The organism is Mucilaginibacter sp. UYP27 (assembly GCF_040547175.1).
In the GTDB taxonomy this organism is placed as follows: Bacteria; Bacteroidota; Bacteroidia; order Sphingobacteriales; family Sphingobacteriaceae; genus Mucilaginibacter.
In genome coordinates, this window is record NZ_JBEPPE010000002.1 from 173,015 (window position 1) to 403,700 (window position 230,686).

Here is a 230,686-nt window from a genome sequence, read left to right on the forward strand (position 1 = left end):
GTTATCGTTATAGTGGGGCTCAAGTTCGTCGGCAATTTCATTTAATATTTGTAATAGTTTATCTTCCGGTACTTCTGCAAAAAATGATGAGCCAAACATGGTTAACCACTTGGTTACACCCTGGTGCCCATCCTGAAGTTGCGTTTTACGGTCGAAATGTGCTGCAAATGTTACCCTAAAACCTGCTGCTTCCAGTTTGGTAGCATATTCTGCAGTCGATGGGAAATACCATGGGTTACCGTCCTGTGGTATTGTATATCCATGCTTATTTAATACTAATGTAGTTGCAGCAACCATTTGTTGCACGTTGCCTTTACCACCCATTTCGGCTACAAAACGGCCGCCGGGTTTCAATGCATTATAAACCGATCTGATACCACCATCGGCATTTTTTATCCAGTGCAGCGCAGCGTTAGAAAACACGGCATCAAACTTATCGTCGAAATCAAAGTCAGCGCCATCGGCAACAAAGAAATCTGCGTTATGGTAAGTTGCACGCGCTTTCTCAATCATCTCAGGCGATGCATCAATGCCTGTTGCCACGCAGCCACGTTTTTGGATCTCGCTGGTTAAATAGCCGGTACCGCAACCAAGGTCGAGGATATGCTCGCCCGGTTTCGCATTAAGTAATTCCAGCACATTCTCTCCGTATTGAAATACGAAGGAATGTTTGTCGTCATATAATTCAGCGTTCCATTTCATTGTAGTTAATTTGTTCAATGGTTGATTAGTTCATTGGGGTAGCTCATTTGCCCATCTGCATACTTTCGCATCTGCACATCTCACTACAAGTATTCCAATACTTTTTGCCCCATGGCTTTTGTGCCTAATATTTTGCTTTTGTCGGTATTAACGTCAGCAATGTCGCCGGTGCGGTAGCCGTCTTTTAAAGTTTTGTCTATAGCGTCGGTTATCTTTTTAGCTTCATCTTTAAGGCCGAAGGCAATCTCTAACATCAGGGCTATCGATAACATTGATGCGAGCGGATTAGCTTTATCCTGACCGGCAATATCATGTGCCGAACCGTGGATAGGCTCAAAGAAACCCGTACCATCACCAATTGACGCGGATGCCAGCATCCCCATAGAGCCTGCTATTTGCGAAGCTTCATCAGTAAGGATATCACCAAAAAGGTTGGCGGTTAATACCACATCAAACTTTTTAGGATTTTTAACCAACTGCATGGCTGCGTTGTCAATAAACATGTGTTCGGTCTCTACATCGGGGTATTGCTTGGCAAGTTCTTGTACCACCTCGCGCCAAAGGCGTGATGATTCCAGCACATTTGCCTTATCTACCGAGCAGAGCCTTTTGCCACGTACACGGGCTGCTTCAAATGCTTTTATAGCGATGCGCTCTACTTCATATCGATGATAGATCATCAGATCGGAAGCAGTATTACGATCTTCACTGCGTTTCTTTTCGCCAAAATAAACGTCGCCGGTCAATTCACGAAAGAACAGGATATCTGTTCCCTTTAGTATCTCAGGCTTTAAGCTTGATGCATCCAACAGCTCATCAAAAAGCATGATAGGGCGTAGGTTGGCGTACAAGCCAAGTTCCTTACGTATCTTCAATAATCCTTGCTCCGGGCGTACTTTTGCAGATGGATCGTTATCGTATTTGATATGACCGATGGCACCGAAAAGGATGGCATCACTTGCTTTGGCTTTTGCTAATGTTTCATCTGGCAATGGGTTGCCTGTTGCTTCAATTCCTGCGTGGCCCATCAGGGCTTCGTCAAAAGTGAACTCATGGCCAAAATCGACACCAATCTTTTCTAATACGGCTTTACCCCAGGTGGTAACCTCAGGCCCAATACCATCACCGGGTATTACTAATATGTGTTTTTTAACTCCCATTGTGTTTTATACGTTAGTCCCGCGCACTTCTTTTAGTTTCATCACCATCAGTTGCGCGTCGCTTTCAATCCATTTGTTATAATCATCGATGGCCTTCAAGCGGTCATCATCTGTTATGTAACCTTCCTCAACCATCTGGGTTGATTTAGCTACCGACGACCAGATCCCTATCTTCGACAGGAAGTTTGCATCTCCCTTTTTGTAATATTCATTTGCATCTAAAACCTCAACCTGGCTTAAACCAGCTTCGGTAAAGTAACCGGGCAGGTCTTCGGCAATGTGGTTGTTCATGCCCGCGTCGCCGCGCCATCTTAAAAAGGTGGCGTAATACTGGCGCATACTTGCAGGTGGATCTGGCTGCCACTCCAAAGCTTCGTGGTTATAATCCAAAACGGATAATGTGCCACCCGGCTTTAGCATACTTGTTAATTTCACCACAGCCTCCTGCGGGTTGCTCAACCATTGCAGTACCCTCGCGGCTACTATAAGATCGAATTTTTCTTTTGGCTCAAACGTGAACAGGTCGGCATTAAGCAATTCCAAATTAGTAACATCAGCATAAGTTTCTTTACCGCTTTCAATAAAGTATGGCGTATTATCTATCCCCGTTACGTGCCCTTCCGAACCAACCTTTTGGGCTATGCCCTTAGAGATAGCCCCGGTTCCGCAACCGATATCCAGCACGCGCCAGCCTTGCTTAAGCAGGGGAGGTAGCGTGGAATAGTCGGCTTCAAGACTGCGCTCGTCAAATAACTTAGCGGTGCCTTTCCCTTCCCGTTTTATCTCTTTGTTTTGGTTCATTATTTCACTTGTTCATTTAGTTTTCAGCTTTAACCTGTTACCTCTGTTCAAATTCCACAACTAATTCCTTTTTGCTCAGGATGTAGTCAATATCATCGTACCCATTGGTCATGCAGGCTTTTTTGTAAGGGTTAACCTCAAAGTTTTCCTGCTCGCCTGTTTTAACGATTTTGATGAACTGGTCAACCAGGTCTATCTCCACTTCGGCATGCGGGTCGGCATCGATAACCTCGAACAACTTTTTCAGGAAATCATCGCTCACCTGTACCGGCAGCAATCCGTTGTTTAACGCGTTACCTTTAAATATATCAGCGAAGAAACTGCTTACTACGGCGTCAAAACCATAATCGGCAATGGCCCAGGCGGCATGTTCACGGCTACTGCCGCAACCAAAATTTTTGCCTGCTACCAGGATCTTGCCGCTGTATTTCGGCTCGTTAAGTACAAAGTCTTGTTTAGGGTTGCCGTCGTTATCAAAACGCCAATCGCGAAATAGGTTATTGCCAAAACCCTCACGGGTGGTGGCCTTTAAAAACCGGGCAGGGATGATCTGGTCCGTATCGATATTTTCGATCGGCAGAGGCACCACGCTGGTTTGTATGTGTTTAAATATTTTAGTTGACATTACACTAATTCCTCCTGATTAAGAAATGAACGGATATCTGTAACAACTCCTGTAATTGCACTGGCTGCCGCGGTTAACGGGCTTGCCAGGAAGGTACGCGAGTTTGGCCCTTGCCTGCCTTCGAAATTTCTGTTGGAGGTTGATACACAGTATTTACCTGCCGGGATCTTATCTTCATTCATACCTAAACATGCGCTGCAGCCCGGTTCGCGTAATGGGAAACCTGCCGCGTCAAAGATCTTATCAAGGCCTTCCCGAATGGCTTGTTCCTGTACTTGTTTCGACCCTGGTACCACCCAAACCACTACATTATCTGCCTTGTGTTTGCCTTTAACGAACTGGGCAACTTCGCGCAAATCTTCGATACGGCTGTTGGTACAGCTGCCGATAAACACGTAATCGATAGGTTTGCCTAAAAGCGATTCATCGTCATGCAGGCCCATGTAGTCAAGGGCTTTTTTGTATGAGCCTTGCTCTTTCTGTTCGAACGAAGCAGTTTCGGGAACGTGCTGTGTAACACCAATGCCCATACCCGGATTGGTACCGTAGGTGATCATTGGTTCAATATCTTCGGCATTGAAGGTTAGTACACTGTCAAAATCTGCATCTTCATCAGAGTATAAAGTTTGCCAGTAAGCTGCTGCCTTATCCCACTCTTCGCCTTTTGGGGCAAATTCGCGGCCTTCTACGTAATTTATGGTAGTTTCGTCTGGCGCTATCAATCCGCAACGCGCACCCATTTCGATGCTCATGTTACAGATGGTCATGCGCCCTTCCATGCTTAACCCACGGATGGTATCGCCGGCATATTCTACCGCGTAACCCGTACCGCCCGCGGCAGAGATTTGCGCGATGATGTACAGGATGATATCTTTTGCGCCAACGCCTTTTTGTAATTTGCCGTTCACTTCAATTTTCATCCTTTTAGGGCGTTGTTGAAGTAAACATTGGGTAGCCATAACCTGCTCTACCTGTGATGTGCCTATACCAAACGCTATTGCACCAAAGGCGCCGTGTGTTGAAGTATGGCTGTCACCACAAACATATGTGCCACCGGGACGGGTGATGCCCAACTCGGGGCCTATAACGTGGACGATACCCTGGAATGGATGCCCTAAACCGTAAAGCTCGATGCCGAACTCTGCGCAGTTTTTGGTGAGCATATCAACCTGGTATCGGGAAAGTTCTTCTTTAATGGGTAAGTGCTGGTCCCAGGTAGGGACGTTGTGATCGGCCGTGGCAACGGTTTGTTGGGGCCTGAAAACCGGTAACCCCCTTGTGCGCAAACCATCAAATGCCTGCGGGCTGGTTACCTCATGAATGAAGTGTGTATCGATGTATAAAATATCGGGAAAGCCCTCGTTGCTACTGACGACGTGCGCATCCCAAATTTTGTCGAATAATGTTTGTCCCATTTTTTTTAAAGTATCAAGTAGTTAGTATCAAGTATCAAGTAAATATTGTTGATAAGATACAAGTGCTACGTTATGATAGTAGTAGTTAGTATCAATTTGCAGTTAAGTCTTGCTACTTGATACTAACTACCAAATACTAATTATGCTTCTACAGCCTGGTTTTCGGGGCGTAAACTACGTACTGTTTTGCCTGCCTGCCATAATTCGCTGTCGCGTAATTCTTTCAATTCCGCGTCTAATTTTTCACGGTAATCATCCTTACTGTTGCTATCGATAGATTTTTGTGATTCAACACCGGTTGCAACGCTTTTGTATAGGTCTTCAAATACCGGTTTAGTGGCATCACGGAATTTTTTCCACCAGTCTAAAGCGCCGCGTTGTGCAGTGGTTGAACAATTTGCGTACATCCAGTCCATACCGTTCTCTGCAACTAACGGCATTAGCGATTGGGTAAGCTCTTCAACTGTTTCGTTGAACGATTCTGAAGGTGAGTGGCCGTTAGCACGCAAAACTTCGTACTGTGCAGCAAAAATACCCTGGATACAGCCCATTAGCGTACCACGCTCGCCGGTTAAATCGCTGTAAACTTCTTTACGGAAATCTGTTTCGAACAGGTAACCGCTACCAACAGCAATACCTAAGGCGATAACACGCTCAAAAGCTTTGCCCGTAGCATCCTGGAAGATCGCGTAGCTTGAGTTTAAGCCACGGCCTTGCAAGAACATACGGCGTAATGACGTACCCGAACCTTTAGGGGCAACCAAAAATACATCCACATCCGCAGGCGGGATAATGCCGGTTTGCTCATTAAAAGTGATACCAAAACCGTGAGAGAAATAAAGTGCTTTACCCGGGGTTAAGTGTTTTTTAACAGTTGGCCATAAAGCTATCTGTGCAGCATCGCTTAATAAATAGCAAATTACGGTTCCTCTTTCAAGGGCTTCTTCAATTTCAAAAAGGGTTTCGCCGGGTACAAAGCCATCGTTAATTGCTTTATCCCATGTTTTTGTGCCTTTACGCTGGCCAACAATTACGTTAATGCCATTGTCTTTTTGGTTGAGCGCCTGGCCCGGACCCTGAACGCCATAGCCAATTACTGCTACAACTTCATCCTTTAATACGTCCTGAGCTTTTGCTAAAGGGAACTCTTCGCGGGTTACTACATTTTCTTCACTACCGCCGAAATTTAGTTTTGCCATTGTTTTGGTTTTTTGATTTTTTGCGATTTCACCGATTTAGATGATCTCACAGATTTACTCTTTTATTGTGATTTATAATTCGTTCTGTTTTCTGTCCTATTCTTGGCTCTTCGCATTTACATTGTAAATACTTTTTGCCCTTTATTAAGGTATTCGTTCTCAATAACGTCCTCGCCCGGTTCAAGCCTTTCAAATTCGCGCAGTTTGCTGTTAAATCCTTCGCTATTTTTTATGATGGCTACACGTGCGCTGCGTACAAATTCAATAAGCCCGTAAGGTTGTAAAATGCTGATCAGATTATCAGTTTCTTCGCGATGGCCTGTGGTTTCAAACACGGTATAGTCCTTACGTAAAACCACCACACGTGCGCCATTTTCACGCAGCAAACGTTCTACGCTTACCTTCTCGGCAATAACATCGGTAGAGACCTTGTACAAGGCCAGTTCCTGCCAAATAACATCGGCATTGGTGTGGTAATATACTTTCAATACCTCTACCTGTTTTTCTATCTGGCGGGTTAGCTTGCGCACCACCTCTTCAGATTCGGTTATCACGATGTTAAAACGGTGGATGCTCTCGATCTCAGAAGGAGAGGTGTTCAAACTATCGATATTTATTTTACGACGCGTGAATATGATGGCAATGCGGTTAAGCAAACCTATCTGGTTTTCTGTGTAAACCGTTATGTTAAATTCCTGCTTTTCGTTATCCTGAGTTTCCATGTTGTTTTTTGTTTTTGCTCCTCTCTTTCGAGAGGCTGGGTGGGGCCTCTTTTTACTTTAACCTGATCTCGCTTACACTGCAACCTTGCGGTACCATCGGAAACACGTTGTTCTCTTTGGTAACCATTACTTCTAAAAGGAACGAGCCGGGGTTATTTAACATTTCGTTTAATGCTGATGGCAGGTCCTTACGGTCATCTATCACTTTGCCGGGGATGCGGTAAGCCGCAGCCAATGCCACAAAATCGGGGCTTTGGATATCCACGAACGAGTAACGGCGCGAGTTGAACAGTTCCTGCCATTGGCGAACCATGCCCAGGAAACGATTGTTCAGGATGATGATCTTTACATCTATGCCGCTTTGCATAATAGTACCCAGTTCCTGGCAGGTCATCTGGAAACCACCGTCGCCAATAATGGCAACGACGGTACGGTCTTGCGCGCCAAACTTAGCGCCGATGGCTGCAGGCAGAGCAAAGCCCATGGTGCCTAAACCACCGCTGGTAACGTTGCTGCGCGTGTTGTTGAATTGCGCGTAACGGCAAGCCACCATTTGATGCTGGCCTACATCGGTAACAATAATTGCTTCACCTTTGGTGATCTCGTTTAATTGTTTGATCACTTCGCCCATTGTCATTTCGCCGGTGGTGGGGTTAAGTTCATTATGGATAACCTGCTCAACTTCCTGGCGGGTGTAATCGTTGAATTTATCAAGCCATTCCGTGTGCTGTTTTTCTTCTACCAACGCGGTAAGCATTGGGATGGTCTCTTTACAATCGCCCCAAACAGGCACGGTGGATTTTACATTTTTGTCTATCTCGGCAGGGTCAATATCCAAATGGATCACCTTTGCCTGCCTGGCATACTTATCAAGGCGGCCTGTTACGCGGTCGTCAAAACGCATACCTATAGCGATCAATACATCACACTCGTTAGTTAGCACATTTGGCCCGTAGTTGCCGTGCATACCCAGCATACCTACGTTTTGTGGATGGTCTGTGGGGATAGCGCCCGCACCAAGGATGGTCCATGCAGCGGGGATGCCGCTCTTTTCAACAAAAGTTTTAAACTCCTGCTCGGCACTACCTAATATTACGCCTTGTCCCCATAATATAAATGGTTTTTTGGCAGCATTGATCAGTTCGGCAGCCTCTTGTATATACTGCGGGCGAACAATAGGTTTTGGCCTGTAGCTACGGATGTGGTTACATTTAATATAGCCTTCGTAATCGAATTTCTGGATTTGCGCGTTCTTGGTAATGTCTATCAATACCGGGCCGGGACGGCCGCTTTTGGCAATGTAAAATGCCTTAGCAAGCACCTCGGGGATCTCAGTAGCATCGGTTACCTGATAATTCCATTTAGTAACAGGTGTTGTAATGTTTATTACATCTGTTTCCTGGAAGGCATCCGTACCTAAAAGGTGTGCGAATACCTGGCCGGTGATACAAACCAGCGGTGTGCTGTCTATCTGCGCATCGGCTAAACCGGTGACTAAGTTGGTGGCACCGGGGCCGCTGGTCGCAAAAACAACACCTACCTTGCCCGATGAACGCGCGTAACCCTGACCGGCATGTATGCCACCTTGCTCGTGGCGCACAAGGATGTGGTTTAGTTTGTCGCTGTAATCATACAAAGCATCATAAATTGGCATAATAGCACCGCCGGGGTAACCAAAAATGGTATCCACACCTTCCACGATCAGGGCTTCTAATAATGCTTCCGATCCTGATAGTTGTACTACTGGTGATTTCACCGATTGCTCTTCGATTTCACCGATTTGTTGTGTGATTGTTTGTGTTTCCATTATTCTTTGATTACGCCGATGCTTTTGATTACACCGATTTTATTCTGTTCTTTTATCTTTTAATCTTAATCTAATTACGGCATTTCATCTGTTACGCAACCTTCAGCAGCATTGCTTACGGTTTTGGCGTAGCGGTATAAAAGCCCTTTGCTTACTTTTAGGGCCGGTTGTTTCCAGGCGGCTTTGCGGGCGGCAAATTCTTCGTCGCTTATCATTACGTTAATGGTGCGGTTTATCGCATCAATAAAGATCCTGTCTTCGTCTTTTACAAAGGCAATGCCACCACCGTCATAAGCCTCTGGTGTAATGTGGCCTACCACGAAACCGTGTGTGCCACCACTAAAACGGCCATCGGTAATTAGCGCTACCGAACTACCCAAGCCCGCGCCAAATATGGCAGAGGTTGGTTTCAGCATTTCGGGCATGCCCGGCGCGCCCTTAGGGCCTACATTACGGATAACCACTACATCGCCTTTTTTAACAAAGCCGCTTGTAATGCCGTGGATCAGCTCAAATTCTCCATCAAATACACGGGCAGGGCCTTCAAAGCTAGTGCCCTCTTTACCGGTAATCTTGGCAACGCTTCCGCCTTCAGCAAGGTTGCCGTAAAGAATCTGTAAATGACCGGTCGCTTTTATAGCATGCTCTACAGGTAATATGATCTTTTGCGCATCGAAATCCAATGCAGGAACGGTTTCTAAATTTTCGGCGATAGTTTTACCTGTTACAGTAAGGCAACTGCCGTCAAGCCAGCCTTGTGCAAGGCAATATTTCATCACTGCGGGTACGCCGCCAATGTTATGCAGGTCTTCCATCATGTATTTACCGCTGGGCTTCATATCGGCCAGTACCGGGATGCGGTTACTTACGGTTTGAAAATCATCCTGGGTTACTCTGACGCCAACACTTTTGGCCATAGCAATTAAGTGCAATACCGCGTTGGTAGAACCTCCAAGAACCATAATGATCACTATCGCGTTCTCGAAAGCCGCACGGGTCATAATGTCTGATGGTTTGATGTCTTTTTCTAAAAGTATTTTAATGGCTTTGCCGGCAGCCAAACACTCTGCTTTTTTATCATCGCTTAAAGCTGGGTTTGATGAGGAGTAAGGCAAACTCATGCCCAATGCCTCGATAGCGGCAGCCATGGTATTAGCCGTGTAAATACCACCACAGGCACCCGCGCTTGGACAGGCATTTTTTATAACACCAATAAAATCTTCGGGAGTAATTTGCCCTGCTATCTTTTTACCTAAAGCTTCAAAAGCCGATACGATATTAAGGTCTTCACCTTTCCAGTGGCCCGGTTTTATTGTTCCACCATATACCATAATAGAGGGGCGGTTTAAACGGCCCATTGCCATGATAGAGCCCGGCATATTCTTATCACAGCCCGGCAGGGTTATTAATCCATCATAATATTGCGCACCGGTAACCGCTTCGATAGAGTCGGCGATAATATCGCGGCTCATTAGCGAGTAGCGCATACCTTCGGTACCGTTGCTCATGCCGTCGCTTACGCCGATGGTGTGGAATATCAGGCCCACCATATCTTCATCCCAAATACCCTGTTTAACCAATTTGGCAAGATCGTTAAGGTGCATGTTACACGTGTTACCATCGTAACCCATGCTGGCAACGCCAACCTGTGCTTTTTGCATGTCATCATCTGTAAGGCCTATCCCGTAAAGCATGGCTTTCGCCGCAGGTTGGGTTTCATCCTGGGTAAAGGTTTTACTGTACTTATTTATTTCTACAGTATTTGTAGTATCTGATGATGAACTCATTTTTATGAAACGTTTTTATCCATCGTGCCCGCCGAACACGGCGTTAACGATTTTGGTTGTATTGTGTATTCGTAAGTTAGATATAGCCTTATGGAATAACAAGGCATTAAAAATTTATTTTAAATAAGTATTTTATATTGATTAATTTAAATTATCGGTATTTAATTTGTTTATACTCCATAAATATAGAATTTAATTTTTATTAATTTATACCAAAGTTTAAAACGGTATTCGGTATGTTTTTTATGCATGCATAGCAATATTTAAAATTTCGGCGTGAAATGGGTGATTGGGTGGCAAAAGTTGTCTTTAGATAAGGCTGGTTATAATGTAGTGTAAGTTTTTTTTTGTTCCTTTATAAACCTTGTTAACTATTCAAAATAGATGCCTGAGATTTTACTTGTAACAGATTGGAATGAAAAATCATATTTCAGCACTGGAGGAACTCGAGAAAAGAGTTTATTAGAATCTCCCGAAGGATACAATTATTATTTTAAAACCTCATTAAATAAACCGGGCAAAGATTATCGTTTTGAGTTTTGGTCTGAGATTATTGCTTCTGAAATAGGCCAATTACTCGGATTAAATATGTTGAAATATGATGTTGCAATTAAAGATAATATAATTGGATGCATAAGTCAATCAATGATAAATTCAGAAAAGGAAAGATTAATTGAGGGCGTCAATTATTTGGTTGGTTATAATAATATGTATGATCCGAAGTCTAAAGAGCATCAACCATTGTATTCCTATCAATATATTAAGGAAGCTTTAAAATATTTCAAACTGGATTATTTTGTTCCTGATATAGATGAAATCATTGTATTTGATGCATTAATTGGGAATGGTGACCGCCATCAAGAGAATTGGGGTGTTATCGTAGGACATGCTGATGTGCAAACTAAGATTGGAAATAGTGATATTTTTCAAACAGGAAGTTATGTTAAAAATAAACTACGGGATGTATACAATTTGTTTAGTAAACGAGGTTATAGATATTCTGAAAAAGATAGTTTGTCAACGCTTATCGGAATAGCCACTGAAAAAATAAGATTTTCTCCGATTTACGATAGTGGTAGTAGTCTAGCAAGAGAACATGATGACAATAAAATTTCAATAATGCTTAAAGATAATATACAGTTCGAAGCTTACATCAACAGGGGTAAATCTGAAATTCATTGGTTGGGCAACAAATTGAAACACTTTGAATTGGTTAGGGAACTCATCAAAAGTTCAGACAAAGGAAAAGAAACATTAAATCTATTTAAAGAAAGATTTAATGAGGAAAAAATCCGTTCTATAATTTATAATGTAGACAAAGATGTACCTCCAGAATTTAAAGATTTTAAATTATCAGAGCATCGGAAAGAGTTCCTAACAAAATTGATAACTTTGCGTTATAAGAGGTTAGTCAGTATTCAGTTTTAATATGCGTTCATTCGGTTATTTATATTTAAGTTGGCGAAAAGGTTTTGGTTATTCTCGACACATAGTTGGGGTAATTAAAATCAAGAATAATGCTACGACTTTTTCATATATTAATGATGCTGTTGAAAGAGCTAAAAAAGAAGGATTTACACCGTATGTTGAATTTCCGGATTTAGAAAAAATTTATACCGATAACGTTATAGAAATTTTTTCTCAGCGCCTTATAAAATCAGAGAGAGGTGACATAGGTAATTTTTTAAAGTTTTGGGAGATACCGCTGACTAAAACTGATGATAAAGTGTATTTAATTGCTTACACACAAGCTTGGGTACCAACAGATAACTTTGAAATTTTAGCTGATTTTAATCCCTCAAAAAAGTTATGCTTTGTCACTGATTTGGCAGGTCTTAGTATAACAAAAATTGACAGCGATAAACTTGAAGTTGGAGACACCCTTACTTTTAAAAATGTTTCTATAGATAGTGATAGCAAAGCGGTGCAGGTCTTTAAAGGTGAGTTTTTATTAGGGTACATAAAAAAAATACATAACCGCGTTTTTTATAAAAAGGGTAGTGAGTTTTTGACGATAAAAGTCAAATCGATAGAAAAAAATGGTGTGTTAAAAAGAGTTTTTTTAAAAGTTGCTTCTAAGTAAAAAAAGTCCGGTCAAATACTGACCGGACTTTCCATATATCAGTATAAAAAGTTCTATTTAATAATAATACCCTCCGCCAATACGGTAACCTTATTGTTTAAGGCTTCTACCACACCGCCCTGGATGAAAAATATTTCTTCTTTTGTACCCGCGGCACCGCGGATGGTTAATTTACCATCGTTTAAAGTAGAAATGATAGGGGCATGGTTATTCAAGATCTCTAAAAATCCTAATGTACCGGGTAAGGTAACCGAGGTAGCCTCGCCTTCGTAGATCTTTTTATCAGGAGTAAGAATTTCTAATGTCATCTGTTTGGTATCAAGTAATTAGTATCAAGTATCAAGTAATATTTAGAGTATCAAGCGGTAAGAATGTCTTACTACTTGATACTATATACTTGCTACTAATTATTAGCTTCAGCCAATAATTTTTTACCTTTTTCAATAGCATCTTCAATGCTGCCTACAAGGTTAAATGCTGCTTCGGGGTACTCATCAACTTCGCCATCCATGATCATGTTGAAACCTTTAATGGTGTCTTTAATGTCAACCAATACACCTTTTAAACCGGTGAACTGCTCAGCAACAAAGAATGGTTGTGATAAGAAACGCTGAACACGGCGTGCGCGTGATACAACCAATTTATCTTCTTCAGAAAGCTCATCCATACCTAAGATGGCGATGATATCCTGAAGCTCTTTGTAACGTTGCAATGTTTCTTTAACGCGTTGAGCTGTATTGTAATGCTCATCACCTAAGATAGCTGCGCTAAGGATCCGTGAGGTAGAATCCAGTGGATCCACCGCAGGGTAAATACCAAGCTCGGCAATTTTACGTGAAAGTACGGTTGTAGCATCTAAGTGAGCAAATGTTGTTGCCGGTGCAGGGTCAGTTAAATCATCCGCAGGTACGTAAACGGCCTGTACAGATGTAATTGAACCACGTTTTGTTGAAGTGATACGCTCTTGCATGGTACCCATCTCGGTAGCCAGTGTTGGCTGGTAACCTACTGCTGATGGCATACGACCTAATAATGCCGATACCTCAGAGCCCGCTTGTGTAAAGCGGAAGATGTTATCGATAAAGAATAAGATATCACGGCCTTTACCATCCTCATCACCATCGCGGAAATATTCTGCAAGGGTAAGACCAGAAAGTGCCACACGTGCACGTGCACCCGGGGGCTCGTTCATTTGGCCGAATACGAATGTTGCTTTTGATTCTTTCAAAGCCTCAGGGTCGATCTTAGAAAGATCCCATCCACCGGCTTCCATTGAATGCATAAACGCATCGCCATATTTTATAATGCCCGATTCAAGCATCTCGCGTAGTAAGTCGTTACCTTCACGGGTACGCTCACCTACACCGGCAAATACAGATAAACCTGCATAAGCTTTCGCGATGTTATTGATCAGTTCTTGAATTAATACTGTTTTACCAACACCGGCACCACCAAATAAACCAATTTTACCACCTTTTACGTATGGCTCTAAAAGGTCAATAACTTTGATACCTGTAAACAAGGCCTCAGTTTCAGTAGATAGATCTTCGAAACGTGGAGGGGTAGCGTGGATAGAACGGCCATTCGTTTTGTCAAGATCAGGAATACCATCAATTGCATCACCAACTACGTTAAATACACGGCCTTTTATTTGCTCACCAACCGGCATTTTTATAGCTGCAGCAGTATCTAAAACTTTCATTCCGCGCAGCAAGCCGTCGGTAGAGTCCATCGCGATTGCACGCACACGGTCTTCACCTAAATGTTGCTGAACTTCCAAAATGATTTTCTGTCCGTTGTCTTTTGTGATCTCAAGCGCATCGTAGATCTTAGGAAGATGTGCATCATCAGCGAAACTTACGTCAACTACCGGACCGATGATCCTTGATATTTTTCCAATGTTTGGCATATATAACCTGGTATTTTAAATAATTTATGATGAAACAGATGCGCTCTATACAAAACGGTACTATTTCAGAGGCGCAAAGTTAAGGTTTATTGCCAAATATTTAAATAGTTAAGTGAAGAAATTTCTGTGAAATTTTTCAGGGACAATTTTGTAGTTTTGTTCACCAATTTTAAAACCGGCTTTACAGCCTCTTAACGTATTAAATGAAAAAACTTCTACTGCTATTAATGTGGTTAGCCCCCGGCGTTATCTATGCCCAGGGTTTTATGGTTAACCTAAATGGTCAAAAACAAATAGGCATGGGCCACACCGGTACCGGCTTGTCGCAGGATGGTGCTTCGGTTGTTTTTAACCCCGGCGCAATGGCGATGTTATCTGAAAACTATTTGCAGGCAGGTATAAGCCCGCTGTTTTTTAAGTCGGGTTTCCAGGGTGCAGGCGCTTCGGGTACTGCGTTTACCAAAGAAAAAGTAGCTACTCCCTTTAACGCTTATGTCGTATGGGGCCCTAAAGGTGCCCGCTGGAAAGTAGGCCTTGGCGTTTACACCCCGTTTGGTGGCTTAACGGATTGGGGAAGCAACTGGCAGGGAAAATACGTATTGGAGAGCCTTGATCTTAAGGCGATATTTTTCCAGCCGACGGTTAGTTATAAACTTACCGATTACCTAAGCGTAGGTGCAGGCTTTGTTTACAACCACGCATCGGTTGACCTGCAACGTGCTATCCCGGTGAGCGGGCCCGACGGTAACCACGGCCAGGCCCGTTTAACAGGCGGTGGCCGCGGCTACGGCTGGAATGCTGGTATCTTTATTAAGCCAAGCAATAAATTTACCATTGGTTTAGATTACCGTTCGCGGGTTAATACTACCATTAAAAAGGGTGATGCCTTCTTTAGCGTGGCTAACTCGCTGCAGGCGAACTTCCCGCAACCAAATTATTTTAAAGCAGGCATCCCGTTGCCGGCAAATGCTTCAATAGGTTTTGGCTATACACCTGATACAAAATGGACTTTGGCTTTCGATGCGAATTTTGTGGGATGGCATTCATACAAAGCGCTCGCGTTCGATTATACATCAAACACCGCTACTTTAGCTGATACTTACTCGCCACGTAATTATAAAGACGCGTTTAGCTTAAGAGGTGGCGCGCAGTACAAAACAAGTGACAAAGTTGCCGTGCGCCTTGGTGGCGGTTATGCCAGCACCGCAGTAAAAGACGGTTATGTAACGCCAGAGGTACCCGATGCTAACCGCTATTACTTAACAGCGGGTTTAGGCTACAAGCTTACACGCAAACTGGATCTTGATCTTTCTTTCGAGTACGAACACTTGTTCTCTCGTTTCCAAACTAATATCGAATCTAATTTATCGGGCACATTCAAAAGCAATGTTTATATCCCGGGTGTTTCAATTTCTTACCACTGGTAATATCCTTTAGCATGAAAACGTTAAATAAATACATATACATATCTGCAGCGCTTGTATTATTTACAGGCTGTAAACCCAATTTTGAAAGCCCTAAGAAAAGCGAAGGCAATGCCGATTTTACCCGCTACATAGCAGTAGGGAACTCGTTAACCGCTGGCTACGCGGATAACGGCTTATACCTGGAAGGGCAGCAAAATTCTTACCCAAGCATCATTGCCAAACAAATGGCTATAGTTGGCGGTGGTACCTTTACCCAGCCGCTATTTAACGAAGCACAGGCAAGCGGCTCTACCTACCTTAAACTTACAGGTTTTAGCGCGACAGGTACGCCAATTACTGCTACCGTTACCGAGAATAATGCAGTACGCGGCCAGGTAACTATCCCGGGTTTTGGAAATGTAACTTTACTAACCAAATATAGCGGCGACCTAAATAACTACGGCGTACCAGGCATTAAGTTACAGCAGATAACTTACGCGCCTTATGGTAATTTAAACCCGTTTTTTGAGCGTTTGCTACCGGGCAACCCGCCAACAAACAATATCACTTACCTTGATTTTGTTACCGCTAAAGATTTTACCTTTTTTACCGATTGGTTGGGTAACAACGATGCATTAGGCTATGCTACAAGCGGCGGTGCAGGCGATGCATTGACTGATAAGACTCAATTTGCACAGCTATACACTTTATCTATAGCTAAATTGACAGCAAAAGGTGCCAGAGGCGCGGTTGCTACCATACCTGATGTTACATCAGTACCATACTTTACAACCGTTACTATTGGTGCTATTTTAGCCGGTGTGCAAAAAGCTAACCCACAAGTACAGGCGCTTTACATTAGTGCACGTGCATCGGCAGACATCACTAATACCAACTATGTCCCACGCGCGGCTACAGCGGCAGATCTTATCGTGTTGACATTTCCTACTGCAAAGATCGGCCAAATGGTGACATCTCCGGTCGGTATGGTGCCTTATGGTTTAACGCCTTATGCACCTATTGAGAACCAATATATATTGGATAATAATGAGTCGGTATTAGTGAAAGATTATGTTACTGATTATAATAAAACCATTAAAGCAGTAGCCGCTACAAAAGGCTTAGCTGTGTTTGATGCCTTTACTTTTTTAAATGGTGTTAAAGCGAATGGTGTATTAATAGATGGTGTAAGTGCAAATTCGAGCTATATCAGCGGTGGGATCTTCTCGCTGGATGGGGTCCACTTAACGCCACGTGGTTATGCCATTGTAGCAAACGAGTTTATTAAAGCGATCAATTCCAACTACGGCTCTACCATCCCGGCAGTAAATATTTCAAACTACCGCGGGGTTAAGTTCCCTAATTAAGCAGTTTGCAGTAAATAGTTGGCAGTTTGCACGTAAATGCAATCTGCCAACTACCTGCTTTAAACTATTTATTGCTAACTGCAAACTCCCTACTGCCAACTGATAACTATTTTCCCCATATGTCCACTGCTTTCCATCAGTGCATGGGCTTTGGCGGCTTCATCCGCAGCAAATATTTTATAAATAACGGGTTTTATTTTGCCCGATGCCAGTAATGGCCAAATATGCTGCTCCAGATTGTGGGCTATAGCTGTTTTAAACCCAACATCGCGTGAGCGCAGCATTGATCCTGTAATGGTTAGTCGTTTACGCATAACCTCACTCAGGTCAATTTCTACTTTTTTACCCTTCATGGTATTAATGTGCACCAGTCTGCCTTCGATAGCAAGGCATTTAATATTTAATGGGGTGTAGGGGCCACCTATCATATCCAGTATCACATCTACGCCTTTGTTATCAGTTAGTTTAGCTATCGCATCTGCAAAATTTTCTTCGTTATAATTGATGGCGTTTGTAGCGCCAAGGTCTTCGCAAAACCTGCATTTCTCGGCACTGCCCGCGGTTACATAAACTTTGCTACCGAATGCTGTAGCCATTTGTATCGCGGCCACGCCAATGCCGCTGCTGCCTCCGTGCACTAAAAGAGTTTCGCCGGGTTGCAGCCTGCCACGGTCAAATACATTGCTCCAAACCGTAAAAAACGTTTCAGGTAACGATGCCGCTTCGGCAAATGATAAGTTATCGGGCACCAGTAGGCATTGCCCTTGGGGCGCATTACAATATTCCGCATAGCCACCGCCAATTACCAGGGCGCAAACTTTATCGCCTATCTTCCAACGGGTAACTTCTGCACCAATCTCAGTCACCAATCCTGCTACTTCCAATCCCGGTATATCCGTAGGCGCACCCGCAGGCGGTGGATAATTACCTTTCCGTTGTGCAACATCAGGCCGGTTAATGCCCGCTGCCATCACTTTAATAAGTACTTCGGTAGGGGAGCAGGCAGGGGTGGGCCTATCGCCAATTTGCAAAACTTCGGGTTCGCCGGGTTGTGTTATGATAATGGCTTTCATATAATTTCGTTTTCTATAATATCCTATAGGTTGCCATACAAGGCCTCAAGTAAAGCTTCGTACCGTACTCTTTTCAAACGGATCGCAATTCTATGACTTTTTTGTGCTATTTTAATTTTAGCTATTGATGCATCGCCTTTAATGATTTCCCGGATAAAATAACCGCAGAACTATCAGCAATGTTAAGACTTGCTTTTTCGGCAAACCCGTGCCCTATGTCGAGTATGGTATAATCCTTAAGGGTAGCCGATACGTAGCCGAAATGCATGTTTTTTGAGCCTTTTAATTCGGGTGCCATTTCAAACAACACTTGGCTCGAGTCTGCCTGCGTAACTTTAAGCGTATCAAAATTACTACTATAACTCTCGACTTCGAACCTCGATTTGCCCTTTATATCAACATTGATATTTGCCTGCCTTAACTTTTGCATTTCAAAGTTGGTGTTGGTAGCATTGATAGATAATAATTGCGGCGCAAAAAGACGCACCAATACCCGGTTTTGCATCCAGTTTTTTTCGCCTTGGTTTTTGTATTTATTGGGAAATGTAAGGTGCAGTGTATCGTTTTTTACATAGGCTTTAAAAGTAACACCTGTTTTATAGGCGTCCCAATAATTAAGCACCCGTACCGATGCGTGCTTGTTTTGTTCGAAAACGATCTGGGTGATGTTACCGCCATCCAACTTGAGGTGTTTAAAGGGCTGCTCCAATACCTTATTATAGTTCCAGTACAAGTCACTTTTATCAACCTTGTCGTACACGTTTTTAAACGCAAGGTCTGTCACCACCACGCCTAACAGCATTACGGCAAATAGTGCGGTGAGTATTGTTGTGCTTATTTAGTCTTCATGTTTTTTCTCTTTAAATGTTTCGTCGATAAATTTTTGGTAACGTATATCAATTTCTTCCACCGGGATATCCAACAAATACATGCTTCTTAAAAATACCGGTAGCTCATTCTCTAAAAACTGCTCTTTTCTAAAGGCAATTACCCTGGCCATGGCATCTGCTTCTACAAAGTAGCCTACACCCCGTTTGTTGGTGATGATCTCGCGCTGTTGCAAAAAATCATAGGCACGTTGCACAGTGTTTGGGTTCACCTGCATCATTATTGCAAGATCGCGTATGCTCAGTATCTTTGCTTGCAGTGGCCACTGTTTAAGCAATATCTGCTCGCAAACGTATTCTGCTATCTGTAAGTAAATTGCTTGCTTTTCTCTAAACTCCATTCTAATTTTCTTTTTCTCTCAACCTTAAGTATGCGGTTATCCATAAAATACCAGGTAACACATACTGCAAAAAAATGTTGGTAATATCATATGCGTAATGCGGCAACTCAATGTTTCCAACTTCTGAATAAACTTTTATAAGCACCGTAAAGTACGGGAATGCAACATCAACATTAGAAAATAATAGACTAACAACGGCCAGGTTAAAAAAATAGATGGCAGCAAGTAACCCGCATACCACCAACGCCACCTTTACCAGGGCAACCCGATTAAAATACAACGAGCCCACCATCATAGCGCCCACAAAATTAGTGTATAATATCGTGGCCTTAATAACTACGTTATTATCTAAAAAAGTGTATAAGTAAACATGGTCATACAGGCTTCGGTACAGCGGGCTGCTACGGTCGAGCCCGTTGTGGTACGCAGTTACGAAGGTGTAATCCATCAACCTGAAAAAGCTTAAAAAAACAATGCAAAACAGCAGGCCCGATATTAATACACCGCAAAGCCATTTTTCCAGCGCAGAAGCAGGTAGCGTTAGGTATGCGGCCCCGCCGGCATTTGTAGTAAAGTAGCTGAACACTACAGAGGATAAAACAACGCCGCCGCCAATGAAGCCCCAAATGAAGGTCAGGTTTTGCGCGGGCCCCCAGTCTAAGGAGTAAAGGATAAGCGTGTAAAGTAAAAAAGTGAACGCCAGTACGGCCGCAAACGCGCCAATTATTTGCATAGCGCGCTCCAGTATGGTTTTCTTTAGCAGAAGCCCAAACCTGCTGAGGTTAAAAGTATCATTCATGGTAATGAGGTTTAGTTGGTTGAAAATATTTGTTTGGCCATTGCGGGATTTTCAGTAACGCCGTTAAAAAGTTGCTCTAAGTTTAGGCCCGAATCGTCGCAATCGGTGTTTTCCATCACTATAGCGGTACCACGGAGCATTTTTTCGGAATATAAAACTCTGGCGCCTGGCGGTATTTCTGATACCGTTTTAAAGCAAAGCTTATCTGCAATGTCTGCCACGGAAGCGTGTAGCAGCAGTTTGCCGTCGTCTACAATGATCACGTTATCTATCATGTTCTCCAGGTCGCGAATCTGGTGGGTGGAGATAAAGATAATCCTATCTTCGTTCATCACCGAAGCGATAAGTTTCCTGAACTGCGATTTGGAAGGGATATCCAATCCGTTGGTAGGTTCGTCCATCAAGAGCACCCTGGTATTACAAGCCAGCGCAAATGCTATCACAAACTTTTTTTGCTGCCCGAAGGAGAGTTTGTTCAGTTTGCCGTCAACGCTTACTTCCAGCTGGGTAAGGTATCTGTAAAAATTATTACTATCAAACAACGGGTAGAAGGGAGCAAACAAGTTTTTATATTGTTTAATAGTAAGCGCCGGTACGTAAACATCTTCGGCTATATAGTAAATGGTTTGTAGGAAAGATGGTTTGCGCGTTTGGGGTACCATGCCATTTACTATTACGCTGCCTCCTACTGGGAACAACGTACCCGCCATATTTTTAAGTAGGGTAGATTTGCCCGCGCCGTTTTTTCCCAGCAGCCCGTAAATACTGCCGCTTTGAATTTCTAATGTGAGATTTTGGTAGAGCAGTTTTTTGGGCGAATAACCAAACGATAAGTTTTGAAATTGTATCATTAGTGTATTAGTTAATTAGTACACTACAAATGTAAATGTATATTTTGCAATTCCAAGTGTTCTTGTTTTTTTGGTAAAAAAAATAGTTCTTTAATTCGTAGGATGCCCAACTTCCGGTTAAAAGCTATTTATTTGCATAAAATAAAATACTTATGCTATTACAACCAGGCCAGGCTGCACCGCAGTTTAAATTAACCTCATCAGATCTTAAAGAAGTTTCGTTAGCCGATTTTAAAGGCAAAAAAGTAGTTATCCATTTCTTCCCTTTGGCTTTTACAGGTGTGTGCACTACGCAGCTTTGCACCATGCGCGATAGCTTTGGTTATTACGATGGTTTAAACGCACAAATTTTAGGCATCTCTGTCGACTCGCCTTTTACCCTGGCTAAGTTTAAAGAAGAAAATTCTTATCAATTTCCGTTACTATCTGATTTCAATAAAGAAGTTTCTGCAGCATATGGTGCTTTATATGCTGAGTTTGCTTTTGGTATGAAAGGCGTATCCCAACGTGCTGCTTTTGTGATAGATGAGGAACAAAATGTAATTTATGCCGAGGTGTTAGAAAACGCCGGAGACCTGCCAAATTTTGAGGCAATTGCCGAAAAAGTAAAGTAATTGATAAAAAAATTTGCAATGGATGTAGAATATCCTATTTTTGCAGTCCGTAAAAAACGGGTCGGTTGTTAATTTATTGACAACAGTTGTTATCAAAATACGCATTTGTAGCTCAATTGGATAGAGCATCTCACTACGGATGAGAAGGTTTGGGGTTCGAATCCCTACAAGTGCACACTAATTAAGCCTTTCTGTTTTAAAACACTGAAAGGCTTTTAACTTTAATCACAAAGGGATGCTTAACTTAGTACTGTTTGGCCCGCCCGGAGCAGGGAAGGGTACTCAATCACAGAATCTTATCGAGAAATTTGGCCTGATCCACCTTTCAACAGGTGATCTGTTACGCGGCGAAATTGCGCAAGGCACTGAACTTGGCCTCGAAGCAAAAAAACTAATGGACGAGGGTATGCTTGTTCCTGATAGTGTTGTGATTGGTATGATCAGCAATAAACTTGACGCTAATAAAGATGCAGAAGGCTTTATTTTTGATGGTTTCCCGCGCACTGTAGCACAAGCCGAGGCTTTAGACAATTTGCTTGAAACAAAAGGATCTGCTATTTCTGGTATGATCGCTTTAGAAGTTACCGATAGCGAATTAGAACAACGTTTATTAAAACGTGGCGAGACATCCGGCAGGCCTGATGATGCCAACCCGGAAGTGATACGTAAAAGGATTAAAGAATATAATGACAAGACTGCACCGGTTGCAGGCTTTTATAAAAACCAAAGCAAATATAAAAGCATCAATGGTATCGGGTCTATAGATGAGATTTTCTCTTCTATTAATTCGGTTATCGAAGTTTATTAATAATATAGTCCGAAAGTCGGCAAGGCAGTAAAGTCCGGAAGACGGTAAAGCGATTTGCTTACCATCTTTCGGACTTTCCGTCTAAATAACTTTCTACTTTAAAACGCAATACTATGTCTCAGGGCTCAAATTTTGTAGATTACGTAAAAATATGCTGCCGTTCGGGACATGGTGGCCCGGGGTCGTCGCACCTGCACCGCGATATTTTAACATCAAAAGGTGGCCCGGATGGTGGCGACGGTGGCCGCGGCGGGCACGTTATTGTAAAAGGTAACGCCCAATTGTGGACGCTGCTTCACCTTAAATTCCGAAAGCACGTAATTGCAGGCGATGGTGACTCTGGTGGTAGTTCACTCCGGTCGGGTAAAACCGGACGCGACGAGATATTGGAAGTGCCGCTTGGAACCATTGCAAAAAATGCAGAAACAGGCGAAGTGATCTTTGAGATAAGCGCCGATGGCGAAACTCAAATTCTATCAAAAGGTGGCCGTGGCGGCCAGGGTAACTGGCACTTTAAAACGGCTACACAGCAAACCCCACGCTATTCGCAACCAGGTGAGGATGGCCAGGAAGACTGGAATATCCTTGAATTGAAATTACTGGCCGATGTTGGTTTGGTGGGTTTTCCTAACGCGGGTAAATCAACTTTACTTTCGGTAGTATCTGCAGCTAAGCCGGAGATAGCTGATTACGCCTTTACAACGCTTGTGCCTAATTTGGGTATCGTTGGCTATCGCGATAACAGATCGTTTGTTATGGCCGATATTCCGGGTATCATAGAGGGTGCGTCGCAGGGCAAAGGGTTGGGGATCCGGTTCCTGCGACACATCGAGCGTAACTCGGTGCTGCTATTTATGATCCCGGCCGATACCAACCGCACCATTAAAGAAGAATACGACATCCTGCTGAGGGAATTGAACGAGTACAACCCCGAACTGATGCACAAGCCACGGGTATTAGCCATAACCAAATCTGATATGCTTGATACTGAGTTACAGGAAGAGATGGACAAGGAAGTGCCTAAAGATATCCCCTACGTGTTTATATCCTCGGTTGCCCAAAAGAATATAACCGAACTGAAGGACTTACTTTGGAAAGAGATAAACAAAGACGTTATCGCGCCTCAGTAGCGAAATAAAGTACATAGTTATCGCTTAGTTCTTTAAGCGAAAAGCCCTTGTACCCCGGGAAGGATTTTAGAATAACAGATGCCCTTATACCCACATATTTTCCTCCAATTTTAACGTTCCGGATGTAGCATACGTTTTTGGCGTGTACCACAGGTACACATACGACCCCAGCATAAACAGGATAAGAGATCCCACTATCCAATACCAGCGGCTTACCAGTATTTTAGCTATTTTAAAATAGTCAACCTCTTGGTTGGGTAATTTTTTGACAATTTTATCCGATTCCTCCATTACTGCCTGCTAAGGGTAAAAATTATCAGTGCCGTGTTTAAAAATAGTAAAGCCGGTTGTACCCAGGTATTAAAGCTTTGCAAGTTTTCGCTACGTATAGCGCGTTTGTTTTGTGCAACGTAAATAATATCGCCGTTTTGCAACAAGGTCCTCGGGTCCGATAGCGAATTGATGTTGCTCAGATCAATCTCAGTTACTTTGCGGTCTTTATCTTTGCCCCGTATTATTTTGATGGTTTTTTCATTGGCAGCAGGCGTTAAACCCCCTGCCTGCCCAAGCATTTCAACCAAAGTAGTATTGTCTTTTATAATAGGGAAGTTGCCGGGCGCTTTCACCTCGCCCAATAAGGTAACTTTTAAATTAATAACCTTTAATTCGATAATAGGATCTTTTAAAAGGTTTTTACGATAAAGGTCCTCTATAAGTTTTGTGGCTTGCGTGCGTGTTAAACCGGCAACCTGTACATGCCCAATTACAGGTAGTGCTACAGTACCGTCTTCTTCTACCTGGTAGGTTTGGCCCTGCCCGGCCACACTGCCGGCAGAAGATCCGTTAGCCATTACGGGTAATTCATCAACAATGTACTTGATGTTTTGCAGGTTTCTTATCTGCAAAACATCCTGCGGTTGTATATGGTAGCTAACCGTAGCCATGGGCTGTTGTGTAGCGGTATCAGCAATTGATGCCTTTTTTTCGAAAAGTATCTGGTTTTGTTTGTAAGAGCACGAACTACCCAAAATAACAATACCAACAAAATAAATTATGTATAAAGCACGCATATAAAATAATTACCGCTTAATGTTACTAATAATTATGCAGCGATTTCAAAATTACATAATTTGCACCATAAATAAACGTATTTTTCCGCAGTGCATGACCTTAAAATATCAGTAATAACTGTTTCCTGTAACGCTCAGGATACTATTGAGCAATCTATCCGGTCGGTAATAAGTCAAGACTACAGGAATATAGAGTATATAATAATAGATGGCAACTCGGCAGATGGCACGGTTTCAATAGCAAAAAAATATCGCGAAAACATCCATGTCCTATTGTCCGAACCTGATAAAGGCATATATGATGCCATGAATAAGGGTATAGCTTTAGCCACGGGCGATGTTGTAGGCATATTAAATGCCGACGATTTTTTTAAAGATGAATACGTTTTAACTGTAGTTGCCCAAGCCTTTGAAAACAATAAACCCGATATTGTTTATGGCGACCTAAATTACATAAAATCAGATGGATCCATCAGCCGTAAATGGGTGAGCGGCGAATATAAAAAAGGGATGTTTAATTATGGCTGGATGCCCCCGCATCCAACGTTTTATTGCAAGCGTGAATTGTTTAAAAAATTTGGCGGCTATGGTCTTGAATATGGTACCGCTGCAGACTATGAATTGATGCTGAGATATATCCACCGAAACCTTTTATCAGTGTATTACGTAAAACAGGTATTGGTGGAAATGAGTGTAGGTGGAGTAAGTAACCGCAGCATCAAAAACCGTATCAGATCTCTATTTTTTGATATGAAAGCGATGTATAAAAATAAGATATTCTTTCCACCTATAACACTGATATTAAAGCCATTAAGAAAATTAAGGCAATTTTTTTAATTGTGGATATAATTGATACATTTACCGCATATAATTGCCCCTAACATTATATAAAATGCCCGAATATTTAAACACGTATTATTTTATATATTATTTGTTAATGGTAACGTTCTCAGTTTTGATAACGCTACTTTCCATCCCCTCAATTTTACACGTAGCGCGCACCCGGCATTTATATGATGATGTTGGCCATTTTCGCAAACAGCATGACCACGGCATACCACGATTAGGTGGCGTAGCTATATTTGTAAGCTTTACCATTACGCTGCTATTGTTCAGCATAATTGATAAAACCATACCGGTTAGTTATTTGCTTACGGCCAGTATCGTATTGTTTATTATGGGGTTGAAGGATGATCTTTCGGGCGTAAACTCAAGTACTAAATTTTTAATACAGTTCATTGTAGCTACTATACTGGTTATTTTGGGTGATATCCGCTTTACCAGCATGTACGGTATGTTTGGTTTAAACGATATCCCTTACGTAGCAAGCGCGATATTTTCTATCCTGTTTATTATCCTTATTATCAATGCCTTTAATTTAATTGATGGTATTGATGGGTTGGCGGCTACCACCTGTATCATTGTGAATGGTGCTTTCTCTATCCTGTTCATCTCCATGAAACATTACGAACTGGCAGCCGTATCATTAACAATAGTAGGTGCGGTATTTGGATTTTTACGCTTTAATTTAACCCCCGCCAAAATATTTATGGGCGATGCAGGCTCATTGCTTATTGGGCTTATATCGGCAATTATGGCTGTTAAGTTTATTGAGCTTAATAAAGTCACATCTGTTAATGCCCCGTCAATTATATCGGCACCGGCGTTAACTTTTGCCATATTAATGGGGCCAATATTTGACACGCTTAGGGTATTTACACTACGAATTATACAAGGTAAATCGCCTTTCACGGCAGATCGTAACCACATACACCACCGTATATTAAGATTAGGCTATACCCACATGCAAACCACTTTAATGTTAGGCGGTATAAACATCCTGCTTATTATTATGGTGCTTGCCTTTGCAAACCTGGGTAACTTTATGCTAATAGTGCTTATATTTTTGGCATCTATGCTGTTTAACTGGGCCGTTACATTCTTCCTGCGTACAAAAGAGCGCGAGAGTTTTTCGTTGCGTAACCTATTCGTGTAGTATTAAACACCCTGTTTTATTTTATTAGTTTTGCATCCTTAATTTTTATATAAAATGAGGATCGCTATAAACGGTTTTGGCCGTATAGGCCGTATATTTCTACGAACCATTCTTGCAAAGCCCGGTATACAGGTTGTGGCTATAAACGACCAGGCCGATACCGCTACACTGGCCCACCTTTTTAAATATGATTCGGTTCACCGTGGCTTTAAGGGCACGGTAACTAACGATGCTGCTAACCTGTATGTGAATGGTATTGCTATAAAAGTTTACCAGCAAGCCGACCCTGCTTTGCTGCCCTGGAAGGAACTTAAGATTGACCTGGTTATAGAAGCTACCGGCAAATTCATCACCGAAGCAGGTGCCTCCAAACACCTTACGGCAGGGGCGAAGCAAGTTATTATATCTGCCCCGGCGGGCGATAAAAGCATCCCTACCGTTGTACTTGCCGTTAATGATGGTACGGTAGACCTACGGTCGCCCATATTGTCCAACGCATCATGTACTACCAACAACGTGGCCGCCATGGTTAAGATACTTGACGACAACTGGCACATAAAAGATGGCTACATTACCACCGTGCACTCCATGACCGGCGACCAAAACCTGCACGACGCGCCTCATAAAGATCTGCGCCGGGCAAGGGCGGCATCGGCATCTATCATACCCACTACAACAGGCGCGGCAAAAGCTATAACTAATATATTCCCGCACCTGGAAGGCCGCTTAGGCGGAGCAGGCATCCGTGTACCAGTGCTTAACGGCTCGTTAACAGATTTTACCTGCAGCCTCGAAAAAATGCCGACGGTTGACGAGATTAACGCAGCCTTTAAAGCAGCTGCCGATGGGCCCATGAAAAACGTGTTGGAATACACCGAAGACCCTATTGTATCTACAGATATATTAGACAACCCGCATAGCTGCATATTTGACGCGCAGCTTACCTCTATAGTAGGTGGGCTTGTAAAAGTAGTTGGCTGGTACGATAACGAGATGGGCTATAGCAGCCGCCTTGCCGATCTGGTTGAAGAAATAAGCCAGTTACCCGCATGATAAAGTTTATCACCGCCAACGATGTATTGCCTTTACGTAACGAGGTTTTACGTGAAAGTAAGCTAACGCTTGATGAATGCCGTTTCCCAAACGATGATGCCGAAGGGGCTTTCCATTTAGGTTATTATAAAGGTAATGAGCTGGCCTGCATCGCATCTTTCCACCCATTGGGGTATGACGGTTTCGAGGGTAAAGCCTACCAGCTACGCGGTATGGCTACTGCCGAAAATTACCGCGGTAAAGGCTTCGGTAACATGCTGGTAAACTTTGCTATTACCTACCTGCGCGGGCAAAAGGTAAACTACATTTGGTGCAACGCCCGTAAGAAGGCTATCCAGTTTTATCTGGGTGTTGGTTTCGAGATCATCTCGCCCGAGTTTGAGGTGACCGGCATTGGCCCGCATCATGTAATGTATGTTAAGATACAATGAAGTTTTAAGCAAAAGCAAACACCTTTTTAACTTTTGCGTTGGTGATTAAAATAAAATTGCCCATTTTGGCACCGTTTGTAAATTATATAACATCATATGAAGACAGTAGATCAGATCAGTTTTAACGGTAAACGTGCGCTTATCCGTGTAGATTTTAATGTCCCTTTGGATAAAGATTTCAATATTACCGATGATAACCGTATGACCGCGGCTTTGCCTACCATTAAAAAGATCTTAAAAGATGGCGGTGCCGTTATTTTGATGTCGCACTTAGGCCGCCCCAAAAATGGCCCGACCGATGAGTTTAGCTTAAAACACATAGTACCACACCTGGCCGACCTTTTAGGCCAGCAGGTAGAGTTTGCTGATGATTGCATTGGCGAAGACGCTATAAAAAAATCTAAAGAGCTTGAAAAAGGCGAGGTGCTATTATTAGAGAACCTTCGTTTTTATAAAGAAGAAGAAAAAGGCGATAAAGATTTTGCCGAAAAACTTTCAAAATTGGGCGATGTATATGTAAACGATGCCTTTGGTACCGCCCACCGTGCACACGCTTCAACAGCTGTTATAGCACAGTTTTTCCCGGATGCAAAAGTATTTGGGTACCTGATGGCTGCAGAATTAAATAACGCAGAGAAAATATTGAATGGCGCTGCAAAACCTTTCACCGCCATCATGGGTGGCTCTAAGGTGTCTGACAAAATAGAACTGATCGAAAAGCTTTTAGATAAAGTTGATAACCTGATCATCGGTGGTGGTATGGCCTATACATTTGCCAAGGCAGATGGCGGTACTATCGGTACATCATTGGTTGAGGCCGATAAACTTGAACTTGCACTTAGCCTGGTTAAAAAAGCAAAAGAGAAAGGTGTTAACCTGCTATTACCGGTTGATAATGTTATTGCCGATAAATTTGGTAATGATGCCAATACTGATATTGCTAAAACCGGCGAGATCCCTGATAACTGGATTGGCTTAGACATTGGCCCTGAAACGGTTAAGATCTTCAGCAAAGTGGTTGAAGAATCAAAAACCATCCTTTGGAACGGCCCGATGGGCGTGTTCGAGATGGAGAAGTTTTTGGTGGGCACCAAAGCCGTTGCAGAAGCTGTTGCCAAAGCAACCGATAACGGTGCATTCTCACTGATAGGTGGTGGCGACTCTGCCGCCGCAGTTGCCAAATTTGATATGACAAAAGACGTTAGCTACGTATCTACAGGCGGCGGTGCTTTGCTCGAGTATATGGAAGGCAAAGAGTTGCCGGGGGTAAAAGCTATAAACGAAGACTAATACAATTAGGATATAATAAAAGGCAACCGTGCAAATGGTTGCCTTTTTCTTTTTAATACATTATTAAATCTATCATCATGATAAAAAATTGGTTAAAAGTATCAGCTCTTGCACTTGTATTATTCAGCGCTTGTAAGGATAGGAAAGCGGACAAGGTGGCCGATAATAAGGTTGCGGTTGTCGACCTTAAAAACGACGATAAAAAGATCCGGGCCTTCAAAGATACTGCACAGGCAAAAATGAACATCTTTTTAGATAGCCTAAAGCCACATGCGTTGGATAGTAATTACCGTTTTCTGGTGAAATCGCCGTTCTTAGACGGGAAAGAAAACGAGCATATGTGGAGTGTAGTTTATAAATATGCCGATGGTAAGTTCACCGGTATTTTTGCCGACTCGGCCATTTACATTAAAAATGTGAAAATGGGCGACCATGTACTCATCAATAAAAACGATGTAGAGGATTGGGCCATTTACGATTACAAGCACAATACCGATATGGGCAATTTCTCTGACAAGTACATGCGCAGTCAACAGGCTAAGTAACCTTTAGTAACGATTTTGTTGAAGGCGCTGTTTTATCAGCGCCTTTTTTGTTTTATTCACTACTTTTAAAGCATCAACATATATACGATGAAAAGAACTTTCCTTTTAGCTTTCTCCTTTATCCTTTTCGCTGTAAGCACCTTCGCGCAAAGCGATGCCGCTTATATTAAAGAGAACTATACCAAGTTTGAATACCAGGTGCCGATGCGCGATGGCAAAAAGCTGTTTACATCGGTTTATGTACCAAAAGACCAAAGCAAGAAATACCCCATCATGATGGATCGCACCTGTTATAGTGTTGGCCCGTATGGTACTGATAAATATAAGGGCGGCCTTGGCCCTTCGAGCCAGTTTGTGCACGATGGTTACATATTTGTTTACCAGGATGTGCGGGGCCGCTGGATGAGTGAGGGTATCTACGAGGAGATGACGCCCGAGCTGGAAGTCCACAAAACTAATAAGGATGTTGATGAGGGTACCGATACTTACGATACCATTGACTGGCTGATCAAAAACCTGCCTAATAACAATGGTAAGGTAGGGGTGTGGGGTATCTCATATCCGGGCTTTTATACTACCACGGCTTTATTGAGCCGCCACCCTGCGCTGGTAGCAGCATCGCCGCAAGCACCAATTGCCGACTTATACCGCGATGATGCATTCCACAATGGCGCGTTTATGCTGGTAGCTAATTTTGGCTTTTACCCGGGCTTTACCAACAGGCAGGATGATAAACCAACCCAGCGCCGTGCCAAAGGATTTAACCCCGGCACAGAAGATGGCTACAAATTCTTTTTGGATATGGGCAGCATGCGCAACTCCAATGTAAAGTATTATAAAGATACTATCCGCCTGTGGAACGAAATGATGGATCACCCCAATTACGACCAGCATTGGAAAGACCGGAATGTATTAACCCACCTGCACGATATTAAAACCGCGGTACTGGTTACCGGCGGCTGGTACGATGCCGAGGATTTATACGGTGCCATCAACACCTATAAAGTATTAGCTAAAAAGAACCCGACCACCCCTGTTTACTTTGCCATGGGCCCTTGGGTACATGGCGGCTGGGCACGCGGCGCGGGCGACCACCTGGGCGATGTGGGCTTTGGCGAAACTGGTCCGTTTTACAGGGAGAAGATAGAGTTCGCGTTTTTTAGCCATTACCTGAAAGGCACGCCGCTTGACATTGCCAAGGTAAACACATTTGAAACCGGTGTAAACCAATGGAAAACTTACAAGGCATGGCCGCCGGTTGAGGCACAGGAGAAAAATCTTTACTTATTGCCGGGCGGTAAACTATCTTTCGCCGCGCCAACCACCACTAAAAACGACTTTAAAGAATTTGTTTCAGACCCAACGAATCCGGTGCCTTTTATAGATGGTATCGACTTTGATATGAAACGCGAATACATGACTGCCGACCAGCGCTTTGCTGAGAAACGCCCTGACGTGCTTACTTATAAAACCGAGGTATTGGATAAAGATATCACCATTGCAGGCAACATCTGGGCGAACCTAAAGGTGAGCACCACCGGTACCGATGCCGACTGGATAGTAAAAGTTTTAGATGTTTACCCTGATACCGCAAGTGCCGGTAAATTTACAGGTAAGGATGTACAGATGCCCGGCTACGAGCAAATGGTACGCAGCGAGGCCATGCGTGGCAAGTACCGCAACAGCTTTAGCAAACCGGAGCCATTTGTGCTCGGCAAAGTTACCCCGGTAAACTTCGAGCTGCAGGATGTGCTGCATACCTTTAAAAAAGGCCACCGCATAATGGTACAGATCCAAAGCACCTGGTTCCCGCTGATAGACAGGAACACCCAGCAGTTTCAGGATATCATGAAAGCCAAGGATACCGACTTTAAAAAAGCAACCCACAAGGTATATAGTTCAAAAGCGAATCCAAGTTATTTAAAGGTTAGGGTGTTGTAGGATGAAGCCTCTTGAAGTGATAAGAATCGCTTTGATAATTATTGCTGCGCTTGCAGTATTCTTGTTGGCTGTGTATAATGGAAGCGGACATATTACACCGCTGAAGACAAATTTGATATTTATAATTATAGCTTTATTAGCATTATTGTTAGTGTTAATGATAAATTCAATACAGAGAAAAGCGGGATAATCCGTTGTGCCGAAAAATCGTTTAATCATCCCCATGCAGTCCACTATCAACATCACCGCCATCCAGCATATCGGCATCCCGGCAACGGATCTTGCCGCTTCACAAACGTTTTATGAGCGGCTTGGCTTTGCCAACGTAATGAAGGCTGGGTTTACAGATGGCGGCAAACCCGGCACTTGTGTAATGATGCAGCGTGACCAGATGGTGATAGAACTTTACCAGCTACCCGAGCCGGGATTATCAGAGATCCGCACACGTGGTAACGGGCATATAGATCATGTGGCATTCAACGTGCCGGATATTGATGAGGCTTTTACCACTGCCAAACAAGCTGGCTTTAACATCATCGAACCCGAACCTGTCTTTCTGCAATTTTGGGCTAATGGCTGCAAGTATTTCAACATTACCGGGCCCGAAGGCGAACGCTTAGAATTTAACCAAATCCTGTAAAATTTCTTCTCTTCTGTAGCATTCAATATGCGCTATACGTAATAGTTACAAACCAAACCATTATGTATAAGAAATTACTTTTAGTATTGATGCTGGCTATCCCGTTTACAGCTTGTAAAAAAAACGACAACAAATCGGCCTGTGGTACGCAAATCTGTACGGCAGTTTTTAGCGTCGTTACTTTTTCATTTACTGATGCAACTGGTAAACCAACAGAAATTAAAGATGTATCGGTAATAAACGTGCGTACGGCCAAAGCAGTGCCGGCTACATCCTACGCGGCCATTGTAAATATGGTGCCCGGTGCAATAATTATTGCTACAGATGAAACCAAAAGCGCTTTTTCTGTGGAGGGTGATGACATCCGTATTACCGCTACGAGCGTAGCAACCGGCAAAACAAAGCAGATTACCATTAAAGTATCGGGAGGTTGCAATTGCCATATTGCCAGGGTATCCGGCGCCGAAACCGTGAAGTTCGACTAACAATATCATACTATCCTTGTTACAATTCAGTTTATAGTGTTTAGTTTAGTACACCAATGTATTAGCTGATTATACCCAAATTGAATTGTAATATCTATGGATATCAAGAGAAGCTTATTTATAGGGTGCTTTATCTTAACGGCAATAGCATCGCAGGCACAAAAAACTGCAACTAAACTATACCACGAACAATACCGTCTGCAGGCTCATTTTTCGCCCCGTGAAAAGTGGACTAACGACCCTAACGGAATGGTGTACTATAAAGGCACCTACCACTTGTTTTTTCAGTACTACCCAAAAGCTACAGTTTGGGGGCCAATGCACTGGGGGCACGCGGTAAGTAAAGATATGATCCACTGGAAACAGCTACCTATCGCCTTATATCCCGATAAGTTGGGTTACATCTTTAGCGGCAGCGTAGTGGTGGATGAAAATAACACTTCCGGCTTAGGCACAAAGCATAAACCCGCCATGGTAGCCATATTTACCCATCACGATCCAAAAGGGGAGAAGGCTGGCTCATCCGTATTTCAAAAACAAAGCCTGGCCTACAGCCTTGATGAAGGCACCACCTGGACAAAGTACACGGGCAACCCCGTGCTTAAAAACCCCGGTATAAAAGATTTCCGCGACCCCAAAGTATTTTGGTACGCTAAGGATAAAAAATGGGTGATGAGTTTGGCTACCAAGGATAGGATAACCTTTTATTCATCACCAAACTTAAAGGACTGGAAAAAAGAGAGCGATTTTGGGCAGTTGCTCGGCGCCCACGGCGGTGTTTGGGAATGCCCCGATCTTTTTCCGCTAAAACTAAACGGTAAAGAATATTGGGTATTGCTGGTAAGCATCAACCCCGGCGGGCCTAATAAAGGCTCGGCAACGCAATATTTTGTGGGGCATTTTGATGGGAAGACTTTTACCCCAAGCAGCACCCAAACCAAATGGATAGATTATGGGCCAGATGATTACGCGGGTGTAACCTTTGGCAATACCGGCAACCGCAAAGTGTTTTTAGGCTGGATGGGTAACTGGCTTTATGCTAACCAGGTGCCAACTGTAAAATGGCGCAACGCCATGACCATACCGCGCGAATTATCGTTAAAGCTAACCGCGGGTGATATCTTCCTTACGTCTAACCCGGTTGGTGAACTGGATAAGACAGTAAGCAAAACCATTAAGGTTAATGCGCAACTGTTGGCTAAGGATAACAACATCTTCTCTGTCATCAAACAAAAGCCAACGCAATACCTGCTTAAATTTACTACCGAGGCTGTGAAAGATTATTCGGTAGTGCTATCTAACATTGCCGGCGAAACGCTGATAGTTGGCTACGATGCTAAAAACAGCCGTTATTATATCGACCGTAAAAAAGCTGGGCGGAACGCATTTAACAACCAATTTGCAACGATAAGTTATGTGCCACGTATTTCGCTGTCACCAACCTCAAGTTTCGAATTGCTTGTCGATGTATCATCTGTTGAGTTGTTTGCAGATGGTGGGTTAAGTAACATAACGGGCGTTTACTTCCCTAAAAAGCCATACACGCGCTTAAGTATTGTAAACAACGGTATGGAGATAGAGCACCTGCAGATACAGCCGTTGAAATCTATCTGGTAAACTTTATTGTTTAATTGGTAAAAACCGATAGCTAAACCTGTACATGCCATTTTGGAACTGAAGCGAAATGGAAAAACCTTCTGCAACAGGTTTGCCATCTATTGTAGCCGGTTTTAGCCTTGGCAGTGTACGCAATTTGTTCATCAAGTTTTGCGATATGTTTATATTAAAAGGGTTTATAGCTTTTAGTTTTGCAAGGTTACCGGTTTCGCTTACTTCTCCTTCAATGGTTAACTGCTCATTATACGATTTTAGGTCGATGGTATTAAGATAAGCGCTTAACGCCTCACCAATGCGCTCCGAAAAAGAGTTGATGCCTCCCGAATAGCTTCCATTAATAACCTTTTTTTGTTTTGTAAAATCACATCCAAACTGCGAGAAACTGAGCCTTTCGGTACCTACAAATAAGAATATTGTTGGCGATATTAATACCATACGTGGCCCATCGGTATATTCATTAAACGAAGTGTTACCTTTTTTGAAAGTCCCCAGGTTATAAACTTCGGAGGTGAAATCGGAGTCGTCGGCTGTTTTTTTAGATTTCCATTTGCCATCCGGGCGGCCGTTTAGCAGCTTGCCTTTCCAGTACATAAAGCCCATATCAGCACGGTAGGTGCCATTCCCATTGTCTACTGTTTTTTTGCCCTTATCATCCCATACATCAATAATTTTAATGTCGGCTCCGCTGGCATCAAAGGTCATTAATGGCTTGCCTGTGTTGTAAAAAACCTCCCACTTGCCTTCAAATTTATTGTGCTTAAAGCTACCCCTTGCCTGTGGCGTGCCATCCAAATAATTAATAACAAATGGCCCTTCTTTTAGTCCTTCGGCAGAATAAGTGCCCTGGGTTATGATCAGTTTGGGGTTATCGTGGCTTACATCTATAAACGGGCCTGTAAACTTGCGTTCCTGCATGTTAACGTGCGCGTAGCGAAACATCTGGCTGCAGCTCTCTTCAATTAAATTGAACTCGTCGTTTAAGCCCAGACGGATGCTGTCGCCCTTTATAAACTCGAGCCTGATATTTCTTTCAACAGGTTCAATTACTTCTTGTGCCAATGCATTAAAACAGCAAAGTGCTGCTATAAAGGTAATTAGGGTTAGTTTCATTGATAAGGTTATCGTACTGTTAAAGTACAATATTTCTTTTAATTTATTTAAAAGTAAAAGCACCTACTCCAACACCACCGTTTTATTCTTATATACAAATACCCTGTCGTCAAAAACCAGTTTAAGGGCTTTGGCTAAAACGGCGGTTTCTATTTCTTTGCCGGCTTTTACCATATCGGCCACGGTAAGGGAGTGGTTGGCGGGGATAATTTGCTGCGCGATGATGGGGCCTTCATCCAGTTCGTCGGTTACGTAATGGGCGGTAGCGCCTATCAGTTTTACACCGCGTTCGTATGCCTGGCGGTACGGGCTGGCACCTGCAAAGGCCGGTAAAAACGAGTGATGGATATTGATGATCTGCATAGGGAATTGGCTCACAAAACCATGCGATAATATGCGCATAAATTTGGCCAGAACCAGGTAGTCAAATTCGTATTTTTTGATGATGCCGGTAACGCTTTGTTCAAAGGCGTATTTGTCCCCGCCGGCGGCGACATAGTAAAAAGGCACGTCGAACCGGCGGCAAATATCCTGCAAGGTTTCGTGGTTACCTATCACGCATTGTATGCTGGCCCCCAGTGTGTTAAAATAATTGCGCACCAAAATATCTGCAAGGCAATGATATTCTTTGGTCACCAGTACAATTATCTTTTTTTGAGCGATGGGGTTTATTTTAATGAGCGAGCCGATGGGCAAAACTTCTTTCAAACTTTCTTCAAGCCCCTCATAGCCACCGGTTTTATCTACTTCCAGTCGCATAAAAAACAGGTTGGCGGTATTGTCTACATGCTCCTGCATGCTGGTAATGTTAAACTGTTTTTGGGCAAGCAGGCCGGATATGGCTGCAACCAGGCCTACGCGGTCGGTGCATTGGATAACGATGATCATGTTTTGGCTGATAAATACGATCTCAAAGCTATAATTATTAAGAACATAACATAGCCGAAAAGGCACCAAAAATGTTGAAAACTTTTGGTGGTAAAAAGTGGTATAAAGTGGTAAAAGTAATCTACTTTTACTTTACATATGTTGTCGACCGTATAGAATGTCCTATTTAACCGGAGAATTTAATTGTAAACTGGATGCCAAAGGGCGGATGATGATCCCTGCGGACCTTAAGAAACAGCTTCCAGAAGCTGAAAAAGAGGGTCTTGTGATCAATCGTGGCCTTGAGAACTATCTTGTTATTTACACTAAACGGGAATGGGACATTAAGCTTGGTGAACTGAGCAAACTTAACGAATACGACAGAAAAGCCATCCAATTTGTAAGATATTTTACCGCCGGCGCGCAAAATCTGCAGCCCGACGGTACCGGGAGGATCAACCTGCCAAAGAATTTATTGGATTACGCGGGCATTACCAACGAGGTTGTGCTAACCTGTATGCTTAACAAAGTAGAAGTTTGGGACAAGAAAGCGCATGAGAAGATGATAAGTGAAGAGCCTGAAAACTTTGCCGCATTGGCAGAGGAAGTAATGGCCAACAAGGGAAGGGGGCGCGATGAGTAATTATCATACCCCGGTTATGCTTGCCGAGTGCATCGAGGCGTTAAATATTAAACCAAACGGTACCTATGTTGATGTAACATTTGGTGGTGGCGGCCACTCGCGCGAGATTATGAAACACCTTGGCGAAGGCGGCCGTTTGTTGGGTTTTGACCAGGATGCCGATGCGCAGCAAAATAAAATAGATGATGACAGGTTCACTTTCATCGACCAAAACTTTAGATACCTGAAAAATTTTACCCGCCTGCACGATGCTATGCCGGTTGACGGAATCCTTGCAGATCTGGGCGTATCATCATATCAGTTTGACCAGGCCGAGCGTGGTTTTTCTACCCGTTTTGACGCGGAACTGGATATGCGCATGAACCAGGCGTCAGACCTGAGCGCTAAAGAGGTGGTTAATAACTACAGCGAGGCAGATCTGCACCGCATCTTCGGGATGTATGGCGAAGTGCAAAATGCAAAGTCGCTGGCCAAGACCATTGTAACCGCAAGGCTTAACGGGCCCATAGTTACCATAGCCGATCTGAAGAACGCGATAAGCAATATTACCCCGAGGGGGAAAGAAAATAAATACCTGGCGCAGGTTTTCCAGGGGTTAAGGATAGAGGTTAACCAGGAGCTGGAAGCCTTAAAAGATTTCCTGATGCAATCGGCAGATGTGCTGGCAACAGGGGGCAGGCTCGTAGTAATGTCTTACCACTCGCTGGAGGATAGGCTGGTGAAGAATTTCATCGCCAAAGGCAAATTTAGCGGTGAGGTAGAAAAGGATTTTTACGGAAATAACAACCGCCCGTTCGACGGGGTTAGTCGCGGGGCTATTGTAGCAACCGACGAAGAGATAGTATTAAATAATAGGGCACGCAGTGCAAAACTTAGGATAGCTGTAAAAAAATGACCAATCGTTTACGTACAGAAATTCAGGAAGAGGAATTAGAGGAGCAGAAGCTTATTGTGGAAGAGAAACCTGTAAAAAGGGAACTTCCGGACAACTTTTTCACCCAATTCCTAAAAAATGGGGTCATCACAACTGATGATGCTACCAGCGCTTTGCCCTTTGTTTTTTTTATAGCCTTTTTAGGGATGCTGTATATTGGTAACAGGCACCTGTCAGAAAACAACATCCGCGATATTGATAAAATAAGCAAAGAGGTAAAAGAGCTTAGCTGGGAATACAAAAGCACCAAAGCCGACCTTGCCTTTAAAAGTACTTTAACCGAAGTTGCAAAGCGTGCCGATACTTTGGGCATCAAGGAATCGACCGAGCCACCACAAAAAATAACTGTAAAGGAGGACGTACAGGAATGAGTATCAGAACCAATATACTGGTTAGGGTTTACCTTGCATTTGGGTTGATCCTGCTTTTTGCGGGGGCTGTGGTATTTCAGCTTTGCCGTGTACAGTTTGCGCAGGGTAAACGATGGAAAGACATGGCAAGGGCCATGTCTACCCGCGAGAAAACCATTGAGGCAACCAGGGGCAATATCTTCTCTAACGATGGTAGCCTGCTGGCAACATCGGTGCCCGAGTACGAATTGCACATGGATATGCTTGCCGGCGGTATCGAAAACGATAAGATATTTAATGAGAAGATAGATTCATTATCAATGAAGCTATCGAGTTATTTTGGCGATAAACCGGCACGTGAGTACACGAGGATCTTCCGCGATGCGCGTAAGGATAGTTCTCGCTACCAGTTGGTTAGGCGCAAGGTTACGTACCACCAATTGAAAGACATCCGCAAGTTCCCGATCTTTAATTTAGGTAAGTATAAAGGCGGGTTGATCGTAGTTTCGCAAAACAGGCGCATCTTCCCGTTCCGCTTTTTGGCCGAACGTACCATTGGATATAAAAACGCGAACGTGAAAAATGGCGTTGGCCTTGAAGGTGCTTACGCTGATTATATAAACGGCGAAAGCGGCAAGCGCCTTGAGCGCCGCATGGCAGGTGGTGTTTGGATGCCCATTAATGACGACGACGAGATTGCACCTAAAGAGGGCGCGGACATCATATCTACCATTGATGTAAACATGCAGGATTTTGTGCAGAACGCTTTGGAAAAGCAATTGATCTACACTAAGGCTGACCACGGCGCGGCCATTTTAATGGAAGTAGCCACGGGCGAGGTAAGGGCGGTTGCCAATTACTCGCGCATGCCGGATGGTAGTTTTAAAGAGAAATTTAATTATGCCATTGCAGGAAACCAGGATCCCGGTTCAACCTTTAAGCTGGCATCTTACATGGCCCTGTTAGAGGATAAAATGGTTGATACCAGCAAGATTGTACACACCGGTGAGTACCATATCCCCGGCCATACCATCAAAGATTCGCACGGGAGTATCGGTGATGTATCTGTAAAAAAAGCTTTTGAAAAATCATCAAACGCGGCGGTTGCTTACCTGGTGAATACAAGCTATAAAAACAACCCATCAAAATTTACCGATCACCTGTATGACTGGCACCTAAACGAGAAAATGGGTTTACAGATCCCCGGTGAAGCGCAGCCTGTTGTGAAAAACCCAAACAACCACAGCTGGAACAAGAACATGACCTTGCCACAAATGGCTTATGGGTATGAAATGCAGCTTACGCCATTAAAAATGCTCAGCTTTTATAATGCCGTTGCAAATAATGGCAAAATGGTATCACCGGTTTTTGTGAAAGAGATAAGGCGGTTAGGTAACACGGTAGAGCGTTTTCAAACCAAGGTTTTAAATGACAAGATCTGCTCGGACGTTACGCTGAAAAAAATGCAAGAAATGCTGGAAGGTGTTGTAATTGAGGGTAGCGGCAGAGAATACGTTTACAACCCACTATATAAAATAGCCGGTAAAACGGGTACCGCGCAGGTTGCAGATGCCAATAAAGGTTACAAGGCTAAAAAGCAATACCAATCGTCGTTTTGCGGGTACTTCCCGGCAGATAAACCAAAGTACTCGCTCATAGTAGTTATCAACGACCCTAAGAACGGATATTACGCAGCACAAGTTGCAGGCCCAGCGTTTAGAGAAATTGCAGATAAGGTTTATGCCAGCGATATGGACCTAAACCAGGCACCCGCGCATTTAATTGGGAATACATCGCTGCCTAAGTTTAAACAAGGCAACTTAAAAGCATTGAAAAAGGTGTACGCCAAGTTGGGTGTAAAACCATTGTATGCATCGGCCACGCCAACCGGGTTAGATACCAGCAGCGGCATAGCATCAGAAGATAATAAATATAAAACAGGCACAGTGCCAAATGTTACCGGCATGGGTTTGAGCGATGCGCTTTTTGCCTTGGGTAACGCAGGTTATAAAGTGGGTGTAAAGGGCAGCGGCGCGGTATCTATGCAATCGGTAACCGGGGGCAGCATTATACCTAAAGGTTCAAAAATAACGATAGAACTGCAATGAGATATTTAAGCGATATAATTGAGGGTGTAGCATTTACCGAATTACAAGGTAGTGCCGATGTGGAAATATCAGCCATAGTATTTGACTCGCGCCAGGTAACGCCGGGCTGCATGTTCGTGGCCGTTAAAGGCACCGCTGTAGATGGGCACGATTATATTGACCAGGCTATAAAAGATGGCGCTATCGTGATCATCTGCGAAGAACTGCCTGCCCATACTGCAACCGAGGTTGACTTTTTAATGGTGGCTAATTCTTCAAAAGCATTGGCAATTATAGCGGCAAACTTTTACGAGAACCCATCATCAAACTTAAAGCTGGTTGGTGTTACGGGCACCAATGGTAAAACCACTATCGCTACACTTTTATATAAACTGTTTATCGATATGGGCTATAAGTGTGGCCTGCTTTCAACGGTGGAGAACCAGGTGAATGGCCGCATTATACCATCAACCCACACCACGCCGGATCCTGTTGCTTTGAACAAGCTATTAAGCGATATGGTAGATGAAGGTTGCGATTACTGCTTTATGGAAGTAAGCTCGCACGCTATCTCACAGCACCGGATAGAGGGATTGAGCTTCTCGGGCGGGATCTTTTCGAACCTAACACACGATCATTTAGATTATCATAAAACTTTCGACCTGTACTTAAAGGCTAAAAAGACATTTTTTGATAACCTGCCAAAAAGCGCCTTCGCATTAACCAATGGCGATGATAAAAATGGCAATGTGATGCTGCAAAATACATCGGCACACAAAAAAACATACGGACTGAAGAGCATGGCCGATTATAAGGCCCGCATTATAGAGAACCAGTTTGGCGGCTTGCTGCTGAATATTGATGGTGACGAGGTTTGGTTTAAACTGGTAGGCACATTCAACGCCTACAACCTTTTGGCAGTATACTCGGCTGCGATGTTACTGGAGCAGGATAGATCAAAAGTTTTGATAAGCCTGAGCAAATTAACCGGTGCCGAAGGCAGGTTTGAATACATAGTAGCTCCAAACAAAATAATAGGCATTGTTGATTACGCCCACACGCCGGATGCGGTGCAGAATGTGTTGAGCACTATTCATGACATCCGCAAAGGGAGCGAAAAAGTAATAACCGTAATAGGCTGCGGCGGCGACAGGGATAAAACCAAGCGCCCTATAATGGCTAAGGTTGCGAGCGAATGGAGCGATAAGGTTATTCTGACATCAGATAACCCCCGCACCGAAGACCCCGCCCAGATCATTAAAGATATGGAAGCAGGGATAGACCCAGCCTTTAAACGCCACACGGTAAGCATAGCCGACAGGCGCGAGGCCATTAAAACCGCCTGCATGTTTGCGCAGCCGGGTGATATTATTTTGCTTGCGGGCAAAGGCCACGAAAAGTACCAGGAAATAAATGGCGTGAAAAACCATTTCGACGATATGGAAGAATTACAGGAACAATTTAAACAACTGAATTAAGTAAATGTGCAGATGCGTGGATATGCAGATGTGCAAATGAATTAAATACTAATAATTAAATAATAAAAGAATGATCTGCACATCTGCACACTTGCATATCTGCATTTAAGCGAAGCGTATGCTATATTATCTGTTCAATTACCTAAGTAAAAATTACAGCATCCCGGGGATTGGTGTATTCCAGTACATCACGTTCCGGATGGCTATGGCGGTAATTGTATCGTTATTGGTGACTACAGTTTACGGTCGCCGGTTGATAGATTACCTGCGTTTTAAACAGGTAGGCGAAACTGTGCGTAACCTTGGATTAGAAGGCCAGATGCAAAAATCGGGGACACCAACAATGGGTGGTATCATCATTATCCTTGGCATCCTGATCCCTACTTTATTATTTGCCAAAATTGATAACATCTACATCATTATGATGCTGGTTACCACCATTTGGCTGGGTGCCATAGGTTTCCTGGACGATTATATTAAAGTATTTAAAAAGAACAAAGAAGGCCTTGCGGGCAAGTTTAAAATAACAGGCCAGGTTGGTTTGGCGCTCATCATCGGGTGGACGATGTATTTCCATACCAACATCACCATCAGGCAGGAAGTTAAGCTGCCGGTGAAGTATGATGTACCGGTTGATTTTCATATGCGTGGCGATAAACAGGTTTTAACCCAGGATATAAAGTCTACCAAAACCACCATGCCGTTCTACAAGAACAACGAGTTCGACTACGCCAAGGTATTAAAATTTATAGGGCCGGGTTACGAGCATTATGCCTTGTTGGTATTTATGCTTTTTGTGATCGTTATTATCACCTCGGTGTCAAACGGTGCAAACATTACTGATGGTATCGATGGCCTGGCAACAGGCACCTCGGCTATAATTGGGTTGACGTTAGCCATATTGGCCTATGTATCCGGTAATACATTTTTTGCCGACTACCTGAACATCATGTACATCCCCAACTCTGGCGAACTTGTAATTTTTGCCGGTGCGTTTGTTGGTGCTTGTGTGGGCTTCTTGTGGTACAACTCGTACCCGGCGCAGGTATTTATGGGCGATACAGGCAGTTTGGCCATCGGTGGTATTATAGCTGTGTTCGCTATCATCATCCGTAAAGAATTACTGGTGCCGGTACTATGTGGCGTATTCCTGGTAGAGAACCTATCGGTAATAATGCAGGTGGGCTGGTTTAAATACACCAAAAAACGTTTTGGCGAAGGCCGCAGGATCTTCCTGATGGCGCCGCTGCACCACCACTATCAAAAGAAAGGTTTCCACGAATCCAAGATCGTAACCCGGTTCTGGATCATCTGCATCTTCCTGGCTATAATAACGGTGATAACATTGAAATTAAGATAAGAGAATCAAGAAATAAGAATCAAGAAATAAGACAAAAGCAATAGTGACCGGGAACAAAAATATATCAACTCCATCAGCTCCCTCTCCTTCGGAGAGGGCCGGGGAGAGGCTATGTATTCTTGGCGCCGGCGAAAGCGGCGTTGGGGCGGCATACCTGGCTTTGCAGCAGGGTTATGATGTTTTTGTATCGGATTTTGGTGCCATAGCAACGCATTACAAACAGCAGTTGAAAGACTGGAATATAAATTTTGAAGAGAACGGCCATACCGAAGCGGAGATACTATCTGCTGCCGAAGTGGTTAAAAGCCCCGGCATCCCGGATAAGGCGCCAATGGTGAGAAAACTGTTGGAGAACAACATCCCGGTGATATCCGAGATTGAGTTTGCCGGCCGCTACACAGATGCTAAAATGATATGCATAACAGGCTCTAACGGTAAAACAACTACCGCCAGCCTTACTTATCATATCCTTAAAAATGGCGGTTTAAATGTAGGCCTTGCGGGCAACATCGGTAAAAGCTTTGCCTACCAGGTAGCTACCGAAAAGTACGATTACTACGTGCTGGAGATAAGCAGCTTTATGCTGGATAGCATGTACAAGTTCAGGGCGGATATAGCGGTGTTGCTGAACATCACCCCTGACCACCTTGACCGTTACGATTACAAGTTGGAGAATTACGCGGCATCCAAATTCAGGATAACGCAGAACCAAACCGGCCACCACCATTTTATTTACTGCGCGGATGATGCAGAAACAAAAAAGGTAATGGAAGGCAAACTGATACCGGCAAAACAACTGCCTTTTTCAATAGAAGATAAAATTGAAGCGGGAGCATATCTCGACGACGATAACCTAATTATAAACGTACACCAAGAACATTTTCAAATGTCAATAAACGAACTGGCCCTGCAGGGTAAGCACAACATCTACAATTCAATGGCATCTGGTATTGTTGCCAAAGTGCTTGAGCTGCGCAACGAAACGATGAGAGAGAGCATGGGCAATTTCCGGAACATTGAGCATAGATTGGAGTCGATAGGTAAAATATCAGGCATCAGTTTCGTTAATGACTCCAAGGCTACCAACGTAAACTCTACCTGGTACGCGCTGGAGAGCATGAGTAGTGATGTGGTATTGATATTAGGCGGTGTTGATAAAGGCAACGATTACAGCATGCTTAAATCGTTGGTTAAGCAAAAGGTGAAAGCCATTGTATGCTTGGGTAAAGACAATAAGCGCATCCACGATGCCTTTGAAGATGATGTAGAAATCATAGTAAACACCATGTCGGCAGCCGAAGCAGCACAGGTAGCGTACCACCTGGCAACCAAAGGAGATACGGTATTGTTATCACCCGCCTGCGCAAGTTTCGACCTGTTTAAAAATTACGAAGACAGGGGACAGCAGTTTAAAGACGCGGTAAAGGAACTGTAGAGATGTGCAGATGTGCGGATATGCAGATGTGCAAATGAAAGGTAAATAGAACGATGAATGAATGACAAACCCAATTTAATAGTTGACTTAACCTTCAGTTTTTCTTTGAAGATTATCGAGTTTACAGAATTACTCGAATCGAAAAAGAAATTCAATATGGCTAATCAGTTATTCAGAAGCGGCACGTCAATAGGAGCCAATGTTAGGGAAGCGCAAGGAGCGCAAAGCAAGATCGATTTTAGGCATAAATGTAAAATTGCGTATAAAGAAGCAGAGGAAACGGAGTACTGGCTATTGCTTTATAAGCATGCGGAAAGTTACCCGTTTGAAGAAGAAATGTATAAAGAGATACAATCAATATTAAAAGTGTTAGGTAAGATAATATCGTCAACCCATTAAATAATTAATAATCTGCACATCTGCACATTTGCATATCTGCACATTTAAATAAATATGAATCAAATACTCAGTAACGTAAAAGGGGACCGCTGGATATGGCTTATCGTCATTGTGTTGTCTGTACTGTCATTGCTGGCTGTGTATAGCTCTACGGGTACCATCGCTTATAAAAACCATAAAGGTGCAGAGTCGTACCTGTTGAAGCATACTTTAATGATAGTAGGCGGTATTGCGCTGATGTATTTTTCGCATTTGTTAGATTACCGTTATTACGCCGGGATCTCTAAAATACTGATGGTGGTAACCATCCCTTTATTGTTGTACACACTGATATTTGGTAGCCACGTTAACGATGCAAGCCGTTGGATAGCTATCCCTGGCACAGGCTTAACATTCCAAACATCCGATTTGGCCAAGCTGGCTTTAATAACCTTTTTGGCGCGTACACTATCGCGCAAGCAGGAAAACATTAAGGACGTTAAAAACTCATTCCTGCCTATTATGGGCTCGGTGTGTGTGGTGTTTATATTGATCGCGCTGGCTAACCTTTCTACAGCGTTGATGCTGTTTGGGGTGAGTATCTTATTGCTGATTATTGGCCGTATCAGCATCAAGCAAATAAGTGTGGTTTGTTTGGCAGGCGCCGTATTGCTTGCAGGGGTAATGTTATTAGGCCCGCGCCGTACAACCTATATGTCGCGGATCCATGCCTTTATGCACCCGGAGCTGGCAAACCCCGATAAGTCGTTCCAGTCAGATCACTCTAAGATAGCCATAGCTACCGGCGGTGTGTTTGGCAAGGGGCCCGGCAACAGTACCGAGCGTAATTACCTGCCGCATCCGTACTCGGATTTTATTTATGCAACCATTGTTGAAGAATATGGTTTAGTAGGTGGGTTTATGCTGGTAGGCATCTATTTGTTCTTATTATATCGATGCATCAAAATTGTAACTAAAGCACCAAAAGCGTTCGGGGCATTACTGGCCGCGGGGTTAAGCTTTAGTTTAACCATACAGGCATTTGCAAATATGGCGGTTGCTGTAGGTTTAGGCCCGGTAACCGGGGTGCCGCTACCATTGGTGAGTATGGGTGGTACATCCATTTTATTTACAAGTGTGGCCTTTGGTATTATCCTATCGGTAAGCAGGGATATAGACGAACCGAAGAAGGTTGTTGTAGGAGAGATAAGTATAGCTTAAGCCCCCCGGCCCCCTGAAGGGGGAGCAGGATTATTATAAAGAAAAAAAATAAATTTATAGAGTGGCATCAGATAATAAAAATATTGCAAATCAAAAGCTCCCCCTTCAGGGGGCGGGGGGGGCTGCGCCACGAATTATCATAAGCGGCGGCGGTACTGGGGGGCATATCTTCCCGGCTATTGCTATAGCCAATGCTTTGAAAAAGCTTGACCCAGAAACGGAGATCTTATTTGTTGGCGCCAGCGGCCGTATGGAGATGGAAAAAGTACCGGCGGCTGGTTATAAAATTATTGGGTTAGATATCCAGGGCATCCAGCGTAAATCAATTTGGAAGAATGTGATGTTCCCGATCAAACTGCTCAAAAGCGTGCGCAGGGCTATCCGGATCATTAAAGATTTTAAGCCTGATGCCGCTGTAGGTGTGGGTGGTTATGCATCCGGTCCGTTGTTGTACGCCGCATCGTTAAAGGGCATCCCAACGCTCATCCAGGAGCAAAATTCGTATGCCGGTATCACCAACAAATGGTTGGGTGCCAAGGCAAAAAAGATCTGTGTGGCATTTGATGGGATGGAGAAGTTTTTCCCGTTCGATAAGATCATCAAAACAGGCAACCCTATCCGCAAGGAGTCGGTAAATATTGCCGGTAAACATATGCAGGCGCTGGAGCTTTATAAGCTGTCATCGTTCAAAAAAACAATACTGATAACCGGGGGCAGCCTTGGCGCACGTACGTTGAATAATAGCATACTGGCAGGCATCGATAAAATAATTGCTGCCGATGTGCAGGTGATCTGGCAAACAGGCAAGTTTTACCATAAAACCATTATGGAACAATTAGGGCCAAATAAGCACCCGGATATTTGCGTGGTAGAGTTCTTGAACCGTATGGACCTGGCTTATGCCGCTGCGGATGTAGTGATATCGCGCGCCGGTGCCGGTACCATAGCCGAGCTTTGTGTGATCAAAAAACCGGTGATACTGGTGCCATCGCCAAACGTGGCCGAAGACCACCAGACCAAAAACGCGCTGGCATTGGTAGAGGAAAACGCTGCCTTATTTGTGGCCGACCGCGATGCCGAAGCAAAATTAGTAGATAAGACGCTTGCACTTTTAAATGATAAAGATTTACAAAAAACATTAAGCAATAACATTGGCAAACTGGCCCTGCCCAAAGCTGATGAAGTTATTGCGAAAGAAGTTATCCAAATAACAATCAACAATTAAATGGCTAATCTCCCCAAAAACGATTGGGGAGATAGCCTTTTTTAAAAAAGACAAATGGAATTAAACAACATAAAAAGAGTTTACCTGGTAGGTATAGGCGGCATAGGCATGAGCGGCCTTGCGCGCTATTTCCACCATTTAGGCTGTGTTGTTTGCGGGTACGATAAAACCCACACGCCACTTACAGATGACCTGCATAACGAGGGTATCTATGTGGTGTTTGAGGACAGGCAGGACTGGATTCCGATGAGTTTCCAAAACATTGACGAGGGTACATTAATAATTTATACCCCGGCTATCCCGAAAGATTCGGAGATCCTTAATTATTTTAAAAGAAAAGGGTTCGATCTGCAGAAGCGTTCGCAGGTGTTGGGAATCATCAGCAAAAGCATGTACACAATTGCAGTGGCTGGTACACATGGTAAAACAACCACATCGTGCATGATAGCGCATATCCTGAAGGATTCGGGTAAAGATTGCTCGGCTTTTTTGGGTGGCGTATCATCCAATTACCAAACCAATGTGCTGTATGGTGCCAATAATATTGTAGTGGTAGAGGCTGATGAATACGACCGTTCGTTCCTGACCCTGCACCCTGATATTGCCATCATCACCTCGATGGATGCCGATCACCTGGACATCTACGGCGATCACGCACAGTTAGAGCAATCGTTTAAGCTTTTTGCTTCGCAGGTAAAACAGGGTGGCACATTAATATACCATAAAGGCTTGCCATTGGGCGAGGGGGTAACCTACGCCATGAATGCCGAGGCGCAGGCCATGGCAACCAATGTGCGGATAGAAGAAGGTAACTTCTACTTTGATTTTAACGATGGCAAAACCAGCATCCCCAATATTAAAATGGGTATTGCCGGTTTACATAATATAGAAAATGCTACGGCGGCTATTGAGGCTGCATTGCATGTGGAGGTTTCTGCGGATGCTATCCACGAAGCGTTGGGCTCGTTCAAAGGCGTTAAACGCAGGTTTGAATACATTGTGAAGAACGACAGGCATATTTACATTGATGATTACGCGCACCACCCCGAGGAATTGAGGGCCGCCATCACATCAGTGAAACGCTTATATCCGGATAAGAAACTAACGGTAATGTTTCAGCCGCACCTGTTTACCCGCACCCGCGACTTTGCCGATGGCTTTGCCGAGGTGTTGGATATGGCTGATGAATTATTGTTGTTAGATATTTACCCGGCGCGCGAGCTGCCAATAGAAGGTGTGGATAGCGAAATGATCCTAAACAGGATGAAAATGTTGAATAAACGCAAATGTGGAAAACAAGAAAGCGTTGATATTGTGGCGTTTGAAAAACCTGAGTTACTTTTAACGGTGGGCGCAGGCGATATCGACACGTTAGTTTTACCCTTAAAACAAGTATTGGAAAATGTTTAAGAAACGCATATGGAAACCGCTGCTTATTGGTTTTGGCTGGCTTGTTAGCCTGGCCGGCCTGGTGGTGCTTATGAGTTTCATAGAGATCAAAAAAAATGAACTGGTTTGCAAAAAGGTAAATGTGTACATCCCGGGCAACCAATATTTTCTGGATAGGCAAGAGGTGGATAACATCCTGCAAACCACCAGCAATTCGCTTATTGGCCGCAGGTTAGAGAACATAGATATTCACCGCCTCGAAAACAAATTGAAGCACAATCCCTTTGTTGAGTTTGCCACGGTTTATGTAGATATGGATGGGGTGATACAGGTAGAGGTAAGCCAGCGCCAGCCTATCCTGCGTATGATGAACCGGTTCGACCAGGACTTTTACGTGGATATGCACGGTTTAAAAATGCCGCTGTCGCAAAACTTTACAGCAAGGGTACTGGCCGTTAATGGGTATATCGACGAGCTGTTTGCCAACAAGGTAGATTCGTTACGTACGCCGCTGGCTAAAGAGATCTTTAAAACGGCCGATTTTATCCGTAAAGATTCGCTTTGGGATGCGCAGATAGCACAGCTGTACATCAATCAGGACCATGAGATTGAATTGGTGCCGCGTGTAGGCAACCAGCGCATATTGCTGGGCAATGCCGATTCGCTTGCTACCAAATTTGCCAACTTAAAAGTATTTTACAAGCAGGCTTTACCTTTGGTTGGGTGGGATGCTTATAAACTGATCAACATTAAATATATAAACCAGGTAATAGGGGTAAGGAACGAAACCTTGATCGATTCGCTAAAACACCGCAAACAGTTTATGGCCGATTCGGCAAAGACGGCAACTATCAAGGCATTTAAGGATTCGACAGGAACGGGCGATGATATCCCGGTATTACAAAATAACAAAGAGAAGATATCTATTAAAAACTAATTATATGGACAAAAGTTCAACACAAGAAAAAAGTTCGCCAATTGTAGTAGGCCTTGATATAGGAACCACTAAAATTTGCGCGATAGTTGGCCGCAGAAGCAAAAACGGCAAGATAGAGGTATTAGGTATTGGCAAGGCCGAGTCGGCAGGGGTAACGCGCGGGATGGTATCAAACATCGATAAAACCGTGCAGGGTATCACCGCCGCGGTTGAAATTGCAGGTACGCAGTCAAATGTCGAGATCAGGATAGTTAACGTAGGGATAGCCGGCCAGCATATAAAAAGTTTGCAGCACCGTGGTTTAATTACCCGTAAGGATTTGAGCTCGGAAATAAGCCGCAAAGATATTGACAAGCTGGTTGAGGATATGTACAACCTGGTAATGCCCCCGGGCGAGGAGATCATCCACGTATTGCCGCAGGAATTTACGGTAGACAATGAGCCGGGCGTAAAAGACCCGATAGGTATGGCAGGTGTGCGTTTAGAAGCCAACTTCCATATTATATCCGGCCAGGTAACCGCCATTAAAAATATTGTTAAGTGTGTGAACAAAGCCCAGCTGGAAAGCCAGGAATTGATATTGGAGCCTTTAGCATCGTCAGAATCTGTGTTGAGTGACGAGGAAAAAGAAGCCGGTGTAGTTTTAGTAGATATAGGCGGTGGTACTACAGATGTGGCCATATTCCATGAAGGCATCATCCGCCATACCGCGGTTATCCCGTTTGGTGGTAACAGCGTAACCGAAGATATCCGCGAGGGTTGTTCGGTAATGCGCAACATTGCAGAGCAATTGAAAGTAAGGTTTGGTTCGGCATTAGCAGAAGAGAACAAAGAAAACGAGATAGTTTGCGTACCGGGCTTGCGCGGCCGCGAACCCAAAGAGATCTCGGTTAAAAACCTTGCCTTTGTTATCCAGGCCCGTATGGAAGAAATTGTAGAACATGTGTACTACGAGATAAAATCATCCGGCTACGAAAAGAAACTGATAGCGGGTATTGTAGTAACGGGTGGTGGTGCGCAACTGAAGCACTTAACCCAGCTTATTGAATACGTAACAGGTTTAGATTGCCGCGTGGGTTACCCTAACGAGCATTTGGCTAAGAACGAGTTTTTACCAAAAAACATCTACGAAGACCTGCAAAGCCCGACTTTTGCAACAGGTATAGGCCTGCTTATAAAAGGGATCCAGAAAATGGAGTACAACGGTGTTAAAGAGGTGCCTGCCGCGGCAGCCATCAAAGCCGAAAAAACTAAATATACCGACGACAGGAAGTTTGGCCTATTAGGTAAGATCCTGGAATCGGGCAAAAAATTTATTAAAGACGATATTAAGGACGAAGACTTTTTGAAATAGGGAAGCCCCCTCTAAATCTCCCCCGATAGGGGAGACTTAATTAAAGCCATCCCCTTCGGGGAGGGTTTGGGTGGGGCTGCTGCTTATTTATTCACATCCATAAACTTATCCACATTATACACATTTGTGGATAAACCTTGTGGAAAAAGTCATAATATTACAATAAGAAAATCTATCTATTCACCAGAATATACATAGCTGAAAATAAGGATTATGCAGTTTGAGATGTTAAAGGAAAAGTCGTCAATCATCAAAGTAATTGGTGTTGGCGGTGGCGGCGGTAACGCAGTAAACCATATGTACAGGCAAGGGATCACCGGTGTTGATTTCATTATTTGTAATACCGATGCCCAGGCGCTCGAGCTGAGCCCTATCCCCAACAAGGTACAGTTAGGTGCAAGCCTAACCGAAGGTATGGGTGCAGGTTCGATACCAGAAGTTGGTAAAAACTCTGCCATCGAAAACATCGACGATATTAAGCAAATGCTTGGTTCAAACACCAAAATGCTGTTCATTACAGCAGGTATGGGTGGTGGTACCGGTACAGGCGCAAGCCCTATCATTGCCAAAGCAGCCCGCGAAATGGATATCCTTACCGTAGGTATCATCACTACCCCGTTCTCGTTTGAGGGCAAACGCCGTAAAATGCAGGCCGATGCGGGTATGGAAGAGCTGAAAAAATATGTAGATTCTTTCCTGGTGATCTCTAATGACAGGTTGCGCCAGATCTTTGGTAACTTAACCATGAGCTCGGCTTTTGGCCAGGCCGATGATATTTTAACAACTGCCGCTAAAGGTATTGCCGAGATCATCACACTGCCGGGTTACATAAATGTGGATTTTAAGGATGTGCGCACCGTAATGAAAGACAGTGGCGTATCTATAATGGGTAGCTGCACTGCCGAGGGCGAAAATCGCGCTTTAAAAGCTGTGGAAGGTGCTTTATCATCTCCACTATTAAAAGATAACGAAATTGAAGGTGCACGTTACATCTTGTTAAATATAAGTTCGGGCCTTAAAGAGGTTACCATGGATGAGGTAAGCGTAATTACCGATTACATACAGGAAGAAGCCGGTTTAGCTGCCGACCTGATATGGGGTAACTGTGTGGACGAAAACCTTGGCGAAAAATTATCTGTTACCATTATCGCTACAGGTTTCCAAACCAAAGACGAGCGCGAGAAAGAAAACAGTAATAAAAAAGTAGTATCGATGCTGGTGCCCGAGAGCGAGCCATTGGTAAAACCGGTGAATGAGTTTATCACCCCGGTTAAAGCTGATGCCGAAATGGATGCTAACCCATACATAAAGCTTAAGGACGAGCCAAAACAAACCGGTTTATTTGACCTGTTTGCCCGTGCCGAAGAGCAGGATGCAGCAGATAACGGTATCATCAAATACGACCTTAACGAAGAAACACCTGCCGCTGCCGAAGAGAATGAAGTATCTGAATTTACCTTTAAAGTGACGGAAACGGTAATGAACTTTGAGCCTGTTGTTGCCCAGGTACAAGCGCCTGAGCCTGAACCGGAAGTTGTTAATGCCGACGAAAATAAAACAGACGAATCTATAGAAGAGCAGTTACGCAAATCGCGCGAGCGCATTATGCGTTTGAAAGACCTGAGCATGAAGCTGCGTAACGGTAACATCCAGGAACTGGAAAACATCCCTGCATATAAACGTAAAGAGATCGCTTTACAGCAAACCCCTGCCAGCGACGAAAGCCAGATATCAAGGTTCTCATTATTGCCGGATAGCGATGGCAAAACAGAGATCAGGAACAACAACTCGTTCCTGCACGATAACGTTGACTAATTGATCTAAACCCAAATATGAAGCCCCTCGCAACAATGCAGGGGCTTTTTTGTTATAGGTTTAAAACGCGGATAGTATTTATATTTGCAAAAATTTACACTCAGCAAAACATTCAAAATTGGACCTGTTTAAAAAGATAAACAAAAGCATGGGCGGCCCCATCGGGCAGCACCAAAAGTGGTCGCACGGTTACTTCTCCTTCCCTCGTCTGGAGGGTGAGATCGGTCCCCATATGATATTCAATGGCAAAAAACAGTTGGTTTGGAGCCTTAACAATTATCTTGGTTTAGCAAACCACCCCGAAGTGCGCCAGGCCGACGCGCAGGCCGCTGCCGATTATGGCATGGCATACCCAATGGGCGCCAGGATGATGTCTGGTAATACCAAACACCATGAAGAACTGGAAGATAGCCTTGCCGGATTTGTAGGCAAAGAGGCGGCTTTCCTGCTTAATTATGGCTACCAGGGTATGGTATCTATTATAGATGCACTTGTGGACCGTAAAGATGTAATCGTTTACGACGCCGAGTCGCACGCCTGTATCATTGATGGTGTACGCCTGCATATGGGTAAACGCTTTGTGTACCAGCATAACGATATCGATAGCTTTGAGAAACAACTGCAACATGCGCAGCGCATGGTAGAACAAACCGGCGGAGGCATCCTGGTGATAACCGAAGGCGTTTTTGGCATGTCGGGCGCGCAGGGCAAACTCAAAGAGATCATCCAACTTAAGGAAAAATATACCTTCCGATTGTTGGTTGACGATGCACACGGCTTCGGCACTATGGGGCTTAAAGGCTCGGGCACACACGAGGCTCAGGATTGTGTTGACGGGGTGGATCTTTACTTCGGCACCTTTGCTAAATCAATGGCAGGGATAGGCGCGTTTATAGCGGCCGATAACGGAATCATCAATTACCTGCGATATAACATGCGGTCGCAAACCTATGCCAAAGCATTACCTATGCCGATGGTGATTGGGTTGAAGAAACGATTTGAAATTTTAAAATCTAACCCGCAACTCCGCGAAAAACTTTGGACTATTGCCCGCGCGCTTCAGAACGGGTTAGTTGAGCAAGGCTTTGATATTGGCGTAACCAACAGCATGGTTACCCCTGTATTCCTGAAAGGCGACCTGACCGAGGCAACAAGCTTAACTATGGAACTGCGCGAGAAACACGGCATATTCTGTTCTATTGTAGTGTACCCGGTTATCCCTAAGGGCTTAATTATGCTAAGGCTGATACCAACAGCGTTACATACCATTGAAGACGTACAGCAAACGCTGGATGCATTTAAGGCGGTATCAACCAAACTAATGGAAGGGCATTATAAAATGGCCGCGGCATAGCAACATTTGTAGCAGTATTATTAAAAAGCCCCGCAAATATTTGCAGGGCTTTTTGTTTGGAGCCCAAATATCTGATTAGTACGGTTTTAATAATAAAAAAGTGGAATTGTTAAACGATAAATAAAATTATCGCCACTTATGCAATAAATCCATAACAATATGGTTGTTGGGTTGAAATTGGAGAATTTAACGGTTAGTAAATTAAACCGGTTTTTTGATTGTTTAGGCGCATAATGTGGAAAAAAACCACTTTAAAGGCACTATTTTTATATTGCAAAAGTTTTTTATTATTAAAAAACACATTAGATTAGCTTTTACAAAACAATAAACCTCAAAAATTAAAGGAGAGTCACAATGAAAAAATTTACTGAAGTAAAAGAGCTGGTTGCATCACTTGAAGCTGATGCCGACAAATTTTATAACAAAGGTAACAGCGCTGCTGGTACCCGTGTGCGCAAAGGCATGCAAGACCTAAAAAACTTGGCGCAATCTATCCGTCTTGAAGTTCAGGATTCGAAAAATAAAGCGTAATTAAATAGTCGAAAGGTTATTTTACTTTAAATAAAAATCCGGGTAGCTGTTGGCTATCCGGATTTTTTATTACCCCTTTGTCATGCTGAGCGATAGCGAAGCATCTACTCGCCGCCATGCAATCGGCCTTGCACTGTTCTACAATAGATCCTTCACTATCGTTCAGGATGACAAATGGTGTTTTTATTTGACAATCTTTAACTGTTCCTTTATCTTCGCTTCCGTATCGGAGCCAACATTTACCAATGGTAAACGTAAAGTATCGCCACAAACGCCTAAAGCTTTCAGTGCAGATTTGACGCCAGCCGGGCTGCCTTCGGCAAACATCAGGCGGGTAAACTCTATTATGCTGTAGTGCGAAGGGTATGCGCCCTTAAAATCTCCGGCAAGGCATTTTCTGATCATGTTACTAAACTGCCTTGGCAACGCGTTGCCCACAACAGAGATTACACCAACACCACCCATCGCGATCATTTGCAGGCTAATGGGATCATCGCCTGATATCACCAAAAAGTCCTCGGGCTTATCGCGGAACAGATGGTTCAGTAACTCAAAATTACCGGATGCCTCTTTAATGCCGATGATGTTCTTAAAATCGGTAGCGAGCCTAACGGTAGTTTCGGCGCTAACGGTGCTGCCTGTACGGCTTGGTACGTTGTATAAAATTATCGGCAAGGGGGTAGCTTCGGCAATTGCTTTGTAATGCTGGTAAATCCCTTCCTGCGTTGGTTTATTATAATGCGGGCTTGCCGATAGTATGGCATCGTAGCCTGTGGTATCAAAAACTTTAATTTCTGCAACGGTTTCAAGGGTGTTGTTACCTGCAATACCTGCAACTAACAACACACGTTTATTCACGGCTTTGGCAGTAAAGGCGAAGACCTGCTTCTTCTCTTCTTTACTCAATGTGGCGCTCTCGCCGGTTGTACCAAGTGACACCAGGTATTCTACCCCGCCGTCGATCAGGTGGTCTATCAGCTTTTGTAAAGCATCATAGTCTACCTGTCCATCTGCCTGAAAAGGAGTGATCATCGCAACTCCTGTCCCGTGAAATTTGTTCATGTGCTCGAAATGTTATATGGCCGCTAAGATAGTAAAATGTGCAGATGTGCGGATATGCAGATATGCGGATGTGCAGATAATTTTGACTGATTCAATAACGGCGCAACGTAAATGATCAGTTAAAACGTTATTTACCAGTATACATAAAGGTTTAAAGTTCTTGTTATCAGATAGATACGGTCGTTAGCTGCGCGTTACAAAATCGAAATCGCTGATTATAAGGTAGATACGCGTGTTCACGGGGCGCACATGGCCGTGAACGTGAACACGTTGGTGTTACAAAGGCCGTTTTTAGGATGATTTAGGTCGCGCTTTCTTCCCTTATATCAACCCGTGCAGCACTCCACCTTTTTCGCCCATCTTATCTACCAGTTTCTCAACTTCCGGGTCGCGTTCTAATACTGGGGCGTGGTGTGGTTTTATGCGGGCATCAATAATGAGCGGGCCGTTGCAGCCCCAATGCTTATGTTCGGTAAAGCTGTTGATGCCGTAAATGTCGTGGCTTGGGTTGCTGCGGGTAAAGGTTACCCATACAAAGTTATTAAGGGTTTGCGCGGTAAAAGCTGCATCATCACACAAAACCATTAGTGGTAAGCCACTTAATTCGGCCTCTGCTAAATGTTCCTGCAAAATCTCCAGCATTAAAGGCATATCGCTGGTGCGGATGTTTTTTGGGACTTCTACAGCCAATACACCCGGCATCACCATTTTGTAGTTCACAAATGGGCGGGGAAGGGTAAAGGTAGCCGGTAATTCGTTCCAAAGTTCGCGTTTAATATCGCCGGCTACGGTAATAGCAACTTTGCTGCCGCTGTTTAGGCCGTCGCCGCTGTAATCGAGGGTATCTATGGTGGTACGGGTATGAAAATGCAAGTCGCGGGTAAGGTCTATGCGTTGCAAAATATGTTTCAGGAATGCGCCGATATCGTTAACATCCAGGCTTGGGTTATCTTCCTTAGCGGCAATGAAAAGGTATTTAGCCAGGCTCAACTGCCCTTTACCAAGGATATGGTTGGCAATAGTGATGATCTCTTGCGGGTAACGCTCTTTAACATAAGGCGTGTAGCGCTCGCTGCCAATGGCGAACAAAAGCGGGTGCACACCTGCCGCGTCAACAGCATTTACAGCATGCAGGCCGGGGATCTCTTTTGGTATCGCGCTGCCGGTTATCTCGTGGATCAGGGCGCCAAAACTGGTATCTTCCTGCGGCGGGCGGCCAACTACCGTAAACGACCATATCGCATCCTTTTTATGATAAACGTTGTGCACTTTCATCAGCGGGAAGGGATGCGCCAAACTATAGTATCCCAGGTGGTCGCCAAAAGGGCCCTCGGGTTTATTCTCCATCGGCATCACGGTGCCGGTTATCACAAAGTCTGCATCCGCAGAAATACAGAACCCCTCGTCATCATAAAAATAACGGAACCTGCGGTTACCCAAAGCACCGCCAAAGGTCATTTCGCTTAAACCTTCGGGTAATGGCATCACCGCTGCAACCGGGTGCGCCGGCGGGCCGCCTACAAAAATGCTCACCTTAAGCGGCTGGCCTTTTGCATTGGCCTTGGTTTGGTGCACGCCAATACCGCGGTGCAGCTGGTAGTGCAGGCCAATTTCTTTATCCTGCAAGTAATCGTTCCCACCCAGTTGGATGCGGTACATCCCCAGGTTGGCGTTCATAATGCCGGGCATATCGGCATCCTCGGTGTAAACCTGTGGCATAGTTACAAACGGGCCGCCATCTTTAGGCCAGTTCACTATTTGCGGTAACTCGCTTACCAATGTTTTGCCGAAGCTTATCGGGGCGTCCTTGCGCACTTTCATGGGCAGGGCCGATAGTGCGGTTAAGGCAGTATTTGCATATTTAAAAGGATTTTTTATGGCCTTTATTGGGTCGTTTTTAATATCCACCAGGGTCTTGATCTTATCTAGCGTATCCCTGAAAATAAACCGCGACCTATCCAGCGTACCAAACAAATTTGATACCGCCGGGAACTTGCTGCCTTTTACATTCTCGAACAATATTGCAGGGCCCCCGTGCTCAAAAACACGGAGGTGTATGGCAGCCATTTGCAGGTAAGGGTCAACCTCTTCCTTAATGCGGATGAGGTGGCCGTTTTTTTCAAGATCGGTAATGCAAGCCTGTAAACTTTTGTAACCCATATTTGCTATTTAAAACCCAAAGATATTACACATTTTATTGTTTTTTGCGATATTGAGGTCATGAAACCGCTTATCGTATTACTGGCCGTGTTTGGTGTGAGTTCGTTGGCAACATTTATTGCCGGCCACCCGCCCGATTATTATTTCTGCGGCAGGCTGGCCATGGGTGTGATGCTCATCTTCGCGGCCACAGCCCACTTTAAATTTACCAGCGGTATGATGCTGATGGTGCCCACGTTCATCCCCTATAAAAAGGCGGTGGTACACGTCACCGGTTATATCGAGATCCTGGCTGCTATAGGGATGCTCGTCAAAAACGTGCGCGAACCTGTAGCATGGTTTGTGATATTCTTTTTAGTGATGTTGTTGCCTGCCAATATCCACGCGGCGAAAAACGAAGTAAACCTGGAGAAACCGGATGCCTGCGGAAACGGCTTAAACTACCTTTGGTTCAGGATCCCGCTGCAAATATTTTTTATTGCCTGGGTGTACTTCTTCGGGGTGATGCATTAAGTATCCGGCCAAGAAAAGTTAGACGATAGATTTACTTCCTTTTTTTCATTAAAAAAGTTATATTACTTTTACGGTTCAAACCAATTGATGGCCGTATGTCGGTACTTATTTTTACTATAATTATTCTTGTTGGGGCGTATTTTGCGGGCTTGCTGGGGTCACTTACCGGGCTTGGTGGCGGCGTTGTAATCATCCCTTTGCTTACGCTTGTATTAGGCGTTGATATCCATTACGCTATCGGTGCTTCGTTGGTATCGGTTATAGCAACGTCATCGGGCTCGGCAGCAGCGTATGTAAAAGAAGGTATCACAAACATACGGCTTGGTATGTTTTTGGAAATAGCCACAACAATTGGGGCTTTGGCAGGCGCGTTAATAGCAGTTTATATCCCTGTGCAGTATATCGCTGTATTGTTTGGGGTGATCTTGATCTTCTCGGCTATAATGTCGTTACGTAAAAAGGCAGAGAATATCCTTACCGAACCAACCTACCTTGCAGCAAAACTAAAACTTTATGGTAGCTACCCGGATGGTAATGGCGGACAGATCAATTATGGTGTAACCCGTGTAAGCGGCGGTTTTTTCATGATGCTTTTTGCGGGGATCATCTCCGGTTTATTGGGCATTGGCTCGGGTGCGTTAAAAGTGCTGGCAATGGATACTATTATGCGCATCCCTTTTAAAGTATCAACTACCACCAGTAATTTTATGATAGGGGTAACGGCGGCAGCAAGCGCGGTAGTTTACCTGCAACGTGGTTACATTGATCCCGGTATTGCCATGCCGGTGGTAATAGGCGTCCTCTTCGGCGCCATGACGGGTTCCAAGATCCTCGTCCATACCAAATCATCGCGGTGGTTGCGTTGGGTATTTGCTATTGTGGTAACCTTTTTAGCCAGCCAGATGATTTACAACGGGTTGAATGGAAAGATATAATTTTGTGAGTGGTGAGTAGAGGGTGGTAAGTAGTTTTTGATTTTTATCGTTTATATTGCAACCACACTCCAATAAACTACCCATTATTCAACAACCCATGAAACGCCTGTTTAGCAACCTCACCTTCCAGGTTATTATCGCCATTATTTTAGGGGTTTTAGTGGGTTTATATGTTAAAGATTTTGCGCCAACGGCACAGATGATCAGCAAGATCTTCATCAGCCTGATAACAATGCTGATAGCGCCCATCATTTTCTTTACGATTGTGTTGGGAATTGCCGGCATGAGCGATATGAAAAAGGTTGGCCGCGTAGGCGGTAAAGCTTTGCTCTATTTCGAACTGGTGACCTCGCTGGCGCTCATTATAGGTGTAGCTGTTGCCAATATTATTAAGCCTGGTGCCAATTTCATAAATAACCACGTTAAGGTTGATACCGCCAAACTTGCCGCTTATGAAAAGGCCGGCAACGAAATGAAATGGGGCGATTTCATCACCCACATTGTACCATCCAACGCGTTCGAAGCTTTTGCCAAAGGCGATATTCTGCAAATCCTTTTCTTTGCCATACTTTTTGGTTTCGGTTTAAGCCGGATGGGCGAGATGGGGCAATCTATCATCACCACATTTGATAAACTCTCTAAAGTGTTCTTCAACATCATGAAGATAGTGATGAAGGTAGCACCGCTCGGCGCCTTCGGTGGCATGGCTTATACCATAAGCACCTATGGGCTGGCGACGCTTAAACCTTTGGCTTTGCTAATGGGTTCGGTGTACCTCACCATGTTCCTGTTCATTTTTGTGGTGCTCAATATCATTTGTTACCTATATAAATTTAGCCTGTGGCAATATCTGAAGCATATCAAAGAGGAGATCCTAATCGTGTTGGGTACATCTTCGTCAGAATCGGCCCTGCCGGGGATGATGGAAAAGCTGGAAAAGTTCGGCTGTTCAAAATCGGTAGTGGGTTTGGTGATCCCCGCGGGATATTCCTTTAACCTGGATGGTACAACCATTTACTTGTCTATGTCGGTGATATTTTTAGCCCAGGTTTTTAAGATAAATCTTTCTATCGCGCAGCAGCTAAGTATTATCGGTATCCTTATGATCACCTCTAAAGGCGCGGCAGGGGTAACCGGTAGCGGTTTCATTGTGCTCACATCTACCTTAGCGGCCATCAAAATAATCCCCGTTGAGGGGGTGGCTATTCTATTAGGTGTAGACCGTTTTATGAGCGAAGCCCGCGCCATCACCAATGTAATAGGCAACGGGGTGGCAACTATTATTGTAGCGAAAAGTGAGGGGGAGTTTGAAACGCCAACTCCTGAAGGGAGAGTTTTTGAATAGCTTAATCGCTATTGTTTGTCGTATCCACCTTAAAATCCGGCTTTGTAATTTTCGCGGTTACGGCTTTACTGTTAAATTTCTGTAGGCAATCTTTAATGTATAGCACCATATTATAGTCGGTCATTACATCAATTTGGGCAGGGGTGGGGCGGTATTCGGTGATGAAATCATTTAATGTGTCGCCCCGCAGGTTGGTAACACGGCCAACTAAAGCCTTGTTAAAACGTTGCGCGGTATGGTCCTCGCGTTCGTAACGCAGCATGTTTTGTTGCAGTTTGTAGGCGTTGGTATTCTTTTTATTCGCCGCTTTAAATAACGACAGCAGATCTACGGTTGCCCAGGCAAAAGGCACATTAACAGCAGTTGGGTGCACCACTTCAACAAAACTTGGGCCTTTAAAAGCAAACTCTTTGGCAAACTGCTTGCGGTTGTTCACGCTATCGCGGACGAAGTTGCGTTTAGCCACAATGGCTACTTCGTTCAGCCGGATAGACGCTGTTTCCAGCTCTATCAGCTTTAAATTTCCGCTCCAGGGACTGATAATTTTGGTGTAGGGTTTGTACCCCATGGTTTTGATACGCAGGGTATCGGTTACTTTAGAAATGCGAAGAACAAACGCGCCCTGCTCGTTGGTAATAGTATTTGAAGTTGTTGCCGAAACGATTATATACTCGATAGGCTTGCGGGTCTTTTTATCGATAACAAAACCTGTAACTGTTTGGGCGTGGGCGTTAAAGCACAAGCAAACAAATAGCACAAATAGTAAATACCTCATATCCGATGCAGCTATATGATAAAGATAGTTCTTATGATAGGTATTAAGTGCTGATTAACAAAAATTTAACATTAGCAGATTAATAAAAAAACTGCAGCAAAATTACTGCAGTTTGTTTATGCTTTATCCGCTGCTTAATTGCAAACGATCTTCAGTTTTTTGGTATAGTCGGGGTCAAGCGGCTCGTTAGTTTGTGCAAGGCGTTGGGCGCCTACATTAGCGGGGCAGGCAATGCCGTTTGGTGCATCGTAAATTAAACCCGGTTTGGTACTTACCAACTCCTGCGGTACAAAGATCTGTACCCTGGTAATGGAATACCCACTCGGGAAATAACGGATGTAATAACCATCGGGGTGTAACGACCACGTGCCAGATGGTACATCAGGGTCTGGTTGCGAGGCAATGCCAGCCAGTACCGCGTATTTCTCCATTTCCTCGTAAGATGAATTCCCCGATGCCGCCAGCCTGCGGATGTTGTTTTCGGCTTCAAAAATGCTTTGTATGGCAGATGGTAACTGCCCTTTGGCTTTATCCATAAGGCTTGCCGGCAATACACCAAGCGCGCCGCCTTCCAGCATAAGCAGTTCCTGCGGGGATAGTAATGTATTTGCAGTCAGTTTAATATCGGTACCCATGTCTACAAAACGGGTGCGGGCAATAATAGCCCATAATAATACCTGTATATCGTGCTGTTTAACGTTGGGGTGCAGTTCGGCATGTTTTAAAATCAGTATCACCACGTTACTTTTAGGGCCTAACACGGGTGCAAGCATGTAGCCATCGCCTTTACTTGGTCCGCGTGTGCCCGCATGCAAGCAGTAGCTTTTGTTGGTCATTTCAAAAAAGCCGGCGCAAAGTTTAAAACCACCGCCCGGTGCTTTTGGTAACAAGTATAATGGCTGGGGTTGCTGCCCGTCTAAATAAGAAGGCGGCCTGGAGCCTGTTTTGTTTACATCTTTAAAACTGGTAGTAATGGCCTGTGGCTGCTTTAAAATTTTGTTGAGCCCGCCGCCAGATACCATGTCGGTACCCTTATCAAGTAGTTTTTTTCCGAGTTCGCCAAATTGCGCATGAGCGGTTGTGGTAAAAAGTAGGGTCGTAAAGATGGTAAGGATCAGTAGGTTGTGTTTTTTCATGAGGTAGATAGGTGTGTTAGTTGAGGCTAAATTAACTAAAAAGATATTAAAGCAATATTATGCTTAAGATTTATTGCTGTTGTCTGTTAAACAGCCACCATAACCGATAGATAACTTAAAAGTAATTTTTTGGTGGAATTTGATTTTGTTAACATCGACAGATAAAATATAATTTGACTTTAAGGGCAATAACTTTAGATTTGCCATACAAAAACTAAAAAGCCGATGAGCGTTCTCGTAAACAAAGATTCTAAAGTTATAGTACAGGGTTTTACCGGTAAAGAAGGTAGCTACCATGCCGAGCAAATGATTGCTTATGGCACCCAGCTTGTGGGTGGTGTTACACCGGGTAAAGGTGGCCAAAGCCATTTAGACAGGCCTGTTTTTAACACCGTTAAAGACGCGGTTGATAAAACAGGTGCCGATGTATCTATTATTTTTGTTCCGCCTGCTTTTGGTGCAGATGCCATTATGGAAGCCGCCGAAGCCGGTATTAAAGTTATTGTATGTATCACCGAAGGTATCCCTACAAAGGATATGATAGCGGTTAAAGAATATTTGACTGATAAAGATAGCCGCCTTATTGGTCCTAACTGCCCGGGCGTTATCACTGCCGACGAAAGCAAAATTGGTATTATGCCGGGCTTTATTTTCAAAAAAGGCCATGTTGGTGTGGTTTCAAAATCGGGTACGCTTACTTACGAGGCGGTTGACCAGGTTGTTAAAGCCGGTTTAGGTATAACTACCGCTATTGGTATTGGTGGAGACCCAATTATTGGCACCCCAACCAAAGAGGCTGTTGAGTTATTAATGAATGACCCTGATACACATGGTATTATCATGATAGGTGAGATTGGTGGTGGTATGGAAGCAGAAGCCGCCCTTTGGATCAAAGAGAATGGTACAAAACCGGTTGTTGGTTTTATCGCCGGTCAGACTGCACCTCCGGGCCGCCGTATGGGCCACGCGGGTGCAATTGTTGGCGGTGCCGATGATACAGCTGCCGCCAAAATGAAGATCATGCGTGAGTGTGGGATCCGGGTAGTAGAATCTCCTGCCGAAATTGGCGCTGCCATGGCGGAGGAGTTAGCGAAATTGAAATAAGAGATTCAGGATTGTTAGAATCAAGAATCAAGAGATAAAAGAAAATCCCGGTCATATTTGGCCGGGATTTTTTGTTTAAGCTAACTATATCATTGCCGGAAATAAAGCGCTATAGCCCAGCGAAATGGATGGATTTGTTCTAAAAATTCTTAAATTCGATAAATTAAGGTTCAGATAAATTACCCGCCATGAAAAAATACCTAACCCTTTTCCTTTTCATATCAACGACATCCTTCGCCCAGTACAAACCTGCTACATTTACCCACCCTGACAGGATGAAAAAGATAGAGGCGACCTTCCCCGTTATAGATAAGTTGTATAAACAGTATGCGGAAGAGAACCACTGGCCCGGGATGGCTTACGGTATTATGGTTGATGGAAAGCTGGTGCACACGGGTAACACCGGGTACACAGATTTAGACAATAAAACTCGGGTTACGTCAAAGTCAGATTTCAGGATAGCATCCATGACAAAGAGTTTAACCGCCATGGCGATCCTAAAACTGCGCGACGCGGGTAAACTAAAACTGGATGATGACGCGTCGCTCTACATCCCCGAGATGAAGAACAATAAGTATCTTACTAAAGATGCCACGCCTATAACCATTCGTCATTTGCTTACCCATTCGGCAGGCTTTCCGGAAGATAACCCATGGGGCGACCGCCAACTGGCTGTTAGCGATGAAGAACTGCTAAACATCTACCGCAAAGGGGTGACATTTTCCAATAATCCCGGTAACGGTTACGAGTACAGCAATCTTGGTTTTGCAACGCTTGGCTACATCATTAAAAAAGTATCGGGCAAAACTTATGAGCAATACATCACCGATAATATTTTAACTCCACTGGGCATGACCCATACCTACTGGGAATATACAAAAGTACCAAAAGAGCAACTTGCCCACGGTTACCGCTGGCTGGATGATAAATGGGTAGAGCAGCCGCTACTGCACGATGGTGCCTACGGCGCGATGGGCGGGTTGATAACCACTATAGAAGATTTTAACAAGTACTTGGCGGTACACCAAAACGCCTGGCCTGCAAGGGACGATGCTGAAACGAGCCCGGTAAAGCGCAGCTCTATCCGCGAGATGCAATACCCCTGGGATGTTAGCTCTTTAAATGCCAATGCCAAAACTACCACTGGCAGGCTTTGCCCCGCGGTATCGGCATATGCGTACGGTTTGGGCTGGACGAAGGACTGCGATAACCACATTTTTATTGGGCATACGGGGGGCTTACCCGGCTTCGGCAGTAACTGGAGCATCCTGCCCGAATATGGTGTCGGGGTGATGTGCTTTGCCAATTTAACTTATGCCAACGCAGGACGGGCAAACAGGATAGCTTTAGATACTTTGCTGGCCCTATCTAAAATTGAACCACGCCAGCTACCCGCGTCAAATATCCTTACCCAACGCCGCGACGAAATGGTAAAACTGTTACCAAACTGGAGCGATGCAAAGGCGGGAGGAATTTTTGCCGATAATTTTTTCATGGATTATTTCCCCGATAAGCTAAAAGCTGAAGCAACCGACGCCTATACCAGAGCCGGTAAGATCATTAGCGTTGGTGAGGTTGTTCCCGACAATAACCTGCGCGGTTATTTCATCATAAAAGGCGAGAAGGGTAACATTAAAGTGAGCTTTACCTTAACGCCAGAGAACCCTGCCTTGATACAGGAGTATCATATAGGGTATGTGAAGCCCTAAAGGAGGAACTAAAATGCTGATAAATTTCTGTTAAGCTGAACGATAGGGAAGTATTTGATCGTTAACTTACATATTCGCGAACAGATCTTTCATTAATCCGGATGACAATTCCTGCTTGGTCAACCCCACGTAAACATCCATCCCACAAACAAAAACTGCCCTCAAATTGTCGTATATTTATGTAAACCAAAGGACGATTAAGTTATATTCTTAATTTGAGAAATCTTTCTTAATCATTTAATCATAACCAATAACATGGCATATAATCAATTAACACCAGAAGAAGAATATATCATATTGCACAAAGGTACCGAGCGCCCGTTTACCGGCGCTTTGCTGGATAACAAGGCCGAGGGCGTTTACGTTTGCAAGCGTTGCGATACCCCGCTATACACTTCCGAATCCAAATTTGAATCGCATTGTGGCTGGCCAAGTTTTGACGACGAGATAGCCGGCGCCGTAAAATGGGAAACCGATGCTGATGGCCGCCGTACCGAAATACTTTGCGCTAATTGCGGTGCTCACCTGGGTCATGTTTTCCAGGGCGAATACCTTACGCCAAAAAATACAAGGCATTGCGTTAACTCGGTTTCCATGAAATTTGTTCCGGTTGACGAATTGAAAAAATAAGTCAGCATGACAGGTTTGCCGGGCAGCTAAAATTTAAATCCCTGTCAAGTTTTGGCTGGGATTTTTTCTTTTTCCACATGTTGTTTTGTTAAATAAACAGTCACTCAATGTTAACTTTTCGGCGCGGATAAATGGCGTTTTTGAGGGCTTTTACCTTAGGTATTCCTTTGATTTTTAGGGCTGTTAACAACGTGTTTATATCCTGCAAGGGTTATCCGTTTTTTATTTTCCGATTATCAATTTAACGCTTTAACGGGTGGTAACAGCTTGTTTTTTAACCCATTGATTTTTTTGTCATCCCATAATAATATTGTGTTATCAAAATATATTGTGGACAACTTATAGGGGATGTTAAAAACTTAGACTAACATACAAAGGCCTGTTACCCTATCTTTGAATTAGAAGTTCTTTTAACGCTATTAATGTTGTCGGTAGTTCTATCGAAACAGAAAAAACAGACCATGATAAAACATGGGCTAATGTGCAACTAAAAATAGTTTAGAAACGATTAGTGAGGGTGTAAGAGTGAGTAGAATAAATGCGAAAAAGCAATTTTTTCGCCGTTTAGTGAAATACTCGCATGGTACACCTATCTGCTGTCGGTTCGGTACAAAAGCAAGGGATAGTGTTAACAGGGTTAAAGAATTAATACATAATATATAGGAACCGTTTGATATGGCAGAGGAAACAGAATTACTATTAAAGGAAAACAAAGACCGCTTTGTGATCCTCCCAATAAAATACCCCGCTATTTGGGAAATGTATAAAAAAGCCGAAGCCAGCTTTTGGACAGCCGAAGAGATCGACCTGTCTGACGATATGAAACACTGGGAAGCCCTTAACGATGGTGAGCGCCATTTTATCTCGCACATTTTGGCTTTCTTCGCGGCAAGTGACGGTATCGTTAACGAGAACCTGGCTATCAATTTCATGAGCGAGGTGCAGTTACCCGAGGCGCGTTGTTTCTACGGTTTTCAGATCATGATGGAGAATATCCACTCAGAAACTTATGCGTTATTAATTGACACCTATATAAAAGACCCGGCCGAAAAAGACCGCCTTTTCCACGCTATAGATACCGTACCATGTGTAGGTAAAAAAGCGGAATGGGCACTGCGCTGGATCAATAACGGCAGCTTTGCCGAGCGTTTGGTAGCATTCGCGGCGGTAGAGGGCATCTTCTTTAGCGGTAGTTTCTGCTCTATCTTTTGGTTAAAAAAACGTGGCTTAATGCCCGGCTTAACTTTCAGTAATGAGTTGATTTCCCGTGACGAGGGTTCGCACTGCGAGTTTGCTTGTATGCTTTACAAAATGCTGGATACAAAACTATCTACAGAAGCGGTAACCAAAATTATAAGGGACGCGGTAGAGATAGAAAAAGAATTTGTGAACGATGCATTACCGGTAAGCCTGATTGGCATGAACGCCAAACTGATGAGCCAGTACATCGAGTTTGTAGCCGACAGGTGGTTAGACGAATTGGGTTACCCTAAAGTTTACGGTGTATCGTGCCCGTTTGATTTTATGGAAATGATAAGCCTGCAAGGCAAAACCAACTTTTTTGAAAAACGCGTCGGCGATTACCAAAAAAGCGGCGTAATGAACAGCACTGCAGAAAGCAAGGCATTCTCGTTAGATGAGGATTTTTAGGTAGAGATTAGAAGTTAGTGTCCCGATAGCTATCGGGTGAAAATCAATAAGAATAAAATAATTAAACAATAAAAATAAGCCCTGTCGGGTTGGCAGGGAATAAGGAGGTGGCAAAATGTTCGTATTAAAAAGAGACGGAAGAAAAGAGTCGGTTAAGTTCGACAAGATCACAGCACGTATCGAGAAACTGTGCTATGGGTTTAACCTGGTTGACCCAATAGATGTAGCAAAAAAAGTAATTGAAGGTTTGTTTGATGGTGTTACCACCTCCGAACTGGATAACCTTGCAGCCGAGACGGCAGCATCGTTGACCACCAAACATCCGGATTACGCTTTGCTTGCCTCACGTATCGCGGTATCCAACCTGCACAAAAATACCACAAAGTCTTTCTCTGAAACCATGAAACGTATGTATGAGTACGTTGACAAAAAAACAGGCAAAAACGCCGCCTTATTGGCAGATGACGTTTACGCGTTAATCCGCGATAATGCCGACATCCTGGATAGCAGCATCATATATGACCGCGATTTTGGTTTCGATTACTTTGGTTTTAAAACCCTCGAAAAATCGTACCTGTTAAAAATAGACGGTAAAATTGCCGAGCGCCCGCAGCATTTATTCATGCGTGTATCGGTAGGTATCCACAAAGAGGATATCGAAAGCGCCATCAAAACATACCACTTAATGAGCGAGCGCTGGTTTACCCACGCTACACCAACCCTTTTCAATGCCGGTACACCAAAACCTCAAATGTCGTCTTGCTTCCTGTTAACCATGAAGGATGACAGCATCGAGGGAATCTATGATACACTTAAACAAACTGCCAAGATCTCGCAAAGCGCGGGTGGTATTGGCCTAAGCATCCACAATGTGCGTGCTACAGGTTCATACATCAGCGGTACAAACGGTACCAGCAACGGTATCATCCCAATGCTAAAAGTATTTAACGATACCGCACGTTACGTGGATCAGGGTGGCGGCAAGCGTAAAGGTGCTTTCGCTATTTACCTGGAGCCATGGCATGCAGATATATTTGAGTTTTTAGACCTGCGTAAAAACCACGGTAAAGAAGAAATGCGCGCCCGTGATCTGTTCTACGCCCTTTGGGTATCTGACTTATTTATGCGCCGTGTGGAAGCTAATGAAGAGTGGACATTGTTTTGCCCGCATGAAGCACCGGGTATGGCAGATTGCCACGGTAAAGAGTTTGAAGAATTGTACGAGCGTTATGAGAGAGAAGGCCGCGGCCGTAAAACTATTAAAGCACAAGAGCTTTGGTTTGCAGTGCTTGATGCACAGGTAGAGACCGGTACACCATACTTGCTGTATAAAGATGCTGCCAACGCAAAATCTAACCAGCAAAACCTGGGTACTATAAAAAGCTCTAACCTTTGTACCGAGATCATGGAGTTTACTTCTGATAAAGAAGTTGCGGTATGTAACCTTGCTTCATTAGCGTTGCCACGTTACGTTATAAACGGCGAGTTTGACCATGCTAAGCTTTACGAAGTAACCTACCAGGCTACTTTGAACCTTAACAAGATCATCGATAATAACTATTACCCGGTTGTAGAGGCCGAGTACTCTAACCTGCGCCACCGCCCAATTGGTTTAGGCGTACAGGGCTTGGCTGATGCCTTTATCCTGTTGCGTTTACCATTCGAAAGCGAAGAGGCAAAACAACTGAACAAAGACATATTTGAAACCATTTACTTTGCAGCTATGACGGCTTCTAAAGATCTGGCTATAAAAGATGGCGCTTACGAAACCTTTAAAGGTTCGCCTTTATCAAAAGGTAAGTTCCAGTTTGATCTTTGGGATGTAAAACCGGAAAGCGGCCGTTGGGATTGGGAAAACCTGCGTTTAGATGTAATGAACCACGGTGTGCGTAACTCCTTGTTAGTAGCACCAATGCCAACTGCATCTACCTCACAGATTTTGGGTAACAACGAGTGTTTTGAACCATACACCTCAAACATTTACACCCGCCGTGTGCTAAGTGGCGAGTTCATTATTGTGAACAAGCACTTGCTGCGCGATCTTGTGAACCGTGGTATCTGGACAACTTCGATGAAAGACAGGATCATCACCGCTAACGGTTCTATCCAGGACATAGCCGAGATTCCTCAGGATATCAAAGAGATCTACAAAACAGTATGGGAAATTAAGATGCGTAACATTATAGATATGGCTGCCGATAGGGGCGCTTACATCTGCCAGTCGCAATCATTAAACCTGTTCATCAATGCGCCAAACGCGTCAAAACTTACATCGATGCACTTCTACGCATGGAAGAAAGGCTTAAAAACAGGTATGTACTACCTGCGTACACAAGCAGCATCGCAAGCGGTTAAATTTACTGTTGAGAACCAGGGTGGCGGTAAAAATATGGAAGCCGTTATCCCGGAAGTTGTTTCGGACAGCAACCAGGAAGAAATGCCGGCCGGCCCGTCTTGCTCAATGGAAGAGGGTTGTGTTACCTGCTCTGCATAAGTAGTAGCCTAATATCATATAAATAATTATAAGTAGTCGGAAAGTCAGAAAGTCCGCACAAGTCCGAAAGTTAAAAGATGTTTTCTCATCTTTGCTTTCGGACTTTTCATTTACAAAAGATAATCTTTCCGGACTTTCGGTCTTACCCGACTCCGGCCACATAAAAATGCTCACCTCACCCAAACACGAAATACTCCACTGCGACCGCTGCGACGCGCCCTTTGAATGTAAAGCAAACTCATTCACCAAGTGCCAGTGCAGTACCGTGCAGTTAAGCATTAACGAGGTGCAATACGTAAGTGAGTTATATGATGGCTGCCTGTGCGCCAATTGCCTGCTGGAGTTGCAGAAGGAATATCAAAAGAGCTTGTACGGTTCATCTCCCGAGGTTGGTATCAAACCAACTTATGCCTTTTAATATTACTACGAGTTTATAATTGTCGATAAAAGGACGTTTCGCATAAAATGAAATGTTATCATAAGTACTGTTAAAATAAAAAGCGACTTTACGCGTGAGAGATTATTAACCTGCAAGCTTTTATATATCAATAAACAATATATAATATAAATTATAACTAAAGGAGATATGGCAAATAGTTGAGCCGATACCGGGTGATACTTTTCATCGGAACTTTCACCTTCACCAAATAAAAACCACCAGATAAAAATGTTTAAAAAAGCTATTAAACAATAGGTTGCTGATGATATTATTAAGCCAATCGTCAAATATAAATATTGAATTTTGCTATCAGTGGCGGGATACATGCTCTTCAAGATTAGCTTCTATTATACCATATATTTCCAAATAATCGCCATTGACCCATCTCAATCTCATGATTTTGAAATCCTCAATGCCGCTGGATAATTTAAAATAGAAATAAAGTGTAGCATCGCCTTTGTTTTCACCCATTCTAAAATCGCTTATATCCGCCCACTCTATCATAAAGTTGCGTGCATAATCTATAACCCCTTGCTGATTTATCTCTAACGCTGGCTTACCTTTTATTGCGGGGATTACGTATCTTTTTAAAATGCGTATAAAAAATGCAACCGGTAAAAGCAAAAGAAACCCAAACTCAAACATACCATAAATGGTATAACCTTTTAGTAAATCCGAATTACATGCGCCCCAAACAGCTATTAACGTCAATAGAAAACACGAATAGAAAAAGCAAGTCCATTTGCTAAACGGGTACGTGATCTTGTCTTCCATTAATAATGCAATATAAATATTTAAGTTGCGATAAAGCAATGATTTTTATAGCGTGTTCTTTGTATGTCTACTTTGCGCCTTCTGTTGTTAACGAATTTTTGGCAAACACTTTGCTATAAAACAGTATAAACTTAATACAGACTACCATGGCAAAATATTCGGAAAAGGCAAGTGAAAAGGTTGAGGAAACCATGCACGAAATGAAAGAAGGTAAGCTAAAAAGCGGCACCGGTAAAAAAGTTACCAGCAAAAAGCAGGCGGTTGCAATAGGTTTATCTGAGGCACGTAAAGAAGGTGCTAAAGTGCCTAAAAAGAAAGATCAGTCTTAGAAAAGAAAGCCTCTGAAAAAATTAGGGGCTTTCTTATTGGAACGAAAACTCGCTATTGATCCAACTCTCCAGCCGGTTTTCTTTATCCATTTGTATCAGCTTCTCTACATCGTTATCGCGCCTGTGGTTGGGTTCTGCGTTGTATTTGCTGATAATAGCCCTTAAAGCAGCTACATTTGCGTGTGTTTTATCAAAGTCCTGCTTGTGTTGAATGGCGTATTTAGAGAATTGGGCCATGTAGATAAACCCAAGTTGAGGATTGGTGTCCGATAGGTCCATGATGGCTTGTTTCAACTCAATAACCACATCAGGTGTGCCTTCCGCCCATTGCAGAATAAACTGGTTGGCAGTTTCGGTTTTAGCGGCTTCCGTGCCCCAGTGGGTACGCATCATCCAGTCGGCAGTTTTTACAACGTCGGCTTCATACTTAACGTAGTCTTCGGGTTTAGTAAAATGATAATCTTTAGGTACTTCAAAGTTTTGGGCAAAGGCCTTTGTGCTGATGAATAGTGTTAGCAGTAAAGCAGTCCTTAAAATATTTTTCATTTTATTAAGCTGATGCTAAGATAATTCTAATTTTTGAGAGATGGTGAACGAATCCATTACTTTCATTAAAACTACCGCTTCGTCAATTGTGCACGGGTTTGGACCTTCGCCTCTGAAGTATGATACAATTTTGGTGATCATCGGTTGCTGGATATGCTCGGGATGGGTAAAGTTTATGGTTTCTTCGCCCTGCTCGGTCTTCAGGGTAACAAACGTACCAAAAAATGGGAAGGTTATTTTTCCTTTTGTTCCGATGATCTCGCAGATATCAACCGCCTCGTCCGGGGACACGTTAAAACACCATGAACCATTAACCACCACCTTGTTCTTGAAAACGATCTGCCCGCAAACATGGTCATCTGCCGGGCTAAACCCACCCTGGTTTAAGCTATAACCTGTTGAAGATGCAGGTTCACCAAAGTAGTATAGCATCAGGTCGAGCTGGTGGGGCGCAAGATCGTGAAAGTAACCACCACCAGAAAATTCGGGTTGTAAACGCCAGTTGTTTGCATCGGCCAGTGGGTTTGGGTTTTGGTATTTCCACATGCGAATCTGTACCGTACGGATATCGCCAATGGCATTGCTATCAATCAAACTCTTCACATGCAAAAACATAGGCAAAGCTCTACGATAATGCGCTACGGTTAGCTTCGCGCCACTTTCGCGGACAGCATCGGCCATATCCTGTGCTTCCTGCGCGTTGCGGGTAACGGGTTTCTCTACGTAAATGTTCAACCCTTTTTTAATAGCACGCAGGGCGTATTCCAAATGCGAGGCAGGCGGCGTAGCTATCGATACGGCATTTACCTCCGGGTCGTTCATTAAGTCATCGGCATCGCTGTACCATTTGTCCACGTTATGGCGTTGGGCATAGTCAGCAGCCTTTGCGGCATCGCGGCGCATTACGGCAACCAGTTTGCTATCGGCTATTTTGTTATAGGCTTGTCCGCTCTTTTTTTCGGTTACGGCGCCGCAGCCTATGATTCCCCAATTGATTTTAGTCATGTATAGTTAGCTTAACATTGCCAGCAATTCTTCATCGCTGATGATAGGTATATTCAGTTTATTGGCTTTCTCCAGTTTGGCAGGCCCCATATTCTCACCGGCGACCAGGTAATTCAGCTTGGCAGAAATACTGCTTAAGATCTTTCCGCCGTTTTGCTCGATGATATCCTTCAACTCATCGCGCGAGTATTTTTCAAACACGCCCGAAATAATAAAACTTTGCCCGCTAAATTTTTCACTGGCCAGGTTCACCTGTTTTTCTTCGGCTACAAATTGCAGGCCACTTGTCCTTAATTTTTTAATTTCCTCGCGATGCTGTTCATCCGCAAAATATTCGGTGATGCTTTCGGCTATGCGGCCGCCAATTTCCTCGGCAGCGGTCAGTTCCTCGGCGGTGGCAGCCATAAGGTTATCGATGGTTTTGAAATGCGCCACCAGCTTCTTGGCAACGGTTTCGCCAACGTAGCGGATTCCCAGGCCGAACAATACTTTTTCAAATGGCTGTAGTTTCGATTTCTCGACCCCATCCAACATATTATTGATGGATTTCTCGCCAAAACGGCCAAGCTTTTTAAGGTCGTCGGCACGTTCAAACAAATGATAAATATCGCTGATGTGCCTGATGAAATCCTGGCGGTATAGGGTCTCGATGGTTTCGTCGCCAAGCCCGTCGATATTCATGGCCTTTCGGCCAATATAATGCTGCATTTTACCCATTATCTGCGGCGGGCAACCCTCGTCGTTAGGGCAATACCATGCGGCTTCGCCTTCGGCGCGTAATAGCTTGGTGTCGCAAGCCGGGCAGTGGGTAATGTATTCGATAGCTTTAGCGCCGGGCTGGCGTTTATCTAAATTTACGCTGATGATCTTTGGGATGATTTCACCGCCCTTTTCAACGTAAACCGTATCGTGCTCGTGCAGTTTAAGGCGTTCTGTTATCTCGTCGGCGTTGTGCAGGGTTGCTCGTTTTACGGTTGTGCCTGCCAGCAGTACGGGCTTTAAATTAGCAACCGGGGTTACCGCGCCTGTGCGGCCAACCTGATAGGTAACCGCCAATAGTTCGGTCTCTACACGTTCTGCTTTAAATTTATAGGAGATAGCCCAACGTGGCGATTTAGCGGTAAAGCCAAGTTCCTGTTGCTGGGAGTAGTTGTTTATTTTGACAACAATGCCGTCGATATCATAACTTAACTCATGTCGGGCGGTATCCCAGTGGTTAATAAACTTCAACACACCGCTAATGTCGCTCACCAAACGGCTGTGGTTATCTACATGGAAGCCCCAGCTTTTTACGGCTTCCAGGCTTTCCCAATGGGTTTTAAACAATGTTTTTTCGGTATATAAACCGTATAAGAAACAATCAAGCGGGCGGCGCGCTACCTCTGCCGAGTCCTGCAGTTTCATGGTGCCCGATGCAAAGTTACGGGGATTGGCATACGGCACTTCGCCATTGTCAACGCGTTCTTTATTCAACCTTTCAAACGCCTTAAGGTGCATAAACACCTCGCCACGGATCTCGAACAGCCCGGGGTAGGTGCCCGCCTCCAGTTTCTTGGGGATGCTATGGACGGTGCGCACGTTAGTGGTTACCTCGTCGCCTTGCGTGCCATCGCCACGTGTTACTGCGCGGGCAAGTTTGCCGTTCTCGTAAGTAAGGCTCATAGATAGGCCGTCGAACTTCAACTCGCATACATACTCAAAATTATCGCCGATAGCTTTGCGGATGCGCTGATCAAAATCTACCAGTTCCTGTTCGTTATAGGTATTCCCTAACGAAAGCATGGGCCAGCGGTGTTTCACCGTTACAAACTCCTTGGTTATATCGCCACCAACCACCTGCGTGGGCGATTCGGGGTCCAAAAACTCGGGGAATTGTTTTTCCAGCTTACTTAGCTGCTCCAGTTTTTGGTCGAAATCGAAATCGGTAATCGTGGGCATAGCAAGCACATAATAGTTGTAGGTGTGCTGTTTTAGTTCGGCAGTAAGGGCCTTTATTTGGTCTTTAGCTTCGTTGGGCGACATGGTAGCGAAGATAGTTTTTTTAGATGATGGTTCATAGTTGATGGTTCATAGAGGTAGAATCAAATAACATTTGGGGTGACAACTACTCACTAAATCTCCCCCTCACGTTTCCTCAAGAACCATTCGGCGCTAAGCAGTAACAGTATCAGCACGAAAACCCATTTTACGTCTATCAGGTCGCTGTAGCGTTTGTCTTCATAAACAACGGTTTTAACGTTTTCGTTTTTGCGGATCAGGTCGGCAAGTGTATTGAGTTGCGATGGCAGCAACATTTGCCCACCCGAGTGCACCGCCATACTACGAAGCAACCCGTGATTGGCCGCACTTTGCCGCGATTCTAAATTCAACTGTTTTACGGTCAACTGGCCGTTGGCGGTGAATGCCTGCTTGCCGTTGTTTGTGGTGGCTGTGTAAGTGTATTCGCCAACCGGCAATGTGCCCGCGTTTAGCTGGTAGCTTTGCCCGTTGCGCGTGAACAGGAAACTGTATTTTTTTCCCGACTGGCTCTTCAGGTTTATCTTAACATCGGGTGTGTTGATCAGTTCCAGCGCGTCGTTGTATAATTCGGCATTCAGTAGCACGTTCTCGCCCTCATCGAACACATTTTTAGAGGTGTACACCCTAAAGCGCTGGCGGTTGGCATCGGCGGTAAGGTATTGCACGGTTTGGCTCAGCAGTTCCTCAACCGCATGGTGGTTGCCATACTCGCGGTACTCAGCCAGTTGCCAGCGCCAGATTCCCTCGCCGGTAAGCACGGCAGATTTGCGCCCGCCCTCACCACTAAAGGCGAGCAGGGGATAAGGGGTTTCCACATTGCCTATCTTTTGTTTCAGCAACACAGCAGACGTGCCGGAAGCCTCATAATTGCCAAAAGCAGCAACCAGCGGCGGCAACTTACCCAGTTTATTTTGGTTAGAATCTGTCAAGGTAAATGCGGAGAATGTGCTAACAGGCTGCGCAAACACCTCTTGCAGTTCCTGACTGGTGGAATTTACCTTCACCACTTTTTGTGCAGCGTTAAATGCCGAAAGGTTTATTTGCGTACCCGCCACGTGCCAAAGCGGCGTTTTGCTTTGCAGCAAAGGTTGCAGTTTACTATAGCTTGCGGCAGACAACTGGTAAAGGATAGCCATGCTATAATCTGGCAGATTAATCGAACCCATATCGCTAACCAAGCTTGTTTTAACTTCGAAGTTTTTATTGCTTTCGATGCCTTGTTTGATAACGGCGAGATCGGGGTGGGGGCCGTCATAAAGTAACAGGATCTTTTGGCGGGCATCCAGCACGTCAATATAAATAGTTTCGGTGTTGTTTTGTACTGATAGTTCATTTTTAACAGGTGCCAGGCTTATGGTGAACTTGCGGACGCCTTTTTTATCGGCATTCAATTTTATCGGGATAATTTTTTTAAACGCCGCCGAGGTAATGGCAACGTTTTGCGAATACACCTGCCTGCCATCCTGCTTAATGCTCAAACGCATTTGTTCGCCTGCACTTTGATAAGCCTCGGCCATGATCTCTACCTCAAAATCATTCCCCAGGAAAGCCGTTTTATTGTAGCTGACATTGCTGACGAGCAGATCGCGGCGGGGGATGGTATCGCCCATGGCGATCGTATAAATGTTGGTTTTGAAGTTACGCGCTTCATATTGCGGGTCTGCGCCTAAGTTGTACAGGCCATCGGTAGCTAATACCAGCGCGCCAACGTTGCGGTTCACAAAACGTTCGTTCAGTTGGTGCAAGGCATTTGATATATCGGTTTGGCGCCCGTTGTATTTAGTCGACAAGCTGTCTTTAAGTTCCTTATCAAAATGAAACTCGTGGACTTCATAGTCTGAGCCGAGTTGCTTTTTGAGAGCTTCTCCCCAGCCCTCTCTGAGGGATTGGGAGCCTTTACCAAATAATTTTATTGATTCAGAATTATCCTGTGCTATAAGCACAACCGGTTTTTGCGGCAGGTAACTGGTAGTGCGTACCAGTGGCGAAACGATAAGCAGCGCTAAAAAGCTAACCACCAAAGCCCTGAACGCGGACAATGCATAACGCATGCTGTTAATCAATTGCACGGGTTTGCGATACATCAGCCAGGCATAAACTAAGCCTAATATGATGCAGGCAGGCACCCACCACCCCGAAACCGATCCCCAGGTTAGCGACATTGGTTTAGTGCCAGATGAGTTGTGAATTGTGTGTTAAAGCGCATAACATCCATACCCGCAAAATGCGAAAATATTGTGGAACGGTTTAATTAATTTTTATGCGGATAGGCCCTTTAATACTGTCAACATCCACCTGCAGGCCTTTTTGGGTAATGGTTACTTTCCCATCTTTCTGCAATGTAATTGCCGCATCCCTAACCTCCTGCATATGCTTACGCCAATTTTTGGGGAACAGCTCACGCGCAATTTCACTCGGGCATACGGTTTTGTCCGCGCCGCGTTCAGTTGCCATGGTTAGGATGGTTGGGAGATGGAAGTGATGGACATGCCGCTATAACAAATAAGGCAAGCTTATTGCTTGCCTTATTTGTTAATTTATGTGCCTTGGTTGCGTAAATGTTCACGTTCACGGCCGTGAACACAAATTATTATTTGCAATTAATTAATAATCAGTGTCTTGTATTTTTAATACTACTGACAAAATACTGCCACCAACACATATTGTTTTTTTACTTCTTACCTGAAGCTACAACATCCCGCCATCAACAGGTATAACCTGCCCGGTGATGTATGCTGCCATATCTGATGCCAGGAATACGCAGGTGTTTGCCACATCTTCAGGTTCGCCTGCACGTTTTAGGGGGATAGCCGCTGTCCATCCTTCAACCACTTTAGGGTCAAGCACATCGGTCATTTCCGTGCGGATAAAGCCAGGTGCTACCACGTTGGTACGGATGTTACGCGATCCTAATTCTTTCGCTATCGATTTTGAGAAGCCGATGATACCTGCTTTAGAAGCAGCGTAGTTGGCCTGGCCTGCATTACCCTGCACACCCACAACCGAGCTCATGTTGATAAAAACGCCTTTACGGGCTTTCATCATAATTTTTGAAGCGGCCTTGGTAACGTTGAAGATCGATTTTAGGTTAACGTTCAACACGTCGTCCCATTGTTCTTCGGTCATGCGCATCAGCAGGCCGTCTTTAGTGATCCCGGCGTTGTTCACCACTATATCTAAAGCGCCAAAATCGGCAACAATATCGTTGATCAGTTTTTCGGCTTCGTCAAATTTAGAGGCATCGCTGCGATAGCCTTTTACCTGGGTGCCAAAGCTTTGCAGTTCCTGCTCAAGCGCCTGGCCTTTTTCAACAGACGATAAATATGTAAAGGCAACGTTAGCGCCATGCTCAGCAAATTTCTCTGCAATTTTGCGGCCTATACCTTTTGATGCACCTGTAATAAGCGCGGTTTTTCCTTCAAGTAGTTTCATGATTTAGTATGAGTTTTCGAGAGGGTGAAGGTAATAAATTTTGAATTGCTACAAAAGCTGTGATTTACCTGCGGCAATATTTAAAACCGGTAGATCAAAAATAAGTTGCCCGCAAAAGTATGAAAGCCCGGAGAAATTGAGCCGCCTTCTCTCGAATTATAGTTAGCGCCAACAGCGCCAAGGCTATATTTAGCTTCTAAACCTAGGCTAATGTTTTCGCTTAAAAAAATGTTGAACCCTGCCTTTGGGGCGATGTAAGTTGCCTTTTCACTTGCCGATGCGGATAGGAATGTTGACGTGCCGTCGCCCGCAGTCATCTCAAACTTAGTGAACACAAAGCCGGCATCTGCACCGCCATAAATACTTACCAAACCGCTAATTGGCAATTCGTAGGCTATACCAAGATAAACGCCCAAGCCGCTGTAATTACTGTAGGATGCTGTGTAATAATTTACATCATCTTCCGTATAGGTAAAGGTGCTTTGCTTAGGCTTATAAGAGCGGTAATCGATAGTGCCGGAATAAAGTACATTGCCCATTCTACGCCTAACGGATGCGCCAAATACTTTAGAGCCTTTATAGATTTCCTTCAGATCGCCCTGCGGTGATTCGTAACCGCCGCTTATAGCCATAGCCCAACCGTCCTGTATCACATAGCCGCCGCTGTTGTAGCTACTGCCACCAAGCATATCGCCATCTCCATTTATACCCTGGGTACGGCGTTGAGCATTAACTGTTGAACAAATGGTGATGAATAAAAAAGAAAAGACAAAAGCTACCCAACGGGTGGATATTTTAAACTGGAGGGAATACATCTGTGTTAGATAAGGTGTGGTTTTAAACCTCTAAAATAACAGAATTATTTTACCTGTAAGCAATTTTTTATTGCCACAAATATCTTATCGACACAAATAACAATTAATTAATTGCACATTTATACAAGCGGATAAAAACATATAAAACCCCTGTACGTTCACCACTACAAATAAATGCCCTGTATGCCCACAAAAAGACTAATTGCCCCCTTTTACGAACGCCTGGCCCTTATCCTGATAGGGGTTTGCATATTGGGATACGTTGTTGTTGCCGGTAAAGAAATACTCGATCCTATGATCTTCGGTTTCCTGTTCGCGGTGTTACTGCTTCCGGTTTCTAACTTTCTCGAAAAAAAATTCCGCTTGCCACGCAGCGCATCTTCATTCATATCTATACTGTTACTGGTGGGTTTTGTAGGCGGAATCTTATACCTGATTGGCTCGCAGATCTCAAACATAGCCAACGACTGGCCAATGCTTAAAACGCAGGTGACGGAGTCGATAGGTAACTTACAAGTTTGGGTGCAGGAAACATTTCACATTAATGCAAGTAAACAACTAACCTATGTACACAGCACCGCCGATAAAATCATGGCATCGGGCACTGCCGTTTTAGGGACAACTTTTGGCGCGGTATCATCCCTGCTATTGTTTTACGTGTTTATACTCATCTTTACTTTTTTTATATTGTTTTACAGGCGACTGCTGTTCCGTTTTGTTATCCAGGTTTTTAGTGACGACCATAAAGAGGTAGTGGTTGATATTGTAGAGAACGTTCAAAAAATATTGCGCCAGTACATATTTGGTTTACTGATAGAGATGGTGATCGTATCGGGAATGGCCATTACAGTATTCTACATTCTCGGTATAAAATACGCTGCCTTGCTGGGCATCATTGTCGGCGTATTTAACATCATCCCGTACATCGGTATTTTTACCGCGCTTTTGTTAAGCGTTATAGTAACGTTTGCTACAGGTACCATTAGCCAAACCCTTACCGTTGCCGTAAGTGTGGTAGGTATCCACGCTGTCGACGCTAACTTTTTGCTGCCCGCTGTGGTAGGTTCAAAGGTTAGGCTGAACGCGCTGATATCATTCATCGGCATCATCATAGGCGAAATGATCTGGGGGCTATCGGGCATGTTCCTGTCGATACCTGTGATAGCCATCTTTAAAATAATATTCGACAGGATAGAGGGCCTTAAACCATGGGGCTACTTATTAGGCGGCGATTATGAGTACAAGGAATCGGCAGAGAAAAAAATGAAAACGGAGTAAAACTTAACTGATTAGCTTATAAATGCTGATATAAACGGTGATGCCGTAAGCCGTCAGCACAAGCGTGTTCAAAACTAACAGCCAGTTCAGATCTGTTTTACTGAACTTTTTGATGGAGCAGATAATAAGCAGGGCAATAAACCCCAATATGAGCAGGATAGGAAACACCAAAGTCCATGCGTGTTTGGGTGATAAGTAAATGTGCTCCAATTTAGCGGTATCACCCTGCAGGAATGGTACTATCGCTATCAGCAACAAAAAGAAAAATAAACGGGTTGCAACTTTAGCGGCTATTTGGCTTGTTTTCATTCGCGGCCAAAATTAGTAAATTTGGCGTAATGAATAACCACCGCAAACTATCGCTCTTTATATTTTTACTGTTGCCTGTGTTTGCTTTTGCGCAGGTAAAGCCGGAAACATCGTTCCGCATAGTGCCTTTAGGTGTTTTGGGCGGGTCCGATGAAAGCAACCTATCCGCTTATATGCTGGCACCCAAAGGCAGCGACAATTACATATGTCTCGACGCCGGGACAATCCACTCGGGCATAGCCAAAGCGGTAGCCAACAAAGCATTTACCGTGCCCACAGAACAGGTTTTAAGAAAATACATCAAAGGATATTTCATTTCGCATGCCCACCTGGATCATTTGGCGGGAATGGTGATGAACGCGCCCGATGATACGGTTAAAAACATCTACGGATTAAAAAGCACCATCGAAACCCTCAAGACCCATTATTTTACCTGGGAAAGCTGGGCCAACTTTGCCGATGACGGTGCTGCGCCGCAACTCAAAAAATACCATTACAAACAGTTAGAGCCGGGAGTGGAAACGCCAATAGAAAATACTGAAATGCAGGTGCAGGTATTTCCGCTGGCGCATTCAAATTTAACCAGTACGGCTTTTTTGGTGAGGAGCAAGGATAGTTACATATTGTACTTGGGCGATACCGGTGCCGACGAAATTGAGAAAAGCCAAAAAATGCACAACCTTTGGGTAGCTGTAGCGCCATTGGTAAAGACCGGCAAGCTAAAGGCTATTATGATAGAGGTATCATTCCCAAACAGCCAGCCCGATAAAAGTTTGTTTGGGCACCTTACGCCAAGGTTACTGATGAGTGAAATGAACGAACTAAGTAAACTTAGCGGTGCATCTTTGAAAGGATTAAACGTTGTAGTTACCCACCTAAAACCACCTTATAAAAACATCACTCAAATAAAGGCCGAATTGAAGGCCGCCAATAAATTACAGCTGAACATGGTTTACCCGCAACAGGGTAAGGCGCTGTTGTTTTAACCGTTTATTTATCGTCCAAAAGGTCTATACAGTTTTTTGAGAGTGCCTTTAACCGCGCGGTAAGTGTGGCTGCGCCTTGCGCATCATTCATGTTTTTGTAGAGCGATTTTATACGCGATAAAGTATCGTCGTCCGGGTCGCAGGCCTGGGCTTTTTCCAGGTGTGGCAGCGCCTTTTTTGCTGCCGCGGAGTATAATGCGATTAGGCGTTTATTTTCGTTAATGTCACTTTTAGCCGCGTTTAGTTTTGTGGTGATGGCTTCTACATCCTTCAGGTATAAATAGCCAAGGGCGCGTTGCACCACGTAGTAATTAGGAACGGCTGCGTCAACCTTTTCGTAATATTCGATGGCTTTCACAGACTGTCCGTCGTTCTCAAACAAGTTGCCTATCGAGTAATAAAAGCTGACGCGGGCGTTTTGCTTTAGCTTATCTACGTTGGGGATCAGATCCTGCCCAAGCGTGAGGGCTACATCATTTTCGCCCTGCAGGCGGTGAAGGTTAAAGTCGAGGTATTTGTTATAAACCTCATCGGCGGTTTGGGCGTGAGTAGTAATGGCGGCGAATAAGATGAATGACAGGAGAATGAATTTCTTAAACATAAGCGGATCTGTAATAACGAATATCGAATTTAAATAATGAACTAATCAGTTTTTTTTAACCTTCAACATTCATCATTCAATATTCAGCGTTCAAATTATCATGAGTTAGACAGGCTAAACTAATATTAGTTTAGTGCCTTCCACTTTTGATATACTTCCCGCATACAGTGCCCACAGGGGCGGTAGCCTTCTTCAATAGCTTCCTGCTCATCCGTAAAAAACACCCTGTTATCCACTTTCATCCGCTTGCCCGATGCGCATCGAAGCGTACCATAAATCTTTAACTTACGGTTGCCGCCCAATGCTATTTTCCCGGCTTCTATCAACGATTTTAAGGCTTTTGAACGACTGAAATCGGATTTGCCCAGCTCGATGTGCCTAATCATGTAGCATCGTGGAAAATGATGCCAAGGGTGTGCCTGTCGCCACTGGTTACTTCGCTTACACCGTGTTTCATATTTACTCTATAGTAGCCTTTGGTACCCATCACCGGCCTAAAGCTGGTGGTGAATAACAGCACGTCGCCTTTCTTTGGGTTCAGCACCATCGCTTTCGACTGCATCCTTGGCCGTTGCTCCACCAGTACAAACTCACCACCCTCAAAATCTTTCCCCGGCTCGTTCAGGCAAACCACCAGTTGCATAGGGAAGTAAACCTCGCCGTACAGATCCTGGTGCATCGCGTTGTAGCCACCTTTGTGATACTTTAATATCAGCGGGGTAGGGCGTAGCTGCCCTGCCTGGTGACAAAGGTCTGTCAACTTATTCAACGTTGGCGGAAACTGCTTGTCAATTCCTAAGACCTCCATCCACTTATTGGCGATGGGGGCAATGTTTGGGTAGACCATTTCCCGCAGTTGCTCTACCACACCGGGCAGCGGGTAACTATAATATTTGTACTGACCGACGCCGTAGCCGTGGTTTTCCATCACTATGGTTTTGCGGTAGCCGATTTCATTTGAGTATTGAGTAACCAGTTCGTCACATTCATCCGCAGACAAAATATTGGGGATGGATGCGTAACCCTTGGCATGCATGCTTTCGGTAACCCGCGCCCAGTCTGTCTGTTCAATTCTTTGTTGTAATTCCATAATTATATGGCCGTTATTAAGTCGTGTTGTGCCGCTTCCCAGCCTATCATGGCTGTTTTGCGGGTACTGCCCCAATGGTACTGCCCAAATTCGCCTGTAGATTTAATAACCCTATGGCAGGGGATCAAAAACGCTACCGGATTGGCCCCGATGGCACTCCCAACGGCCCTGCTGGCGGTTGGCATCTGCACGGTGTTGGCTACTGTCGAATAAGTGTTTAACCCACCCATCGGGATTTTCAACAGTGCTTCCCATACTTTCAATTGAAAATCCGTACCCTTCAGGTGTAATTTTATGTTTGATAACTGCGACCAGTCCTTTTTAAATATGAACAGGGCGTTTTGCTGCGCAAGGTCTACCACCTGGTAATAGCTTGCATTTGGAAACTGCGCGTAAAGTTCATTAAAAGCCGCGTCCTTATCGTCGGCGAAAGCCATATGGCAAATACCTTTTGGAGTTGACGCTACGAGGATATTCCCGAACGGTGTTTCGGCGTAGCTAAAGTTTATGCTGAGTGCTTTGCCGCCGTTCTTGTATTCGGCGGGTGTCATCCCTTCAATGTTGATGAACAAATCGTGCAGGCGGCCGGTACCGGATAGGCCCGTTTCAAAAGCGGCGTCAAAAAGGGTTGCTTGTTGTTCTTTCAGGATGCCTTTGGCGTAATCCAGGCTCAAATATTGCAGGAATTTCTTGGGACTGATGCCTGCCCAATCCGTAAACATGCGTTGAAAGTGGAAGGGGCTAAGGTTTACCTTTTCGGCAACCTCATCCAGGTTGGGCTGGGCTTTAAAGTTTAGTTTTATGTAGTCTATCGCCCCGGCAATACGCTCATAGTTAATGTTGTTTTGTGTTTCCATTGTTTGATTATTATAACACAAAAGTACTTTGGCAGCATCGCCTATAAAACCCGAAACTTGCGGAGTTGAACCTCTATAGTATCGTAGCGAAGTGGTAATCTCGTCGCGTTTAATATGCATGCGACGAGATTGCCGCGCTGTCGCTCGCAATGACAAATGTGGTTTTATCTTGTCTCTTGATTCTTATATCTTGACTCTATCTCTTACTTCAACTCATCCAACACCTTAAACATTTTCGCCCTGATGCTGCTGCCTGGGCCATTGTAGTTGTTCACCATTATAGAGAAACAAAGCTGGCGGCCGCCATGCGTTTGGAAACCGGCGTAGGCTTGTACGCTGTTGATGCTGCCGCTTTTCATCTTCATATCGTTATATACGGGCAGGCTCTCGTAAAAATCATTAAACCAGGCCGCGCCGCGTGCCGATTGCAGGATGTGCGCCATGGCGGAGGTAGTAATCCTATCCTGGGGAGAAAGGCCGCTGCCGTCAAATATATTCATGGACCGTTTGTCGATCCCTTTTAGCTGCCAAAAATCTTTCATGGCGTCCACACCATCGTTGGTGGAAATACCTTTCCCCGTTTTTGCCGCGATGGTTGCCAATAACTGCTCGGCATACAGGTTCACGCTTTTTTGATTAAGCCAGTAAACTATCTTGCTCAGCTCGGGCGATAGGATGGTGGTGATATTTTGTGTAGCGGTTGCAACGGTTTGCCCTTTATCTGCCAGCATTACCGATGAGGTTGGCTCAATACTTACGGCAATGCCGATGCGTTTTAAAGTGTCATTCAGTCGCAATGCCGCATCATAGGCAGGGTCGGGGATGGCGGCGGCCACGCGTTTTTTGGTTTGGTCTATAGCATAGGTGCCACGCAGGTACATTACCTTGCTGCCGTAAGCAGGCAGGTAAGGATAGGCGAGGTCGCCGGTTTTGGCGGCACCGTTAGTAAGTTCACTTTTGTATTGCAGGTAATTGGTTTCGGGGTAAGTGCCGGCAATGCCGATGGTGCTGCCCACAGCACCTGTGCGTAGCAAAATGTCAAACTGGTTTTCGCGCCAGCATAGGCCTGCTATGCCTGCGCCGTAGTAAGTCCCCAGGTCCTGCCAGATCCAGCCATCGGGGATACCCTGGCTTTTGAAAGCGCCGTTATCGCCAATAATTCTTCCGTTAATTTTTTTGATGCCCGCTTTTTTAAGCGCGGTAACCATGGTGTTTAAAACCACGCCCTCGCGGGTGGTAGCCCAGCGCCAGCTGCCCAGGGTAGGGTCGCCGCTGCCTTTGATAATCACGTCGCCGGTAAGGGTACCATCGGCACTGATAGTGCCCGTGTAGCCTAATTGGGTCTGGTATTGAAAATCTTCCCCCAAAATATTAAAGGCGGTTATACTGGTAACCGTTTTTAATGTAGAGCCGGGTGCGAGGCCCATATCCGGGTTGGCCGCAAAAACCAACTCGCCCGTTTTAGCATCGAGTACCGTTAACGATACCGATGCGTATCGGCACTGGCTATCCTGCTGTAAGTGGCCAAACGCCTTTGTTATATTTTGCTGCAGGGATTGCGCCCCTGCGATGTTGGCTATAAATAAAAAACTAACTAAGCACGTCCGTTTTATCCTCATTGGTAACGTTGCGTTGTGAAATATAATAAATAGGGATGCCTATCAATACGATGATCAATCCCGGCCAGGTAAATTCCGGCTTGTAAATAATTAATAACGTACAAAATGCCAGTCCCATTATAATATAAATGGCAGGGAGCACAGGGTAACCAAAGGCTTTGTAAGGCCTTTCAGTATCAGGCATTTTTTTGCGCAGGATAAAAATACCGAAGATGGTAAGCACGTAAAATAATACCACCACAAAAGAGATCATATCCAGTAAATCGCCGTACTTACCGCTCAGGCAAAGTATCGAAGCTACAACCGCCTGGATCCATAGGCCAAATTCGGGTACGTCATTTTTATTTAGTGTACCTGTCCTTTTGAAGAACAGACCGTCTTTAGCCATAGAGTAGTACACACGTGAACCTGCAAGGATCAAACCATTGTTACAACCGAAGGTAGAGATCATGATCATCACTGCGATAACCAGCGCGCCCTTGCTGCCAAATATTACATACGAGGCAGCAACAGCGACACGGTCTTTATCAGCATTAACAATATCATGCAGGGAAAGTACACCAGTGTAAACCACATTGGCAGATACATAAATAAGCGTAACGATCATGGTTCCGAAGAACAGGCTCAACGCCACATCGCGTTTTGGGTTCTTCATTTCGCCGGCTATAAAGGTTACGTTGTTCCAAGCATCGCTGCTGAAGATAGAACCCACCATGGCTATCGCGATAGCACCTAAAGCGGCGCTCATGGTATAGTCGGTTGTGGTGCCGTCTTTAGCCAGTTTATGCATATCCCAGGCATTGGTCCAGTTGGCGTTCCAGATCTCGCTTTTAAAGGCGATAAACCCGAAAATGATCAACCCGAATAAACTTAAAAGCTTGGTAAGCGTGAATGTGGTTTGGATGATCTTACCGCCTTTAACGCCCTTAGTATTGATATAAGTTAAGAAGACTATCAATATGATAGATACGATCTGCGCGGCACTTATTTTAATGAAGCCCGCGTTAAGCAAAATATTATCCTCGCTTAAAACAGGGAGCAGGTATGCCGCAAATTTGGAGAACGCCACCCCTACGGCGGCTATCGTCCCGGTTTGGATCACGGCGAAAAAGCTCCAGCCGTATAAAAAGGCTATCAGCTTGTTGTATGATTCTTTCAGGTAGATGTACTGGCCGCCTGCCTTTGGGAACATGGCGCTTAGTTCGCCATAGCTTAAGGCCGCGGTAAGGGTCATGAAACCGGTGATGAGCCAAACGGCTATCAGCCAGCCCGCCGAGCCTACGTTGCGGGTAATATCGGCACTTACTATAAAGATCCCGGATCCTATCATGGAACCTGCTACCAGCATGGTGCCGTCAAGCAGGCCTAATTCGTGTTTTAATTTGGGTTGAGTAGTCTCGTTTGGCATCAGGGTTTAGTTTAAAGTACTAAACTATTCAAAAACTTTAAATTGACAGGCTATTGTAAAGAAATTAATTTACTATTTTGCGGCTACCAAATTATGAACGCGCCCTGCGCCAACCAAATTGCACACTTATAAACTAATATACAATATGGATCTTTTGAACACTTACTTAATTTATCTGATCCCTGTTTTTGGCCTTGTCGGCATCCTGGTGATGGCGATCAAATCGGCATGGGTTACCAAACAGGAAACAGGCGATGCCTCCATGAACCAACTTGCAGGTTATATTGCTGATGGGGCAATGGCTTTTTTACGCGCGGAGTGGAAAGTATTAGGCTACTTTGTTGTTGTTGCAGCGATGTTGTTGGCCTGGAGCGGTACAACCGTAGCTACATCAAGCCCGGTTATCGCTATTTCATTTATTATCGGCGCTTTCCTGTCTGCATTTGCTGGCTATTTGGGGATGCGCATCGCAACAAAATCCAACGTGCGGACTACACAGGCGGCTAAAACAAGCCTGGCACACGCGTTAAAGGTATCGTTTACAGGTGGTACTGTTATGGGCCTTGGTGTTGCCGGTTTGGCAATAATAGGTTTAGGCTCGTTATTCATTGTGTTTTATACCATGTATGTAACCAGCAAGGGCGAAAGCGTTAACGGCGAGGCTATGGCTAAAGCACTTGATGTGCTGGCAGGTTTCTCGTTAGGTGCCGAGTCTATCGCGTTATTTGCACGTGTAGGTGGTGGTATATATACCAAAGCTGCCGACGTAGGTGCGGATCTTGTGGGTAAGGTTGAAGCAGGCATCCCGGAGGATGACGTACGTAACCCTGCAACTATTGCAGATAACGTGGGCGATAACGTGGGCGATGTTGCCGGTATGGGTGCCGATCTTTTCGGTTCGTACGTGGCAACCATGCTTGCTACCATGGTATTGGGCCGAGAGATTGTATCACATGATAAATTTGGTGGTATCGCACCTATCTTGTTACCAATGGTGATAGCAGGTTTAGGCTTGATATTCTCTATCGTTGGCGCATCGTTGGTTAAAATATCTAAAGAGACCGATAGCGTACAAAAAGCATTGAACCTGGGTAACTGGGCTTCGATATTGTTAACAGCTATCGCTACTTATTTTGTGGTGCAGTGGATGTTACCTGCCGATAGTTTCCACATGATCCGTGACGAAGATGCTTCTGGTGCTATAAAAGCAGGTTCGCTCGTATTTACAAAGAACGGCGTATTTGGTTCTATCGTTGTAGGTTTAGTGGTAGGTACTTTAATGTCTATCATTACGGAGTATTATACTGCCATGGGCAAACGCCCGGTGATGAGCATCATCAGGCAATCATCAACAGGCCATGCTACCAATATCATCGCCGGTTTAGCTGTGGGTATGGAATCGACCGTGTTACCTATCCTGGTATTGGCGGCCGGTATTTATGGTTCTTACTTCTTCGCGGGTTTATACGGTGTGGCCATCGCTGCTGCCGGTATGATGGCGACAACTGCTATGCAGCTGGCTATCGACGCGTTTGGCCCTATTGCCGATAACGCGGGTGGTATTGCCGAAATGAGCCGCTTACCTGAAGAGGTGCGTGGCCGTACAGATAATTTAGATGCCGTAGGTAACACTACTGCTGCAACCGGTAAGGGTTTTGCTATAGCTTCGGCGGCGTTAACCTCACTGGCCTTATTCGCGGCATTTGTGGGTGTTGCCGGTATAGAGCATATCGATATTTATAAAGCCAACGTTTTGGCAGGTTTATTTGTGGGCGGGATGATCCCTTTCATCTTCTCGGCATTGTGTATCTCGGCAGTAGGCCGCGCGGCAATGGCGATGGTAGAAGAAGTTCGCCGCCAGTTCCGCGAGATCCCCGGCATTATGGAGTACAAGGCACGCCCCGAATATGAAAAATGTGTAGAGATCTCTACCAAGGCATCTATCCGTGAGATGGTTGCCCCGGGATTGATCGCTTTGATCACGCCAATTGTTATCGGCTTTTTATTCGGCCCCGAAGTATTGGGTGGCTTATTGGCAGGTGTAACCGTATCTGGTGTGTTAATGGGCATCTTCCAGAGCAACGCGGGTGGTGCATGGGACAACGCCAAAAAATCGTTCGAGAAAGGTGTGGAGATAAACGGCGAGATCTACTATAAAAAATCTGAACCGCACAAGGCTTCGGTTACGGGTGATACTGTTGGTGATCCGTTCAAAGATACTTCAGGCCCGTCAATGAACATCCTGATCAAGTTGATGTCGATCGTATCATTGGTTATTGCGCCTCACTTAAACAGTGCCGATAATACCAGCAAAATGATGCAGAAACAAGAGAAAGTACAATCAATGAATGTGCACCAGATTCACATAGATAAAAAGATCTAACAAGGATTTGTTAAATAATAGGAAAGCCCTTCGAGTTATCGGAGGGCTTTTTTTGTTGGTATATAGTTTCGGCTATATTGTGTTATCGATCCTGAAAATCTTTCAAAAGTTCAAGAGCTCTTCCCATGTCTTTGTCAGATATCATCACCTTTACCGGGGCAACCCCGCCTGCAGATACTTGCCAGGGTGCGATTGTTCCCATTAATCCATTTTCGATAAAAGATTCGATGCCCTCGTTTTCGAGCAGGAACTGGACTTCGGATGCATCGGTAAAACTCCCGGCATAAACTTGCATCATCGTATCATTATTGGTAGCCATAATTTTGGTTTTAATTGTAATACAATATCACAAAAAATATTTGGTTAATCGAGAAAGGTTTATATTAGGGGTGATGAAGAAACCCGTAATTCGCTATATCCTTTATGCCCTCTGCCTGTACTATATTTACCTCTACCTTCCGGATATCTTCGATATTTTTAAATCCGACATCCAACCACCCACCACAGATTACCTGCTTTACTTTGATGCCGCCATGTTGCTGTTTGGAGGAATAGTTATCGGCACCATGTTGATACGTGCCGGTGGTAAATTAAATAGGGTTTTAGGCATCGCTATGATATTGATTAATGTAGTGTTGACGCCATGGTTTATTTTGAGGGGATTGCCGGGTTGATAACGCCGGGTTGTTTATATTGATTTAGATTATTAAATTTGTTATACAAGACAAACTGACTATGCTTACCGTTCATCCGCAATACCTTAAAGATAGTAATGGAGATAATTCATTAGTTGTGCTACCCGTTAGCGAATTCAATTCAATTATAGAGGAATTGGAAGAACTGGAAGACGTAAGGTTATTTGATGAAGCGGCGAAGGATGACACCGGGGAATCTATATTATTTTCTGAATATCTAAAAAGCAGGAAAAAAGACAATGCCTGAATATGTTGTTGTATTATCTAAAAATGCTAAAAACTATTAGATAAAATCCCGGATAATATTGCCGCACCTATTTTTGAGGCTATTATAGGTTTAGGGCACAATCCAAGACCTTCCGGGTATAGAAAATTAGCAGGTAGGGAGGGTTATCGGATAAGGGCTGGAAACTATCGAATTATCTACAGTATTATTGATGATGAATTGATCATCAATGTCATAACGCTCGGGCATCGGAAAGATGTTTACAAATAGCAACACTTACAGCCATAAAGCATGCCCTTAGTGTTTTTAAAACCGCAATTTATTTCGATATAAGTAACCACTAATTCCCTCACTCTCACCCGCTTTAATTCTGTTAAAAACAGCTATGCCCTTGTTACATTCTGCACTTTAACTTTTCAAAAAATTTAAGTACGTTTGGGGAAACTGATTTCAAGACTATTATAACTGATCTTATTAAATTAAAACATGAAGGTATTTGTAAAAAAATCTATTGAACAATTAACCAACTCGGTTGATGCGGAAGGAAGCCTGAAGCGAACGCTTGGGGCCGGTAGCCTTATCGCCTTGGGTATTGGTGCAATTATCGGCGCGGGTTTGTTCGTACGTACAGCTGCAGCTGCCGGTGAGCATGCTGGTGCGGCGGTAACTTTGTCATTTATTGTGGCTGCAATTGGTTGCGCGTTCGCGGGCCTTTGTTATGCCGAATTTGCTTCAATTATCCCAATTGCAGGTAGCGCGTACACTTACGCATACGCAACTATGGGCGAAATCGTAGCCTGGGTAATTGGCTGGGCATTAATATTGGAATACGCGCTTGGTGCGGCAACGGTATCCATCAGTTGGAGCGAATATGCCAACAAGCTCCTCGGGGGCAGGATACCATACGAGTGGTGCCACTCGCCAATGGAAAAAATACTTGTAGATGGCCACATGGTTCATGGTATTGCCAATCTTCCTGCCTTATTGATACTTGTTATATTATCATTGTTATTGATAAAAGGTACGCAGGAATCTGCTACCGTTAACGGTATTATAGTATTTATTAAAGTGGCCATCGTATTGGTGTTCATCGCTATAGGCTGGCAGTTTATTAACCCTGCTAACCATACACCATACCTTATCCCGGCTAATGCGCCGGATATCATTCAGCAGGATGGTAAATCATATTCATACGCGCCATTCTTCAACCACGGTTGGGGTGGTATCATCAGCGGTGCCGGTGTGGTGTTCTTCGCCTTTATTGGTTTTGACGCCGTATCAACTGCCGCGCAGGAAGCTAAAAACCCTAAACGCGATATGCCAATTGGTATCTTGGGTTCGTTAGTGGTTTGTACTATCCTTTACATCCTGTTCTCATGGGTGTTAACAGGTGTTGCTCCTTATACCGATTTTATGAAATCTGGTAAAGAGGCTTCTGTAGCATTTGCTATCACTAATTATATGCATGGTTACGGTTGGTTATCAACCATGGTTACCATAGCTATCCTTGCCGGTTTCTCATCGGTTATATTAGTGATGTTAATGGGCCAGTCGAGGGTGTTTTATACCATGTCAATGGATGGTTTATTACCAAGAGTATTTTCAGACCTTCACCCAAAATTCCGTACGCCATACAAAAGCAACATGATCTTGTTCCTGTTTGTGGGGGCATTTGCGGCATTTATACCGGGTAGCGTAGCCGGCGATTTAACATCGATAGGTACCCTGTTCGCATTTATACTGGTGTGTGTGGGCGTAATTTTACTCCGCAAAACCAACCCTGATCTGCCAAGGCCTTTCAAAACCCCGCTTGTACCATTGGTGCCTATTTTAGGTATTATTGTATGTGCCGGTATGATAGTTGGCTTACCACACGAAACCCAATTGGGTGCTTTGGTATGGATGGTGTTCGGTTTGATAATTTACTTTGGTTACAGCAAGAAACACAGTAAGCTGGGTAACGTGGCAGATATATTGCCTAAGGCTTCAGATTTCGAAAAACAGTAATATTATTATTACCATATTAAAAAAGGTTCTGCAATTGCAGAACCTTTTTTGGTTTAAACCCTTTTGTAAACATGAATTCTAAACGGATCCTATGGGTGCTTGTATTTATTGCCATTATAAACTCTATGGGGTTCGGCATTATTATACCCCTGCTGTACCCGTACGGTAAAAAGTTTGGCGTTACCGAGCATACCATAGGCTTGCTTACAGCGGCTTATTCCATCGCTCAATTTTTTGCCACGCCGGTTTTGGGCTCATTGTCTGATAGGTTTGGCCGTAAGCCGTTGTTGATATTTAGTCTGATTGGTACCTGTGCTTCCTTCATCTTGTTCGGCTTTGCAGAGAGTATCTTCGTGCTTTTTGCCGCGCGGATCTTAGACGGGTTAACGGGTGGTAATATCTCGGTTGCCCAGGCCATGGTTTCAGACATTTCGTCACCTAAGGAGCGCGCCAAAAACTTCGGGATCCTGGGCTCGGCATTTGGGTTTGGTTTTGTAATAGGCCCGGCAATAGGTGGCTTGCTGAGTAAGTTTGGCATGAAGGTGCCATTTTTCTTCGCTGCGGGGATAGCCATCTTAGGCGTGCTACTTACCCTGTTTTTCCTAAAAGAAACCAACCAAAAGAAAGGCGGCCAATCATCCTCTAAGAAGCCTAACTTCAGCTTTGCATCACTTTATACCATATTGAAAATGCCGGTTGTAGGCACCGCTATATTCACCGGGTTTTTACTCACGATGGCTCAGTTTACCATGCTGATAGGTTTCCAAACCTTCAGTGTGGATGAACTTAAACTTAATCCTACCCAAATAGGCCTATTTTACGGGGGCTTTGGCGTTAGCGGCATACTAATGCAGATGCTTGTCCCCGCCATTAAAAAGGTGATCTCATCGCAAGCGGTTATCCTGCTTATCTCCACATTATTTTGTTTGGGCATGATGGTACTGGCTGGGTTTGCTACCGGGTTGATGCTCTTTGCAGTATCGGTAGGCATCTATGGATTGTTTAACGGATTGCGTAACCCCATGCTCAACGCCATCATAGCCGACCGTAACGAAGGCGACGGGAAAGGGGAGGTAATGGGCGTTAATCAGTCGTATGCTTCAATAGGGCAAACCCTTGGGCCTGTAACGGCGGGGTTAATTACGGCTGTCTCTATACATAGTGTTTTCTTTTTATCGTCTTTATATATTTTAATTGCACTTTTGTTTAGTATTCGATTGATCACGAAAGAAAAACAATCCTAAGCTTATGCATCCACTTATCTTTAAAGAGGTATTATCTGTAACGATGATCCTTTTCGCCATTATAGATATCCTTGGCGCTATTCCGGTAATTATTCAGTTGCGCCAAAGGGCGGGGCATATCGAGTCGGAAAAGGCAAGTATAGCGGTGCTGGTATTGATGATAGGGTTTTTATTTGCCGGCGATGAACTGCTTGCGGTGATCGGGCTGGATATCTCTTCCTTCGCGATAGCAGGTTCTATCGTGATCTTCATTATCGCTTTGGAAATGATATTGGGTGTCAATTTTTTTAAAGAAGAAATGCCCGAAGCCGTATCAATTGTACCATTGGCATTCCCCTTAATTGCTGGTGCCGGTACCATGACCACCCTGTTATCCCTAAAATCTCAATACCAAACCCAAAACATCATTGTAGGGATAATCGTAAATACCCTGTTCGTTTACCTGGTGCTCAAAAATGTAAAATGGCTCGAAAAACTCTTCGGCAAAACAGGGCTGCATATCCTGCGCAAAGCATTCGGTGTGATACTGTTAGCTATCGCGATCAAATTGTTCAGAAGTAATTCGGGGTTGTAAGAGAAAGAGACAAGAATTAAGAGGCAAGAATTAAGACAGGGACTTAAAACTGTCATTGTTTCGCACCTAAATTTTATTTTTTGTCTTGATTCTTGCATCCTGACTCTAAAATCTATTCCGCCCTCAAACTCTTCACCGGATTTGCCAATGCTGCTTTAATCGTTTGCAGACTGATAAGTACAGCGGTAACGGCAAGTAATGCGAACACGGCAATGGCAAATGGTACGGCTGTTAAACTGATCTTGTAGGTATAATTGTTGAGCCATTTGTTCATCATCCAATAGGCGAGAGGGCAAGCAACGAGCCTTGCTATAACGACTGTCCGTAAAAAATCTTTCAAGAAAAGCATCATTATATCTTTCACTGATGAGCCCAATATCTTGCGGATACCGATTTCTTTGGTGCGCTTTTGAATGCTGAGAGAGATCAGCCCCAATACGCCTAACAACACAATAATGATAGCTAACCCTGTTGCCAGGTACGAAGCTTTTTTGAGTTGTATTTCGTTCTTATACATTTTGGCAAGGGCATCATCCATAAAGGCGTATTCGAACTGTGCGCCGGGTAAAACCTCGGCCCATTTCTTTTGCAGGGCAGCCAGGCTGCTCTCCATATTGCCGGGTTTTAAGCGGATGGAAAAGTAGCGGTAAAGTGGTGTGCGATTAACGTTTATGAATGTAAGCGGCATAATCCTTGCCGACATGCCACCGAATACAAAATCTGAAACAACGCCGCATATTGTTAAGGGAGGCATATTTACCGAGTTAAATTGCTGCCCGATGGCATCCTTAGCGTGTGTAAATCCTAAAGCTTTTGATTGTGTTTCATTAATAACTACCAGTGCAGAGTCGGCTTGCATGTACTGCGGTTTAAAAAACTCGCCGGCTATAAGTGGGATGCCGTAAGTTTTTGCATACTCGTTATCAGTAAGCAGCATTTGTGCCGAGATCGCCTGGTTTGGACTCCCGGATGTTTTATAGACCTGTAAACCACCACTGGAACCGCCGTCAGGGATTTCCCATGATAGAGAAACCGAACTTACCTGCGGCAGTTGCGATAACCTATATCGTTTATCCTCCATTTTTTGCACGCCGGGTTTGCTCCAGTCTCGCGGCAGTTGGGCGTACACCACATAGTCTTTATCGTAGCCCAGGCTTTTACCAAAGAACAAGCTGATCTGATTAGAAATAACAATAGCACAGATCAACACCACCGCAGCCGTTCCGAACTGGAACGCGATAAGTGACTTGCGGAACAGCGCATTATCTTTCACTCTGTCCAGCTTGCCTTTCAACGAGTCGATAGATTTGAGGGATGATAATACTAACGCGGGATATAACCCGGCTAATAACCCAATTATCAATGCCAGTACTACTGGCAATACATAGAAGTAAAGCGGGAACGAGAACAGGCCGTTAATGTCAGTAGCTAACAGATCTGCAAAGAACGGCCTTGCTAAGGCGTAGAGCACTAATGCTATGAGGGTTGCAATGAGCACCATTAATATCGATTCGGTAAGGAACTGCCAGATGAGTTGTTGTCGTAACCCGCCCAATACCTTGCGGATGCCCATTTCTTTCATGCGTTGCGATGAACGGCTGATGCAGATATTCACAAAATTGATAACCGCCATCAGCAGGATGAATAGCGCAACGGACGAGAGCGTGTAAAGCATCTTTTTAATAGTACCGCCCGAATTATCGATGTAAAACGATTTGAGAGGTACGATGTAAGGTGTAAGATTTTCTGCTACCTGTGGCGAAGCGTTCCTTTTAATAAGGCTTTTCATCGGCCCGGTCAGTGCTTCGGGTTTAACGCCTTTTTTCAGTTCGATGAGGCCAACTATGGCGGTGTTGTTCCAGCCGTCTAAACTTCTGCCTAAAAACTTCGCGGCAGCGGCAGGTAAAAAGAAGGTGCTGTTGCTGGCATCGATAACATTGGTAACGGAGTTCTTTTTCAGCTTATCCAACACCCCGGTAATCATAAAATCGTGTTTGGTGCCGGTGAAACTTTCGATGTTTACCGACTGCCCTACAACATCGGTTTTGCCAAAGTATTTAATGGCCATTTCCTGCGTTATCACTGCCGAAAAAGGATCATTTAAAGCCGTTTTTTGATCGCCTTGTAACAGCTTAAAACCATACATATTTAAAAATGTGCTATCCCCAACCTGCAAACTTTCGCGAAAGTGTTTGTCGCCTTTAGATACGTTAGAGCTAACGCCATCCCAGTGGTAATAGTTGGCAACAAGGTTTGGATATTCCTCTTTCAATGCCTTGGGCATAGCGGCCAATGCGGTAAGTACGTAACCCATGTTTGGGTCTTTCCACTTGCTTTGGATGATGTACTGGTTATCAATGTTCTTAAGGTCGGCATTCACGCTTACTTCGTGCCAAACGTAGGCGCCTATCAGCAAGGTAAACGCTATCCCAACCGACAGGCCAAAGATATTGATCAACGAGAAAAGCTTGTGTTTCCAGATATTTCTCCAGGCAATGGTAAAGTAGTTGTGCAGCATAGGTAGCGGGTTTGTTAAAACTAATTTAGCTGCTAAATGGCAAGGAATGAAAAGATTAACATTTTTTAACGTTGGAAATTCTCACTTTGTCATTGCGAGGAGCGTAGCGACATGGCAATCTCGTAGTCAGTGCATAGCCGCTGTGTATATGACGTGATTGTCATACTATCGCTATTACACGGCTTTATTGCCCTGTCTCTTGATTCTTATCTCTTGGCTCTTTCGCCTTAGCCACCATCCTCGCTACAAACATCGTATCTGCCTTGTTTTCATATCCAGTCAGCACTTTCATTTCTTCCAGTTGCAGGCCAAGCTGTTTGGTAATGTAGGTTACAGCATCCTCATTCTCGGCTTTAAAAGCCGAGCAGGTAATGTAGATGAGTGGCTTACCGGGCTTTAAGTGTTTGGCAACGTTGGTTACTATGGCCTGTTGCAGGCGCTTAAAAAAGTCCGTTTTATGAATGTCGAACTGGCTGATCATTTCGGGTGTGCGGCCCCAGGTACCCGAGCCGCTACAAGGTGCGTCCAGGATAATGCCATCAAACTCATAGTTGTATAAAAGCTGTTCGTTGTTTTCGGTAAGGTCCATTACCTTTTTCTGATATTTGCGAAGGCCCGCGTTTTGAAAGCGCTCGTCTAAATTAGAGAGGACGGATTCGCGGATATCAGATACCACCAGTTTTATATCGGGTTGAAGGCTATGCAATAAAAGCGATTTACCACCAGATGCCGCGCAGGCATCCCACCAGCTATCCCATTTCTGCGGTTTAAAGTAATTGGCTGTCTGTTGCGACGAAAGGTCCTGCACCTCAAACCAATGCTGTTTAGGAAAAATGGCTTCCAGTCGCGTACCATTGGGTAACGAGAGGCAATTGTTGCCTTCATCTTTTAAGGTAACACCTGCTTTGGTTAGCTCGGCTTTTACCTGTGTTTCGTAACCTTTTGCAACACGGATAAAAAGATCGGGCTGAATAAAAAATGATTTAAGAAAAGCATCTTTACCAATCCCTGCGGACAGTTGCCCGGTCCACGGGAAAACATCATCCAGCTTAAAATTGGGGTAAGTGGTTTTTATCAGGTTTATTTTATCGTCGACACCAAAACCTACACAGGCTGCCCAATCGGGTTTAAAGTGCTGCAAAAAAGAGTTTGATTGGGTGTTGCATAAGAACTCTGCTACCATCAAGCGGTCTTCAATAGCAGCATCAGGCAAGGCCCTGCCTAAGCGAAAATAGTTATAGATCAACCTGCCGGCAACACGCCTGTCGGTAGATCCCATCTGTTTGTTTTGCCTGTAAAAGCCGGGTAAAAATTTGCCTAAAGGCGTGTCGGCCGGGTATTCACCCAATATGCGCTGAAACGTCTTTAACTGGTTTATGGCTTTCATTCTACTTTCTTTAAGGCGAAGTTTTGGTATTTAAGGATATCCACATGGGTGTTTATCCAGCCCAACCCCGCTTTTTTAATGAAATGGAAGCCGTTGTGCAAGCCGGTAAAGTCACCCAGATCGGGTTTGTTCATATCCTTGCCATCGGCCAATAATTTACCAAAGTAAAGCCCCTGGTCAAAGCCTTTAATGGCGAAATCGGTTGGTTCGACATGGTAAGCCCGACGATAGCTGCGTAAAAACGCATTGGTCTCAGCGCTTTTGTAATCAACCTTATCGGTGGAGGTGATGTGCGTGTTTAATCGTTGTAAAAGTGCCGCTTTCAGGAACGCGTACTTCTGCCAGCTTGGATGGCCGAACAAGGTTACCTGAAAATTTTTATTCAAGGTATCTAAAGAGCGCAGCGTAACCATCAAAAACGCCTGTTTGGTAGATGGCACCAAAAAAATATTTTGATCGGTAGGCGATAGTAGTTTCACCAATGGGGTAAGGTTGCCTCGTGTAATGGTAATGTTTATCACCTGGATCTTGCGCTTGCTAAGGCTATCTAAAGTTTGCTTGAACGGCGTTGTGTAAAGCTTCTCGTCGCTAAAGCCCGACTCTAAAATAAACACTTTTTTTGGTTTGATGCTTTTGGCAATGTAGGTAGCCGCGCCCATGGCATGGTACTCCAGAGGAGGTGTCATGGTAACTAAATTCTGGTTTTTGAAAGTAGCCGGTGCAGCAGGCGATAGCGGCGATATGATAGGCTTACGCGCCGAGGTGAGCATACCCGTAAAGGCCTTTACATCGTCCGGAAACACGGGGCCAACAATTATTTCGCTTGTTTTTACCTGCGGGTTTAACGCAAGGCTGTGCGCCTGCGCCGCATCATCCTTACTATCAAAAATTTGTAATTTGTAGTTGCTGCCGTTGGCGGTAAGCGAGTCTAAAGCCAGTTTAAAACCCTGATAATACTCTACCGACATGTTCGCCATTTTTAGTTTGGCAGCAGTGTAAGTTTGCCCGGCAGCGGCATGGTCAAGGCCGAAAGGTAATATGAGCGATATAACCGATGCCCTGGCCTCCGGTGTTTTCACCGGGGGCTTTTCGGCAGGTTTGTCTTTTTTAATTACCGGGTTTTCAGTTGTTGTTTTTACGGTAGATGAGGGTACAGTCCGGATCTTAGGCGAACATGCACCAATTATCAGCGCCGCTAGAATAAAGATAAACCACTTATTCCCACTCAATTGTGGCCGGTGGTTTCGAACTGATGTCATATACTACCCGGTTAATTCCTTTTACGTTGTTGATTATCTCGTTTGATATTTTTGCAAGCAGGTCATAAGGCAGGTGGCACCAATCTGCCGTCATCCCGTCTAATGATTCTACCGCGCGCAGGCAAATTACGTTTTCGTAAGTACGCTCATCGCCCATAACACCTACCGATTGTACCGGTAAGTATATGGCACCTGCCTGCCAAACTTTATCATAAACACCACCACTACGTAAATTGTTGATATAAATCGCATCGGCTTGTTGTAAAATGTCAACTTTCTCGGGCGTTACATCGCCCAATATCCTGATAGCAAGGCCCGGACCCGGGAAAGGGTGGCGGCCAAGGATGTTTGGATCGATACCTAAAGCGGCACCCACCCGGCGTACTTCGTCCTTAAATAACGTGTTTAAAGGCTCTACCACCTTCAGTTTCATAAAGTCGGGCAAACCACCAACATTGTGGTGAGATTTAATAGTTGCGGACGGGCCTTTTACCGAAACAGATTCGATAACGTCCGGGTAAATAGTACCCTGGCCAAGCCAGTTTACACCTTGTACCTCGTGTGCGGCATCGTCAAATACTTCGATGAACACGCGGCCAATGGCTTTACGTTTTTTCTCGGGATCGCTTATGCCAGCCAATGCATCGTAAAAACGTTGCTTGGCATCTATCCCTTTTATATTAAGGCCCATGTGCTGGTACGAATCTAATACCGATTGGTACTCGTCCTTGCGCAATAAGCCGTTATCAACAAATATACAGTGCAGGTTTTTGCCGATGGCCTGGTGCAGCAATACCGCCGCAACCGATGAATCGACACCGCCTGATAAGCCTAAAACTACTTTATCATCACCTAATTTCGCTTTTAGTTCGGCAATGGTGGTTTCGATGAACGAATCCGGGGTCCAGTCCTGGCTACAGTGGCAAATGTCAACTAAAAAGTTTTGCAACAACTGCTTGCCATCGGTACTGTGGGTAACCTCCGGGTGGAATTGGATGCCGTAAGTTTTTGTACCGGTTATCTGGTATGCAGCAACTTTTACGCTATCGGTACTGGCAATAATTTCAAAATCATCTGCAATTCTCGCTATGGTATCCCCATGCGACATCCACACCTGCGACCCTGCCGGTACATCCTTAAACAAGATATTATCCGGTTTAATATAATCCAGGTTGGCACGGCCATACTCGCGTGTGCTTGATGCCAGTACCTCGCCACCATGAAAATGCGCCATGTATTGCGCGCCATAACAAACACCTAAAATAGGAAGCGATTTGTGGTGTTTTATAAACTCAAAATGAGGGGCATCGTCCTGGCGTACAGAATACGGGCTACCCGAAAGGATGATCCCTTTTACGCTTTCGTCAACTTCAGGAACTTTATTAAAGGGATGGATCTCACAGTAAATATTGAGCTCCCTGACACGGCGCGCGATAAGCTGGGTAAACTGCGAACCGAAGTCAAGAATGAGGATTTTTTCTTGCATGGGCAAAGATAGGATTTTGAGTGGAAAAATGAGGCAGGAAATTTAGATTTTGAACTAAGAATTGGTATAAAAATCTATATTAGCCCGCAAACATCTGTGTTATGATAACTACCCGTTTAGCCACCTTTGATGACGTAGCAGAATTACAGCAATTAATTGGCCTATCTGTACGCGGCTTAAATACGGCCTATTATACGCCAAAACAAATAGAAAGCGCCATTAAATACATATTTGGGATTGATAGCCAGCTGATAACCGATGGTACTTATTATGTTGCCGAAAAGGATAATATAAAAGCAGGCTGCGGCGGCTGGAGCAAAAGGAACACCTTGTTTGGCGGCGATCAGCATAAAGAGACCGAAGACCCGCTGCTCGACCCTATGAAAGATTCCGCAAGGATAAGGGCTTTTTTTGTACATCCCGATTATGCACGACAGGGCATAGGCCGCAAAATTATTAATGTATGCGAAGATGCGGCAAAAGCCAACGGGTTTACCACCTTTGAACTCGGCGCGACTTTGCCCGGTGTGCCACTTTACGAGGCTATGGGCTATGAGGCCGTTGAAAGAATTGATGTTACTTTACCCGATGGTGAACTTTTAGGTATTGTGAAGATGAGTAAGGGTTAGTCTACAACCGTGCTAAGCTTGTCGAAGCATTGCGTTAAGGAACCATAGTGGGCAAAGACATCTGCGCGCCCTTCGACAAGCTCTCATAGGAGTTCTTGGACAAGGTGACAGCCCTCTCTACGTTATTGCACCTTCAAAGCCCCAGGAATGGTAAACTCAGGATGTGAAATTTTCATCCTGTTCCTTCTGACCCGGAAAGATAAAAGACCATAACCCTCCGGATAGTTATTGGGATACAGCGAAGCGTATACCTTAATGACTAATGGTGGTGGCGCTTTTTTGTCAGTATATGTAAAAATTGAAAGCGCTGATTATAAGGGAGATATCGGTGTTCACGCGCGTTCATGGCCGTGAACGTGAACATTTTGCAGTTATAGGGGGCGTTTTAGGACCTATTCAGGGCGTTTTTTGGTGCTGCTGACCGGGTCTAATAGCGCATCTAATAATCGCCAAAATCAACCCCGGCCTTAAAGCCTAAAACATCAATATAATATTTGCCTTCAGATCGGATACGTGAATTACAACGGTAAAACTTAAGGCTTTCGTAATAGTTATAAATGGTTATGTAAACACCCCCACTATCTAAAAACTCGCCCCGATCCTAATCGCCTGGTTTGCGCCGCCCATATTATTGTTAAACGATCTGCCGTACATCACCCGTAAGCCAATGTTGGTTTGGAAGCCTATGCCCAGTTCAGTGTAGTTTTTAAGGATAGGGGTGCTCAGGTAATTTACGTTGACTATCTCCTGAAGTTTTAACTTGCGGATAAGCGGGATCATGTTGGTGAGTAACCCGCCAAAGTTGTGCTCCAGGTGGCCTTCCAAGTATTTATCACCAGTGCTGAATTGGTAATAATCTAACAGCAGGAATTTGTTGAGACCTCCCTGGTAAAATAAAATCTGGTTGCCGCTAAAGTGACGGTAATCGGTATAATAGATGCTTTTAGTATTGAAGAACTTGCCCGCGCTGATGTAGAAAGATGTTTTACCGTAAAAACCCATCGGGATATCTGATTTAGAGATATCTGCCGAAATAAGGTTATAATCAGCATCAGAGCCAAATACATTTTTGATCGCCTTGGCAAAGTTTAACCCAATGGTTGGGTATTTGGAGGGGATATAACGCTTGCCGGTAGGATAGGTTTCGTAGCGGTTACTAATATCATAGGTGGTGCGCACGCTTACTTTGAACGATTGATTCTCCGGGAACAAGGGCGCATCTACTCCCGGCGAGAATGGGTTGTTTGATGTAAATTCCTTGCCTTTTGGATGGAAGAAACTGTAATCGGTAGTGTTTGACAAGTACTTGCGGTTTGCCCACTCGGCACCGGCACTTGCCTGCCATCCGCCGTAAATACGTTTAGAGATTGTGGCTGCCACGTATTGTTTTTGGTAAAGCTTCTCAAAATTTTGCCTGTTTAACAGCGTATAGGCCGTATTCATAAAACTGCTTATAGGTTCGCGGTTATTCATGTCTATCACGTCGCTACCACCGGAAAGGTTGAGCGTTGCCGAACCAACCGGCAGGGTGATGCCACCGCTGGCGTTGAATAGCTTGTTAGAAAACCCGTAACGCACCTTTCCGTAAACGTTCAGATAGCGGTTGTTCACGCTATCGATTTGTTTGGTGAACGAGCCGCCGTAGCCCAAAGCCAGGCCTTCAACGGTGTTGTAGGTTACCGAACTTAGCAGGGAGTTAAAGTTATAATACTCATGATCGTACCGGTTGCGGTGGCGGTAGCCTCCAAGCAGAAATTTGCCAACGCTAAATTTGTTGTTCACCTTATCCAGCGAATCCAAATAGGGCTTTGACTCGCGTTTGGCAGCCAATACGGCCTTCTTTTGGTAATCTATCTTTTCCTCGTCGGTAAGGGGGATAGGTCTTTCCTGCTCCCAATAGGCCGAATCTTTTTTGTTTACACCTTTGGTGATGCGCAGTACCTCGGCAAATTGCTTTTTATCAAGCTTCGGGTCGATATCGTAATCCTTATACAGCGATATAAAATAACCGCCAAATTTAAAACCGAAGAACCCGCCTGTAAATTCAAATTTTAATGATGACGGCATCCAAACCTTATCGCCCACCGGGAAAAATTGCTCATTCACTTTTAAAGTATCTACAAAGTTTATATTCGATTTTTTGGTGATGTATAACCCGAGGCTTTGAATGCGCCAGCTATCGTCCATAATGTAAATGTAACCGCTAAAACATGGGTCGTAAGCGTTACGCGGCGTAACCTTGATCTTGTTAATGGTTTCGCCATTCTCGGTAATAAAGCCAACATATTTGTATTTGTAGTACGATAGGGCGTTATCGGCAATGGGCGAGATGAGCGGGCGGTTGCTTAGCCCTTCCCAGGTTTGCAGGTTCTGGTAAAAATTAACCTGCATATCTGATGCGCGGTTAAAGGTAAAAGCCTTGTTGCTACCCGAGAACTTAGACGAGATGATCTCCTCGTGCACCTTATCCGGGCGCTCGAAACTATATTTAGATTGCGACTCCGACAGGTAAATAATACCACGGCGGTTGGAATCGAGCCCATTTTCGCGGGCTATTTTTTGCACATCCACCCCCAGGAATTTCTTTGGCGCGGCAAGCAGTTTTTGCAGGCCTTTTATGTAGATCTCGCAGGTGTACGCGTTTACCTCGTTAAGGTAGGTCTTCCGTTTTTTTATCGCTTTGCGGATAATGGCATACGCGGGGTCTTCCGCTCCGGCACTTATCGAAACTTCTTTTAGCTGGTAATCTTCGGCCTTTAAAGTGATGTTGATGGTTTGGTTTGCTCGCAATTCTATCTTACGGCTCTCCTGCTTATAACCTATTGCCTGGTAACGCACGTCGTATTGGCCTGCCTTTAAGTTTAAAGTGTAATTACCATCGTTATTGGCCGATGTGCCTTTGGTAGTATTACGGATGTAAACCGTAGCAAAGGGGACCGCATTGCCCGCGCCGTCTGTTATTTTGCCACTTAGGGTAACATCTTGCGCAAACAAACCGGATGATAAAAGCAAAAATATAGCGACAAGGAAGGGAAGTTTCATGCGGGAGATTTGGTAACGTAAAGATGGATAAAGATTTTAGATGCAGATTGTTAATTATTGTTAAACAAAAAGGCGTATTTATTTCTAAATACGCCTTTTTAGGTGGTAAAGTTTGTAAGAATCTATTTCAGGATCTGCTCTATCTTTTCTAATTCTTCTGATGAGAAATCAATATTGTCTAATGCCTTCAACGAATCGGCAAGTTGTGCGGGCTTGCTGGCACCTATCAATACCGATGTTACGCGCTCATCCTTCAGCAACCAGGCTAAAGCCATTTGTGCAAGGGTTTGGCCGCGTTGTTCTGCAAGTGTGTTTAATTTTTTGATCTTACCGATAACCTCATCCGTTACCTGGCTTTCCTGTAAAAAGCCGGTCGATTTAGCCGCGCGCGAATCTTCGGGGATGCCGTGCAGGTATTTGTTGGTTAATAAGCCCTGCGCTAAAGGCGAGAACGGGATACAGCCCACGCCATCTTTACCCAATACGTCTAACAAACCAGCTTCCGCATCGCGTACGAACATCGAATACTTTGGCTGATGGATAAGGCAGGGTGTGCCCAGTTGTTTTAATATGGCAATAGCCTTTTCGGCTTCCTGCGCGTTGTAGTTAGAAATACCCACATACAAAGCTTTCCCCTGGCGAACGATGAGATCTAACGCGCCCATGGTTTCTTCAAGTGGGGTGTCCGGATCAGGGCGGTGATGGTAAAAGATGTCTACATAATCTAACCCCATGCGTTTAAGGCTTTGGTCGAGGCTGGATACCAGGTATTTTTTTGAACCCCAGTCGCCGTAAGGGCCATCCCACATGGTGTAACCCGCCTTGCTGCTGATGATCATTTCATCGCGGTAGCCGGCAAAATCCTCTTTCAGGATCTTACCAAAATTGGTTTCGGCGCTGCCCGGGGGCGGGCCATAGTTGTTTGCAAGGTCGAAGTGGGTGACGCCGCTGTCAAACGCCAAATGTAAGATGCTGCGGAAGTTTTCCATTACATCCACATGGCCGAAATTATGCCACAGGCCCAATGAAATGGCCGGCAGATTTATGCCGCTTTTACCGCAACGGCGGTATTGCATTTTGTCGTATCTTTTAGGTGAGGGTAGATATATCATATTGTTTTGTTGATTGTACTAAAGTAGGCTTTTTTGTCTGAACCCAAATTTTCGGAATTAAAGAATTAATAGAATATTAATCTTTGCATTATGTTAATTCAAAAATTTTATCAATTCGAATTCAGACTACCTCCGCCACTACAAACGTACTGCCGCCCGCAAATACGAGGTCTTTATCGGTGGCTTTTGCCTGTGCTGCATAGAGTGCTGCTTTTACTGATGGATATGCTTCGCCGTGCAGGTCGAAACCCGCGGCTTTTTCTTTGATTGCTTCTGCCTCTAAACCTCGCGGGATATCGGGTCGGCAGAAATAATAGGTGGCATGGTTTGGCAGCATGGAGAGCACTTTGCTGATGTCCTTATCGTTCACCATACCTATTACAAAATGCAGTTGATCATATTTAACGTTGGCTATATTTTTAAGCACTTCGCTGATACCTTCGGGGTTATGGCCGGTATCGCAAATAGTGAGCGGGTTATGGCTTAGCACCTCCCAACGGCCGTGCAGTCCCGTTAGGGTTTTAACTTGTTTAAGCGCGGTGGTGATGTGCTCATCCGTAATGTTAAAGCCTTGTTTGCTCAGTTCATCCACAGCGGTTAAAACGGTTCGTAAGTTATATAATTGATAAGTTCCCGGCAAGTCAAGTTGGATTTGGAGAGTGGGGAGCGAAGTGCGGGGAGCGGTTATTTCCAGGTATTCTAAGTTTTCTTTTGAATCTCGACCCCGATAGCTATCGAGGTTAACTTCATGCTTTGCATCTGACGCAAACACAAATGGTGCATTTTCTTTTTCGGCCTTGCTGATAAATACATCCGCAACTTCTTTCTGGTACTCGCCGATAATTACCGGGGTATTAGATTTGATGATACCTGCCTTTTCACCGGCTATTTTCGGGAGTGTATCACCCAGTAAATTCATATGGTCCCAACCGATGTTGGTGATAATAGAGAGAAGTGGGTTGATCACATTGGTAGAATCCAGTCTCCCGCCAAGGCCAACTTCTACAATAGCTACATCAACCTTTTCCTTAGCGAAAACATCAAAAGCAAGCGCCACCGTCATCTCAAAGAATGAGGGTTGGATGTGCTCAAAATCGGGTTTGTGCTTCGCTACAAAATCTACAACGGTTTTTTGGTTTATCATCTCACCATTGATACGGATCCGCTCGCGGAAGTCCTTTAAATGAGGTGAGGTATACAACCCGGTTTTATAGCCCGCAACCTGTAAAATAGCCGCCAGCATGTGCGATGTTGAGCCTTTGCCGTTTGTTCCCCCCACGTGGATGCTTTTAAACTTACGCTCGGGATTATCCAATATATTTAGTAGTGCAACGGTATTGGTAAGGTCTTCCTTATAAGCCGAAGCGCCCACACGGGTAAAAACGGGTAATTGGGTGTAAAGGTAGTTGAGGGTTTCGGAGTAGTTCATGAGCTTTGGTTCATAGTTCATGGCCGAACTACTTGCTTACAAATGTAGCATCGAAAACTGATATGAGCTATTAGCCGAAGAAATTTTACAATGAACTACTAATGCCAATTATTGCCGCTTAAACACAAAAGTCTGAGTGTATTCCCGGTCTTCACTTACATTTGCCGAAGGGTTTACTTTTGCATTTTTAACAGCTTGTATACACTTATCAACTATGTCGCCTGCGATGGATGTAGAACCTCGGGCAACGCTTGCAGAGACAATGTTTCCATCCGCGTCTATTTTGAATGTAATCACTATTTTACCTTCAAAGTTGGTAACAACAGGTTTTGAAGGTGGTCGTGTAAAGTTACGTGCGGTTAAAGCATTTCCACCATTTCCATCACCTGTTCCGTTATAGTTGTTAGTTAGCGTAGTTCCCGTTGGTTTACCCTGATTGCCCGGCGTATTACCTGTGCCGTCGCCTTCGCCAGTGCCGTTGTTGGTTTTGCCTTTGTAAAGTGCGTTTTGGTTTACGGCCGGTTTAGCAACGGTTTTAGTTGTTGGCTGTGTGGCTACGCTGGTGCTTGGCTTGGTAGTATTGGCCGCCACTTCGGGCGCATCATCTGTAGTTTGGGTAACGACGTTTTTATCGCTGTTCTCTACTTGCTGTTTTTCTTCGGTTGGGGGGGCAGGGGTTACCTTGTCAGGTTTGGTGTTGTTGGCTTTCTCGGCTACGGATGGCTCTTCGGTGCTCATGTAATCGCTGCCCATGCCTTCATCTACCGTGCCATAATTCACCAGGATGCCACCTGTGCCATCCTCCTGTTTAACCGGCATCTGGAAAACAATAAAATAGCACAAAGCCATAACAATGCCCAGGATAACACCTGTTGCAAGAAATGCCTTTGGATAATTATTTTGTTGTCTGTATTCCATATTATTCAGTTTGCAGTGGGCTGTTTGCAGTTGGCAGGTAGCTCATTTAAGCAAACTGCCAACTTATAACTGCCAACTCCCTGTTTATCCTTTAGGTTCTGTTGCCAGTACCATTTTAATATTTAGTTTTTGTGCTATGTCCATCACCTGCACCACGTCTTGTATAGCTACCGTTCGGTCTACATACAATACTATGGTCAACTCGGTTGCAAGGCTTTTGTAACTTTGCAAGGTTGGCTGTATTTGGTCTACCGGTACCTGTTTTTTATCTATGGTGTAAACCAGGTTTTTATCGATAGATACATTGATGGTTTTTTTAGATACCGATTGCCCGCTGGATGATTTTGGCAGCATTAACTTTACCACGTTGGGGTTGGTTACCGTAGACGCGATAAGAAAGAACAAAAGCAGGAAGAACATGATATCGTTCATGGCCGAAGTATGTACCTCTGCCGATGCACCCTTATGTCTTTTTCTTAAATTCATTTGCTTGGCTCTTCTAACAGGTCAATAAATTCGATGGCGTCGGTTTCCAGTTTCAAGATCACTTTATCAACCATCATATTTAAAATATGGTAACAGATGTAAGCGATGATACCTACAAACAAACCTGCTGCCGATGTTACCATTTTTACATATAATCCCCCCGAAATTACACCCATGCTGATGTTATCGGTTTTTGAGATATCATAAAAAATCTTAATAACACCCGCAATGGTGCCCAGGAAACCAAACATGGGGGCTATACCGGCTACAATACCGATGATGCCGATATTTTTCTCCAGCTTTGATACTTCCAGCTTACCAATGTTTTCTATAGCGCCCTCTATATCTTTTATTGGGCGGCCGATACGCAGCAAACCTTTTTGAAGCATCCGGCCCAAAGGTGAGTTACTGTTACGGCAAATAGCAATAGCTGATTGAAGGTCTCCGGAGTGGATGCTGCTACGTACCTGGCTCATTAAGTGCGATTCGTCTTTTGACGCCTTGCGGATGGTGAAAAAACGTTCGAAAAATATAACGAGGCCCAGTACAGCCAGTATCCCGATAGGGATCATTACCCAGCCACCTTTTAATAGCAGATCGCCAAAGCGTAATTCTTCTTCGGGTATCTTTGCTAATTGTTGTGTTGCGGCTGTATGCGCGGTATCAATCAGTTTTGCGGTGGTATCTGCTGCAACCTGCAATAATAACATCATAGTTTTTGTTTAATTCTTAATATAAAAATGTAGCACGTCGGCTATTTATTTTAGGCCGATTGGTTGTATGTAAACGTCTTTCGATTTTATTTTACCGGTGTTCAAAATTTTATCCATAGCAGCGTTGGCCTCCGCTTTTGTCCTGTAGGTACCCAACGATATCTTGTGCTTTTTGCCGGGTACACCTTCTGCAATGTGCGCTTCGAAGCCCATCTTTTCGTACCTGGCAATTTCTGTGTTTGCCTTTGCTCTGGTTTTAAACGCCGCGGCCAGTATCTCATAACGTGGCCCTGTAATTTTAGTATTTGTAATTGGTGCGCTTTTGGTAATAGTATCTGTTAAAGATGGTATTACAGCGGTAGATGTACTATCTTCTTTTACAACCTTTTTAGCGGTATCAACCGGCGTAAGCGTCTCTGCTTTGGAACGTATAACTTCTGGTATTTTATTAGGTTTAGCTGCTTCCAGGTTAAATATAGTTGGATCGTAACGGTTAACTAAATAGATTGCGCCCGCTGTAAGAGCTATAGCTAAAACAACAAATGTAATAGTTGTGTTTCGGCGTTTTCTTCTTGTCAGGTCAATCAGGTAAGCTTCGTGTTCTTCATCAGTTTCGTAGCGGTAGTCATCTGCTGCCAGCTCTTCAGAATTAGGCACTGCAACCGGCGGGGTAGCAAAAGAATTCTCCTCAGTGGCGACAGACGCAGGGGTAGAATAAACGGGTGCTGTTGGTATAGGTTCTGTCCCTAATTTATAAAGGCTTATCGGTTCGTACCCAAAAAACTCCGGGTCGGGACTTATACCGTTACCTGGGCGGAAGTAAAGCTGATCGCCTTCGGTATAAAACCAGCCAAGGTTTGCCAATGCAACTTCTTCAGCCTGCGCCTGCAATTTTATGTTGTTGATGTATTTTTCGGTAAAATATTTTGATGATGCCAGCGAGATGTTCTTTCTATCGGCCATGTATTGCGCCAACGTTTCGTCTTGCACCGGCTGCGGATCAAATTGCACGCTGTAAGTAGGCGGGTACATTTTCCCCTCCTGTTCGTTATAATAGCCATTGATGCGGGTATGTGCAAAATAGCCCAGGCCCGGCACACTTACATCACCATGTTGAGCCAGCAAGTCGCTTATAAAATTGCCTACATCCATTCGCTAAAAGTACGGATAATTATAAAACATCAAAAAGCTTAAAACGCGTAGCCTATGCCACCGAATATATTAAACCCGTAATTTGGATAGTAAACCCATGTTTTGCTGCTTGCGTTCAAGATATTGTTGGCCTGAACAAACACGGATAGCTGTTTGTTTATTTTGTACGTAGCGCCACCGCTCAGATCGGCAAACGAGTTTATCGTTGTGTATTGCGGTGCCGCCGGTGTGCTTCCCGTTACCAATAATGGGTCTTGAGTGCTACCACGGAACATTAGCGATCCGTTTATATCAACCTTATCATTTATGTGGATGCTTGTACCTGCGGTTAATATAAATTTAGGCAGGTTCCATGGTTGGGCTTCGCTCGCCATTTTATAATCTTTAAACTCTACGCGGCCATAAACGTTCACGTCTTCGCTTGCTTTAAAGTCAAGCTCGCCGTTAAAGCCGCTTACGCGTGCATCGCCGTTGTCATATATAACCTGGTATTTGTTAAACGTTGTGGCAAAATTATTTACAAATAGCGGCAGGTTTTTGATACTGTTGCGGTAGATGGCCGCCTTAAAGCCAAGGCCCGGTGCAAGCGTACCTTTTAAACCTACGGTAATGTCCAGTTTATCAACCGAGTTTACCAGGTTGATATTCTCGCCCAAAAATGGGTTAACATCCGTTAATTCTTTGATAGATGCGCGGTTTACATCACCTTTTGCTTCTGCAAATAGCCGTACGTATTTCGGCACTACCTGAAACTCCAGCTTGGCAGCCGGGAAAATGAAGAAACGGTCTGAAAAACCAAACTCTTTGGCGATGTTAACGCCCGCGTCTATCTTATAATTCTCACCCTGGAACTTAATGTAAGGGTTTGCCCTTATTATGCTATTGCTTTGCGAGTACAGTACATCTTTTTGTGTGCCAAGGTCTAACGATGCGCTTAAACCCGCGTAAAACTGTTTAATGGTTTTATTTAAAAAACCGCTGATTACAACGTTGCTTTCTTTTGCGCTATAGGCATTGTTAAATATGTAGCCTTTAAACTTAGCCGCGTAGGTAAAAGCGTTCTCTTCGTCTTTGAAGTTCTTGGCTATCTCTCCTTCGGCACCAATGGTATTAAATACCTGTTTGCCGGGCGTAAAATCCACAGGTGGGTTATCCTGATCTATACCGTAGAAATACGTTTGATGGCGTTTGTAATTGATACGGCCGGTAAGCGTGTTTTCGGCACCAATGCTTTTACCAAATACGCCTATTTCCTGGCGGCTGTCGTTTTGCTTATCAAGCGATGAGCCCGATTGCGCAAAGTGTTTCAGATAACCGCCAACTTGCAGTGCCTGGTCTTTACCATTACCAAAGTAAGCTTCGCCAAAAGTAGTTTTCATATTGCCGATACCAACCTTTGCATAGTTATTGGTTTGTACCGAATCTTGCTCATGCGGCCTTTTCATGGCATCCAACTGGCGGATATTGTTATCCTGTGCCAGTTTTTTGTCTAACGGGACATAGGCTAAGGGTGCCTTATATGGCGTTTTATCTTCCAGATCGGGATTGCGGCGAATTTTTACCGCCTCTGCCAATACCGGTTTGTAAGATGTAGTAACTACAATCTCCTCGGCAAGGCTGCTGTTGGCCGGGTTGTTTTGCCCGGCTTTTTTGGTGGTATCTGCCACCGCTACTTTAGATGCTGCATCGCCAAGGTTCTTCGCGCCTGCGTTTTTCACCGTAGTGCTTTTAGCCGGTGCTTTAGCTTTCGCGGCGGGCTTAGTTGTAGTTTTTGCAGGTTGTTTCTTATTCGCGGGTTTCTTTGTTTGCGCCATGGCAGGAACAAAGAAGAATACCGTTAAAAAGGTAAGCAGTGTTATGGTGTGTCTTTTAGTCATTGCTTGTCTTGTTCTATTGTTCTTTGTTTTCCTGTTTGGTTGGTTCTGTAGTTGCCGGCGTTGTTTCTGCCGGGGCTGCTTCTGTAGGTTTATTCTCTGCCGGGGCAGTTTCTACAGGTTTAATGGTTTCTTGTTTCGCTTTTTGCGGCTCCAGCACGTTCATTTTCTGGCGGGCTATATCCAAAATATCATCGTTGCCTTTGTAGTTGTCTATGATGCTTTGCAGGGTTGCTTTCGCCTGGTAAGTATCTTTCAAGCCAAGGTAATCATCAGCTAACAGGATGTACGTTTTTGCCACCCAGTAATCGTAATTAGGCAGATCCTTCACCAAGTCGAAACAGGTTTTTTGCGATGCCTTGTACTTGCCTTGCAAATATTCTACATTGGCAATGTTATATTTGGCTTCTGCTGCCGCGATGGTTTTTGTGTTGGTAACGGTGTACGTTAGTTCTTTTATTGCCGCGCTGGTATCGCCACGTTGCAGGTAAGCTTTACCTGCGTAAAGGCCTGTTTTAAATTTATCTTCCTGTGATGATTTTTCGTTATCACGCACCAGTTTAGCGTACTTCAATACATCGTCGGGCATGTTTATCTGCGAGTAACTTAACAGCAGGTTGTTCACTGCGAAACTGTAATCGGCTTTGTATTCCGAGTTGGTTTCCAACCTTTTCAGGAATACAATGGCATCGTTGTATTTCTTTTGGGCCATGTACAACTTAGCCATGCTGATAAGCGATTTCTCGCTGTAAGCGCTTGTCCAGTCGTTTAATATTACATTGTAGTCAAGCACGGCTTCGTCGCCCTTGTTGAGGTTAACTAAACTTTGCGCACGAATAAAGCGTGATTGTTTTTCGTAGATCTGCTTGGTTGGGAATTTATCAAAGTAAGCGCCTACTGCATTAACGGTTCCCTGCCATTCGCCTTTTAGGTAAAGGTTGTTTGCGGCGGTGTACAAAATGCCTTCCTGTTCAGATGTGGTGTAGTTGCCAATAGCGGTAGAATTGGCGTAGTTTAGGAACGACGACGCATCGCCCTTATCGGTATAAATCTTTTCAACCTGTTTCAAAGCCTGTTTGGCTTCATCAGACGATGAATAGTCTGACACTACCTTTTTGAACGCGTTGGTAGCTTCGTCATCCCTGCCGGCATTGTAATCAATTAAACCGATAGTGGTGTAAGCGCGCGGTATATAACTACTGCGCGGGTATTTAGCGATCATAGCGTTCAGGTCGGCTTTTGCACGGTCGCCATCATTTTTCAGGAAGTAGGCGTAAGCAATCTCGAAAGAAGCATCATCCGCGTAATCCGAATTTGGGAACTGGCTTAATAAACTGTTCAACGTGCTGATCTTAGCATCGGGGTTGTTTTGTAACCCCTGGATTATGCCGCGCTGAAACAAGGCATATTCCTGCCCCTGGCTGTGGCGGGCAATAATACGGTCGTAATTTTCTAAGGCGCTGCCGTAGCTCTTCATGGCAAAGTAACTATCGCCTAAACGGCTTATAGCATCGTTCTCGGTTGCCTGGTCTTTAACATCGCCACGCAAAAACTTCTCGAAGTAAGTAGCGGCTTTTTTGTATTGCTCATCGTAAAATGCGGCATAGGCAAGAGCATAATTGGCAAAGTTGGCTACATCCGTTTGTTTAGCTTCCGGCATCGCCAAAAACGCCTCAAAATTTTCTACCGACTCGGTATATTTCCTTACCTCGTACATAGATTCGGCCATCCAGTAAAGCGTTAGGGCCTGTACCTTGGTATCAACCGGGTTTTTTAGCGAGCGAAGGAAAATACCTATCGCGTTTTCAAAAGCACGTTCATTATAAAACTCCAACCCACGGTAATAGGTTACTTTTTGGTAAGCTATCTGCGCGCTTTGGGATTTATTGGGGATAGGTTCCAATATCTCTACCGCTTCCTTATAGTTTTTTGAGTTGAGCAACGCCTCGCCCAAAAGTATCTTCACCTCATCGTTACGGGTAGATCGCGGGTAATTTTTCAGGTATGCACGGGTTGCTATTAGTGCCTCGTTGTTAAAATCGAGTTCGTACGATAGTTTAGCATATTGGTACAAGGCATCTTCCTGTAATTGCTTATCATAAGTTAGTTTTGAGGCGGTACGGAAAGCGTTACGGGCGCTTTCCTTGTTGTTCATTTTCAGGAACACATCGCCAAGCGTGTAGCTGCCGCTTTGGCTGTAGTTATCGTTTTGGGCTACCAGTTTTTCTAACACGGTAGCTGCCTTGCCATAGTTGCCTACTTTGTAATAAGCATAACCTATCTGGTAGCTGTCCTGCGTGTTTTGGGTGCGGCCCTGGTCCTGGTCTTCAAAGCGGCTGTAATATTCAACCGCCTTATCATAGTTTCCCTTTGCAAAGTATGATGCACCAATAATACGCAGCATTTCGGTTTCGTTTTGCTGCTTGGTGCTATTGATGATAGGGATAGCGTAGTTTATAACATCATCATAGCGTTTATCTAAAAAGTAAACGGCAGTAATATAATACGGGTAGCTGTTTTCGTACTTCTTAGAATTTTTAAGCTTCTCGAAGTTTAACAACGCCAGGTGATAGTCTTTATTCAGATAAGCTATGTAGGCGAAGTAGTAGGTAGCATCATCGGTAAAAGGCGAGCGTTTGTTCTTCACCTCGCCAAATAGCAGTTGCGCGTTCTTATAATCGTTGGTTACAAAGTAGGCGTAGCCCTTGCGGAATTTGTACTCGGTATTTTGCGCGCCGTTCAGGTCCACAGCGTCAACTTTATTGAACCAAACCAAGGCCTCGGCATACTTACCCTTTTTAAAGTACGATTTACCGACCTGGAAATACGCAAGCTTAGCTAAAGGATTTTCGGGGTGTTCTTTAATAAAACGTGCAAACATGCTTTCTGCATCATCGTTATCCAACTCAAGCGCGCAAAGGGCTTCGTAATATTGCGAGTTTTCTTTCAGCAGGGATAACTCCGACTCGAATTTTGATTGCTGGCCGGTTTTTAATCTTGTTTGTTCAACCAGGCGATATTGCTCGGCAGCGGCAGCGTATTTACCCATTGCCAGCAGGTTGTTCGCATTCTGATAAATGCGGTTTGTGTGGAAAGATGGGTTTTGCTGCGCCAGTGTTGGCAGGGCCAAAAGCACCGGTGCAATAAAGGTGATGTATCTAAGTTTGATCATAAAGCGCAATAATGATGGGTGCTAAATTAGCTAAACGCAAAAATGCAATCCACATTAGTAATTAACAAATGTGGATAAGCCTTTTTTTTAAACGGCACTAAATACGACCGTGGTATAGCTGTGGAAAACTTTAAATAGATGTGCTAATAGACCCTATTGCGGTGATATAAGAATGATAACTGTGTAGAAAAATATTTAGGCACCCGTAGCGTTTGATTGATAAGATGTTAAAAAAGTACTGCCGGTTATTATGGCTTTGGGGTTTAATATGGTGTTTTGCATCGTTTAAGACCAGCGCCCAAACCACCTCTTATATAATCCTGCAAAACCAGGCGCTTAAAATCACCCCTAAAGAATTTTATGTAGCCGCGGTTGAAGATGGCCGTGTGGATAACACCATTATTGGCAAGTTGCAACCGGTTACAAATGTTGCAGGCGAGCCTGAGGCCGCTTATAAAATAGACTTAAAAGGAGGCATTGCGGCTATTAAAAACTTTGTAGCATACAGCCTGCCGGTTAATAAAACCCTGCGCGCCGTAATTGTGAAGTTAAACAATTTGAAAGTGACCGAAATGCCTTCAGGAACAGGCGCTGTTAAAGGACAGTTGAAATTGTCGGTATCGTTTTACCTGCGAAAAGGGGAGGACCCGGTGCACTTGGTTGATTATAATACCACAACAACGTACCAGCATAAAGCAGGCCCTGCGCAGCAAATAGAACCTTTGATACGGAGTGCCTTAAGCAATTGCCTTACTTATTTAAACACCTGGATGGATGCCCAGGCTGATGGCAATATCAAGCTCGCTAAAACTTTTAAAATTACATTTACTGATTATAACGAATTTTCCGAGGGGGATACGATATATTATAGTGTAAGCCGGCCGCTTAAATGGGAGGATTTTCGTGGTAAAGCAGCCAGTAACAGCCGGCATGGTGCAGAGATATTTGCAGGTTTGGGGTATGAAGAACACTCAAAAATAGAGAAAGGAACGGTGTTGATGACTTTTGCCATGAAGGTTTACGCGCCTAAAAGTGCTTGCTGGGTAAACCCTTCATCAAAAACCGCGACCAGCTTGAACCACGAGCAAAGGCATTTTGACATTGCCAGGTTGGTTGCCGAACACTATAAGCAGCGAATAATTGCCGAAAAGCCTACGCCAGATACTTATGACGCTATTATCAGTATGGAGTATCTTGATGCCTTAAGAGAAATGAACAAACTGCAAAAACAGTATGATACCGAAACAGCACACGGTATAGATAATTACAAGCAAAGCTTGTGGAATGATAAAGTAGAGAACGAATTACTTAAACTTGGGATTAAACGCAAAGCATCTTAAGCTGCTGCAGACATTGCTAATTGTTTTTTAATGGAGTTAAGCAATACATTGATATCAAATGGTTTGGCTACAAAATCATTGGGGCCGTTTTCGTGATTTAATGTAGTACCAACGTTATGGCTTGCAGATATCATAATAACCGGGATGTTGTGGGTGCTTAGCTGCCTCTTAACATCTTTACAAAGTTCGCGTCCGTCCATATTGCCAAGCATTATGTCAAGCAGAATAAGATCGGGATGTTTTTCCTGTATAGTAGCCATTAAGTTGTGTCCGTCAGAAAGTGTGTCTACTTTATAGCCCGAATCTTCCAGTATAAATTGTAGTACTTCCAGTATATCGTGATCGTCGTCGACAGCTAATATCCTTCTCATTGTGTATCTTCTAAGTATCGTTTGTACTACTTACAGAGCAATACTTATACCAAAAAGAATGTTAAGCGAATTTAATCTGCTTTTTTAACTATATATCTTGCTGTCTTACAGTTAGCGCAAAAATATTTTTTTAATGGAATAAAAAATAGAAAAGTTTTTACCACCCAGCTTCTGTGTAACTGGTGATGAAATAAATTGCCGCATTTAGGGCAATGTGTGCTGGGGGATTTAGCTGGATGGCTCAAATTTGTTTCTGGTATTCTGGTAGTTGTTGTACTTACGTTAAATGTTAGGAAATGGTTTGCTTAGTGTTATTAATATACTCCCCCAGACTCAGTAAACGTTAATTGAATAAATAACTTTTTAAGTTTTTAGGTTGGGCAAAGCTAAAAAGCCCCTTTTTATGACATAGCCGGTTTGTTCATTATAATTGGTCGGGTAAGATGATTACGTAAACGCATCTTAATTCGATATTAAGATAATGTAAAATTTATAAGGTTTAAAATAATATTATAAAAAAATCTTTACAGTTAAAAACGGGGGGTTGAGAAAACAATCCCAACCCCCTTTTTCTATTGGTAATTAATAACCGAAGATTTGCTTCATATCCGGCTTTGTTAATTCGCCGTATTTTTTTAGATCTTCATCGGTAACGCGTTTGTCTGATGCTACTATACAGTAAGTGTATGGTTTGCTTTTTAATTCGTTATCGTGGAATGTATTAAGATCTGCAAAACTGATACCGTTCACTTTTTCGAAAGTTGTTTTACGGGCATCATAATTCAGACCTTTACGTTGTGCCGCCAGGTAGCTGAAAATGATACCATCCTGGGTAATGCGCTCTGTTTCTATCGATTTGCGGATATTCTCTTTAGCAGATTTAAACCCCTCTGCCGATTCGGGCATTTTGGTTAGCAATTCGTTCATGGCGATGATGGCTTCATTCATCTTGTCTGACTGTGTGCCCACATAACCTACAAATGTATTATCATCTTCTTTCTTCTGCGACTCCACATAAAACGCGTAAGTTGAGTAGGCCAGCGCTTTCGATTCGCGGATATTCTGGAATACGATGGAACTGATGCCCGAACCAAAATAATTGTTAAATAACTCTATAGATGGTGCCTTATCTACATTATAAGCGTCCTCGTTGCGCACCCATTGTATCTCGGCCTGTACCATATCAAAGTTGCCGAACAGCACGGTGTTTTTATCAGCCTTTACACGCGTAAATTTTTTCATGGCAGGGTAGGCCATAAAGGAGGCAGGTGTTTTATGCAATTTGGCTAAAGTAGCACCCGCCTGTACCGCTGTTTGCGGCCCGTAGTATAATATGGTGTGCTTGTAATTTACCAAACCATGTAGCAGGGCTACCAGGTCTTCGGCTTTAAGGTTTTCAATTTCCTCGTCGCTAAGTACATTGATGAACGGGTTTTGCGCGCCATATTGGGCGTAACTTACCAAACCTTGCATAATAGCGCCTTTGTTCAGTTTAAGGTTTTCCCTCGATCTTTTAAGGCGGGCCTTTAAGCCGGCAAGCGCTTTATCATCTGCCTTGCAATTTGCCAACAGGTTTTCAAACAAGGTAACCGATGCACCAAAATTTTCCTGTAATCCATTTATACTTATCGTAGAGTTTTCGGTACCGGCGCTGAAATTAAAGCTTGATGCTAATTTGTAGAATGCTTTGCTGATATCCTCGGCAGATTGTTTATCCGTGCCCAGGAATTGCAGGTACTGCGCGGCAATTGGCAGCATTTTGTTGTTCCAACTGCCCATATCGTAGCGGTAGTACAGGCGGAAAATGGCATTGGTTTTATTTTGTACCGAGAGTACATCAACCGGGCCTGCTTTTGCACGCTGTATATCTTTGTTAAAGTCCAGCCAAACAGGTTGCACCGGGTTGGCCGGCATAGCGTTGATCATTTTCACATAAGCCGATTGCTCACCAGCGTTCACCTCAACAGGTGTGATGGTTGGTTTATCAACCTTGTTGATGTTTTTATCGGCGCCTTGATGTTTGTAAACGAGCACGAAGTTATTGTCCTTTAAATACTTGTTGGCAAAAGCCACTATCTGTGCTTTAGTCACTTTAGATAGTTCGGCTATCGACGCTACATCCGTACGCCAATCTACACCCGACGTAAAATCGTCCATCAGGTTGCTGGCGCGTTGGTTATAGCTTTCGTCCTGCTCTATTTTGCCTTTTTTGTAATTGTTTACGATAGACTGGATCAAGTCGTCAGAAAACTCACCTTTACGCAATTTGTCAATTTCGCCCAGCATTAAAGCCTTTACATCATCTAACGACTGCCCTTTAACCGGTGTACCACGTAACACAAGAACGCTGTAATCCTTCAAAGTATTTGCCGACGCAAATGCGCTAAGCAGTTTTTGTTTCTTGATAAGGTCAAGGTCAAACAGGCCTGCTTTGCCGTTGGTTAATAACGAACCCATCAGGCTCAACAAACGTGCGTCGCGTGTGCTTGCGCCAGGGAAACGGTATGCAATGGTCAGGTTCTCGGGGTTAGGGCCGTACACATCACGCTGGATAGGGGCACCAATTGGCACCTCCGGCGCGAAGGTGTATGCTGGGGTAGCCTTGGTTTTCATATAGCCAAAGTGTTGCGCCACCTTTTTTATCATCACATCGGGGTTAAAATCTCCCGATAAAATAACCCCCATGTTATTTGGCACATAGTAATTGTAATAATACTTGCGGATGGCCTTTAACGACGGGTTCTTCAGATGATCGATAGTGCCAATGGTGGTTTGTTTACCATAGTTATTGTTCGGAAACAATGCCTCGAACATTGCTTCCTGCACTTTGCTTGGGTCGCTATCCAATCCGCGGTTTTTCTCTTCGTAAACAGCCTCCAGTTCGGTATGAAAGATGCGCAATACCGGCGCCCGGAAACGCTCGCCCTGCATAGCCAGGAACTTATCTATAGACGAGCTTGGAATATCCTCGGTATAAACCGTTTGCTCGAACGAAGTAAAGGCATTACTGTTTTGGCCGCCCATGGCTGCCATCATTTTATCGTACTCGTTGGCAATGGCAAATTTTGCCGCTTCGCCCGATGTTTTGTCTATCTGTTTGTAGATCTCTTTACGCTTAGCCTCGTCTTTGGTAGAGTTGTATTGCTCGTAAAGTTCGTCTATCTGGTCTAATAAAGGTTTTTCTTTTGCCCAGTTTAGCGAACCAAATTTATCGGTACCCTTAAACATCATGTGCTCCAGATAGTGGGCAAGGCCGGTGTGGTCGGCCGGGTCTGTTTTGCTACCCGCTTTTACGGCAATGTATGCCTGGATGCGTGGTTGCTTGTTGGTGGGGCTAAGTATTACGGTTAGGCCGTTCTTAAGTGTGTAAAAGCGCGAGTTGGTTGGGTCGCCGCTTACATATTTGTAAGTGTAACCACCGGCTGTGGCGGTTTTCCAGATGTTGGCGGTTTGTGCCGATGTCCCGGTAGCATAAACGACCGCAAGTACCAGCAGGAGTGATAGTTTTAGTTTCATGTTAATAGTTAAGGATATAAATATAGATAAGCGCCTTAACTATTTACTTAGGTAGAAAATTTAAATATCCATGAATATGCTATGTAATAAGAAAGTTACATAAAGGCGCGAGGGTGAGTAACAAAAAAATCCCGCCATTTTCATGGCAGGACCTTTTAAAATTAGCGGTTTAGCTTAGCTCCAAAGATTAGTTGGGTATGTGCCGTTGTTAACCAGTTCTGATATCGAATTTTGAACGATGGGCTTATCTTCTTTATAAGTCACACCAAACCATTTAGTAGCGGTTGGGATAACCTTGAATGATGCCGTGCCGCTTTTGATCAGATCATCAGCCACCAATGGGATAAAAAATTCTGATTTAGGGTTTTCTTTGTTAGCCTCAACAAACTTTTTAAACAGTTCTTCGCTTTGTCCAAAAACAGCCGGGGTAAAGCCCCAGAAGTTCATAGATACGCGGGTGTCGTTTGCTAAAGGGTGCTCGCCGGTAGCATCTTTATATGCTACGCTGCCATCTTCTTTAAAATAAACCTCGGTACGCTCGGTAACTTCGGTCATGTTGCCGTAATCGTCAACCGCGCAAACACCACGAGATACGGTACCATTTTCAGATAAAGTTTTGTCTATCTGGTAACCAATGATAGCGTATTTGTCGTCGGCAACTTCGGTAGTTAAAAACTTAGCCATTTTTTCGAAGGCATCGTAACCGTAATAATCATCAGCATTTATCACACAAAAAGGTTCGTTTACCTGGTTACGTGCAGCTAAAACAGCGTGGGCAGTACCCCATGGTTTAGCTCGTTCAATTTTTTCGCTGATACCAAATGGCTCCAGGTCAAAGTTTTGGAAAACGTAATCAATTTCGATCCGTCCTGCTAATTTAGGCTCAAATATGGCTTTAAACGGTTCCGCAAATTCCTCGCGGATAATGAAGCTCACTTTTCCAAAGCCTGCTTTAATAGCGTCGTAGATAGAATAGTCGATGATGGTTTCGCCGTTAGGGCCAAAACCGTCAACTTGTTTCATGCTGCCGTAGCGGCTGGCCATACCTGCGGCCAAAATTAATAGTGTTGGTTTCATGCTTTCTTACAGTAGGGTGTAGGTGTTTGTGTTATACACAATGTTTATTGGGTATAAATGTTTTAAATTATTTAATGTATCTAAAATCTTGTCCGTTGGTTATGTTCAGCAAGCATTCATATATCAAGCGGATCACATTGTCCACATCCTCTTTATGGATCATCTCCACAGTGGTGTGCATATAACGCAGCGGTAACGATATCAGTGCCGATGGTACGCCATCGTTAGAGTAGGCAAACGCGTCAGTATCCGTACCGGTAGAGCGGCTTGATGCCTGGCGCTGAAACGGGATGCCCGCTTTTTGTGCCGATTCTATCAGTAATTTGTTCAGGTTGTTTTGTACCGCCGGGGCGTATGAAATAACCGGGCCTTTACCACAGGCAAGGTCGCCCTGGGTAATTTTGTTGATCATTGGCGTACCGGTATCATGTGTAACATCGGTAACAATGGCAACATTCGGTTTAATGCGGTGCGCTATCATTTCGGCACCACGCAGGCCAATTTCTTCCTGCACGGCGTTCACAATATATAAACCAAATGGTAACGTAATGTTATTTTCTTTCAGCAAACGTGCAACCTCGGCAATCATGAAACCACCTGCGCGGTTATCTAAAGCCCGGCCAACGTAGTAGCGGTTGTTGAGCACCATAAATTCATCTTCGTAAGTAATTACACAACCCACATGAATGCCAAGGGCCTCAACTTCGTCCTTACTGGTGCAACCACAGTCAAGGAAGATGTTTTTAAGTGTTGGGGCTTCTTCCTTTTCGCCGCCTAAACGGGTGTGGATAGCCGGCCAGCCGAATACCGCTTTTACGATACCGTTATCGGTATGGATGTCTACACGTTTAGAGGGTGCAATCTGGTGATCGCTGCCGCCGTTACGAATAACGTAGATCAAACCATCGTTAGTAATATAATTTACATACCACGAGATCTCATCGGCGTGTGCCTCAATTACCACTTTGTACTCGGCCTGTGGGTTTATTATACCTACAGCTGTACCATAATTATCTACAAAATGGTCGTCGATGTAAGGTTTCAGGTACGCTAACCAAAGTTCCTGGCCTTTGTATTCAAAGCCGGTAGGCGAAGGGTTATTAATATATTTTTCGAAAAATGCTAAGGATGTTTCAGTTACTACAGCCGGTTTTTGTTCGGCCTCAGGTTTCTTTTTTGCCATGTGTTATATATATAATGCTATGGGGTGATAGCCGTGGCAAATATAATAAAGCTGTTGATAATGAAGTAATATATGCAAACAGCAATAAAACCTTATTTATAACTTAACATTCACTTTATAGTATATGCTCATCTTTGCAGCGTAATAAAAGATCAGTTAATTAGTTAAAGTCACAAGAGGTCAGTTTGCGCAAGGCGAGCTGACTTTTTTTATTTTACCGCCAGGCTTTTCGCCATAATAATATAGTCGACTCCATTTTTTTGAAATTCATTGCCGATTTTAGTGTAACCTAACTTCTCGTAAAACCCCGTGGCTGATTGCCTTGCATTACACCAAAGGCGTGTCCCGTTCTCACGCGATACAAACGCGGTTACATAAGCCAAAATTTCTGTGCCGATGCCTTTTCCCTGTTCATCTGCCACTACAGCCAGTTTGCGAAACTGCCAATCGGTACCCTTTTGAAACAAGGACACCACGCCAACCAGCTTATTATCCTCAAACGCCCCAAAATGATAACCGAGGTTATCCTCTTCCATTTCCATGTTGTGCATGTACTCGCCGGGATACAATACATCCCTGCGCAGCCGCCAGGTTAAGTGAGGGGTTATTTGTTCGATGGAAAGCATAGAGGTAAAAGGATTTATTTTGATGATTTTTACAATTCCCGCCCAAGGGAGGAAATTAAAACAAAGAAAACCCCTCCTTGCACCCTCCGTTTGGAGAGAATCGCACAGGCCCCAAGTTTTCCTTCAAATCTAAGATCTGAATTACAACGGTATATTCCCATGCTTCTTCTTGGGGTTGTTCACCACCTTATTCTCCAGCATTTTAAAGGCATGGATCAGCTTTACACGGGTTTCTGCCGGGGCTATAACCTCGTCAATAAAGCCACGCTCGGCGGCGCGGTATGGGTTGGCGAAGATGGTTGCATACTGCTCTTCCTTTTCGCGCCATTTGGCTTCCGGGTCTTCGGCAGATGATATCTCGCGTTTAAAGATGATTTCGGCAGCGCCTTTGGCACCCATAACGGCTATCTCTGCACTTGGCCAGGCATAATTCATATCGGCACCAATATGTTTAGAATTCATTACATCGTATGCGCCGCCGTAGGCTTTGCGGGTAATAACAGTAATACGTGGAACGGTGGCCTCGCAAAAGGCGTATAGCAGTTTAGCACCGTTGGTAATAATGGCATTCCACTCCTGGTCGGTGCCCGGTAAAAAACCCGGTACGTCCTCAAATACCAATAACGGGATATTAAAGCTATCGCAAAAACGCACGAAGCGTGCGCCCTTGGTTGATGAATTGATATCCAGTACACCCGCCAAAAACGCGGGCTGATTGGCTACGATACCAATACTGCGACCTGCAAGGCGGGCAAAGCCTACCACAATGTTCTCGGCAAAATTTTTATGAACCTCCAGAAACGATCCGCCGTCAATCACCTGCTCTATAACCTCGCGGATATCGTAGGGTTGTGAAACGTTCTCGGGCAGTATATCGGTTAATGCGGGGCGTTCCTCATTCTTTATCTCGTAAGGCAGGGCAGGGGCACGGTCCTCGCAGTTTTGCGGCATGTAGCTCAGTAGTTTTTTTACATGGTTAATGGCGTCTATCTCGTTAGCGCAGGCGAAATGGGTTACGCCGCTTTTGGTAGCGTGGGTATTGGCGCCACCCAGCTCTTCGGATGTTACCACCTCGTGCGTTACCGTTTTTACTACGTTGGGGCCGGTTACAAACATATAGCTGGTATGCTCTACCATCAAAATAAAATCGGTAATGGCAGGCGAGTACACCGCGCCGCCCGCGCATGGCCCCATAATGGCCGAGATCTGCGGAACAACGCCGCTTGCCATTGTATTTTTGTAAAATATATCGGCGTAGCCACCAAGGGATACTACGCCTTCCTGGATGCGCGCGCCGCCCGAGTCGTTCAGGCCAACAACAGGTGCGCCATTCTTCATGGCAAGGTCCATTATCTTAACGATCTTCTCAGCATGGGTTTCAGACAGGGAGCCACCAAAAACGGTAAAATCCTGCGAAAAAACGTAGATCAGCCTGCCGTTTACGGTGCCGTAACCGGTAACCACACCGTCGCCGGGGTACTTTTCTTTCTCCATCCCAAAATCCGTACTGCGGTGCGATACCAGCATGCCTATCTCCTGGAATGAACCATCGTCCAGCAAAAAATGCAGCCTTTCGCGGGCCGTTAATTTCCCTTTTTTGTGCTGACTTTCAATACGTGCAGCGCCTCCACCCTCAAGCGCTTGGTCGCGCTTTTTTTGTAAAATCTCCAGCTTTTTGTTCACGATGTGGTTTATTGGTAAAGCGATAAAATTAGTAATTATATTGTAAGATTAGCTTTAAAGGGCACAATGATACTTTGCGTTTCCAAAAAACGTTATCTTTGCGACGCATGAAAAACAGAATTTGCAAAAATTCAATGGCAGCACTATTTATGGGCATCTTTTTAATAAAGATGGTTATATCTGTTGCGCCTATTTTTTTATGTATGGATAATAAGGCCGTGCGTGCGGTGATCATGCAATTAGAGCATGAGTCAAAAAACGAGAAAGACGACCCTGAGAAGGATGCCTTTAAAGACAAAAAGTTTTTTGACGAAAATGTAAATCACCTCGTTGTGTACAGGCCACTTGTTGTCGAAAACAACATTCTGCACAACCAGGAACGCTCCCTTTACCAGCAGGTATATCATCCTGCGGTACCTACCCCACCACCCAACGTTTAACTACAATTTGCCGGATATCTTCTTATCTGGTGAGCAACCGCGTACCGCTGTTTTTTGTAACAGCCGGGCAAGATATGCATTACACGCAACGCTGATTTAGTGTTGGGTAACGTGCTGTTTACTTAAGTTTTCATTATAAAATTATTGTTTATGCAAATCAAGCAAGGCGGCGTTTCCGCCGGCGACCTCAACCTGAAAAAGTATTTCTTAGCTAAAAATTTAAAAAAGGACCTCCCCGGGGGCTTAGTGGTGTTTTTAGTGGCCCTGCCATTATGTTTGGGTATAGCCCTGGCATCAGGCGCGCCATTGTTCTCGGGTATTTTGGCGGGTATTATTGGCGGTATTGTTATTGGTACGCTTAGCGGCTCGCAGTTAAGCGTGGCCGGGCCGGCTGCCGGTTTAACAACCATCGTTTTAAATTCTATCACCAACCTGGGGTCGTTCGAGGCATTTTTACTTGCGTTAGTGCTTGCCGGCGCTATGCAGATCGTGTTTGGTTTAGTTAAAGCGGGTACCATTGCCAATTATTTCCCTTCATCAGTTATCGAAGGGATGCTGGCCGCTATAGGAATCATCCTGATCATGAAACAGTTCCCACACGCTGTAGGCTTCGACAGGGATTTTGAAGGTGACGAGGGCTTTAGCCAAACCGACCAGGATAATACCTTTTCGGGCATCTTCAGCGCCTTAAACAAGATTAATTATGGCGCGGTGATTATCACGCTGGTTTCTTTAGCCATTATGATCTACTGGCCGAAGGTTAAAAAACTGGCTATGATACCGGCACCTTTACTGGTTGTGGTTTTGGGTACTGTAATGGCTTGGCTATTTGCCGGTACGGGCCTTGCGCTTTTAGATAAACAATTTGTACAGATCCCTTTAGTACACAGCACGGGCGAGTTCTTTGGCCTGTTTAAATCGCCTAACTTTAGTGCCATAAGCAATAAGGCGGTATGGATAACAGCGGTTACCATTGCCATTGTAGCAAGTTTAGAAACCCTGCTAAGCCTGGAAGCGGTTGATAAAATTGACCCTATTAAACGCATCTCGCCTACCAACCGCGAACTGGTTGCCCAGGGTGCGGGGAATTTAGTTAGCGGCCTTTTGGGTGGCTTGCCTATGACGGCCGTTATTGTACGCTCGTCGGCAAATGTAAACGCGGGTGCTCGTACCAAAATGAGCGCCATTTTTCACGGCTTTTTACTGCTTATCTGCCTGTTGGCCATCCCATCGTTGCTAAACAAAATACCGCTATCATGTTTGGCGGCTATCTTGTTAACCGTGGGTTATAAGCTGGCAAGGATAGGCCTTTTCAAACACATGTGGCATAAGGGGCTGGATCAGTTTATCCCCTTCGTGATCACTATTTTGGCCGTTGTGTTTACCGACTTGCTGATAGGCGTTGGTATTGGGATGCTGGTGGGGATCTTCTACATTTTGCGTACCAATATGCGTAACCCATATTTCTACACTATTGGCAACAATGGCGAAAAAAATACCATCCGCATAAAACTGGCCGAGGAGGTTTCGTTTTTAAACAAAGCCGCCATCCAAATAACCCTTACCAGCTTACCAAAGGGCAGCGATGTGGTTATTGATGGCTCAAACTCGCGCTATATAGACCCGGATGTTTTAGAGATCATTAATAATTATAAGCACAATGCTTATACCAAAGGCATTATTGTGCAATTAAAAGAGATAAAGGACAAGTACGATGTGCCGCCTTTAAAAGACCTTATTTATAAATCAGAATAATTTAAAACTACCATGAATAATACAGAAAATAAAAACGGAAAAAACGGAATCGATACCAATAGTATAAAACTGGCCCAACGTGCCAGCTACAATAAATTAAAAACCAACAACAGCGAGTGGGCTGCTAAACGCACTGCCGAAGATCCTGAGTTTTTTACCAAACTGGCACTGGGGCAAAGCCCCGAAGTGCTTTGGATAGGTTGCTCGGACAGCCGGGTACCTGCCAACGAGGTTACCGGTACAAAGCCGGGCGAGGTGTTTGTGCACCGCAATATTGCCAACGTGTGTGTACACTCGGATATGAACATGCTTAGCGTGTTAGATTATGCCGTTAACGTGCTAAAGGTAAAACATGTGATCATCGCCGGCCATTACGGCTGTGGTGGTGTGGCGGCAGCGTTAAGTAACAAGCAGTTTGGCATTATAGACAACTGGCTGCGCCATATTAAAGATGTTTACCGCTTACACGCCAACGAGCTTGACCGTATTACCGACGATAAAGCTAAGGTGAACCGATTGGTTGAGCTTAACGTTACCGAGCAGGTTTACAATATCTGCAAAACGTCTATCATCCAAAATGCCTGGATGGAGCGCCATGACCTGGAAGTGCACGGTTGGGTGGTTGACATCAGCACCGGGTTAATAAAAGACCTTGGTGTAAGCAGCAGCCACCCGCATAGCCTTGGTTATGTGTACGAGTTTGATAACGTTGAGGTAGTAGCCGCGCATTAATTAGCCCTCTGTAATCTACCCATATATTGACCCCGGTCGCTATTGCGGCCGGGTTTTTTATTAATATTCAAAACACGATTTTGTTGCGTATGTTTAAGCATCATAAAGCTCCGATATGTTAAGGCAACCGCAGGATAAACGTACGCTCAATCAAAACCTGATGCTGGCGTCATCGTCGGCATTTGTGGCGGGTATTACAGATGTGGTGGGGCTGCTTGCTTTTTTGGCGTTTACATCAAATGTTACCGGGCACGTGGCAAACCTTGCCAAAAACATCCTCAAGCAAGATTTTAGCTCCATTATCATCTTTGTGATATGGCTGCTGATGTTCATGATAGGCTCGTTCGTATCAAACTTTATTGTACAGTCTTTAAAGCACATTAGTTTGTACAGGGCACATTCGGCACCCATCATCTTAGAGATTATTGTGCTGTTGTTTGTAGCTGTTTACGGGCATAAGTTTTACCCGGAAACCGAGCTGGAGCGTAAAATTGTTATTGGCTCGCTGTTATTTGCCATGGGTTTGCAAAATGGGCTGGTATCAAACATATCGGGCGGATTGATCAAATCTACCCACCTTACCGGGTTATTTACAGATCTGGGGAGCGAACTTGCCGACTGGATGCACCCCAAAACCAAAGAAAGCCAAACGGTAAAGAATAAGATTTATGTAAGATTAACTGTGCTTACTTTTTTTATTTTTGGCGGGATGGCAGGCGGTTATTTTTTTAACATTTACGAGTTTAAGGTATTTTACTTTGTACCTGTTATATTGCTCACTATATTATATTATGATATGTTACCTGTGTTTTTCCATAAGGTGTTCCAGCTGATATATTCAACCAAAACAAAAATTACAAAATCCAAATAAAAACAGATCTATATGTGCGCTACAAAATTGATACACGATACCAGCCATATCACTTACGAAAGCCTGCTTGACGGCAACCGCCAGTTTGTTGAAGATACCCTAAAAGAAGACCCGCAATATTTTGAGAAACTTGCTAACGGCCAAAAGCCACCTGTTTTATGGATAGGCTGCGCCGATAGCCGTGTACCAGCCAACCAGATAACCAACACCAATCCGGGCGAGATATTCGTACACCGTAACATTGCCAATATGGTGATCCACACGGATATGAATATGCTAAGCGTGTTAGATTACGCGGTGAATGTATTGGAGGTAAAACATGTGATAGTAACCGGCCATTACGGCTGTGGTGGGGTGCTGGCATCAATGAGTAACAAACAATTTGGGCTGATAGATAACTGGTTGCGCCACATTAAAGATGTTTACCGCGTACACGCCAGAGAGCTTGACGCTATTGAAGATGAAACCAAGCGCGGCGACCGCCTGGTGGAACTTAACGTGGTAGAAAATGTAAGTAACCTTTGCAAAACATCCATCGTGCAAAACGCCTGGGCAAATGAACGGGAACTTAACGTACACGGCTGGGTTTACAGCCTTGCTACCGGTGTAATTACCGATATGCAAGTAAGTACCAGCAACAATTCGAAGATGGATGAGGTGTTTAGATTTGCTAAATAAAAAGAATCAAGACGTATTATATTATTCAATTATCAAGTAGCCGGCGATGGTAGTTTATTTGCCCCAAATGGTAGCCTAAGTGCATCGCAAGGTGAACAAAAAAGTATTGGGTAGTTGCATTTTCTAAGAAGATCTCCGCAGGGTACTTTTCATTTAATTGGTCTTCTGAGATCATATCGAAGGTTCTTCCGATCATGATAATGGTCTTTTCAATCATATCCACCAATTTTGCACGTGGCGCAAATTCATCAGGGCGGTTCCTTACATAATTTTTGTTGCCAAATTCTGCCCCAATATAAGTGTTGAGGTTACCAACCAAGTGCAGGCAAAGGTTGCCGGCAGAATTTAATATACCTTTTTCGATATACCAAAGCTTTTCCTCGTTTTGGTAAGCTTCTATCTCCTCCTTCAATTTTTCAAGGTCGCGGATGATCAAATGTTTAAGCGTATCTTTTATCATATAGGTATGGTCATTTATCAATATAAATAAAAAAGGCGAAAGATTCTTAAAACCTTTCGCCTTTTAGCTTTTATCTTTTACCGAGGTATTAGTGCTCAGGCGTTAAAAACGGGTATCTGTAGTCCTTTGGAGAATCGAAAGTTTCTTTGATGGTACGTGGCGACACCCAACGCAACAGGTTGATCATCGATCCTGCTTTGTCGTTAGTGCCGGATCCCCGGGCGCCGCCAAATGGCTGCTGGCCTACTACTGCACCGGTTGGTTTGTCGTTTATGTAAAAGTTACCCGCAGCGTTGCGCAGACGTGTGGTAGCCTCGGCAATGGCATAACGGTCTTGCGACAGGATAGCGCCTGTTAAAGCGTAGATAGAGGTCTTGTCGACGATATCCAGGATCTTGTCCCACTCTTTATCCTCGTAAACGTAAACGGTTAAAACCGGGCCAAACAATTCCTCGCACATGGTTACATAGTAAGGATCCTGCACCTGCAGCACGGTAGGCTGTATAAACCAGCCCTGGCTTTTATCGTAAGTGCCACCTGCAATTACTTCAACAGCATCATCCGCCTTGGCGGCATCAATATATTTAGCCAGTTTGTCAAACGACACTTCGCTGATAACCGCATTAATAAAGTTCTCGAAATCTTCGGTAGGGCCCATTTTAAAGGTAGCCATTTCTCGTACCACATGCTGTTTAACCGCAGGCCAAATGCTTGCCGGGATGTAGGCACGCGAAGCTGCCGAACATTTTTGACCCTGGTACTCGAACGCGCCGCGTAACAAAGCTACGGCAACCGAATCGGCATTGGCGCTTGGGTGGGCAAGCACAAAATCTTTACCGCCGGTTTCGCCCACAATGCGCGGGTAGGTTTTGTATTTATGGATGTTGGTACCAATGGTTTGCCAGATGTGCTGAAACACCTTGGTAGATCCTGTAAAGTGGATGCCTGCAAAATCGGGGTGGTTAAAAACCACGTCGCCAACTTCTGGGCCATCGGCATAGATCATGTTGATAACACCGGCAGGCAGGCCTGCTTCTATTAACACCTGCATAATAACGTTAGCGGCATAAACCTGCGTATCGGCAGGCTTCCAAACCACAACGTTGCCCATCATGGCGGCAGAAGTTGGTAAATTACCCGCTATAGCCGTAAAGTTAAACGGTGTAAGCGCAAACACGAAGCCTTCCAACGGGCGTTGCTCCAAACGGTTCCAAACACCTTTGCCGGATACGGGCGGTTGTTGCTGATAGATCTCCGTCATATATTGCACGTTGAAGCGCAAAAAGTCGATGAACTCGCAAGCAGCATCGATTTCGGCCTGGTAAGCGTTTTTGCTTTGGCCAAGCATGGTTGCCGCGTTAATGGTAGCGCGATAGGGGCCGGCCAAAAGTTCGGCGGCTTTTAAAAATATGGCTGCGCGTTGTTCCCACGGCAGGTTCTCCCAATCCCCCTTGGCGGCAAGGGCGGCATCAATGGCAGCGGTAACGTGGCTTTTATCGCCATAGTGAAAAGTGCCTAAAAGGTGTTTATGATCATGTGGCGGGCGCAGTTCCATCAATTTGCCTGTACGGACTTCCTCACCGCCAATATACATGGGGATATCTACTTGTTTTGAACGGGCTTCTGTTAAAGCCGCCTTAAGTTCTGCACGTTCCACACTGCGCGGGCCGTAGTTTAATACAGGCTCGTTTACAGGCTCGGGAACATTAAAAAATCCTTTTAACATAGGTGTTTAATTTAGTGCCGCAAAGATACGGGTAAATGTGCAGATGTGCCAATATGCAACTGTGCAAATCAGTTTTGTGACGTGGGGTTGATGTTTTGATAATACTAATTGCGGCCGCAAGCGGAACGCTTGTGGCCGCATGCTAAGTTTAAATTTTGCAATGCAAACAATCGCTTCCGCAAGAAGCCCACTTGTGGCCGCAGGAAGGTATCCATTTTGTAATTAGCGCCTATGGCTTGATGAATTGGTTAATATTTGTCCTAAAGCCACAACCTGAACGCTTGCGGCAGCGGTCGATAGTTATAATAAAAAAGGCCGGATAAACCGGCCTTTCTATTTCATATTAATTAGGATAAACCCTTGCTATAAATTTCTTGTCCTTGTCGCTCAGGTAGTAATTATATCCTATGGATGAGCCATCGGTAGTAAACTCTTTGGGCACGGGGTATTGCATAATAGATTCGGGATCAAACTTGGTGTTGCGTACATTGTGTTTATTGTATTTATTAAAAATATTAAAATCGATATACTTTTTGGTCCAGTTGTTTGGCGGGCCCATATAGTATTGGTAAACAGCCTGTTTGTCCCACGGGATGTTGGCAACGGGACTTAGTTGCTCATGGCCCAGGCCAATAGCGTGCCCAAACTCATGTACTATGGTGCGGTTAAACTCTCTATCCTCCGTTTTTTTGTTGAACCAACCAAAGTTCATGGTTTGGTAAGCCTTGTACTTTTCGGCATCGGTACCCAGTAACGACCATGAACCATGATCTTTATTAACCTTGAACCCCACACGGACGTTAGATTCTGCCTTTTTTGTGGTAACTGCAAAATGCAGGCTGGTATGGTTGGCCCATTTACGTGCGTAGAATATCACCTTATTGCGCAAAAATTCGCTGCCGTTTATAAAGTAGATCTTCAATGTTTTTCCTTTTGCCCACTTGGTACCTTTTACAAATACCCCGCGCTGGCTTACTTCATCGTCCTCTTCGTCTAAAACTATGGGTTGGCTATCGGTAGGTTTGTCAATACAACCCTGGGCAATGTATTATCGGTCGCAAAATCGGTTTCGTTTTGCTCATCCGTTGCTGTGGTAGCTAAAAGTTCGTCATTGTTGGCGATGGCTGCATTTTCCGTATTATCTGGGGTCGCTTTGAGCTCGCTTTCCGGCGATTTGGTACACGCCGACGCGATGCAAATGAACAGCACCGCGGTTAGATATTTTTTACGCATAATTAATTATTTTAAGGTAATTAAATTTCGTTGTTTATTGTATTGTAACGCCAATGTCATGGAATTGTTTGCTTTGATTGATATTCAAGGGTTTTATATTCATTCCTGTAGGTTAGCACATGTGTACCTTGATTGATAAATAACATATATAATCGAGTTAGTAGGAAACACACCGGTTTTCCGGTTTTAATGCAAAATGTATCACATTTCCCAAAAATGTTTATCATTGTACCATGTCTGACGAAGCGGTTGTAAAACGGATAAAGGTTATTGTTAAGGAGCATGGAGGGCAACTTGCACTGGCCAACGCCATTGGGGTAGACCAGGGCTTTATCAGTAAAGTGATCAACCAAAAACAAGACATCAGTTACTACCTTATCCGCAAGCTTTGTTTCCAGTTAAAATACTCGCCCGAGTGGCTGATACTTGGTACCGGGGATAAGATGATCCACAAACCCGATTCGGCCAAGCTGATCACCGAGATTCAGATGCTGCGTACCGAGGTAGATATCCTGCACGCAAGGATGCGCGCCTACGAGATTCAGCTCGAAGAATTAAAGCAACACAACTTAACTGATAAGCAAAAAGCTGGATAACAGCGCTATTAGGGCACTTGTTAACATTGAGGTAATATTAAGTGGCTGTTATGGTAATGCACTCGTAACATTCAACTAACATCGCGGTAATAATTTTGCGGTATTAAATTAATACACGTGAAAAAAGTTTTATCCGCAATCACCGTTCTATTCGTTTTAACCCTTACGGCAGGCAATTTACTTGCCCAAACTACGGGCCGCATTTCCGGTAAGGTCATCGACCAAAAAACCAGCGAAACCTTAATTGGCGCTACCGTTAACATTGAGGGCACTACAAAAGCTGCCGCAACCGATGTTGACGGCCATTATGTATTAAGCGGCCTTGCGCCGGGCAAATATGTAGTATTGGTTAGGTACATAGGTTACCAAAACAAAACCATATCTGATGTTGAAGTAAAACAAGGCGCTAATACCCCCCTTGATATTACCGTGGGCCAGGCCGAATCAAAAGCGCTTAATGAGGTTACCATTAAGGCTACTTATCGCCAGCAATCAATAGGCGCTTTATATGCTATGCAAAAAAATAGCGTATCAATATCAGACGGTACATCTGCCGAGGTTATAAAAAAATCGCCTGACCGTAACACTGCCGACGTTTTGAAGCGTGTAAGCGGCGCTACCGTGCAGGATAACAAATTTGTGGTTATCCGCGGGTTGAGCGATCGTTACAACAACGCAATGCTTGACGGTGCATCGTTACCAAGCACCGAGCCTAACCGCAAAGCGTTCTCGTTTGATATCGTGCCATCAAACCTGGTAGAAAGCCTTAATATTACCAAAACCGCTACGCCAGACCAACCCGGCGATTTTGCAGGTGGATTGATCCAGATAAATACCAAAGATCTTCCGGAACAAAATTCTATATCATTTGGTATTGGTGCAGGTTATAATACTGCATCTACAGGCAAAACCTTTTTAAGCGGCCAGCGCAACGCTACCGATTATTTTGGGTTCGATAATGGTAAAAAACAGTTGCCAAGCGGCTTTGTGCCATACTCAAGCATTGTTAACGGGTTAAACTTAACCCAAAACAGGGCTTTGCTAAAAAGTATCTCTCAAGATTATAACATCTACAAAAACACTGCGCTGCCAACACAAAACTATCAGTTTACTTTATCAAGGGTTAAAGACTACGAAAAAACAGGGAACCGTTTCGGCGCTATTTTGGGTTTGACATACCGCAATTCGCAAACTATTGCCAATGATGTTAAACGCGATGCTTACGGATATGATTATAATGATGATATCTATAAATTCTCTACTAACATAGGTGCTTTATTAAACCTCGGTTATTCGTACGGTAAAAATAAGATCACGTTCAAAAATGTATATAACAGGATTTACGACGACCAATTTTTGCAACGTACAGGTAGCAACCAAGCAACAGGTTCTGATGTAAAATACTACGCCTTTGATCTTTTACAAAAAGCGCTATTTAAATCAACCTTAGAAGGTAACCACCCGCTCGGCGAAAAAGGCGCTAAAATAAATTGGAACTTAAGCTACAGCAATGTGCTTAACGACCAGCCACAGCAACGTAAAGTAAGTTACTCGCGCAACATAGGCAGCGGCGACCCTTTTGAGGCTAACGTATCTACTTTGGGTAAGGATAACGCGACCTTATATGCTAAACTTAACGAGAACCAATACTCGGGTAGTGTTAACTATTCAATGCCATTTAAAATGTTCTCTCAGCCGGCAACGTTTAAAACCGGTTTAACCAGCTTGTACCGTAACAGGAGTTATAATGTACGTTTCTTAGGTGCTGTAGTTACCGATGATCCTAATTTGAATGACCCGGATTTCATACGCCCGTTAAAACAACGCCCTGTTAACACATTGTTCCGTAGCGATGTGCTTAACGCAGACATTTACAAATTAGATGAAATAGACGGCTCTGATGACTCGTATGCCGCACACTCGTTAACAAACTCCGGTTATTTAATGTTAGATAACAAACTTACCGATAAATTGAGGTTGGTTTGGGGTGCACGTGTTGAGCAGTTTGACGTAAACGTAACACCGGTAAGCAAAAGGGCCGATGGTATAGTAAAACAAAACTATGTAGACATTTTACCATCTGCTAACTTAACCTACAGTTTAACAGATAAAATTAACTTAAGGGCATCATACTCACGTACGCTTGCACGCCCAGAGTTTAGGGAGCTATCTATATCTCAATACTACGATTACGAATTGTTAGCATTGCAACAGGGTGACCCTAATCTGAAAAGATCTAACATAGATAACGTTGACGTTCGCTTTGAGCTGTATCCATCAGCCGGGCAAATCATCTCAGTATCGGGTTTCTATAAACGTTTCAAGAACGCTATCGAAACATACAATAACGATGTTAACTCAACCCGTACCATTACCTACTTTAACTCTGACAGGGCTAACGTAATTGGTGCCGAGTTCGAAATTCGTAAAACGTTAGACTTTTTGTATAACACCAATTTTATGAAAAATACGACTGCTTATGCAAACGTGGCCGTTATAAAGTCAACGGCATATAATCCTACTGATGCAGGTATAAACTTTAAATACACAAAACGCACGTTAGTGGGCCAGGCGCCATATGTTATCAACGCCGGTTTACAACATTCGTTCCTTGATAACAAACTAAACTTTAATGCCTTGTACAACAGGGTAGGCCGCAGGCTTAATGTTGCAGCGGGTGCATTATACGAAGATATTTGGGAAGCACCACGTAACGTGTTCGACGCACAACTTGGCCTTAAAGTATTTAAAGGCAAAGGCGAAATTAAAGTTACCGCAGCCGATATCTTGAATAACGCCAGTACTTTCTACTACGACAATAACTTTAATAAAAAGGTTGACGCCGGCGATGGCATCCAGAGCAGCTACAAGCCGGGCTCTACCTATTCGGTTGCATTTACTTACACCCTATAGTGTTAATATAGGGTTAACATCCGCCTATGTTATTTAACATAGATATAAACAGCTCTTAACCTTAAGTTGAAGGCACTTGTGTTATTTTGAAACAGAAAATTAAAAATCAAAAAATGAAAAAAATTCTATTAGTAGCGGCACTTGGCTTTACCATATTAGCCTCAAGCTGTTCAAAAAATACTGTTGACCCGGGTGATGGTGGCGGTATTGTTACCCCACCGGTAACGGGTGATGGTGTTGTAACTGTAAACGCTGATATTACTACAGCAACAACTTGGAAAGCAGATAAAATTTACCTATTAAAAGGTAACGTATTTGTAACCAGCAATGCTACTTTAACTATAGAGCCCGGCACTATCATTAAGGGTGATAAAGCGACTAAAGGCGCTTTGATAGTTACCCGCGGTGCAAAGATACAAGCTGTAGGTACTGCAGATAAACCTATCGTATTTACATCAAACGTAGCTTCTGGTGGCCGTTCACAAGGCGATTGGGGTGGCGTTATCCTTTTAGGTAAAGCTCCAAACAACGTAGGTACTTCTGTATCAGTCGAAGGTATCTCTGATGCTACTGATAAAGGTAAGCATGGTGGTACTGATGCTGCTGATAACTCTGGTACAATGAAATATGTACGTATCGAGTACGCGGGTATCGCTTTAAGCCCTGATAACGAGATCAATGGTTTAACTTTTGGTAGTGTTGGCTCTGGTACTACTATAGAGTACATTGAAGTTTACCGCTCAGGTGACGATTCTTTCGAATGGTTTGGTGGTAGTGTAAATGCTAAACACTTATTAGCTATTGATGGATGGGATGATGATTTTGATACCGACAACGGTTTCTCTGGTAAGATCCAGTTTGGTTTAGCCCAGCGTTTAGCTGCAACTGCCGACGTATCTGGTTCAAACGGTTTCGAATCTGATAACAATGCAACAGGTACTAACGGTACACCACAAACAAGCGCGGTATTCTCTAACATGACTATCTTAGGCCCGGTAGAGTTTATCAAAACTCCTACAGCTAACCCTCCGGGTGTTAATGCTAACTTCCAGCATGGTGCTCAGATCCGTCGTAACTCGGCTATCAGCATCTTAAACTCTGTTATAGTTGGTTATACTGAAGGCGTATATTATGATGATGCTTTACCAGCAGGCGGTGCAGAAAACGCATCTGCTAACTTAGCATCTGGTGCATCTGTATTTGCTAATAACATCGTAGCAGGTAGCAACGGTAAAAACAACCAGATCAAAGCTTCAAACGCAACAATTTTAGCTACAATTACTGCAAAATTATTATTAAACAACACATTTACCACTGATCTTTACGGCGCTGGCATCTATACAGACCCATACAAATTTGGTGCGGATATCGCTCCTGCTGCAAGGGCTGGTGTTCCGGTATTTACTCAGATAGGTACTTCACCAGCTTTGACCGGCGCGGTATTTACTGATGCAAAAGTCAATGTTGATTTCTTCACTAAAGTTGCTTATAAAGGCGCTTTCGGTACAGAAGACTGGACTTCTGGTTGGGCTAACTTTAACCCACAAGCTATGGCTTACACTACTCCAGGTGCTGTTAAATAGTCAGGAAAATAATTAATGAATATTGAAAAGGCTACCCATACGGGTAGCCTTTTTTGTTTATTGACTTGCTGTTCTTGTTTACCTGTTGTACGGATATTCGTTTATCCAGTGGAAGCCCCGGTTTAGCAGCCTGAAATTTTTAAGATCATACTTTTTTAACTGTATGATAACTGAGTCCTTTTTGAATGTGCCTTTAAGCAGCAACAAGTCCTTCGCCGGTCGGCTGTAGGTATAATAAGCCTTGTTAAGGGTATCTGCATAGCTAAACATAACAATAGTGTGTTTATTGGTATCAATCTTAAAATCGTGCGTTTTAGTGCTGTCGTTACTCATGATAACCCTTGCTGCGCCGCTGTAGCTAATGGTGAGTTTATCCCAGCGCGTGGTATCTGATTTTAGCGGTGCAATGGTATCCTTGTTACGCACAAAACTTTGCACGTTGTATATGCCATACAGTGGTGGTTTCTTAGCCTTGTCGCCGTATTGAGTGGCTGCATCCACATCACCGTAAAAATTCATGGTAATAGTATAAACAACCAATACGTATTTTAATGTGGTTAGGGTGATGTTTTTCCAACGCTTTTTAAACTGGTGCCGGCCAAGGTTGGCGGGCTGTGCGGGTTTGTTGAATATAAAAAAATTGCTCAACCGGATAAAGTCCTTACTTAAAATATATCCGCACATAATAACCAACATAGTGGATAACAGTTTAACCGGCACATCAAAACAATAGTTGATAGCCATAATATTGCCCGCCACTACAAGGCCTATAATGGCCCCCAAAGTAGATGTACGCCTGAAGAATAGGAGTACCCCGCACATAAATTCGGCAAAACCTGTAAAGTAGTTAAACCCGGTAGAGTAGCCCATATACGTCCATGCCAGGCCCATAGGCGATGCATTGCCGAATGGTTGCAGCAACCTATCGGGAGATGGCCCCGGGAACTGTAGTTTAATGATCTTTACGCATCCATAAGTTATCATGGTGATGGCAACATAATAGCGAACAATTACGGTAAGCCAGTAAAACAGATTGTTATAGTTGCGCGCTTTGCGGTCGGCAACGCTCCATATAATTGCGCCGATGACTGCAAGTACAAGGCCAAAAAGCAGTAATACGAAATCGTAAGTGGTATCGCCGCTGCCGTTTGTGAAAGTATCTATAGGCTTCTTCATGCCTAATATATGTGTGCCTATCCATACCATTAAGCTGTGTATCGGCACGATATATATTTCATACAATTTGTCAATATTGGGCAGCACCCCGTTAGGGTTAAAAATGATGTACTGGATAAAAAAGATAAAGAAAAAGCGCAGAGCGATCTTTCGCCCCGGCGACCAGTAAGCTGGTTCGGCAGTTGTAACAGTCATTGTGTTAGGGTTTTGTAACCCTAAAATAGCAATAAACTGTTATGATTAATTATTGAGCACGTTTTTTAATTCAGAGACACTAACGGATCCGGCAGGTTTTCCTTTAAGAAGTACTGTAATGTTGTCTTCGCTTTTGTGCAATTGCAGCCGGCCGCTGAACAAGTTGTTTTGTGCAGAAGATAAAAATCTGTTAAGATTACTGGCGGTTTCTTTGCGGCAGGCCAGTTCGGCTATACCATCGGTGATTACCAACCTCAGCTTTTTATTGTCAAGTTGTATGTTTAGCTGCAGCCCGTTATGGAGGTTGAATGTTTTCATCTACCCTTAAGTTTTATGATAAATTTTTGCGCCAAAACTATTTGTTTAAGCAATTGTAATTTATAAAATAATTATAAACCCATGATACCCATATTTTTTACTGTAGGAGATAACAGACCGGTTAATATAATCCCAAACACACAGGCGCAGGTTGACGGGCACCCCGTGCTCACTTATACCTATAATGTGTATCGTAGCGAAGGTGGCTTTGATAACGAGGAAGAGATCCGCCAGGAAAGTGAACTATTACTCGAGACAAAAACCGATCCTAATTACCTTGGATACATTACGTTTGAAGAGCCTGGTAAGTTATTTACCTACACATCAGGTGGCCATGATGAACTTAGCTCGGCCGAAATTGAAGAAATAATTGAAAATATAACCCATTACCGCGACCACCCGGGGTTATGGAATGTAGATGGATTAGATTCGGAAAAGTAGCTTATTAAAGATTAAGACAAAGTTCAATATTTACAATATTTTCTCTGGTCGGTCGTCCTTAAATCAATGAAGAATATATTATTTTTTGGTGATAGCTTAACTGCAGGCTATGGTTTGGCAAGCGCGGTTACAGAGTCTTTCCCGGCGTTAATGGGAGCAAAACTAAAGGCCGATGGGTTGGATTATAACATCATCAATGCCGGCGTAAGTGGCGATACCACAGCCGGCGGCTTATCCCGGTTAGATTATTGGCTAAGTAAACCTGTTGATATATTTGTACTGGAACTGGGTATAAACGACATCCGCAGGGGAGTGTCACCAAACATTATCGCTCAAAACCTACAGCATATTATTGATAAGGTAAAAAGCAAATACCCGCAGGCAAAGGTAGTACTGTTGGGAATGGAGTTGCCGGTGTTTTTAGGCGGTAATATCGCGGTAGCATTTAACAGCATTTACCAGAAACTGGCGAAGGATAACCAAGTAGCCTTAGTGCCGTTCTTGCTGGCTGGTGTGGCAGGAGTAAAGCACCTCAACCTGTGGGACAGGGTCCACCCATCTGCCGAAGGCTACAAAGTAATTGCAGAAACTGTATGGCCGGTGATAAAGGGCGTATTGTAGAAACAACAATATAGGACGAGTTGACAACACTCAAGCCAATCTAACTTAGTCAGTTAAATTCGCCTAATCCCTGTATCTATTGCCAATCTTTGATCGCTTCACCCAGATCATAAACCGGAACATTGCTGATAGCAGCCTCGATAACCCCTGCTGCCGCAGTAGAACGGTAGCCCGCGGCGCAATGTACTACAATAGGTTTATCGGCAGGGATCTCGCTAACACGTTCGCGAAGTTCGGGTAACGGGATGGTAAGCGAGTTGTCAAAAATTTTACCGCCTTTTATCTCGGCCCAATTGCGTACGTCTATGATGGTATAATTATCGGGGTGCGCTTTAAAATCGGCATAATCGATATTAGCAGATTGCTCTTTGGCATTAGTCGATGTAAGAATGGCGGCAATGATATTTTTCTCGTACCCTATCTTAGCTGTTTTACGAATAACTATTTCCAGTTCTTCGTCAGTTGCTGCTATTAAGTAAAACTGCTCGTCAGGGCCTATTATTGAGCCTAACCAGGTTTCAAATTTCTCGGCGTCCTGCAAATTGATGGCATTTTTTAAATGTCCGCTGCGGTAAGCTTCTTTGGTACGGCTATCTACAATTAAGACTTCTTTTTCCAGTTTAATATCTGTTGATGGGCGGGTAACCATGCCAATGCTTTCTTCAAAATTGGGCGCGCCGGTTTTGTTCAGTTCCACATCGTAACCAAAGTATTTGGGCATAAAGGGCTGGTCGGCCAGTAGAGTATTTACAAAGGCCAGTTCGTCCATTAGTTGCAGCGCGTAGTTGTCGCGCAGTTCCTTGCCAATACTGCTATGCAGATCGGGGCTCATGCTTTTCCCGCAAAGCGAGCCTGGGCCATGTGCCGGGTAAACCGTAACATCCGCGGGTAAGACCATCAGTTTATCGCGTGTACTGTGATACATCTGGCGTGCCAGTTCTTCTTTTTTAGCGGTAATATTACCTGCATTCTCGCGAAGATCGGGGCGACCAACGTCTCCTGCAAAAAGGGTGTCGCCGGTAAATACCGCACAATCGCGCCCTTTCTCATTCTCTAATAAAATACAGATAGAATCTGGCGAGTGGCCCGGCGTATTAATAGCTTTTAGCTTAATATCATCCAGATAGATCACATCGCCATCATCAAAACTTTCGTGGGGGTAACCGGCACCGGCAAGCTTGCTTACATAAATAACCGCGCCAGTAGTTTGGTGGATCTCGAGGTGAGAACTCACAAAATCGGCATGCGGGTGGGTTTCGATCACGCCGGTAATATCCGCATTATGCAGTTGGGCAAAATCATAGTAAGGCTGCGGGTTTCGGGCAGGGTCGATAACAACCATTTTGCCTGAGCGAATTATAGCGTACGACGCATGCGCCAATCCCTTATCGTAAAATTGATGAACTATCATATAATGTGTCAGTGCCGCAAAGATATAGGTTTAGATGAAAGGTAAAAAGCGGGGAATGTAGGGGAGAGGTAAAGATTATATAAAGTATAAAAAGGATATTATACTTTAGTGCAATAAATTAAAAGAATATGGCAGATACTCCATTCGTGCGTGGTAAGGTTGTTTGGTTATACACCATCCCGCAATTTATATTGCTTTTTTCGTTGTTTTGGTTTTTCTCATTATTTACTGAGGACCGCACGGATGTGATCTTTGGCGTCTTAGTTTACTGGTTTATTGTTTACATAGTAAGAAATTTGGTTGCAAGCGAGCATCGTAAAGGTGTAGCAGTCCTAAAAAGGAATAATTTTGAGCAGGCTATTCAGCATTTCCAGGAAAGTGTTGCCTATTTTGAACGATATCCTTGGGTAGATAAATACCGGCCCATTACTTTACTAAGCTCATCAAAAATGTCCTATCGAGAAATGGGTATGTGTAATATAGCCTTTAGTCTTATTCAGTTGGGCAGGGGTGCTGAGGCAAAAAAAATTTATAATGATGTGTTGGAAGAATATCCCGAAAATGGAATAGCCATCGTAGCACTACGAATGATGCAATCGGCATAAAACAAACAAAACCCGGTCTCTCAACCGGGTCTGTCTATATACTTGATATTAATACTTGCTACTAAAAACCTACCAAACTCTTATTCGCTCCTCAGGTTTCTTATACATCTTATCTCCCGGTTTTACATCGAATGCGGTGTACCAGGCATCCATATTAACAACAGGTGCGTTGGTGCGGAATTGCTCCGGCGAGTGCGGGTCTGTAAGGATACGTTGCGCGGCAGCCTCGGGGCGTTGCACGCTGCGCCAAACCTGTGCCCACGATAGGAAGAACCGTTGGTCGGGTGTAAAGCCATCGATCTTTGTAGTCGACTGGCCTTGTTTGGTTTTTTTATACGCTTCGTAAGCTACGTTAAGGCCACTAAGGTCGGCAAGGTTTTCACCAAGAGTAAGTTTGCCGTTTACGTGGATGGTATCCAATACGGTAAAGGCATTGTACTGGCCAACAACCTGATCTGCACGGGTTTTAAATTTGTCGGCATCGGCTTTGGTCCACCAGTCGCGCAGGGTGCCATCGGCATCGTACTGGCGGCCTTCATCGTCAAAACCGTGGGTCATTTCGTGGCCAATAACCGCCCCGATACCACCATAATTCACCGCGTCATCTGCCCCAAAATCAAAGAATGGAAACTGTAGGATCCCGGCAGGGAAAGCGATCTCGTTATTGGTTGGGTTATACGATGCGTTAACTGTTGGCGGGGTCATACCAAAACGGGTCTTATCAACCGGTTTTCCCAGGCGGCTCACGTTAAAGTTGTAGCGCCAAACAGCAATGCGCCTTAGGTTACCTGCGTAATCAGTGCGGTTAATAATTAAGCCGTCATAAACTTCCCATTTATCGGGGTAGCCAATTTTTACGGTAAACGCTGCCAGCTTTTTAAGTGCGCGTGCCTTGGTTTCTTCGCTCATCCAGTCCAGGCGTTTTATGCGGTCGCCAAGGGTTACTTTCAGGTTGTTCACCAAATCTATCATGTATTTTTTGGCCGCTGGTGTAAAGTATTTCTCTACATAAAGCTGTCCCAATAACTCGCCAATGCTGCCGTCAACCAGGCCGCTCATACGCTCGTTGCGTGGGGTTTGAGCTTTTTGGCCGCTAAGTGCTGCGCTATAGGTAAAACCTGCATTCACAAAAGGAGAGCTTAAAGTAGAAGCGGCACCACGCAGGATGTTCCACTTTAAATAAGTCTTCCAGTCCTCCACAGGTGTAGCGGCAAGCAAAGCATCCGCATCTTTAAAGAAAGTTGGCTGGCCAACAATGATGGTATCCTGCCCCGTTGCTTTGAGCATCGGCAGTATCTGTACCCAGTTTAAATGCGGGGTTGTTTTGCTGAAATCGGCCACGGAAAACTTGTTGTAGGTGCCATTTGGGTCGCGCTGCGCCACGCGGCTCAGTTGCGATTTTGCCAGGGTTTTTTCGATATCGAAAATGGTGCCTGCATTTTTAGCGGCAGTAGCTGCATCAGTACCTGTTAAAGTGAACAGCTTAGTGATGTAAGTCTTCAAAGCATCCTGGATCTTTTTGCTGCGGGCGTCGTCCTTCAGGTAATTATCCCTGTCCGGCAGGCTGGTACCACCTTGCCTCAGGCTGATGATGTATTTATCTACATGCTTATCATCCTGGCCTACGCCAAAGCCAAATAGCGGGCTGCCTATGCCGTTAACGCGTTCGTAAACTAATTCGTTAACGATGCCTTTAAGATCGGTTATGTTGTTGATGCGGGCAAGGTCTGCGGTGATTGGGGTGTAAGCTTTCTTCTCGATACCAAGGCTGTCCATACCACTGGCGTACAGATCGCCTACGCGTTGTTTAAGGGTGCCTTTTGGCTGGCCTGGCGTTTTGCTAACCTCGTTAAGCAGGCCCAACAGTCGGTTGGTGTTTTCCTGTCGGAGGATATTGAAGCTGCCCCAGCGGGTTTCTTTCGCGGGGATGGCGTTCTGTTTGATCCAGTTGCCGTTGGCATAATCAAAAAAATCGTCGCCGGGTTTTACCGACAGGTCCATATTGGCCGGGTCGATATACTTTTTAGGTGGATCGTTTGGTGATTTTGTTTTGGGGTGTTTGTCGCCGGTGGCAGCAAACACGTTGGCCGATAAGCACAGGGCACCCATCAGCATTAAGTTGGTGAACTTTAGTTTCATGATAAATCAGTAAAACGTGAAGTTAATTATTTTATCTGCCGGATGACAAATATCGTGGCAGGGCCAACTACTTATTAAACCAGTTTATAACAAATGACAAACGGGACATTTTTATAAAAGCTGCCAAAAAACGATTTACAGGCAATGTTTTCATACCGGGTGCAAAGTTTACATAGTATAAACGGCTGTGTGTAAAAATATTGTTGCTGATTGTGACGAGAGGGTAATTTATAATAATTCCACATAATTAGCACGCAGGTTTACTTACCCGGCGGCACTGCGTGCGCGACCCTCTCTGCTCGCAAAGAGGGCGGGGAAGGAGCCTCAATCTAAACCGTTCTATGGAAGAGGCATTTTTTTTATACCCTCTTTGCGAAGCAGAGAGGGTGGTCGAGCGAAGCAAAGACCGGGTGAGTACATTGCCGCGCGTTTAGTGCGATTTACCTGTTCCCAATTAGCGCCAAATAGTTATTTTTGCAGGCTATGAGTATTGCAAAAACCTATTCGCCCGCAGAAGCTGAAGAAAAATGGTATAGTTACTGGTTACAACACAACTTCTTCAGGTCGGTGCCTGATGAGCGCGAGCCATATACTATTGTTATCCCTCCGCCTAATGTTACCGGCGTTCTGCACATGGGCCATATGTTAAACAATACCATACAGGATGTACTGATTCGCCGTGCCCGAATGAAAGGCAAAAATGCCTGCTGGGTACCGGGAACAGACCATGCCAGTATAGCCACCGAAGCTAAGGTTGTTGCCATGCTAAAAGAGCGCGGTATCAATAAAAAAGATATCAGCCGCGAAGAATTTTTGAAATATGCCCTGGAGTGGAAAGATAAATACGGCGGCATCATTTTAGAACAGCTCAAGAAGTTAGGTGCATCGTGCGATTGGGAACGTACCAAGTTTACTATGGACGATGACATGAGCGAATCTGTTATAGATTACTTTGTTCACCTGCATAAAAAGGGCTGGATCTACCGCGGCGTGCGCATGGTAAATTGGGACCCGCAAGGTAAAACCGCGGTAAGCGATGAGGAAGTTATCCGTAAAGAGGTAAACCAGAAGCTATATTATATTAATTATGAGGTTGCTGGGGACGAGGAACGGGGAGCGGATGAAGGGCGCACAACACACCACACTCCACGCACCCAAAGCCATATAACCATCGCCACCACCCGCCCCGAAACCATTATGGCTGATGCGGCTATCTGTATCAACCCTAACGATGAGCGTTACACCCACCTGCATGGTAAAACGGTATTTATTCCACTGATCGACCGCGAGATCCCGGTGATACTGGATGAGTACGTTACCATGGATTTTGGTACCGGATGTTTGAAGGTTACCCCGGCGCATGACCTGAATGATTATGAACTTGGGCAGAAACATAAATTGCAGATCATCGATATACTAAACGATGACGCCACACTGAACGATAAAGCACAGATACTGGTTGGCGAAGACCGTTTCGTTGCCCGTAAAAAAATAGCGGTGCTTTTAGAAGATGCAGGCGCGTTAGAAAAAACTGAAGACTACACCTCGCAAATAGGATTTAGCGAACGTACAAATGCTGCCATCGAACCAAAACTATCAATGCAATGGTTTTGCAAAATGGCGGAGTTGGCTAAACCCGCTTTGGAATACGTGACCAATGGTGATGTTAAACTTATCCCCGAGAAATTCATCAACACCTACCGCCATTGGATGGAGAACGTTAGGGACTGGAACATCAGCCGCCAGTTGTGGTGGGGCCAGCAAATCCCAGCTTATTACCTGCCAAACGGCGAGTTTGTTGTAGCCAAAACTAAAGAAGAAGCTTTATTAGAGGCTCAAAAAATTGATGCCTCATTTACGATAAGTGACCTTACCCAGGACGAAGACGTTTTGGATACCTGGTTCTCATCCGGCCTTTGGCCTATCTCGGTTTTTGATGGTGTGCGTAACCCGGATAATGCCGAAATAAACTACTATTACCCAACAAATGATTTGGTTACCGCTCCCGAGATCTTATTCTTTTGGGTAGCACGAATGATTATGGCAGGGCATGAATTGCGCGAGACAAAACCGTTCACCAATGTTTACCTTACCGGTATTGTTAGGGATAAACTTGGCCGCAAGATGTCGAAGTCGTTAGGTAACTCTCCCGATCCGCTTGATCTTATAGCGCAATACGGTGCCGATGGTGTGCGTGTGGGTATGTTACTATGTTCGCCTGCCGGTAACGATCTGATGTTTGACGAGAAATATTGCAAGCAGGGAAGTGGGTTCGTTAACAAGATCTGGAATGCCTTTAAACTGGTTAAAGGCTGGGAGGTAGATGATAGTTTAACATCAAAAAACGAAACTGCTATTGCTTGGTTTGCAAGCCGGTTTAACCAGGCCCTTGCCCAAATAGAGGACGACTTTAAGCAATACCGCCTCTCTGAAGCGTTGATGGCGACCTATAAGCTTGTGTGGGATGATTTCTGCGCGTGGTACCTGGAAATGGTTAAACCTGTTTACCAGCAAGGAGTAGAGCGCCAGAAGATCGACGCTCGAACCTACAGCGCTACGGTAGCATTTTTTGAAGATATTTTAAAAGCGCTGCATCCCTTTACACCATTTTTAACTGAGGAGCTATGGCATGACGAATTGTTTGGTGAACGTGCAGAACTGGATTGCTGTATTGTTGCACAATTGCCAGTAAATGGGCAAGTAAATACTCAGTTGATAGCCGAGGTAGAGGTTGTGAAACAATTAATAGAAAAGATCCGTAACACCCGGGACACCAATCAGCTATCGCCAAGAGATGCGCTTCCGCTGGCTGTAAAAGCTGGTTCGGGTATTAGATATGACAGTTACGAGGCCATCATTAAGCAACTGGGTAACATTAGCGAGTTAAGCTTGGTTACCGATGCGGTAGCAGGCTCAAACAGCTTTATAGCAGGTACAGACGAATTTTTTATTAAACTGAATATCGAAATTGATGTTGCTGCTGAAACAGAACGACTTACAAAAGAAAAGGAATACCTCGAAGGCTTTTTAAAATCGGTTAATGCTAAGTTAAATAATGAGCGTTTTATGGCAAATGCCAAACCCGAGATAGTTGAAAACGAATTAAAAAAGAAAGCTGATGCAGAGGCCCGGCTAAAAATAGTTGAAGATAGTTTAAGCGGATTGGCAGGCTAATTGCATAATTTGATAGGATACATATCTAAATGATAACTAATTGCTTATATAATACAATTAGTTATTATTTTAGTTAACCTATTATTATACCGCCAATTAAGTAAGTGAGTTTTTTTAACCTTTCTATTAACAAGATACTAACCAGGGAAATGTCAATTCTTGACCAGGCCCGAATCCGTTTGCTATATTTTGGGTTATTATTGGCTATAGTAGGTTTAAGTGCTTTGTACGTTAGCGTCTATCTGCAGAACCTGCATGTAATGTCTATAGTATTAGGTGGTGTGCTTTTATCTTTTATAGCCCTGTTTAAATATCTTTCGTTTAAACCGCATTGGCGCACCATATCACACATGTTGCTTATTATTGGTACGCTGGTTAATTTGGCTACGGTTTTTGTGATTCTGCAGGATGTAAATATTATTACTGTTCAAATTATCATCCTGGTTATTGTGTTCAGCTTTTATATGCAGGGACAAAATTGGGGCATGTTTTACTCCCTGCTAAACCTGCTGCCTGTTTTGATATTTATGGTGATGAAATATGACCATAAATATTTTATAGATTTTAAGCCGGAAACGGCCGACGATTCAACCACGATTATAGCTGTATTTGCCAATTTTACACTCATTATATTTATTCATAGCCACTTTTATACTGCGTTTTTAAAGAATATACAACAGCTTAAAGATACCGGTGAAGAGCAGACGGCATTAAATATTAAATTTGAACGGGCTATAGAAAAGGCTGCAAAATCATCACAGGTGCAGTCGGAATTTTTGTCCACCATGTCCCATGAGATTCGCACACCGCTAAATGCCGTTATTGGCATGAGCAACCTGCTGCTGATGAACAACCCGAGGCAAGACCAAAGCGAAAACCTGGAGATATTAAAGTTTTCGGCAAATAACCTCTTGGCTATTGTTAACGATGTGCTCGACTTTAATAAGATAGAATCGGGAAAGGTTGTCTTCGAGAAGATCAAGTTTAACTTGGTGGACCTGATGCAGAATATTTGCGGCGGGCAAATTATAAAAGCAGAAGAAAAAGGGTTATTGTTTAAACTCGACATTGATAGCTCACTGCGACATAAAGTAATATTTGGCGACCCAACCCGCTTAACGCAGGTCATATTTAACCTTGTGAGCAACGCCATTAAGTTTACAGCTAATGGCAGTATACTGGTAAGGGTAACCTGCCTGGAAGACCGCCATAACAACATTACGGTTAGTTTTTCGGTAAAGGATACGGGTATCGGGATCAAGAAAGAAAACCTGCAGACCATATTTGAGCCGTTTACACAAGAATCTATCACTACAACCCGCCAGTATGGTGGCACCGGTTTGGGTTTAGCCATTATTAAGCGTTTGCTGCAGCTTCAAAGCCTTAAAATGCATGTAAGCAGTAAGGTGGGGCAGGGCTCGGAGTTCTCCTTTAATATGGAGTTCCCGGTATCTACCGTGATAGTGAGCGTCAAAGAAAGATCGTCAGCGCTACAACAGTCTCAGCAAACCATCGCGCAGGCCGAAGGGTTGGGTAGCAACTTGCGCATTTTAATAGCAGAGGATAACCCGGTTAACGTAATGCTAATGAAAAAACTATTTTCTAAATGGAAGATAGTGCCAACCATTGCCGAAAACGGCGAGCGCGCAGTCGAAATTATGCAATACGGAAATTTCGATGTGGTGCTTATGGATCTGCAAATGCCGGTAATGAGTGGATTTGACGCCTCAATGGAAATCCGTAAGATGACCGATCCTGCTAAGGCAAACGTGCCGATCATTGCTTTAACCGCATCGGCATTGTTTGATATTCGCGACCAGGTAATTAATGCCGGGATGAATGATTATGTAGCAAAGCCTTTTAAACCTGATGAGCTGATGGAGAAGATCCAGAACCTTGTTGCCTCGGTTAATAACTAAAGCTCCTTATAGCCGGGCAATTCCTCTAAAAATTTATAGGTTTCGTTATCGTGGTTGATGCTGCAGTAGTAATGTTGCAAACCGTTGCTAACCGCCATTAGCTTTACTTTGTGCACCATATTATACCGTGCGGCCTGGTCAAACGTCGCCTGGTTTATGGCTACGTATGGCGCCTTACATTCTACCAATAATATTTTATCGCCGGCTGTATTGAACACCACAATGTCGGTACGTTTAGCCATGCCATGCAGCCTTAAACCGCCCTCTAACTTTATAAGCGATTTTGGATATTGCTTTTGCCTCATAAGGTATTGCACAAAATGCTGGCGCACCCACTCCTCGGGCGTAAGCACAATGTTCTTCTTCCGTAATTCATCAAAAAGCGTGAGCTGCCCGTTATCGTCAGTCAGTTTAAATGGGTAAGGCGGAAGATTAAGCGGCTGGAGCATTTAAGTCAAAAGTAGAAAGTTAAAAGTTAAAAGTACCTGTCTGATGATTTTTTCTGTTTAAGGGCTAAAAGCATATGCACGCTTTATTATCAACAATACCGCACTTTTAAATTTTAACTTTTACTTTTGACTCACCCATGGCATCTGCTCCCGATATTATAAAAGACCTTAAGAACCGCAAACTGAAACCTGTGTACCTGCTGCACGGCGAGGAGCCTTATTATATAGACCTGGTAAGTAATTACATAGAACACAACCTGCTTACGGACGCTGAGAAAGGGTTTAACCTAACGGTGTTATATGGTAAGGATACCGACGTGATGACGGCTATAAACGCCGCAAAACGTTATCCTATGATGAGCGACTACCAGGTTGTGATGGTAAAAGAGGCGCAGGACATGAAATGGGGCCGCGACGATGATGATAAAAAGAGCATCAACCCCGTATTGAGTTATCTTGAAAACCCGCTGGCAAGCACAGTACTGGTATTCTGCTATAAATACGGCAAATTTGATAAACGTAAAAAAACTTATAAGGCTATTGAAAAAACTGGTTTAATATTTGAATCGACCGCGTTGTATGATAACAAGATCCCCGGCTGGATAGAGGGTTATGTTTCTGATAAAAAATATAAGATCAATCAGCAAGCCTCAGCCATGTTATCGGAGTACCTGGGTAACGATCTGTCAAAGATTGCCAATGAGTTGGATAAACTGATGCTCAATATTAGCGCAGGGCAGGAGATAACCTTGCAATTGATTGCTGATAATATTGGCATCAGCAAAGAATATAATGTGTTTGAACTGCAAAGCGCACTAACCCGGAAGGATGTTTATAAGGCAAACCAAATTGTAAACTACTTTGAGGCGAATCCAAAGGCCAACCCGATAGTTTTAGTATTGGGTAATTTAAATAACTTTTTTAGCAAGGTGCTGGCTTATCACTACGTAAAAGATAAATCGATGGCGGCTAAAGAATTGGGCGTTAATCCATATTTTATGAAAGATTATGAACAGGCAGCACGTAATTATAGCCTTGGAAAAACCTTCCAGGTGATAAGCTACCTGCGCGAGTACGACCTTAAAAGCAAAGGTGTAGAATCAAACACCGGCCACGGCGGTTTGATGAAGGAGCTGATGTTTAAGATCCTGCACTAATTTAAAAAGCCAAGAATTCTACAGGTAAATATGAAACAATCAAAGTACTTACTTATTACAATAGCAGTAGTTATGATTGCCTTTTTTAGTATTAGTAAAATATATGATGTAATAGATTTAAATAGGAGTTTTCAAGGTGCAGTGCAAAAAGTTGAATATGCGGAGAATAAAGGAACTCCTACAGCTACTGTAAATAACGTAGCTTATTTTTTGTCAGCAAATATAAACTTCGAGCGTGAAATTGAAGTTGGTGATACTATATCCAAGAAAAAAGGTGAACAGGTTTATAAACTGACAAAAAGGAATAGCGGGAAAACTATCATTTTTGGAGATTAGCAACACTACTTCAACGTATTCTCTACCCGGCTGTTGATGTCTTTAATAATATAATCCAGTTCGATTGCGCTTTGTTTTAGCATTTGTATGGATTCGGCCATGTGTTCTTCATCGCAGGGTATGCCTTCAAAAGAATTAATAATCCCCATAATATTAGCCAAAGGCTTGCGGATAATATGAGAGTTGATATGGGCTATCTGGTCCAAACTCGCGTTTTTAATGTTTATCTGCTCCTCGCCATGTTTTTGACTGGTGATATCCTGAAAGTACACCGCCAGGCCTTCATTGGGGTAAACTGTAAAACAGATCCACTTTTTTAGCGGCGCAATATACTCTTCAAATTTTGCGGTTTGTTTGGTTTTAAGGGCTTCTTTAAACTCTTTATAAACTTGCAGTTGCTTGTAATACGGATAAAGCTCCCAAAGCTTTTTATGCAACACCGTATTTTGGCTGATGGATAAAATACGCGCGGCCTCCTTGTTCCAATAAGTAACCCTTAGCTTGTTATCAAGGGTAATGAAGCCATCGGTGATACTCTCCAGTGTTTCTTTGGTCTTGTTAATGGCTTCGGTAAGTTTCATGTCTTTCAACTTCTGTTCGGTAACATCGTGAATGATCACCATACGGCAACGGCTGCCGTAATAGTTTACCGTGTAAGAAGTGATATGCACATACATGTAAGTGCCGTCTTTTTTAACATGTGTAAGGTCGCGGGTAATGGTTTGGTTGTTCTTAATATGCTTAATTAAGGTAAGCATTTCCGGTCGCTCGTGTACCGGGCGGATGTCCGACAGGATAATTTCATGGAGGAACTCGTGGTGCGAATAACCGTAGTGTTTTATTGCCGCCTCATTTACCTCTTTAAATTGCAGGGTATCCACCTCCACAATCCACATAGGGTTGGGGTTATTGTGAAATAGTACCTTAAAACTCGCGTCGTCATTACTTATCTGTAGTGGCATATGTCAAAATCCCCAAAGTCTTATTACAATAATAGAAAATCTACTTTTAAGATTACTTAAAATTAATCATTATAAGAATAAATATACCTGTTTAAGCTTTTAATTAATGCGGACATTTCGCTGTAAAATCCTAATTTGCCACTTTATCTGGATGCATCATGAACCATTGGTTAGTAAAGTCGGAACCGTTTAAATATAGCTGGGAAAAATTCAACAAAGAGGGCCGCACCTTTTGGGATGGTGTGCGCAATTATCAGGCACGTAACAACTTAAAGTTGATGAAAGAGGGCGACCTGGTGATGTGGTACCATAGTAACGAAGGCAAAGAAATTGTAGGCATTGCCAAAGTTGTAAAAGAGTTTTACCAAGACCCAACAACCGAAAACCCGAACTGGGTTGTTGTTGACCTTGCACCGGTTGAACCACTAAAAAAGCCGGTAACACTGGAGCAAATAAAGGCCGACGAGCGTCTCAAAGATATTGGCTTAGTAAGACAGGGGCGCCTATCTGTAATGGGTATGACACGCGAGGAGTTTGACAGGATATTAGAGCTGGCAGCAGAATAGGTTTAACTATAAAATCTGCATATTAAGCCAAAAGGTCACCAGTAAAAATTCTTGGTAACCTTTGGCTTTTACTTATCAATATTTTGACCTGATTAAAACGAATAGTTATTTTTCTTCTGCACCAAAAAACAAGGCTTTTAACTCGGTAGCGTCATCCGGTTTCATTTTGCCGCCTAATATCAGCCTTACCTGCCTGCGGCGTAATGCACCTTCAAATAACTCAACCTCGGCCTCTGTTTCCGGTAAAAGTGCCGGTACCGGGATGGTATGGCCGTCCTGATCCAACGCCACAAAAGTATAATAAGCCTCGTTGCTTTTTTTACGCGCGCCCGATGGGATATTCTCTGCAAATACATCCATTTTCACTTCAACAGATGTAGTGAAGGCCCGGCTTACCTTTGCCTCGATAGTGATCACATCGCCTAATTTGATAGGGTGATGAAAAGATACATTATCTACCGATGCGGTTACGACCACGCGATTGCAATGTTTTTGTGCCGATATCGCGGCCGCGATATCCATCCAATATAGTAAGCGCCCGCCCATCAGGTTATTAAAAGTGTTGGTATCGTTGGGTAATACCAACTCGTTCATAATGGTAAATGATTCTTGAGGCGATTTTCCTTTCATACTGCAAATATAAAATTTACCCCGAAAGTATCGGCTTTAAAAGCCCTGTAAATCAAAGGTTATGCACGCTTACTTCTTAGCCATGGCCGTTTTGGTAGCCTTCCCATCTTTGATACCGATCTTCATGATATCCTTACCAAATTGGTAAACCAAAAAAGTGATCATGATCATCGCGCCTGCAGAAATTTGTTTTGCTTTATTGCTCATGTTATTTAGAGTATGTTACGACACGCTTGTTACAGTCTTTTAAATTATGGCCTTACAGTATTAAGCAAACTATAGCCCGCCAATTGCTCGTAACGCGAGCCTGTTTGGCGATAGTAAACCAATAGCTGGTATTCGTTTTCCGTTTCGAAATAGTTGCCTTCTAAAGCGACATCATCTGGTTTGTTGGTGGCTTTGTCCACCCAAATATATTGGTAATCATATACACCTTGTTTAAGCAGCAAGTCGATGTACCAGCGGCCACGGCTGTCAAAGGTAAGTTTGCTGCGATCGTATACCTTATAATCGTTAAACTGACCAACAATGTAAGGGGTGCCATCTTCGGGTGATTTATTGGCGGCCAGGCTAAAGTACATATGCGCGTAATCCGCATCACGGCGGGCATCGTTACCGTCCTGGTTCAGGATAAAGAATTTGCCATCTATATCATAAAGCAGAGTATAATTAGGCAGGTTGCGGTTTGGGTCGCCTAAAAGTACTACTGTGTTTGCGGTGTCTTTATAGATCTTGGAAATGCGTTCCGAGTTTAGCTTTAGCGTACGGGTATCAAAATGCCTGAACTCGTTGCGGCCCGAAAAATCATTGATGTTAACATCGTTATAAACCAGTTGCGTACCGCGGATGTAGGTAGGCACGTTGTTCATGATGCCGGTTTCGGGCCTTGCGTTCTGCATTAAAAATGCGCGGATATCGGTATTGGGGTTCTGCACCTGTAGGCCGCTATAATCAATAGTAAAGTTTACCTTTTGGTTTGTTCGCCTTGCTGCTACATTATTAGAGCTAATGATATTGGCACTTACCGAAACCCTTTTGCCTACCACGTAAAGCCTGCGGGTTAGGATGAGGTTGTTTATGTCGCCATCCTCATAAACTTTTAAAATGTAGTTACCCGAAACCTTTGGGATGATGTTGAGGTTGGGGATCTTAACCTCATAATGCGTGTATTTTTGGAACGTGCCGGATGAGTAAGTATAATCGTTCAGGCGGTCGTCGGTAAAGCTTTCCAGATATTCGGCAGGGGATAGATGCGACGGGTTCCAGTTGGCATCACAATGCTGTATGGTATAGTTAAATGTCCTGCTGGCGCCACTCAGGTCATCAAAGCCAAGGGTAACGGTTTCGCCGCCACCAAGGTCTATCGCCGGGAACGATGCCGCCTTTTTTGAATTATAAAACTCAACGCTTTTTATCTCGTGCTTGTAAACGTTATTACCAAATGGTGCGGTTTGCGCCAAGCAGGCGGTGCTTAAAAACAGGCATAAAAGAAAGGCGCAGAAATAATTTTTCATTATCACAATGTAGGAAAAAAACGTTGCTATGCCGAATTCATTTCGGGGCGAATAGTTGTTGGTGACAACACCAACAACGGCTAAAAAGATCCAAGGTTTAAAATATAGAGGTTTGCAACACGTTCTGTATGATCCCGAATAAATTCGAGATGACAGCATTTAAATGCAACAAAAAAGGTCGTTGTAAAACGACCTTTTAATATTATCCTTCCAGCTCCATTATCTGGTCGGCAAGGGCTTCCCAGCGTGCCTGCTGTTCCCCTAGCTCCATTTTTTTAAGCTGGTAAGTATCATTTATCTTTTTCAGCTTATCGGCCTGGTTGTAAATGCCGTCGTCTGCCAGTTGGGCTTCCATTGCCTTTACTTCTTTTTCCAAAACCGCTATCTGCTCTTCCATTTTGGTTAGGTCCTGGTTAAGCTTTTTTAGCTGCTGTGTTTTGTTTTCGGTTTGTGGCTGCTTAGCAGGCTCAGGCTTTTTCTCTTCCTTTTTAGGCTGAGGCGCGGGCGCTTCTACCTTTGGGTCAAGCTTGCGTTTAGCGTTCCACTCATCATACTCGGCGTAAGTGCCCGGGTATTGTTTTATCTTTTGGTTTTCGATGAACCAGATCTTGTTGGCAACATTATCAAGGAAGTACCTATCGTGAGATACCACTATCACCGTGCCTTCATACTGTTGCAGCGCTTGGATCAGGATATTAACAGATGCCATATCCAGGTGATTGGTAGGCTCATCCAGTACTAAAAAGTTTGCATCCGCCGTAAGGGCTTTCGCCAGCGCCACACGCGATTTCTCGCCACCCGATAGTACTTTTATCTTTTTAAATACATCATCACCCGTAAACAAAAACGAACCTAATATCGAGCGTAGCTCGGTATCGGTATGTTTTGGGGCGAATGCCTGTAGTTCCTGTAAAATTTGATGCTCCAGGTGCAGGCTCTCAAGTTGGTGCTGTGCAAAAAAGGTTTGCGTAACATTATGGCCTGTAACTGCAGTGCCTTCAAACTCTTTATCAGCACCGGCAACAATACGCAGCAAGGTAGATTTACCTTTACCGTTGGCACCTATCAAAGCAATTTTATCCCCTTTTTCTATGATAACTTCGGCATCATCTAAAATATCAATTGTAGGATATTTTTTGGTGATATGCTCTAAAGTAGATACATGACGGCCTGATTGCTTGCTGAAACGGAAGCTAAAGTTAACCTCGGGGTTTTCATCATCCACATCATCAACCCGCTCCAGTTTATCGAGCATTTTGATACGCGATTGCGCCATTTTTGCTTTAGATGCCTTGGCACGGAAACGCTCGATCAAACGCTCCTCCTGTTTTATTTTTGATTGCTGGTTTTTGAACTCTCCACGCTGAATTTCGGCACGCTGTGCTTTTTCTTCCAGGTAAAAAGTATAATTACCCGCGTAAACATTCAGCTTGCCCTTACGAGACTCTACCGTACGGTTGATAACCTTATCCAAAAACCACCTATCGTGAGATACGATAACGATGGCGCCGTTAAAAGCCTTCAAATAATCCTCTAACCATTGGATAGAAGGTAAGTCCAGGTGGTTGGTAGGCTCATCCAGTAAAAGGATGTCCGGTGCCTGCAAAAGGATCTTGGCAAGCATTACACGCATCCGCCACCCACCGCTGAAAGTGCTTAGCTTACGCTCGCAATCAGATTCGGTGAAACCTAAACCCGCTAAAATTTCGTGTGCTTTGTACTCGATGTTGTAACCATCAAGCAGTTCAAACTCGTGCTGTTTGTCGCTTAGTTTATTCAGCAAGTCCTCGCTGTAATCGGTTTCAAGCTTTTTAAGAAGTACTTCTATCTCGTCGTGCAGTTGGTTTTGGCGCTCAAAGGCTTCCATAGCAACGTGTACGATGCTTTTGTCTGACGAGTATGATAGCAGATCCTGGTTAAGGTAACCCATGGTAAGGTCCTTAGCCATAGAAATGGTACCCGATGTAGGCTTGTAATCGCCTACAATGATCTTTAACAGCGTGGTTTTACCCGTGCCGTTAGCGCCTATAAGGCCAATTTTTTCTCCTGGTTTAATGTGCCAGTTGGCTTCATCATATAGGGCGCGCGCACCAATCTCGAACGTAAGGTCATTTATAGCTATCATTTCGGCGCAAAGATACGATTTTGACCTTAGAGGTGAAAGCAGAAAGGTAAAAGGCGAAAGGTTTGACTTGCAGATGTTTAAATAAAACCGCTATTAGGTCAGATTAGACATTTAACCTTTTGCCTTTAACCTTTTGCCTAATTGTCAAAATAGCTAACTTCGCGGCATGTATCAATTGCTTAAGCCCCTGTTGTTCCGGTTCGACCCGGAGAACGTGCATTATTTTGTAACGCGCAACCTAAGGCGTTTTAACCGTTTCCCGGGCGGTACGGCACTTAGCAAAGCCCTTTGGGGTGTTGATGATAAACGGCTTGAGCGCGAAATTTTTGGCCTGAAGTTTAAGAACCCGGTAGGCCTTGCCGCCGGTTTTGATAAAAATGCCGAGCTGATAAGCGAGATGGGCAACCTTGGTTTTGGCTTTGTAGAGGTTGGTACAGTGACCCCTTTGCCGCAGCCGGGTAACGATAAACCACGCATGTTTCGGCTGCCCGAAGATGAGGCATTGATAAACCGCATGGGTTTCAACAACCATGGTGTTGATGTAGCTGCCGAACGCATCGCGGCGTACCGGAAAGGTCTTAAGCCAGGGCAACAGCCACTGATAATTGGTGGCAACATAGGTAAAAATAAGGTAACGCCCAATGAGGATGCCGTAAGCGATTACATCAAATGCTTTGACAGGCTATTTGATGTGGTTGATTATTTTGTGGTCAACGTAAGCTCGCCCAATACCCCGGGCCTGCGTGAGCTGCAGGAGAAAGCCCCGCTGATGCATATTTTAAACACCCTGCAACAACGCAATAGCAAGGGTGGTATAAGCAGGCCTGTTTTGTTAAAGATAGCGCCGGACCTTACAAACGAGCAATTGAATGATATTGCTGATATTGTTAAACAAACTGGCATAGCCGGTATTATAGCTACCAACACCACCATCAGCCGTGAGGGTTTAATATCTAAGCATAAAGGTGAAACGGGTGGTTTAAGCGGCTCGCCATTGACCAAAAGGTCTACCGAGGTGATCAGGTACCTGTATAAAAGATCGGGTGGTTCGTTCCCTATAATCGGGGTAGGTGGCATCCACTCGGCAGAGGATGCGATGGATAAGATAGCAGCCGGGGCGTCATTGGTGCAATTGTACACCGGTTTTATTTACGAAGGCCCGGCATTAATAGGAAGAATAAATAAGGAAATATTGAATAAAAAGTAATGAGTGTAGAAGAATCGTTAAAAAAGGTTTGTAAAGCCTTAAAGATGGAATTTGACCCGGGCGATATGCAGGACTGGGGAATAGTAAACTCCGACCCTACAAGGGTGGCCGAGTTTATTAAATATTATAAAAGTACCGACCTGGACGACGAAACCAAATTCCACGTGTTTGAATTGGTGGTTGCATCATATAACGATGCCATTTTGGGCCGCCTGGCAAAAGGACAGGCAAAGGCCGATTTTTTGGAGTTGGTTAAGGAATCGCACAATGTGCCAAAGCTTAAGGTTGTGCGCGATTACTGGAAAGAGATCTACAACAAAGAGAATTTCCCGGTGGGGAAGCTATTATAGGCGAAGTATAAGCACACGAAAAAAGGCGTATCGACTTATCGGTACGCCTTTTTTAATTTCCTTAAAAAAAGAAGAATTAGTTGCTTGCAGCAGCTTTAGCTAAAACCTCGTTGTTTTTATCAATTTGGTTGCCTTTTTTCTGCGTAGAACGATCACCTAACTCAATGTTAGTAGCTAATTTCAAAAACTGAACTTCTAAACGTGAAGTAGTTTTATTCCTTCTATCTTTTCTTTTTAAACGAGTAACGCCCATGACTTTTTATTTTAAATGTTTTTAACCTTGAGGTCGGGAGCGGATTCGAACCGCTGTAGGAGGTTTTGCAGACCTCTGCCTAGCCACTCGGCCACCCGACCAATTTTAAGGATTGCAAAAATAGTAATTATTTGTTGTCAATCAATTTTTATTTAAAGGATTTTGCTGCAAGTTGTGAACAGCATATCGCTGTAGCTATCGCAACGTTCAATGACTCGGCCTTTCCAATACGCGGAATTGTGATGGCTTTGCTCACTAATGCCTGTATATCAGGCGTAATTCCGTTCCCTTCGTTACCCATCACCAGCAAACCTTCGGTGCCAAAATTTGTGGAATAAATATTATCGCCATTTAATAAAGCACCAAAAACAGGCAGCTTAGCGGCCGATATAAGCCCTACCAAATTGGTATAAGTAACGTTTACCCTTGCCAGCGAGCCCATGGTAGCCTGCACAACCTTGGGGTTATAAGCATCTACCGTATCTTCAGAGCAAATGATATTACTGATGCCAAACCAATCTGCTGTGCGGATGATGGTACCCATATTGCCGGGATCCTGCACGCCATCCAGCAACAAACTAAACTTATTTTTTAGCGTTGTGTGGTTTAATCCGCTCCATTGGGGTATATTAACCGTGGCAATTGCATCGGCAGGGTTTTTTAGTGAGCTTATTTTTTGCAGGTCGTTTAAAGAAATCTCCTGAAAGTTTATTTTTTGGGATAATTTAAGCAATTTTGGGGCAATATCAGGCGTATGATATATGGTGTGGACTTGATAATCAGAATCGATAAATTCAGTTATTGATTTATATCCCTCCACCATAAATAAACCATGTTCCCTGCGAAACTTTTTATGTTGTAAGGACGTTAGTAAACTTATTTGTGATTTTGAAAGCATATATACCCGGGAATTTCCGTCTTGCAATATTAAGTATTTTGATGGTTATTATTGGTGCCGGCTGTAGTGTTACACGCGGGATCAAAGATAACGAGGCCATTGTGCGCAAAGTTACCATTAAAGGTATCGATAAAGAATTTTCTGAAGCTGCCATCAATTACGTTGATAAAGAGCAGCAACCCAATAACTGGCTCAACCTGCAATTTTACTACTTGTTTAGCAATAAAGGCAAACGCAAAATAGGCGAGGCCCCGGCGTTGCTGGATAGTAACCTGGTAGAGTTTTCGCGCCTGCAGATTCAAAAATACCTCATAAATAAAGGATATCTGAAAGCCAAGGTGGCAGATTCTATCGTGGTGAAAAAGAAAAAGGCACAGCTTTACTTTACAGCCACCCAGGGCCCGTTGTTTAAGATCCGTAATTTCAAGGATAGTATTTACGACCCTAAAGTACAGAAGCTTTACCGCGATACCCGTAAACAATACTCGCATGTGAACCAGGGAAGCCGGTATGATACGGATAGTTTAGCTTACGACCGTGATCAGTTTTACCAGGTGATGAAACGTAACGGATATTACGATTTTTACCGTCAGTACATCAATTACACGCCCGACTCGAGTTATAACAAAAGCGTGGTAGACCTGGTGATGATCATCGATAACCCTGCGGATAAAAAGGAGCACCCCATCTATACCATAAATAATACGCTGATAAGCATTTCGAGAAGCAATGGCCGCAATGCCGGAAAAGCCGACACCATACAGGTAGATTCGCAATTTAGGTTTGTTGATTACTCGGGCAGGTTTAAACCGCGCACGGTTACCGATTATACTTTTCAGAAGAAGGGTGAGATTTATAATCTTGATAAGCAAACGCTAACCACAACCCGCCTTTCGGAGTTAAATGTATTTCGTAACGTACCCAACCCTACATATGAGAAGCTGCCGGATAGCACCAATCGTTTAAATTCTAAAATTGATATAGTACCTCTAAAACGCATGACTGACCGTGTAGAGGCAGAGCTTTTGTTTAACCAGGGGCGTTTCGGATATAACCTTGGTAACACTTTTACCAACCGTAACATATTCAAACAGGCGGCTATATTACAGGTGAAATTAAACTGGAGTATTTTGTTTGATAACGGCAATTCGGCTGTTAACCAAGGAATACAAAACCAAGATTTTAGGGCAGGGGTGAGCGTTATTTACCCAAGGTTATTGTTGCCGTTCCAGTTTCCAAACCTGGCTAAGTTTGGCGTACCACACACCACATTTTCTACCAACTTCCAGCTGTTTTATCAAAAGGGGCTGGTTGAACGCCGGAGCTTTATAAACTCCATCACTTACGACTTTTTTGAGACCGCGCGTAAGCAACATTCAGTTACGCCATTGAGTATCGAATTCTCCAGTGGCACAATTGACCCGATCGCCAAAGCTGAATTGCTAAAGCAAAACCGTTACTCGTATGTGTACCTCATTGGCCGTACCACATTTACATCAAGCAGCCAATACACGTTTCAGTATAACGCGCAGGAATTAAATTCCTACAAAAACTTTATTTATTTCCGCGGAGGACTGGACATTGGCGGCAACACGCTGAACCTGTTAAGTAGGCTTGTGAATGCACCCAAAGATACCCTTGGGCAGCGTACCATATTTGGTTACGCGTTCTCGCAGTATGTGAAAACCGAAATTGACTACCGCTGGTACCGCAGCCTCGGTGGCGAAAAACAGTTCATTTTCCGCTTTAACCCGGGCATAGGCATCCCTTATGGCAACAGTAAGCAGTTGATATTTGAAAAGAACTTTTATACGGGTGGCGCAAATGATATTCGTGCCTGGTTGCCGCGGACCCTTGGCCCAGGCCAATTTAACCGCGCCAGTTACGGGATGGGTGGCGCAGCAGATACCGCCCGCGCCCGCTTAAAATATCTTGACCAATTTGGTGAGATAAAAATTGTTGCTAATGCCGAGTACCGTTATAAATTGGCCGACAACTTCTTTGGGACTAAGCTGAAAGGCGCCTTTTTTATTGATGCCGGTAACGTTTGGCGCCTGCATAAACAGATAGAAAACCCTAACGGGGAGTTCAGGTTTAATAACCTTTGGAATTCTACTGCTATTGGTATCGGTACAGGCTTAAGGTTCGATCTGGCCTTCTTCATTTTCCGCCTGGACGCAGCCTTTAAGTTTAAAGACCCTCAGTTCACCGGGTCTGATCAATGGGTGTTTGTAAAACATATTGGGGAAGTGTTTGGCGGGGGCCCTTTCAAAACCCAATACCAGCAAACCAACGGCGAAAATTACGGCTTTATGCAGTTGAATTTTGGTATAGGGCTACCTTTTTAATCAGTGATTTGTTGATTTAATTTAAACTGAAAAGAAAACTAAGTGACTGTCAATTTTTAAAACAGAATTGGCTATTTATGATTATCACTAACTCACTGATACGAAAATATCCCCTTCAGTCCGTCAATAATACTCTGGAAAAAGGTTGGGATGCTTAACCCGTTGCTGTGATTAAAGTACAGGAATATCAGGAAGATGATTATTGCTATAATAATAAAACGTTTAAATAAATAGCCTAATAAAACCAATCCTAATGGGATGCATATGAGTACTATCCAGCTTATTTTAACAGGGCTAAGCTTGCCGTCGTGGCGGTAAACATAGTATAGCATGGAGTGTGTGCCGTTGTCGTTTTCATGCCGGGCATAAACAAACATTGATTTTTCCATTTTATGCCTGTAAAAGGCCGTGCCTTTATCAAACGTCATTTGCTCGGTAAAGCCGTTTACTGTAAAAGTAAATAAGCCGTTTACTTTTTCCTGGATAGTGCCTGCGGTGTCTACTGCTACAATGGCAACCTCGTCTTTAGCAAAGGGGTTCTCTTTAACTACAAAGTGATTTATGGAAATGGTATCCGCAAAACAGAAAGCGGTGATAATTGCAAGGATACAGGTAAGGAATGTTCTTTTCATTTTAGGCACGATAAACGTGCAATAAAAATAGCGTTTTTATTATTTGTTGATCACACAAATAGTGAGGTTTAATAACATGGCGTAACCAATCCATAATAAATAGGGCACCAATAACCAGGCAGCGGAACTGCTAAACCTGCCAAACCATGATATATTAAGGATAATAGTTACCAACAGGGCTATGATAACGACTAATCCGCCTAATGTGTCGTGCATGCCAAAGAAGACAATCGACCATGAAAAATTTAGTGCCAGCTGAAAAATGTAAATGATTGCCGCGGTTTTATACGTACGCGAGCCATCCCGTAATTGCCAAACTAAGTAGGCAGCGATGCCAATGAGGATATACAGCAATGTCCATGCTACGGGGAAAAGCCAGTTGGGTGGTGTAAAGTCGGGCTTTTTTAAAGTAGTGTACCATCCTGCAATTTCGGGGCGTGTAAATGCTGCGGCCACTACCCCGATAGAAAGGGTAATTAACAAACTAATAATAAGAGCAAAAGGCCGAAATCTGGTTTCGGTTTTATTGGTTTTCATGTACAAGGTGTAAACCTGTTTATTCCTAAAATGTTTAAACTAAATTAGGATAGGTTTGAATTAAACATAAATAAAAAAACCGGGCGATCTCACCCGGCTTAGCCTTAGCCAACCCTCTCCAAAGAAGAGGGCCTACGATTTGATTTTGTTATAAGTTTCCTCTCAACTCCTGTTCGCGCTCGATGGCCTCAAACAGGGCTTTAAAGTTACCCGCGCCGAATGATTTTGCACCCTTACGCTGGATGATCTCAAAGAACAGGGTAGGCCTGTCTTCAACCGGTTTAGTGAAGATCTGTAACAGGTAGCCCTCGTCATCACGGTCAACCAAAATACCCAGTTTTTCTAACGGGCCAAGGTCTTCATCAATATGGCCAACACGCGCGGTTAATTCGCGGTAGTAAGATGTTGGTACGGTTAAAAATTCAACACCACGGCTTTGCAGGTCGGTAACGGTTTTAACAATATCGGCAGTGGCTAAGGCCATGTGCTGCACACCTTCGCCTTCGTAAAACTCCAGGTATTCTTCTATCTGGCTTTTCTTTTTACCCTCGGCAGGCTCGTTTATAGGAAATTTAACATAACCATTTCCGTTGCTCATTACCTTGCTCATCAGGGCCGAGTATTCGGTAGAGATCATCTTATCATCAAAAGAAAGGATGTTACGGAAACCCATGGTATCCTCATAAAAGTTAACCCATTGGTCCATTTTGTGCCAGCCCACGTTACCCACGCAATGGTCTACATAAAGCAAGCCTGCAACAGGTGGCTGGTAGGTGGTTTGATGCGCCACATAACCCGGAAGGAACGGCCCACTATAATTTTTACGTTCGATGAACAAGTGAACGGTTTCGCCGTACAATTTGATACCGCTGGTACGTACTTCGCCGTGCTCATCGGTAATGGTTTGTGGCTCTTGGTAAGGCTCGGCACCGCGTTTGGTGGTTTGCACGAAAGCATCGTAAGCATCATCAACCCAAAGGGCTAATACCTTTACGCCGTCGCCGTGTTTTTTAATGTGTTCTGCTATAGGGTGGTCTGAATGCAGCGGCGTGGTCAATACTAAACGGATCTTTCCTTGCTGTAAAACATACGAAGCGCGGTCGCGCACACCTGTTTCAGGGCCCGAATAAGCAAGGTCCTGGAAACCGAATGCGGTTTTATAATAATGGGCAGCCTGCTTGGCATTACCCACATAAAATTCAACATAATCGGTACCGTTAAGTGGCAAAAAGTCTGTAGCGGTTGGTTTTGTATCTAATGTTAATGTTTCCATTGCTTTAATTAGTTGGCCTCACCCCGGCCCTCTCCAAAGGAGAGGGGGGAAGAGAAAAATTTGTTAATGTTTTTTTAAGCCCTCTCCTTCGGGGAGGGTTTGGGCAAGGATTTAAATAACCCAGCTTTTGTAATAATTTCCGTCTTCAATATTTACGGCATCTTCTGTCAGCATCAGCGGGCGAAACGGGTCTATCATCACGGCCAGTTCATCTGTAAATTCCTTACCGATAGATTTTTCGACCGAACCCGGCGCAGGTCCGTGCGGTATGCCGCCCGGGTGCAGGGTTATTTGTCCTTTTACTACGCTTTTGCGGCTCATAAAATCGCCATCCACATAGTATAAAACCTCATCGCTGTCCACATTACTGTGGTTGTATGGGGCGGGGATAGATAGCGGGTGGTAATCAAATTTCCTTGGCACAAACGAGCAGATCACGAAGTTGTGGCCCTCAAACGTTTGATGTACGGGTGGTGGTTGGTGCACGCGGCCTGTTATAGGCTCAAAATCGTGGATAGATAGTGCCCATGGGTAATGGAAACCGTCCCAGCCAATAAAATCGAAAGGGTGGGTGCCGTAGATGTATGGATAAATAAGCCCTTGTTTTTTGATTAGGATCTTAAAATCGCCTTTTTGGTCGATGGTTTCCAGGTCGGTGGGGCGTTTAATATCGCGCTCGCAGTATGGCGAGTGCTCCATCAATTGCCCATAAGCATTACGGTAACGTTTTGGCGAACGGATAGGGCTAAAGCTTTCAGTAATAAACAAGCGGTTATCCTCAGTGTCAAACTCCATTTGGTAGATGGTGCCACGCGGGATCACCAGGTAATCGCCGTATTCGAATTTTATTTTCCCGAAACCTGTTTTTAAAGTGCCCGAGCCTACGTGGATAAAAATCACCTCGTCGGCCTGGCTGTTCTTGTAAAAATAGTCCGTCATGCTTTTGCGCGGGGCCGCCAGTGAGATGTGCAGATCGGCGTTCACCAACACCGGTTTACGGCTTTTCAGGTAATCGTCTTCGGGTTGGATATTGAAGCCTATCAGGCTGGTATGTTTCAAGTGTTTTTCGCGCGCGATTTTCGGTTCTACCGAGTACGGCTCGCCCAGTTCTTTAACAATGGTTGGCGGATAAGCATGGTAAACCAGCGAGTACAGGCTCGAAAAACCTTCGGTTGATACCAGTTCTTCGGCGTATAAAGTGCCGTCGGGCTTACGGAATTGCGTATGCCGCTTATGCGGGATAGTCCCTAAAGTGTGGTAAACAGGCATTTGAAATTGGTTTAAAAGTTGGAATGTTTCGAAGTTGAAATGTTGAAACGTTTTAAGGTTGAAAAGTTGAACTTTTACTTATCGTTTTAAAAATCAAACATTTAAAAATTTAGAATAGTTTTAAGAATTGGTGGCCGGAAAGAAAACATGCCAACCTTAAACTTTATAACAAGAAAATTAGAATTGCGCCAAAGCGATCTTAGAGAGCACAGCATCCCTGAAAGAGGAGGAATTACTCATAGAAGTAAGCCCGAGGGAAAAGTAAAACTGTTTTTTAATGCTCATCATTATGTTCAAAATTACGGTATAGGAATTTAATATGCAAGCATAATATTGTTGAGTGGTGATTGGTTGTCCCGATAGCTATCAGGAAGTGATTAGTAAAAAGAACCCTATGTAGGCGTAATAGGGGGCAAAAAATGAGGCAAATGTTCACGTTCACGGCCGTGAACACGCGTAATCTTTTGTAAGCAGTTGATAATCAGAGATTCTGAAAAAGAAGGATACTGACAAAACGATGCCACCATCTATATAAACTTTAATGATATGTCTAATTTAACCAATAATACCGATAGCGTAGGGACAACTACTCATCAATCAACCAAAATAACTACTTTTGATTTCCAACAAACCAATTATACCTTATGAAGTTAGTATCCTACAAAACCGAAGACCGGGAGCATTTGGGCATCTATATCAATGGCCATATCTATAACCTAAACTCGTGCGATAAGCTGATACCCGATAACATGAACGAATTTTTATGGGGTGGCGATGAGTTGATGGAACATGCCAAAAATGTTAATGAGGCCATTAAAAGCGGCAAGTTAGAAGGTAAGGAAGAATTGTTTTATGAACTGATAGCACCCTTGCCTCACCCTACATCGTGCCGCGACGGTTATGCCTTTAGGCAGCATGTGGCCGCCGCCCGCCGCAACCGCAAGGTAGATATGATTGCCGAGTTTGACCAGTACCCGATATTTTACTTTACCAACCATAACGCTATACAGGGCCCCGGTGAAATCGAGTGCATGCCCGATCATTTCCAAAAACTCGATTTTGAATTGGAGGTAGCCGTTGTGCTCAACAAAAAAGGCCGCAACATTAAAGCTGCCGATGCGGATAGCTATATAGCCGGCTACATGATCATGAACGACATGAGCGCGCGCACCCTGCAAATGGAAGAGATGCTGCTAAACCTTGGCCCTGCAAAGGGCAAAGATTTTTCGACCGTGATAGGCCCGTGGTTGGTTACGCCCGACGAGTTGGAGCAATACAAAACTAACCCTAAAGAAGGCCACACAGGCGTTACTTATAATTTGGTTATGAAATGCCACGTAAACGGCATAGAAGTCAGCAGCGGCAATATGGCCGATATGGACTGGACCTTCGCCGAGATCATAGAACGTTGCGCTTACGGCTGCGATGTGCTGCCGGGTGATGTGATTGGCTCGGGCACGGTTGGTACAGGCTGTTTCCTGGAACTTAACGGCACCGGCTTGTTTAATGATGCTAACTATAAACCCCAGTGGCTGCAACCCAATGATCTTGTTGAAATGGATATAACCGGGTTAGGTGTATTGGGCAATATTATTAAAAAAAGTGAAGATGAGTTTTCAATTTTAGGGTTGAAGAAGTAAATAATTAAAGACCGTCATTGCGAGGTAAGAAGCAATCTCTACACAGGCAGAGCCGCCCTGTATAGCAAAGAGATTGCTTCGTACCTCGCAATGACGCGTGGAGAAGAACATGCTGTCACTAAATACCGACGACCTTACCCCCTTACAGATCCAGGCTTATCTGAACAGCGCTATTGCGCCAAGGCCTATTTGCCTGGCATCAACTGTGGATAAAGCGGGGAATATAAATCTAAGTCCGTTTAGTTTTTTTAACCTGTTTAGCGTTAACCCGCCGGTGTGCGTGTTCTCGCCAAGCCGCAGGGTAAGGGATAATACCACCAAGCATACGCTGCAGAACCTGCAGGAAGTGCCCGAGTGCGTCATCAATATTGTTAATTACAATATGGTGCAGCAGGTATCGTTATCCAGCGTGGAGTATGCTGCCGGGGTAAACGAGTTTATAAAGGCCGGGCTTACTCAATTACCCTCCGAACTTGTAAAGCCGCCCCGCGTGGCCGAATCAAAGATCCAACTGGAGTGCGTGGTGAAACAGATCATTAGCCTTGGCGATACCCCCGGCGCTGGCAATTTGGTAATAGCCGAAATAAAACTCATTCACATCAGCGAAGATATTTTGGATGCCGATGGCGCGATAGACCAGCATAAAACCGACCATGTGGCCCGCCTTGGCGGCGACTGGTACTGCCGCGTTACTGCCGATAACCTGTTTAAGGTTGCAAAGCCCGTGCGTACTATTGGTATCGGCGTAGATGCTATACCGTCGGCTATCCTTAACTCAAAGGTGCTTACAGGTAACAATCTTGGCCAGTTAGGTAATGTAGAGGAATTACCAACGGATGAAGCTATTGAGGCCTACGCGCAACGCAATGAGATCAAGGAATTGTTTGACGCCACCATCGGTGACAGCCAAACCCGCGACCTGCAACTGCACCTAAAAGCAAAACAATTGCTGGATGAAGGCTTGGTAAACGAGGCGTGGATGGTGTTGCTGTTGTAGTTTTACATCCGGGTGATGTTATAGTTGCAACAATACTTGATGTTAAAACGTTGCCATTACATATATCTGATACCTATGGATAAGCAAAGTTTAAAAACCACCGCGCAACGTTTAATGGCAGGCGATAAGGGCCTTTTAGCTATGGACGAAAGCATCCCTACAGCCAATAAACGTTTCGAAGAAGCAGGCATCCCCCAAACGGAAGAATACCGCCGCAAATACCGCGAACTGATCGTGACCACTCCCCACCTTGGCGATTGCATCAGCGGAGCGATCCTGTTTAGCGAAACCACTAAACAAGCTACTACAGACGGCACACCTTTTATAGATGTACTTGTAAAAGCCGGCATTATTCCCGGTATTAAGCTGGACGAAGGTGCTAAAGATATGCCCGCATTTCCTGGTGAAAAGCTAACCGAAGGATTGGATGGGTTACGCGACCGCTTAAAAGATTACGCTGATGCAGGTTTAAAATTTGCCAAATGGCGCGCCGTGATAACTATTGCTGATGGTACACCTACCGACGGTAATATCTATGCTAACGCTTATGCCCTTGCACAATACGCCGCCCTTTGCCAGGAAGCCGGGCTGGTACCCATTGTAGAACCCGAAGTATTGATGGATGGCAACCACACCATAGAACGTTGCTTTGAGGTTACCCAGCGTGTTTTACACATTGTTTTTGAAGTGCTGATAAAACAGCGCGTTTATTTAGAGGGGATGATCCTGAAACCTAACATGGTGCTTTCCGGCACGGATGCCTCGACACAGGCAGATGCCGATGAGGTAGCCGATTTAACGATTGAATGTTTATTGCGTAGTGTACCCGCGGCTGTACCCGGTGTGGCTTTTCTTTCGGGTGGGCAATCGGAACAGGATGCCAGCGCGCACCTTAACGCCATGCATGTTAAATATAAAAATAAGCTGCCCTGGGCGCTCACCTTCTCGTTCGCGAGGGCTGTTCAGCAACCCGCTATGGATCATTGGAAAGGTAAAGACGAAAATGTAGCCGTTGCACAGCAACTATTACACAAACGCCTTAGCATTAATAACGCGGCAAGGCGTGGTGAGTATTCGGTTGAGTTAGAGGATTAGCAGCGATGTAAACAATTTTCCTTTTTAATGATTATCCCTTTGATGATCGTTAATTACACGGAACAGGGTTGGGAAATTATTACGCAAAGGGCACATGGCTTGCTCGCCGCGCAAATCGCTATGCAATGGCGTGAAAAGGAACGCCCCGAACGCTGGACAGAAACCCTTATAGCAAATGCCGACCACGACGACGCCCAAACCGAACTGGAAGCCGACGACCTACTAACCCCGCAAGGCGGCCCAATAGATTTTAGTATGAAAAAGTTTGAGGCTGAGCATTGCCAAAGGCTGCACAATTTTTCAATCTCAAAAAGCCGCTATATAGCCCTGCTTACATCTATCCACATGAGTTTCCTGCACAAAGGCGAAGCTCGCACCAACCCGGAAGTAAGATCTTTTTTGGAGGAGCAGGTAAAGCTTCAAAAGCAATGGATTAAGGAACTTGGAATAACCTCAAAAGAAGCTAACCGAGCTTATGGTTTATTAGAATGGTGCGATGCTTTTTCGTTATTACTTGCACAAAATGAAGTACAGCCTGAAAGCCGCGTGATAGAAGTAAGCCAAGGCCCGGATGATAAACAATATAAGCTGATGGAGAATGATAGCGGTACGCTTACCATAAAACCCTGGCCGTTCGACAAAAATAGTTTTAGTTTAACTTTGGAAACCAGGTTGCTCACTACCCTACAATTTAAAAGCTGTGCCCAATTTAAAAGAGAGCTGGCCGAAGCAGATGTTGTTGAAAGGGTATGGAAGTTACAGAAATAGATAAGTCTGGCAGGCTTATCGCAGGAACGAGGGACGCGCTTATTTGAAAAAAATGATTACGGCGTAAATCGCTTTAGCATTAAACTGCGTATTTATTTAAAACATCTCCATGAAAAATATCTTCGCAACGTTTGCTTTTATTTTATTTATATCGATGGCTGCATCGGCACAAAACCCGTCTAAATCCTTGGCAATTGGGGATGCGGTACCCAACTTTACGTTGACAGACCAGAACGGCAAGGCTTTCAACATTAAAGATGAAATTGGGAAGCATATCATGGTCGTATATTTTTACCCAAAAGATGAAAGCATGGTTTGTACCAAAGAAGCCTGCGCGTTTCGCGATAGTTTTGACGATTACACCAAGGCCGGTGCGCAGGTGATAGGCATAAATGGCGGAACCGTGCAAAGCCACAAGGCTTTTGCAGATCATTATAAGCTACCCTTTGTTTTATTAAGCGACCCCGATAATAAGGTTTACAAAATGTTTGGCGTTCAAAAGAAATTCTTTATGAGCGGCAGACAAACCTTTGTGGTAGATATGAAGGGCAAGATCGCATTTTCATACGAGGCGATGCTGAGCGGCGCAGGGCATTCAGAGAAGGCGCTGGCCGTTGTAAGATCACTCAATAAAAAGTAATAAGCGGCTATATCCCCAATACCTGTTTCAATTTCACATACCCTGTTTTACTAACCGGGATCTTAGCGCCTGATTTTAGGATAGCCAGGTGGCTGTCTTTCTCGTATGGATCCAACCGGGTTATTTGCTGTATGGCTATGATGTAGGAGCGGTGCACGCGAACAAAGTACCGAGGGTCAAGCGTTTTCTCAAAGAACGCCATGGTCTTGTTTTTAAGGAAGGCACCTTCGGCAGTAATTACGCTTACATAATCGTCGTCGGCTTGCAGGTATTCAACATCCTGTACAGATATGATCTTTACTTTAGTGCCGGTTTTTACCACAATACGCTCGTTTTGCGCGGGCGATTGTGCCGCTTCTTCTAACAACGGATTGGTGCGGGTTACCGGGGTAGGGCCGGCAGGGGCTTGGGCTAATAACTTTTCTATCGCCTTGGTAAAACGCTCCTTGCTAAAAGGCTTTAAAAGGTAATCAACCGCATGTGCCTCAAAAGCTTTAATGGCGTACTCATCAAACGCAGTGGCGAAAATTACAGCGGGTGGGTTATCTACCAGTTCCAGCATCTCGAAGCCGTTTATCTTGGGCATCTGCACGTCTAAAAATATCAGGTCGGGCTGGTGCTGTTGTATGGCTTTAAGGCCTTCAAATCCGTCGCCACATTCCTGCAGTACGGTTATCAGGGGGAAATCCAGTAAATATTCTTGTACAACCATACGGGCCAGGGGCTCGTCGTCAATAATTAAAGCGCTGATCATAACTGCGGTATTTTTATTATGGTTGTAAATATATTATCATTTGCGTGAGTTTCCATTAAATCATTACGTGCAAATATCAAATAAAGCCGTCTTTGCACACCGCTTAGGCCAAAACCGGTGCCCTTGCTGCGCCTGCTTGTTTTAGGATCATAAGGGTTTTGGATCATAATGATAAGGTATTGGTCTTCGGTTTCGGCACGTACGCTAATGGTAACATCGTCGGTAGTATCGTATAAACCAAACTTAATGGCATTCTCTACCAGTGGTTGCAGCAGTAACGATGGCAGCACAGCTTCCCCGCATTTATCGTCACAGCTTATCTCGGTTTGCAGGCGGTGCCCAAAACGTACTTTTTCTATATCGAGGTATAAATTTAAATGCGCAAGTTCATCGCTCAGTGGCACTAAAAGCTGGTCGTCTTTTTTTAGGGTTCCCCGCAAAAAGTCTGATAACTGGTGGATCATTCGCCTGGCTTCATCAGGCTTGAAGCCAATGAGGGCATTGATGGAGTTTAAGCTATTGAACAAAAAGTGCGGCTGTAATTGCTGGCGAAGGTTATATAACTCGGCATCACGGGCAAGTTTTTCGGCCTCGGTTTTTCGTTCTACAGTCTTTTTATGGTCGAGCTGCGAGTACCACAGGGCGCTGATCATGGCCATCCATCCGATTGCCAAAAACACTGTAAAGAACCTGATTATAAGCGATTGCTGTAAAAAATTGAAGAAGATTTGCCCCATGTTAAACAGGGGTAATATATATCGACACCCTGCAACGCAGGCCCCCGCAAGGGCGGCGCACCATATTAACAGGTACACGTAGCTTTCTTTATCGGGCTGGTAGTAGCGCAGGTTGTTGTTGATAAGCCAGCACGCGCTTGCTAAAAGCGCGGTACTAACCCCGGCATCGGTAGCGGCTGTCACCCAAGGGAAGCCGAACCCGTGGATAACGTAGGCCTGCAGACCGGCCCATGCCAACCCGCAAACCATAGAGGCTGCCAGTAATTTTGATCGTGATGTTTGTGATGCCGCCAAAGCTTTTTATTTAGTAGCCTCACCCAAACCCTCTCCGAAGGAGAGGGCTTAGATAAAACAGTTATAAATTTTGTTAATAGCTGCGGATATCTACCCCCGCAAATATGGATACGCCTTTTAGCACCAGCACCTTTTCGGCAGGGTTTGGTTTGGCGGTTTTAATGCGCTTATCGTCTACCCCGGCAAATACGGCTGCCAGGTCTGGCACTACATGCCAGTTGGCAGGTACGATGATCTTGGTGCCGCCAAACATTTGGGTAATATCAATCGTAACGCGGCCGTGGATATCCGCCTGTGTAAAATCAAGTTCGGTACCGCCAAACACGTTGGTAATATCGCCCCCCTGGAAGTTTTTAGATAGGATGGTTTTGTTTACACCACCAAATATCGCGGTAGCGTTAAGGTAATCATCTTGTGTGGGTGGCGGGATGTTGCCAATGGGCTGCTCGGCAGTTTCCTGTTCGGCTGTACCGTCGGTATCAAAGTTTGCCAATGGTTTTTCGCCAGTGGGCGTGCCAAATGGGTTTGCCTTGTACTTTTTGTCCCAGTAATCGCTATTAGGGATAACGGGTTCGTTCCTTTTACGCATAATGATCCATAAACCAAAAGAGATGAGGATCACCGGGAAAGCGATGTCGCCCCAGTCAACCCTTGGGAAAATATCGTCAAGGAAATTGAGCGCGCCAATTATGACTAATATAAACCATATAGGTTTACGGAAATTATGTTTAGCCCCAAAATACAGGCCTACAACTATGAGCCCTACAGGCCAGCTTAACAACCAGTTTGGGAAAAAGAAAAAGTTAAATTGTTTTACAAGCAGTATACCGCCTACTGCCAATAGTATCACCCCGGCTAAAACCTTGTTTTTTGGGGTACGGTTTGTTTCGTCTATATGATTGGACATGATATTGTTCTATTTAATCTTAACCAAAACTAACTTAAGATCGCAGATATGCAAACCTAATATTGGCAATATGATTAAACAAGTCGGTAAGTGTGGGGGAATTGTCGGTGAAAAATTAGGTTGGGTGTTTTCATCGAAGCGTGATATGTCGCGTATATGGTGATATGCGATTAATAAATATTTCGTGACCGTTTTAAAGTGAGGCGCGAAGTATCGCATTTCTATGATAAAATGTATTTCACGGCTCTACAATAACCTTACACCGCCGGTTCCTGCTGGCTCAAGCAATGGAAACTCCCCAATCCCCAGATAATGTCTGTCGAATCTATGCCAACAACCTTTCTATCCGGGAAGCATCCCTGGATAATATCCAGCGCTTTATCGTCATGGTGCGAGCGGAATGTTGGTACAACCACCGCGGCATTGGCAATATAAAAGTTAGCGTATGATGCAGGGAGTCGCTGGTCATCATATATCACCGGCTCGGGCATTGGCAGCTCCACAATGTTTAGCTGTTTGCCGTTTAGCAGGCGCATGGTTTTGAGGGTTTGCAGGTTCTCTTGCAGCAGGTGGTAATTTTCGTCGTTTTTGTTGTGCTCCACAACGGTAATTACGGTATCGGTATTAACAAAGCGTGTAATATCATCAATGTGGCCGTCGGTATCGTCACCAACAATGCCATCTCCCAACCAAAGGATTTGCTCTACACCGTAATAGTGTTGCAGGTAACCTTCTATTTGCTGCTGGTTTAAATGTGGGTTACGGTTTTTATTAAGCAGGCAAGCGGTGGTAGTAAGCAAAGTGCCCGCGCCGTTAAAATCAACCGAACCGCCCTCCATCACAATACCGGGGTGATACACAGGCAGGTTAAACTGCTTGCCAATTTTTGTCGGGATAACATCATCCAGATCGTACGGAGGGTATTTATCGCCCCAGGCGTTGTAGCCCCAGTCGACAATTATCTTTTCGTTGGTCTTATAATTCACCAAAAAAGCCGGCCCATGGTCGCGGCACCAGGCATCATTTGTACCAAACTCAAAAAACTCCACCTTACTAAGGTCGGCATTAACCAGATCCAGCTGTTGTTTGGCGAAAGCGGCCATCCGTTCATCAACTACATTGATGCGCACTATCTCCCCCTCGGTAAGCACTTTGATAAACTCGGCGTACTTGCCGTAGATCATCCCCAGTTTACCCGGCCACGAAGCCTCCTTGTGCGGCCAGCTTAACCAGGTGGCGGTATGCTGGGCCCATTCGGCCGGGAAGTGGAAGCCTTTTAAGTCCGAAAGTCCGGAAGTCCGAAAGTCCGGGAGATTATTTAATTTGTGGTCTGGCGACATGGTTTTATTTTAGCGAATTTCTTAATCCGTTCAGCATAGCCAAAATTTCTTCGCACTGCTGATATAATTTGGAAAAGTTTTCTTGTGAAATTATGTTGCGCCTTTGCGCTAAATACAAACAGCTAACAACTTCTATATTTGAACGTAGTGCATAACCTAAAAATTTATTAAACTCGGGGTTTGATTGCCCGGTTGATCCTTCTGCAATATTTAGCGCAACCGAATCTGCGGCCCGTTTGATCTGAGAAGTTAGAACGAAAAGTTCATCCTTTGGAAAAGACTTAGTTACTTCGTGAACATCAGCAGACAAATCTACCGCTTTTTGCCACACAATTAACTTTTCAAACTTAAAGCTCATTTTATTTTCTTCTTACGGACTTTCGGTCTTTCCGACTTACGGACTATTAATTAATCGTTATCTAATAAACGTTTCGTTATCGGTTGATAGCTGTCTATGCGGCGATCTCTAAGGAACGGCCAGTGGCTGCGGTAATAGTCACTTATTTCAAGATCAAGTTCCTTAACGATCACTTCCTCCTGCTCAACAGTAGTTTGGTGCAATAGTTCGCCAAACGGATCGGCAAAGAACGAGCCTCCCCAAAATTTAACACCGGCTTCTTCGCCAACACGGTTTACGCTTACCACGTGCACGCCATTGGCAATAGCATGGCTGCGCTGTATGGTTTGCCATGCGTTATATTGTTTAACGTTGGTAGCTTCGTCCTGCGTGGTGGCCCAACCAATTGCGGTTGGGTAGAACAAGATTTCGGCGCCCATTAAAGCGGTAATGCGGGCAGCTTCAGGGTACCATTGGTCCCAACAGATGAGTACGCCTATGGTAGCAAATTTGGTTTTGAAAACTTTGTAACCCAGGTCGCCGGGCGTAAAGTAAAATTTCTCGTAAAAGCCGGGATCGTCGGGGATGTGCATTTTGCGGTACTTGCCCAGGTAGCTGCCATCGGCATCTAAAACTGCGGTAGTATTGTGGTAAACGCCTTGCGCGCGTTTCTCAAATAAGGACGCGATGATCACCACACCCAGTTCGCCGGCTACTTTTTGCAAAGCATCGGTGGATGGGCCGGGGATAGGCTCGGCTAACTTAAAGTTATCGTAATCCTCCACATCGCAAAAATACAGCGATGTAAAAAGCTCCTGCAGGCAAACTATCTGCGCGCCGTTAGCGGCTGCCTCGCGTACTTTAATAACAGCTTTATCCAGGTTTTCCTGTTTGTTTGCGGTGCAGGTCATCTGCACTATCCCAACTTTTACCTTACTCATATCTGATAGAAATTTGCGCAAAAATACCGTTTTTTTAGAGATTAGTGATTAGATAATTAGAGATTAGTTGAGCCTGGGCACACATTATATTGTAAACTTTTGCGCTGCAGTTAGGGTGATTTTATAATGCTAATGTTAAGGTATGTTAACTAATCTCCAATCACAAATCAACTAATCACTAATTTATTACCTTTGCAGTCAATGAAAGACTTAGCACAAGCCGAAGAGGACGAAGCACAGGAACTGGTTGCCCCCAAAACCTTAAAACAACGTTTGTGGAGTATTACCAAGTTGCTGCTTAAATTTGTGGTTACAGGTGTTTTGTTGTACTTCGTATTCAGAAAAGTGCCTTTAGAAAAGGTTAAGTACCGTTTGATACACGCGAATTATTGGTGGATGCTTGCGGCATTGGTAAGCTTTTTTGCATCAATGGTGATCTCGTCGTGGCGTTTATCAAGTTTCTTTAAATCCATCAAATTAAAGCTCGATCCGCGCTTTAATTTCCGTTTATACCTGCTGGGTTTGTTCTATAATTTCCTGCTACCGGGTGGTATCGGTGGCGATGGTTACAAGATTTACCTGCTTCATAAAAACTATAAGCTGCCGGCAAAAAAGGTGTTTTGGGCTATTATGTTTGACAGGTTGAGCGGCCTTTGGGCTATAGGGCTGATCATTGTAGCGCTTGTATTTTTGATCCCGCAGATCGATATCCATATCGGCATCCCGCTGAGTATATTTGTTGTGGCGTCTGTCGTTTATTATTTTGTGGCTTACAAATTCTTTAAAGAGTACACGCACTATTTTTGGCAGGCACACCTTAAAGCTGTAGGGGTGCAAAGCCTACAGCTAATTGCAATTGTTTTTGTAATGATAGGGCAGGATTTTACCGGCAAATATTCTCCGTACTTATTGTCGTTCTTAATATCTGCTTTGGCAACTATTCTTCCTATTAGTATAGGCGGTGCGGGGATCCGCGAAACGGTGTTCCTTCAATTAACTAAAGTTTTCCCAATGGACGAGAGCCTGGCTACTTTCCTGCCGGGAACATTCTATATTATATCGCTCCTTGTAGCTTTGTTGGGTGTATATTATGTTATTCGCCCAAGCCGTTTAGAAGAGGGTTTGCCTAAAACAGAAGATAATTCCGAAAATCAATCTGTTTAAAATATTTAATATCGGGTGCGATTTTTTCACCCCAATAAAAACTAATATTTCTCCAATTTATCTGGTATAATCGGCATTTAGCTAAACCTTATTTCCTAATTTCGTGTTTGTGTTATTAACCGGATTTTGAGGAATGAGCGATTTTAATGATTTTAATAACCCGCAGGTTGCGGCATTGCCGCGCCATTTAAAGCAATTTATTGTTGACCAGCATTACGAACATTATACCCCGGTAGATCACGCCGTGTGGCGTTACGTAATGCGCCAAAACTACAGCTACCTTAAAGATGTCGCGTATTATCCGTATATCCCCGGCTTGCAAAAAGCAGGGCTGACTATCGAGAAGATCCCCGACCTGCAGGATATGAATAACGCGTTGGCCAAAATTGGCTGGGGTGCCGTTACGGTCGATGGCTTTATACCCCCCGCGGCCTTTATGGAGTACCAGGCTCACCGCGTACTTGTCATCGCCGCCGACATCCGCCAGTTAAAGCATATCGAATATACGCCCGCGCCTGATATTATACATGAGTCGGCAGGGCATGCGCCAATTATCGCCGATAAAGATTACCACGAATACTTGAGTTACTTTGGTTCGATAGGGGCCAAGGCGATGTTTAGCGCGCAAGATTTTGAGTTGTATGAGGCCATCCGCGCATTATCCATACTAAAAGAAATGCCCGATGCCGAGGAAGCAGAAATTAAGAAAGCGGACGAACTGGTTGCCTGGCACCAGGAAAACATGGGCGAACCATCTGAAATGGCCCTGTTAAGCCGCCTGCACTGGTGGACGGTGGAGTACGGCCTGATAGGTACGCTGCAAAAGCCAAAAATCTATGGGGCCGGCCTGCTATCTTCAATAGGTGAAAGCGCCAGTTGCATGCTGGACGAGGTTAAGAAACTACCTTATACCATTGATGCTGTAAACTATAGTTACGATATCACCAAAACGCAGCCGCAGCTTTTTGTAACCCCAACGTTCCAAAACCTGATAGATGTATTGGAGCAGTTTGCCGATACCATGTCGTTCCGCCGTGGCGGGGCGTATGGGTTGCAAAAAGCTATCGATAGTAAAAATACCTGTACGGCGGTTTACAGTTCGGGCCTACAGGTTTCAGGCACTTTTACCGAATTTGAAGCAGGTGAAAATGGAGAGCCAACATTTATCAAAACCACCGGCGAAACCGCGCTTTCTGTTGGTAACAAACAGTTGAAAGGCCATTTCAAAAATTACCATAAAGATGGGTTTAGTTCGCCAGCTGGCAGGCTTAAGGGACATGACAAAACGTTGGAAAATTTTACACCGGATGATTTGATAGCCGCCGGGATCGAAGTTGGTAACGATGTTTCCCTGACTTTTGAAAGTGGTATCACTGTGTCTGGTAAGGTGACGAAAATAAGTATCGAAAAAGACAAAATTGTGCTGATCACTTTCGAAAAATGTACGGTTTTAAGTGAAAAAGGGCATGTCTTATTCGACCCATCATGGGGAGTTTACGACATGGCAGTGGGGGAACAAATAACCTCGGTTTTTTGCGGCGCGGCCGATAAGGATGCCTTTTTAGAGATAGCTTATAAATCGATAACAGGAACGCACCACTCCGAATATGATCACAATACCAAAGAGCTGCATAAGCTATACCAACAGGTGCGCAACCGCCGCCACACAGGCGGCGACCTTGGCTTTTTAGGCAATGTATGGATGACGCTCCAAAAATTTCATCATGACGATTGGCTTTGCGCCCTGGAGATACTGGAGCTTTTGGACCATGAAGAAGCAGAACGAACACTGGCAGGAGAGATCAGGAACTTCCTGGAGCAAAAAGCAACTAACGAGCACGAGTATAATAAACTGATAAGCGATGGCCTTTACCTCATTAAACATCCGGTAGAGGAGAAGTTGATAGTTTGAGATTTAAATTGTAATTTAGGATATGACAACGCTGATTGTGAAAGTAGATGATGACCGCACGGAATCGCTCAAAAAGATATTGAGTGAGATCCCGTATGTACATGATGTTGCTGTTGAGCAAACCGGAACGCAACTAAACGATCCACAATCAACTTACGAGCGAATAAAAAAAGTACAGGAAGAAATCGGCGATAAAAAGTTATTCGAGAATATAAAAGATCCATCTGAATGGCAACGAGAGATAAGAAAGGAATGGGATCGTGATTTTTGATACAAATATTCTTATTTACATATCAAAAAATGTCCTTAAAATAACTGATTTAATACCTCCAAATTCTTCGGCACAAATTTCGGTTATTTCGTATGTTGAAGCAATGGGCTTTTCTTTTGAAACGGAGATTGCTGAGCGATATATGCAGGAGATTTGTTCTTCTTGTCAAATTATTCCTTTATCAGAATCAGTAATTCAGGAAACGATAACCATCCGCAAACAATACCGTATTAAACTCCCGGATGCAATAATTTATGCTACTGCTTTAGTCCAAAAGTTACCTTTGCTGACAAATAATATTGCCGACTTCAAATCGCTTGGTAATAAAGTGGAATTGATAGATCCATTTAAACTATGAACATCATTATAACAGGCGCCAGCAGCGGCGTAGGATTCGAGGCTGTATTGGAATTGATATTATCTGGTAAACATAAGGTAATGGCACTTGCGAGATCGCAGGAAAAGCTTACCCGTTTGCTGGAAATTGCAAAAAGCTTAAATCCTGATTGTGAGGTTTTTGCTATCGCCTTTGATATAGTACATGATGATTATGCCGGATTGGAACAGTTTATAACGGCAAACTTTGATGGAAAGGTTGATGCATTGGTAAATAATGCCGGGGTGCTCATTAATAAACCATTTATGCAGTTGCAGGAGAGCGATTTTGTTGAGATGCTGCAAAGTAACTACATAGGCCACGTGCGTATTATTCAAAGCCTGTTGAAGTTTATGGGCGATGGTTCGCATATCCTTAATATCGGCAGCATGGGCGGCTTCCAGGGAAGTGCTAAGTTTAACGGTTTGTCGGCCTATTCGGCAAGTAAGGCAGCCTTGCATACTCTTACCGAATGCCTTGCGCAAGAACTGGTAGAACAAGGCATCAAAGTAAATTGCCTCGCATTAGGATCGGCACAAACTGAAATGCTTGAACAGGCTTTCCCGGGTTACGAATCGCCGGTTATGGCGTTCGAAATGGGTAAATATATTGCCGATTTCGCCGTATCGGGTCACCGTTTTTTTAATGGCAAGGTACTGCCTGTCGCGGTTTCAACTCCGTAAAGCCGCCATAAATATCCAATCTTCATTCCTACGTAAATAAATGATGCCTATTGGGTTCATGACAAAACCATGAACCCTAATGCATGTTACTTGTACATATTTGTACAACAAACAAACACAACATGCCGCATCTTTTTTCTCCGCTTAAAATAAAAGGTATCGAATTTAAAAACCGCATTGTAGTATCGCCCATGTGCCAATACTCAAGCGTTGATGGTTTTGCAAGTAATTGGCACCTTGTGCATTTGGGTGCATTTGCAACGGGTGGCGCGTCGCTTATTATTACTGAAGCAACCGCGGTATCACCCGAAGGCCGTATCAGCTTTGCCGACTTGGGAATCTGGAGGGACGAACACATTGCCAAGCTGAAAGGGATAACCACTTTTATTGAAGAGCATGGCGCTGTAGCCGGGATGCAATTAGCACATGCCGGCCGCAAGGCAAGTCACGCCCAGCCATGGAATGGCGGCAAACAGATCCAACCCAGCGAAGAAAATGGCTGGCAATCGGTAGCGCCAAGTGCGGTTGCCTTCAGCAGCAGCGAAACTGTGCCTGTAGAACTGGATAAAGCAGGAATAGCCAAAGTTATTGCCGATTTTAAAGCGGCTACCATCCGTGCTGTTAAAGCGGGTTTTAAAGTTGTAGAGTTGCATGGTGCACATGGTTACCTAATCAACGAATTTTTGTCGCCGCATAGCAATAAGCGTACGGATGAATATGGTGGCTCGTTCGAGAACCGCAGCCGCTTTTTGTTAGAGCTAATAGATGCCGTGAAAGAGGTTTGGCCGGCAGAATACCCGCTGTTTGTACGCCTGTCTACAACCGATTGGACGGAAGGTGCATGGACTATTGATGATTCTATCGCGTTAGCTAAAATATTGAATGAAAAGGGGGTTGACCTGGTAGATAGTTCTACAGGGGGAAACGTTGCAGGTGCAAAGATCACGCTTAAGCCCGGTTATCAGGTTGAGTTTGCCGAAGCAATTAAAAAGCATACCGGGATCCTTACCGGCGCGGTTGGTTTAATAACCGAATCCAAACAAGCCAACGAGATCATCGAAACCGGGCAGGCAGACATGGTGGTAATGGCCCGCGAGGTTCTGCGCGATCCGCACTTCCCGTTACGTGCCGCGCACGAACTTGGTGTAGAGGTGGAGTGGCCCGTGCAGTACGAACGTGCGAAATGGTAACATTAAATATTTTTTATATCAACCCAACAAAGTAAATTAGCAAAAACTCAGAAAACATAAATTATGAAACGTACAGCAAATGCACATTGGAATGGCACCTTACAAGAAGGTAAAGGCGAAATAACCACACAAAGCACTATCCTTAATAAAACACAGTATTCATTTAAAACCCGCTTTGCAGATGGCGTGGGTACCAACCCCGAAGAATTGATAGCTGCTGCACACGCTGGTTGCTTCACTATGGCTGTAGGCGCAGCCTTAACCCAGCAAGGCATCACCCCGGGCGACTTAACTACAGATGCTATACTTGACCTTGATATGCAAGCATTAGAAATTAAAGGCATCCATTTGGAACTGAAAGCATCTGTTATCGACGGTGTGGACGAAGCAAAATTCAAAGAAGTTGCAGAAGGCGCAAAGGCAGGCTGTATTATATCTAAAGCGCTTAGCGTTCCAATTACTTTGAGCGTTACCTACGCTTAATTAAGTATCAAATATTCTTGTTAATAGCGATGGTGCAAACCATCGCTATTTTTGTTTGTAGGTATGGGTATATAATAGCCCCGCATGTTAAATACCCAACGCTCCAAAACATCCTTAACCCTTGTCTTCGCCCTGATCATTACCGGGTTTTTGGTCTTCCTTTTCTTTTATATCAAACATGAATTTAACACCACCCGCACAGAGGTTACCGAAGATGCCATGGTATCGCGCGTGATAAGCATGGGTAAGCTTGAGTTGGTGAAGTACGCCATGAAAGATGTGGTGGAGAAGAAAGAGTTGTACCGAATCCTGCCAGATTCGCGTGTATTGTTTGTCGCAGTGGGCGAGGTGACCGCCTGTATCGATCTTACTAAAGTAAAACGTGCAGACATTAACCAAAGTAAAGACACGGTGGAGATAACCTTGCCCCAGCCCGAGATATGTTACGTTAAACTCGATCACCAAAAATCAAAGGTGTACGATGTATCCGGCGTTTGGTTTCCAGATAAGGCACGTGCCATGGTAGAGGATGTGTACAAACTGGCCGAAAAGAAGATGCTAACCACCGCTACCGAAATGAACCTGTTAGGCAAAGCCCGCGAGAACGCCAATTTGATTTTTAAACCATTTTTAGAAAATGTATCGGGTAAAAGGGTGGTCATTAAATTTCGGTAACAACCCTTAGCTATTTTTAAATTACTTGTAATATATTAGGGGAATCATACTCTAACACGATATCAAAGCAAGTATATGACCCTTAAAATTACTAAACTATTAACGTCTACCACTATAGGTATGCTAACAGCCCTGTGCGCGGTTGCCCAGCCCCGGCTACCCGAGGGCTACTTTTACAAGAAGCTACCAAATGGATTGGATGTTGTTGTAATCGAAAATAACAAAGTACCGCTTACTACTATCGAAATTGCTGTAAAGAACGGTGCATATACCGAAGGCCCCGAGTATAGTGGCTTATCGCACCTTTTTGAGCATATGTTTTTTAAAGCGAATAAGGATTACCCGTCGCAAGAGAAATTTCTGAAACGTACACAGGAACTTGGCGCTATCTGGAATGGCACCACCGGCGATGAGCGTGTAAACTACTACTTTACCGTTGGTAAGGATAGCTTGGACGGCGGTTTGCACTTAATGAACTCGTGTATCCGTTTCCCCGATTTTAAACAGGAAGAAATGGTAAAAGAACGCCCGGTTGTTGACGGCGAATTTCAGCGTAACGAGAGTAACCCGGGTTTCCAGTTATATTTTGAGTTAAGCAAAAGGATGTGGGGCGACCTCATTACGCGCAAAATGGCCATTGGCATCCACGAGGTGATCAATACTGCAACACCGGAGAAGATGACCATCATCAAAAATAAATATTATCATCCTAACAATAGTTTGCTAACAATATGCGGCGATGTAAAGCATGAAGATGCCTTTAAAAGGGCCGAAGACATCTTTGGGGACTGGCCAAACAGCGGCTTCGATCCGCATGTAAAGTATCCTATCCCTGCGTTCCCGCCGCTTGCCGGGAATGATGCTTTTGTAAAGGAAATGTCGATAGCACGTACGCCTATGATGATGTATGCATGGCAGGGTCCCGCTTATATGACAGATTCTGCATCAACCGTTGCTGCTGATGTTTTCACTGCTGTTGTTGGCTTAAATTCGTCTAAATTACAGCAGGCACTTATTGACAAAGGGCTTGCCTCATCAGCAAGTGTAAGCTATGGTACCAGCCACTATACCGGTATGATAGATATGTTTGTGGTACCAAACCCAACAAAACTTAAGGAGTGTAATGATGAAGTGCGCAACCAGATAGCCATGTGGGGCAAAGCAGATTACTACACTGATGAGCAACTTACCGATGCCAAAGCTATTTTGCTGCGTAACCATAGCCGCGAGTTAGAGAAACCGTCTTCGCTGCCATCGCAGTTAAGCTTTCAATGGTGCAGCACATCATTCAATTACTACACTGATCTTAACAATAACTACCAAAAAGTTAGCCGTGCCGATATCGCTAAATATATAAACACGTATATAGCAGGCAAGCCAATGGTATCGGGTATCGTAATCACACCGGAATTAAGCAAACAAGTAAATGCTGCATCTTTTTTTGTAGCAAAATAATTTAACCTAACCACAATGAAGAAATATATATACCTATTGCTTGTAGCAGCTGCTACCGGGGGCGCACAGCCTGCCGCGGCACAGCAAAAAGCTTACGAAATGATGGTTGATGGTGTGAAAGTTATTGTTCAGCCGAGCGGTAACGATATTGTAGAGATACAGACCATTATAAAAGGCGGCGTGCAAAACTACCCGGCAGCCAAAGCCGGTATCGAGGCCATGGCCATGAACGCGCTTAACGAGTGCGGTACCTTAAAGCATGATAAAAACGCATTTAAAAATCAGCTGGATAAAATTAGTGCTGCCGTTTATGGCTTGGCGCTTAAAAACTATTCGGTAATTAAGATTAACTGTATAAAAAGCGACTTTGAAACCGCATGGCCTTTATATGTTGAAGCATTAACTATTCCCAAATTTGATGCTAAGGAATTTACGCGTATCAAACAGGATCAGATAAACCAGCTCAAGGCTGAAGATTCTAATCCCGACGAGGCAATTGATAAGTATGCTGATAAAGTTGCTTTTAACGGCCGTGATTATGCAAAAGACCCTAACGGTACCCCGGAAACCATTCAGCCTTTAACAGCCGAAGAAACGAAAGCTTATTACCACTCGGTATTAACAAAATCGCGCATGCTGGTTGTTGTAGTTGCGGATCTGGACCGTGCGGATATTGAGGCCAAGGTAAAAGGTATGTTAAGCACCATTAAAAGAGGTGTGCCGTTCGAATTGAAGAAATCCTTCTTTAGGGCATATAAAAACACTTTCTCTGCTGAAAAGCGCGACCTGGCTACCAACTACGTAGAGGGTGTTACCAGCGGCCCTGCCCCGGGCACGGCCGATTTTGACGCCTTTAATGTTGCCATGCGCATATTTGCCGATAAGCACTTTTTGGACATCCGTACCAACAATGGCTTGTCTTACGCGCCGCAATCGTGGTTTAGCGTGGGGTCAACGTCGGTTGCTAAGTTTTCTGTCTCAACCACCGAACCTAATAAGTACATTGCTGTATTTGATAAACTGGTTGATCGGCTAAAACGCGATGGCTTTAACGCTGCAGATGTTGCCGATATGAAAGTGACGTACCTAACGGGTTTTTACTACAAAAACGAAACTAACACCGCGCAGGCCGGCTCAATAGCATCTAACGAGGTATTGCATAACAACTGGAGGCGATCTTTAACCCTTGCAGAGGATGTAAAGAAATTGACCCCAACGCAAGTAAGCGATGCTTTCCGTAAATATATTGGAAACATCATCTGGGTTTACCAGGGCGATCCTAAAAAGGTAAACCCAATACTATTTACAAATGGCACGTTAAACAAAGCCGATAATCCGGTAAGTCATTAATTAGTTTATAGTTGATGGTTCATGATAGCTTCAACAAAAAGTCCGCGAGTTTTATCGCGGACTTTTGTTATTTAATAATACGGCTATGAACCATTAACTATGATCTTCTTTCGGTAATACCGCTTTCTTTCTGTTCCGGTTCCCCCATCGCTCGCCCATGTGGTGGGTTGGGATGTAATCGCCAAGTAATTTGCCCCAGGGTTTAAGGTCGTCTATCCGGTCGAAAATTATTTTGAGCACCGCCACAAACGGGATAGACAAAAACATGCCCGATACCCCCCAAAGGGCGTTACCCAGTAACACTACAATGATGCTCATCAGGGCGTTTATCTGTACTTTAGAAGATACAATGCGTGGTACTAATATGTTGTTATCGATAAATTGGATCACAATATAAGCGCCTATAACTGCCAACTGGGTTGTGTAGCCATCTTTAGTAACCGTAGCCATTAACACAGGCAATGCTATCGCTATTATGCCGCCTAAATAGGGGATAAGATTTAATATAGCACCGATGCAACCTATCAAAATGCCATATTTTACGCCTAATAAAATCAGGGCCGTAGAGTTCATAGCGGCTACGATGATCATCTCTATCAGTAAACCTACGATGTAGCTTTGTATAGCTGTTTTGGTTTCGCTTAGCACATCACTTACTTTTTTGGAGTTTTCTTCAGAGAACACTTCATATAAAAAGTTAAGGATGAGCGTTTTGTAAAGCAGCATCAAAAAGATGTACACCGGCAGCAGGAAGATGATAGCTAATGTGCCCAGCAAGCCATTTACGGTTTTACCCACCATTGCCTGGCTGTTGTTTAGCGCATCCTTCAACATTTTTTCCTGCTTGCTTATCTCCACGCCAAATGTTTGCTGGATCCAGTTCTTAAGTTCGACGGTTATCGACTCAAACTTTTTTTGCAGCATAGGTAACGAATCGCCAAACTGTACTATTTGTGTGCTCAAAAAATAAAACACGGTAGCCACCGCAATTATCGCTATCAGCATTGAAATGGAAATTGCCAAAACTTTCGGCACCTTTTTCCGCTCCAACCGGTTAAACAAAGGGTTTAATAATACCGCTAAAAATGCCGCAAAGGCAAGGGGAACTAATATATCGGCCAGTTGTACCATTACATACACCAGCAATATAAGCCCAAAAAGCACCGCTGTGCTTTGGATATAAAAGGGCTGATCTTTAATTTTTACTTGCATGTAGTTGTGTTTTCATATAAACACAAAAGGAGCGTAGGAGAGAATTGTTTGGGTGTAATAAAAAAGCGCCCCAATTAGGGCGCTTTGTATCTTTCGGTCTTACCGGACTTACTCACTAACTATCCTAACAGGTTTTTCCAGCTAACCATGTCGCCAATTATTTTTTCTAATTGGTCGGCAGGTACGCGTTCCTGTGCCATACTGTCTCGGTGGCGAATGGTTACGGTATTATCTTCAAGCGATTGGTGATCTACCGTGATACATACAGGTGTACCAATGGCATCCTGGCGGCGGTAACGTTTACCAATGGCATCTTTTTCTTCGTATTGTATGTTGAAATCAAGTTTCAGCCTGTCCATTATTTCGCGGGCTTTTTCGGGCAAACCGTCTTTTTTAGTCAGCGGGAAAATAGCTGCTTTAACAGGCGCAAGGCAAGGGTGCAGGCGCAACACGGTGCGGCTATCCTGTTTCTCTTCGGTGCTTAGGTCTTCTTCTTCGTACGCGTTTATCATTGTGAGTAAAAACATCCTGTCTAACCCTATCGAAGTTTCAATAACGTAGGGGATATAGTTACCGTATGGTTTGCCGTCTTCGCCCAATTCAGGATCGAAATATTGCATCTTTTTGCGCGAAAATTTCTCGTGCTGGCTTAAATCAAAATCGGTACGACTGTGGATGCCTTCAACCTCTTTAAAGCCAAACGGAAAATCAAATTCGATATCATAAGCGGCATCGGCATAGTGTGCCAGTTTAGTGTGTTCGTGGTAACGGTATTTGGCGGCATCAGTACCTAAAGCAAGGTGCCATTTTAAACGGGTTTCTTTCCATTTGGCAAACCATTCTTTTTGTGTGCCGGGGCGTACAAAGTACTGCATTTCCATTTGCTCAAACTCGCGCATGCGGATGATGAACTGACGGGCTATAACCTCGTTACGGAACGCCTTACCAATTTGCGCGATACCGAAAGGGATCTTCATCCTGCCCGATTTTTGTACGTTAAGGTAATTCACAAAGATCCCCTGTGCCGTCTCCGGGCGAAGGTAGATGGTTTCCGATTCATCAGCAATGGCGCCAACCTGCGTGCTAAACATGAGGTTAAACTGGCGCACATCTGTCCAGTTAGCAGTATCACTTACCGCGCATTTTATATTTTGTTCGATGATGAGTTCTTTAAGGCGGGGTAGATCTTCGGCTTTTAGGGCATTGTCCATCTCGATCTGTAGTTCTTCAGCTTCGCTGGTTTTGCCTTCTTCGTCCAGTTTAGCTACGCGGTCTTCCAATAATTGGTCGGCGCGGTAACGTTTGTTGCTGTCTTTATTGTCAATCATCGGGTCGCTAAAGCCGTCAACGTGGCCGCTTGCTTTCCAAATGGTTGGGTGCATAAATATTGCCGAATCGATCCCAACGATGTTATCATGCATTTGTACCATTGATTTCCACCAGTAGGTTTTGATGTTGTTTTTTAACTCCGAGCCGTTTTGGCCGTAATCGTAAACTGCGCTAAGGCCATCATATATCTCGCTCGATTGAAAAACAAAGCCATATTCTTTGCTGTGCGATATAACATTTTTAAAAAGTTCGTCGGTTGATTTGCTCATAATAGGGGCAAAGATAGTTTTTAGAGGCGAAAGTCCGAAAGTCTGAAAGACAGAAAGTCCGAAAGATGATGGAAGAAGTTTCTCTTCTTTTCTTCCGGACTTACTGTCTTTCAGACTTTCCGACTTACTGTCTTCGGACTTCCGACTTAATCTCTAACTTTACCGCATATGAGCATAAAGGTAGATGCGTTAACAAAAGTTTACGGGCAGCAAAAGGCTGTGGATGGTATCAGTTTTGAGGCTGGTGTTGGTGTGCTTGGCTTTTTGGGGCCAAATGGCGCTGGCAAATCTACCACCATGAAAATGCTTACCTGCTTTATTCCCCAAACATCGGGCACGGCATCTGTATGCGGGTTCGATATTGGTAAAGATACATTAAACGTTAAACGCAATATTGGCTACCTGCCGGAGAGTAACCCTTTATATACCGATATGTATGTAAAGGAATCGATGGCTTTTGTAGCGGGTATCCATGGCCTGCAGAATGCTGACAAGCGCATTGCCGAAGTTATTGAACAAACCGGCCTTGGGCCGGAGCAGCATAAAAAGATAGGCCAGCTATCAAAAGGCTACCGCCAAAGGGTGGGGCTTGCCCAAGCCATATTACATGACCCGCAGGTGCTGATACTTGATGAGCCAACCTCCGGCCTTGATCCAAACCAATTGGTAGGCATTCGCCAGTTAATTACCGAGCTGGGTAAAACAAAAACCATCATCCTGTCTACCCATATTATGCAGGAGGTTGAAGCCGTTTGCAGCCAGGTGATTATCATTAACAAGGGAACAATTGTTGCAAATGATACGCTTGAGCAATTAAGGGGAAACAACAAAGGCAATACTTTAGAGAATATATTTATCGATCTTACCAATAAATAAACCGCACATTTAGAGTGATTTATATATTTTTTTGTTTCTTTTGTAACGGAATATTGGGTATTAGCGTCCATATAGCCAACAAACCGGGCAAAGCATACGGTGTTGCAATGCCTTACTTAAAATCACACAATTATAAAATTATGAAAAAAGCACTATTACTATTAACCGTATTATGCGGTATCTCGATCAGCTCATTCGCGCAATCATCAAAAGAAACTGGAAAATTTAGCATTGGTTTTGAAGCAGGCTTACCTTTAGGCGATGCAAAAGACGTTTCTGATTTAGTTATTGGCGGTTCATTAAAATATGACCACCCAATAGCTGATAAAACTTTCATCACAGGTTCTGTGGGTTACAACAAATTTTTATCAAACGATGACGCTAAGTCTATCGGTTATAAACTTTATGCTATTCCTGTAAAAGTTGGCGTGAAATATTTCTTTGCCGAAAGTTTTTATGGTGAAGCACAAGTGGGTGCTGCATTTGTAAATGAAAGTATACTTGGCTCTAGTGGCAACACTACAACGTTTGCCTACTCTCCGGGTATCGGTTACGCATTCGGCGGCGGTGTTGATCTTGGCGTACGTTACGAAGGGTGGACAAAAAGTGGTACTACCATCAGCCAAGTATCTGCCCGTTTAGCGTATAGCTTCTAATATCTAAGGCTACATTAAAGGCCCTCTTAACTAGTTTGAGAGGGCCTATTTTGTTTAATGCCCATCAAAAAACCCCGTGGCCATTTGTTAAATTATACGACTATGCCTTAACATTCATTAACATCCCTTTAACGTTTTGTGATTTCTATAATCTTTACGTTTGTTCTTATTAAGCAATCTATTATAACTTAAAAGAATGAAAAAATTACTATTGCTATCAGCCATCTTATGTGGCTTGTCTATCACTTCGTTTGCGCAAATATCGCCAGTACCAAGGCCCGCTAAATGGAATTTTGGGTTTGAAGCCGGCCTCCCGCTTGGGCATCTGCATGAAGCCTATTCATCCGTATTCGGCGCTTATGCCAAATACGAGTATCCAGTTTTTAAATCTACCTTTATTACCGCATCCACGGGTTACAGGCGGTATTTTTTTACGGATGAGTTGAAGCAATACACCAAATCTGTTGTAGGCGAGGAAAGATCGGGTGTGGGCTCAATCCCTATTATGATCGGTGTAAAGCATTATTTTGGAGACGGTCTTTTTGCTGAAGGGCAAATTGGGAAGTCATTTTATACCCGTAAAGGCTCCGACTCTTCGTTTGATTATGATCTTGGCGTGGGTTATACCTTTAGAAACGGGATTGAAATTAGTGCCAGGTACCAGGGCTTTAATCAATCAAATGTAAATACGAATATTGCGGCTATCCGTTTGGGCTTCAGGTTTTAACATTTAGCCAGGTTGCAGCACGTTTAGCCTCCAGCTTCAAATTCAACCAAGCCTTATAGGAAAGCCCCCCGATACATCGTGGGGCTTTTTTGTTTTGCACATTTAAGTTTTGCTGCACAATAATCGTATTTTCGGGCGTTTACTCATAACAATCCCAATAAAGTGTTTAGCATTCTTAAAAAAGAAATAACAACCTATCTCAGCTCGTTGGTAGCGTATATCACCATTGGCGTTTTCCTGCTTGTTTTAGGGTTGTTTTTGTGGGTGTTTCCCGAAACCAGCATCCTGGCTTACGGCTACGCCGGGCTTGATAGCCTGTTTAGTACCGCTCCATACCTGTTTATGTTTTTAGTGCCGGCCATCACCATGCGCTCACTTGCTGAGGAGCGGAGGGAGGGCACATTTGAACTATTGCTCACCCGCCCATTAACCAATATACAGATAGTTTTAGGTAAATACTTTGCGGGCGTAGCCATTGTGCTGCTCGCATTGATACCTACGTTGGTTTATTACTTCAGCGTTTATACATTGGGTACACCACAGGGTAATATCGATACGGGTGCGGTTATCGGCTCTTATATCGGCCTGTTCCTGTTAGGTTCGTCGTTTGCCGCTATTGGTTTATTTGCTTCGTCGGTTAGTAAGAACCAGGTAATAGCTTTTACCATCGCGGTTTTCCTTTGTTTCTTTTTTTACAGCGGGTTCGATTCATTAAGTTCCATACTATCATTTCAAAACCTGGGCCTGCAAGGCTTGGGGATCAACGAACATTACCAATCTATCAGTCGTGGGGTATTAGATACCCGCGATCTGATGTACTTTGTTGTACTTGTGATATTTTTTTTGTGGCTTACCTTGTTTGTATTGCACAGGCAGGCAGGCAAAAAGTTTATAAATACTGTTTTTTTAAGTGTGTTAGGCGTCATGTTTTCCTTAACAGCTGTAACAATCGTTTCCGATAAATTATTCACCCGTTTCGATTTTACTAAGGAGAAACGCTTCACCATATCGCAGGTTAGCCGCAATGTAATGCATAGCCTTAAGCAGCCGGTAACTGTTACGGTTTACCTGGAGGGAAAAGATTTCCCCGGGGGGATGAAAAGGCTGCAAACATCCGTAAAGGATATGCTGGCCGACCTTCAAGCCTACAGCCGAGGTGAACTGAAATATGAATTTGTAGACCCTATAAAAGGCCTGTCTAACGAGCAGCAAAATCAAGCGTATGAAGATCTGGCAGCCAAAGGTATCGAGGCGCAAAACCTAAGTGTTAAAACCGATGACGGCGTATCACAGAAGGTAATATTCCCGTACGCGCTGGTTAATTATGGCGATAAAAGTATCCCTGTAAAATTGCTGCAATCGCAAAGCAACATGAACCTCTCGCCCGATGAGATCCTGAATAATTCTATTCAAAATTTGGAATACGCTTTTACATCATCTATAAAGAAAGTTGTGTATGGCGGCAAGCAGCGCATTGGGTTTACCGAAGGCCATGACGAACTTACAGATCTGCAACTGAACGATGCTATGCGTTCCATTGCCGATGGGTATTTGGTGGGCCGTATCAACCTTGCCAGCATCCCGTTGGATAGCCTTGCCAAAGTGAGTATGCTTGTAATTGCTAAACCCGATAAAGCCTTTACCGAGCTGGAGAAATTTAAGGTAGACCAATACATTATGCATGGCGGCCGTGTGCTTTGGGCAATTGACCAGGTAAGCGCCGAACTGGACAGTCTGCGCGGCCATGGTGGCGAGCAACTGGCCTTTAACAAAAATTTAAATTTAGACGACCAACTATTCCGCTACGGGGTAAGGATCAATTACGACCTGATCGCCGATATGAATTGCGCGCCTATCCCTGTTACTACGGGCAACGCAGGCGGGCAGGCGCAGATCCAGATGCTGCAATGGTTGTACTACCCGGTGTTTTTGCCGTTATCCAAGCACCCCATTGTAAAAAACCTGGACGGCATTACCAGCCAGTTTGCGAGTACTATCGATTTGTTGGATACCAAAAGTATCGAGAAAACCATCCTGCTTACATCATCGCCGTATAATAAAAAAATAAGCACACCTAAAGTGCTTTCGCTACAGGCCTTGCAGGACGAGCCAAAGCCTAAAGATTTTCAAAGCAACCCTAAAATTACAGGCGTTTTGCTTGAAGGTAGCTTTACTTCTGATTTTAAAAACCGGCCGTTACCAGAGGGCTTGACGGAAAAGGTGACTATACAACCGCAAGGTACTCCAACAAAAATGATCGTGCTAAGCGATGGCGATATCTTGCGTAACCAGGTTGGCAGCGATGGTTCACCACTCCCTTTGGGCTACGACCACTACAGCCGCCAAACCTATGGCAATAAAAACCTACTGCTAAACATAGCCGATTACATGACCGATGATTCGGGCCTTATTTCGCTGCGCAGCAAAGAGATTCAGATCCGCCTGCTTAACCGCGCCCGTATCCGCGAAGAGAAACTGTTTTGGCAGCTTGTAAATAATATTGTACCCATCGGTATAGTGTTTATATTCGCTATTTTTCAACATTATATCCGCAAGCGAAAGTATGCTCATTAAATTTTATACTTTTGGTAGATAAACATTAATTATATCATGAGATTTATTGTTTCCACATCAACACTACTTAAGCAATTACAGTCTGTAAGCGGTGCTTTAAGCAACAGCACCGTATTGCCAATACTGGAAAACTTTTTGTTCGAGATAAAAGAAGGGAACTTAACCATTTCTGCTACCGACCTGCAAACCAGCATGACCACTTCTTTGGCTGTAGAGGCAAAAGAGAATGGCCGTATAGCTATACCATCGCGCATATTACTGGATACCTTAAAATCGTTACCGGAGCAGCCTGTAGCCTTTTCGGTAGATGATACCACCTTTGCTATTGAGATAAGCGCCGGCGACGGTAAATACAAGCTTAGCGGCGAAAACGGCGAAGATTTCCCTAAGATCCCGGTTGTTGAAAATGCATCATCAGTAAACTTACCTGCGTCTGTACTGGGCGAGGCTATCAATAAAACCATATTCGCAGTTAGCAATGATGAGCTGCGCCCTGCTATGACGGGGGTATTTTGCCAGCTAAGCAGCCAGCACCTTACCTTTGTAGCTACCGATGCCCACAAGCTGGTGCGTTACCGTCGTAAAGATGCCAAAGCGGATAGTACCACATCATTTATACTGCCTAAAAAGGCGTTAACGTTATTAAAATCGGCACTGCCGGCAGATGATGTTAACGTATCAGTTGAATACAACAGCACAAGTGCTTTCTTTAAATTTGGCAACATCAATTTGGTTTGTCGTTTAATTGACGAGCGCTACCCGGATTACGAAGCGGTTATCCCGAAAGAAAACCCTAACAAACTGGCTATTGACCGTTTGGCGTTCTTAGGCTCGCTTAGCCGCGTTGCCATTTACGCCAATAAAACCACACACCAGGTTAGGTTAAAAATAAACGGAAGCGAATTGAATATATCATCAGAAGATATTGATTTTGCTAATGAAGCACACGAGCGTTTAAGCTGCCAGTACGAAGGCGACGATATGGAAATTGGTTTTAACGCCCGTTTCCTGATAGAAATGCTGAAGAATTTAAATTGTGAAGAAGTGTCGTTAGAGATGTCGACCCCTAATCGTGCCGGTATTTTATTACCACAAGGCGGCGACGAGAACGAAGACGTGCTGATGCTGGTTATGCCGGTGATGCTTAACAGTTATGCATAGTTAGAGAATTAGAGGTTCGTGATCAGAGATTAGGAGTTAAAGGAACTAATCACCAATCACAATAAAAAAGTCTGGCTTTAGCCGGACTTTTTTATTAGTCTTATAACAATACTTGTTATAATTGAGTTATATAGCAACTATTGATAAATGATGAGATTTAAAATACCGGTTTTTATTGCTTTGTTAAGTATGGTAGCTGTCGCAGCTTGTAATAAGTTTGATGAGGCGCCATCTAAAGTGCCTACCACTTACCTGAATTTTATAAATGCCTCTACCGATACGCTGAATGTTTATGTTAACGGCAGCAGGTTAAATAATTTGTCGTCAACGTATCCATTAGGTTCATCAGGATATATACAATCGCCTTTAGGTGAGCAAAACTACCAGGTAAAAAGATTGGGCCATGGTGAAGTGTTATTTAGTGTGCCTATTAAATTAGATTCGGCCGGTGTGTATTCATTTTATGTAACCGATGGCACCGTAGAAAACTCATTCACCACACAGGATACCTTATCCACTCTATCAAATAAAGTTTCGTCGATAAGGTTTGTACACACTTCACCCAATTTAGGGGCTGTAGATATCGTAATAACAGATGATGCAAAAAAAGTGGTTAAAATAAATAAAAGAAGCTTTAAAAGTTCGTCGGTATATGTAACCGTAAAAGAAGGTGTAGAAAAGATACAAGTTTATAAAGCAGGCACCCCAACTTTGTTAAGTCAGGAAGAACGCATTTTGCAAATTGGCCGTGCATATACATTATTTACCAAAGCGGGATTAACCGATCCGGGAAACACAACCCCTTCCACGGGTTTAATTATTAATCAATAACGATGATTAACAAAAATAAAAGCGGCGTACTATTGAGCCTTACCTTATTTGTAACGGTATTGATGATATTGCCGTTAATACAATCTTGCAGTAAAACAGGGGTAAATGCCAGCAGCGGTCAAAATGCCAGGTTGCAAATAGTTAATTTAAGCCCGGATATACAACCTTTCAACCTATATGCTTTCTTTATAAAGCAGGGTACAGGCGCATATTATTATCCTAACGCGTCGGGTTACTTTCTGGTTAATACTATCGATACGCCGTTACAGATCCGTACATCAATTACCACCAACGGGGTTAATCCAACTAACTTGCTAACGCTGCCCGGTTCGTTAAAGCCTGGTGTGCCCTATACCTGGTTTGTAACCGGTATTAGAAAAGATAGTTCGCTTACCTCAATATTAACGGTTGATACCGGTAGTACCCCACCTAACGGGCGCGGTAAAATAAGGTTTGTAAATGCATCGCCAACACCGGCTAACATGAATTTAACCCTTAACGATACTACCGCCTTTAAAAATATTCCTTACAAAACCGTAACCAACTATACTGAGGTAACAGCGGGGAGTTATAATATTAATGTTTCAGCAACTTCAACCCCTAAAATAGTGCTGGCGCCTATAAGTAAATACAATGTGTCTGATGGTAAATTGTACACCGTTTATTTTTACGGGCTAACCAGCAGTACCGATAGCGCTAAATACAATGCAAATGTTTTGTTAAACTCGTTACCGATAGGTACAAAATATTAAAGGTTGGCTATCCGTAATATCTTTCTATTTTTGCTAAAATTTTACAGCCTTGGAATTTATACACAGCATAATCGACTTTATATTACACATTGATAAGCATTTGGTGCAGATAACCAGCGAATACCAAAACTGGACCTACCTCATCCTTTTCATTATCATATTTGCCGAAACCGGTTTTGTTGTAACACCGTTCCTCCCAGGCGATTCGTTGCTGTTTGCTGCGGGTGCGCTGATAGCTGGCGGTAAATCGGGCCTTGATATATACCTGCTTACCGTTATCCTGATCATTGCTGCCGTGAGCGGAAATACCGTAAATTACCTTTTGGGTAAATTTTTAGGGCCAAAAGTTTTTAAAGAGAAAAATAAAATTTTAAAGCTTAGCTACTACCTGCAAACCAAAGCGTTTTTTGATAAACATGGCGGTAAGGCGGTTATTTTTAGTCGTTTTGTACCGATAATACGTACCGTTGCGCCGTTTGTAGCTGGGGTAGGGCACATGCCGTTTGGCCGTTACACATTGTATAATGTAATGGGTGGTGTATCCTGGATCCTAATCTTCCTTTTCTGCGGATTTTGGTTTGGTAAGGTGCCATTTATAGAAAAGAATTTCTCGCTGGTGGCTATCATTATCATCCTGGTATCGGTTATACCACCGATATATGCCATTATAAAAAGCAAAGTATCTAAAAAGCAAGCGGCTTAATTCCCGAATAATTTTCTTGACTGTTTGCCCCTGTAGCTGTACCACACAAAATAGCCTGCCGGTATCAAAAAGTAGATAAACCCGGTTTTGCCTGCCAGTTCCATTGGTGATAGGTAGGTTAGTACCATGGCGCATAAACAGATCAGAATACAGATGAGGTTGATGCCGCTTACGGTGTTGGTTTCATACAATTCCCTTGGGTTTAATTCTATTTCTGCCGCGTGTTTTGCCGCATTGCGATACATCAGGTAGAATAGCAGGTAAATAGCAACAAACCCCGCCCCATACACCAATAGCAAGGCCTTTACCTGATCGTCGCGGATCATATCTACCATGTGCCCGTTGTGTAAAATCTGTCCGTCCGAAAATAGGAGGACGGTTAGGAACTTTAGTGGATAGGCATATATCAGCACCACAAAAAGCAGTATTGCATTAAGTAAATTGGTAAGCGGGTCCTTTAAGCCATAACGTCTGAAAAAGACATTCTGATTGTTCCAGATCTGAAAAAGCAGCGCGAAGCAAGCGGCGAAACTAAGCGTGCCCTTCATTGTTTCTACCAGGTCATCAAAGGTTTTAGGCACTTCTATAGATACGATGATAAGCGTTAACGCGAAACCAAAAACCGCATCGCTAAAGGTCTCTAAACGCGATGGCTCGTTGCTGCGCCATTTGATCTGGTTAGATGATATAAGCCGTGCTGCTTTTTTTCTGATCATTGATTAATCATTTACGACCACTAATTTACCTTTTTTATAGGTGTGCATCTTATTATTAAACGCTTCGCTACGATAATACTCCCGCCATTGTTTTAAGGTAATGGCCGTTGGGCCTTCTTTTACCATCCTATCAAGGAAAAATATTTCAGAAGTTTTTGGGTCGACATGGAAATCGTACTGTGTACGGAACATATCTAAATTACTTAAACCCACCTTAACCCAATAGTGTTTTGAATCTCTACCCGGCGTGCCTTCCATCATTAATTGGGGCTTGGAAGCCCTTGCCGTTTTCATGAACGATCTTACCTCGGGCAATGCGGCTACCTTACTTAAAATTATGCGCTCGCTTTTGCTGTTTTGGCAATATGTTTTTATAGGAAATGTAAACAGTATCAAAAGGCAAACGGCGTATTTAATAAGATGTTAAGGTTTATCTAAAACTAACACTTTTCCCACTTTATACAAAGCCTCCTCTTTATCTATCTTTTGCCTCTCAGTTTTGGTTAAAGGCTTTAAAATGAGTTTATCGAGGTCCGGTTGCCCGGCATCCACCCATGCCGAAAACCAGTAGCTGCCCACACTGAGGATGCTTGCCCGCATTTGCCTTTGCACCATACCTCTTAACAGCCTGTGGTATGCCCTGCTGTAAGCTACCGAGTATGCTTTAACCTTGCGGGTGCCGCTTTGCTCCATAACGTATTTATGAGCGGCAGGGAAGGTTTTATTCATTGCCCGCTCTACCCGTATCACCGTATCTGCACTTTTGAAAGAAGCGCGGCAGATTTTAAAAGCCTCGGCAAGCGGGTTGTTGATGTATTTTGCCTTGCCCACGTTATAGTTGTATCCGTTACTAAAAAGCTCCGGCAGGCGGCTTTCCCAAAGAGAGTGGATACCTTGCTGGTTGGTTAGCTGTCCGTCGTAATTTTGGGTAAGGTGCAGCGGCGTATGCGCGTCAGAAATGTAATGCGCCAGGTTTGCCGACGAGATAAGGATTGCCAAAGTGTCTCTCGCCTTAAAGGCCTTTACCAACCAGTAATAATTGGATTGGATGGCCCAGGGAACGGTGCCGTATTTGTTGAGGGTATCGCTGGTGTACTTTGCGGCTGCATCTATCCAGCGTTGCGGCATATCCCGAAAAGGCTGCCTACCGTAATGGTCGGCGTCAAAAAAATGATGGGGTGCCTCGGTGCTGTCCACGTAACGCTTTTTATCGGCGCTTACGGCGTGTTCTGTAATGAAGCTGATATTTGCCCTGTAAAATCCCGCCATCCCCTTAGGGAGCGTAAAAACGGCAAGCCTGTTAACGCGGTAATGCGCAAAAAAGCCCCACGATGCGCAAGTGATGATTGTTATTACACCGATGATGCAGGTGAGGAAGATGCGCTTCATTTAGTTGAGCCTGAATTACCGGGTTTTAGAACTTACAGGATGTGCTAAAGTAGCTGAATTATTACAGTCATTAAAATTATTTCAACTGTAAATGTAATGCTAACATATGTCTGTCCGTCCGTTTCCCTACCCGGAATACCTGGACAGGGCGGACAGACCCAACCACATCAAACCCTCCGATAGCCGTCGAATGAAATAATGAACATTGCCTTATTTATCCACAATTGAAAAATAACTTAAATACGCTTGCATATTTAAAAATGTGTGCCTATATTTGCAACCTCAAAATAAAGAAAAGAATAACAAAGCTATACGATGGCAAATCATAAATCATCCATAAAAAGAATCAGGTCAAACGCTGCGAAGCGTCTGCGTAACAGGTATCAGGCAAAAACCACCAGAAACGCTATTAAAAAATTAAGAGGTACTACAACTAAGGTTGATGCTACTCCTTTATTGTCGAAAGTGATTTCAATGTTAGATCGTTTGGCTAAAAAGAATGTTATTCACAAAAACAAAGCTTCGAACAACAAATCAAAGCTTACGAAATTTGTAAACGCTTTAAGCTAATAGCTTAATTTAATAATATTTAAAAGGGATAGTGCTTGCGCATTATCCCTTTTTTTGTTGCCTAAAATTTTCTGCTGATGAGTTTACTCACCCCGGGTTCGCTGCGCTGCCCGACCCTCTCTGCTGCGCAAAGAGGGTGAGAAAAAAGAAAATCAAAAAGTTTCCCTCTTACCCAGTAAAAATGAATAGGATGAGTCTGCTTTAACCCTCTTTCCGCCGCAGGGGAAGAAAGAGGGTCGCGCACGTAGTGCCGCGGGGTGAGTAAAATTGGCGCTTGGTTGGTTAAATTATTCCTTTTTTATCGATCTATTTTTTCTATTTTGGTTGTTTACGAGTTTACCCATGCCGTCCCGATGCATATCGGGATGCGCGCCGCTATCTGCTGCGCACAGGAGGTAAGTAAAAGCGGAAAATAAAAAACTTCCCTCTTTGCGAAGCAGAGAGGGGCAGGGGTGAGTAAAATCTGCTTTAGCGTTTTACCCCTTATGTACGTAACTGCTGAAGCAATGCCTTTGCCTTCACCTTAAAAGGGGAACACTACCGCTTATGCCAATTACATTTCCGTTGATAAGGGGTAAAAGAATTGATAAAGGGTATTTACTGCTTGTGTACATTACCCTTTGATTAATAAGGGTAAAATAATCTTTTTGCTTTATGTTTATTTCCAACTATTTTAGACACTCAAACCTACCCTCTTGTGGAAGACTACCCCAATAAAATAAGTATTAAAAGCTGGGCCGAAGAAGACCGACCGCGCGAAAAGCTGAGTGGGCAAGGCCGCCGTGCCCTTACGGATGCTGAGTTGATCGCCATATTGATAGGCAGCGGCAGCCGCGACGAAAGCGCGGTTGAACTAAGCAAGCGCATCCTGCACCATTACGAGAACGACCTTAATAAGCTTGGCAAGGCAAGCATTGGCGAATTGTGCAAATTTAAAGGCATAGGCGAGGCTAAGGCAATATCTATTATAGCTGCGCTTGAAATAGGAAGGCGCAGAGGCGATACCGAAATTAAAGTATTGGATGAAGTAAAAAGCAGCCGCGATGGCTACAACATTATGCGCCGCCATTTGTTAGATTTAAACCACGAGGAGTTTTGGATCATGCTGATTGGGCGTTCAAGTAAAGTACTGGCTAAAGAACTGGTAAGTAAAGGTGGCTTAAGCGGTACCGTTGCCGACCCTAAGATCATCTTTCACATGGCGTTGCAGCACCAGGCAAGTGCCATTATCATGGTGCACAACCATCCCTCGGGTAATTTAAAACCAAGCCGTGAAGACCTGGTACTTACTAAAAAAATAGCCGAAGCAGGCCGTATGCTAGATATTAACGTGCTGGATCACCTTATTATAACCGATAGCGGGTACTTTAGCTTTGGGGATGAAGGGCTGCTATGATCTGATAAAAACCAATATCAATGAAAACCAAGATCTGTTTGTTATTTGTGATGATCCTTGTAGCTGTAAGCTGCGCAAAAAACGACGGTTTGGCAGATGGCAAAGCAATTGTTGCCTGGGGCGATAGCCTTACATTTGGTGTAAAAGGCGGGGAGAGCTACCCCAAAGAGTTGCAGCGCCTTACGGGTATACGCGTAATCAATAAAGGGGTTAGCGGCGCCAAGAGCAATACTATAGCTGCCGAAATGGTAAAAAGGAGCGACCTTTATCAGTATCCTATCATAATTTGGGTGGGTAGAAATAATTTCAGGGACCCCGAACAGGTTAAGGCAGATATTGCTTTAATGATAAGTAAGCTGAAGCATCAGCATTACCTGGTATTAAGTATTCTTAATAAAAACACCCCCGATGAGCTTAAAGGCGGTAAGTCTTACGCCATTCTCGCTGGTCTTAATAACTATTTGGAGGAAACATACGGTAATCATTTTATAGATGTGCGCTCATATCTGATAGGTAGTTACAACACCGGCAGCAGTAGCGACCTAATGAGTTACGATGCAGATGTTGCGCCAGCTTCGTTAAGGATAGATGACTTGCACCTTAATGCCAAAGGGTACGACCTGGTGGCCCAAAAAGTGTATGAAAAGTTTGATATCCTCACAAAATAATATCTTGTTTTTAAGCTAATTTAGTTTGATTGCCAAAACAAGTGTTAGCGTAGGGTGTTCTATCTAAACAAAACTTAAAAACTATAAACTATGATAAATTCACCAGAAGAACAAGACGACCAATTGCAACAAGACGACCAATTGAGCCAAATAGAAAACGAAGACCAGGTGAGCCAGCAGGATGTGCATGGCAATGGCTTTGATAACACCAACGAAGATATTGGCGAAACTGATGAAACCGATCAGGCTAACCAAGCTTACAGTGCCGCAGAGCCCTCATACACCCTTAACCTGGATGATGATGACAGCAGCACCAGCGATGATGAGTAAGTAACCAGTGTTTTGTCCGTCCGTTCGGTAACGATAGTATCCGAACGGTACGGACAAAATGTTTGTGGGTTTGTCCGCCATGTTCGGGATGTTCGCACAGGTAAACGGACGGACAGGATGTACCACATTGTTCTATCTGTACTCGGTATTGACATACCCTTCTACCAATACGGACTGCTTAGGCGTCAAACTTTTACCTCTTCGCTTTTTTATCCCATAGTCATTTACTGCCATTCTTTTTTTGCTGATAAAAGATATAAACCCGCGGTTTTATATAATACCCCTCCCTTACTATATTTATATATACATATAAAATTAGATGGCTGTGCAGTGTAGTCCTTAGATGATTGTGTTGGGAGATAAAAATGTACGCATAATTGTTTGATTATCAAAATCTTGTCCCAAAAAAGCATGGAGGAAATCTTGTCCGTCCGCTTAGGGGGGCGAACAAAGCGAACAAGAAGATGTGCAGGCTTAAAGTGTCCGTCCGTCTGGGGGAGCGACACTATGCGGCCATGTGCGGCCAATCAGATATAAAAGCTTAAGGTGTCCGCTTTATGTTCGGAACTTCCGGTACAGGAACGGACGGACAAAAAACTTAACCCAACTAAACCTGATAGGAGCAAATACCTGCCTTGTGGCTAAGGCCTGTGCAGTATTGGTTTACCAATTGTCCGGATGCTGTCGCCGATGTTGGTACAGGTAAACGGACGGACAGCGGATTGCCTAAAAAAGGTAGATCTAAAATCGTAAATCTGAAATCTCAAATCAAAACAAATCCTATCTTTGCCGATTATCATTCTGCTATAATGAAGATATCGTACAACTGGCTAAAAGAATTTATTGATACAGATAAAACCCCTGCGGAATTATCTACCATACTTACAGGTACCGGTTTAGAGGTAGAGGGCCTGGAGAAGGTGCAGGCCATCCCCGGCGGTTTAGAAGGCCTGGTGATAGGCTATGTTAAAGAATGCGCAGACCATGCTAACTCCGATCACCTGCATGTTACCAAGGTAGATGTAGGCACAGGCGAAGACCTGCAAATTGTTTGCGGCGCGCATAATGTTGCCGCAGGGCAAAAGGTAGTGGTGGCAACCGTGGGTACAACCATTTACCCAACCGTTGGCGAGCCGTTCAGCATCAAAAAATCGAAGATAAGGGGTGAAGTATCCGAAGGGATGATATGTGCCGAGGATGAAATAGGCTTAGGCCACGACCATGCCGGTATTATGGTGCTTGATGCCGGTGTTGCCGTAGGCACATTAGCTAAAGACTACTTTAAGCTGAACGACGACTATATGTACGAAATAGGCCTTACCCCAAACCGTGCCGACGCGGCATCGCACCTGGGTACGGCAAGGGATATTGCAGCCTTCCTGAAACTGGGCATCAAAAAGCCCGATGTAAGCGCCTTTAAGGTAGATAGCACCGATAGCCCTATACAGGTTGTTATAGAGAACGAAACAGCTGCACCAAGGTATTCGGGTTTAACTATATCGGGCATAAAGGTAGGCGAGTCGCCAGGTTGGTTAAAAGAGCGTTTAGCCGTAATAGGCGTGCGCAGCATTAACAACGTGGTAGACGTTACCAACTATGTACTGCACGAGCTTGGGCAGCCCCTGCACGCCTTTGATGCCGCTGCTATAACAGGCAACCAGGTTATTGTAAAGAATGTAGCCGAAGGCACCGTATTTAAAACTTTGGATGATGTTGACCGCAAGCTAAGTGCCGACGACCTGATGATATGCAATGCCGACGAGGCTATGTGTATTGCCGGTGTGTTTGGCGGTGCAAAAAGCGGCGTAAGCGAAAGTACTACAGAGATCTTTTTAGAAAGCGCATATTTCAACGCCGTAGCGGTGCGTAAAACATCAAAAAGGTTTGGGTTAAGGACAGATGCTTCGTTCCGTTTTGAACGCGGTACAGACCCGGATATGACCGTGTTTGCCCTTAAACGCGCGGCATTGCTGATACAGCACGTAGCGGGTGGTAAGGTAACGTCTGATATATTTGACCATTATCCGCAGCCCGTAGCGGCGTTTGCTGTCGAGGTCACTTATAACACCATAGACAGGCTGATAGGCAAAGCCATTGGCAACGATACCATCAAAAGCATTATTACCGCTTTAGATATCAAGATTGTTAACGAAACTGCCGAAGGTTTATCGCTCGAGGTGCCCCCTTACCGTGTGGATGTAACCCGGGATGTGGATGTGGTGGAAGAGATACTACGTATTTATGGGTACAACAATATCGAGATCCCTACACAAATCAGGGCATCGTTAAATAACTCCATCCGCCCCGAAAAAGATACAGTACAAAACGTAATTGCCGACTTGCTGAGCGCAAATGGCTTTAACGAGATGCTGGCAAACTCGCTCACCAAACTAAGCTACTCGGATAACCCGGATGCAGCCGTGAAGATAGTGAACCCGCTAAGCAGCGATCTGGATGCGATGCGCCAAACCCTGTTATACTCGGGGCTGGAGGCCATTGCCTACAACCAGAACCGCCGCAGCGCCGATCTTAAATTTTATGAGTTTGGCAAGGTGTACAGCACCAAAGAGGATAAGTATCTCGAAACCCAGCGTTTCAGCGTGTTCATCACCGGTGCCAACACCAACGAGCAATGGAACCTGAAACAAAAGCCGGTAACTTTTTATAATTTAAAGGCTGTTGTTGATGGCATCCTTAAGCGCCTAAAAATAACCGACGTGGTTGTAGAAGATAGCACTTGCAGCAAGCTTGCCTTTGGGTTACAGTACATGCTAAATGGTAAGCAGCTGGTTAAATTTGGGCAGGTAGGCGCTAACGCTTTAAAGAAAGTTGATTTAGATAAGGAAGTATTTTATGCCGACTTTAACTTCGACGTGGTGCTTAACGCGGTGCGTAAGAATGTGATCGTTTACCAGGAGGTATCTAAGTTCCCGGCGGTGCGCAGGGATCTGAGCATGCTGGTAGATACGGCCGTAACTTTCGGCCAGTTGAAGCAGGTAGCCGGACGGACGGACAGGAAGCTGCTGAAAGAAGTGAATGTATTTGATGTTTACCAGGGCGATAAACTGCCGGCGGGCAAAAAATCGTACGCGTTAAGCTTTGTGCTGCAGGATACCGAAAAAACCTTAACAGATAAAGCAGTTGATGCCGTGATGCAGAAATTAATTTATAATTTAGGCAAAGAAGCAGGAGCAGAGATAAGAAAGTAATTAGTGATTTAGCGATTGATTGAACTAGTGATTTAAAATAAAAGATCGGTAATTTAATACGTCGCAAATAAAAGAAATCACTAATTCGCTAATTCAATAAATCACTAATTAAACAATGGCCTCAGTAGCAGAACAATTAAGTAAGGTTGTAGAAAAAACAGAGCGGTTAATTGAGCTTTGTGCTGCGTTGCAGGAAGAAAATGACCTGCTTAAACTGGAAAGTGAAGCATTAAATGTGGCTTTAAAAGCCAGTACAAACAAGACCAAGGACCTCGAAGAAAAGCTTCGTGTGTTAAAGCTGGCAAAGTCGTTTTCAGAAACAAATGAGAAAAGTGTTGACATTAAGCAAAAAATTAACGACTTTGTGCAGGAAATAGATAAGTGTATTGTATTGCTGAAGAAGTAATACAGAAAGTGAAAAGCTCAAATGGGAGAAATCTCAATAAAAATAAATATTGCTGACCGCGTTTACCCTTTAAAGGTGAACATGGAGGAAGAGGAAATTATAAGACGAGCAGCTAAGCTGATCAACGACCGTATAAAAGAATACCAGGAAAATTACGCGGTTAGGGATAAACAGGATCTGTTATCGATGTGTGTGCTGCATTATGCAACATCGTCGTTAAAGGCAGATAAAAAAGTTACTACGGATGATACCGAGGTAGCAGAAAAGGTTTATCAACTGGATCACTTACTGAACGATTTTTTTTCGAAACAATAACGTTCTTACATATACAGAGCCATATTAAGATTTAACCGCAGTTAAATTTTAAGTTTTCACTATTAAAAACTTAACGCTTCAATATCTTCGGATTACAAAGAGGCATGCGTTGATCGTGTATTTAACGGTAACCCGTGATCCACTCCATCCGACAAGAAGTTTTAACAATACATGATCACTTAGAAGTTTAGTTGCGGTTTTTTTATTTTATAACCTAAATAACCAATGAACATCATATTATACATCATTATTGGGCTGCTCGCGGGCATCCCAACAGGAATTGTCATAGGGCGTTTCCTGCTACGTAAACTCTTTAAAGACCAGGAAGTAAACGCCCAGAACAAGGTTAAAAAGATCTTGAAAGATGCTGAGAACAACGCCGAGATACTGAAAAAGAACCGCCAGCTTGAAGCAAAAGAGAAGTTTTTGCAGATGAAAGCCGAGCACGAGCAGGAAGTAAATGCTAAAAACAACGTATTAAACCAACGCGAGAACGGCATCAAACAAAAAGAGCAGTCTTTTAACCAGAAGCTGGAGAACATGACCCGTAAAGAAACGGAAGTGGACAACGCGCGTAAAAAGCTGGAAACCCAAACCGATATCCTGGTGAAGAAACAGGAAGAAGTGGAGATCCTTAAGAACCAGCACGTACAGCAGCTGGAAACCATTGCCGGTTTATCAGCAGATGAAGCACGTGATCAATTAGTAGATAACCTGCGCGAGGAAGCACGCAGCAAGGCTATGGCACAGATCAAGGATATTGTTGACGAAGCCAAGCTAACCGCTAACAAAGAGGCTAAAAAGATAGTTATTCAAACCATCCAGCGTACCGCTACAGAGAGCGCTATCGAGAATACGGTATCTATCTTCAACATCGAGAACGACGAGATCAAAGGTCGTATAATCGGTCGTGAAGGTCGTAACATCCGTGCGCTGGAAGCAGCAACCGGTATCGAAATTATTGTGGATGATACCCCCGAGGCAATTATTCTGTCAGGTTTCGACCCAGTCCGCCGCGAGATAGCCCGTCTGGCAATGCACCGCCTGGTAACGGACGGACGCATCCACCCGGCACGTATAGAAGAGGTTGTTGCCAAAACTAAAAAGCAAATAGAGGAAGAGATTGTTGAGATAGGCGAGCGTACCGTTATCGATCTGGGTATAACCGGGCTTCACCCCGAGCTGATCAGGATGGTAGGGCGGATGCGTTACCGCTCGTCATACGGGCAAAACCTGTTACAGCACTCGCGCGAGGTAGCCAACTTCTGTGCTACAATGGCAGCAGAGTTAGGCTTAAACGTAAAACTCGCTAAACGCGCGGGCTTATTGCACGATATTGGTAAAGTACCTGATGACAACCCCGAATTGCCACACGCTATTTTGGGTATGCAGCTTGCCGAAAAATATAAGGAACATCCTGAAGTGTGTAACGCCATTGGCGCCCACCACGATGAGGTGGAAATGACATCCATGCTATCGCCAATAATACAGGTTTGTGACGCTATATCAGGCGCAAGGCCGGGCGCAAGGCGCGAAGTGGTAGAAGGTTATATCAAGCGCTTAAAAGAGCTTGAGGAACTTGCATTATCATACCCCGGTGTAGAAAAAACATTTGCTATACAGGCAGGCCGTGAGTTACGTGTTGTGGTAGAAAGCGAAAAGATCAGTGATGCACAATCAGAGATCCTGGCAGCAGATATATCAAACCGCATCCAAACAGAAATGACCTACCCTGGTCAAATAAAGGTGACCGTTATAAGGGAAACCCGTTCGGTAGCGTTTGCCAAGTAATTAATAATAAGCTTATATAAGCCCTCTCTCACATAGGAGAGGGCTTTTTTGTTTTATGGGAAAGCAACATCCAAACACTAAAACCCCGCTTGTTAAACAGGCAGACCAACGCAAGATAGACGTTTATTTTAAGCGTTTAGATGCCAGCCATCAAAACCCAACAAACCAGCTGATGCATTATTTTTTTGTACCACTGATGGTGCTGGGCATATTGGGCATGGCATGGGCTATCCCTTTCCCGCATATTAGTTTTATAGGCAAATACAACGGTTATTTCAACTGGGCGTCGTTCATCATCGCGTTCGGTATTTATTACTATTTAAAATTATCGCCGTTGTTGTCGTACTTCGCGCTGTTCTTATTCTTTGGTTTAAGCTACGGCATTATGCAGCTGGAAGTTTATGAAAAAACAGGCGGTGCAGAACTAAGTGTACTAAGCGTAGCTATCCTGATGATCTCCCTTGCGGGCCAGTATATCGGTGGCAAAATAGAAGGTAACGAGCAATCTTTTAATGACGACACCAAGCTGGCGCACATAACCCCGCTATGGGTGTTTTACAAGCTTACCCAAAGGTTTGGATTGAGGTATTAAGATGTAAATATGAAACGTTCGATATTCTATTTTGAAAAATTTAGGCCTTGGGATATTTGGACGATAGTAATTTACGCTACTATTAGTTTTTATGTTTTTTTCAACCTCGATAAAAACATATTATCATTTTATGCCAATGTAACATGCCTTTTTATATATCTCTTTAATTATAAGTCGTTAAGAAACTTATCAGTTTACCTGGTTTGGTTAATTTTTGGGATCTATCAATTTTGCGCTTATCTCTATTTAAGAAATGATGATTCATTAATAATGAAACAAGGCGGTAACGCTGCATCAGGTTTGCGAAATGTAATTATATCGATTGTGTTATTTCAAGTGCTAAGAATTTTAAGTCTTAACATTCAAAATCAGGAACTCGTCGCTCCGACTCGTGGAGGTGTAACTGATGTTTTTGGAGAAAGGCCTCTTACTTCGGTAGATTATGTATTCTTTTTGATTTATATGGGATGTTTTTTGGGCTTGATTTTTTTGAGAGGGTAATAATCATACCGTTCATTGCGCTCTGCTTTAGCTGACGGAATGTGAGATTGATGGGCATGGCTTCAGCCAACGGCAATGATTGATTGTCCGCTTTTTGTCCCCATGGAAACAGTACTAAGAAACGGACGGACGGCCAAAATTAAATGGACAAATCAAAATCCAATAATCGCTAAAGTTGTTCAATCCCGGTTACAGGTTCTTCCCTAATTTCTCCAGAATATCCTGCGGTACTTTCTCAAGGTCTAATACCAGAAAACCATCCAGGCAATCGGCAAACTTAGGGTCGATGTTAAAGCTGATGATATTGGCGTTTAGCATCAGGTACTGGCGAAGCAGCACAGGAACTTTCATGTTATGCGTTTCCACTTCCGATATCAGGTTATCCAGGCCCTTAAAACTATCACCTGCCGACATCAACAGGTCGGTATCGATATTCTCAAAATTCACCTTAAACTTTTTGCGCGGTTTAACATACTGCGCCATCTCGTGATCGAAATGGTTGCGGTTAATGTAATCCACAATAAGCGATTTGCTGAACTGCGAGAACGAATTGCTGATGCTCACCGGGCCAATAAGGTACCGGTAGCGAGGATTATCTATCACAAACTTCAGGATGCCTTTCCAAAGGAGGAACAGGGGTAAGGGTTTCAATTGGTATTCCTTACGGATCCACGAGCGGCCAAGCTCAAGGCTTTTCTTAAGCACGGGCGTAAATTGTTCTTTTATCTTAAATAGCTCGTTTATGTAAAAGCCTTTTTTACCAACGCCATAAAATATCTCGTCGCCAAGGCCTATGCGGTAGGCGCCTACAATGCGTTTAGCCTCAGTATCCCATATGAAGAGGTGATGGTAATAAATGTCGTATTCGTCAAGGTCGGTAGCTTTGTTGGTACCCTCACCAACCTCGCGGAAGGTTATTTCGCGCAGGCGGCCTATCTCGCGTATCACCGTCGGGATCTGCGATGTAGGGGTGATGTAAACTTCGTAGTACTTCTCCGTCCAAACTTTGTAATCTTCGCGCAGCCCATCAATTTCTTTCTCCAGCTTAACCGACGATGTTTCGGGTACTATAGCCTCGGGCAGTTTCTTTATTTTGAACAGGTTGCGCGGGCTAAATAGTTTTTTTTCTTCATCCAACCCTGCACCAAGGGCATAGGTTTTGGCACGAAGAAAGTTGAGGATCTTTGCGCTGTTGGTATTATCGGGGATATCCTCGATTTTAATAGGTTTGCCAATGCGAAGTTTAATGGTTTGCCCTTGTTTGTTAAATAGCTCTGATGGTAGCTTAGCCGTGCGCAGGGCGGGGTGTATCATGCTCAGCAGGTTGAATAACAATCCATTGTTGCCATGGAAATAAATTGGCACTACAGGCACTTTGGCTTTGGCTATGATCTTACCCACAACAGGGTGCCAAAGGCGGTCAGTTATCTCCCGTTTTTCCAGCTTAAAAGTAGATACCTCCCCGGCAGGGAAAATACCGATAGGCGTGCCGTTATTGAGCAGTGCGAGTGTATTCTTTAATCCGCTGATACTGGATGAATGCTCCACATTCTCGAACGGGTTTACAGCAATAAAGTAATCGCTTAGGTTAGGGATCTTCTTCAACAAGAAGTTCGCCATTAACTTGGCATCAGGCCTTGCCATGGTCAGGATCTTCAATAATATCAAACCTTCTATTCCACCGTAGGGGTGGTTTGCTATCGCGATGAAAGCGCCATCTTTTGGGATATGCCTCAGTTCACGCTCATTAAATTCTATTTCTATACCACAGCCTTTTAAAATGGCATCCACAAACTCGGGGCCTTGTTTAGGCTGGGCTTGCGCGAAAAGGTCGTTCACCTGGTTAATTTTCATCAGCTCCATTAACATAGATGCTAACCCGGGCATTTTTAAGGTGTCCAGTTTGGTGGCTTTGGCAAACTCTTCGGTGGTTATAATTTTCATGCTGTAATTAACACAATAAAAGTCTCAGAAATTATTAATTTAACGGCTTTGTAACCATCATAATGAAAACGCAGTTCAAAAATTACATATCCTTTACCAAAAAAGAATGGAACGGTATGGTTGTGCTGCTGTTATTGATCGCCGTTGTGCTGGCTGCGCCATACGTTTATCAATGGTATCACAAAGATAGTACAATAAATGTTACTGAGTTTAATGCCGATCTTGCAGCGTTAAATCACGCCAATCCGCGACATTTAAACGACTCTAAATCACCAGAAAACGACCTGTTTAAGTTCGATCCTAACACAATTTCAGCAGGTGACTGGCAACGGCTGGGCATCACCGCGAAACAGGCCGCTATCATCAAAAATTACACAACAAAAGGCGGCAGGTTCCGCAAGGCCGAGGATTTACAAAAGATCTATGGCTTAACTAAGGTAGACTACGCTCGCCTCGCACCATTCATTGTCATCCCGAATGAAAAAGCACAGCCCAATGTTGTATTGGAACTGAATTCGGCAGATTCTGCAAAGTTAACCACCATTAATGGGATAGGAGGGGCGTATGCTAAACGAATCATTTACTATCGCGAGCGGCTTGGCGGTTTCATCACCAAAGAACAACTAAAAGAAGTATTTGGGATGGATAACCTGAAATACGACGAGATAAAAGGGCAGGTAAGGGTTGATGCCGCCCGCATCCGTAAGATAAATATCAACACCATTTCTTTTGACAAGCTAAGGCTTATGCCATACTTAAGCTACAAGCAAGTGAATGCCATAATTGAATACCGAAACCAGCACGGCAATTACACCTCTATCAACGATTTGGCGAACATTGCCATTATAGATGCCAATATTTTGCGTAAAATTGAACCTTATATAATTTATAAATGATAGAGCAGCAGATCAAGACGGCTATCCGCGATATTCATAATTTCCCAAAACCGGGTATCATCTTTAAAGACATCACCCCGATACTGAAAGACCCGGAGCTTTGTACTAAAATAAACGATGCCTTTTTAGAGCAGATAAAAGATACGCAGATAGATGCCATTGCAGGGGTAGAAAGCCGCGGGTTTTTGTTCGGCCTGTCACTGGCCACTAAACTGGGTGTGCCTTTTATACCCGTTCGTAAAGCGGGCAAACTGCCGCATACGGTTAACCAAAAGGTTTACGAATTGGAGTACGGCACAGCCACTATAGAAATCCACACCGACGCCTTTAGCCCGGGAGATCGCATCCTTATCCACGACGACCTGCTGGCAACCGGCGGCACCGTAACCGCCACCAGTGAATTGATCCAGGACATGGGCGGCATAGTTGCAGGCTTTAGTTTTGTTGTAGGTTTAAGCTTTTTAAAAGGCGTGGAAAAAATACGCCCTATTAGCGATAACATCATCATATTGGCAGATTATTGATCTCCTGGCTTATGCAGGCGTTAATATTTAGCCTTATATTTTTAGCCATTCAAACCTTCCAAAACCCTCTAATTTTAATAGTTAGGGGGTTTTTAGTTTATAAAATATTTACGCCGATCTATATTAAGATGCAGCGTGGTAAATCTGTTTTAATTTCAGCAAATAATCCGGTGTAGGTACCAATACTTCACCGGTATTAAACAAGCCTAAGCTGTTTAATAAACCTTTGCTAAACCGTTCGATAAAACATGAAATTAAATCGTTGCATTGCCCTTGCCATAATTTTTACGGCTTGTGCCCAATTCTTATTTGCCCAAAGCCCTATAAAGCAGGTTGGCAACGTAACCGCCGTGACCGTAAACAACCAGGATGTGGACATCGCTACCGAAAATGCTTTTGTAAAGCTTACCGTGTACAGCCCTAATATTATAAGGGTGCGTATGGATAAGCAAAAACTGTCGGCAGATTTTTCTTACGCGGTAATTAGCGAACCCACAAAAACCAAGGTAAACATTACCCAGAATAACGACGAGATAAACCTTACCACCGACTCGTTAAAGGTTAACATCCGCAAAAATCCTTATCAGGTAACCTTCACCACACTTGCGGGCGAGGTAATTAACCAGGATGAAGCAGGTTTAACCACCTCATGGGTAAACGAATCCGTTACAACCTACAAGCACATGCAGGATAACGAGCACTTTATAGGCCTTGGTGAAAAAACCGGTCCGCTGGATAGGAAAGGAAATGCTTACACGCACTGGAATAGCGATACTTACGCTTACACAACGGGGCAGGATCCTATTTACTCCACTATTCCATTTTATATAGGGGTGCACCATAATGTGCAGTACGGGATCTTTTTTGATAACACCTGGCAATCTGATTTTAACTTCGGCGCCAGCAATAACAGGTTCTCATCATTTGGTGCCAAAGGTGGGGAGATGAACTACTACTTTGTTTACAACAGCCACATTGCGGATATAATCAAATCGTACACATCGCTTACAGGTTTAATGAAGATGCCACCGCTTTGGAGCCTTGGCTACCAGCAAAACCGTTACAGCTATTACCCCGAGGCCGAAGTAATGCGCATTGCCGAAACCCTGCGCGAGAAAAAGATCCCGGCAGATGGTATTACATTGGACATCCATTACATGGATAAATACAAGGTGTTTACCTGGGATGCCAACCGTTTCCCCAATCCGGCTGCCATGATCAAAAAGCTAAACAATACCGGCTTTAAGGTTACTTTAATTGTTGACCCTGGAATTAAAGAGGAAAAGGGCTACGGCGTTTATGAGCGTGGACTTAAAGAAGATATTTTTGCCAAGTACCCCGATGGTAGCAACTACACAGGCCAGGTTTGGCCCGGCTGGTGTAACTTCCCCGATTTTACAAACCCTAAAGGCCGCGCATGGTGGGGCAGCGAACTGAAGAAATATGCTGCCGAAGGCGTAAGCGGAATTTGGAACGACATGAACGAGTTTAGCACCTGGGGCCAAAAAGCGCCGGATAACATAATGTTCAATTACGAAGGTAAAATGGCGTCGCACCCACAAATCCATAACGTGTATGGTTTGGAAATGATCCGTGCGAGTTATGAGGGTTTTAAGGCGGCGCGTGATAACAAGCGCCCGTTCATATTAACCCGTTCCGGCTATGCAGGTTTGCAACGGTACGCCGCCATTTGGACCGGTGACAACCGCGCCGAGAACGACCATATGCTGTTAGGCGTAAGATTAATGAACAGCCTTGGTTTAAGCGGCGTTCCATTTGCCGGTATGGATATCGGCGGTTTTACAGGCGGTGCATCACCATCATTATACGCCCGCTGGATGCAGATCGGCGCATTTAACCCGTACATGCGTAACCACTCGGGTATCAACTCAAAAGCATCAGAGCCCTGGGCCTACGGCGAGGAGGTGTTAGAGATAACCCGTAACTATATTAACCTGCGTTACCGTTTACTGCCATACCTGTATTCGAGCTTTTACGATGCTACCCAAAGCGGCAGCCCAATTATGCGCTCGCTTACAATAGATTATACGCATGATGAGAACGTGTACAACGGCCAGTACGAAAACCAATACATGTTTGGTAAATCGTTTCTGGTGTTTCCGTTTGATGGGGTAACCAACTATGGTAAACTTTACTTCCCGGCAGGTAAATGGTACAATCTTTACAACGGCCAGGTGCAGCAGGGGAACCAAAAAGTGGCGATGGACCTGGGCATTTCTCAATTACCTGTTTATGTAAAAGAGAGTAGCATTATTCCAATGCAATCGCAGATCCAAACCACGGTTGAAAAACCTACAGACACCCTTTATGTACACGTTTACAAAGGCGATGTAAATAACGGGTTTGTTTATTACGAAGACGACGGCGAAACCTTTAACTATGAAAAAGGCGAATTTTACAAACGCACCATCACTTATGATGCAGGTAAGAAAACCATCTCGTTTGCCAAAGTGGAAGGCTCCGGTAAATCTAAATTCAATAACATCAAATTGGTAATGCATGGTTTTGGCGATGGCGCTGCCATAAAACTAAACGGTAAGCAAAACAAGGCCGAAACCAGCTTTGAAGCGCTGATGGTTCCCATATCAAGATTTGACCCGACAGGTTTATCAAACCCTGTTGAAGGAGAAAAGGTAAAAACTTTACTGGTTAAAAACATAAGCGACCAGTTTAGCGTAAGCTATTAATTCTTAAAAGTTAATATTCAAGAGCATTTGACAATTGTTAAGAAATACTATTGTTTATAATGCAATATTTAATAATTAGTTTAATTATATTTACATATACATTAACCAATTAAATCTAATTATTATGAAAAAGAATTTTTTAGCTCTTGTTGTAATGTTATGCGGTTTAATGAGCATGGCAAATGCTCAAAGTTTAGCAGTTAATGCTAAAGCAAACCCGGGTTTAAATGTTTCTAAAGTTGTAAAAACCGAGGTTGCCCAACAAACGGATGTAACCACGGCTGCAAACACCGAGGCTAGAGCCGCTGTGAAAACAGGTACAGCAGCCCCAACGGCGTGTTATAACCACACGTTATCGGCAAACCAGGGTTTTAGTACAACCTACCAATGGACAGATTGCAGCGGCGTAGTACGCCAGCAGCATATTGAAAAGGGAGGGTCAACAACCGTTTGCGCCCAGGAAGGTACCGTTAGCGGTGGCCCGTGGACCAAAAATGGCCCTTGTCAGTAACCATTGTTAATAGTTTAAAGTCGCCGTATTAATAATGGGTTTTACGGAGTGCCATTTAAATAATTATCACTTAAGTAGCCAGCCTGTAGTTTATTAATAAACTACAGGCTTTTTTGTTATCGTTTTAACAAAAATGGATGATATGTCAAAAAAATGGCTGATTATTACTAATATTACGTTTAAGGAGAATTACCAGTTAGCTTCTTAAAACTGATCTTATCAGGAACGAATTAAAGATTAAATCATAGCAGATTAAATCCTTTTGCCGGCGATGGAATTTTAAGATTTAGTTTATAGTGTTAACTTTAATTCCCGTTAAGACCCTATTATGAAGTTTTTCCTGAGGTTTTTATTTGCTGTGCTGCTTGCGTATCCGGCCTTGTTGTTTGGCCAGGGTACAGATAGCCTGATAAACGAATTAAAAACAGAGATAGGCAGAAAGAATAGTTACGACGGTAAAAAACAACAGCGTATAGCCCTTCTAAAAAAACAGCAGCAAAACACTTCAAAGCTGAATTATAGCCAGCAATACGACCTCTGTGTAAAACTATATGACGAGTATAAATCGTACCAGTACGATTCTGCTTATGTGTACGTAAATAAGATGAAAGACCTTAGCGTATCTATGAACGATATGTCGAGGGCCTACTATAGCCAAATTAAACTTGGCTTTATCCTGCTATCATCCGGCATGTTTAAAGAAACCTTCGATAGTATGCGCAAGGTGGACCCAAAAGTGCTTACCGATTCTATGAAGGTAGAATACTATTTTATTATGTACCGCTGTAACAGCGACCTGGCCAAATATAATAGCGATAGATACTTTACCCCAGACTATATTAAAGCCGGTTACGCTTACATTGATTCGGCCGTAAATCTGAGTAAACCGGGATCGGTGGACCGTATTTATTATACCGGCTTAAAACATGTTGCCGAAAATGATTTTGCCAGTGGCTCTAATGAGCTTAATAAGCTGATTGCACCAAATGCACCAATATCTATGCATTTACGTGCCATGATCACCTGTTCGTTAGGCATTATTTACCTTAATAGCGATAAACATAGCGAGGGGATAAACTTGCTGATACGATCGGCCATTGCAGATATTAAATCATCTACCAAAGAAACTGTGGCGCTGTTTACCCTTGCCGAGCAACTTTACAAAGCCGGCAATATTAAAGATGCTTACGCTTTTGTACAATTAGCTAAAGAAGACGCCGACTTTTATGGCGCAAGGCAACGCAAGATCCAGATAGGGGCTATTTTACCGTTAGTAGCTGCCGAGGAGTTAAACCACTCCGAAAAAGAAAAGCGTACGATATTGATGTATTTGCTGGCAATAACCGCCCTGGCATCGTTGGTTATCCTGTTTTTGGTTATGATCTACAAGCAATTGGGTAAACTGAAGCACAAGGAGCGCATTATCGAAGATCAAAACCTGCAGTTAAAGGATATTAATCATAAGCTGGGTGAGGATGCGCACATCAAAGAAGAATACATCGGCCAGTTCTTTAAGATCATATCCGGCTACATTTTAAAATTGGAGAAACTTAAGATGTCGGTAGATACAAAACTATCTATTAAAAAGTACGATGATATACGGGTGATCGTGAATGGCATCAATATAAAAAAAGAGCGGGAGGCGCTGTATTACAGCTTCGATCATATTTTCCTGAAGATCTTCCCTAATTTCATATCCGTATTTAATTCGCAGTTTGAAGAGAAAGACCAGATATGGCCGCACGAGCACGAAGTGTTAAATACCGACCTGCGTATATTCGCCCTTATTCGTATGGGTATAAACGATAACGAAACCATAGCCAAGATCTTGGAATATTCGGTAAATACCATATATGTGTACAAAATGCGCATCAAGGCGAAAGCCAAAAACCCCGATCAATTTGAACAGTGTATAATGGACATTAAGGCTGTTGCAATCATAGAATAGTTGGGGTGCTCGATTGTATCATTCATGCTACTTTAAAAACTATATAAGTAACGTTTTGGCTATATATTATAAGAAAAAGGCTTAAAATGGGTTATATTTTCAGGTTAGTTATTGTATTTAACTTGCTGAAAATTAAATAGTTACCTTTTATAAAGTCTATATTTTTTTTCAAATCAATTAAAGTAGTAGGGAATGATGCGGCATACATACATCTTTGTATGGAGGTAAAAAGTTTTAAAGGCCGACCAATCCTTTAATACTACTCCAATAGCTTTAAAAGGCATATTTATAAACCAATATATACTGTACTATTTTATTAGCGTTTTACCGGGCATTAACGTTGCACGGTACCATCAATACCAAATTGTCGCATTTGCGGGCTTGTGTTTTTGATGTAAGAATGAACCATGTACTAAACTTTTATATAACCAATTATCAATTAAACCACAAACTATGCAATTTAAACACTTACTCACATTATGTTTTTTTGCTTTAACCTGTTTCTTTGTTCAGCCGGCCCTGGCTCAAAACAAAGTTATAACCGGTAAGGTAACAGACAAAAAAGACGGCTCAACGCTTATTGGCGTATCGGTAGGCGCTACCGGCGGTGTTGGTACACTAACCAATGTAGATGGTACTTTCAGGCTTTCGGTACCGGCGAGCACAACGTCTTTAAACTTCACCTATATTGGCTACAAAAGCCAAACCGTTCAGCTTAGCGGCCAAACATCTTATAGTGTAACACTTGAATCATCAAGTACAGCTTTAAATGAAGTGGTGGTTTTAGGTTACGGTACCCAAAGGGTAAAAGATGCAACAGGTTCTGTAGCATCTTTAAGTACCAAAGATTTTAATAAAGGAGTTATCTCAACTCCGGAGCAATTGTTACAGGGCCGCATAGCGGGTGTACAGGTTACCCCTGCAAGTGGCGAACCCGGCGCAGGTGCCTCTATCAATATTCGCGGTACAAGCTCTATCCGTGCGGGCAACAACCCTTTATATGTAATTGACGGTGTGCCTTTGGATGCCGGTGGTACATCTGGTGGTTTCGATTCAAACGCAGGTTCATCATCAGCACGTAACCCGTTAGCATTCCTTAACCCTGCCGATATCGAAAACATCTCGGTATTAAAGGATGCGTCATCTGCAGCTATCTACGGTTCGCGTGGTGCTAATGGTGTTATTTTAATTACAACCCGTAAAGGCCGCAAAGGCCAGGGCATCCAATTTGGTGCAAGCACAAGTATTGCAAACGTCGCTAAACGTTACGATCTGTTAAACCGCCAGCAATTCCTTGATGGTGTTGATGCGGTTGGTGCAGTTTCAAGCGCGGTTGATTTTGGAGGTAATACCGATTGGCAAAAAGAGATCTTTCGCCAGGCTGTATCTCAAAACTACAACCTTGCTTTTGGTGGTGGTAACGACAATGGTAACTACCGTGCGTCATTTAGTTATGATGACCAAAATGGTACAGTTAAAACATCAAACTTAAAACGTTTAACAGGGCGCTTAAACGCCTCACAATCGTTTTTTAACAACTTCCTTAAATTAGACCTTAACTTTTTGGCATCAAACGTAAAAAACAGGTATGCGCTTATTACAAATAACGCCGGTTTCCAGGGTAGTTTAATTGGTGCTGCTTTACAGGCTAACCCAACATATCCGGTTTATAACCCGGATGGTTCGTTTTATTCTGTAAATGGTTTTCGTAACCCGGTTGCTTTGTTAAATGGTGTTGATGATAGCGATAATATCAATCGTTACTTAACCAACCTTGCTGCTACATTTAATATTACCAAAAATTTATCATACAAGGCATCGGCTGGTTATGACTATTCGAAAGGTTTAAGAAAAACCTTTTTTGATCCAAAGATACCGGCTTTTACAGATGGATCAAACTACCGGAATTTTAATATTGACCCGGCAACAGGTAATGGCAGGGCTGTTTACCAAGACCAAAAGTTAATGAACTTTACCATTGAACATACCTTAACTTACGATAAGAAATGGGCGGATAACAGTCAATTAACCGTTTTAGGTGGTTATTCATACTATAACTACAAAAACTATGGTGTAAATGAAATAGGTTTTGGTATCCCATCTTCGGGTTATAGTAAAGATATTAACAGTTTTACTAAACATTTGCCTTATCCGACAGGTGATAGTTCTAAAACAGAACTACAATCATTTTTTGGCCGTGCGTTCTATTCTTATAAAGACCGGTTCTTGTTCACAGCAACAGTTCGTACTGATGGATCATCAAGATTTGGTAAAAATAACAAGTACGCTACATTCCCTGCATTATCTGCAAAGTGGAAATTGATGAGCGAAAGCTTTATGCCTAAAAATGGTATATTTAATGACCTTAGCATTCGCCTTAATTACGGTAAAACAGGTAACCAGGAGTTCCCTCCGTATGCGTCGCTTGCAGTTAATCAATTACAATACAACAACTCGCTTGTTACACTTAACCCTGCAAGCCCTAACTTAAAGTGGGAAACTACCGAAGCTTATGGTATAGGTGTTGATTTTGCCATGTTCAACAACAGGTTAACGGGTTCGGTTGATTACTTTAACAAAGGCACAAAAGACCTTTTATTCTTCCAGGATTACGCGCAACCTTCAGCTTTTGCACGCAGGTGGGTTAATTTAGCAGGAACGGTAAAAAACACAGGTGTTGATATGCTCTTAAACTATGCTGCTGTGCAAGGGGGTAAATTTACCTGGGACGTATCTTATAACATGACACTATTAAAAAACAGGATGACTGACTTTGGTAACGCCAACGTAATTACCGGTAACATCGACGGACAAGGCTTATCCGGTGCTTATTCACAGGTAATTACTAATAACGAACCATTGTTCTCTTTCAAAGTGGGTAAATTTACAGGTTTCGACGACCAGGGCTTCAATAAAGACCCTGCTCAAATTGACCAACCAAAAATTGTTGGTAGCGCTATACCTACATTTACTGCAGGTTTAACAAACAACTTTACTTACGGCCAGTTCAACCTTAATATCTTTATTAACGGTTCTACAGGTTTCTATATTTACAACAACACCGCAAACGCTTACTTCTTAAAAGGCAACCTGGTAAGCGGTCGTAATGTAACCAAGGAAGTAGCTGCCAGCCCTGAGAATCCATTAAACTCTGGTGAGGTATCTACCCGTTTTCTTGAAAAGGGCGATTTTGTTCGTTTGTCAAACGTAAGCTTAGGTTATACATTTAAAATGGCTGCAGCCAGCAAGATCAGAACTTTACGATTATCAGTAACAGGCCAAAATTTAGCGCTAATAACCAGCTACAGCGGTCTTGACCCTGAGATCAATACAAACAAAGCAAGAAACGAAGTTCCGTCAAGAGGTATCGATTATACCGCATACCCAAGTTCAAGGATATTTACATTAGGTTTAAACGCAGGTTTCTAAAATCAAAAGATATATGAAAAGATTAAATTATAAAATTGCAGTAGCGGCGTTCGTTCTCGTGGCGGTGTCTGCAAGCTGTACTAAATTAAACGAACAATTATACGGGTCAAAATCAGCGGTAGATCCAAACGCATCGGCTTCTACCTCAGATTTAAATGGCGTTTATGCACAGTTAAACGGCCAAACAAGCCAGGAAAATACTTACGCGCTACAAGAGCACTCAACAGATGAGATGATGGGCCCAACGCGTGGTACGGATTGGGGCGATTTTGGTACGTGGCGTAAACTTCACCAGCATACCTGGGAGCCATCTCACAACCAGGTAAACAATACCTGGGATGAGTTAAACACTGGCGTTTTCAGGGCTACACAGGTTAATGCAAGTGCTACTGATAATTCCATCAAAGCACAGGCGGCTTTTTTAAGGGCATACTTTATGTTTCAGATCATTGATCTTTACGGCCAGGCACCGTTCCGTGATCCGGGTTCATCACCAGATGCTATCCCAAAAGTATTTAGCCGTGCAGAAGGTACCGATTTTATTATCAAAGACCTTGAATTTGCTGAAGCCAACTTAGGTGCATCTGCCGATATTGGTGTTGCCAGCAAAGCAGCAGCGCAAGCGCTATTAGCTAAAGTTTATTTGAACAGGGCCGTTTACACATCAACAGTTGTTGGTGGCCCGTTCACTTTCCCTAAAGCCGATATGGATAAAGTTATTGAGTACGCCAACAAAGTAACAGCGGCAGGTTACACATTAGAGCCGGCCGGTAAATACTTTGACGATTTCGCATGGGATAATACCGAAAAATCTCATGGCAACATCTTTGGTATCTCCAATTCTACAGCGCGTACTGTAGCAAATCCTAACAGCCGTTGGAGGATGCAATCGCACTACAACCAAACAGCTGATGGCTGGAATGGCTTTACCACACTGGCAGATTTCTACAACTCGTTTGATGCAAGTGATGAGCGCAGAGGTGTAGATTACCCCGTTTTAACGCCTTCATTTGGTTTAAGGGCAGGTTTTGCTGTAGGCCAGCAATTCGGTCGCGACCCCAATCATAAAGAAAACCCGGCTATCGTGCCTTTGAAACAGCGCGGTCAGCAGCCATTAATTTTTACACCGCAGGTTAATTTAAACTTCTCTACAGAAGCACAGGGTATTAGGGTATATAAGTACTTGCCACAGCCAATTATTACAGTTGGAAGTGATGGCAGAGCTTTCTTTGACGATTCGCATGCAACTAATGATTACGTAATACTACGTTATGCCGATGTAGTGTTAGAAAAAGCAGAGGCTATTATGCGTGGCGGTACTGATCCAAACGGCCAGGCAGCTGTAACATTGGTAAACGCTATCCGTACGCCACGTGGTGCAGTAGCACTGGGTGCTGTAACAGAAGCAGACATGCTTAAAGAACGCGGCCATGAGCTTTACTGGGAAGGTTGGAGACGTAATGATCTGATCCGTTTTGGTAAGTTTAATGACCCGGTTGATCAGCGTGCAACAGCATCAGATAAAACCCGTACGTTGTTCCCAATTCCACAACGAGCAGTTGATACCAACCCTAACTTAAAACAAAACGCGGGTTATTAATTGTAACGAGTTTCCAATTAGTTATATTTGATTTGATTTTTAAACGTAGCGAAGTAATTCGCTACGTTTGTTTTTTGTGCCTAATACAAATGATCAATAAGAGCTATTATTTAACCATCATTGTTATTTTACTTGGCTTTACAGCGTGCCGTAAAAAGGGCGTTGATAACCCTTTGTTCTCTATACAGGATAACAATAAACTGGGCATCACCTTTATTAATAAGTTAGATGAACAAGACAAAACCAACGTTTTTACATTTCGTAACTATTACAACGGCGGCGGCGTTGCCATTGGCGATATTAATAACGATGGGTTGAATGATATTTATTTAACCTCTAACCAGGGCGGCAACAAATTATACCTTAACAAAGGCAGCTGGAAGTTTGAAGATATAACCGATAAGGCGGGCGTTAAAGGCACTAAATACTGGAGCACCGGTGTTACAATGGTTGATATAAACGGCGATGGCTGGTTGGATATTTACGTATGCCACAGCGGCAATATTATCGACAGGAAGGGCAACGAACTTTTCATCAACCAAAAAAATGGCACTTTTAAAGAGGAGGCCGCAAAATATGGATTAGTTGATAATGGATTATCTACCCAGGCTATTTTTCTGGATATGGATAACGATGGCGATCTGGATTGTTTTATCCTTAACAACTCATTCAGGCCTATTGGCTCGTTCGATTTTAGCCAAAATTTGCGCGCTGTTGTTGATGAGTTGGGTGGCGCACGCCTTTATCGTAACGATGGCGGTCACTTTACCAATATTACCAAGCAAGCGGGCATCTTCTCAAGCGATATTGGTTTTGGTTTAGGTGTTTCGGTTGCCGATATCAACAACGACGGCTACCCGGACATTTATGTATCTAACGATTTTTTTGAACGCGATTACCTGTATATCAATCAAAAGAACGGAACTTTTAAAGAGGACATTCAAAACGAAACAGGCCACTTGAGCCTGGCCTCGATGGGGTCGGACATTGCCGATATAAACAATGATGGCAACCTTGATATTTTTACTACCGAAATGTTGCCCGAGGGCGATAAAAGACTGAAGAAGATGACATCATTTGAATCGTTTGATGTGATCAAACTAAAACAGCACGATGGCTACTTTAACCAGTTTATGCAAAATTGCCTGCAGCTTAATAACGGCGATGGTACTTTTTCTGAAGTGGCATTTAAAGCTGGCGTAAGCGCCACCGACTGGAGTTGGGGAGCACTTTTCTTTGATATGGATAATGATGGCTGGAAGGATATTTTTGTATCAAACGGTATCTACAAAGACCTTACCGACCAGGATTACGTAGAGTTTTTAGGCAACCGCGAGAATATGGATAAGATAGCCGAGAAAAAGAAATTCGACTATAAAGAGTTTTCGAACAACATGAAATCTACTCCGCTAAGCAACTATGCTTATCACAACAATGGCAATCTGACTTTCACTAATCAATCAACCAGTTTTGGCCTTGATGAACCAGGATTTAGCAACGGGGCCGCCTACGGCGATCTTGATGGTGACGGCGACAACGACTTGGTGGTGAATAACGTAAATATGCATTTGTTTATTTACAAAAGCAACGCGGAAAGGCTTCATAATAACTTTATTCAAATTAAGTTACAGGGCGAGGGGCTCAACCGTTTTGGCGTTGGGGCAACTATAAAAGTTTTCTCAAAAAACGCTTCGATGGTTTATTACCAACAGCCAACCCGTGGCTTCGAAAGCAGCACTTCACCAAACCTGCTTACCATAGGCATGGGCAAAATAAAACAGGCCGATTCTATCCAGGTTATTTGGCCGGGCGGTAGGTACCAGGTAGCTAAAAACGTAAAAACCAATAAAGTTTACACTTATAAAATTGCAGATGCTACAGCACAATACAACTTTGCCAAACCCCTAATAAAAACTTTGTTTGTTGATGCGGAAAAAACGCTATTTGATTCGGTACCCACACACAAAGAGGATGGGTTTATCGATTTTGATAACGAGCGATTGATGCTGCAAATGTTATCGACAGAAAACCCGTATATGGCTAAGGGCGATGTTAATAAAGACGGCCTTACCGATTTTTATTTCGGTAGTTCAAAAGATAGCCCGGCAGCAATATACATCCAGCAAAAGAATGGCAGGTTTAAACAAACCATTCCGCCCGATCTGGAAAAACAAAGTTACCTTGAAAACGCCGGTGCTGTATTTGGTGATTTTGACGGCGATGGCGACGAAGACCTTATTATTGGTGTAGGTGGCAACGCAGATGAGGCCGGTACAAATATTTATTACCCGCGCTTTTACGAGAACGACGGGCAAGGCAACTTTCATCGCAACGCGCAAAAGGCTATCCGCGTGCCGGTAAATTCATCGGTAATTACCGCTTGTGACTATGATAAGGACGGCCACCTGGACCTGTTCATTGGTGGGCGCAGTATTCCCGGTACTTATGCGGTATCGCCCAACTCATATGTAATGCATAATGATGGCAAAGGCAACTTTACCAATGTAACCAACGATGTATTAGGCACTGATGTTAAACCCGGTATGGTAACCGCGGCAGAGTGGGCAGATATCGATAATAATGGCTATCCCGATCTTGTGATTGCCGGTAACTGGATGGGCATTAAGATCTTTAAAAACAACAAAGGAAAATTTACACCCGACAGGCAGCTGGATAATTATAAAGGCTGGTGGGGCAGCCTTGCAATTGCCGATATAAATGGTGACGGCAAACCGGATATCATTGCAGGTAACATTGGCTTAAATTCTAAATTTAGCGCAACCAAAGCCCAACCGATGAAGATCTATGTAAAAGATTTTGATGGTAATGGTACTAAGGAATGTGTTACAACAATTTACCGCGAAGGTACCGCTTACGTGTTCCACATGAAGCCGGACCTGGTGGGGCAGATGCCTATCCTAAAAAAACAATATCTAAAATATGCCGACTATGCAGGCAAGCCCTTTACCGAGGTTTTTACACCAGAGATGTTGCAGGGTGCAGAAGAACATGAAATGAATTATCTGTCGTCTGCAGTGTTTATAAACGGAGCGGATAATAAGTTTACCGTAATGGCCTTGCCTTACAACGCCCAGCTATCAAACGTGAGCACCATTTTGTGTGATGATGTTGATAACAGCGGCACTCCATCAATAATACTTGGGGGTAACTTTTATGGCTTTAAACCCGAGGTTGGCCGTTTAGATGCAAGTTATGGCTCAATTTATAAGTACACTAAAAACGGATTTGTTTATGTTTCACCAGCAAAAAGCGGCATGAAATTAAACGGACAAATACGGTCATCATTAATAATAAAGAATATCGCGGGAGAGAAATACTACCTGTTTGGGGTAAATGATGATAAGCTTAAGGCTTACAAACTCCGCTAAGTAATATGCCTAAAGCTAAAACGAACAAACCGGCGGCTAAGCCTTACAAGCAAATTGCATTTTTTTGCAGTATTGTAATTGCGGGCATCGTTATTTATGCATCGTGCAAAAGCAAAAAAAGCGGCGATGGTATTTTTAAGTTGCTGCCTGCAAGCCAAACCAACATTAGTTTTGTAAACAAAAACATCGATACAGATTCTGTTAACATACTGGATTACTTGTATTTTTATAATGGTGCCGGCGTAGCATCTGCCGATTTTAATAACGATGGGCTACAAGATATATACTTTGTATCTAATCAAGGCCCGAATAAACTCTATCTAAACAAAGGCGATTTAAAGTTTGAGGATATTACTGCCCAGGCGGGTGTTGCAGGCACCGGTAACTGGAAAACCGGGGTAACCGTGGTAGATATTAATGGCGACGGGTTTAAAGATATTTACGTATGTGTGGTGTCAAACTTTAAAGGGTTTAAAGGCAAAAACCAGCTTTATATCAACAATGGCAACCTTACCTTTACCGAATCGGCCGCTAAATACGGTTTAGATTTTTCGGGCTTTTCCACACAGGCTGCCTTTACCGATTATGATAAAGATGGTGACCTGGATATGTTCCTGCTAACCTCATCGGTACATAGCAATGAAAACTACGGCGATTCTATCCTTCGGTTTAAAACCAACCATGATGCCGGCGACCACCTTTTCAGAAACGATAATAATAGCTTTACGGATGTAACGCCGGGTTCGGGTATTTATTCGGCGCCAATTGGCTATGGTTTGGGCATTAGCGTGGGCGATTTGAATAACGATGGCTGGGATGATATTTACGTTAGTAATGATTTTTTTGAGCAAGATTATTACTACATCAACCAAAAGAACGGAACTTTTAAAGAGCAGCTGAAAAATGCGTTTGGGCATACCAGCATGTTCTCGATGGGTAATACTATAAACGACGTTAACAAGGACGGTTACCTGGATGTAATAACTACAGATATGTTGCCCGAGGATATACTGGCGCTTAAATCTACCATTACCGATGAGCCGCTTGATATATACAACCAAAAGGTAAACGAGGGCTTCCATTACCAGTATTCGAAAAATTGCCTGCAGTTAAATGTGGGTAATGGCAGCAAATTCATTGATATAAGCCTGTATTCAGGCGTATCGGCTACAGACTGGACATGGTCGCCCCTGGTGCAGGATTTTGATATGGATGGCCACAAGGATATGTTTTTTTCTAACGGCATAAAAAAGCGTCTTAACGATATGGATTACCTGAAATATCTTGGCGACCCTAACGTAATCAAAGATTTTAAAACCAGCCGTTTTTTCGACCACGAAAAAATAAACCTAATGCCCGATGCCAAGGTGCATAATTACCTTTACCAAGGAAGCGAAGAGCTTAAATTTAATGATATATCTGAAGGGAACGATATGCAGAATGGTTCGATATCAGCAGGTTCGGTAGCGGTAGATCTGGATAACGATGGCGATTTGGAACTTGTTACCAATAATATGGATGAGCCCGCTTTTATCTATCAGAACATGACGATGGAGAACAGCAAACGCAAAAAGCCCGGTTATTTGAATGTCTCGGTAAAGTTTAGCCTTGCAAACCCGGATGGTATTGGTACTAAATTGTTTTTACGTACAACCAAAGGGATAGATCATGAAGAGATTCAGACGAGCACCGCTTACGAAAGTACACAAGGTAATAATGTAACGTTTACCTACTCGCCGGATGATAAACCGGTAGAGTTAATGGTGCTTTGGCCCGATAATTCTTACCAGTTTATAAAAGATTTTAGCCCTGATAAAAAAACTGTAATTACCTACGCCGAAAATAAAACGCAAAAGGCCATAGATGTATCAAGTTTGATAAGCAGTTATCTTAATAATGATAAGCAATTTGCTTACGCGGATGTTAGGGCTGACGTGTTAGCAACCATACAACCCTACGAAACACCCGACTTTAACTATTACGGCTTATTGCCCCATGCTTACTTGCGCCACACGCCCGGCATTGCTGTTGCAGACGTTAATAAAGATGGTTTTGATGATGTTTACGTTGGCGGCGTAGCAGGGGAAGAGAAATACATTTTAGCGGGAAGCCAAAACGGCTCATTTAGAAAAGTAGCCGTCGATGCATTTTCCCCCTTCAAAACCCAGGGCGATACAGAGACGCAATGGGCCGATGTAAATAATGACGGCCTGCCCGATCTTATTGTACTTAGCGCCAACAATCCATTTATCGAAATGGAAAAAAGCACCCCGCCGCGCCTTTACATAAACAAAGGTAACTTTAAATTCGAGTATAAAGCTTTGCCTAAAATAAACACGCTTGTATCAAAAATTTTAGTTTATGATTTTAACAGCGATGGTTTAAAAGACCTGTTTTTGGGCAGCGGCATGCAATTTGGAAATTATACGGCCCCGGCAAAATCACAGGTTATGCTGAACGCCGGCAACGGTAAATTTACAGTAGCCGCAAATAGCCGCTACGCCGATCTTACGGCGATAAAATACATCAGTAGTATCTCCACTGCGGATATCGACCATAACGGCACCGATGATATTATCATCAGCGCCGAATGGCAGCCTCTTCAAATATTGCTGAACAAGAATAAAAAGCTGGTTAAGTTGTCGTCGCCGGTGATTGATAACGACAAAGGCTGGTGGCAATCGGCATTGGTAACCGATTTGGATGGCGATGGTAAAGCTGACCTTGTTGCCGGTAATTGGGGCCTAAACAATAAGCTTAACGTAAATGCCAAACAGCCACTTTATGCCTATAATAACGATGTAGATAAGGATGGAAAAAAAGACTTCATTTTGTCTTACTTCTATAAAAACAACTACTACCCGTTTTTACCGAAAAACGACCTCGAACAGGAACTTCCTTACCTAAAAAAGGAGTGGCTCAGCTACAAAAAAATGGCCGATAAAACCACCGGCGAAATCTTTAAAGATAAGCTTACGGAAGACGATCGCTTAGAAGCCAACCGTTTTGAGAGCGTGTTTATAAGCGATATTTTGAATGCAAAAGCGGTTACACCACTACCTTATCTGTATCAGCAAGCACCCATCAGATTTGTTAGTGCATTAAATAAACAAGGGGAT

At 43.8% G+C, this 230,686-nt stretch carries 206 protein-coding genes and 2 tRNA genes (2 of these 208 cut by a window edge); 116 read left to right on the forward strand and 92 right to left on the reverse strand.

What is annotated here, in order from left to right; genetic code table 11:
• The 9 genes from ABIB39_RS08600 to ilvD form a co-directional block, all read right to left on the reverse strand.
• Positions 1 to 702, reverse strand: partial view of a class I SAM-dependent methyltransferase gene (locus ABIB39_RS08600; protein WP_354429055.1) — the 5' portion only. Its footprint begins 54 nt before the window's first position; only the first 702 of its 756 coding nucleotides appear in the window; the start codon lies at positions 700 to 702; its stop codon lies off the left edge, out of view.
• An 83-nt stretch (positions 703 to 785) separates the two neighbouring features.
• Positions 786 to 1,862: a 3-isopropylmalate dehydrogenase gene (gene leuB / locus ABIB39_RS08605; RefSeq protein ID WP_354429057.1), complete on the reverse strand. Its 1,077-nt coding sequence runs from the start codon at positions 1,860 to 1,862 to the stop codon at positions 786 to 788.
• Between the two features lie 6 nt (positions 1,863 to 1,868).
• Positions 1,869 to 2,663, reverse strand: a complete 795-nt coding sequence (locus ABIB39_RS08610) for a methyltransferase domain-containing protein (protein ID WP_354429059.1) — start codon at positions 2,661 to 2,663, stop codon at positions 1,869 to 1,871.
• Positions 2,664 to 2,700: 37 nt separating this feature from the next.
• Positions 2,701 to 3,288, reverse strand: coding sequence for a 3-isopropylmalate dehydratase small subunit (leuD, locus tag ABIB39_RS08615; RefSeq protein ID WP_354429061.1), 588 nt, complete (start codon positions 3,286 to 3,288; stop codon positions 2,701 to 2,703).
• Positions 3,288 to 4,703, reverse strand: a complete 1,416-nt coding sequence (leuC, locus tag ABIB39_RS08620; RefSeq protein WP_354429063.1) for a 3-isopropylmalate dehydratase large subunit — start codon at positions 4,701 to 4,703, stop codon at positions 3,288 to 3,290. The genes leuD and leuC overlap by 1 nt, the downstream gene beginning before the upstream one ends.
• 140 nt (positions 4,704 to 4,843) lie before the next feature.
• Entirely contained in the window at positions 4,844 to 5,902 is a 1,059-nt protein-coding gene (gene ilvC, locus ABIB39_RS08625) for a ketol-acid reductoisomerase (protein WP_354429064.1), read from the reverse strand.
• A gap of 116 nt (positions 5,903 to 6,018) precedes the next feature.
• Positions 6,019 to 6,624, reverse strand: a complete 606-nt coding sequence (gene ilvN / locus ABIB39_RS08630; RefSeq protein WP_354429066.1) for an acetolactate synthase small subunit — start codon at positions 6,622 to 6,624, stop codon at positions 6,019 to 6,021.
• Positions 6,625 to 6,676: 52 nt separating this feature from the next.
• Positions 6,677 to 8,431: a biosynthetic-type acetolactate synthase large subunit gene (gene ilvB, locus ABIB39_RS08635; RefSeq protein ID WP_354429068.1), complete on the reverse strand. Its 1,755-nt coding sequence runs from the start codon at positions 8,429 to 8,431 to the stop codon at positions 6,677 to 6,679.
• A 74-nt stretch (positions 8,432 to 8,505) separates the two neighbouring features.
• Positions 8,506 to 10,218 carry a dihydroxy-acid dehydratase gene (gene ilvD / locus ABIB39_RS08640; protein WP_354429070.1) on the reverse strand — a complete coding sequence of 571 codons (1,713 nt, stop codon included), beginning with the start codon at positions 10,216 to 10,218 and terminating at the stop codon, positions 8,506 to 8,508.
• A gap of 384 nt (positions 10,219 to 10,602) precedes the next feature.
• Between ilvD and ABIB39_RS08645 the strand changes: the two genes are divergently transcribed.
• Together ABIB39_RS08645 and ABIB39_RS08650 are read left to right on the forward strand one after the other, a co-directional pair.
• Positions 10,603 to 11,646, forward strand: coding sequence for a HipA domain-containing protein (locus ABIB39_RS08645; RefSeq protein WP_354429072.1), 1,044 nt, complete (start codon positions 10,603 to 10,605; stop codon positions 11,644 to 11,646).
• Position 11,647: 1 nt separating this feature from the next.
• Positions 11,648 to 12,301 carry a hypothetical protein gene (locus tag ABIB39_RS08650; RefSeq protein WP_354429074.1) on the forward strand — a complete coding sequence of 218 codons (654 nt, stop codon included), beginning with the start codon at positions 11,648 to 11,650 and terminating at the stop codon, positions 12,299 to 12,301.
• A 53-nt stretch (positions 12,302 to 12,354) separates the two neighbouring features.
• Here the strand turns inward: ABIB39_RS08650 and atpC are convergent, their stop codons facing one another.
• Positions 12,355 to 12,609: an ATP synthase F1 subunit epsilon gene (atpC, locus tag ABIB39_RS08655; protein WP_354429076.1), complete on the reverse strand. Its 255-nt coding sequence runs from the start codon at positions 12,607 to 12,609 to the stop codon at positions 12,355 to 12,357.
• Between the two features lie 95 nt (positions 12,610 to 12,704).
• Positions 12,705 to 14,210: a F0F1 ATP synthase subunit beta gene (gene atpD, locus ABIB39_RS08660; RefSeq protein ID WP_354429078.1), complete on the reverse strand. Its 1,506-nt coding sequence runs from the start codon at positions 14,208 to 14,210 to the stop codon at positions 12,705 to 12,707.
• Positions 14,211 to 14,413: 203 nt separating this feature from the next.
• Here atpD and ABIB39_RS08665 point away from each other — a divergent pair, with 203 nt between their 5' ends.
• Both ABIB39_RS08665 and ABIB39_RS08670 read left to right on the forward strand, forming a co-directional pair.
• On the forward strand, positions 14,414 to 15,637 hold the full coding sequence (locus tag ABIB39_RS08665; protein WP_354429080.1) for an OmpP1/FadL family transporter: 1,224 nt from the start codon (positions 14,414 to 14,416) through the stop codon (positions 15,635 to 15,637).
• Positions 15,638 to 15,648: 11 nt separating this feature from the next.
• The gene (locus ABIB39_RS08670; protein WP_354429082.1) at positions 15,649 to 16,983 is read left to right on the forward strand and encodes an SGNH/GDSL hydrolase family protein; all 1,335 of its coding nucleotides are present in this window, start codon (positions 15,649 to 15,651) and stop codon (positions 16,981 to 16,983) included.
• Positions 16,984 to 17,072: 89 nt separating this feature from the next.
• Here ABIB39_RS08670 and ABIB39_RS08675 read toward each other — a convergent pair whose 3' ends face one another.
• From ABIB39_RS08675 to ABIB39_RS08695, 5 genes are all read right to left on the reverse strand, one after another.
• Positions 17,073 to 18,056 carry an NAD(P)H-quinone oxidoreductase gene (locus tag ABIB39_RS08675; protein WP_354429083.1) on the reverse strand — a complete coding sequence of 328 codons (984 nt, stop codon included), beginning with the start codon at positions 18,054 to 18,056 and terminating at the stop codon, positions 17,073 to 17,075.
• A gap of 121 nt (positions 18,057 to 18,177) precedes the next feature.
• Positions 18,178 to 18,858, reverse strand: a complete 681-nt coding sequence (locus ABIB39_RS08680; protein WP_354429085.1) for a hypothetical protein — start codon at positions 18,856 to 18,858, stop codon at positions 18,178 to 18,180.
• Positions 18,859 to 18,894: 36 nt separating this feature from the next.
• Positions 18,895 to 19,284 (reverse strand): GntR family transcriptional regulator, encoded by a 390-nt coding sequence (locus ABIB39_RS08685; RefSeq protein ID WP_354429087.1) that lies wholly within the window; start codon positions 19,282 to 19,284, stop codon positions 18,895 to 18,897.
• A 1-nt stretch (position 19,285) separates the two neighbouring features.
• A complete protein-coding gene (locus ABIB39_RS08690) occupies positions 19,286 to 20,083 on the reverse strand; it encodes a hypothetical protein (RefSeq protein WP_354429089.1) in 798 nt (265 codons plus the stop codon).
• Positions 20,084 to 20,094: 11 nt separating this feature from the next.
• Positions 20,095 to 20,934 carry an ABC transporter ATP-binding protein gene (locus ABIB39_RS08695; protein WP_354429091.1) on the reverse strand — a complete coding sequence of 280 codons (840 nt, stop codon included), beginning with the start codon at positions 20,932 to 20,934 and terminating at the stop codon, positions 20,095 to 20,097.
• 152 nt (positions 20,935 to 21,086) lie between these two features.
• On the opposite strand from ABIB39_RS08695, the gene ABIB39_RS08700 reads away from it, so the two are divergent.
• The 4 genes from ABIB39_RS08700 to obgE all read left to right on the forward strand — a co-directional run bounded on the left by ABIB39_RS08700 (position 21,087) and on the right by obgE (position 23,486).
• Positions 21,087 to 21,548, forward strand: a complete 462-nt coding sequence (locus ABIB39_RS08700) for a redoxin domain-containing protein (RefSeq protein WP_354429093.1) — start codon at positions 21,087 to 21,089, stop codon at positions 21,546 to 21,548.
• A 101-nt stretch (positions 21,549 to 21,649) separates the two neighbouring features.
• Positions 21,650 to 21,723, forward strand: a tRNA-Arg gene (locus tag ABIB39_RS08705).
• A 60-nt stretch (positions 21,724 to 21,783) separates the two neighbouring features.
• Positions 21,784 to 22,356 carry an adenylate kinase gene (locus ABIB39_RS08710; RefSeq protein ID WP_354429095.1) on the forward strand — a complete coding sequence of 191 codons (573 nt, stop codon included), beginning with the start codon at positions 21,784 to 21,786 and terminating at the stop codon, positions 22,354 to 22,356.
• A 113-nt stretch (positions 22,357 to 22,469) separates the two neighbouring features.
• Positions 22,470 to 23,486, forward strand: coding sequence for a GTPase ObgE (gene obgE, locus ABIB39_RS08715; protein ID WP_354429097.1), 1,017 nt, complete (start codon positions 22,470 to 22,472; stop codon positions 23,484 to 23,486).
• Positions 23,487 to 23,570: 84 nt separating this feature from the next.
• Here obgE and ABIB39_RS08720 read toward each other — a convergent pair whose 3' ends face one another.
• Together ABIB39_RS08720 and ABIB39_RS08725 are read right to left on the reverse strand one after the other, a co-directional pair.
• The gene (locus ABIB39_RS08720; RefSeq protein WP_354429099.1) at positions 23,571 to 23,777 is read right to left on the reverse strand and encodes a hypothetical protein; all 207 of its coding nucleotides are present in this window, start codon (positions 23,775 to 23,777) and stop codon (positions 23,571 to 23,573) included.
• A complete protein-coding gene (locus ABIB39_RS08725; RefSeq protein WP_354429101.1) occupies positions 23,777 to 24,556 on the reverse strand; it encodes a polysaccharide biosynthesis/export family protein in 780 nt (259 codons plus the stop codon). Before ABIB39_RS08725 ends, ABIB39_RS08720 begins: the two co-directional genes overlap by 1 nt.
• A gap of 90 nt (positions 24,557 to 24,646) precedes the next feature.
• On the opposite strand from ABIB39_RS08725, the gene ABIB39_RS08730 reads away from it, so the two are divergent.
• The 10 genes from ABIB39_RS08730 (at position 24,647) to ABIB39_RS08775 (ending at position 34,554) form a co-directional block, all read left to right on the forward strand.
• Positions 24,647 to 25,393 carry a glycosyltransferase family 2 protein gene (locus ABIB39_RS08730; protein ID WP_354429103.1) on the forward strand — a complete coding sequence of 249 codons (747 nt, stop codon included), beginning with the start codon at positions 24,647 to 24,649 and terminating at the stop codon, positions 25,391 to 25,393.
• 55 nt (positions 25,394 to 25,448) lie between these two features.
• A complete protein-coding gene (locus ABIB39_RS08735) occupies positions 25,449 to 26,552 on the forward strand; it encodes an MraY family glycosyltransferase (RefSeq protein ID WP_354429105.1) in 1,104 nt (367 codons plus the stop codon).
• Positions 26,553 to 26,606: 54 nt separating this feature from the next.
• Entirely contained in the window at positions 26,607 to 27,605 is a 999-nt protein-coding gene (gene gap / locus ABIB39_RS08740; protein WP_354429107.1) for a type I glyceraldehyde-3-phosphate dehydrogenase, read from the forward strand.
• Complete coding sequence (locus tag ABIB39_RS08745; protein WP_354429109.1) at positions 27,602 to 28,036, forward strand: GNAT family N-acetyltransferase; 435 nt, start codon at positions 27,602 to 27,604, stop codon at positions 28,034 to 28,036. Before gap ends, ABIB39_RS08745 begins: the two co-directional genes overlap by 4 nt.
• Positions 28,037 to 28,132: 96 nt before the next feature.
• Positions 28,133 to 29,326: a phosphoglycerate kinase gene (locus ABIB39_RS08750; protein WP_354429111.1), complete on the forward strand. Its 1,194-nt coding sequence runs from the start codon at positions 28,133 to 28,135 to the stop codon at positions 29,324 to 29,326.
• Between the two features lie 77 nt (positions 29,327 to 29,403).
• Positions 29,404 to 29,871, forward strand: coding sequence for a DUF2314 domain-containing protein (locus ABIB39_RS08755; RefSeq protein ID WP_354429113.1), 468 nt, complete (start codon positions 29,404 to 29,406; stop codon positions 29,869 to 29,871).
• 87 nt (positions 29,872 to 29,958) lie between these two features.
• Entirely contained in the window at positions 29,959 to 31,812 is a 1,854-nt protein-coding gene (locus tag ABIB39_RS08760; protein ID WP_354429114.1) for a CocE/NonD family hydrolase, read from the forward strand.
• A gap of 223 nt (positions 31,813 to 32,035) precedes the next feature.
• Positions 32,036 to 32,452, forward strand: coding sequence for a VOC family protein (locus ABIB39_RS08765; RefSeq protein ID WP_354429116.1), 417 nt, complete (start codon positions 32,036 to 32,038; stop codon positions 32,450 to 32,452).
• 62 nt (positions 32,453 to 32,514) lie between these two features.
• Positions 32,515 to 32,937, forward strand: coding sequence for a hypothetical protein (locus ABIB39_RS08770; protein ID WP_354429117.1), 423 nt, complete (start codon positions 32,515 to 32,517; stop codon positions 32,935 to 32,937).
• A gap of 96 nt (positions 32,938 to 33,033) precedes the next feature.
• Positions 33,034 to 34,554: a glycoside hydrolase family 32 protein gene (locus ABIB39_RS08775; protein ID WP_354429119.1), complete on the forward strand. Its 1,521-nt coding sequence runs from the start codon at positions 33,034 to 33,036 to the stop codon at positions 34,552 to 34,554.
• Positions 34,555 to 34,557: 3 nt separating this feature from the next.
• Here ABIB39_RS08775 and ABIB39_RS08780 read toward each other — a convergent pair whose 3' ends face one another.
• Positions 34,558 to 35,664 (reverse strand): toxin-antitoxin system YwqK family antitoxin, encoded by a 1,107-nt coding sequence (locus ABIB39_RS08780; protein ID WP_354429120.1) that lies wholly within the window; start codon positions 35,662 to 35,664, stop codon positions 34,558 to 34,560.
• Positions 35,665 to 35,727: 63 nt separating this feature from the next.
• Positions 35,728 to 36,552: a formyltetrahydrofolate deformylase gene (gene purU / locus ABIB39_RS08785; protein ID WP_354429122.1), complete on the reverse strand. Its 825-nt coding sequence runs from the start codon at positions 36,550 to 36,552 to the stop codon at positions 35,728 to 35,730.
• A 157-nt stretch (positions 36,553 to 36,709) separates the two neighbouring features.
• Here purU and mraZ point away from each other — a divergent pair, with 157 nt between their 5' ends.
• The 16 genes from mraZ (at position 36,710) to ABIB39_RS08865 (ending at position 55,022) form a co-directional block, all read left to right on the forward strand.
• A complete protein-coding gene (mraZ, locus tag ABIB39_RS08790) occupies positions 36,710 to 37,174 on the forward strand; it encodes a division/cell wall cluster transcriptional repressor MraZ (protein ID WP_354429124.1) in 465 nt (154 codons plus the stop codon).
• A complete protein-coding gene (gene rsmH, locus ABIB39_RS08795; protein ID WP_354429126.1) occupies positions 37,167 to 38,069 on the forward strand; it encodes a 16S rRNA (cytosine(1402)-N(4))-methyltransferase RsmH in 903 nt (300 codons plus the stop codon). Before mraZ ends, rsmH begins: the two co-directional genes overlap by 8 nt.
• On the forward strand, positions 38,066 to 38,479 hold the full coding sequence (locus tag ABIB39_RS08800) for an FtsL-like putative cell division protein (protein WP_354429128.1): 414 nt from the start codon (positions 38,066 to 38,068) through the stop codon (positions 38,477 to 38,479). The genes rsmH and ABIB39_RS08800 overlap by 4 nt, the downstream gene beginning before the upstream one ends.
• Positions 38,476 to 40,566: a PASTA domain-containing penicillin-binding protein gene (locus ABIB39_RS08805; protein WP_354429130.1), complete on the forward strand. Its 2,091-nt coding sequence runs from the start codon at positions 38,476 to 38,478 to the stop codon at positions 40,564 to 40,566. The genes ABIB39_RS08800 and ABIB39_RS08805 overlap by 4 nt, the downstream gene beginning before the upstream one ends.
• The gene (locus ABIB39_RS08810; protein WP_354429131.1) at positions 40,563 to 42,023 is read left to right on the forward strand and encodes a UDP-N-acetylmuramoyl-L-alanyl-D-glutamate--2,6-diaminopimelate ligase; all 1,461 of its coding nucleotides are present in this window, start codon (positions 40,563 to 40,565) and stop codon (positions 42,021 to 42,023) included. Before ABIB39_RS08805 ends, ABIB39_RS08810 begins: the two co-directional genes overlap by 4 nt.
• A gap of 118 nt (positions 42,024 to 42,141) precedes the next feature.
• The gene (gene mraY, locus ABIB39_RS08815; RefSeq protein ID WP_354429133.1) at positions 42,142 to 43,383 is read left to right on the forward strand and encodes a phospho-N-acetylmuramoyl-pentapeptide-transferase; all 1,242 of its coding nucleotides are present in this window, start codon (positions 42,142 to 42,144) and stop codon (positions 43,381 to 43,383) included.
• 43 nt (positions 43,384 to 43,426) lie between these two features.
• Positions 43,427 to 44,818: a UDP-N-acetylmuramoyl-L-alanine--D-glutamate ligase gene (murD, locus tag ABIB39_RS08820; RefSeq protein ID WP_354429134.1), complete on the forward strand. Its 1,392-nt coding sequence runs from the start codon at positions 43,427 to 43,429 to the stop codon at positions 44,816 to 44,818.
• A gap of 57 nt (positions 44,819 to 44,875) precedes the next feature.
• Positions 44,876 to 45,217, forward strand: coding sequence for a four helix bundle protein (locus ABIB39_RS08825; protein ID WP_354429136.1), 342 nt, complete (start codon positions 44,876 to 44,878; stop codon positions 45,215 to 45,217).
• Positions 45,218 to 45,271: 54 nt separating this feature from the next.
• Complete coding sequence (locus ABIB39_RS08830) at positions 45,272 to 46,417, forward strand: FtsW/RodA/SpoVE family cell cycle protein (protein ID WP_354429138.1); 1,146 nt, start codon at positions 45,272 to 45,274, stop codon at positions 46,415 to 46,417.
• A gap of 82 nt (positions 46,418 to 46,499) precedes the next feature.
• Positions 46,500 to 47,642: an undecaprenyldiphospho-muramoylpentapeptide beta-N-acetylglucosaminyltransferase gene (gene murG / locus ABIB39_RS08835; protein ID WP_354430113.1), complete on the forward strand. Its 1,143-nt coding sequence runs from the start codon at positions 46,500 to 46,502 to the stop codon at positions 47,640 to 47,642.
• Between the two features lie 54 nt (positions 47,643 to 47,696).
• Positions 47,697 to 49,052 carry a UDP-N-acetylmuramate--L-alanine ligase gene (gene murC / locus ABIB39_RS08840; protein ID WP_354429139.1) on the forward strand — a complete coding sequence of 452 codons (1,356 nt, stop codon included), beginning with the start codon at positions 47,697 to 47,699 and terminating at the stop codon, positions 49,050 to 49,052.
• The gene (locus tag ABIB39_RS08845; RefSeq protein ID WP_354429141.1) at positions 49,045 to 49,968 is read left to right on the forward strand and encodes a cell division protein FtsQ/DivIB; all 924 of its coding nucleotides are present in this window, start codon (positions 49,045 to 49,047) and stop codon (positions 49,966 to 49,968) included. The genes murC and ABIB39_RS08845 overlap by 8 nt, the downstream gene beginning before the upstream one ends.
• 4 nt (positions 49,969 to 49,972) lie before the next feature.
• Positions 49,973 to 51,322, forward strand: a complete 1,350-nt coding sequence (gene ftsA, locus ABIB39_RS08850) for a cell division protein FtsA (RefSeq protein ID WP_354429142.1) — start codon at positions 49,973 to 49,975, stop codon at positions 51,320 to 51,322.
• A gap of 213 nt (positions 51,323 to 51,535) precedes the next feature.
• Positions 51,536 to 53,137 (forward strand): cell division protein FtsZ, encoded by a 1,602-nt coding sequence (gene ftsZ, locus ABIB39_RS08855; RefSeq protein WP_354429144.1) that lies wholly within the window; start codon positions 51,536 to 51,538, stop codon positions 53,135 to 53,137.
• 118 nt (positions 53,138 to 53,255) lie between these two features.
• Positions 53,256 to 54,491 (forward strand): aminotransferase class I/II-fold pyridoxal phosphate-dependent enzyme, encoded by a 1,236-nt coding sequence (locus ABIB39_RS08860; protein ID WP_354429146.1) that lies wholly within the window; start codon positions 53,256 to 53,258, stop codon positions 54,489 to 54,491.
• Between the two features lie 354 nt (positions 54,492 to 54,845).
• Positions 54,846 to 55,022: a BF3379 family histone-like protein gene (locus tag ABIB39_RS08865; RefSeq protein ID WP_354429148.1), complete on the forward strand. Its 177-nt coding sequence runs from the start codon at positions 54,846 to 54,848 to the stop codon at positions 55,020 to 55,022.
• A gap of 183 nt (positions 55,023 to 55,205) precedes the next feature.
• Here the strand turns inward: ABIB39_RS08865 and dapA are convergent, their stop codons facing one another.
• The gene (gene dapA / locus ABIB39_RS08870; RefSeq protein WP_354429150.1) at positions 55,206 to 56,084 is read right to left on the reverse strand and encodes a 4-hydroxy-tetrahydrodipicolinate synthase; all 879 of its coding nucleotides are present in this window, start codon (positions 56,082 to 56,084) and stop codon (positions 55,206 to 55,208) included.
• Positions 56,085 to 56,405: 321 nt separating this feature from the next.
• The gene (locus ABIB39_RS08875; RefSeq protein WP_354429152.1) at positions 56,406 to 58,244 is read right to left on the reverse strand and encodes a UbiD family decarboxylase; all 1,839 of its coding nucleotides are present in this window, start codon (positions 58,242 to 58,244) and stop codon (positions 56,406 to 56,408) included.
• A 60-nt stretch (positions 58,245 to 58,304) separates the two neighbouring features.
• On the opposite strand from ABIB39_RS08875, the gene ABIB39_RS08880 reads away from it, so the two are divergent.
• The 3 genes from ABIB39_RS08880 to dctA all read left to right on the forward strand — a co-directional run bounded on the left by ABIB39_RS08880 (position 58,305) and on the right by dctA (position 61,037).
• The gene (locus tag ABIB39_RS08880; protein ID WP_354429154.1) at positions 58,305 to 58,757 is read left to right on the forward strand and encodes a DoxX family protein; all 453 of its coding nucleotides are present in this window, start codon (positions 58,305 to 58,307) and stop codon (positions 58,755 to 58,757) included.
• A 95-nt stretch (positions 58,758 to 58,852) separates the two neighbouring features.
• On the forward strand, positions 58,853 to 59,692 hold the full coding sequence (locus tag ABIB39_RS08885; protein WP_354429156.1) for a sulfite exporter TauE/SafE family protein: 840 nt from the start codon (positions 58,853 to 58,855) through the stop codon (positions 59,690 to 59,692).
• 97 nt (positions 59,693 to 59,789) lie between these two features.
• On the forward strand, positions 59,790 to 61,037 hold the full coding sequence (dctA, locus tag ABIB39_RS08890) for a C4-dicarboxylate transporter DctA (RefSeq protein ID WP_354429158.1): 1,248 nt from the start codon (positions 59,790 to 59,792) through the stop codon (positions 61,035 to 61,037).
• Position 61,038: 1 nt separating this feature from the next.
• On the opposite strand, the gene ABIB39_RS08895 is transcribed toward dctA, so the two are convergent.
• Both ABIB39_RS08895 and ABIB39_RS08900 read right to left on the reverse strand, forming a co-directional pair.
• The gene (locus ABIB39_RS08895) at positions 61,039 to 61,812 is read right to left on the reverse strand and encodes a carboxypeptidase-like regulatory domain-containing protein (RefSeq protein ID WP_354429160.1); all 774 of its coding nucleotides are present in this window, start codon (positions 61,810 to 61,812) and stop codon (positions 61,039 to 61,041) included.
• Between the two features lie 134 nt (positions 61,813 to 61,946).
• Positions 61,947 to 62,948: a hypothetical protein gene (locus tag ABIB39_RS08900; RefSeq protein ID WP_354429163.1), complete on the reverse strand. Its 1,002-nt coding sequence runs from the start codon at positions 62,946 to 62,948 to the stop codon at positions 61,947 to 61,949.
• A gap of 225 nt (positions 62,949 to 63,173) precedes the next feature.
• Here ABIB39_RS08900 and sucD point away from each other — a divergent pair, with 225 nt between their 5' ends.
• The 6 genes from sucD to ABIB39_RS08930 all read left to right on the forward strand — a co-directional run bounded on the left by sucD (position 63,174) and on the right by ABIB39_RS08930 (position 70,953).
• Positions 63,174 to 64,052, forward strand: coding sequence for a succinate--CoA ligase subunit alpha (gene sucD, locus ABIB39_RS08905; RefSeq protein WP_354429165.1), 879 nt, complete (start codon positions 63,174 to 63,176; stop codon positions 64,050 to 64,052).
• 188 nt (positions 64,053 to 64,240) lie between these two features.
• Positions 64,241 to 65,761, forward strand: a complete 1,521-nt coding sequence (locus ABIB39_RS08910; RefSeq protein WP_354429167.1) for a serine hydrolase domain-containing protein — start codon at positions 64,241 to 64,243, stop codon at positions 65,759 to 65,761.
• A gap of 255 nt (positions 65,762 to 66,016) precedes the next feature.
• On the forward strand, positions 66,017 to 66,391 hold the full coding sequence (locus ABIB39_RS08915) for a methionine-R-sulfoxide reductase (protein WP_354429168.1): 375 nt from the start codon (positions 66,017 to 66,019) through the stop codon (positions 66,389 to 66,391).
• Positions 66,392 to 67,066: 675 nt separating this feature from the next.
• Positions 67,067 to 68,041 (forward strand): ribonucleoside-diphosphate reductase small subunit, encoded by a 975-nt coding sequence (locus ABIB39_RS08920; RefSeq protein ID WP_354429170.1) that lies wholly within the window; start codon positions 67,067 to 67,069, stop codon positions 68,039 to 68,041.
• 115 nt (positions 68,042 to 68,156) lie between these two features.
• Positions 68,157 to 70,535 (forward strand): ribonucleoside-diphosphate reductase subunit alpha, encoded by a 2,379-nt coding sequence (locus ABIB39_RS08925; protein WP_354429171.1) that lies wholly within the window; start codon positions 68,157 to 68,159, stop codon positions 70,533 to 70,535.
• A 166-nt stretch (positions 70,536 to 70,701) separates the two neighbouring features.
• Positions 70,702 to 70,953 (forward strand): cysteine-rich CWC family protein, encoded by a 252-nt coding sequence (locus ABIB39_RS08930; RefSeq protein WP_354429172.1) that lies wholly within the window; start codon positions 70,702 to 70,704, stop codon positions 70,951 to 70,953.
• A 330-nt stretch (positions 70,954 to 71,283) separates the two neighbouring features.
• Here ABIB39_RS08930 and ABIB39_RS08935 read toward each other — a convergent pair whose 3' ends face one another.
• Entirely contained in the window at positions 71,284 to 71,619 is a 336-nt protein-coding gene (locus ABIB39_RS08935; RefSeq protein WP_354429174.1) for a hypothetical protein, read from the reverse strand.
• A 275-nt stretch (positions 71,620 to 71,894) separates the two neighbouring features.
• Between ABIB39_RS08935 and ABIB39_RS08940 the strand changes: the two genes are divergently transcribed.
• A complete protein-coding gene (locus tag ABIB39_RS08940) occupies positions 71,895 to 72,077 on the forward strand; it encodes a DUF6496 domain-containing protein (RefSeq protein ID WP_354429176.1) in 183 nt (60 codons plus the stop codon).
• A gap of 33 nt (positions 72,078 to 72,110) precedes the next feature.
• Here ABIB39_RS08940 and ABIB39_RS08945 read toward each other — a convergent pair whose 3' ends face one another.
• From ABIB39_RS08945 to ABIB39_RS08975, 7 genes are all read right to left on the reverse strand, one after another.
• On the reverse strand, positions 72,111 to 72,623 hold the full coding sequence (locus ABIB39_RS08945; RefSeq protein ID WP_354429178.1) for a hypothetical protein: 513 nt from the start codon (positions 72,621 to 72,623) through the stop codon (positions 72,111 to 72,113).
• A 15-nt stretch (positions 72,624 to 72,638) separates the two neighbouring features.
• On the reverse strand, positions 72,639 to 73,628 hold the full coding sequence (locus ABIB39_RS08950; RefSeq protein ID WP_354429179.1) for a Gfo/Idh/MocA family protein: 990 nt from the start codon (positions 73,626 to 73,628) through the stop codon (positions 72,639 to 72,641).
• A 6-nt stretch (positions 73,629 to 73,634) separates the two neighbouring features.
• Positions 73,635 to 75,650 carry an NAD-dependent DNA ligase LigA gene (gene ligA / locus ABIB39_RS08955; protein ID WP_354429181.1) on the reverse strand — a complete coding sequence of 672 codons (2,016 nt, stop codon included), beginning with the start codon at positions 75,648 to 75,650 and terminating at the stop codon, positions 73,635 to 73,637.
• An 89-nt stretch (positions 75,651 to 75,739) separates the two neighbouring features.
• A complete protein-coding gene (locus tag ABIB39_RS08960) occupies positions 75,740 to 77,809 on the reverse strand; it encodes a hypothetical protein (protein WP_354429183.1) in 2,070 nt (689 codons plus the stop codon).
• An 85-nt stretch (positions 77,810 to 77,894) separates the two neighbouring features.
• Positions 77,895 to 78,101 carry a DUF3253 domain-containing protein gene (locus ABIB39_RS08965; RefSeq protein WP_354429185.1) on the reverse strand — a complete coding sequence of 69 codons (207 nt, stop codon included), beginning with the start codon at positions 78,099 to 78,101 and terminating at the stop codon, positions 77,895 to 77,897.
• Between the two features lie 234 nt (positions 78,102 to 78,335).
• A complete protein-coding gene (gene fabG, locus ABIB39_RS08970) occupies positions 78,336 to 79,079 on the reverse strand; it encodes a 3-oxoacyl-[acyl-carrier-protein] reductase (RefSeq protein ID WP_354429187.1) in 744 nt (247 codons plus the stop codon).
• 80 nt (positions 79,080 to 79,159) lie between these two features.
• Positions 79,160 to 79,894 carry a hypothetical protein gene (locus ABIB39_RS08975; protein ID WP_354429188.1) on the reverse strand — a complete coding sequence of 245 codons (735 nt, stop codon included), beginning with the start codon at positions 79,892 to 79,894 and terminating at the stop codon, positions 79,160 to 79,162.
• 183 nt (positions 79,895 to 80,077) lie between these two features.
• Here ABIB39_RS08975 and ABIB39_RS08980 point away from each other — a divergent pair, with 183 nt between their 5' ends.
• Entirely contained in the window at positions 80,078 to 81,172 is a 1,095-nt protein-coding gene (locus ABIB39_RS08980; RefSeq protein ID WP_354429190.1) for an AI-2E family transporter, read from the forward strand.
• Between the two features lie 3 nt (positions 81,173 to 81,175).
• Here the strand turns inward: ABIB39_RS08980 and ABIB39_RS08985 are convergent, their stop codons facing one another.
• Complete coding sequence (locus ABIB39_RS08985; protein ID WP_354429191.1) at positions 81,176 to 81,481, reverse strand: hypothetical protein; 306 nt, start codon at positions 81,479 to 81,481, stop codon at positions 81,176 to 81,178.
• A 29-nt stretch (positions 81,482 to 81,510) separates the two neighbouring features.
• Between ABIB39_RS08985 and ABIB39_RS08990 the strand changes: the two genes are divergently transcribed.
• The gene (locus ABIB39_RS08990; RefSeq protein ID WP_354429193.1) at positions 81,511 to 82,467 is read left to right on the forward strand and encodes an MBL fold metallo-hydrolase; all 957 of its coding nucleotides are present in this window, start codon (positions 81,511 to 81,513) and stop codon (positions 82,465 to 82,467) included.
• 4 nt (positions 82,468 to 82,471) lie between these two features.
• Here ABIB39_RS08990 and ABIB39_RS08995 read toward each other — a convergent pair whose 3' ends face one another.
• The 6 genes from ABIB39_RS08995 to ABIB39_RS09020 form a co-directional block, all read right to left on the reverse strand.
• Positions 82,472 to 83,068, reverse strand: a complete 597-nt coding sequence (locus ABIB39_RS08995; protein ID WP_354429195.1) for a tetratricopeptide repeat protein — start codon at positions 83,066 to 83,068, stop codon at positions 82,472 to 82,474.
• A gap of 125 nt (positions 83,069 to 83,193) precedes the next feature.
• Complete coding sequence (locus tag ABIB39_RS09000) at positions 83,194 to 83,454, reverse strand: Ada metal-binding domain-containing protein (RefSeq protein ID WP_354429196.1); 261 nt, start codon at positions 83,452 to 83,454, stop codon at positions 83,194 to 83,196.
• A complete protein-coding gene (locus tag ABIB39_RS09005) occupies positions 83,451 to 84,158 on the reverse strand; it encodes a 2OG-Fe(II) oxygenase (protein ID WP_354429198.1) in 708 nt (235 codons plus the stop codon). The genes ABIB39_RS09000 and ABIB39_RS09005 overlap by 4 nt, the downstream gene beginning before the upstream one ends.
• Before the next feature lie 2 nt (positions 84,159 to 84,160).
• Entirely contained in the window at positions 84,161 to 85,015 is an 855-nt protein-coding gene (locus tag ABIB39_RS09010; RefSeq protein WP_354429199.1) for a bifunctional helix-turn-helix domain-containing protein/methylated-DNA--[protein]-cysteine S-methyltransferase, read from the reverse strand.
• A gap of 203 nt (positions 85,016 to 85,218) precedes the next feature.
• Positions 85,219 to 86,634, reverse strand: coding sequence for a D-alanyl-D-alanine carboxypeptidase/D-alanyl-D-alanine endopeptidase (gene dacB, locus ABIB39_RS09015; protein ID WP_354429200.1), 1,416 nt, complete (start codon positions 86,632 to 86,634; stop codon positions 85,219 to 85,221).
• The gene (locus ABIB39_RS09020) at positions 86,606 to 88,042 is read right to left on the reverse strand and encodes an APC family permease (protein ID WP_354429201.1); all 1,437 of its coding nucleotides are present in this window, start codon (positions 88,040 to 88,042) and stop codon (positions 86,606 to 86,608) included. Before ABIB39_RS09020 ends, dacB begins: the two co-directional genes overlap by 29 nt.
• Positions 88,043 to 88,187: 145 nt before the next feature.
• On the opposite strand from ABIB39_RS09020, the gene ABIB39_RS09025 reads away from it, so the two are divergent.
• Positions 88,188 to 90,425, forward strand: a complete 2,238-nt coding sequence (locus tag ABIB39_RS09025; protein ID WP_354429203.1) for a sodium-translocating pyrophosphatase — start codon at positions 88,188 to 88,190, stop codon at positions 90,423 to 90,425.
• 82 nt (positions 90,426 to 90,507) lie between these two features.
• Here the strand turns inward: ABIB39_RS09025 and ABIB39_RS09030 are convergent, their stop codons facing one another.
• On the reverse strand, positions 90,508 to 90,744 hold the full coding sequence (locus tag ABIB39_RS09030; RefSeq protein ID WP_354429205.1) for a putative signal transducing protein: 237 nt from the start codon (positions 90,742 to 90,744) through the stop codon (positions 90,508 to 90,510).
• Positions 90,745 to 90,817: 73 nt separating this feature from the next.
• Between ABIB39_RS09030 and ABIB39_RS09035 the strand changes: the two genes are divergently transcribed.
• The 6 genes from ABIB39_RS09035 (at position 90,818) to ABIB39_RS09060 (ending at position 95,171) form a co-directional block, all read left to right on the forward strand.
• Entirely contained in the window at positions 90,818 to 91,099 is a 282-nt protein-coding gene (locus ABIB39_RS09035; RefSeq protein ID WP_354429207.1) for a hypothetical protein, read from the forward strand.
• A gap of 61 nt (positions 91,100 to 91,160) precedes the next feature.
• Positions 91,161 to 91,367 (forward strand): hypothetical protein, encoded by a 207-nt coding sequence (locus tag ABIB39_RS09040; RefSeq protein WP_354429209.1) that lies wholly within the window; start codon positions 91,161 to 91,163, stop codon positions 91,365 to 91,367.
• An 84-nt stretch (positions 91,368 to 91,451) separates the two neighbouring features.
• A complete protein-coding gene (locus tag ABIB39_RS09045) occupies positions 91,452 to 91,616 on the forward strand; it encodes a type II toxin-antitoxin system RelE family toxin (RefSeq protein ID WP_354430115.1) in 165 nt (54 codons plus the stop codon).
• A 216-nt stretch (positions 91,617 to 91,832) separates the two neighbouring features.
• A complete protein-coding gene (locus ABIB39_RS09050) occupies positions 91,833 to 93,353 on the forward strand; it encodes an amino acid permease (protein WP_354429211.1) in 1,521 nt (506 codons plus the stop codon).
• A 71-nt stretch (positions 93,354 to 93,424) separates the two neighbouring features.
• Positions 93,425 to 94,597: an MFS transporter gene (locus ABIB39_RS09055; protein WP_354429212.1), complete on the forward strand. Its 1,173-nt coding sequence runs from the start codon at positions 93,425 to 93,427 to the stop codon at positions 94,595 to 94,597.
• A gap of 4 nt (positions 94,598 to 94,601) precedes the next feature.
• On the forward strand, positions 94,602 to 95,171 hold the full coding sequence (locus tag ABIB39_RS09060) for a MarC family protein (RefSeq protein ID WP_354429214.1): 570 nt from the start codon (positions 94,602 to 94,604) through the stop codon (positions 95,169 to 95,171).
• A 112-nt stretch (positions 95,172 to 95,283) separates the two neighbouring features.
• Here ABIB39_RS09060 and ABIB39_RS09065 read toward each other — a convergent pair whose 3' ends face one another.
• From ABIB39_RS09065 to guaA, 4 genes are all read right to left on the reverse strand, one after another.
• Positions 95,284 to 97,689 carry an ABC transporter permease gene (locus ABIB39_RS09065; RefSeq protein ID WP_354429216.1) on the reverse strand — a complete coding sequence of 802 codons (2,406 nt, stop codon included), beginning with the start codon at positions 97,687 to 97,689 and terminating at the stop codon, positions 95,284 to 95,286.
• A gap of 184 nt (positions 97,690 to 97,873) precedes the next feature.
• Positions 97,874 to 99,076 carry an RsmB/NOP family class I SAM-dependent RNA methyltransferase gene (locus ABIB39_RS09070; protein ID WP_354429218.1) on the reverse strand — a complete coding sequence of 401 codons (1,203 nt, stop codon included), beginning with the start codon at positions 99,074 to 99,076 and terminating at the stop codon, positions 97,874 to 97,876.
• Positions 99,073 to 100,335 carry an ABC transporter substrate-binding protein gene (locus tag ABIB39_RS09075; protein ID WP_354429220.1) on the reverse strand — a complete coding sequence of 421 codons (1,263 nt, stop codon included), beginning with the start codon at positions 100,333 to 100,335 and terminating at the stop codon, positions 99,073 to 99,075. Before ABIB39_RS09075 ends, ABIB39_RS09070 begins: the two co-directional genes overlap by 4 nt.
• A complete protein-coding gene (guaA, locus tag ABIB39_RS09080) occupies positions 100,292 to 101,821 on the reverse strand; it encodes a glutamine-hydrolyzing GMP synthase (protein ID WP_354429222.1) in 1,530 nt (509 codons plus the stop codon). Before guaA ends, ABIB39_RS09075 begins: the two co-directional genes overlap by 44 nt.
• Before the next feature lie 101 nt (positions 101,822 to 101,922).
• Here guaA and ABIB39_RS09085 point away from each other — a divergent pair, with 101 nt between their 5' ends.
• Positions 101,923 to 102,450: a GNAT family N-acetyltransferase gene (locus ABIB39_RS09085; RefSeq protein WP_354429223.1), complete on the forward strand. Its 528-nt coding sequence runs from the start codon at positions 101,923 to 101,925 to the stop codon at positions 102,448 to 102,450.
• 582 nt (positions 102,451 to 103,032) lie between these two features.
• Here ABIB39_RS09085 and ABIB39_RS09090 read toward each other — a convergent pair.
• The 9 genes from ABIB39_RS09090 to ABIB39_RS09130 form a co-directional block, all read right to left on the reverse strand.
• The gene (locus ABIB39_RS09090) at positions 103,033 to 105,492 is read right to left on the reverse strand and encodes a DUF5686 and carboxypeptidase regulatory-like domain-containing protein (RefSeq protein WP_354429225.1); all 2,460 of its coding nucleotides are present in this window, start codon (positions 105,490 to 105,492) and stop codon (positions 103,033 to 103,035) included.
• Between the two features lie 122 nt (positions 105,493 to 105,614).
• Positions 105,615 to 106,604: an L-glyceraldehyde 3-phosphate reductase gene (gene mgrA, locus ABIB39_RS09095; RefSeq protein ID WP_354429227.1), complete on the reverse strand. Its 990-nt coding sequence runs from the start codon at positions 106,602 to 106,604 to the stop codon at positions 105,615 to 105,617.
• A gap of 121 nt (positions 106,605 to 106,725) precedes the next feature.
• The gene (locus ABIB39_RS09100) at positions 106,726 to 108,033 is read right to left on the reverse strand and encodes a bifunctional folylpolyglutamate synthase/dihydrofolate synthase (protein ID WP_354429229.1); all 1,308 of its coding nucleotides are present in this window, start codon (positions 108,031 to 108,033) and stop codon (positions 106,726 to 106,728) included.
• Between the two features lie 108 nt (positions 108,034 to 108,141).
• Complete coding sequence (locus ABIB39_RS09105) at positions 108,142 to 108,951, reverse strand: energy transducer TonB family protein (protein WP_354429230.1); 810 nt, start codon at positions 108,949 to 108,951, stop codon at positions 108,142 to 108,144.
• An 84-nt stretch (positions 108,952 to 109,035) separates the two neighbouring features.
• The gene (locus tag ABIB39_RS09110; RefSeq protein WP_322228082.1) at positions 109,036 to 109,437 is read right to left on the reverse strand and encodes an ExbD/TolR family protein; all 402 of its coding nucleotides are present in this window, start codon (positions 109,435 to 109,437) and stop codon (positions 109,036 to 109,038) included.
• The gene (locus ABIB39_RS09115) at positions 109,434 to 110,150 is read right to left on the reverse strand and encodes a MotA/TolQ/ExbB proton channel family protein (RefSeq protein ID WP_354429232.1); all 717 of its coding nucleotides are present in this window, start codon (positions 110,148 to 110,150) and stop codon (positions 109,434 to 109,436) included. Before ABIB39_RS09115 ends, ABIB39_RS09110 begins: the two co-directional genes overlap by 4 nt.
• A gap of 45 nt (positions 110,151 to 110,195) precedes the next feature.
• Positions 110,196 to 111,302 (reverse strand): HU domain-containing protein, encoded by a 1,107-nt coding sequence (locus ABIB39_RS09120; RefSeq protein WP_354429234.1) that lies wholly within the window; start codon positions 111,300 to 111,302, stop codon positions 110,196 to 110,198.
• Positions 111,303 to 111,340: 38 nt separating this feature from the next.
• Positions 111,341 to 113,179 (reverse strand): porin family protein, encoded by a 1,839-nt coding sequence (locus ABIB39_RS09125; RefSeq protein WP_354429236.1) that lies wholly within the window; start codon positions 113,177 to 113,179, stop codon positions 111,341 to 111,343.
• 13 nt (positions 113,180 to 113,192) lie between these two features.
• Positions 113,193 to 116,348, reverse strand: coding sequence for a tetratricopeptide repeat protein (locus ABIB39_RS09130; RefSeq protein WP_354429238.1), 3,156 nt, complete (start codon positions 116,346 to 116,348; stop codon positions 113,193 to 113,195).
• Positions 116,349 to 116,572: 224 nt separating this feature from the next.
• Here ABIB39_RS09130 and ABIB39_RS09135 point away from each other — a divergent pair, with 224 nt between their 5' ends.
• A complete protein-coding gene (locus ABIB39_RS09135) occupies positions 116,573 to 117,688 on the forward strand; it encodes a DUF922 domain-containing protein (protein ID WP_354429240.1) in 1,116 nt (371 codons plus the stop codon).
• On the opposite strand, the gene ABIB39_RS09140 is transcribed toward ABIB39_RS09135, so the two are convergent.
• The 6 genes from ABIB39_RS09140 to ABIB39_RS09165 form a co-directional block, all read right to left on the reverse strand.
• Entirely contained in the window at positions 117,685 to 118,059 is a 375-nt protein-coding gene (locus tag ABIB39_RS09140; RefSeq protein WP_354429242.1) for a response regulator, read from the reverse strand. The two genes, ABIB39_RS09135 and ABIB39_RS09140, sit on opposite strands and share 4 nt — an antisense overlap.
• A 582-nt stretch (positions 118,060 to 118,641) precedes the next feature.
• Positions 118,642 to 121,575 (reverse strand): M16 family metallopeptidase, encoded by a 2,934-nt coding sequence (locus ABIB39_RS09145; RefSeq protein ID WP_354429244.1) that lies wholly within the window; start codon positions 121,573 to 121,575, stop codon positions 118,642 to 118,644.
• A 174-nt stretch (positions 121,576 to 121,749) separates the two neighbouring features.
• Positions 121,750 to 122,652 carry a nucleotidyltransferase family protein gene (locus tag ABIB39_RS09150; protein ID WP_354429246.1) on the reverse strand — a complete coding sequence of 301 codons (903 nt, stop codon included), beginning with the start codon at positions 122,650 to 122,652 and terminating at the stop codon, positions 121,750 to 121,752.
• A 67-nt stretch (positions 122,653 to 122,719) separates the two neighbouring features.
• Positions 122,720 to 123,835, reverse strand: coding sequence for a M42 family metallopeptidase (locus ABIB39_RS09155; protein ID WP_354429248.1), 1,116 nt, complete (start codon positions 123,833 to 123,835; stop codon positions 122,720 to 122,722).
• A 209-nt stretch (positions 123,836 to 124,044) separates the two neighbouring features.
• On the reverse strand, positions 124,045 to 124,461 hold the full coding sequence (locus ABIB39_RS09160; RefSeq protein WP_354429250.1) for a GNAT family N-acetyltransferase: 417 nt from the start codon (positions 124,459 to 124,461) through the stop codon (positions 124,045 to 124,047).
• 141 nt (positions 124,462 to 124,602) lie between these two features.
• Complete coding sequence (locus ABIB39_RS09165) at positions 124,603 to 126,144, reverse strand: acyl-CoA carboxylase subunit beta (protein ID WP_354429251.1); 1,542 nt, start codon at positions 126,142 to 126,144, stop codon at positions 124,603 to 124,605.
• A 107-nt stretch (positions 126,145 to 126,251) separates the two neighbouring features.
• Here ABIB39_RS09165 and ABIB39_RS09170 point away from each other — a divergent pair, with 107 nt between their 5' ends.
• From ABIB39_RS09170 to can, 5 genes are all read left to right on the forward strand, one after another.
• Entirely contained in the window at positions 126,252 to 126,584 is a 333-nt protein-coding gene (locus ABIB39_RS09170; RefSeq protein WP_354429253.1) for a hypothetical protein, read from the forward strand.
• 150 nt (positions 126,585 to 126,734) lie between these two features.
• A complete protein-coding gene (locus tag ABIB39_RS09175; protein WP_354429255.1) occupies positions 126,735 to 128,339 on the forward strand; it encodes a SulP family inorganic anion transporter in 1,605 nt (534 codons plus the stop codon).
• A 12-nt stretch (positions 128,340 to 128,351) separates the two neighbouring features.
• Positions 128,352 to 129,071, forward strand: a complete 720-nt coding sequence (locus tag ABIB39_RS09180) for a carbonic anhydrase (protein WP_354429256.1) — start codon at positions 128,352 to 128,354, stop codon at positions 129,069 to 129,071.
• 115 nt (positions 129,072 to 129,186) lie between these two features.
• Positions 129,187 to 129,942, forward strand: coding sequence for a YoaK family protein (locus ABIB39_RS09185; RefSeq protein ID WP_354429258.1), 756 nt, complete (start codon positions 129,187 to 129,189; stop codon positions 129,940 to 129,942).
• Positions 129,943 to 129,954: 12 nt separating this feature from the next.
• Positions 129,955 to 130,620 carry a carbonate dehydratase gene (can, locus tag ABIB39_RS09190; RefSeq protein ID WP_354429259.1) on the forward strand — a complete coding sequence of 222 codons (666 nt, stop codon included), beginning with the start codon at positions 129,955 to 129,957 and terminating at the stop codon, positions 130,618 to 130,620.
• A gap of 25 nt (positions 130,621 to 130,645) precedes the next feature.
• On the opposite strand, the gene ABIB39_RS09195 is transcribed toward can, so the two are convergent.
• The 4 genes from ABIB39_RS09195 to ABIB39_RS09210 form a co-directional block, all read right to left on the reverse strand.
• Positions 130,646 to 131,080, reverse strand: a complete 435-nt coding sequence (locus ABIB39_RS09195; protein WP_354429261.1) for a DinB family protein — start codon at positions 131,078 to 131,080, stop codon at positions 130,646 to 130,648.
• A gap of 88 nt (positions 131,081 to 131,168) precedes the next feature.
• A complete protein-coding gene (pruA, locus tag ABIB39_RS09200) occupies positions 131,169 to 132,806 on the reverse strand; it encodes an L-glutamate gamma-semialdehyde dehydrogenase (RefSeq protein ID WP_354429262.1) in 1,638 nt (545 codons plus the stop codon).
• A gap of 343 nt (positions 132,807 to 133,149) precedes the next feature.
• Positions 133,150 to 133,851, reverse strand: coding sequence for a M12 family metallopeptidase (locus ABIB39_RS09205; RefSeq protein WP_502916201.1), 702 nt, complete (start codon positions 133,849 to 133,851; stop codon positions 133,150 to 133,152).
• Entirely contained in the window at positions 133,806 to 134,039 is a 234-nt protein-coding gene (locus ABIB39_RS09210) for a hypothetical protein (protein WP_354429266.1), read from the reverse strand. Before ABIB39_RS09210 ends, ABIB39_RS09205 begins: the two co-directional genes overlap by 46 nt.
• Positions 134,040 to 134,272: 233 nt before the next feature.
• Here ABIB39_RS09210 and ABIB39_RS09215 point away from each other — a divergent pair, with 233 nt between their 5' ends.
• From ABIB39_RS09215 to ABIB39_RS09225, 3 genes are all read left to right on the forward strand, one after another.
• Entirely contained in the window at positions 134,273 to 134,635 is a 363-nt protein-coding gene (locus tag ABIB39_RS09215; protein ID WP_354429268.1) for a helix-turn-helix domain-containing protein, read from the forward strand.
• A 117-nt stretch (positions 134,636 to 134,752) separates the two neighbouring features.
• The gene (locus ABIB39_RS09220; protein ID WP_354429270.1) at positions 134,753 to 137,548 is read left to right on the forward strand and encodes a TonB-dependent receptor; all 2,796 of its coding nucleotides are present in this window, start codon (positions 134,753 to 134,755) and stop codon (positions 137,546 to 137,548) included.
• A 113-nt stretch (positions 137,549 to 137,661) separates the two neighbouring features.
• Complete coding sequence (locus tag ABIB39_RS09225; RefSeq protein WP_354429272.1) at positions 137,662 to 139,131, forward strand: beta-helix domain-containing protein; 1,470 nt, start codon at positions 137,662 to 137,664, stop codon at positions 139,129 to 139,131.
• Between the two features lie 78 nt (positions 139,132 to 139,209).
• On the opposite strand, the gene ABIB39_RS09230 is transcribed toward ABIB39_RS09225, so the two are convergent.
• Both ABIB39_RS09230 and ABIB39_RS09235 read right to left on the reverse strand, forming a co-directional pair.
• Entirely contained in the window at positions 139,210 to 140,502 is a 1,293-nt protein-coding gene (locus ABIB39_RS09230) for a hypothetical protein (RefSeq protein ID WP_354429274.1), read from the reverse strand.
• A gap of 45 nt (positions 140,503 to 140,547) precedes the next feature.
• Positions 140,548 to 140,820, reverse strand: a complete 273-nt coding sequence (locus ABIB39_RS09235; RefSeq protein WP_354429276.1) for a hypothetical protein — start codon at positions 140,818 to 140,820, stop codon at positions 140,548 to 140,550.
• Positions 140,821 to 140,901: 81 nt separating this feature from the next.
• Between ABIB39_RS09235 and ABIB39_RS09240 the strand changes: the two genes are divergently transcribed.
• Positions 140,902 to 141,261 (forward strand): hypothetical protein, encoded by a 360-nt coding sequence (locus ABIB39_RS09240; protein WP_354429277.1) that lies wholly within the window; start codon positions 140,902 to 140,904, stop codon positions 141,259 to 141,261.
• Between the two features lie 66 nt (positions 141,262 to 141,327).
• Positions 141,328 to 141,882, forward strand: coding sequence for an arylesterase (locus ABIB39_RS09245; protein WP_354429279.1), 555 nt, complete (start codon positions 141,328 to 141,330; stop codon positions 141,880 to 141,882).
• A 76-nt stretch (positions 141,883 to 141,958) separates the two neighbouring features.
• Here the strand turns inward: ABIB39_RS09245 and ABIB39_RS09250 are convergent, their stop codons facing one another.
• The gene (locus ABIB39_RS09250) at positions 141,959 to 143,293 is read right to left on the reverse strand and encodes a rhodanese-like domain-containing protein (RefSeq protein ID WP_354429280.1); all 1,335 of its coding nucleotides are present in this window, start codon (positions 143,291 to 143,293) and stop codon (positions 141,959 to 141,961) included.
• A 128-nt stretch (positions 143,294 to 143,421) separates the two neighbouring features.
• On the opposite strand from ABIB39_RS09250, the gene ABIB39_RS09255 reads away from it, so the two are divergent.
• Positions 143,422 to 143,898: a tol-pal system YbgF family protein gene (locus tag ABIB39_RS09255; RefSeq protein WP_354429281.1), complete on the forward strand. Its 477-nt coding sequence runs from the start codon at positions 143,422 to 143,424 to the stop codon at positions 143,896 to 143,898.
• A gap of 69 nt (positions 143,899 to 143,967) precedes the next feature.
• Here ABIB39_RS09255 and ABIB39_RS09260 read toward each other — a convergent pair whose 3' ends face one another.
• On the reverse strand, positions 143,968 to 146,037 hold the full coding sequence (locus tag ABIB39_RS09260; RefSeq protein ID WP_354429283.1) for a M13 family metallopeptidase: 2,070 nt from the start codon (positions 146,035 to 146,037) through the stop codon (positions 143,968 to 143,970).
• Between the two features lie 483 nt (positions 146,038 to 146,520).
• Here ABIB39_RS09260 and ABIB39_RS09265 point away from each other — a divergent pair, with 483 nt between their 5' ends.
• Positions 146,521 to 149,211: a valine--tRNA ligase gene (locus ABIB39_RS09265; RefSeq protein ID WP_354429284.1), complete on the forward strand. Its 2,691-nt coding sequence runs from the start codon at positions 146,521 to 146,523 to the stop codon at positions 149,209 to 149,211.
• A 149-nt stretch (positions 149,212 to 149,360) separates the two neighbouring features.
• Entirely contained in the window at positions 149,361 to 151,130 is a 1,770-nt protein-coding gene (locus ABIB39_RS09270) for an ATP-binding protein (protein ID WP_354429286.1), read from the forward strand.
• Here ABIB39_RS09270 and ABIB39_RS09275 read toward each other — a convergent pair.
• Positions 151,127 to 151,579, reverse strand: coding sequence for a type I restriction enzyme HsdR N-terminal domain-containing protein (locus ABIB39_RS09275; RefSeq protein ID WP_354429288.1), 453 nt, complete (start codon positions 151,577 to 151,579; stop codon positions 151,127 to 151,129). The two genes, ABIB39_RS09270 and ABIB39_RS09275, sit on opposite strands and share 4 nt — an antisense overlap.
• 137 nt (positions 151,580 to 151,716) lie before the next feature.
• Between ABIB39_RS09275 and holA the strand changes: the two genes are divergently transcribed.
• A complete protein-coding gene (holA, locus tag ABIB39_RS09280; protein ID WP_354429290.1) occupies positions 151,717 to 152,736 on the forward strand; it encodes a DNA polymerase III subunit delta in 1,020 nt (339 codons plus the stop codon).
• Between the two features lie 30 nt (positions 152,737 to 152,766).
• Complete coding sequence (locus tag ABIB39_RS09285) at positions 152,767 to 153,072, forward strand: hypothetical protein (protein ID WP_354429292.1); 306 nt, start codon at positions 152,767 to 152,769, stop codon at positions 153,070 to 153,072.
• Positions 153,073 to 153,077: 5 nt separating this feature from the next.
• Here ABIB39_RS09285 and ABIB39_RS09290 read toward each other — a convergent pair whose 3' ends face one another.
• Positions 153,078 to 154,034, reverse strand: coding sequence for a PAS domain-containing protein (locus tag ABIB39_RS09290; protein ID WP_354429294.1), 957 nt, complete (start codon positions 154,032 to 154,034; stop codon positions 153,078 to 153,080).
• Positions 154,035 to 154,192: 158 nt separating this feature from the next.
• On the opposite strand from ABIB39_RS09290, the gene ABIB39_RS09295 reads away from it, so the two are divergent.
• Positions 154,193 to 154,600: an EVE domain-containing protein gene (locus ABIB39_RS09295; protein ID WP_354429296.1), complete on the forward strand. Its 408-nt coding sequence runs from the start codon at positions 154,193 to 154,195 to the stop codon at positions 154,598 to 154,600.
• A gap of 105 nt (positions 154,601 to 154,705) precedes the next feature.
• Here the strand turns inward: ABIB39_RS09295 and ABIB39_RS09300 are convergent, their stop codons facing one another.
• The 4 genes from ABIB39_RS09300 to ABIB39_RS09315 all read right to left on the reverse strand — a co-directional run bounded on the left by ABIB39_RS09300 (position 154,706) and on the right by ABIB39_RS09315 (position 158,869).
• The gene (locus ABIB39_RS09300; RefSeq protein WP_354429298.1) at positions 154,706 to 155,230 is read right to left on the reverse strand and encodes an acyl-CoA thioesterase; all 525 of its coding nucleotides are present in this window, start codon (positions 155,228 to 155,230) and stop codon (positions 154,706 to 154,708) included.
• A 69-nt stretch (positions 155,231 to 155,299) separates the two neighbouring features.
• Positions 155,300 to 155,437 (reverse strand): hypothetical protein, encoded by a 138-nt coding sequence (locus ABIB39_RS09305; RefSeq protein ID WP_354429300.1) that lies wholly within the window; start codon positions 155,435 to 155,437, stop codon positions 155,300 to 155,302.
• A gap of 44 nt (positions 155,438 to 155,481) precedes the next feature.
• Positions 155,482 to 156,744: a type IX secretion system plug protein gene (locus tag ABIB39_RS09310; RefSeq protein ID WP_354429302.1), complete on the reverse strand. Its 1,263-nt coding sequence runs from the start codon at positions 156,742 to 156,744 to the stop codon at positions 155,482 to 155,484.
• 202 nt (positions 156,745 to 156,946) lie between these two features.
• Positions 156,947 to 158,869: an ABC-F family ATP-binding cassette domain-containing protein gene (locus tag ABIB39_RS09315; protein ID WP_354429304.1), complete on the reverse strand. Its 1,923-nt coding sequence runs from the start codon at positions 158,867 to 158,869 to the stop codon at positions 156,947 to 156,949.
• A 166-nt stretch (positions 158,870 to 159,035) separates the two neighbouring features.
• Here ABIB39_RS09315 and ABIB39_RS09320 point away from each other — a divergent pair, with 166 nt between their 5' ends.
• Together ABIB39_RS09320 and ABIB39_RS09325 are read left to right on the forward strand one after the other, a co-directional pair.
• Positions 159,036 to 160,076: a quinone-dependent dihydroorotate dehydrogenase gene (locus ABIB39_RS09320; protein WP_354429307.1), complete on the forward strand. Its 1,041-nt coding sequence runs from the start codon at positions 159,036 to 159,038 to the stop codon at positions 160,074 to 160,076.
• Positions 160,076 to 160,426: a hypothetical protein gene (locus ABIB39_RS09325; RefSeq protein ID WP_354429309.1), complete on the forward strand. Its 351-nt coding sequence runs from the start codon at positions 160,076 to 160,078 to the stop codon at positions 160,424 to 160,426. The genes ABIB39_RS09320 and ABIB39_RS09325 overlap by 1 nt, the downstream gene beginning before the upstream one ends.
• A gap of 76 nt (positions 160,427 to 160,502) precedes the next feature.
• Here the strand turns inward: ABIB39_RS09325 and ABIB39_RS09330 are convergent, their stop codons facing one another.
• From ABIB39_RS09330 to ABIB39_RS09340, 3 genes are all read right to left on the reverse strand, one after another.
• Positions 160,503 to 160,679, reverse strand: a complete 177-nt coding sequence (locus ABIB39_RS09330; RefSeq protein WP_354429311.1) for a spore protein — start codon at positions 160,677 to 160,679, stop codon at positions 160,503 to 160,505.
• A 30-nt stretch (positions 160,680 to 160,709) separates the two neighbouring features.
• Positions 160,710 to 160,780, reverse strand: a tRNA-Cys gene (locus tag ABIB39_RS09335).
• A gap of 47 nt (positions 160,781 to 160,827) precedes the next feature.
• Positions 160,828 to 161,577, reverse strand: coding sequence for a TrmH family RNA methyltransferase (locus ABIB39_RS09340; RefSeq protein WP_354429314.1), 750 nt, complete (start codon positions 161,575 to 161,577; stop codon positions 160,828 to 160,830).
• Between ABIB39_RS09340 and tamL the strand changes: the two genes are divergently transcribed.
• Positions 161,568 to 163,925 (forward strand): translocation and assembly module lipoprotein TamL, encoded by a 2,358-nt coding sequence (gene tamL, locus ABIB39_RS09345; protein ID WP_354429316.1) that lies wholly within the window; start codon positions 161,568 to 161,570, stop codon positions 163,923 to 163,925. The two genes, ABIB39_RS09340 and tamL, sit on opposite strands and share 10 nt — an antisense overlap.
• Positions 163,926 to 164,017: 92 nt before the next feature.
• Here tamL and ABIB39_RS09350 read toward each other — a convergent pair whose 3' ends face one another.
• The 4 genes from ABIB39_RS09350 to ABIB39_RS09365 all read right to left on the reverse strand — a co-directional run bounded on the left by ABIB39_RS09350 (position 164,018) and on the right by ABIB39_RS09365 (position 167,636).
• Positions 164,018 to 164,557, reverse strand: coding sequence for a hypothetical protein (locus ABIB39_RS09350; protein ID WP_354429318.1), 540 nt, complete (start codon positions 164,555 to 164,557; stop codon positions 164,018 to 164,020).
• A 39-nt stretch (positions 164,558 to 164,596) separates the two neighbouring features.
• A complete protein-coding gene (locus tag ABIB39_RS09355; protein WP_354429320.1) occupies positions 164,597 to 165,094 on the reverse strand; it encodes a TspO/MBR family protein in 498 nt (165 codons plus the stop codon).
• Between the two features lie 148 nt (positions 165,095 to 165,242).
• Positions 165,243 to 166,367 (reverse strand): 4-hydroxyphenylpyruvate dioxygenase, encoded by a 1,125-nt coding sequence (hppD, locus tag ABIB39_RS09360; protein ID WP_354429322.1) that lies wholly within the window; start codon positions 166,365 to 166,367, stop codon positions 165,243 to 165,245.
• Positions 166,368 to 166,478: 111 nt separating this feature from the next.
• Entirely contained in the window at positions 166,479 to 167,636 is a 1,158-nt protein-coding gene (locus ABIB39_RS09365; RefSeq protein ID WP_354429323.1) for a homogentisate 1,2-dioxygenase, read from the reverse strand.
• Between the two features lie 644 nt (positions 167,637 to 168,280).
• Here ABIB39_RS09365 and ABIB39_RS09370 point away from each other — a divergent pair.
• From ABIB39_RS09370 to ABIB39_RS09390, 5 genes are all read left to right on the forward strand, one after another.
• Positions 168,281 to 169,276 (forward strand): fumarylacetoacetate hydrolase family protein, encoded by a 996-nt coding sequence (locus ABIB39_RS09370; RefSeq protein WP_354429325.1) that lies wholly within the window; start codon positions 168,281 to 168,283, stop codon positions 169,274 to 169,276.
• 109 nt (positions 169,277 to 169,385) lie between these two features.
• Entirely contained in the window at positions 169,386 to 170,273 is an 888-nt protein-coding gene (locus tag ABIB39_RS09375) for a flavin reductase family protein (protein WP_354429326.1), read from the forward strand.
• Positions 170,274 to 170,348: 75 nt separating this feature from the next.
• Positions 170,349 to 171,368, forward strand: coding sequence for a class I fructose-bisphosphate aldolase (locus ABIB39_RS09380; protein ID WP_354429328.1), 1,020 nt, complete (start codon positions 170,349 to 170,351; stop codon positions 171,366 to 171,368).
• A gap of 42 nt (positions 171,369 to 171,410) precedes the next feature.
• Positions 171,411 to 172,136, forward strand: coding sequence for a DUF3891 family protein (locus ABIB39_RS09385; RefSeq protein WP_354429330.1), 726 nt, complete (start codon positions 171,411 to 171,413; stop codon positions 172,134 to 172,136).
• A 109-nt stretch (positions 172,137 to 172,245) separates the two neighbouring features.
• Positions 172,246 to 172,776: a peroxiredoxin gene (locus tag ABIB39_RS09390; RefSeq protein ID WP_354429332.1), complete on the forward strand. Its 531-nt coding sequence runs from the start codon at positions 172,246 to 172,248 to the stop codon at positions 172,774 to 172,776.
• 7 nt (positions 172,777 to 172,783) lie between these two features.
• On the opposite strand, the gene ABIB39_RS09395 is transcribed toward ABIB39_RS09390, so the two are convergent.
• The 6 genes from ABIB39_RS09395 to ABIB39_RS09420 form a co-directional block, all read right to left on the reverse strand.
• On the reverse strand, positions 172,784 to 173,530 hold the full coding sequence (locus ABIB39_RS09395; protein WP_354429334.1) for a LytR/AlgR family response regulator transcription factor: 747 nt from the start codon (positions 173,528 to 173,530) through the stop codon (positions 172,784 to 172,786).
• Entirely contained in the window at positions 173,527 to 174,561 is a 1,035-nt protein-coding gene (locus ABIB39_RS09400) for a sensor histidine kinase (protein ID WP_354429336.1), read from the reverse strand. The genes ABIB39_RS09395 and ABIB39_RS09400 overlap by 4 nt, the downstream gene beginning before the upstream one ends.
• Before the next feature lie 73 nt (positions 174,562 to 174,634).
• On the reverse strand, positions 174,635 to 175,468 hold the full coding sequence (locus ABIB39_RS09405; protein WP_354429337.1) for a LiaF transmembrane domain-containing protein: 834 nt from the start codon (positions 175,466 to 175,468) through the stop codon (positions 174,635 to 174,637).
• A gap of 257 nt (positions 175,469 to 175,725) precedes the next feature.
• Positions 175,726 to 176,808: an agmatine deiminase family protein gene (locus ABIB39_RS09410; protein ID WP_354429339.1), complete on the reverse strand. Its 1,083-nt coding sequence runs from the start codon at positions 176,806 to 176,808 to the stop codon at positions 175,726 to 175,728.
• A 4-nt stretch (positions 176,809 to 176,812) separates the two neighbouring features.
• The gene (locus ABIB39_RS09415) at positions 176,813 to 177,166 is read right to left on the reverse strand and encodes a four helix bundle protein (protein ID WP_354429341.1); all 354 of its coding nucleotides are present in this window, start codon (positions 177,164 to 177,166) and stop codon (positions 176,813 to 176,815) included.
• Between the two features lie 50 nt (positions 177,167 to 177,216).
• Positions 177,217 to 178,086 carry a carbon-nitrogen hydrolase gene (locus ABIB39_RS09420; RefSeq protein ID WP_354429343.1) on the reverse strand — a complete coding sequence of 290 codons (870 nt, stop codon included), beginning with the start codon at positions 178,084 to 178,086 and terminating at the stop codon, positions 177,217 to 177,219.
• Positions 178,087 to 178,287: 201 nt separating this feature from the next.
• Here ABIB39_RS09420 and ABIB39_RS09425 point away from each other — a divergent pair, with 201 nt between their 5' ends.
• From ABIB39_RS09425 to ABIB39_RS09470, 10 genes are all read left to right on the forward strand, one after another.
• Positions 178,288 to 179,250 (forward strand): lysylphosphatidylglycerol synthase transmembrane domain-containing protein, encoded by a 963-nt coding sequence (locus ABIB39_RS09425; protein ID WP_354429345.1) that lies wholly within the window; start codon positions 178,288 to 178,290, stop codon positions 179,248 to 179,250.
• A 133-nt stretch (positions 179,251 to 179,383) separates the two neighbouring features.
• Complete coding sequence (locus ABIB39_RS09430; RefSeq protein WP_354429347.1) at positions 179,384 to 181,162, forward strand: aromatic amino acid hydroxylase; 1,779 nt, start codon at positions 179,384 to 179,386, stop codon at positions 181,160 to 181,162.
• Positions 181,163 to 181,184: 22 nt separating this feature from the next.
• The gene (locus tag ABIB39_RS09435; protein ID WP_354429348.1) at positions 181,185 to 181,433 is read left to right on the forward strand and encodes a hypothetical protein; all 249 of its coding nucleotides are present in this window, start codon (positions 181,185 to 181,187) and stop codon (positions 181,431 to 181,433) included.
• A complete protein-coding gene (locus ABIB39_RS09440) occupies positions 181,423 to 181,791 on the forward strand; it encodes a type II toxin-antitoxin system VapC family toxin (protein ID WP_354429350.1) in 369 nt (122 codons plus the stop codon). The genes ABIB39_RS09435 and ABIB39_RS09440 overlap by 11 nt, the downstream gene beginning before the upstream one ends.
• Complete coding sequence (locus ABIB39_RS09445; protein WP_354429352.1) at positions 181,788 to 182,492, forward strand: SDR family NAD(P)-dependent oxidoreductase; 705 nt, start codon at positions 181,788 to 181,790, stop codon at positions 182,490 to 182,492. Before ABIB39_RS09440 ends, ABIB39_RS09445 begins: the two co-directional genes overlap by 4 nt.
• Positions 182,493 to 182,614: 122 nt before the next feature.
• Positions 182,615 to 183,682 (forward strand): NADH:flavin oxidoreductase/NADH oxidase, encoded by a 1,068-nt coding sequence (locus ABIB39_RS09450; RefSeq protein ID WP_354429354.1) that lies wholly within the window; start codon positions 182,615 to 182,617, stop codon positions 183,680 to 183,682.
• Positions 183,683 to 183,745: 63 nt separating this feature from the next.
• Positions 183,746 to 184,165 (forward strand): OsmC family protein, encoded by a 420-nt coding sequence (locus ABIB39_RS09455; RefSeq protein WP_354429356.1) that lies wholly within the window; start codon positions 183,746 to 183,748, stop codon positions 184,163 to 184,165.
• Positions 184,166 to 184,249: 84 nt separating this feature from the next.
• Positions 184,250 to 184,840 (forward strand): DUF4230 domain-containing protein, encoded by a 591-nt coding sequence (locus tag ABIB39_RS09460; protein WP_354429358.1) that lies wholly within the window; start codon positions 184,250 to 184,252, stop codon positions 184,838 to 184,840.
• Between the two features lie 75 nt (positions 184,841 to 184,915).
• Positions 184,916 to 186,295, forward strand: a complete 1,380-nt coding sequence (locus ABIB39_RS09465) for a M16 family metallopeptidase (RefSeq protein ID WP_354429360.1) — start codon at positions 184,916 to 184,918, stop codon at positions 186,293 to 186,295.
• A gap of 15 nt (positions 186,296 to 186,310) precedes the next feature.
• A complete protein-coding gene (locus ABIB39_RS09470; protein ID WP_354429361.1) occupies positions 186,311 to 187,645 on the forward strand; it encodes a M16 family metallopeptidase in 1,335 nt (444 codons plus the stop codon).
• Positions 187,646 to 187,738: 93 nt separating this feature from the next.
• Here ABIB39_RS09470 and ABIB39_RS09475 read toward each other — a convergent pair whose 3' ends face one another.
• Together ABIB39_RS09475 and ABIB39_RS09480 are read right to left on the reverse strand one after the other, a co-directional pair.
• Positions 187,739 to 188,857, reverse strand: coding sequence for an AI-2E family transporter (locus ABIB39_RS09475; protein ID WP_354429363.1), 1,119 nt, complete (start codon positions 188,855 to 188,857; stop codon positions 187,739 to 187,741).
• A gap of 119 nt (positions 188,858 to 188,976) precedes the next feature.
• Positions 188,977 to 190,455, reverse strand: coding sequence for a glycine--tRNA ligase (locus ABIB39_RS09480; protein WP_354429365.1), 1,479 nt, complete (start codon positions 190,453 to 190,455; stop codon positions 188,977 to 188,979).
• 168 nt (positions 190,456 to 190,623) lie between these two features.
• Here ABIB39_RS09480 and ABIB39_RS09485 point away from each other — a divergent pair, with 168 nt between their 5' ends.
• From ABIB39_RS09485 to ABIB39_RS09520, 8 genes are all read left to right on the forward strand, one after another.
• The gene (locus ABIB39_RS09485) at positions 190,624 to 191,331 is read left to right on the forward strand and encodes an ATP-binding cassette domain-containing protein (RefSeq protein WP_354429366.1); all 708 of its coding nucleotides are present in this window, start codon (positions 190,624 to 190,626) and stop codon (positions 191,329 to 191,331) included.
• 140 nt (positions 191,332 to 191,471) lie between these two features.
• On the forward strand, positions 191,472 to 191,987 hold the full coding sequence (locus ABIB39_RS09490; RefSeq protein WP_354429368.1) for an outer membrane beta-barrel protein: 516 nt from the start codon (positions 191,472 to 191,474) through the stop codon (positions 191,985 to 191,987).
• A gap of 196 nt (positions 191,988 to 192,183) precedes the next feature.
• Positions 192,184 to 192,714 (forward strand): putative outer membrane beta-barrel protein, encoded by a 531-nt coding sequence (locus tag ABIB39_RS09495; RefSeq protein ID WP_354429370.1) that lies wholly within the window; start codon positions 192,184 to 192,186, stop codon positions 192,712 to 192,714.
• Between the two features lie 162 nt (positions 192,715 to 192,876).
• Positions 192,877 to 195,288: a gliding motility-associated ABC transporter substrate-binding protein GldG gene (gene gldG, locus ABIB39_RS09500; protein ID WP_354429372.1), complete on the forward strand. Its 2,412-nt coding sequence runs from the start codon at positions 192,877 to 192,879 to the stop codon at positions 195,286 to 195,288.
• Positions 195,289 to 195,324: 36 nt separating this feature from the next.
• Positions 195,325 to 196,449: a DNA polymerase III subunit beta gene (gene dnaN / locus ABIB39_RS09505; RefSeq protein ID WP_354429374.1), complete on the forward strand. Its 1,125-nt coding sequence runs from the start codon at positions 195,325 to 195,327 to the stop codon at positions 196,447 to 196,449.
• Between the two features lie 147 nt (positions 196,450 to 196,596).
• A complete protein-coding gene (locus ABIB39_RS09510; RefSeq protein WP_354429376.1) occupies positions 196,597 to 197,280 on the forward strand; it encodes a DUF4397 domain-containing protein in 684 nt (227 codons plus the stop codon).
• Positions 197,281 to 197,282: 2 nt separating this feature from the next.
• Positions 197,283 to 198,032 (forward strand): DUF4397 domain-containing protein, encoded by a 750-nt coding sequence (locus ABIB39_RS09515; RefSeq protein ID WP_354429378.1) that lies wholly within the window; start codon positions 197,283 to 197,285, stop codon positions 198,030 to 198,032.
• A gap of 49 nt (positions 198,033 to 198,081) precedes the next feature.
• Positions 198,082 to 198,735, forward strand: a complete 654-nt coding sequence (locus ABIB39_RS09520) for a DedA family protein (protein ID WP_354429380.1) — start codon at positions 198,082 to 198,084, stop codon at positions 198,733 to 198,735.
• On the opposite strand, the gene ABIB39_RS09525 is transcribed toward ABIB39_RS09520, so the two are convergent.
• From ABIB39_RS09525 to ABIB39_RS09535, 3 genes are read right to left on the reverse strand one after another with little or no spacing between them, the layout of a single operon-like run.
• Complete coding sequence (locus tag ABIB39_RS09525) at positions 198,732 to 199,451, reverse strand: TMEM175 family protein (protein WP_354429382.1); 720 nt, start codon at positions 199,449 to 199,451, stop codon at positions 198,732 to 198,734. The genes ABIB39_RS09520 and ABIB39_RS09525 overlap by 4 nt on opposite strands.
• 3 nt (positions 199,452 to 199,454) lie before the next feature.
• Positions 199,455 to 199,847 carry a hypothetical protein gene (locus tag ABIB39_RS09530; protein ID WP_354429384.1) on the reverse strand — a complete coding sequence of 131 codons (393 nt, stop codon included), beginning with the start codon at positions 199,845 to 199,847 and terminating at the stop codon, positions 199,455 to 199,457.
• A gap of 27 nt (positions 199,848 to 199,874) precedes the next feature.
• Positions 199,875 to 200,840, reverse strand: a complete 966-nt coding sequence (locus ABIB39_RS09535; RefSeq protein WP_354429386.1) for a zinc dependent phospholipase C family protein — start codon at positions 200,838 to 200,840, stop codon at positions 199,875 to 199,877.
• A 315-nt stretch (positions 200,841 to 201,155) separates the two neighbouring features.
• On the opposite strand from ABIB39_RS09535, the gene rpsT reads away from it, so the two are divergent.
• The 10 genes from rpsT to ABIB39_RS09585 all read left to right on the forward strand — a co-directional run bounded on the left by rpsT (position 201,156) and on the right by ABIB39_RS09585 (position 210,618).
• Positions 201,156 to 201,410, forward strand: a complete 255-nt coding sequence (rpsT, locus tag ABIB39_RS09540) for a 30S ribosomal protein S20 (RefSeq protein WP_354429388.1) — start codon at positions 201,156 to 201,158, stop codon at positions 201,408 to 201,410.
• Between the two features lie 697 nt (positions 201,411 to 202,107).
• Complete coding sequence (gene radC / locus ABIB39_RS09545) at positions 202,108 to 202,806, forward strand: RadC family protein (RefSeq protein WP_354429390.1); 699 nt, start codon at positions 202,108 to 202,110, stop codon at positions 202,804 to 202,806.
• Positions 202,807 to 202,826: 20 nt separating this feature from the next.
• On the forward strand, positions 202,827 to 203,474 hold the full coding sequence (locus ABIB39_RS09550) for an SGNH/GDSL hydrolase family protein (protein WP_354429392.1): 648 nt from the start codon (positions 202,827 to 202,829) through the stop codon (positions 203,472 to 203,474).
• 90 nt (positions 203,475 to 203,564) lie between these two features.
• Positions 203,565 to 203,804, forward strand: a complete 240-nt coding sequence (locus ABIB39_RS09555) for a hypothetical protein (RefSeq protein WP_354429394.1) — start codon at positions 203,565 to 203,567, stop codon at positions 203,802 to 203,804.
• An 809-nt stretch (positions 203,805 to 204,613) separates the two neighbouring features.
• The gene (gene pheT, locus ABIB39_RS09560) at positions 204,614 to 207,013 is read left to right on the forward strand and encodes a phenylalanine--tRNA ligase subunit beta (protein ID WP_354430117.1); all 2,400 of its coding nucleotides are present in this window, start codon (positions 204,614 to 204,616) and stop codon (positions 207,011 to 207,013) included.
• 115 nt (positions 207,014 to 207,128) lie between these two features.
• Positions 207,129 to 207,419, forward strand: a complete 291-nt coding sequence (locus tag ABIB39_RS09565; RefSeq protein WP_252756349.1) for a hypothetical protein — start codon at positions 207,129 to 207,131, stop codon at positions 207,417 to 207,419.
• A 21-nt stretch (positions 207,420 to 207,440) separates the two neighbouring features.
• Positions 207,441 to 207,734 carry a cell division protein ZapA gene (locus ABIB39_RS09570; protein ID WP_121246295.1) on the forward strand — a complete coding sequence of 98 codons (294 nt, stop codon included), beginning with the start codon at positions 207,441 to 207,443 and terminating at the stop codon, positions 207,732 to 207,734.
• Positions 207,735 to 207,959: 225 nt separating this feature from the next.
• Positions 207,960 to 209,525, forward strand: a complete 1,566-nt coding sequence (rny, locus tag ABIB39_RS09575) for a ribonuclease Y (RefSeq protein WP_354429395.1) — start codon at positions 207,960 to 207,962, stop codon at positions 209,523 to 209,525.
• Between the two features lie 55 nt (positions 209,526 to 209,580).
• Positions 209,581 to 210,117, forward strand: a complete 537-nt coding sequence (locus ABIB39_RS09580; protein WP_354429397.1) for an Mpo1-like protein — start codon at positions 209,581 to 209,583, stop codon at positions 210,115 to 210,117.
• A gap of 9 nt (positions 210,118 to 210,126) precedes the next feature.
• A complete protein-coding gene (locus ABIB39_RS09585; RefSeq protein WP_354429399.1) occupies positions 210,127 to 210,618 on the forward strand; it encodes a hypothetical protein in 492 nt (163 codons plus the stop codon).
• A 189-nt stretch (positions 210,619 to 210,807) separates the two neighbouring features.
• Here ABIB39_RS09585 and ABIB39_RS09590 read toward each other — a convergent pair whose 3' ends face one another.
• Positions 210,808 to 212,562: a bifunctional lysophospholipid acyltransferase family protein/GNAT family N-acetyltransferase gene (locus tag ABIB39_RS09590; RefSeq protein WP_354429401.1), complete on the reverse strand. Its 1,755-nt coding sequence runs from the start codon at positions 212,560 to 212,562 to the stop codon at positions 210,808 to 210,810.
• A gap of 62 nt (positions 212,563 to 212,624) precedes the next feature.
• Between ABIB39_RS09590 and ABIB39_RS09595 the strand changes: the two genes are divergently transcribed.
• From ABIB39_RS09595 to ABIB39_RS09635, 9 genes are all read left to right on the forward strand, one after another.
• A complete protein-coding gene (locus ABIB39_RS09595; RefSeq protein WP_354429403.1) occupies positions 212,625 to 213,458 on the forward strand; it encodes a ComEA family DNA-binding protein in 834 nt (277 codons plus the stop codon).
• On the forward strand, positions 213,455 to 213,982 hold the full coding sequence (locus ABIB39_RS09600; RefSeq protein ID WP_354429404.1) for an adenine phosphoribosyltransferase: 528 nt from the start codon (positions 213,455 to 213,457) through the stop codon (positions 213,980 to 213,982). The genes ABIB39_RS09595 and ABIB39_RS09600 overlap by 4 nt, the downstream gene beginning before the upstream one ends.
• Positions 213,983 to 214,230: 248 nt before the next feature.
• Positions 214,231 to 216,690 carry a glycoside hydrolase family 31 protein gene (locus tag ABIB39_RS09605; RefSeq protein WP_354429406.1) on the forward strand — a complete coding sequence of 820 codons (2,460 nt, stop codon included), beginning with the start codon at positions 214,231 to 214,233 and terminating at the stop codon, positions 216,688 to 216,690.
• A gap of 124 nt (positions 216,691 to 216,814) precedes the next feature.
• Positions 216,815 to 217,201, forward strand: a complete 387-nt coding sequence (locus ABIB39_RS09610) for a hypothetical protein (protein ID WP_354429408.1) — start codon at positions 216,815 to 216,817, stop codon at positions 217,199 to 217,201.
• Positions 217,202 to 217,529: 328 nt separating this feature from the next.
• Entirely contained in the window at positions 217,530 to 219,149 is a 1,620-nt protein-coding gene (gene susR, locus ABIB39_RS09615; protein WP_354429410.1) for a SusR family glycan utilization regulator, read from the forward strand.
• Between the two features lie 453 nt (positions 219,150 to 219,602).
• Positions 219,603 to 222,578, forward strand: coding sequence for a SusC/RagA family TonB-linked outer membrane protein (locus ABIB39_RS09620; protein ID WP_354429412.1), 2,976 nt, complete (start codon positions 219,603 to 219,605; stop codon positions 222,576 to 222,578).
• Between the two features lie 13 nt (positions 222,579 to 222,591).
• A complete protein-coding gene (locus ABIB39_RS09625; protein WP_354429414.1) occupies positions 222,592 to 224,178 on the forward strand; it encodes a RagB/SusD family nutrient uptake outer membrane protein in 1,587 nt (528 codons plus the stop codon).
• 89 nt (positions 224,179 to 224,267) lie between these two features.
• Positions 224,268 to 227,567, forward strand: a complete 3,300-nt coding sequence (locus tag ABIB39_RS09630) for a VCBS repeat-containing protein (protein WP_354429416.1) — start codon at positions 224,268 to 224,270, stop codon at positions 227,565 to 227,567.
• Between the two features lie 5 nt (positions 227,568 to 227,572).
• Positions 227,573 to 230,686, forward strand: the 5' portion of a protein-coding gene (locus ABIB39_RS09635) for an FG-GAP repeat domain-containing protein (protein ID WP_354429418.1). The gene runs 237 nt beyond the window's last position; only the first 3,114 of its 3,351 coding nucleotides appear in the window; the start codon lies at positions 227,573 to 227,575; the stop codon falls past the right edge of the window.

Excerpts from the sequence above, each read along its gene's own strand:
- leuB (WP_354429057.1), bottom strand. The coding sequence starts at position 1,862 with ATGGGAGTTAAAAAACACATATTAGTAATACCCGGTGATGGTATTGGG.
- ABIB39_RS08610 (WP_354429059.1), bottom strand. The coding sequence starts at position 2,663 with ATGAACCAAAACAAAGAGATAAAACGGGAAGGGAAAGGCACCGCTAAG.
- leuD (WP_354429061.1), bottom strand. The coding sequence starts at position 3,288 with ATGTCAACTAAAATATTTAAACACATACAAACCAGCGTGGTGCCTCTG.
- leuC (WP_354429063.1), bottom strand. The coding sequence starts at position 4,703 with ATGGGACAAACATTATTCGACAAAATTTGGGATGCGCACGTCGTCAGT.
- ilvC (WP_354429064.1), bottom strand. The coding sequence starts at position 5,902 with ATGGCAAAACTAAATTTCGGCGGTAGTGAAGAAAATGTAGTAACCCGC.
- ilvN (WP_354429066.1), bottom strand. The coding sequence starts at position 6,624 with ATGGAAACTCAGGATAACGAAAAGCAGGAATTTAACATAACGGTTTAC.
- ilvB (WP_354429068.1), bottom strand. The coding sequence starts at position 8,431 with ATGGAAACACAAACAATCACACAACAAATCGGTGAAATCGAAGAGCAA.
- ilvD (WP_354429070.1), bottom strand. The coding sequence starts at position 10,218 with ATGAGTTCATCATCAGATACTACAAATACTGTAGAAATAAATAAGTAC.
- ABIB39_RS08645 (WP_354429072.1), top strand. The coding sequence starts at position 10,603 with ATGCCTGAGATTTTACTTGTAACAGATTGGAATGAAAAATCATATTTC.
- ABIB39_RS08650 (WP_354429074.1), top strand. The coding sequence starts at position 11,648 with ATGCGTTCATTCGGTTATTTATATTTAAGTTGGCGAAAAGGTTTTGGT.
- atpC (WP_354429076.1), bottom strand. The coding sequence starts at position 12,609 with ATGACATTAGAAATTCTTACTCCTGATAAAAAGATCTACGAAGGCGAG.
- atpD (WP_354429078.1), bottom strand. The coding sequence starts at position 14,210 with ATGCCAAACATTGGAAAAATATCAAGGATCATCGGTCCGGTAGTTGAC.
- ABIB39_RS08665 (WP_354429080.1), top strand. The coding sequence starts at position 14,414 with ATGAAAAAACTTCTACTGCTATTAATGTGGTTAGCCCCCGGCGTTATC.
- ABIB39_RS08670 (WP_354429082.1), top strand. The coding sequence starts at position 15,649 with ATGAAAACGTTAAATAAATACATATACATATCTGCAGCGCTTGTATTA.
- ABIB39_RS08675 (WP_354429083.1), bottom strand. The coding sequence starts at position 18,056 with ATGAAAGCCATTATCATAACACAACCCGGCGAACCCGAAGTTTTGCAA.
- ABIB39_RS08680 (WP_354429085.1), bottom strand. The coding sequence starts at position 18,858 with ATGCTGTTAGGCGTGGTGGTGACAGACCTTGCGTTTAAAAACGTGTAC.
- ABIB39_RS08685 (WP_354429087.1), bottom strand. The coding sequence starts at position 19,284 with ATGGAGTTTAGAGAAAAGCAAGCAATTTACTTACAGATAGCAGAATAC.
- ABIB39_RS08690 (WP_354429089.1), bottom strand. The coding sequence starts at position 20,083 with ATGAATGATACTTTTAACCTCAGCAGGTTTGGGCTTCTGCTAAAGAAA.
- ABIB39_RS08695 (WP_354429091.1), bottom strand. The coding sequence starts at position 20,934 with ATGATACAATTTCAAAACTTATCGTTTGGTTATTCGCCCAAAAAACTG.
- ABIB39_RS08700 (WP_354429093.1), top strand. The coding sequence starts at position 21,087 with ATGCTATTACAACCAGGCCAGGCTGCACCGCAGTTTAAATTAACCTCA.
- ABIB39_RS08710 (WP_354429095.1), top strand. The coding sequence starts at position 21,784 with ATGCTTAACTTAGTACTGTTTGGCCCGCCCGGAGCAGGGAAGGGTACT.
- obgE (WP_354429097.1), top strand. The coding sequence starts at position 22,470 with ATGTCTCAGGGCTCAAATTTTGTAGATTACGTAAAAATATGCTGCCGT.
- ABIB39_RS08720 (WP_354429099.1), bottom strand. The coding sequence starts at position 23,777 with ATGGAGGAATCGGATAAAATTGTCAAAAAATTACCCAACCAAGAGGTT.
- ABIB39_RS08725 (WP_354429101.1), bottom strand. The coding sequence starts at position 24,556 with ATGCGTGCTTTATACATAATTTATTTTGTTGGTATTGTTATTTTGGGT.
- ABIB39_RS08735 (WP_354429105.1), top strand. The coding sequence starts at position 25,449 with ATGCCCGAATATTTAAACACGTATTATTTTATATATTATTTGTTAATG.
- gap (WP_354429107.1), top strand. The coding sequence starts at position 26,607 with ATGAGGATCGCTATAAACGGTTTTGGCCGTATAGGCCGTATATTTCTA.
- ABIB39_RS08745 (WP_354429109.1), top strand. The coding sequence starts at position 27,602 with ATGATAAAGTTTATCACCGCCAACGATGTATTGCCTTTACGTAACGAG.
- ABIB39_RS08750 (WP_354429111.1), top strand. The coding sequence starts at position 28,133 with ATGAAGACAGTAGATCAGATCAGTTTTAACGGTAAACGTGCGCTTATC.
- ABIB39_RS08755 (WP_354429113.1), top strand. The coding sequence starts at position 29,404 with ATGATAAAAAATTGGTTAAAAGTATCAGCTCTTGCACTTGTATTATTC.
- ABIB39_RS08760 (WP_354429114.1), top strand. The coding sequence starts at position 29,959 with ATGAAAAGAACTTTCCTTTTAGCTTTCTCCTTTATCCTTTTCGCTGTA.
- ABIB39_RS08765 (WP_354429116.1), top strand. The coding sequence starts at position 32,036 with ATGCAGTCCACTATCAACATCACCGCCATCCAGCATATCGGCATCCCG.
- ABIB39_RS08770 (WP_354429117.1), top strand. The coding sequence starts at position 32,515 with ATGTATAAGAAATTACTTTTAGTATTGATGCTGGCTATCCCGTTTACA.
- ABIB39_RS08775 (WP_354429119.1), top strand. The coding sequence starts at position 33,034 with ATGGATATCAAGAGAAGCTTATTTATAGGGTGCTTTATCTTAACGGCA.
- ABIB39_RS08780 (WP_354429120.1), bottom strand. The coding sequence starts at position 35,664 with ATGAAACTAACCCTAATTACCTTTATAGCAGCACTTTGCTGTTTTAAT.
- purU (WP_354429122.1), bottom strand. The coding sequence starts at position 36,552 with ATGATCATCGTTATCCAATGCACCGACCGCGTAGGCCTGGTTGCAGCC.
- mraZ (WP_354429124.1), top strand. The coding sequence starts at position 36,710 with ATGTCCTATTTAACCGGAGAATTTAATTGTAAACTGGATGCCAAAGGG.
- rsmH (WP_354429126.1), top strand. The coding sequence starts at position 37,167 with ATGAGTAATTATCATACCCCGGTTATGCTTGCCGAGTGCATCGAGGCG.
- ABIB39_RS08800 (WP_354429128.1), top strand. The coding sequence starts at position 38,066 with ATGACCAATCGTTTACGTACAGAAATTCAGGAAGAGGAATTAGAGGAG.
- ABIB39_RS08805 (WP_354429130.1), top strand. The coding sequence starts at position 38,476 with ATGAGTATCAGAACCAATATACTGGTTAGGGTTTACCTTGCATTTGGG.
- ABIB39_RS08810 (WP_354429131.1), top strand. The coding sequence starts at position 40,563 with ATGAGATATTTAAGCGATATAATTGAGGGTGTAGCATTTACCGAATTA.
- mraY (WP_354429133.1), top strand. The coding sequence starts at position 42,142 with ATGCTATATTATCTGTTCAATTACCTAAGTAAAAATTACAGCATCCCG.
- ABIB39_RS08825 (WP_354429136.1), top strand. The coding sequence starts at position 44,876 with ATGAATGACAAACCCAATTTAATAGTTGACTTAACCTTCAGTTTTTCT.
- ABIB39_RS08830 (WP_354429138.1), top strand. The coding sequence starts at position 45,272 with ATGAATCAAATACTCAGTAACGTAAAAGGGGACCGCTGGATATGGCTT.
- murC (WP_354429139.1), top strand. The coding sequence starts at position 47,697 with ATGGAATTAAACAACATAAAAAGAGTTTACCTGGTAGGTATAGGCGGC.
- ABIB39_RS08845 (WP_354429141.1), top strand. The coding sequence starts at position 49,045 with ATGTTTAAGAAACGCATATGGAAACCGCTGCTTATTGGTTTTGGCTGG.
- ftsA (WP_354429142.1), top strand. The coding sequence starts at position 49,973 with ATGGACAAAAGTTCAACACAAGAAAAAAGTTCGCCAATTGTAGTAGGC.
- ftsZ (WP_354429144.1), top strand. The coding sequence starts at position 51,536 with ATGCAGTTTGAGATGTTAAAGGAAAAGTCGTCAATCATCAAAGTAATT.
- ABIB39_RS08865 (WP_354429148.1), top strand. The coding sequence starts at position 54,846 with ATGAAAAAATTTACTGAAGTAAAAGAGCTGGTTGCATCACTTGAAGCT.
- dapA (WP_354429150.1), bottom strand. The coding sequence starts at position 56,084 with ATGAACAAATTTCACGGGACAGGAGTTGCGATGATCACTCCTTTTCAG.
- ABIB39_RS08875 (WP_354429152.1), bottom strand. The coding sequence starts at position 58,244 with ATGGGTTACAAAAGTTTACAGGCTTGCATTACCGATCTTGAAAAAAAC.
- ABIB39_RS08880 (WP_354429154.1), top strand. The coding sequence starts at position 58,305 with ATGAAACCGCTTATCGTATTACTGGCCGTGTTTGGTGTGAGTTCGTTG.
- ABIB39_RS08885 (WP_354429156.1), top strand. The coding sequence starts at position 58,853 with ATGTCGGTACTTATTTTTACTATAATTATTCTTGTTGGGGCGTATTTT.
- dctA (WP_354429158.1), top strand. The coding sequence starts at position 59,790 with ATGAAACGCCTGTTTAGCAACCTCACCTTCCAGGTTATTATCGCCATT.
- ABIB39_RS08895 (WP_354429160.1), bottom strand. The coding sequence starts at position 61,812 with ATGAGGTATTTACTATTTGTGCTATTTGTTTGCTTGTGCTTTAACGCC.
- ABIB39_RS08900 (WP_354429163.1), bottom strand. The coding sequence starts at position 62,948 with ATGAAAAAACACAACCTACTGATCCTTACCATCTTTACGACCCTACTT.
- sucD (WP_354429165.1), top strand. The coding sequence starts at position 63,174 with ATGAGCGTTCTCGTAAACAAAGATTCTAAAGTTATAGTACAGGGTTTT.
- ABIB39_RS08910 (WP_354429167.1), top strand. The coding sequence starts at position 64,241 with ATGAAAAAATACCTAACCCTTTTCCTTTTCATATCAACGACATCCTTC.
- ABIB39_RS08915 (WP_354429168.1), top strand. The coding sequence starts at position 66,017 with ATGGCATATAATCAATTAACACCAGAAGAAGAATATATCATATTGCAC.
- ABIB39_RS08920 (WP_354429170.1), top strand. The coding sequence starts at position 67,067 with ATGGCAGAGGAAACAGAATTACTATTAAAGGAAAACAAAGACCGCTTT.
- ABIB39_RS08925 (WP_354429171.1), top strand. The coding sequence starts at position 68,157 with ATGTTCGTATTAAAAAGAGACGGAAGAAAAGAGTCGGTTAAGTTCGAC.
- ABIB39_RS08930 (WP_354429172.1), top strand. The coding sequence starts at position 70,702 with ATGCTCACCTCACCCAAACACGAAATACTCCACTGCGACCGCTGCGAC.
- ABIB39_RS08935 (WP_354429174.1), bottom strand. The coding sequence starts at position 71,619 with ATGTTTGAGTTTGGGTTTCTTTTGCTTTTACCGGTTGCATTTTTTATA.
- ABIB39_RS08940 (WP_354429176.1), top strand. The coding sequence starts at position 71,895 with ATGGCAAAATATTCGGAAAAGGCAAGTGAAAAGGTTGAGGAAACCATG.
- ABIB39_RS08945 (WP_354429178.1), bottom strand. The coding sequence starts at position 72,623 with ATGAAAAATATTTTAAGGACTGCTTTACTGCTAACACTATTCATCAGC.
- ABIB39_RS08950 (WP_354429179.1), bottom strand. The coding sequence starts at position 73,628 with ATGACTAAAATCAATTGGGGAATCATAGGCTGCGGCGCCGTAACCGAA.
- ligA (WP_354429181.1), bottom strand. The coding sequence starts at position 75,650 with ATGTCGCCCAACGAAGCTAAAGACCAAATAAAGGCCCTTACTGCCGAA.
- ABIB39_RS08960 (WP_354429183.1), bottom strand. The coding sequence starts at position 77,809 with ATGTCGCTAACCTGGGGATCGGTTTCGGGGTGGTGGGTGCCTGCCTGC.
- ABIB39_RS08965 (WP_354429185.1), bottom strand. The coding sequence starts at position 78,101 with ATGGCAACTGAACGCGGCGCGGACAAAACCGTATGCCCGAGTGAAATT.
- fabG (WP_354429187.1), bottom strand. The coding sequence starts at position 79,079 with ATGAAACTACTTGAAGGAAAAACCGCGCTTATTACAGGTGCATCAAAA.
- ABIB39_RS08975 (WP_354429188.1), bottom strand. The coding sequence starts at position 79,894 with ATGTATTCCCTCCAGTTTAAAATATCCACCCGTTGGGTAGCTTTTGTC.
- ABIB39_RS08980 (WP_354429190.1), top strand. The coding sequence starts at position 80,078 with ATGCCCACAAAAAGACTAATTGCCCCCTTTTACGAACGCCTGGCCCTT.
- ABIB39_RS08985 (WP_354429191.1), bottom strand. The coding sequence starts at position 81,481 with ATGAAAACAAGCCAAATAGCCGCTAAAGTTGCAACCCGTTTATTTTTC.
- ABIB39_RS08990 (WP_354429193.1), top strand. The coding sequence starts at position 81,511 with ATGAATAACCACCGCAAACTATCGCTCTTTATATTTTTACTGTTGCCT.
- ABIB39_RS08995 (WP_354429195.1), bottom strand. The coding sequence starts at position 83,068 with ATGTTTAAGAAATTCATTCTCCTGTCATTCATCTTATTCGCCGCCATT.
- ABIB39_RS09000 (WP_354429196.1), bottom strand. The coding sequence starts at position 83,454 with ATGATTAGGCACATCGAGCTGGGCAAATCCGATTTCAGTCGTTCAAAA.
- ABIB39_RS09005 (WP_354429198.1), bottom strand. The coding sequence starts at position 84,158 with ATGGAATTACAACAAAGAATTGAACAGACAGACTGGGCGCGGGTTACC.
- ABIB39_RS09010 (WP_354429199.1), bottom strand. The coding sequence starts at position 85,015 with ATGGAAACACAAAACAACATTAACTATGAGCGTATTGCCGGGGCGATA.
- dacB (WP_354429200.1), bottom strand. The coding sequence starts at position 86,634 with ATGAGGATAAAACGGACGTGCTTAGTTAGTTTTTTATTTATAGCCAAC.
- ABIB39_RS09020 (WP_354429201.1), bottom strand. The coding sequence starts at position 88,042 with ATGCCAAACGAGACTACTCAACCCAAATTAAAACACGAATTAGGCCTG.
- ABIB39_RS09025 (WP_354429203.1), top strand. The coding sequence starts at position 88,188 with ATGGATCTTTTGAACACTTACTTAATTTATCTGATCCCTGTTTTTGGC.
- ABIB39_RS09030 (WP_354429205.1), bottom strand. The coding sequence starts at position 90,744 with ATGGCTACCAATAATGATACGATGATGCAAGTTTATGCCGGGAGTTTT.
- ABIB39_RS09035 (WP_354429207.1), top strand. The coding sequence starts at position 90,818 with ATGAAGAAACCCGTAATTCGCTATATCCTTTATGCCCTCTGCCTGTAC.
- ABIB39_RS09040 (WP_354429209.1), top strand. The coding sequence starts at position 91,161 with ATGCTTACCGTTCATCCGCAATACCTTAAAGATAGTAATGGAGATAAT.
- ABIB39_RS09050 (WP_354429211.1), top strand. The coding sequence starts at position 91,833 with ATGAAGGTATTTGTAAAAAAATCTATTGAACAATTAACCAACTCGGTT.
- ABIB39_RS09055 (WP_354429212.1), top strand. The coding sequence starts at position 93,425 with ATGAATTCTAAACGGATCCTATGGGTGCTTGTATTTATTGCCATTATA.
- ABIB39_RS09060 (WP_354429214.1), top strand. The coding sequence starts at position 94,602 with ATGCATCCACTTATCTTTAAAGAGGTATTATCTGTAACGATGATCCTT.
- ABIB39_RS09065 (WP_354429216.1), bottom strand. The coding sequence starts at position 97,689 with ATGCTGCACAACTACTTTACCATTGCCTGGAGAAATATCTGGAAACAC.
- ABIB39_RS09070 (WP_354429218.1), bottom strand. The coding sequence starts at position 99,076 with ATGAAAGCCATAAACCAGTTAAAGACGTTTCAGCGCATATTGGGTGAA.
- ABIB39_RS09075 (WP_354429220.1), bottom strand. The coding sequence starts at position 100,335 with ATGACATCAGTTCGAAACCACCGGCCACAATTGAGTGGGAATAAGTGG.
- guaA (WP_354429222.1), bottom strand. The coding sequence starts at position 101,821 with ATGCAAGAAAAAATCCTCATTCTTGACTTCGGTTCGCAGTTTACCCAG.
- ABIB39_RS09085 (WP_354429223.1), top strand. The coding sequence starts at position 101,923 with ATGATAACTACCCGTTTAGCCACCTTTGATGACGTAGCAGAATTACAG.
- ABIB39_RS09090 (WP_354429225.1), bottom strand. The coding sequence starts at position 105,492 with ATGAAACTTCCCTTCCTTGTCGCTATATTTTTGCTTTTATCATCCGGT.
- mgrA (WP_354429227.1), bottom strand. The coding sequence starts at position 106,604 with ATGATATATCTACCCTCACCTAAAAGATACGACAAAATGCAATACCGC.
- ABIB39_RS09100 (WP_354429229.1), bottom strand. The coding sequence starts at position 108,033 with ATGAACTACTCCGAAACCCTCAACTACCTTTACACCCAATTACCCGTT.
- ABIB39_RS09105 (WP_354429230.1), bottom strand. The coding sequence starts at position 108,951 with ATGGAATACAGACAACAAAATAATTATCCAAAGGCATTTCTTGCAACA.
- ABIB39_RS09110 (WP_322228082.1), bottom strand. The coding sequence starts at position 109,437 with ATGAATTTAAGAAAAAGACATAAGGGTGCATCGGCAGAGGTACATACT.
- ABIB39_RS09115 (WP_354429232.1), bottom strand. The coding sequence starts at position 110,150 with ATGATGTTATTATTGCAGGTTGCAGCAGATACCACCGCAAAACTGATT.
- ABIB39_RS09120 (WP_354429234.1), bottom strand. The coding sequence starts at position 111,302 with ATGGATGTAGGCAATTTTATAAGCGACTTGCTGGCTCAACATGGTGAT.
- ABIB39_RS09125 (WP_354429236.1), bottom strand. The coding sequence starts at position 113,179 with ATGACTAAAAGACACACCATAACACTGCTTACCTTTTTAACGGTATTC.
- ABIB39_RS09130 (WP_354429238.1), bottom strand. The coding sequence starts at position 116,348 with ATGATCAAACTTAGATACATCACCTTTATTGCACCGGTGCTTTTGGCC.
- ABIB39_RS09135 (WP_354429240.1), top strand. The coding sequence starts at position 116,573 with ATGTTAAAAAAGTACTGCCGGTTATTATGGCTTTGGGGTTTAATATGG.
- ABIB39_RS09140 (WP_354429242.1), bottom strand. The coding sequence starts at position 118,059 with ATGAGAAGGATATTAGCTGTCGACGACGATCACGATATACTGGAAGTA.
- ABIB39_RS09145 (WP_354429244.1), bottom strand. The coding sequence starts at position 121,575 with ATGAAACTAAAACTATCACTCCTGCTGGTACTTGCGGTCGTTTATGCT.
- ABIB39_RS09150 (WP_354429246.1), bottom strand. The coding sequence starts at position 122,652 with ATGAAACCAACACTATTAATTTTGGCCGCAGGTATGGCCAGCCGCTAC.
- ABIB39_RS09155 (WP_354429248.1), bottom strand. The coding sequence starts at position 123,835 with ATGGCAAAAAAGAAACCTGAGGCCGAACAAAAACCGGCTGTAGTAACT.
- ABIB39_RS09160 (WP_354429250.1), bottom strand. The coding sequence starts at position 124,461 with ATGCTTTCCATCGAACAAATAACCCCTCACTTAACCTGGCGGCTGCGC.
- ABIB39_RS09170 (WP_354429253.1), top strand. The coding sequence starts at position 126,252 with ATGAAAAACAGAATTTGCAAAAATTCAATGGCAGCACTATTTATGGGC.
- ABIB39_RS09175 (WP_354429255.1), top strand. The coding sequence starts at position 126,735 with ATGCAAATCAAGCAAGGCGGCGTTTCCGCCGGCGACCTCAACCTGAAA.
- ABIB39_RS09180 (WP_354429256.1), top strand. The coding sequence starts at position 128,352 with ATGAATAATACAGAAAATAAAAACGGAAAAAACGGAATCGATACCAAT.
- ABIB39_RS09185 (WP_354429258.1), top strand. The coding sequence starts at position 129,187 with ATGTTAAGGCAACCGCAGGATAAACGTACGCTCAATCAAAACCTGATG.
- can (WP_354429259.1), top strand. The coding sequence starts at position 129,955 with ATGTGCGCTACAAAATTGATACACGATACCAGCCATATCACTTACGAA.
- ABIB39_RS09195 (WP_354429261.1), bottom strand. The coding sequence starts at position 131,080 with ATGATAAAAGATACGCTTAAACATTTGATCATCCGCGACCTTGAAAAA.
- pruA (WP_354429262.1), bottom strand. The coding sequence starts at position 132,806 with ATGTTAAAAGGATTTTTTAATGTTCCCGAGCCTGTAAACGAGCCTGTA.
- ABIB39_RS09210 (WP_354429266.1), bottom strand. The coding sequence starts at position 134,039 with ATGCGTAAAAAATATCTAACCGCGGTGCTGTTCATTTGCATCGCGTCG.
- ABIB39_RS09215 (WP_354429268.1), top strand. The coding sequence starts at position 134,273 with ATGTCTGACGAAGCGGTTGTAAAACGGATAAAGGTTATTGTTAAGGAG.
- ABIB39_RS09225 (WP_354429272.1), top strand. The coding sequence starts at position 137,662 with ATGAAAAAAATTCTATTAGTAGCGGCACTTGGCTTTACCATATTAGCC.
- ABIB39_RS09230 (WP_354429274.1), bottom strand. The coding sequence starts at position 140,502 with ATGACTGTTACAACTGCCGAACCAGCTTACTGGTCGCCGGGGCGAAAG.
- ABIB39_RS09235 (WP_354429276.1), bottom strand. The coding sequence starts at position 140,820 with ATGAAAACATTCAACCTCCATAACGGGCTGCAGCTAAACATACAACTT.
- ABIB39_RS09240 (WP_354429277.1), top strand. The coding sequence starts at position 140,902 with ATGATACCCATATTTTTTACTGTAGGAGATAACAGACCGGTTAATATA.
- ABIB39_RS09245 (WP_354429279.1), top strand. The coding sequence starts at position 141,328 with ATGAAGAATATATTATTTTTTGGTGATAGCTTAACTGCAGGCTATGGT.
- ABIB39_RS09250 (WP_354429280.1), bottom strand. The coding sequence starts at position 143,293 with ATGATAGTTCATCAATTTTACGATAAGGGATTGGCGCATGCGTCGTAC.
- ABIB39_RS09255 (WP_354429281.1), top strand. The coding sequence starts at position 143,422 with ATGGCAGATACTCCATTCGTGCGTGGTAAGGTTGTTTGGTTATACACC.
- ABIB39_RS09260 (WP_354429283.1), bottom strand. The coding sequence starts at position 146,037 with ATGAAACTAAAGTTCACCAACTTAATGCTGATGGGTGCCCTGTGCTTA.
- ABIB39_RS09265 (WP_354429284.1), top strand. The coding sequence starts at position 146,521 with ATGAGTATTGCAAAAACCTATTCGCCCGCAGAAGCTGAAGAAAAATGG.
- ABIB39_RS09270 (WP_354429286.1), top strand. The coding sequence starts at position 149,361 with ATGTCAATTCTTGACCAGGCCCGAATCCGTTTGCTATATTTTGGGTTA.
- ABIB39_RS09275 (WP_354429288.1), bottom strand. The coding sequence starts at position 151,579 with ATGCTCCAGCCGCTTAATCTTCCGCCTTACCCATTTAAACTGACTGAC.
- holA (WP_354429290.1), top strand. The coding sequence starts at position 151,717 with ATGGCATCTGCTCCCGATATTATAAAAGACCTTAAGAACCGCAAACTG.
- ABIB39_RS09285 (WP_354429292.1), top strand. The coding sequence starts at position 152,767 with ATGAAACAATCAAAGTACTTACTTATTACAATAGCAGTAGTTATGATT.
- ABIB39_RS09290 (WP_354429294.1), bottom strand. The coding sequence starts at position 154,034 with ATGCCACTACAGATAAGTAATGACGACGCGAGTTTTAAGGTACTATTT.
- ABIB39_RS09295 (WP_354429296.1), top strand. The coding sequence starts at position 154,193 with ATGAACCATTGGTTAGTAAAGTCGGAACCGTTTAAATATAGCTGGGAA.
- ABIB39_RS09300 (WP_354429298.1), bottom strand. The coding sequence starts at position 155,230 with ATGAAAGGAAAATCGCCTCAAGAATCATTTACCATTATGAACGAGTTG.
- ABIB39_RS09305 (WP_354429300.1), bottom strand. The coding sequence starts at position 155,437 with ATGAGCAATAAAGCAAAACAAATTTCTGCAGGCGCGATGATCATGATC.
- ABIB39_RS09310 (WP_354429302.1), bottom strand. The coding sequence starts at position 156,744 with ATGAAAAATTATTTCTGCGCCTTTCTTTTATGCCTGTTTTTAAGCACC.
- ABIB39_RS09315 (WP_354429304.1), bottom strand. The coding sequence starts at position 158,869 with ATGATAGCTATAAATGACCTTACGTTCGAGATTGGTGCGCGCGCCCTA.
- ABIB39_RS09320 (WP_354429307.1), top strand. The coding sequence starts at position 159,036 with ATGTATCAATTGCTTAAGCCCCTGTTGTTCCGGTTCGACCCGGAGAAC.
- ABIB39_RS09325 (WP_354429309.1), top strand. The coding sequence starts at position 160,076 with ATGAGTGTAGAAGAATCGTTAAAAAAGGTTTGTAAAGCCTTAAAGATG.
- ABIB39_RS09330 (WP_354429311.1), bottom strand. The coding sequence starts at position 160,679 with ATGGGCGTTACTCGTTTAAAAAGAAAAGATAGAAGGAATAAAACTACT.
- ABIB39_RS09340 (WP_354429314.1), bottom strand. The coding sequence starts at position 161,577 with ATGCTTTCAAAATCACAAATAAGTTTACTAACGTCCTTACAACATAAA.
- ABIB39_RS09350 (WP_354429318.1), bottom strand. The coding sequence starts at position 164,557 with ATGAAAAGAACATTCCTTACCTGTATCCTTGCAATTATCACCGCTTTC.
- ABIB39_RS09355 (WP_354429320.1), bottom strand. The coding sequence starts at position 165,094 with ATGAAAACCAATAAAACCGAAACCAGATTTCGGCCTTTTGCTCTTATT.
- hppD (WP_354429322.1), bottom strand. The coding sequence starts at position 166,367 with ATGGAAACATTAACATTAGATACAAAACCAACCGCTACAGACTTTTTG.
- ABIB39_RS09365 (WP_354429323.1), bottom strand. The coding sequence starts at position 167,636 with ATGCCTGTTTACCACACTTTAGGGACTATCCCGCATAAGCGGCATACG.
- ABIB39_RS09370 (WP_354429325.1), top strand. The coding sequence starts at position 168,281 with ATGAAGTTAGTATCCTACAAAACCGAAGACCGGGAGCATTTGGGCATC.
- ABIB39_RS09375 (WP_354429326.1), top strand. The coding sequence starts at position 169,386 with ATGCTGTCACTAAATACCGACGACCTTACCCCCTTACAGATCCAGGCT.
- ABIB39_RS09380 (WP_354429328.1), top strand. The coding sequence starts at position 170,349 with ATGGATAAGCAAAGTTTAAAAACCACCGCGCAACGTTTAATGGCAGGC.
- ABIB39_RS09385 (WP_354429330.1), top strand. The coding sequence starts at position 171,411 with ATGATCGTTAATTACACGGAACAGGGTTGGGAAATTATTACGCAAAGG.
- ABIB39_RS09390 (WP_354429332.1), top strand. The coding sequence starts at position 172,246 with ATGAAAAATATCTTCGCAACGTTTGCTTTTATTTTATTTATATCGATG.
- ABIB39_RS09395 (WP_354429334.1), bottom strand. The coding sequence starts at position 173,530 with ATGATCAGCGCTTTAATTATTGACGACGAGCCCCTGGCCCGTATGGTT.
- ABIB39_RS09405 (WP_354429337.1), bottom strand. The coding sequence starts at position 175,468 with ATGTCCAATCATATAGACGAAACAAACCGTACCCCAAAAAACAAGGTT.
- ABIB39_RS09410 (WP_354429339.1), bottom strand. The coding sequence starts at position 176,808 with ATGTCGCCAGACCACAAATTAAATAATCTCCCGGACTTTCGGACTTCC.
- ABIB39_RS09415 (WP_354429341.1), bottom strand. The coding sequence starts at position 177,166 with ATGAGCTTTAAGTTTGAAAAGTTAATTGTGTGGCAAAAAGCGGTAGAT.
- ABIB39_RS09420 (WP_354429343.1), bottom strand. The coding sequence starts at position 178,086 with ATGAGTAAGGTAAAAGTTGGGATAGTGCAGATGACCTGCACCGCAAAC.
- ABIB39_RS09425 (WP_354429345.1), top strand. The coding sequence starts at position 178,288 with ATGAAAGACTTAGCACAAGCCGAAGAGGACGAAGCACAGGAACTGGTT.
- ABIB39_RS09430 (WP_354429347.1), top strand. The coding sequence starts at position 179,384 with ATGAGCGATTTTAATGATTTTAATAACCCGCAGGTTGCGGCATTGCCG.
- ABIB39_RS09435 (WP_354429348.1), top strand. The coding sequence starts at position 181,185 with ATGACAACGCTGATTGTGAAAGTAGATGATGACCGCACGGAATCGCTC.
- ABIB39_RS09445 (WP_354429352.1), top strand. The coding sequence starts at position 181,788 with ATGAACATCATTATAACAGGCGCCAGCAGCGGCGTAGGATTCGAGGCT.
- ABIB39_RS09450 (WP_354429354.1), top strand. The coding sequence starts at position 182,615 with ATGCCGCATCTTTTTTCTCCGCTTAAAATAAAAGGTATCGAATTTAAA.
- ABIB39_RS09455 (WP_354429356.1), top strand. The coding sequence starts at position 183,746 with ATGAAACGTACAGCAAATGCACATTGGAATGGCACCTTACAAGAAGGT.
- ABIB39_RS09460 (WP_354429358.1), top strand. The coding sequence starts at position 184,250 with ATGTTAAATACCCAACGCTCCAAAACATCCTTAACCCTTGTCTTCGCC.
- ABIB39_RS09465 (WP_354429360.1), top strand. The coding sequence starts at position 184,916 with ATGACCCTTAAAATTACTAAACTATTAACGTCTACCACTATAGGTATG.
- ABIB39_RS09470 (WP_354429361.1), top strand. The coding sequence starts at position 186,311 with ATGAAGAAATATATATACCTATTGCTTGTAGCAGCTGCTACCGGGGGC.
- ABIB39_RS09475 (WP_354429363.1), bottom strand. The coding sequence starts at position 188,857 with ATGCAAGTAAAAATTAAAGATCAGCCCTTTTATATCCAAAGCACAGCG.
- ABIB39_RS09480 (WP_354429365.1), bottom strand. The coding sequence starts at position 190,455 with ATGAGCAAATCAACCGACGAACTTTTTAAAAATGTTATATCGCACAGC.
- ABIB39_RS09485 (WP_354429366.1), top strand. The coding sequence starts at position 190,624 with ATGAGCATAAAGGTAGATGCGTTAACAAAAGTTTACGGGCAGCAAAAG.
- ABIB39_RS09490 (WP_354429368.1), top strand. The coding sequence starts at position 191,472 with ATGAAAAAAGCACTATTACTATTAACCGTATTATGCGGTATCTCGATC.
- ABIB39_RS09495 (WP_354429370.1), top strand. The coding sequence starts at position 192,184 with ATGAAAAAATTACTATTGCTATCAGCCATCTTATGTGGCTTGTCTATC.
- dnaN (WP_354429374.1), top strand. The coding sequence starts at position 195,325 with ATGAGATTTATTGTTTCCACATCAACACTACTTAAGCAATTACAGTCT.
- ABIB39_RS09510 (WP_354429376.1), top strand. The coding sequence starts at position 196,597 with ATGATGAGATTTAAAATACCGGTTTTTATTGCTTTGTTAAGTATGGTA.
- ABIB39_RS09515 (WP_354429378.1), top strand. The coding sequence starts at position 197,283 with ATGATTAACAAAAATAAAAGCGGCGTACTATTGAGCCTTACCTTATTT.
- ABIB39_RS09525 (WP_354429382.1), bottom strand. The coding sequence starts at position 199,451 with ATGATCAGAAAAAAAGCAGCACGGCTTATATCATCTAACCAGATCAAA.
- ABIB39_RS09535 (WP_354429386.1), bottom strand. The coding sequence starts at position 200,840 with ATGAAGCGCATCTTCCTCACCTGCATCATCGGTGTAATAACAATCATC.
- rpsT (WP_354429388.1), top strand. The coding sequence starts at position 201,156 with ATGGCAAATCATAAATCATCCATAAAAAGAATCAGGTCAAACGCTGCG.
- ABIB39_RS09550 (WP_354429392.1), top strand. The coding sequence starts at position 202,827 with ATGAAAACCAAGATCTGTTTGTTATTTGTGATGATCCTTGTAGCTGTA.
- ABIB39_RS09555 (WP_354429394.1), top strand. The coding sequence starts at position 203,565 with ATGATAAATTCACCAGAAGAACAAGACGACCAATTGCAACAAGACGAC.
- pheT (WP_354430117.1), top strand. The coding sequence starts at position 204,614 with ATGAAGATATCGTACAACTGGCTAAAAGAATTTATTGATACAGATAAA.
- ABIB39_RS09565 (WP_252756349.1), top strand. The coding sequence starts at position 207,129 with ATGGCCTCAGTAGCAGAACAATTAAGTAAGGTTGTAGAAAAAACAGAG.
- ABIB39_RS09570 (WP_121246295.1), top strand. The coding sequence starts at position 207,441 with ATGGGAGAAATCTCAATAAAAATAAATATTGCTGACCGCGTTTACCCT.
- rny (WP_354429395.1), top strand. The coding sequence starts at position 207,960 with ATGAACATCATATTATACATCATTATTGGGCTGCTCGCGGGCATCCCA.
- ABIB39_RS09580 (WP_354429397.1), top strand. The coding sequence starts at position 209,581 with ATGGGAAAGCAACATCCAAACACTAAAACCCCGCTTGTTAAACAGGCA.
- ABIB39_RS09585 (WP_354429399.1), top strand. The coding sequence starts at position 210,127 with ATGAAACGTTCGATATTCTATTTTGAAAAATTTAGGCCTTGGGATATT.
- ABIB39_RS09590 (WP_354429401.1), bottom strand. The coding sequence starts at position 212,562 with ATGAAAATTATAACCACCGAAGAGTTTGCCAAAGCCACCAAACTGGAC.
- ABIB39_RS09595 (WP_354429403.1), top strand. The coding sequence starts at position 212,625 with ATGAAAACGCAGTTCAAAAATTACATATCCTTTACCAAAAAAGAATGG.
- ABIB39_RS09600 (WP_354429404.1), top strand. The coding sequence starts at position 213,455 with ATGATAGAGCAGCAGATCAAGACGGCTATCCGCGATATTCATAATTTC.
- ABIB39_RS09605 (WP_354429406.1), top strand. The coding sequence starts at position 214,231 with ATGAAATTAAATCGTTGCATTGCCCTTGCCATAATTTTTACGGCTTGT.
- ABIB39_RS09610 (WP_354429408.1), top strand. The coding sequence starts at position 216,815 with ATGAAAAAGAATTTTTTAGCTCTTGTTGTAATGTTATGCGGTTTAATG.
- susR (WP_354429410.1), top strand. The coding sequence starts at position 217,530 with ATGAAGTTTTTCCTGAGGTTTTTATTTGCTGTGCTGCTTGCGTATCCG.
- ABIB39_RS09620 (WP_354429412.1), top strand. The coding sequence starts at position 219,603 with ATGCAATTTAAACACTTACTCACATTATGTTTTTTTGCTTTAACCTGT.
- ABIB39_RS09625 (WP_354429414.1), top strand. The coding sequence starts at position 222,592 with ATGAAAAGATTAAATTATAAAATTGCAGTAGCGGCGTTCGTTCTCGTG.
- ABIB39_RS09630 (WP_354429416.1), top strand. The coding sequence starts at position 224,268 with ATGATCAATAAGAGCTATTATTTAACCATCATTGTTATTTTACTTGGC.